188 protein-coding genes, 2 tRNA genes, 1 pseudogene and 2 riboswitches are annotated in these 230686 nt (G+C 45.3%); of the genes and pseudogenes, 47 read left to right on the top strand and 144 right to left on the bottom strand.

What is annotated here, in order from left to right; genetic code table 11:
- Positions 1–159: 159 nt before the first annotated feature.
- The 3 genes from KSP24_RS00950 to KSP24_RS00940 form a co-directional block, all read right to left on the bottom strand.
- A complete protein-coding gene (locus KSP24_RS00950; protein WP_216974244.1) occupies positions 160–1533 on the bottom strand; it encodes a hypothetical protein in 1374 nt (457 codons plus the stop codon).
- Positions 1534–1536: 3 nt separating this feature from the next.
- Entirely contained in the window at positions 1537–2832 is a 1296-nt protein-coding gene (locus tag KSP24_RS00945; protein WP_216974243.1) for a hypothetical protein, read from the bottom strand.
- Positions 2833–3171: 339 nt separating this feature from the next.
- A complete protein-coding gene (locus KSP24_RS00940) occupies positions 3172–3645 on the bottom strand; it encodes a TetR-like C-terminal domain-containing protein (RefSeq protein WP_216974242.1) in 474 nt (157 codons plus the stop codon).
- A 148-nt stretch (positions 3646–3793) separates the two neighbouring features.
- Here KSP24_RS00940 and KSP24_RS00935 point away from each other — a divergent pair, with 148 nt between their 5' ends.
- From KSP24_RS00935 to KSP24_RS00920, 4 genes are all read left to right on the top strand, one after another.
- A complete protein-coding gene (locus KSP24_RS00935; RefSeq protein ID WP_216974241.1) occupies positions 3794–4162 on the top strand; it encodes a hypothetical protein in 369 nt (122 codons plus the stop codon).
- Positions 4163–4258: 96 nt separating this feature from the next.
- Positions 4259–4717, top strand: coding sequence for an alpha/beta fold hydrolase (locus tag KSP24_RS00930; protein ID WP_216974240.1), 459 nt, complete (start codon positions 4259–4261; stop codon positions 4715–4717).
- Positions 4718–5312: 595 nt separating this feature from the next.
- Entirely contained in the window at positions 5313–8387 is a 3075-nt protein-coding gene (locus KSP24_RS00925; RefSeq protein ID WP_216974239.1) for an EndoU domain-containing protein, read from the top strand.
- A gap of 13 nt (positions 8388–8400) precedes the next feature.
- Complete coding sequence (locus tag KSP24_RS00920; RefSeq protein ID WP_216974238.1) at positions 8401–8826, top strand: hypothetical protein; 426 nt, start codon at positions 8401–8403, stop codon at positions 8824–8826.
- A gap of 589 nt (positions 8827–9415) precedes the next feature.
- Here the strand turns inward: KSP24_RS00920 and KSP24_RS00915 are convergent.
- From KSP24_RS00915 to KSP24_RS00895, 5 genes are all read right to left on the bottom strand, one after another.
- On the bottom strand, positions 9416–9928 hold the full coding sequence (locus KSP24_RS00915) for a stalk domain-containing protein (protein WP_216974237.1): 513 nt from the start codon (positions 9926–9928) through the stop codon (positions 9416–9418).
- Positions 9929–10042: 114 nt separating this feature from the next.
- Complete coding sequence (locus KSP24_RS00910; protein ID WP_216974236.1) at positions 10043–11221, bottom strand: hypothetical protein; 1179 nt, start codon at positions 11219–11221, stop codon at positions 10043–10045.
- A gap of 658 nt (positions 11222–11879) precedes the next feature.
- Positions 11880–12095: a hypothetical protein gene (locus KSP24_RS25080; RefSeq protein ID WP_254207540.1), complete on the bottom strand. Its 216-nt coding sequence runs from the start codon at positions 12093–12095 to the stop codon at positions 11880–11882.
- Between the two features lie 197 nt (positions 12096–12292).
- On the bottom strand, positions 12293–12457 hold the full coding sequence (locus KSP24_RS00900; RefSeq protein ID WP_216974235.1) for a hypothetical protein: 165 nt from the start codon (positions 12455–12457) through the stop codon (positions 12293–12295).
- A gap of 455 nt (positions 12458–12912) precedes the next feature.
- Entirely contained in the window at positions 12913–15153 is a 2241-nt protein-coding gene (locus KSP24_RS00895; RefSeq protein ID WP_216974234.1) for a right-handed parallel beta-helix repeat-containing protein, read from the bottom strand.
- A 200-nt stretch (positions 15154–15353) separates the two neighbouring features.
- On the opposite strand from KSP24_RS00895, the pseudogene KSP24_RS00890 reads away from it, so the two are divergent.
- A pseudogene (locus KSP24_RS00890) lies at positions 15354–15603 on the top strand (phenolic acid decarboxylase); the annotation flags it as partial.
- A 171-nt stretch (positions 15604–15774) separates the two neighbouring features.
- Here the strand turns inward: KSP24_RS00890 and KSP24_RS00885 are convergent.
- Both KSP24_RS00885 and KSP24_RS25435 read right to left on the bottom strand, forming a co-directional pair.
- Complete coding sequence (locus KSP24_RS00885; RefSeq protein ID WP_216974233.1) at positions 15775–15942, bottom strand: hypothetical protein; 168 nt, start codon at positions 15940–15942, stop codon at positions 15775–15777.
- A gap of 53 nt (positions 15943–15995) precedes the next feature.
- Positions 15996–16262 carry a hypothetical protein gene (locus KSP24_RS25435; protein WP_025679323.1) on the bottom strand — a complete coding sequence of 89 codons (267 nt, stop codon included), beginning with the start codon at positions 16260–16262 and terminating at the stop codon, positions 15996–15998.
- A gap of 454 nt (positions 16263–16716) precedes the next feature.
- On the opposite strand from KSP24_RS25435, the gene KSP24_RS00875 reads away from it, so the two are divergent.
- The 9 genes from KSP24_RS00875 (at position 16717) to KSP24_RS00835 (ending at position 27342) form a co-directional block, all read left to right on the top strand.
- Positions 16717–19950: a contractile injection system protein, VgrG/Pvc8 family gene (locus tag KSP24_RS00875; protein WP_254207539.1), complete on the top strand. Its 3234-nt coding sequence runs from the start codon at positions 16717–16719 to the stop codon at positions 19948–19950.
- A gap of 2 nt (positions 19951–19952) precedes the next feature.
- On the top strand, positions 19953–20438 hold the full coding sequence (locus tag KSP24_RS00870; RefSeq protein ID WP_216974232.1) for a hypothetical protein: 486 nt from the start codon (positions 19953–19955) through the stop codon (positions 20436–20438).
- 323 nt (positions 20439–20761) lie between these two features.
- On the top strand, positions 20762–21289 hold the full coding sequence (locus KSP24_RS00865) for a hypothetical protein (protein WP_216974231.1): 528 nt from the start codon (positions 20762–20764) through the stop codon (positions 21287–21289).
- Positions 21290–21597: 308 nt separating this feature from the next.
- Positions 21598–22197, top strand: coding sequence for a hypothetical protein (locus KSP24_RS00860; RefSeq protein ID WP_216974230.1), 600 nt, complete (start codon positions 21598–21600; stop codon positions 22195–22197).
- 92 nt (positions 22198–22289) lie between these two features.
- Positions 22290–23081 carry a hypothetical protein gene (locus tag KSP24_RS00855; protein ID WP_216974229.1) on the top strand — a complete coding sequence of 264 codons (792 nt, stop codon included), beginning with the start codon at positions 22290–22292 and terminating at the stop codon, positions 23079–23081.
- Between the two features lie 216 nt (positions 23082–23297).
- On the top strand, positions 23298–23630 hold the full coding sequence (locus KSP24_RS00850; protein ID WP_216974228.1) for an Imm8 family immunity protein: 333 nt from the start codon (positions 23298–23300) through the stop codon (positions 23628–23630).
- 187 nt (positions 23631–23817) lie between these two features.
- A complete protein-coding gene (locus KSP24_RS00845; RefSeq protein ID WP_013311396.1) occupies positions 23818–24177 on the top strand; it encodes a putative zinc-binding protein in 360 nt (119 codons plus the stop codon).
- A gap of 600 nt (positions 24178–24777) precedes the next feature.
- Positions 24778–26202 carry a pyridoxal phosphate-dependent decarboxylase family protein gene (locus tag KSP24_RS00840; RefSeq protein ID WP_254207538.1) on the top strand — a complete coding sequence of 475 codons (1425 nt, stop codon included), beginning with the start codon at positions 24778–24780 and terminating at the stop codon, positions 26200–26202.
- 267 nt (positions 26203–26469) lie between these two features.
- Positions 26470–27342: a copper amine oxidase N-terminal domain-containing protein gene (locus KSP24_RS00835; RefSeq protein WP_216974226.1), complete on the top strand. Its 873-nt coding sequence runs from the start codon at positions 26470–26472 to the stop codon at positions 27340–27342.
- 420 nt (positions 27343–27762) lie between these two features.
- Here the strand turns inward: KSP24_RS00835 and KSP24_RS00830 are convergent, their stop codons facing one another.
- The 4 genes from KSP24_RS00830 to KSP24_RS00815 form a co-directional block, all read right to left on the bottom strand.
- On the bottom strand, positions 27763–28275 hold the full coding sequence (locus tag KSP24_RS00830) for a stalk domain-containing protein (RefSeq protein WP_216974225.1): 513 nt from the start codon (positions 28273–28275) through the stop codon (positions 27763–27765).
- A 67-nt stretch (positions 28276–28342) separates the two neighbouring features.
- Entirely contained in the window at positions 28343–28867 is a 525-nt protein-coding gene (locus KSP24_RS00825) for a VOC family protein (RefSeq protein ID WP_216974224.1), read from the bottom strand.
- A 49-nt stretch (positions 28868–28916) separates the two neighbouring features.
- Positions 28917–29543 carry a type 1 glutamine amidotransferase family protein gene (locus KSP24_RS00820; RefSeq protein WP_216974223.1) on the bottom strand — a complete coding sequence of 209 codons (627 nt, stop codon included), beginning with the start codon at positions 29541–29543 and terminating at the stop codon, positions 28917–28919.
- Positions 29544–29652: 109 nt separating this feature from the next.
- Entirely contained in the window at positions 29653–30615 is a 963-nt protein-coding gene (locus KSP24_RS00815; protein ID WP_216974222.1) for a helix-turn-helix transcriptional regulator, read from the bottom strand.
- A 382-nt stretch (positions 30616–30997) separates the two neighbouring features.
- Here KSP24_RS00815 and KSP24_RS00810 point away from each other — a divergent pair, with 382 nt between their 5' ends.
- Both KSP24_RS00810 and KSP24_RS00805 read left to right on the top strand, forming a co-directional pair.
- A complete protein-coding gene (locus KSP24_RS00810) occupies positions 30998–34165 on the top strand; it encodes a contractile injection system protein, VgrG/Pvc8 family (protein WP_216974221.1) in 3168 nt (1055 codons plus the stop codon).
- On the top strand, positions 34152–34760 hold the full coding sequence (locus KSP24_RS00805) for a hypothetical protein (protein ID WP_216974220.1): 609 nt from the start codon (positions 34152–34154) through the stop codon (positions 34758–34760). The genes KSP24_RS00810 and KSP24_RS00805 overlap by 14 nt, the downstream gene beginning before the upstream one ends.
- Before the next feature lie 714 nt (positions 34761–35474).
- Here the strand turns inward: KSP24_RS00805 and KSP24_RS00800 are convergent.
- From KSP24_RS00800 to KSP24_RS00760, 9 genes are all read right to left on the bottom strand, one after another.
- Complete coding sequence (locus KSP24_RS00800; protein ID WP_031462002.1) at positions 35475–36356, bottom strand: carbohydrate ABC transporter permease; 882 nt, start codon at positions 36354–36356, stop codon at positions 35475–35477.
- Between the two features lie 56 nt (positions 36357–36412).
- On the bottom strand, positions 36413–37294 hold the full coding sequence (locus KSP24_RS00795) for a carbohydrate ABC transporter permease (protein ID WP_013372488.1): 882 nt from the start codon (positions 37292–37294) through the stop codon (positions 36413–36415).
- A 26-nt stretch (positions 37295–37320) separates the two neighbouring features.
- Complete coding sequence (locus KSP24_RS00790) at positions 37321–38664, bottom strand: extracellular solute-binding protein (RefSeq protein WP_013372489.1); 1344 nt, start codon at positions 38662–38664, stop codon at positions 37321–37323.
- Positions 38665–38800: 136 nt separating this feature from the next.
- On the bottom strand, positions 38801–39601 hold the full coding sequence (locus tag KSP24_RS00785) for a response regulator (RefSeq protein WP_216974219.1): 801 nt from the start codon (positions 39599–39601) through the stop codon (positions 38801–38803).
- Between the two features lie 2 nt (positions 39602–39603).
- Positions 39604–41364, bottom strand: coding sequence for a cache domain-containing sensor histidine kinase (locus tag KSP24_RS00780; RefSeq protein ID WP_216974218.1), 1761 nt, complete (start codon positions 41362–41364; stop codon positions 39604–39606).
- A 274-nt stretch (positions 41365–41638) separates the two neighbouring features.
- Positions 41639–42082 (bottom strand): HEAT repeat domain-containing protein, encoded by a 444-nt coding sequence (locus KSP24_RS00775; protein ID WP_129549798.1) that lies wholly within the window; start codon positions 42080–42082, stop codon positions 41639–41641.
- Between the two features lie 259 nt (positions 42083–42341).
- Complete coding sequence (locus KSP24_RS00770) at positions 42342–42683, bottom strand: cupin domain-containing protein (RefSeq protein WP_016821893.1); 342 nt, start codon at positions 42681–42683, stop codon at positions 42342–42344.
- A 74-nt stretch (positions 42684–42757) separates the two neighbouring features.
- The gene (locus KSP24_RS00765; RefSeq protein WP_216974217.1) at positions 42758–44008 is read right to left on the bottom strand and encodes a PTS ascorbate transporter subunit IIC; all 1251 of its coding nucleotides are present in this window, start codon (positions 44006–44008) and stop codon (positions 42758–42760) included.
- A gap of 320 nt (positions 44009–44328) precedes the next feature.
- Positions 44329–45345, bottom strand: a complete 1017-nt coding sequence (locus KSP24_RS00760) for a substrate-binding domain-containing protein (RefSeq protein ID WP_216974216.1) — start codon at positions 45343–45345, stop codon at positions 44329–44331.
- A gap of 337 nt (positions 45346–45682) precedes the next feature.
- On the opposite strand from KSP24_RS00760, the gene KSP24_RS00755 reads away from it, so the two are divergent.
- The gene (locus KSP24_RS00755; RefSeq protein WP_216974215.1) at positions 45683–46876 is read left to right on the top strand and encodes a glycoside hydrolase family 5 protein; all 1194 of its coding nucleotides are present in this window, start codon (positions 45683–45685) and stop codon (positions 46874–46876) included.
- Positions 46877–47129: 253 nt separating this feature from the next.
- Complete coding sequence (locus KSP24_RS00750) at positions 47130–47459, top strand: hypothetical protein (protein ID WP_216974214.1); 330 nt, start codon at positions 47130–47132, stop codon at positions 47457–47459.
- 90 nt (positions 47460–47549) lie between these two features.
- On the opposite strand, the gene nfi is transcribed toward KSP24_RS00750, so the two are convergent.
- The 3 genes from nfi to KSP24_RS00735 all read right to left on the bottom strand — a co-directional run bounded on the left by nfi (position 47550) and on the right by KSP24_RS00735 (position 49538).
- Positions 47550–48254 (bottom strand): deoxyribonuclease V, encoded by a 705-nt coding sequence (nfi, locus tag KSP24_RS00745; protein ID WP_216974213.1) that lies wholly within the window; start codon positions 48252–48254, stop codon positions 47550–47552.
- 43 nt (positions 48255–48297) lie between these two features.
- Positions 48298–48879 (bottom strand): NAD(P)H-dependent oxidoreductase, encoded by a 582-nt coding sequence (locus tag KSP24_RS00740; protein ID WP_216974212.1) that lies wholly within the window; start codon positions 48877–48879, stop codon positions 48298–48300.
- A 74-nt stretch (positions 48880–48953) separates the two neighbouring features.
- A complete protein-coding gene (locus tag KSP24_RS00735) occupies positions 48954–49538 on the bottom strand; it encodes a TetR/AcrR family transcriptional regulator (protein ID WP_025676091.1) in 585 nt (194 codons plus the stop codon).
- Between the two features lie 243 nt (positions 49539–49781).
- On the opposite strand from KSP24_RS00735, the gene KSP24_RS00730 reads away from it, so the two are divergent.
- Positions 49782–50066 (top strand): oxidoreductase, encoded by a 285-nt coding sequence (locus KSP24_RS00730; protein ID WP_254207537.1) that lies wholly within the window; start codon positions 49782–49784, stop codon positions 50064–50066.
- 39 nt (positions 50067–50105) lie between these two features.
- Here KSP24_RS00730 and KSP24_RS25430 read toward each other — a convergent pair whose 3' ends face one another.
- Positions 50106–50675: a DUF4183 domain-containing protein gene (locus tag KSP24_RS25430; RefSeq protein ID WP_216974211.1), complete on the bottom strand. Its 570-nt coding sequence runs from the start codon at positions 50673–50675 to the stop codon at positions 50106–50108.
- Between the two features lie 441 nt (positions 50676–51116).
- Between KSP24_RS25430 and KSP24_RS00720 the strand changes: the two genes are divergently transcribed.
- Entirely contained in the window at positions 51117–51530 is a 414-nt protein-coding gene (locus KSP24_RS00720) for a DUF4183 domain-containing protein (RefSeq protein ID WP_013372504.1), read from the top strand.
- A gap of 123 nt (positions 51531–51653) precedes the next feature.
- Here KSP24_RS00720 and KSP24_RS00715 read toward each other — a convergent pair whose 3' ends face one another.
- Positions 51654–52391: a cyclase family protein gene (locus KSP24_RS00715; protein ID WP_216974210.1), complete on the bottom strand. Its 738-nt coding sequence runs from the start codon at positions 52389–52391 to the stop codon at positions 51654–51656.
- 444 nt (positions 52392–52835) lie between these two features.
- Between KSP24_RS00715 and KSP24_RS00710 the strand changes: the two genes are divergently transcribed.
- On the top strand, positions 52836–54119 hold the full coding sequence (locus KSP24_RS00710; protein WP_040103127.1) for a pectate lyase family protein: 1284 nt from the start codon (positions 52836–52838) through the stop codon (positions 54117–54119).
- A gap of 144 nt (positions 54120–54263) precedes the next feature.
- Here KSP24_RS00710 and KSP24_RS00705 read toward each other — a convergent pair whose 3' ends face one another.
- The 5 genes from KSP24_RS00705 to KSP24_RS00685 all read right to left on the bottom strand — a co-directional run bounded on the left by KSP24_RS00705 (position 54264) and on the right by KSP24_RS00685 (position 65231).
- A complete protein-coding gene (locus KSP24_RS00705; protein WP_013372507.1) occupies positions 54264–55331 on the bottom strand; it encodes an ABC transporter ATP-binding protein in 1068 nt (355 codons plus the stop codon).
- Between the two features lie 225 nt (positions 55332–55556).
- The gene (locus KSP24_RS00700) at positions 55557–56936 is read right to left on the bottom strand and encodes a sensor histidine kinase (protein ID WP_013372508.1); all 1380 of its coding nucleotides are present in this window, start codon (positions 56934–56936) and stop codon (positions 55557–55559) included.
- Positions 56937–56938: 2 nt separating this feature from the next.
- Positions 56939–57649, bottom strand: coding sequence for a response regulator transcription factor (locus KSP24_RS00695; RefSeq protein ID WP_216974209.1), 711 nt, complete (start codon positions 57647–57649; stop codon positions 56939–56941).
- Between the two features lie 174 nt (positions 57650–57823).
- Positions 57824–58303: a hypothetical protein gene (locus KSP24_RS00690; RefSeq protein WP_040103124.1), complete on the bottom strand. Its 480-nt coding sequence runs from the start codon at positions 58301–58303 to the stop codon at positions 57824–57826.
- A gap of 157 nt (positions 58304–58460) precedes the next feature.
- A complete protein-coding gene (locus tag KSP24_RS00685) occupies positions 58461–65231 on the bottom strand; it encodes a WIAG-tail domain (RefSeq protein ID WP_216974208.1) in 6771 nt (2256 codons plus the stop codon).
- A gap of 189 nt (positions 65232–65420) precedes the next feature.
- On the opposite strand from KSP24_RS00685, the gene fabV reads away from it, so the two are divergent.
- Positions 65421–66608: an enoyl-ACP reductase FabV gene (fabV, locus tag KSP24_RS00680; protein ID WP_216974207.1), complete on the top strand. Its 1188-nt coding sequence runs from the start codon at positions 65421–65423 to the stop codon at positions 66606–66608.
- A 298-nt stretch (positions 66609–66906) separates the two neighbouring features.
- Positions 66907–67059, top strand: a complete 153-nt coding sequence (locus tag KSP24_RS00675; protein ID WP_017426780.1) for a DUF1540 domain-containing protein — start codon at positions 66907–66909, stop codon at positions 67057–67059.
- Positions 67060–67132: 73 nt separating this feature from the next.
- Here the strand turns inward: KSP24_RS00675 and KSP24_RS00670 are convergent, their stop codons facing one another.
- Together KSP24_RS00670 and KSP24_RS00665 are read right to left on the bottom strand one after the other, a co-directional pair.
- Positions 67133–67435 carry a hypothetical protein gene (locus KSP24_RS00670; RefSeq protein ID WP_165083162.1) on the bottom strand — a complete coding sequence of 101 codons (303 nt, stop codon included), beginning with the start codon at positions 67433–67435 and terminating at the stop codon, positions 67133–67135.
- A gap of 93 nt (positions 67436–67528) precedes the next feature.
- Positions 67529–67900, bottom strand: coding sequence for a DUF4190 domain-containing protein (locus KSP24_RS00665; RefSeq protein WP_013372515.1), 372 nt, complete (start codon positions 67898–67900; stop codon positions 67529–67531).
- Between the two features lie 223 nt (positions 67901–68123).
- On the opposite strand from KSP24_RS00665, the gene KSP24_RS00660 reads away from it, so the two are divergent.
- Positions 68124–68711 carry a hypothetical protein gene (locus KSP24_RS00660; protein ID WP_216974206.1) on the top strand — a complete coding sequence of 196 codons (588 nt, stop codon included), beginning with the start codon at positions 68124–68126 and terminating at the stop codon, positions 68709–68711.
- 8 nt (positions 68712–68719) lie between these two features.
- On the opposite strand, the gene lpdD is transcribed toward KSP24_RS00660, so the two are convergent.
- From lpdD to KSP24_RS00635, 5 genes are all read right to left on the bottom strand, one after another.
- Positions 68720–69070 carry a prenylated flavin chaperone LpdD gene (lpdD, locus tag KSP24_RS00655; RefSeq protein WP_025365561.1) on the bottom strand — a complete coding sequence of 117 codons (351 nt, stop codon included), beginning with the start codon at positions 69068–69070 and terminating at the stop codon, positions 68720–68722.
- 179 nt (positions 69071–69249) lie between these two features.
- A complete protein-coding gene (locus tag KSP24_RS00650) occupies positions 69250–74754 on the bottom strand; it encodes a S8 family serine peptidase (protein ID WP_216974205.1) in 5505 nt (1834 codons plus the stop codon).
- 540 nt (positions 74755–75294) lie between these two features.
- Positions 75295–76920 (bottom strand): S8 family serine peptidase, encoded by a 1626-nt coding sequence (locus tag KSP24_RS00645; protein WP_129549806.1) that lies wholly within the window; start codon positions 76918–76920, stop codon positions 75295–75297.
- Positions 76921–77431: 511 nt separating this feature from the next.
- Positions 77432–79213: a SulP family inorganic anion transporter gene (locus KSP24_RS00640; protein WP_013372522.1), complete on the bottom strand. Its 1782-nt coding sequence runs from the start codon at positions 79211–79213 to the stop codon at positions 77432–77434.
- Positions 79214–79241: 28 nt separating this feature from the next.
- A complete protein-coding gene (locus KSP24_RS00635; protein ID WP_007431533.1) occupies positions 79242–79571 on the bottom strand; it encodes an ArsR/SmtB family transcription factor in 330 nt (109 codons plus the stop codon).
- A 542-nt stretch (positions 79572–80113) separates the two neighbouring features.
- On the opposite strand from KSP24_RS00635, the gene KSP24_RS00630 reads away from it, so the two are divergent.
- The 3 genes from KSP24_RS00630 (at position 80114) to KSP24_RS00620 (ending at position 84271) form a co-directional block, all read left to right on the top strand.
- On the top strand, positions 80114–81571 hold the full coding sequence (locus tag KSP24_RS00630; RefSeq protein ID WP_216974204.1) for an RtcB family protein: 1458 nt from the start codon (positions 80114–80116) through the stop codon (positions 81569–81571).
- Positions 81571–82854: an AAA family ATPase gene (locus tag KSP24_RS00625; protein ID WP_013372524.1), complete on the top strand. Its 1284-nt coding sequence runs from the start codon at positions 81571–81573 to the stop codon at positions 82852–82854. The genes KSP24_RS00630 and KSP24_RS00625 overlap by 1 nt, the downstream gene beginning before the upstream one ends.
- A 259-nt stretch (positions 82855–83113) precedes the next feature.
- On the top strand, positions 83114–84271 hold the full coding sequence (locus KSP24_RS00620) for an MFS transporter (protein ID WP_216974203.1): 1158 nt from the start codon (positions 83114–83116) through the stop codon (positions 84269–84271).
- A gap of 86 nt (positions 84272–84357) precedes the next feature.
- Here KSP24_RS00620 and KSP24_RS00615 read toward each other — a convergent pair whose 3' ends face one another.
- Genes KSP24_RS00615 through KSP24_RS00605 form a run of 3 tightly spaced genes read right to left on the bottom strand, consistent with a single transcriptional unit; the run spans position 84358 to position 86662 of the window.
- Positions 84358–85110, bottom strand: coding sequence for an amino acid ABC transporter ATP-binding protein (locus KSP24_RS00615; RefSeq protein WP_216974202.1), 753 nt, complete (start codon positions 85108–85110; stop codon positions 84358–84360).
- A 14-nt stretch (positions 85111–85124) separates the two neighbouring features.
- Positions 85125–85793: an amino acid ABC transporter permease gene (locus KSP24_RS00610; protein ID WP_025676010.1), complete on the bottom strand. Its 669-nt coding sequence runs from the start codon at positions 85791–85793 to the stop codon at positions 85125–85127.
- Between the two features lie 17 nt (positions 85794–85810).
- Positions 85811–86662: an amino acid ABC transporter substrate-binding protein gene (locus KSP24_RS00605; RefSeq protein WP_216974201.1), complete on the bottom strand. Its 852-nt coding sequence runs from the start codon at positions 86660–86662 to the stop codon at positions 85811–85813.
- Positions 86663–86941: 279 nt separating this feature from the next.
- On the opposite strand from KSP24_RS00605, the gene KSP24_RS00600 reads away from it, so the two are divergent.
- Positions 86942–88234: an MFS transporter gene (locus KSP24_RS00600; RefSeq protein ID WP_216974200.1), complete on the top strand. Its 1293-nt coding sequence runs from the start codon at positions 86942–86944 to the stop codon at positions 88232–88234.
- Positions 88235–88359: 125 nt separating this feature from the next.
- Here KSP24_RS00600 and KSP24_RS00595 read toward each other — a convergent pair whose 3' ends face one another.
- Positions 88360–88617, bottom strand: coding sequence for a GlsB/YeaQ/YmgE family stress response membrane protein (locus KSP24_RS00595; RefSeq protein ID WP_013372531.1), 258 nt, complete (start codon positions 88615–88617; stop codon positions 88360–88362).
- A gap of 297 nt (positions 88618–88914) precedes the next feature.
- Here KSP24_RS00595 and KSP24_RS25065 point away from each other — a divergent pair, with 297 nt between their 5' ends.
- Together KSP24_RS25065 and KSP24_RS00590 are read left to right on the top strand one after the other, a co-directional pair.
- Entirely contained in the window at positions 88915–89178 is a 264-nt protein-coding gene (locus KSP24_RS25065) for a YkgJ family cysteine cluster protein (RefSeq protein ID WP_225683799.1), read from the top strand.
- A gap of 36 nt (positions 89179–89214) precedes the next feature.
- Positions 89215–90171: an acetylxylan esterase gene (locus KSP24_RS00590; protein ID WP_013372533.1), complete on the top strand. Its 957-nt coding sequence runs from the start codon at positions 89215–89217 to the stop codon at positions 90169–90171.
- A gap of 143 nt (positions 90172–90314) precedes the next feature.
- Here KSP24_RS00590 and KSP24_RS00585 read toward each other — a convergent pair whose 3' ends face one another.
- Complete coding sequence (locus KSP24_RS00585) at positions 90315–90638, bottom strand: DUF3817 domain-containing protein (RefSeq protein ID WP_016324638.1); 324 nt, start codon at positions 90636–90638, stop codon at positions 90315–90317.
- Between the two features lie 152 nt (positions 90639–90790).
- On the opposite strand from KSP24_RS00585, the gene KSP24_RS00580 reads away from it, so the two are divergent.
- Positions 90791–91795, top strand: coding sequence for an LLM class flavin-dependent oxidoreductase (locus KSP24_RS00580; protein ID WP_013372535.1), 1005 nt, complete (start codon positions 90791–90793; stop codon positions 91793–91795).
- Between the two features lie 322 nt (positions 91796–92117).
- Here the strand turns inward: KSP24_RS00580 and KSP24_RS00575 are convergent, their stop codons facing one another.
- The 4 genes from KSP24_RS00575 to KSP24_RS00560 form a co-directional block, all read right to left on the bottom strand.
- A complete protein-coding gene (locus KSP24_RS00575) occupies positions 92118–93722 on the bottom strand; it encodes a cellulase family glycosylhydrolase (RefSeq protein ID WP_254207536.1) in 1605 nt (534 codons plus the stop codon).
- 385 nt (positions 93723–94107) lie between these two features.
- A complete protein-coding gene (locus KSP24_RS00570) occupies positions 94108–94359 on the bottom strand; it encodes a hypothetical protein (RefSeq protein ID WP_216974199.1) in 252 nt (83 codons plus the stop codon).
- 163 nt (positions 94360–94522) lie between these two features.
- Positions 94523–96283: a dihydroxyacetone kinase subunit DhaK gene (dhaK, locus tag KSP24_RS00565; RefSeq protein WP_216974198.1), complete on the bottom strand. Its 1761-nt coding sequence runs from the start codon at positions 96281–96283 to the stop codon at positions 94523–94525.
- Position 96284: 1 nt separating this feature from the next.
- Positions 96285–97418, bottom strand: coding sequence for a glycerol dehydrogenase (locus KSP24_RS00560; protein WP_040103107.1), 1134 nt, complete (start codon positions 97416–97418; stop codon positions 96285–96287).
- Positions 97419–97607: 189 nt separating this feature from the next.
- On the opposite strand from KSP24_RS00560, the gene KSP24_RS00555 reads away from it, so the two are divergent.
- Entirely contained in the window at positions 97608–98639 is a 1032-nt protein-coding gene (locus KSP24_RS00555; protein ID WP_040103106.1) for a PocR ligand-binding domain-containing protein, read from the top strand.
- Between the two features lie 96 nt (positions 98640–98735).
- Here the strand turns inward: KSP24_RS00555 and KSP24_RS00550 are convergent, their stop codons facing one another.
- From KSP24_RS00550 to KSP24_RS00480, 15 genes are all read right to left on the bottom strand, one after another.
- Positions 98736–99401, bottom strand: a complete 666-nt coding sequence (locus KSP24_RS00550) for a hypothetical protein (RefSeq protein WP_216974197.1) — start codon at positions 99399–99401, stop codon at positions 98736–98738.
- 50 nt (positions 99402–99451) lie between these two features.
- Positions 99452–100384, bottom strand: coding sequence for a DUF2167 domain-containing protein (locus KSP24_RS00545; RefSeq protein ID WP_044787293.1), 933 nt, complete (start codon positions 100382–100384; stop codon positions 99452–99454).
- A gap of 499 nt (positions 100385–100883) precedes the next feature.
- Positions 100884–101660 (bottom strand): DNA and RNA helicase, encoded by a 777-nt coding sequence (locus KSP24_RS00540; protein WP_216974196.1) that lies wholly within the window; start codon positions 101658–101660, stop codon positions 100884–100886.
- A gap of 17 nt (positions 101661–101677) precedes the next feature.
- The gene (locus KSP24_RS00535; RefSeq protein ID WP_013372544.1) at positions 101678–101833 is read right to left on the bottom strand and encodes a hypothetical protein; all 156 of its coding nucleotides are present in this window, start codon (positions 101831–101833) and stop codon (positions 101678–101680) included.
- 59 nt (positions 101834–101892) lie between these two features.
- The gene (locus KSP24_RS00530; RefSeq protein WP_040103103.1) at positions 101893–102405 is read right to left on the bottom strand and encodes an RDD family protein; all 513 of its coding nucleotides are present in this window, start codon (positions 102403–102405) and stop codon (positions 101893–101895) included.
- A gap of 61 nt (positions 102406–102466) precedes the next feature.
- Entirely contained in the window at positions 102467–105118 is a 2652-nt protein-coding gene (locus KSP24_RS00525) for an Hsp70 family protein (protein WP_216974195.1), read from the bottom strand.
- Positions 105119–105149: 31 nt separating this feature from the next.
- Positions 105150–105839, bottom strand: a complete 690-nt coding sequence (locus tag KSP24_RS00520; RefSeq protein WP_081275878.1) for an iron-dependent peroxidase — start codon at positions 105837–105839, stop codon at positions 105150–105152.
- On the bottom strand, positions 105836–107155 hold the full coding sequence (locus KSP24_RS00515) for a normocyte-binding protein (protein WP_216974194.1): 1320 nt from the start codon (positions 107153–107155) through the stop codon (positions 105836–105838). Before KSP24_RS00515 ends, KSP24_RS00520 begins: the two co-directional genes overlap by 4 nt.
- Positions 107156–107202: 47 nt before the next feature.
- Positions 107203–109080, bottom strand: coding sequence for a PP2C family protein-serine/threonine phosphatase (locus KSP24_RS00510; protein WP_064961863.1), 1878 nt, complete (start codon positions 109078–109080; stop codon positions 107203–107205).
- Between the two features lie 22 nt (positions 109081–109102).
- Entirely contained in the window at positions 109103–109933 is an 831-nt protein-coding gene (locus KSP24_RS00505; protein WP_064961864.1) for a PP2C family protein-serine/threonine phosphatase, read from the bottom strand.
- Positions 109934–109968: 35 nt separating this feature from the next.
- Entirely contained in the window at positions 109969–110496 is a 528-nt protein-coding gene (locus KSP24_RS00500) for an FHA domain-containing protein (protein WP_025365579.1), read from the bottom strand.
- 64 nt (positions 110497–110560) lie between these two features.
- Positions 110561–111109, bottom strand: coding sequence for an FHA domain-containing protein (locus KSP24_RS00495; RefSeq protein ID WP_017426755.1), 549 nt, complete (start codon positions 111107–111109; stop codon positions 110561–110563).
- Between the two features lie 31 nt (positions 111110–111140).
- Entirely contained in the window at positions 111141–111590 is a 450-nt protein-coding gene (locus KSP24_RS00490; RefSeq protein WP_216974193.1) for a J domain-containing protein, read from the bottom strand.
- Positions 111591–111720: 130 nt separating this feature from the next.
- Positions 111721–112146, bottom strand: coding sequence for a hypothetical protein (locus tag KSP24_RS00485; protein WP_007431573.1), 426 nt, complete (start codon positions 112144–112146; stop codon positions 111721–111723).
- A gap of 119 nt (positions 112147–112265) precedes the next feature.
- The gene (locus KSP24_RS00480) at positions 112266–114482 is read right to left on the bottom strand and encodes a hypothetical protein (protein ID WP_025676112.1); all 2217 of its coding nucleotides are present in this window, start codon (positions 114480–114482) and stop codon (positions 112266–112268) included.
- A gap of 591 nt (positions 114483–115073) precedes the next feature.
- Here KSP24_RS00480 and KSP24_RS00475 point away from each other — a divergent pair.
- Positions 115074–117164 (top strand): vWA domain-containing protein, encoded by a 2091-nt coding sequence (locus KSP24_RS00475; RefSeq protein ID WP_254207535.1) that lies wholly within the window; start codon positions 115074–115076, stop codon positions 117162–117164.
- A gap of 40 nt (positions 117165–117204) precedes the next feature.
- Here KSP24_RS00475 and KSP24_RS00470 read toward each other — a convergent pair whose 3' ends face one another.
- The 15 genes from KSP24_RS00470 to gcvH form a co-directional block, all read right to left on the bottom strand.
- A complete protein-coding gene (locus KSP24_RS00470; protein ID WP_025676114.1) occupies positions 117205–118116 on the bottom strand; it encodes a serine/threonine protein kinase in 912 nt (303 codons plus the stop codon).
- 177 nt (positions 118117–118293) lie between these two features.
- Entirely contained in the window at positions 118294–119547 is a 1254-nt protein-coding gene (locus KSP24_RS00465; RefSeq protein ID WP_216974192.1) for an L-lactate MFS transporter, read from the bottom strand.
- Between the two features lie 189 nt (positions 119548–119736).
- Positions 119737–120501, bottom strand: a complete 765-nt coding sequence (locus KSP24_RS00460) for a LytR/AlgR family response regulator transcription factor (protein WP_013372559.1) — start codon at positions 120499–120501, stop codon at positions 119737–119739.
- On the bottom strand, positions 120498–122159 hold the full coding sequence (locus KSP24_RS00455) for a LytS/YhcK type 5TM receptor domain-containing protein (RefSeq protein ID WP_216974191.1): 1662 nt from the start codon (positions 122157–122159) through the stop codon (positions 120498–120500). Before KSP24_RS00455 ends, KSP24_RS00460 begins: the two co-directional genes overlap by 4 nt.
- Positions 122160–122196: 37 nt before the next feature.
- On the bottom strand, positions 122197–123183 hold the full coding sequence (locus KSP24_RS00450; RefSeq protein WP_216974190.1) for a S66 family peptidase: 987 nt from the start codon (positions 123181–123183) through the stop codon (positions 122197–122199).
- A 182-nt stretch (positions 123184–123365) separates the two neighbouring features.
- On the bottom strand, positions 123366–124862 hold the full coding sequence (locus KSP24_RS00445) for a methyl-accepting chemotaxis protein (protein ID WP_216974189.1): 1497 nt from the start codon (positions 124860–124862) through the stop codon (positions 123366–123368).
- Positions 124863–125070: 208 nt separating this feature from the next.
- On the bottom strand, positions 125071–125712 hold the full coding sequence (locus KSP24_RS00440) for a 50S ribosomal protein L25 (protein WP_013372564.1): 642 nt from the start codon (positions 125710–125712) through the stop codon (positions 125071–125073).
- Between the two features lie 236 nt (positions 125713–125948).
- Positions 125949–128480 carry a type I pullulanase gene (gene pulA / locus KSP24_RS00435; RefSeq protein ID WP_216974188.1) on the bottom strand — a complete coding sequence of 844 codons (2532 nt, stop codon included), beginning with the start codon at positions 128478–128480 and terminating at the stop codon, positions 125949–125951.
- A 309-nt stretch (positions 128481–128789) separates the two neighbouring features.
- A complete protein-coding gene (locus KSP24_RS00430; protein WP_216974187.1) occupies positions 128790–130445 on the bottom strand; it encodes an amino acid ABC transporter ATP-binding/permease protein in 1656 nt (551 codons plus the stop codon).
- Positions 130438–132591: a DUF454 family protein gene (locus KSP24_RS25530; protein ID WP_216974186.1), complete on the bottom strand. Its 2154-nt coding sequence runs from the start codon at positions 132589–132591 to the stop codon at positions 130438–130440. The genes KSP24_RS00430 and KSP24_RS25530 overlap by 8 nt, the downstream gene beginning before the upstream one ends.
- A gap of 208 nt (positions 132592–132799) precedes the next feature.
- Positions 132800–133945, bottom strand: a complete 1146-nt coding sequence (locus KSP24_RS00420; protein WP_129549822.1) for a mannitol-1-phosphate 5-dehydrogenase — start codon at positions 133943–133945, stop codon at positions 132800–132802.
- Positions 133942–134376 (bottom strand): PTS mannitol transporter subunit IIA, encoded by a 435-nt coding sequence (locus KSP24_RS00415; protein WP_013372570.1) that lies wholly within the window; start codon positions 134374–134376, stop codon positions 133942–133944. The genes KSP24_RS00420 and KSP24_RS00415 overlap by 4 nt, the downstream gene beginning before the upstream one ends.
- Positions 134373–136457: a BglG family transcription antiterminator gene (locus KSP24_RS00410; protein ID WP_216974185.1), complete on the bottom strand. Its 2085-nt coding sequence runs from the start codon at positions 136455–136457 to the stop codon at positions 134373–134375. Before KSP24_RS00410 ends, KSP24_RS00415 begins: the two co-directional genes overlap by 4 nt.
- Before the next feature lie 83 nt (positions 136458–136540).
- On the bottom strand, positions 136541–138019 hold the full coding sequence (locus KSP24_RS00405; RefSeq protein ID WP_216974184.1) for a PTS mannitol transporter subunit IIBC: 1479 nt from the start codon (positions 138017–138019) through the stop codon (positions 136541–136543).
- Positions 138020–138445: 426 nt separating this feature from the next.
- On the bottom strand, positions 138446–138844 hold the full coding sequence (gene gcvH, locus KSP24_RS00400; protein ID WP_040103084.1) for a glycine cleavage system protein GcvH: 399 nt from the start codon (positions 138842–138844) through the stop codon (positions 138446–138448).
- A 389-nt stretch (positions 138845–139233) separates the two neighbouring features.
- Positions 139234–139334, top strand: a riboswitch (glycine riboswitch).
- A 2-nt stretch (positions 139335–139336) separates the two neighbouring features.
- Positions 139337–139433: riboswitch (glycine riboswitch) on the top strand.
- Positions 139434–139512: 79 nt separating this feature from the next.
- On the opposite strand from gcvH, the gene gcvT reads away from it, so the two are divergent.
- From gcvT to gcvPB, 3 genes are all read left to right on the top strand, one after another.
- Complete coding sequence (gene gcvT, locus KSP24_RS00395; RefSeq protein ID WP_216974183.1) at positions 139513–140613, top strand: glycine cleavage system aminomethyltransferase GcvT; 1101 nt, start codon at positions 139513–139515, stop codon at positions 140611–140613.
- Between the two features lie 123 nt (positions 140614–140736).
- Entirely contained in the window at positions 140737–142092 is a 1356-nt protein-coding gene (gene gcvPA / locus KSP24_RS00390) for an aminomethyl-transferring glycine dehydrogenase subunit GcvPA (protein ID WP_216974182.1), read from the top strand.
- The gene (gcvPB, locus tag KSP24_RS00385; RefSeq protein ID WP_216974181.1) at positions 142089–143585 is read left to right on the top strand and encodes an aminomethyl-transferring glycine dehydrogenase subunit GcvPB; all 1497 of its coding nucleotides are present in this window, start codon (positions 142089–142091) and stop codon (positions 143583–143585) included. The genes gcvPA and gcvPB overlap by 4 nt, the downstream gene beginning before the upstream one ends.
- Positions 143586–143713: 128 nt before the next feature.
- Here gcvPB and ptsP read toward each other — a convergent pair whose 3' ends face one another.
- The 10 genes from ptsP to KSP24_RS00335 form a co-directional block, all read right to left on the bottom strand.
- Entirely contained in the window at positions 143714–145426 is a 1713-nt protein-coding gene (gene ptsP, locus KSP24_RS00380; RefSeq protein WP_216974180.1) for a phosphoenolpyruvate--protein phosphotransferase, read from the bottom strand.
- Complete coding sequence (locus tag KSP24_RS00375; protein ID WP_013372579.1) at positions 145419–145694, bottom strand: HPr family phosphocarrier protein; 276 nt, start codon at positions 145692–145694, stop codon at positions 145419–145421. The genes ptsP and KSP24_RS00375 overlap by 8 nt, the downstream gene beginning before the upstream one ends.
- Before the next feature lie 110 nt (positions 145695–145804).
- Positions 145805–147850 (bottom strand): glucose-specific PTS transporter subunit IIBC, encoded by a 2046-nt coding sequence (gene ptsG / locus KSP24_RS00370; RefSeq protein WP_025676128.1) that lies wholly within the window; start codon positions 147848–147850, stop codon positions 145805–145807.
- A gap of 239 nt (positions 147851–148089) precedes the next feature.
- Positions 148090–148962 carry a glucose PTS transporter transcription antiterminator GlcT gene (gene glcT, locus KSP24_RS00365; protein WP_013372581.1) on the bottom strand — a complete coding sequence of 291 codons (873 nt, stop codon included), beginning with the start codon at positions 148960–148962 and terminating at the stop codon, positions 148090–148092.
- 192 nt (positions 148963–149154) lie between these two features.
- On the bottom strand, positions 149155–150690 hold the full coding sequence (locus KSP24_RS00360) for a flotillin lipid rafts scaffold protein FloT (protein ID WP_064961879.1): 1536 nt from the start codon (positions 150688–150690) through the stop codon (positions 149155–149157).
- Between the two features lie 48 nt (positions 150691–150738).
- Positions 150739–151257: an NfeD family membrane protein gene (locus KSP24_RS00355; RefSeq protein ID WP_013372583.1), complete on the bottom strand. Its 519-nt coding sequence runs from the start codon at positions 151255–151257 to the stop codon at positions 150739–150741.
- A 172-nt stretch (positions 151258–151429) separates the two neighbouring features.
- Entirely contained in the window at positions 151430–152593 is a 1164-nt protein-coding gene (locus KSP24_RS00350; RefSeq protein WP_058830104.1) for an iron-containing alcohol dehydrogenase, read from the bottom strand.
- A gap of 185 nt (positions 152594–152778) precedes the next feature.
- Complete coding sequence (locus KSP24_RS00345; protein ID WP_216974179.1) at positions 152779–154422, bottom strand: UDP-glucose--hexose-1-phosphate uridylyltransferase; 1644 nt, start codon at positions 154420–154422, stop codon at positions 152779–152781.
- Between the two features lie 17 nt (positions 154423–154439).
- Positions 154440–155429 carry a UDP-glucose 4-epimerase GalE gene (galE, locus tag KSP24_RS00340; protein ID WP_013372586.1) on the bottom strand — a complete coding sequence of 330 codons (990 nt, stop codon included), beginning with the start codon at positions 155427–155429 and terminating at the stop codon, positions 154440–154442.
- 1 nt (position 155430) lies between these two features.
- Positions 155431–156609, bottom strand: a complete 1179-nt coding sequence (locus KSP24_RS00335) for a galactokinase (RefSeq protein WP_025676131.1) — start codon at positions 156607–156609, stop codon at positions 155431–155433.
- Positions 156610–156829: 220 nt separating this feature from the next.
- Between KSP24_RS00335 and KSP24_RS00330 the strand changes: the two genes are divergently transcribed.
- Positions 156830–157696 (top strand): AraC family transcriptional regulator, encoded by an 867-nt coding sequence (locus tag KSP24_RS00330; RefSeq protein ID WP_025676132.1) that lies wholly within the window; start codon positions 156830–156832, stop codon positions 157694–157696.
- A 206-nt stretch (positions 157697–157902) separates the two neighbouring features.
- Here the strand turns inward: KSP24_RS00330 and mgrA are convergent, their stop codons facing one another.
- The 4 genes from mgrA to KSP24_RS00310 all read right to left on the bottom strand — a co-directional run bounded on the left by mgrA (position 157903) and on the right by KSP24_RS00310 (position 161336).
- On the bottom strand, positions 157903–158922 hold the full coding sequence (mgrA, locus tag KSP24_RS00325; RefSeq protein WP_216974178.1) for an L-glyceraldehyde 3-phosphate reductase: 1020 nt from the start codon (positions 158920–158922) through the stop codon (positions 157903–157905).
- 85 nt (positions 158923–159007) lie between these two features.
- Positions 159008–159748 (bottom strand): NAD-dependent protein deacylase, encoded by a 741-nt coding sequence (locus KSP24_RS00320; protein WP_040103078.1) that lies wholly within the window; start codon positions 159746–159748, stop codon positions 159008–159010.
- Complete coding sequence (locus KSP24_RS00315; protein WP_040103077.1) at positions 159745–160515, bottom strand: HAD family hydrolase; 771 nt, start codon at positions 160513–160515, stop codon at positions 159745–159747. The genes KSP24_RS00320 and KSP24_RS00315 overlap by 4 nt, the downstream gene beginning before the upstream one ends.
- A gap of 14 nt (positions 160516–160529) precedes the next feature.
- Entirely contained in the window at positions 160530–161336 is an 807-nt protein-coding gene (locus tag KSP24_RS00310; protein ID WP_216974177.1) for an alpha/beta hydrolase, read from the bottom strand.
- 314 nt (positions 161337–161650) lie between these two features.
- Here KSP24_RS00310 and KSP24_RS00305 point away from each other — a divergent pair, with 314 nt between their 5' ends.
- The 3 genes from KSP24_RS00305 (at position 161651) to ilvD (ending at position 165135) form a co-directional block, all read left to right on the top strand.
- Positions 161651–162685, top strand: coding sequence for an acyltransferase family protein (locus tag KSP24_RS00305; protein ID WP_016819074.1), 1035 nt, complete (start codon positions 161651–161653; stop codon positions 162683–162685).
- A gap of 174 nt (positions 162686–162859) precedes the next feature.
- The gene (locus KSP24_RS00300) at positions 162860–163108 is read left to right on the top strand and encodes a KGG domain-containing protein (RefSeq protein ID WP_013372595.1); all 249 of its coding nucleotides are present in this window, start codon (positions 162860–162862) and stop codon (positions 163106–163108) included.
- A gap of 338 nt (positions 163109–163446) precedes the next feature.
- Positions 163447–165135 carry a dihydroxy-acid dehydratase gene (ilvD, locus tag KSP24_RS00295; protein WP_016324645.1) on the top strand — a complete coding sequence of 563 codons (1689 nt, stop codon included), beginning with the start codon at positions 163447–163449 and terminating at the stop codon, positions 165133–165135.
- A gap of 84 nt (positions 165136–165219) precedes the next feature.
- Here ilvD and KSP24_RS00290 read toward each other — a convergent pair whose 3' ends face one another.
- The gene (locus KSP24_RS00290; protein WP_216974176.1) at positions 165220–166668 is read right to left on the bottom strand and encodes a polysaccharide deacetylase family protein; all 1449 of its coding nucleotides are present in this window, start codon (positions 166666–166668) and stop codon (positions 165220–165222) included.
- 178 nt (positions 166669–166846) lie between these two features.
- On the opposite strand from KSP24_RS00290, the gene KSP24_RS00285 reads away from it, so the two are divergent.
- Positions 166847–168001: an AI-2E family transporter gene (locus tag KSP24_RS00285; protein WP_013372599.1), complete on the top strand. Its 1155-nt coding sequence runs from the start codon at positions 166847–166849 to the stop codon at positions 167999–168001.
- Here KSP24_RS00285 and KSP24_RS00280 read toward each other — a convergent pair.
- The 11 genes from KSP24_RS00280 to KSP24_RS00230 all read right to left on the bottom strand — a co-directional run bounded on the left by KSP24_RS00280 (position 167989) and on the right by KSP24_RS00230 (position 181399).
- The gene (locus KSP24_RS00280; protein ID WP_216974175.1) at positions 167989–169758 is read right to left on the bottom strand and encodes a peptidoglycan D,D-transpeptidase FtsI family protein; all 1770 of its coding nucleotides are present in this window, start codon (positions 169756–169758) and stop codon (positions 167989–167991) included. The genes KSP24_RS00285 and KSP24_RS00280 overlap by 13 nt on opposite strands.
- Before the next feature lie 247 nt (positions 169759–170005).
- Positions 170006–172255 carry a methyl-accepting chemotaxis protein gene (locus KSP24_RS00275; RefSeq protein ID WP_129549831.1) on the bottom strand — a complete coding sequence of 750 codons (2250 nt, stop codon included), beginning with the start codon at positions 172253–172255 and terminating at the stop codon, positions 170006–170008.
- 224 nt (positions 172256–172479) lie between these two features.
- On the bottom strand, positions 172480–173811 hold the full coding sequence (locus tag KSP24_RS00270; protein WP_013372602.1) for a peptidase U32 family protein: 1332 nt from the start codon (positions 173809–173811) through the stop codon (positions 172480–172482).
- A 32-nt stretch (positions 173812–173843) separates the two neighbouring features.
- Entirely contained in the window at positions 173844–174773 is a 930-nt protein-coding gene (locus KSP24_RS00265; protein ID WP_216974174.1) for a peptidase U32 family protein, read from the bottom strand.
- 11 nt (positions 174774–174784) lie between these two features.
- On the bottom strand, positions 174785–175813 hold the full coding sequence (mltG, locus tag KSP24_RS00260; protein WP_031462061.1) for an endolytic transglycosylase MltG: 1029 nt from the start codon (positions 175811–175813) through the stop codon (positions 174785–174787).
- Between the two features lie 94 nt (positions 175814–175907).
- Positions 175908–176213, bottom strand: coding sequence for a DUF1292 domain-containing protein (locus KSP24_RS00255; protein WP_017426726.1), 306 nt, complete (start codon positions 176211–176213; stop codon positions 175908–175910).
- Entirely contained in the window at positions 176210–176512 is a 303-nt protein-coding gene (locus KSP24_RS00250; protein ID WP_013372606.1) for a DUF1292 domain-containing protein, read from the bottom strand. The genes KSP24_RS00255 and KSP24_RS00250 overlap by 4 nt, the downstream gene beginning before the upstream one ends.
- A 13-nt stretch (positions 176513–176525) precedes the next feature.
- Entirely contained in the window at positions 176526–176942 is a 417-nt protein-coding gene (ruvX, locus tag KSP24_RS00245) for a Holliday junction resolvase RuvX (protein ID WP_016819084.1), read from the bottom strand.
- Between the two features lie 9 nt (positions 176943–176951).
- Complete coding sequence (locus KSP24_RS00240; protein ID WP_007431624.1) at positions 176952–177212, bottom strand: IreB family regulatory phosphoprotein; 261 nt, start codon at positions 177210–177212, stop codon at positions 176952–176954.
- Positions 177213–177348: 136 nt separating this feature from the next.
- The gene (alaS, locus tag KSP24_RS00235) at positions 177349–179982 is read right to left on the bottom strand and encodes an alanine--tRNA ligase (protein WP_216974173.1); all 2634 of its coding nucleotides are present in this window, start codon (positions 179980–179982) and stop codon (positions 177349–177351) included.
- 349 nt (positions 179983–180331) lie between these two features.
- Positions 180332–181399, bottom strand: coding sequence for an AI-2E family transporter (locus tag KSP24_RS00230; protein ID WP_013372609.1), 1068 nt, complete (start codon positions 181397–181399; stop codon positions 180332–180334).
- Positions 181400–181610: 211 nt separating this feature from the next.
- On the opposite strand from KSP24_RS00230, the gene KSP24_RS00225 reads away from it, so the two are divergent.
- A complete protein-coding gene (locus KSP24_RS00225; protein WP_216974172.1) occupies positions 181611–183584 on the top strand; it encodes a methyl-accepting chemotaxis protein in 1974 nt (657 codons plus the stop codon).
- 178 nt (positions 183585–183762) lie between these two features.
- Here the strand turns inward: KSP24_RS00225 and KSP24_RS00220 are convergent, their stop codons facing one another.
- The 4 genes from KSP24_RS00220 to cymR form a co-directional block, all read right to left on the bottom strand.
- On the bottom strand, positions 183763–183975 hold the full coding sequence (locus KSP24_RS00220) for a hypothetical protein (protein ID WP_013311529.1): 213 nt from the start codon (positions 183973–183975) through the stop codon (positions 183763–183765).
- A 10-nt stretch (positions 183976–183985) separates the two neighbouring features.
- Entirely contained in the window at positions 183986–184507 is a 522-nt protein-coding gene (locus KSP24_RS00215; RefSeq protein WP_013372611.1) for a PRC-barrel domain-containing protein, read from the bottom strand.
- Positions 184508–184643: 136 nt separating this feature from the next.
- Complete coding sequence (locus KSP24_RS00210) at positions 184644–185795, bottom strand: cysteine desulfurase family protein (protein WP_025676144.1); 1152 nt, start codon at positions 185793–185795, stop codon at positions 184644–184646.
- Positions 185796–185805: 10 nt separating this feature from the next.
- Complete coding sequence (gene cymR, locus KSP24_RS00205) at positions 185806–186225, bottom strand: cysteine metabolism transcriptional regulator CymR (RefSeq protein ID WP_013372613.1); 420 nt, start codon at positions 186223–186225, stop codon at positions 185806–185808.
- Between the two features lie 304 nt (positions 186226–186529).
- On the opposite strand from cymR, the gene mnmA reads away from it, so the two are divergent.
- On the top strand, positions 186530–187651 hold the full coding sequence (gene mnmA, locus KSP24_RS00200; protein ID WP_025676145.1) for a tRNA 2-thiouridine(34) synthase MnmA: 1122 nt from the start codon (positions 186530–186532) through the stop codon (positions 187649–187651).
- 141 nt (positions 187652–187792) lie between these two features.
- On the opposite strand, the gene KSP24_RS00195 is transcribed toward mnmA, so the two are convergent.
- The 3 genes from KSP24_RS00195 to KSP24_RS00185 form a co-directional block, all read right to left on the bottom strand.
- The gene (locus tag KSP24_RS00195; RefSeq protein WP_254207534.1) at positions 187793–188206 is read right to left on the bottom strand and encodes a DinB family protein; all 414 of its coding nucleotides are present in this window, start codon (positions 188204–188206) and stop codon (positions 187793–187795) included.
- A gap of 190 nt (positions 188207–188396) precedes the next feature.
- Complete coding sequence (locus KSP24_RS00190) at positions 188397–188747, bottom strand: hypothetical protein (protein ID WP_013311534.1); 351 nt, start codon at positions 188745–188747, stop codon at positions 188397–188399.
- A 14-nt stretch (positions 188748–188761) separates the two neighbouring features.
- Positions 188762–189967 (bottom strand): WXG100 family type VII secretion target, encoded by a 1206-nt coding sequence (locus KSP24_RS00185; RefSeq protein ID WP_216974171.1) that lies wholly within the window; start codon positions 189965–189967, stop codon positions 188762–188764.
- Between the two features lie 290 nt (positions 189968–190257).
- Here KSP24_RS00185 and KSP24_RS00180 point away from each other — a divergent pair, with 290 nt between their 5' ends.
- The gene (locus KSP24_RS00180; RefSeq protein ID WP_013372619.1) at positions 190258–191088 is read left to right on the top strand and encodes a PPK2 family polyphosphate kinase; all 831 of its coding nucleotides are present in this window, start codon (positions 190258–190260) and stop codon (positions 191086–191088) included.
- 105 nt (positions 191089–191193) lie between these two features.
- Here KSP24_RS00180 and crcB (KSP24_RS00175) read toward each other — a convergent pair whose 3' ends face one another.
- The 14 genes from crcB (KSP24_RS00175) to KSP24_RS00110 form a co-directional block, all read right to left on the bottom strand.
- Positions 191194–191559, bottom strand: coding sequence for a fluoride efflux transporter CrcB (gene crcB, locus KSP24_RS00175; protein ID WP_216974170.1), 366 nt, complete (start codon positions 191557–191559; stop codon positions 191194–191196).
- A complete protein-coding gene (gene crcB, locus KSP24_RS00170; RefSeq protein ID WP_216974169.1) occupies positions 191556–191957 on the bottom strand; it encodes a fluoride efflux transporter CrcB in 402 nt (133 codons plus the stop codon). Before crcB (KSP24_RS00170) ends, crcB (KSP24_RS00175) begins: the two co-directional genes overlap by 4 nt.
- Before the next feature lie 87 nt (positions 191958–192044).
- Positions 192045–193355, bottom strand: coding sequence for a replication-associated recombination protein A (locus tag KSP24_RS00165; protein ID WP_090738437.1), 1311 nt, complete (start codon positions 193353–193355; stop codon positions 192045–192047).
- Between the two features lie 279 nt (positions 193356–193634).
- Complete coding sequence (locus KSP24_RS00160) at positions 193635–195776, bottom strand: HelD family protein (protein WP_216974168.1); 2142 nt, start codon at positions 195774–195776, stop codon at positions 193635–193637.
- 140 nt (positions 195777–195916) lie between these two features.
- A complete protein-coding gene (locus KSP24_RS00155) occupies positions 195917–197734 on the bottom strand; it encodes an ABC transporter ATP-binding protein (protein WP_216974167.1) in 1818 nt (605 codons plus the stop codon).
- Between the two features lie 98 nt (positions 197735–197832).
- Positions 197833–199131: an NCS2 family permease gene (locus KSP24_RS00150; RefSeq protein WP_216974166.1), complete on the bottom strand. Its 1299-nt coding sequence runs from the start codon at positions 199129–199131 to the stop codon at positions 197833–197835.
- A 178-nt stretch (positions 199132–199309) separates the two neighbouring features.
- On the bottom strand, positions 199310–200059 hold the full coding sequence (locus tag KSP24_RS00145; protein ID WP_013372626.1) for a tRNA threonylcarbamoyladenosine dehydratase: 750 nt from the start codon (positions 200057–200059) through the stop codon (positions 199310–199312).
- Between the two features lie 152 nt (positions 200060–200211).
- A complete protein-coding gene (aspS, locus tag KSP24_RS00140) occupies positions 200212–201990 on the bottom strand; it encodes an aspartate--tRNA ligase (protein ID WP_025676154.1) in 1779 nt (592 codons plus the stop codon).
- A gap of 86 nt (positions 201991–202076) precedes the next feature.
- The gene (hisS, locus tag KSP24_RS00135) at positions 202077–203321 is read right to left on the bottom strand and encodes a histidine--tRNA ligase (protein ID WP_216974165.1); all 1245 of its coding nucleotides are present in this window, start codon (positions 203319–203321) and stop codon (positions 202077–202079) included.
- 691 nt (positions 203322–204012) lie between these two features.
- Positions 204013–204483: a hypothetical protein gene (locus KSP24_RS00130; RefSeq protein ID WP_216974164.1), complete on the bottom strand. Its 471-nt coding sequence runs from the start codon at positions 204481–204483 to the stop codon at positions 204013–204015.
- Positions 204484–204544: 61 nt separating this feature from the next.
- Positions 204545–205051 (bottom strand): type 1 glutamine amidotransferase domain-containing protein, encoded by a 507-nt coding sequence (locus KSP24_RS00125; protein WP_013372630.1) that lies wholly within the window; start codon positions 205049–205051, stop codon positions 204545–204547.
- A gap of 233 nt (positions 205052–205284) precedes the next feature.
- Entirely contained in the window at positions 205285–205446 is a 162-nt protein-coding gene (locus tag KSP24_RS00120) for a hypothetical protein (RefSeq protein ID WP_013372632.1), read from the bottom strand.
- 132 nt (positions 205447–205578) lie between these two features.
- Positions 205579–206025 carry a D-aminoacyl-tRNA deacylase gene (dtd, locus tag KSP24_RS00115; RefSeq protein ID WP_013372633.1) on the bottom strand — a complete coding sequence of 149 codons (447 nt, stop codon included), beginning with the start codon at positions 206023–206025 and terminating at the stop codon, positions 205579–205581.
- A 136-nt stretch (positions 206026–206161) separates the two neighbouring features.
- A complete protein-coding gene (locus tag KSP24_RS00110; RefSeq protein WP_013372634.1) occupies positions 206162–208339 on the bottom strand; it encodes a RelA/SpoT family protein in 2178 nt (725 codons plus the stop codon).
- A 269-nt stretch (positions 208340–208608) separates the two neighbouring features.
- Here KSP24_RS00110 and uraA point away from each other — a divergent pair, with 269 nt between their 5' ends.
- Positions 208609–209919 (top strand): uracil permease, encoded by a 1311-nt coding sequence (gene uraA / locus KSP24_RS00105; protein WP_013372635.1) that lies wholly within the window; start codon positions 208609–208611, stop codon positions 209917–209919.
- A gap of 137 nt (positions 209920–210056) precedes the next feature.
- Here uraA and KSP24_RS00100 read toward each other — a convergent pair whose 3' ends face one another.
- The 7 genes from KSP24_RS00100 to KSP24_RS00070 form a co-directional block, all read right to left on the bottom strand.
- The gene (locus KSP24_RS00100; protein ID WP_137079102.1) at positions 210057–212105 is read right to left on the bottom strand and encodes a methyl-accepting chemotaxis protein; all 2049 of its coding nucleotides are present in this window, start codon (positions 212103–212105) and stop codon (positions 210057–210059) included.
- Positions 212106–212337: 232 nt separating this feature from the next.
- Positions 212338–212850, bottom strand: a complete 513-nt coding sequence (locus KSP24_RS00095) for an adenine phosphoribosyltransferase (RefSeq protein WP_013372637.1) — start codon at positions 212848–212850, stop codon at positions 212338–212340.
- A gap of 65 nt (positions 212851–212915) precedes the next feature.
- The gene (gene recJ, locus KSP24_RS00090; RefSeq protein WP_216974163.1) at positions 212916–215312 is read right to left on the bottom strand and encodes a single-stranded-DNA-specific exonuclease RecJ; all 2397 of its coding nucleotides are present in this window, start codon (positions 215310–215312) and stop codon (positions 212916–212918) included.
- A 33-nt stretch (positions 215313–215345) separates the two neighbouring features.
- Positions 215346–216302 carry a cation diffusion facilitator family transporter gene (locus KSP24_RS00085; RefSeq protein WP_216974162.1) on the bottom strand — a complete coding sequence of 319 codons (957 nt, stop codon included), beginning with the start codon at positions 216300–216302 and terminating at the stop codon, positions 215346–215348.
- A gap of 199 nt (positions 216303–216501) precedes the next feature.
- Positions 216502–217416, bottom strand: coding sequence for a protein translocase subunit SecF (gene secF, locus KSP24_RS00080; RefSeq protein WP_216974161.1), 915 nt, complete (start codon positions 217414–217416; stop codon positions 216502–216504).
- Positions 217406–218662: a protein translocase subunit SecD gene (gene secD, locus KSP24_RS00075; RefSeq protein WP_013372641.1), complete on the bottom strand. Its 1257-nt coding sequence runs from the start codon at positions 218660–218662 to the stop codon at positions 217406–217408. Before secD ends, secF begins: the two co-directional genes overlap by 11 nt.
- A gap of 90 nt (positions 218663–218752) precedes the next feature.
- Positions 218753–219010, bottom strand: coding sequence for a post-transcriptional regulator (locus tag KSP24_RS00070; protein ID WP_013372642.1), 258 nt, complete (start codon positions 219008–219010; stop codon positions 218753–218755).
- 308 nt (positions 219011–219318) lie between these two features.
- On the opposite strand from KSP24_RS00070, the gene spoVB reads away from it, so the two are divergent.
- Positions 219319–220890 (top strand): stage V sporulation protein B, encoded by a 1572-nt coding sequence (gene spoVB, locus KSP24_RS00065; protein WP_064964004.1) that lies wholly within the window; start codon positions 219319–219321, stop codon positions 220888–220890.
- 6 nt (positions 220891–220896) lie between these two features.
- Here spoVB and KSP24_RS00060 read toward each other — a convergent pair whose 3' ends face one another.
- Positions 220897–221673, bottom strand: coding sequence for a YetF domain-containing protein (locus KSP24_RS00060; protein WP_025675029.1), 777 nt, complete (start codon positions 221671–221673; stop codon positions 220897–220899).
- A 207-nt stretch (positions 221674–221880) separates the two neighbouring features.
- On the opposite strand from KSP24_RS00060, the gene KSP24_RS00055 reads away from it, so the two are divergent.
- Entirely contained in the window at positions 221881–222270 is a 390-nt protein-coding gene (locus KSP24_RS00055; RefSeq protein ID WP_013372645.1) for a TIGR04086 family membrane protein, read from the top strand.
- A 70-nt stretch (positions 222271–222340) separates the two neighbouring features.
- Here KSP24_RS00055 and yajC read toward each other — a convergent pair whose 3' ends face one another.
- The 10 genes from yajC to KSP24_RS00005 all read right to left on the bottom strand — a co-directional run bounded on the left by yajC (position 222341) and on the right by KSP24_RS00005 (position 230598).
- A complete protein-coding gene (gene yajC, locus KSP24_RS00050; protein WP_013372646.1) occupies positions 222341–222676 on the bottom strand; it encodes a preprotein translocase subunit YajC in 336 nt (111 codons plus the stop codon).
- 35 nt (positions 222677–222711) lie between these two features.
- Positions 222712–223851, bottom strand: a complete 1140-nt coding sequence (gene tgt, locus KSP24_RS00045) for a tRNA guanosine(34) transglycosylase Tgt (RefSeq protein ID WP_013372647.1) — start codon at positions 223849–223851, stop codon at positions 222712–222714.
- A 20-nt stretch (positions 223852–223871) separates the two neighbouring features.
- Positions 223872–224900 (bottom strand): tRNA preQ1(34) S-adenosylmethionine ribosyltransferase-isomerase QueA, encoded by a 1029-nt coding sequence (gene queA, locus KSP24_RS00040; RefSeq protein ID WP_025675031.1) that lies wholly within the window; start codon positions 224898–224900, stop codon positions 223872–223874.
- Positions 224901–224907: 7 nt separating this feature from the next.
- Positions 224908–227001: a SpoIID/LytB domain-containing protein gene (locus tag KSP24_RS00035; protein ID WP_216974160.1), complete on the bottom strand. Its 2094-nt coding sequence runs from the start codon at positions 226999–227001 to the stop codon at positions 224908–224910.
- Between the two features lie 227 nt (positions 227002–227228).
- Complete coding sequence (gene ruvB / locus KSP24_RS00030; RefSeq protein WP_013372650.1) at positions 227229–228236, bottom strand: Holliday junction branch migration DNA helicase RuvB; 1008 nt, start codon at positions 228234–228236, stop codon at positions 227229–227231.
- 50 nt (positions 228237–228286) lie between these two features.
- A complete protein-coding gene (gene ruvA / locus KSP24_RS00025; RefSeq protein ID WP_025675036.1) occupies positions 228287–228901 on the bottom strand; it encodes a Holliday junction branch migration protein RuvA in 615 nt (204 codons plus the stop codon).
- Positions 228898–229401 (bottom strand): crossover junction endodeoxyribonuclease RuvC, encoded by a 504-nt coding sequence (gene ruvC / locus KSP24_RS00020; protein ID WP_016819144.1) that lies wholly within the window; start codon positions 229399–229401, stop codon positions 228898–228900. Before ruvC ends, ruvA begins: the two co-directional genes overlap by 4 nt.
- 226 nt (positions 229402–229627) lie before the next feature.
- Positions 229628–230329 (bottom strand): BofC C-terminal domain-containing protein, encoded by a 702-nt coding sequence (locus KSP24_RS00015; protein ID WP_216974159.1) that lies wholly within the window; start codon positions 230327–230329, stop codon positions 229628–229630.
- A gap of 108 nt (positions 230330–230437) precedes the next feature.
- Positions 230438–230511: transfer RNA gene (locus KSP24_RS00010), tRNA-Pro, on the bottom strand.
- Positions 230512–230518: 7 nt separating this feature from the next.
- A tRNA-Leu gene (locus KSP24_RS00005) sits at positions 230519–230598 on the bottom strand.
- Positions 230599–230686: the final 88 nt, after the last annotated feature.

The raw sequence follows: 230686 nt of genomic DNA, 5'->3' as shown, positions 1-230686 counted from the left end.
AATCTGGATAATAGCAAAATCAAAACATAAACAAAAAAATCCCCTGTGAGTGTTATTCGACAGGGGCTGCCAATTCTTTCGGACAAAATAAGTACAACAGGAATTATTAAATATTCCTCTTTTAATCCAAATCAAGTTAAAAAATGTGTTAATTTTTTATTATTGACCATTTCCATTTTCAGACTTAACTTCCTTACCTTCTTTAACGCTATAATTCTGTTTTATTTGTTCGTCATGATCAGATTTTTCGCCCTTTAAATTGGTCTCATTAGGAACACTCCCTGCCATTTTAGGCTCTTTATCTTGCTTCTCAAACTTTGAACCTTCTAATCCTATCTCTTTAAGTGCATCTTTTAATCTTTCGTTAGGTTTACTCTCTTCTTGCTCCTTAACCCCAGATTTTGGTGATTCTGAGTTATTTTCTATTTTACTCCACATTGACTTCCAATCTAATCCACAAGATTCTCTCACAAAAGAAAGTATATTACGCGATACTTTAAATTTTTCATCTGATAACGTATATCCGAACAAATTCCTAATTTCATCATCTGTGTAATCCCTACCCTTTATACCTTGCTCAAAAAGTAAGAAATCGAGATGCTGAGGCATTGACAAGTATGCATTTGGACGAGCCAATGCTCTTTCAATGAGACCAATTAGACTAGAAGTGTAAGGGGGGGGTACAATCTCTCCAAAGTCAACATCTTTTGGCATCATTGCCTTCGGAACTGAAGTTTTTATTATTTCATTTGCAAGTTCTTTGGCAGTGTTTATTAGATTTCTAGCAGTACCTGGGTCTAGTTCTCCATAAGTAAGCTTTGATGAAATATGTTCTCTTCTAGCCTTTTCTGGTAGACCTAGTATATCTGAACTTATCCACAATATCTGTAACCCAACTAAAACTGTTAGTTCACATGCGAGATACTTTAGGGCATCATAATGATCGTTGCTATGATTCCCTCCATGTTGAAAGCCTTTTGCAATGTTAGTAAGAAACTCCATACATATGTTAATAGCAACGTAAGGATTCTTATGAAGATATAACTTTTTAGTATTCAAAATGATATTATTCAAAAGAGAACTTGACTTTGCAGCATTCTTTATTTTCTGTTCATAGTGAGTATAAAATTCCCCGTCAGCTAAACCGTAAGAAGATTGATTATTTCGGTATTCACTCATACTATCACTTGTAAGAACTTTCACTCCACCTGAAGCTGCAAAACGAATAATTTCCCATTGTGTTTTGTTGAGAGCTACGAATACATTAGAAGCATTAACAAATTCACCAAGACCTTTTGCCCAAAATACCCTCTCAAAAGGCTTAGCTCTAGTTTTGTTTTTGCAATCGCATATTATCTTATGACCTTGAAAGGGATTAGTAAATACAATTCCCAAAACATCTATATCAGTCGCATCATTGCCATAGGATAAGGGGACTCCTCTTCTAGTTAAGTAACCCTGGCTCTGAAACATACTAGAAACATCATATTCAAACCCAAAGCCCTTCTGATCAGATTTATTATTATAAACCACACTTTACACCCCCGACGAAGTACGAATAGTAGTTAGCAACTTATTTCGCAAGGCTTCTACTGGAGCTGTAGATTTTGCAAAAATCTCGCTTTTCCTTGTTTCAGGAATAATACAGCCACTTGGCTGATCTTTTAATAGATCTCCAATATTTGCCTCCGCTTCAAGGGCAACTTTATTGTAAGTAATCATTTGTCGAACAAGTTCCCCCACCTCAAGTTGGCGTAACTTCATTTCAAAACCATATGGCTTTGCTGGTCTTGTTTGTATTACACCATCAATTTCCAATAATGCATAATCCTGACCTATAGCTGTTGCAGGACCAACCCACTGTCCACGGAGTAACTTATTCAGAATATTCATCATCTTGTCAAGAGTAGAAATTTTCCCTCTCCCCCATGTCGACTTTGTTTGTCCAAAACGCAAACAACTTAATAGTATTTTCGCCTTATGGAAAACATCCTCAGACAGTGAAAAATTTCCTATACCTTGACCTTTAATTTGAGGTGTTGTTAGGAAAGTGGCCGATCCTATTGCAGATTGTACAGTAATACCATCAACAAGCCCCACTCCTTCCATCATCTCCACAATATACGTAGGGATATGCGATGGAATATGTTCAATTAGAAAACCCTGTGTCTCAGAAATCAAATTTTGAATTTCAATTACCATATCTCGTTCATTGTTGTCCAGTGACGACAATGCTTTTACTACCCTTTGTGGATCTCCATTAAACGAGTATTCGTTAAACAGTACTTTTTCACCACTCTGACCACTCTCTCTAACTAGTCCAAAAGATTGCTGTAACTTGATAGTTGTTTCAGCACATTCTTCAGATATATTACTGGTTGTCAAATACTGCTTGAGTTCATCTGTAGTTCTTGGTAAATGAAAGGTGTGATTTAGACCGATTAAACTCGCATTCTCTTCTTGTTGGGGTTCAAGCGTCTCATAAATGGTTGATACGCTTTCCAGAGCTTCCTTACCAGAGAAACAATAGATTTCAATTTCTTTCGGTCTGTTCATTGCATCAACTGAATAATCGACTTTCTCAGCTTGCCGTAAGTAGCTCAAATATGTATTCAATTCTGCAGGTGAAATACTAGATTGGCGAGCAAAAACTTTTGCATTCTGTATAGGTATAATTTCTTGTTTATCTGCCACCAACCTACCAAGAAAGGCTCCAGCTTTTCCTGCTTGTTCTGTTGCCTCATAAAAAGCAAGCTCGGTTGTATACTGCTTAAGTTCAGCCAGATGTTTAACCGTGTTTACAATCCAGGTACCCTTTGTAAGCTTATCCATCTTCATGCCTCCTGTAATTTTGGTAAAACAAATATTTCTTGTTCAATTTGAATGTACTCCTTTTTTTGGCACATAACAACAGCTTAGGAAAAGAAAAAATCGTAGGTTAATTATTTTCACTTTGTCCAAATGTAATATAACGTATTTAGGTGACCCTTTAGAGCTAGATTAAAACTTGCTGGTAACACCATCAAAAACTATAGATAATGCCTATAAACAGATTCTAAAATGTTAAAGATAGAATGCTGTAAAAGGTTTTAGTTGAAGAAAAAATGGCCGAGAAAAACGGGCAGACGTATATAGTTCATCAAGTTTATACTGAAAGATTTCTTTATACTCCTAAAAACCAACCGTTTTTACAGGGCCAATCACTAATAATTTTATGAATTCTTCAGCGATGAAGTTTGATGAATATTTCATGTTTTGGTTCAGCCACCATCGTATCACTGACATATACAAAGATGTCATCCATTCCAAGAATAAATCCCGGGATATTAAGATATGATTCGGGAAGCTGCTATCCATTTTTCCCATGAGGGCTTGCTGAAACTTTTGATTAATGTCTATCATCTGCGGATCGTTAAGCAGTACCTTGTATAGCACCGCATCATCTTCCACAACTTTAAGAATTCCACGAATATTTTCTTTGAAGCTGCTATATTCTAGTTCTCCATCAACAATATGTGTTTCAGGGGCTACCAGTTCTATGATATTAGCTAACGCTTGGTCCGCTGTTTTTTGCAGCAAATCAATAAATGCATCCCGAATGACTTTTTGTGTTTTTATAATACGTAAGTCCTTATTTCGAATCATTTTAATACCTCCTGTCTACTATATTCATAATAATCATCATATATGAGATTCGTGTCGTATAAGCAACAAATCCCTATATGTCAATGATTGAAGACTATTACACAAGAATATTATGCTGTGTTCATACTTATTTGAAAGGAGTTTTAATATGACAAAGAAATGGCAACCTGATGATTTTCCGGTAGGACTCTATGAGCTGCATCCTGATGCAAGCGTCAACTTCCATATGAATGTGTTCTATAACTGGACCAATGATAACGTCTTACTTGAAGAAATGCGCGAAGTAGGCAAAACTGCTCACAACTATGAAACATTAATTAAACGCTTTATAGAACTTGGAGACGAGTCTTTGAAAAAAGGTGCAAGATTACGTGCAGCCTTTTATTTCAGAGGCGCTGAGTTTTTTAGTCCACAATCAAATTCACTCAAACAAAATTTACGTGATCAGTTTATTCAGCTCTCCAAAGAAGCTTATGGTATTACAGATGAACAGCACTATTTAATTCCCTATGAATAAGGCTATCTTTCCGCTTATCGCCTTTCGGCAGAAAATCCGAAGAAGACTTTGGTTTTATTTGGAGGTTTCGACAGTTATATTGAAGAGCTTTTCCGAATGTCTATGGTATTCAGAGATGCTGGATATGATGTAATTATGTTTGAAGGTCCAGGACAAGGCAGTGTCTTGGAAACCTACAATATTCCAATGACACATGAATGGGAAAAACCAGTTAAAAGTTTGCTTGACTATTTCAAGGTTGAAAATGTAACACTTATAGGCCTCTCTTTAGGCGGCAATCTTGTTTTGAGAGCAGCTGCTTATGAACCAAGAGTTAAAGAAGCAGTTGCCTATAATATATTAACGGATTTTTTTGAAGTGTTAACGCATCAAATCCCTCCTTCCTTCCGGAATAAGCTCAAAACCATGATTGATGAAGGAGATTGGCAAACCGTAAATGATACCTTAGCTCAATTGATGAAGCAGAGTTTAATGCTAGAATGGGCTCTTGCTCAAGGCATGCATGTTACAGGAAGCAACACTCCTTATGACTTCATTAATGGCACAAAGGCCTAAAACGCAAATCAATTCTCTCATTTAGTAACTCAGGACGTCTTGCTGCTTGCAGGACAAAACGATCATTACGTGCCAATCAATCAGCTTACAGATCAAATTTTGACGCTAACAAATGTTCGATCACTCTCAGCAAGAATGTTTACTCCTCATGAAACATCTGATACTCACTGCCAGATTGGTAATATTGGACTGGCTTTGCATGTTATTCTAAATTGGATGGAACAAACAGACTAAGTCTTAGAAGCTGCAAACTATAAATTTTATACAAGAGCTCCCTTTGACATACATCACATATGTATGACTACTCAAGGGGGTTTTTGCTACGTCCTCTCTCCCATTTCCCCTTTCTCCAAAAATAAACATAGTAAATCCCCCAACCAATGGGTCATTCTGTAAACTAAATCTCTCTTTCAACCGATAAATACATATGCTGGGTTGTTTATTAAATATCCCCTCTCGTCCCTTTATGAGCATACATATCTATCTTGACTCAAATTTGTACCTAATCTGCGGCTTCTATTATGAGAAGCAAATTCAAGATGACGTGCTTCACTTGGAAATACCCATCGCATCTAGAAAGGAGTCATGAACTCACTTGAGCGTAATATCAGATGGGATCGGATATGAAAGCCTACGCTTTTATGGTCCCTTTCAGCCACTACACATTGAACTACTTCAAATAACACGTGCCATCAACGATCATGCCTATTTACACATCAGTGGCATGCTCTCCGAAGAACAGGGAGCGGCTTGTATTGGTCAAAATATGGAGCAAGAGCCGATTGTGATTCGTCAGTTGAATGATCAGGGACAATCGCTAAGAGGACTGTTCCACGGGATCGTTACGCAAATGTCTGTGAATTGCACACGTGGAGTATATACCTTTGAACTGGAGGCCGCTTCCCATTCGTATCAGATGGATATTAAGCGTAAAAGGCGCTCCTATCAAGATATTCACCGCACTTATGATGATTTGGTCACTGCGCTGGTTCGGAAATATCAGTACGGAGATGCCATTGATACGGTAAGCAACCATGCCAAACTGGAGACATTTGTTTTACAATATGAGGAGACCGATTGGGCGTTTTTAAAACGTCTCGCTTCTCGCTTTGGTTCCGTACTCGTGCCAGAAGTAACCGCAGCCTCGCCCAAGGTTTTCTTCGGAATGCCTGAAGGCAAACAGCATAAGGTGGAGCGAGATGTATTTTATCGAGTACGTAAAACGTTTCATGAACTGGATGCCGAAAAGCTAGGAGAACAACGTGCTGGCTCGTATATCACCTATATGATTGAATGTCTGCAATACTATGCGCTCGGCGACCTCATTACGTTACCCATCGGACAAGGAAAAGAACTGGTCGTGGTTCGCGCAGTGACACAGTTAGCAGATGGCTTACTACGTACCCGCTATGATCTTCAAGCTGAACAGGATATTCGCTATGCCCGGTATGACAACGATCAGGCGACCGGGATTTCGCTGGCAGGAACGGTGCTCAAGGTAAAACAGGATTTTGTACAGCTTCAACTGGACATTGACCCGAAGCAAGATCCTTCCAAAGCCTGCTGGTTTCCGGTGTCCACCCGTTATGTCGCCGAAGAACATAGTGGCTGGTACGATATGCCTGAAATCGGGGAACAAGTGGAATTGTATCTGCCTACTCACCGCGAACAGGATGCCTATGTAACGGATTCGCTGCGACAACAACGCCACACAAATGGACAGCCAAATGTAAAGGTATGGCAACATATGCAAGGTAGCGGTGTCGAAATGTCTGAGCATGAGCTGAACCTATCCACCTCCGGTGAATTTTCCATTACACTGCATGAAAGTAACGGCATTACAATTGATAGTCCCGGGAATGTGCTGATTCAGGGTGGTCACGTGAAGCTCGATGCTGGGCAGGAGCTTTCACTTGAAGCTGGAATGGCACTGTATTTAAAAGGCGGAGCCAGTAGCATGGTATTGGATGGTGAGACGGATACCAAAGCTCCAGTGATTTATCAGGAAGGAACGGTAAAAGCACCTGTTTTCGTTGCTGACCTCCCTCCTGTGCCTGAGCCGCCACTGATGAGCATTAAAGCCTATGAGGCCGCACAAGCTGCATCAGCAGCTAAGACATCATCGAGCAGCCAAGCCTCTACCCCTAAAGCAAAAGTCACAAGTCCAGCAGAGCTTAAACAGGCGAATGCCTTGATGGGTACGGTGTCCAAGCTATTAGGCTCCATTCCAGTGATGGGAAAAGTGGCTGGCGTTGTTGCAGGAGCGCTAAGTGGACCTGCAGGAGGTGTGATTCTGAGAGCAACCGCAGCGATCCCTGTTCGGAGCAAAGGAACCCCTACCGTTGGAGGCAGTAAGGGGAACGGCATTCATCCGTTGAAACACTTGGCTGGTCTAGCATTACAAGGGTTAATCACTCAGTATGAACATGAGCAAGCGAGACATGCCTACTATAGCAAATGGATTCTGGGGAAAGTGTATACAAGCGCACGTCAAATAGTACATTCCGGCAGCCGATTAGAGCTGATCCAAAACTTGCTGACAACATCGAAAACCATGGTTCATGCCTATCAACAGGTACCTAAAAGTGTTAAAGATAGAATGCTGAGGGAATATAAAGAACAAGAAAAAGCTAGGGCTGAAGCTGCTCTTAAAGCAGAAAAAGAAGCTAGAGCTAAAGCCCTTAAAGCGAAAAAAGAAGCTGCGCCACCAGAGCTTACAGATGAAGAATATGAGAAAATTCAAAGAGATTATGTCTATTGGTCTTCATTAGAAAATCGCAGACCTGAAATTCCGCTAGGAAGCTACCGTGCTGAGGACGGGGTGGTTCGTACAGCGAATGGAAATCCAGATTTTAAATACTACGATGACTGGAAACAAAACTATCAAGGAGATTTTTTGATTCTATCTAATCAAGAGGGCATCACACCGGAAGAACAACGATGGATGAGCTATGCAAACATATTTGCAGAGCCAGTGCCACTTGACGGTCGAGGTGGTGAAGGTAGAGCCCTTAAAAATGAATTCTCCAAAATGAGCAAAGAAGGGGCATTCGAGAACGCTAGGCTCGCAAGAGAAAATGTGAGGAGAATCCAACAGCGAATAGATCAGAAAAGCATCACCACAAAAAATGCATCCGAGCCTATTGAGGACGTATCAGAAGTTATGCCTTCAAAAGCAGGTAAACTCAAGGAGAAACTTCCTAAAACTGAGGGGACGGGTAAAGCTAGTGAATCTTACTTATCATCAGAGATGGAGCAAAAAATATTAGGGGGAGAGAGAATACCAGGTAAAAATGGAGTTAGAGGGGGTCATTCACCTAATGTGGTAAATAATAAAAATCCTAATTATGCAGTAGAAGTTCTCAGAGAGAATCCAGATGGAACTAACTTTGTTCAATTTTATCATCAGTTTCCGGATGGAACTCTAGCAAAGCTTAAAAAAAGCACAGTATTCCCTGATTCATGGAGTGATGAGAAAATTATAGGCTCCATAAAAAAAATTAGCGAAACGCCAGCAGTTGGGAGCCGTACATCAGATGGGGCAACTACAACTTTGCATAGCGGTACTGTAGATGGTGTTGAAATAGATGTTATTAAAGAAGGCAATAACATTACTGCTGGATATCCGGTGGGAGGTAAACCAACGCCAGGATTTGAGCCAATAAATTAGTGGAGGCAAATTTATGAAATATGAACAATTTGACAAATTAATAACTGAAATGTCTGGAGAGAATGCTTCAGATGATTATTGGTATGATGTTGGAGTAAATGACGCGATGAACTTGTTGGAGAATTTCTCCGAATTAGATTGGGAACTTCTTAAAAAAAATATAATGGATAAGTCGTTAGAGTGGCAAAAAAGAGTAGTATATTGCTTTGAAGAAGAAAATGATCCAAGAGAAATTAATATAATATTAACACTTATTGATACAACAGACAAAGAACTATTTGAAATGGGTATCGATTCTTTAAGATTTTTAATTAATGAAAATAATAAAGATTGTATAATAAATAACAATGAACTTATGGAAAAATTGAGGGAAATGGCATCAATTGATAATATGTCAGGTAGAATATGTAGGGAGTTTCTTAATAAATTACAACTATGAATCAGTACACATTAATCATCCGGTTAAAACTGCAGATGATACTTCAATGGAATCGTTTGAACAGATTCAAGCAGAAAAAAGGTTCTTAGAGTAAATTCGAATACTTACCAACAAACCAAACACTAACTGATTCAAGCACTCGATAAACTTACAAAAGCTCATTCCAACTTGTTTTATTAGTAGGGATGAAATTTTATTCCACACAAAACCAATGACTTGCCATCCCTCCCCATCAGAGTTAACATACACACACTCAAACGACTAAGGGAGGGAAATTCACTATGTCAAATTGGCCGGATTGGTTTCTCGAAGCATTACGCCAGCAGTTTTATCAACAACATGATTTAAACGTAGCAGAATGCCTACGAGCTTCACCAAACTCTGTACCTTAAATATTCCATGTCTACATTTACTCTAATTAAAAACAAAAACCCACTCAATGAGCGGGTTTCAGCATAGAGACGTGGGGAGTTGAACCCCTATTCCAAACTTTTTCTGCTATGCATTAATTGTTATTATTGCTCCTCAAGCCTTGTGTACCACACTTGAAGAGCAGTTGGTTTGTTACTCATTCCCAAACAATCAAGCATTATTTCTTAATATCAACATGTAATGTTCCATTGATCGTAGTTGAATTTACTGTAGCTCCTAGAACTTCCGAAACAAATCTAAGAGGAACCATAACCCGATTTGGATATTCCGGCATATCGGGAGCACTTGGCATCATCTTTTCTTCATCGTTCACATATGCAACTTTGCTACCCACGGTTAATCGTATAATTGTACCATTCTTCGATTTAATTGTAACTTCTTGTTTAGGTCTGTTCCACGAGACAGACTCTCCCAAGCCCTCAGATATGAATTTAATAGGGACATACACTGTGTTTGTGGATCTATCTATATACGGACTGACGTCTGTCGTCAAAATGCTATTATTTTCGTTTGTGGATTTCTCTCTAAATGGATCTAATGTCAAAGTGCTGTTATTCACAGAAACTTCAACATTATAACTAAATTTGGATCCCGCATGCGCGCTCTCAACTGAGACAGAAGAAACGAACACAAAGATAAAAGCTAAGGGCAAAATTATACGTTTTAACATAGTGTACCACCTCTCTTCATTCATCAACCAGAGCCTCTTCGCTATTTTTTAGATTAACTGCCCAATGAACTGAATTTCTAATTATTACACTAGGAATATTAAAATATTATATTTTTATCGGACATAGAATGAGTATTTCTCGACATTATTACTATTCGTATAATCAATTCTTCCGCCGTGATTCCATACGTCATCACTTAAATTGGTAACATTTTGAGGATATTTCGCACTGGCGCTATTGTTAACTAGAAAGCGCATATTATTCCAAACGGCAGATGTGAATCCATGCTTAAAAGGAATACCACTATTTGATACTCCATTCATAGCTATGGCAGTCACTCTCTTAACAGACCGTCCAGTCGTCCCCAGCCCATTAAATTTAACCACATAAATATTGGAATAATTAATTTGCTCTCTAATGGTTAAAGTAGGCTCATCAGATTTTCCAGCATAGTAAAATACTTTGTATCCATTTATAGTAGCGCCATTATCAAATCTTTTAGATCTATAAACATAGGTTGTATCTCTAGAATTCGGCTGGCTATAGCCGTTGTCATCTCCTTCGTTGACAGTATGGAGTACCTTTGCATGGAAAACAGGATACCACCCGGCTGGAGTAGTCTTAGATCTCAAACCCTCAAACCCAACTTCCGCGACTCCATCTATTCCTGTATACATATAAGCGGCTTCATTATCATCATCGGCATTTGCAATATCATAAGTTGGTAGGGTGATAGAATCTGCCATTACACCATTATACACGATGGACGAATTGCTTGCTGGCGTTTGAAGTCGATGAAATGCTCCCGTTTCCTTTCCAGCAGTATTACCTCTATTCGACAAAGTAGACTGAAGGGTGATTTTATGGTCACTCACTTTGCTCTCGCCCAGTTCATCTCCTTTATAAGTTGCATCAGTAACTTTCTTTTCAAATTGGTCTTTAATATCTCCTTGTTTTGAAGAAGTAGCATCAACCAGATCGCCAGCTTCGTTAATATTCAATATAACCACTTCGGCATCCTGCAACTTTTCGATTTTTTGAATTGTATCCTGTTTAAGTACTCCTTTTTCCAAAAGGCTATCAACAGAATGGTCAAAAACTTTGTTGCTTAATGTTGATATCCCTTTTGCAGCCGCAGGAGCCTCCAGTTGGATTTCTTGCTCAATAGCTTCTTTAATGTACTGGTTAAATTCATTCGACGAGGGTTCTTGCCCTTGAGCATTTGCAGCCAAGCTCGGAATGGAAACAGCCATAAGTAGAATAGAAAGAGTAATCTTCGTTTTCTTCAACATAATAATAAATTCACACTCCACGTTTTAATGTAATGCTATAATCGAAAGCTGGCCAGCGTTTCTTCAATTATGGAAATTTATTCATAAAAATGACACTACGTGCATTATAGTGGATAACATTTACAGAATCAATATTTTTATTTGTAATAAAAAAGAAATAGAATATTTTATGTAATTCTGTTCAAACTACTTAATACTAGAGAGATGCCTCTATAACAGACATCCCTTTACACAAAACAATGATTTGCCATCCCTCCACATCAGAGTTAACATACACACTTCAACCACAGGAGGGAAAATATACTATGTCAGATTAGCCAGAATGGTTTCTCGAAGCATTACGGCAACGATTTTATGTATTAGAATTAGCCAGTGAACAAAACGCTTCATATTTATCAGATCAGAAGATGAACATCTATTCACTCAAATTGAGCAACTGAAAGGTAATCAAACTGAAGATATTCAACATCTACTATCTGAATGGGAAGAAGCCATAGGCTATCAACTAAGTCAAGACAAACAATCCATCTATATGGAAGGAGTGAAAGACGGAATTCGATTGATCCTTCCCGTCATACAACCCACAAATATTCGTTAGCCTATTGATCCGTTTTAGTCTATGGTTCTCTAGTTCATAAACTCATTTAACAATGATCTATTAATGCTCGATAATTTCATCTATGCTCATTCTACTTTTCAAGGTAAAAACAAAATGCGCTGATGAGAGAACGGTTATCTTCTTCACCAACGCATTGAATAATTTATCAACAAATTGTTCCAATATATCTTCCCGTAAGCTTAGGATTTGTATGACTTCATCGACTCGCTCTTTAATTTTTTCCTTCTGATCCTCTTCCTCCTCTAATATCACCATCTATTGCCTTAACTCGTTGAGTTCACTGGAAAGTCTGTCTGTTCGTCTCTTCATTATATACAATCTCATCAATCTGATTCCGTGGGTAATGACAATTGTATGGCTTTCCATATTTGACCTCCTCATCTAAATAAGTGATTGGAATGTGAAAGGTGAATTCTCCCACATCCCTCTCTAACGGCTGACAAGCCACATGGTTATGCTCGGAAGTCTGCTAGACAAGTGATGGAAGCCTTCGTTGTCTTAATAATATGTTTAATGGTGATCGACTTATTCATATTGCAATTGAGGATGGAATCTCCTGTTTTGCGAGCAATACTCAATCCTTCAGCCACACCAAGCCAGCCTCGGTCATCAAACAAGGTATACGTTTCTCCCACTATTTACTCAGCTACTTTTTTGGGATTCCATGCTTTTTTTCGCTGCTTACCAAGGAAATTTTATTAGTCCATGAGATCATCGAGCTTCGCATCCTGTCGTTTGACGTACCTATCAGGGATACTCATATCTTTGTCTTCAGGCCATTGTAACGTGTAGGCTTCTTGTTTCATTATCATTGTATAATTATGGTCTAGCCACTCATCTCATCTCGATATATTACTACCACGCACTCCACATGCCTTGAGTGTACAAAAATGATGACCCTAAGGCCTGGTCGCCCCTTGGCGGAAAATCTATCGTTTTTAGATCGGAGTCTTTATGTCTTTCTTTTTTTATTTTCTACTGAAAGTGTCCCTCCTGATCCATCTGCCCCAAGGCAGTCTTGGTTTTTCTGACTTTCTGACAATCCTGTCAAACATAAAACCAGTAAAATAATTTATTGCTCAACTACCCCAAAATCATCCACATAAACATATCCTGTACCAGGATTCTTGTAAGCATACACTGTTGCCCTGGTAGCGCCTGCTCCGGTTGTAAAAGGAATGTTTACCATTGTCCAGGATGTACTGTCAGATGTTGCAGATGCATCCGTTCCTTCAAAGCCATTAACACCAATTTGAATCCGCTCTCCTATGTCTGCCTTAACCCAGGCGGTACACATATAGCTGGTATTAGGACTTAGCCCCGTAAGTACCTGCTCGATACCATCTTCTCCGGGTCCCAATCTAACACTCTTAGAGCCGCTTCTTGGTACCGATACACTTGCAGCAGTATCTGAATATGTTGCTGCCCATGGTGAGATTATCCCTTTCTCGAAATCAGATTGCCTTACGTTATTAACATAAAGTAAGCTGACACTCTCAAAAACCGGGTCCGGAGGTGAAGAAAAATCATGCCCGGCAGTCCAGTCAGTTCCACCGAACTCATATGCTCCAATATCCGGTGCCGCACCAACATAATCATTCGTGATTCCAGATATTACAACCCCTGCATTAATAGCTGGAGAAGTAGACTGCAACCTGAAATCATATGCTGTGGGATTCACAAATAACGGATTGGTTTCTGAGGTAATATTATTTCCCTCTATATGAGTACCAGGCAGTGTAAAGGCTGTAGTAAAGATATTGTTGAAAATTCTGTCGCCGTACATATCTGACTGAAAATTACTTCCCCAATATCCTACATTTCCGTTACTGTAGGTGGTATTGTTATAAATCAGGTTAAAATTACTGGGTGTATTCAATCTTATCCCTGTATAGTTTCCCCATACAACATTATGATGCACAATATAGCCCTTGCTACCGTTATCCAGATAGATACCAGTGCCGGAATAATTCTTTGCCAGATTATCATGGATGTAATTATGATGAATTACCGTCCCTTGCCCATCCCAGGCAAATTCATAGAGTATTCCGCAGTCTTTTGTCAGCTTTCCTGCATTGTACAGATTATTATATTGTATCTGGCTGTTTTGGGTAGGCATAAATATCAGATAACGCCCAGCGTTATATACCGTATTATGACTGATTAGATGGTTTGCCCCCAATAGATAGATTGCCGGAATATCCGCTGCCGAATAATTTGCTTCATGAATAAGATTATTAATTACCTTATTTCCTGTTCCCTCTATACTCACCAGATTACCGGAACTGTAGGTCAAAGTACTGTCTCTAAGCTCATTATTGGTACCGGACATAAATATCCCTGTACTGTATTGTCTGGTAACATCCGAATCATGACTGACATATTCCGCAATCATATTAGAAATTTTACAGTAATTAGAATTAGACATTTTAATGCTGGAGGCAAAGATATTAATTCCGGTAATATTTATGTAAGAGTGGGAACTTAAATCAAATGCATAAGTCCGCTTCTTTGCTTCTACTGTCAAAGTATTCGGATCAACTCCACCAGGTGCCCATAAATAAAGTCTGCCAGTAATGCTGTCATAATACCATTCTCCCGCACTGTCAAGATCTTTAAGATTACCAGTAATATAATAGCTATTACCGCCTGTCGCTGCAGTATCTATTTGATCAAAGGTAATGGAGCCGTCACTTGAGCTGGTAATGGTACTTTTATAAGATTTGTAGCCTGTTCCCGGAACACTCCAAACCGTTTTGCCAACCCAGTATCCAGGTGCCTGAGTTAAGTTTCCATCCTTGATGGTTGTAGTGGAACCGGAATCAACTGTTGCATATGTTGAATTTAAGGGATCGAGTGTTGGTGAATTGGGCCATCTGGCTTCAAATTGCATTTGCTTATTAACAAATATCTGATTTTTTGTTCCAAGGGAACCCCTCATTTCCGCATAATAGATGGATCCGGAGTAATTTTTCCAGCCAGTAACCGGATCGGCACCGGATACCGTTACGTTCTCTCCTGTATAAGCCTCAAAGTTTATGGGTTTTGCAGAAGTTCCGGAAGTATGAAGTGTTACTGTTTCCCGGTATGTACCACCTCGTATGATGCAGGTATCTCCGGCTGTCATGGTATCTGCTGCCTTTTGTATGGTTTTCCATGGATTTGATAGTGTACCGGTTCCAGTGATGTCATTCCCCGTTGTAGAAACATAATATACGGAATTTGCCTTTACAGTTTCCACACCCAGATTAAAAGTAAATACATAAATCATCATAATTACAACTAAAAATCTAAAGCCTGTTCTCTTATTCATAGCTTACCTCCTGGAATGAATTCTATTTTTAGATACAGCTTCTACGCTTGGGCCTAAGTTCACTGCTAGGTATGTTCTAATATAGAAATTTGTGTATATATAAGCCCTTAATTATTTAATCGACTTATACCGACTTAAAGTTTATGATTCTTTCGGCGAAGCTTCTCCAATACTGAACCCATCCAGCCATTTCATTGACCATGCATGGTATTATTTTCTTTCCGAAATGGGTGCATGAGCATCCAGAGATTAAAGTACGCTATCAAAATGATTTTCCCTCTAATGGAAGAATCGCGTGAAAAGCATGAGACTTATCCGAAGCATGTAGTTCCTAAATTCGCATATATTACTTTCATTGAAAATGCAGGTGTGAACAACGAGAAGTTGATTGCCCAGGCACCTTACGCGGGCATGACAGATGATATTCGTGCGGGTAAGTTGCAAGCATAGTCAATCAAGACGAATTCAACTAAAAAGCCTGAGCCTGTGTCCCATAACGTAAGACAAATTAAAACACCTACCAACCTGGTCATACCCTGTCTACTTGACAGGGGTATGACCAGGTTGGTAGGTGCCCAGCATCTTTTTTAATATTCTCTATAACCATCTAATCTCCATTGGCTATTCTTCTTTCTCTTTTTCATCATGAAGCATCTTCTCTAATACAACATATACAAACTGTGCTCCGTACTTCATGCCCTGCCAGTACAAAGCTTCATTCTCCAATGCTTGCTTGTATTGATGCTTATCCTCCCATTCCGAGAATTCAGGTCTGTTCACAATATCCATCTCAGAAAGTCTCTTCGATTCCTCTGAGCAAGGCATCAGGATCAATATTTACGCTAATTCCCAGTCGGGTCAACAACCAGGTTCTGAATCGCACTTTTACCGCTTCCATTATTCCCCGCAAATACATACATCATTGGTATATGTTTATGCATGAGAACATCCGTATCCGCAACAGGAACAATGTCTCCATCGTTGTATTCTTTTACAATTTGGCCATCCGGCGTTTTATATACAATATAGGTATCGTTCGCTTTCGCATCCAACTTGGCGCGATCTCCTGTAAGCTTAATCAATTTCTCCAGATCTTTAAATTTATCCAAGAGGTTCACCTTCCCTGCATCTGTTTTATTAAAGTAATTGAACCACAGCAAGTTGATTGCACGTCACAGAAGGGAATAACCTTATTTTGTTCAACTCCAAATCCTTACGTTCAAAAATGGTATCCGATCTCGGCACTTGCATATTACCATATTCCTATATTAACTCATGTTACACTTCCCTCTTATCCTCCTACTTCCAAAAATAAACATTGTAAATCCCCCAACCAATGGGTCATTCTGTAAACTAAATCTTTCTTTTAACCGATAAATACATATGCTGGGTTGTTTATTAAATATCACCTCTCGTTCCTTTTTAGCGTACAAACCTTGTTATACATATCTATATGGACTCACTGTTGTACTCATCTGCTGCTTCTTTAATCAGAAGTGAATGCAAGATGACGTGCTTTACTTGGAAATACCCATCACATATAGAAAGGAGTTATGAACTCACTTGAGCGTATTATCAGATGGGATTGGCTATGAAAGCCTACGCTTTTATGGTCCCTTTCAGCCCCTACACATCGAACAACTTCAAATAACACGTACAATTAACGATCATGCCTATTTACATATCAGTGGCATGCTCTCCGAAGAACAGGGAGCAGCTTGTATCGGTCATAATATAGAGCAAGAGCCGATTTCGATTCGTCAGTTGAATGATCAGGGACAATCGCTGAGAAGGCTATTCCATGGGATTGTCACGCGTATGTCCGTACATTGTGTGCGAGGCGTATATACGTTTGAACTGGAAGCTGCTTCCCATTCATACCAGATGGATATTAAGCGTAAAAGGCGCTCCTATCAAGATATTCACCGCACCTATGATGATCTGGTCACTGCGCTGGTTCGAAAATATCAGTACGGAGATGCCATTGATACGGTAAGCAACCATGCCAAATTGGAGACGTTTGTTTTACAATATGAGGAGACGGATTGGGCGTTTTTAAAACGCCTCGCTTCTCGCTTCGGCTCCGTACTTGTACCAGAGGTAACCGCAGCCTCGCCCAAGGTTTTCTTCGGTATGCCAGAAGGCAAGCAGCATAAGGTGGAGCGGGATGTATTTTATCGAGTACGGAAAACGTTTCATGGGTTGGATGTGAAAAAGCCGGGAGAACGTGCTGGCTCGTATGTCACCTATATGATTGAAAGCCTGCAATACTATGCACTAGGCGACCTCATCACGTTACCTATTGGACAAGGCAAAGAACTGGTCGTGGTTCGAGCAGTGACAACCTTAGCAGATGGCTTACTCCGCACCCGTTATGATCTTCAAGCCGAACAAGATATCCGCTATGCGCGGTATGAAAACGATCAGGCTACTGGAATTTCGCTGACAGGAACGGTGCTCAAGGTACAGCAGGATTTTGTACAGCTTCAACTGGACATTGACCCGAAGCAAGATCCTGCCAAAGCGTGCTGGTTTCCCATCGCCACCCGTTATGTCGCGGAAGAACATAGTGGCTGGTACGATATGCCTGAGATCGGGGAACAGGTGGAATTGTATCTGCCCACCCACCGCGAACAGGATGCCTATGTAACGGATTCGCTCCGACAACAACGCCACGCAAATGGAAAGCCGAATGTGAAGGTATGGCAACATGTGCAAGGTAGCGTCGTCGAAATGTCTGAGCATGAACTGACCCTATCCACCTCCGGTGAATTTTCCATTACACTGCATGAAGGTAACGGCATTACGATTGACAGTCCGGGGAATGTGCAAATTCAGGGTGGTCACGTGAAGCTTGATGCTGGACAGGAACTTTCACTGGAAGCTGGAACGGCGCTGTATCTAAAAGGTGGAGCCAGCAGCATGGTATTGGATGGTGAGACAGATACCAAGGCTCCGGTGATTTATCAGGAAGGTACAGTGAAGGCTCCTGTTTTCGTGGCTGACCTCCCTCCTGTTCCAGAACCTCCATTGATGAGCATCAAAGCATACGAGGCGGCGCAAGCTCCATCAGCAGCTAAGACATCATCAAGCAGCCAAGCCTCTCCTCCTAAAGCAAAAGTCACCAGTCCAGCAAAGCTTCAACAGGCGAATGCCATGATGGGGACAGTATCCAAGCTATTAGGCTCCATTCCAGTGATGGGAAAAGTGGCTGGTGTTGTAGCGGGTGCGCTGAGTGGACCTGCGGGTGGTATGATTCTGAGAGCAACCGCAGCGATCCCTGTTCGGAGCAAAGGTACAAATCACGCTGTAGGTAGTGCTCCTAAAGGTGGTTTGCATCCACTGAAGCATCTGGCTAGTTTAGCGCTCCAAGGGCTAATAAACCAATACGAGCATGAACGGGCTAAGGAAGCTTATTATAGCAAGTGGATTTTAGGCAAAGTGTATACGAGTGCACGTCACTTAGCGCTTTCGGGTGGCCCACTGGAACTGGTCCAAAACCTGTTAAAAGAGTCAAATGCCATGGCTCATGCATATCAGCAGGTTCCTAAAAATATTCAGGAGAAATGGCTCCGGGATAATGAAGAAAAACAACGCATTCAAGCAGCACAAACACAGAAACATGAGAATTCTAAACTTGCATTATGGCGAGAAAGAAAAACTAGTGAATATACTTCATATTGGAATCAAACTGATTATTTTACAGCCAACTGGTGGCAGGATGAAAATAAGCTAAAACAAGCAGAGCAAGCACTGCGCACTGAAATTACAATGAAGCGCAAACTATCACTGTATGATATTAAAGATCCTAATAAATTGGCCGCCATCCAGCGTATCGTCAACGCAAAACGAACGCAAGTATGGGATGAAGGAACTCTCAATGCCATTGAAGATGGTTTGGTATCGATGGGTGTGGATTCTTCAAATGCTATTGAGTTGGACAAAGAGAAAATGGATGCACTCATTTCTCGATACAATCAAGGCTTCATTGGACAAAAATCTGGAGATTACATGGAAAGGACAGGCTTAAGCGATTTAGTCGAAGATACGACCTATGGAATTGTGGCAACCCGAATCGGTATAGGGAGTGCTGGAAGTTCTCCTGCCAGGTCCAGCCAACCACCTATTGCAGAAAATCCGCCTGGAAAACCCAATCCAAAGGGTGGCCCAGGTGTAAACAGACCCATTGATGAGTTCAATGATTCGGCGGTTTATAATGGGGCAAATTCAAGTAGACCCAAGGAGTCACCTAAACTACCGAATTCGAGCAAGCTTCCTAAAGATACTCTAAAAGCTTCTAATGTTGGTAGTGTAGTCAAGAGTGGAAATAAAACAAAATATACGAATTCAGCTGGTAATGAGTTAATTTGGGATGATCAACATCCGAAAAATATTAATCGCGATATTGATAATCTTTTAAACAGTAAAGACCCGGGAAAAGCTACTGAGGCAAAAGTAGCTTCCGCTGTTAGAGAAAATAAGGAAGTAACAGCATTTGGCCAGAAAATTCAAAGGGCAGATGGTAACCCGGCGGGCGATTTTGACGTAGTCACTAAGGATGAAATTATTGAAGTTAAGAAATCATTAAAAGCCGTTACAAACGTTGAACAGTTTGATAAATACGTTAATGTAAATCATGACGGTTATTTTAATCATAAGCAGAAGAAAGTCATTTTATATATTGACAAACCATTGACTAAATTACATCAGAACGATCTAATAAAATTGGAAATCATTAAATCTAAAGGTGTTACTATTGTAAACTCTATAGATGAACTCAAGGGGGTATTAAAGTAAAGATGGGGACTCCGGCAGTTATTTTAACGAATAAAGAGAGATATTCTCCTGAGAAGTTGTTAGCAGATAGTATAGTTGCAGCCTTTCACTCGGATGCATCGCTCTACTTCTACAATAATAAAAATTACTCAAATGAGGGGAAGTTTTCATATACAACGCTGAATATTAATAATAGATCCTTTGCGAAGAACAACGAATCTTCATTAATCTTTTATATTCATAGTATAAATAGTTCAAGTATTGATTTTTACTATCACGAAGATTTAGGATTAGATACAAATTTATTGCTATGTCAAGTCGGTCATATCGAGGATATTTATGGTAATCAAGAGTTGATATTCAATTTTATTTACGAATACCTCAAGCTAAATCCTGATGATTATTTTTGGATTGCAGATTATGATTGGGTTTACAGTTGGGAAGACATTCAAAAATTAAAATCATTACCGTATGACCCAGATTGGTGCTATAAGAATCCCAAAAACTAACTTATAAGTACAATGTGACAACAAGATCGTACAGTGCAACTAAAAACCAGACATTAAAAAAGACATAAAATTAGTAAACTTTAAAAGGCTTATTTCGAATTGAATCTATGAGTAGGATGAGCTTTTTTTATACTCAAAATCAAAAGAAGACGAAATTAATGTCAAAACAGATATAGATAGCAAGCATGCAAAAAAAAGAAATATTGCTGACGTACTTACCGGATGGTATAAGGGAGGATTGGGAAGCCCAGAGCAGATTAGGTGGAGGAATATGACCTCACCGCATTAACTCTAGACTAGAGCGTACTGGAGGTTTGAGTAAAATGGACTTTAGGTTATCCATTGGCTCTGATTTGTCTAGAGAAGCCTTGGGGAAGTTGCTTTACAATATGATATGTGAAGTGTTAGTAATGGAAATAAATTTTTATAAAGTAGAAGTAAAAGATTGGTCTGATGCTCGACAAGTGAGTATTAGTTGTACTTATTTTTCTATAAGCATTAATTTAGATGATGAGGATGACTATTTAGAACGTTTTCGAGAAATGAACCTCGAAGATCACGGCGTAGATACAAATGTTCTTATTAGTATTCAATTTGTATCGCGTACTTTTGGCATTGGATGGTTAAAGCTACTAGAAGTTATTGGAAAACTATTACGATTAAACGATAAAGATTTGGTTGTTGAAGATGATTCCTCATACCCACTATTAAAAAGAATTAAGGTGCGTTTATTTATCAATAATAATCTGGATGAATATCAAACCAGGTATATCACTAAAGAAAATCTAAAGCTACTGAATTACCCTTATTTAGAAGAAGATTTTTTTAAAGATAGCGAATGTAAAAGGTAACTTTTTCCTGTTTATTATATGATAAAAGTGGAATCAGAGTATCCTAAATAACATTTTTCAATTACGTCGAACGAGTCGATTATGGTCAGATACTACCATGATTGACTTGTTCTTTTTACTTTCCTCTTGCCCCTAATGCCGTTTGGTAATATGAACAAGCTGGTGAGAACATTAGAGGATAGAGGGTTGAGGATAAAGGTGAAAGACGAGAGATCCCCAATGGCAGCTATTTAACTACAGATGGTGAAAATATAAAATCACCAATGCTAGATTAGTACACCTTTATAAGAAAGTGAGGTTATAGTGAAATGATACTTACTCTTGATATAAGTAATGAAGAATTTGATGGAATTATAGATGGTGATGGAGAATTTACACCGACTATTTTTTTGAATTTTCCAAGTGATATTAGAGGATTATACGAATTTAAACTCATAAATACAGTGATAGATATTTATAATTTTAAAGATCAAATACAAAATCAGGGACTTCATGTAAAAGATGATTCACTTTTTGTATTTGGAAAAATGAAAGTTCGAATTGAAGGGGTCAAAGGTGCGGATTTCAAACTAATTGAAGGTAACCTTCTTGCAGGACGTGAGCAATATTACAGTTGGCCCTATACAATTGATAGCGGTGATATTGTATGTAAATGCGGGGGGAAGTTATCTTTCCTAGAGGATTGCTACGTAGCATTAATGATTGTTACTGAAAGTAAGCCTAAAATAACATTAACATTTAATATTGAGGAGACAGTTCCTTTTAATTTCATGAATAGCAGTAGCATAGAGCAAGCAAATTTAAAAAAAGTAGAGTCTAAACATATGAAATCTCAAGGGAAGTTGTTTGATTTCGACTTTTTCCAAGAGTATTTTAGATCTGGGAGAAGAGCTATTAAGAGTGAGTAGTTCAAATGTTAAATAGAAGAACCATATAATGGCTTATTCTGAAACAATGAGGAGGATGAGCCTTTTAATCTAATCCTGAGAGGAAGAAATATGTGATTGGGAAAATTATGCACCTAATAACAAACGCGTCTTTAGATAAAGATGATAGTGTTATAGTAGCTGCTCTAAAGTTATTAAAGAATGATTGCAATTTAGAAGAATTAGAAGGTGACTACTTTGCTAAACTTGTTAGTATGATTCCTCTGGTTAAAGAACAGAGCACAAAGGCACTTTTAATCGAAACAATTGTGGAATCTCCAGAATTCGTTAGCGACGATACGATGTTGGACGAATATGTGAAACTTATATCAGAAAGTGCGACTAACGTTCAGGAAGCTGTAAGATGTTTAGGTGCATTTACCTCCTCTGGCTGTACAAACAATCAGATATTCTTACAATTGGCCGATAAATTAAATGATAAATTTGCCGTTGAAATACTAGTTTCAATGGGACGTTCTAATTGGGGAGAAATCCCTCATTACTTAGAATCATTTTCTCAGGAGGTTCAAAAAGCACAGAGGATAAAATATCGTTCAGGAATAATTGCAGCCTTTTTATTAATTGTTCATCCCCTGTGTTCAGAATACACTCATGTCAGTTCGTTATCTTTTGGATATCCATTTACTGAAGCGGCTATGAATGATTGGGCGTGGGTAACCCCAAAAAATACAGAACATATAGTACAAAAGAAGATAGTAACCTCAAAAGAAGCTGATATATTGGTGAAATTAGGGGGCTTATTGCGACTTAATATGAACTTGAGTTCAAACGAAGTTGCAAAGCTATACACCGAGTTTTTTGAAGATAAGAACCCATTTGATGTTATTTACACTCTACCAAAATAAAAACATAGCGCCAAAGAAGTCACTGCGAGAGTTGTTTTGTTTTGTATAGAACACGCTCCTATCTTTCCCCTAAAACAATGACTTGAGATCCCTCCACATCTTAACGTGTTTGACTTACAAGAGAAAGTGTTCGAAGAATACAGTGCTGGTAAAGCATAGGCACCAAAGCAGATAAGTAATATTCATATTGATATTGAAGAATAGGAGAATAATTAAATGCTTATAATAAAGGCTTTAACAAAGATGTATGAGGATTGGGGTGAAGATATAGACGATTTCTATATTACTTATAATGTAGATATCGGACCCAGTGAAATAAATGGAGCATCAGACATGTTTTCACTTGAACTAATAAGTCCAAAAAGGTTAGATAGAATGGCAGATCAAGGTGATATTATTATCGGGCATGGTCATTTTATAGCAAAGGACTTTAATGAAAATACACTTGAAACAACATTAAACCGTATCATTAATAAATGCACAGATGATGATATTAATAAGGCATACAAAAACCTATCTACATATTTTCGTTGGGAGATGGATGAATAATTAGAGATCTGGCTGATTTATATACACACAGTTAGCCCTATAGCAGATTTCACAAAAACAATGTCGTGATCACAATCACGGTTTAGACTGTAAATTTAAGTTAAAATACAAACAATTTTAAATTTATTTCAGCTGAAGTCAAAGTACCGTGATCGATCACAAAGAAAAAACAAGGAAGTGTACAAAGATGAAAAGAACTGATTTACCTCTTGTCTATTCATGTTCTGGATGTTCCTCCGCAGCACAAACCGCTAACATGATCGCTATACAAATGGATCGAGAAAAAGTCGCTGAAATGTCCTGTATAGCTGGTGTTGGTGGTGATGTTAAACCCCTTGTCAGAACAGCGAAATCGGGACGTGACATCATTGCAATTGACGGCTGTCCCTTGTCCTGTTGCAAGAGTTGCTTAGCAAGGCATGAGGTTCAACCCAAACACCATTTCCTGCTGTCTGACTTTGACGTACCCAAGATCATAGGAGAAGATCCTAACCCTGATCATTATAGGAATGCTTACACACAAATCTTAGAACAAATCGGACAATAATTCTTAGTCAAAGTTAAGATATGTACCGAAAGATGGCTCTTATTATGTAACAATATCATAAATAGTTTTTACTGGTGGCTCCTAACACATCATTAAGGGCCACCAGTATTTTTTTAGTCCCAGTTTAATCATTGGATATAAAAATCCTTAAGAATTTGGAGCACTAATTGGAGTCATTTTTCAAATTTTCAAGCAGCTCATTTGCAACATCTGGCAAAGCGTTTTCAAACACTTTTCTTACAAGTACTATACATTCTTTTTTTAATACTTTTCAGATAACTAAGGTTCCCCCTCCTATATTCAAGCTCCCCCGCCTCCTTGCTGCCTTGTAAAATTACGTCGTTACCATCCAATCAACACAGCAACTATGTATCTGCCTGCTTACCAGGTTTGAGTCGGAGTACTATATCGGTTCCCAACATCACGTTTCCAGCATTTGCACTGAACGGCGATTTTACAGCCATCTTTGCCCTTGAAAATTACTTTACGTATAGCGAAGTGCCTAAAAATAAACGTAATGATGAAATCGGTAAATATCACAAAATGACAACAGATGTTATATTATACTTTGGTTGAAGTTAAACAAAGGAGATGCTTATGATGAATCAAGAACCAAATCAGCAATTAGGTGAGATTATTGAGGAGTTCATACATTCATACATGGCAGAAAACAATAACATTCGATCTCAAAAAGTAATCAACATTGCAGATGAGGATACAATAGCTCATTTAAGGGAAATTGGCTTTCCCAAAAAAGGAAGACCCGTAAAAGAGGTTGTCGATGAAATGAGGAAAAACGTCTATCCTCATCAAGCCTTCATGCAACACCCTCGTTTTTTCGCAATGGTTCCTAGCCCAATGTCTCTTTACTCTTGGTTAGGAGATATCATGACCTGTGCTTATAATACCCACGCCGGAAGCTGGATGCAGAGTTCGAGCGCAAGCCTTTTAGAGGGAGAAGTAATCCGATGGATGTGTGACCAAGCAGGATATCCAGATACTGCCGGGGGTTTATTTCTGTCGGGCGGATCGCTGTCGAATTTGACCGCTTTAGCGGCTGCCCGCAATGCAAAGTTATCCGAGCAGGAATATGCCATTGGAACTGCTTATGTTTCAGATCAAACTCATTCATCGGTCGCCAAAGGGCTACGCATCCTCGGATTCCGTAGTGATCAAATCAGGAAGGTTCCAAGTGATAAAAATTTTCGTATGGATGTTTCAGCCTTAGAGAAAAAAATAATGGATGATCAGGCGGCTGGCATGAAACCTTTTGCGGTCATTGCCACGGCAGGCACAACCAATACAGGAAGCATTGACCCGCTAAACAAAATTGCTGACCTATGTGAAAAACATAATATTTGGTTACACGTGGATGGAGCTTACGGTGCGTCGATTTTGGCTTCTTCGAAATATAAGTCTCTTTTGAGCGGGATATTGCGTTCAGATAGTATCACCTGGGATGCACACAAATGGCTAATGCAGACCTATTCCTGTAGCGTGGTTTTAGCCAAAGATAAGCAGCAACTCAAAAACTGCTTCAGCACACGCCCAGAATATTTGAAGGATGCCGAGACTGATGAAGAACATATTAATTATTGGGATTTGGGTCCAGAGTTAACCCGGCCTGCTCGAAGTTTGAAACTATGGGTGACACTGCAAGCTTTGGGGACTGATGCTGTCGGTGAAGCCATAGAGCATGGAGTTCAACTCGCAGAATGGGCTGAAGATGAAATCAAAAAACATAATCATTGGGAAATTGTATGCCCCGCGCAATTAGCGATTGTTAATTTTCGATATGCACCACCTGGGCTATCCGATCAGGAATTAGATTCACTCAATAAAAGGATCTCCCAAGAAATGGTGACGAACGGGTACGCCACAGTGCTTACGACACAACTCAATGGAAAAACGGTTCTCAGAATCTGCGCAATTCACCCGGACACTAGGGAAGATGAGATAAGAAATACAGTTCAGCTTTTATCGAATATAGCAAGATCATTGAATGAGAAAAAAGTTTTTTTGTGATGTTCAATTGTGAAAATGAAGTGCTACACTTTCTGTAAATAGATAAAAATGCTCAGCATTACGAAAATAAGAGGGGCACGCCGCCCCTCTTTACTGTTTTCCCAGACATCTTCCAAATTATTTGCCATTGTACAATGCAGTAACAATGAACAGCACTCAATCCTAAAACGTACGCACTCCACATGTGTCAAAGAAGGACAAACTATCACTGCTCCAAAGCAAACATGCGATCTTACGCAACCTATCTCAATTCACGGAGGGTGAAAAATGAAGCGAAAATATTTTTATAGAACGGCTGTAGTATCTCTTGCAGTTCTTGTGAGTGCTATATTTGGAACCTCTTCTTATAACGCTAATGCAGCACCGATTAATCACTCTATTCATGTCAAAGGAACCTCTTTGCTCAAAGTGAATGATTATGATGTTTTGTACTGCACACCGATTGGTCCCTACGTTAATGAAGAAAAACGTCTCATGGTTCCGCTTCGTTCCGTTGCCGAGCTTCTTGGCGCAAAAGTTGATTATAACGGTAAACTTCAGGAAGCAAAAATCAGGTGGAGTTCAAATGAAATTGTGTTTCAAAAGGGAGCAAAAACATATAAACTGAACAATACTCCAGCACAGATGGACACTCAGCCCGAAGTGATTCAGGATGCCTTTGTCATTCCGCTTGGAGTATTGCTGAGAAGTATGGATATCCCGTTTGAGTACAGGAACAACAAAGTGATTTTAAAAAATCCGTCTTTTGACCAAAGCAAGATTTTTCAAGAAGTAATAGAAGCGGACCGAGGAAGATTCATTCTTGACAATCCTTCTGCACTGGATATTCAAAATTTCAAGCTTGTGGAAGAGAAAAACTCAGCAGGCGAAACCAGAGGGAGTATTACGGTGAGTGGATTAAATCGGACAGGCTCTACGATTAGAGAAGGGAAAGAAGATTTGCACATCATTTGCTTATTTAATCAAACGTTGGATATGGATGCAGACTTCGCGTCTATAGATATCCCGGATCGAAAACGTCCAAAAGTTAATCAAGAAGACCGCGTGTCTCAAAGTCTGTCGTATCTTAAAATAAATGACCCTTTGCAGTATATGCTAGCTGCCGGAAGAACATTAAAAACGAAGAACGAACGAAAATAGTAATATTGGAGAAGTTTAATCTCAATACAAATGCTTGGTAGTCGGTCTGAACAGACTCTGTCAAATAGATATACAATACTAAAAATCAATTAAAAGGCCCTTAGCTCTTTAACTGATAAGAGTATGTCTTGAGTCATGGCTTTTCTTATGCTACCTCGCCCATTGGCTAGATTAGTTTCTCGAAGGATTACAACAGCTGTACTAACGTAGCAGAATTCTACAACTACAAGCTCACTTAACTCGATGTCTTAAATATTTAAAGCAAAAACCCGCTCAAGAGCGGGTTTCAGTATAGAGACATGGGGAGTTGCCCCCCTGTTCCGAACTTTTTAATATGCATTAAAAATTTTCACTCCTCAAACCTACGATCCAAGATTAGAAGAGTCCTTGGTTTGTTACCTATTCCCAAGCAATCAAGCATTATTTCTTAATGTCAACATGTAATGTTCCATTGATCGTCGTTGTATTTACTATAGCTCCCAGAACTTCCGAAACAAATCTAAGAGGAACCATAACCCGATTCGGATATTCCGGCATAACGGGAGCACTTGGCATCATCTTTTCTTCATCGTTCACGTACGCAACTTTGCTACCCACGGTTAATCGTACAATTGTACCATTCGTCGATTTAATTGTAACTTCTTGTGTAGGTCTGTTCCACGAGACAGACCCTCCCAAGCCCTCAGATATGAATTTAATAGGGACATATACGGTGTTTGTGGATTTCTCTATATACGGACTGGTGTCTGTTGTCAAAATGCTATTATTTTCATTTGTGGATTTCTCTCCAAATGGATCTAATGTCAAAACGCTGTTATTTACAGCAACTTCAACATTATACCTAAATTTAGATCCCGCATAAGCGTTCTCAACTGAGACAGAAGAAACGAACACAAAGATAACAGCTAAGGGTAAAATTATACGTTTTAACATGGTTTATTACCTCTCCCCATTTATCAACTAGCCCCTCATTGAGAAGCTAAAACACCGATGCATCCTGTTATTCTCCACTAAAGCTTTTGGCCCATTCAGCAACCCTACGACTGCTTTCTTCTTCTGACAAATCCTCGATCCTGGTCATAATAGACCATCTTACTCCACAAGGATCCAGTATACTTGCGAATCGATCACCTGAAACAAAGTTTGTAACGGGCTCCCTTACTTTCGCCCCTCTTGCTACCGCATTTTCAATGACCTGATCCACATTCATTACGTAAATTCCGAAAGAATAACACGCATTTCCTTCATCTGGCGGCAAGACCAATTGATATGTCGGATTCGCTGCTCCCAGCTGCAAAAAACCATTTCCAAAATCTAATTCCGCATGAACAATGATTGTATTGCCATTCTCATCAGGAAATTCAGTAATATCCTTAACCCTCGCATTGAAAACCGCTTTATAAAACTCTATTGCTTCCGAAGGATTCTTCACGGTAATAAACGGGGTAATAGATGTAAAGCCGTTGGGTATTCCCTTCTTTGTATATTTACCTGACACTCCCACATATTCTCTGCTTTCAGTCATTTTAACTCCTCCTTTAAATGATCGTAACAGTTCAGTTTTATGCTTACCTTCATTGGATTGAATTCATCAATTCATAGTAATGTTTGGAAGCACGTGTCTTATTAAGACTATACCAGGCTTCTAATGTTTTAGAAGAAAACACACCCAGAGCTTTCAACACGTGTACGGAGAATTCCAACGGAGCCATTCCAGATGCAGTGATTAGTTTTCCATCCGTTACAGCAGACTCCATTTTGTAATACTTTTCGCCCGTATAGGTGGGACAGATCATTTTAAGGTATCCCAGATCATTACTTGTATGCGAACGTAAATTCAGCAGTCCTGCCTGGGCAAGTCCCATGGTAGCACCACAAATCGCTGCAACCCATATACCTTCTTCTAAACACCTCTCAGCGACTTTTAAGATCGGTTGGTGAATGGCTTCTGTCCATGTATTTCCACCGGGTAAAATCAATAAATCCGTGCTTTCAATACTGCACTCATCCAGTTTGATGTCAGGCAGGATTTTCAATCCACCCATGGTAGTGACAGGAGTCTTCTCCATTCCCACGGTAACTATTTTGGATGGGACCAGCCCCTTTTTATAATATCTCCCCGAGTTCAGTTCGGCAGTTAAGTAACCGATCTCCCAGTCTGCCATAGTGTCAAATACATAAAGATATACCGTACTATTCATTCACAGGTTCTCCTTATTTTATAATTTATCAAGTGATACCAACCTCGGTAACCCGTGATTATCCCCATTATAAAAAAGCTTCACTGACATCTGCTGTCAGTGAAGCTTTTTAGCGCTGATAATATTCTACTAACTCCGACGCAACAGCAACTAGTTTTTCCTTCAAGCTCTGTGGTTCGATGACTTGAATGGATTTCCCATAGGGGAGGAGTAAATAAGGGACATATGTATGAAGTGATTTTTCCTCAAGCAAAAAGATGGCTTGGTTAGCGGTTCGTTCTTTCAGATGATGCCCCAAAAACCAATGCAGACATAAGTCATCCAATGCCTCTGACTTGCCTTCGATCATTAAAGAAATTAAACCGTCCTTGCCCACTAAATTAGGTAACAGATTTTGCATAAAAAATTCACGAGCCGAAAAAGCCTCAGGCCGCTTAAATAGGCTTGGAGTACGCTTAATCTGTAGAATCCGATCTGCCCGAAAGCTACGGATCTCATTCCTTAGGTGACAAAATGCAACAGTATACCATTTGTTGTTCCAGTAAACCATTCCGTAGGGGTCTATCATTCTATTCTTGGGTTGTTCTTCATGGCTTGTGCGATAATCCATTTCGACAGAGAATTCGTTGGCTACAGCCTGCTCCAATTCTGCCAATATCGGCTGAAGAGAAGGATCTCCCATGCGATTTATCACTTCAAATCCGGCTAAATGACGACTAAGTATACTTTCCTGCTCTTGATTCGAATACATTTTCAATTTTGACGTCGCATTGCTTAATGCCTCACTCAAAGGGTATCCAGCCTCTTTTGCAAAAACCGCAGCATGAAGGAGTGCCTTTTTTTCCTCCATATCAAATAGTAGAGGTGCTCTGATAAAATTATTCAGCAAGCGATACCCGCCATGATGACCCGTGTCGGATATTATAGGCACTCCACTGGCGCATAGTGCGTCAATATACCGATAAACTGTCCTTATATTTATTTCTAACTTTTCGGATATTTGTTTTGCTGTCATTTTTACACCCGAATTCAGCATCCATAAAATGGCCAGCATATTATCGTTTTTTGGCATAATATGAACCCTCCTCTCTCATTAAAGCTCAATCTTTTATAAATATCACTTTATACTCCCTCTTACCACCTATTATATGCTTTTTTCCATCTTATACTTCCCTCTCATATCTCCAAATTCCAGATTTACACATAGTAAATACCATAATGTATGGGTCATTCTGTAAACTAAATCTCTCTTTTAACCGATAAATACATATGCTGGGTTGTTTATTAAATATCACCTCTCATTTCTTAATACAAAACACCCCCAGAATTAATTACATATCTATCTTGACTCACAAATTGTACTCATCTACTGCATCTGTAATCAGAAGCAAATGCAAGATGACGTACTTTACGTGGAAATGCCCATCGCATCTAGAAAGGAGTTATGAACTCACTTGAGCGTATTATCAGATGGGATCGGATATGAAAGCCTACGCTTTTATGGTCCCTTTCAGCCACTACACATCGATCAACTTCAAATAACACGTACCATTAACGATCATGCCTTTTTACATATCAGTGGCATGCTCTCCGAAGAACAAGGAGCTGTATGCATCGGACAGGATATGGAGCAAGAGCCGATTGTGATTCGTCAGTTGGATGATCAGGGACAATCGCTGAGAAGGCTATTCCATGGGATTGTTACACGTATGTCCGTACGCTGTGTGCGAGGCGTGTATACGTTTGAACTGGAGGCCGCTTCCCATTCATATCAGATGGATATCAAACGTAAAAGACGCTCCTATCAAGATATTCACCGCACTTATGATGATCTGGTCACTGCGCTGGTGCGAAAATATCAGTACGGAGATGCCATTGATACGGTGAGCCACTATGCCAAACTGGAGACATTTGTTTTACAATATGATGAGACCGATTGGGCGTTTTTAAAACGCCTCGCTTCTCGCTTTGGTTCCATACTTGTGCCAGAGGTAACCGCAGCCTCACCCAAGGTTTTCTTCGGGATGCCAGAAGGCAAGCAGCATAAGGTAGAACGGGATGTATTTTATCGTGTACGAAAAACGTTTCATGAACGGGATGCGGAAAAGCCGAGAGAACGTGCTGGCTCATATATCACCTATATGATCGAAAGCCTGCAATACTATGCGTTGGGCGACCTCATCACGTTACCTATCGGGCAAGACAAAGAACTGGTCGTGGTTCGAGCCGTGACTACACTGGCGGATGGCTTACTACGTACTCGCTATGATCTTCAAGCTGAACAAGATATCTGCTATGCCCGGTATGAAAACGATCGGGCTACTGGAATTGCACTGACAGGAACGGTGCTAAAGGTACAACAGGATTTCGTACAGCTTCAACTAGACATTGACCCAAAGCAAGATCCTGCTAAATCGTGCTGGTTTCCGGTGTCCACCCGTTATGTCGCCGAAGAACACAGTGGCTGGTACGATATGCCTGAGATCGGGGAACAGGTGGAATTGTATCTGCCCACACACCGCGAACAGGATGCCTATGTCACGGATTCGCTACGACAACAACGCCACACAAATGGACAGCTAAATGTAAAGGTATGGCAACATGTGCAAGGTAGCGGTGTCGAAATGTCTGAGCATGAACTGAACCTATCCACCTCCGGTGAATTTTCCATTACACTGCATGAAAGTAATGGCATTACGATTGACAGTCCCGGGAATGTGCAAATTCAGGGTGGTCACGTGAAGCTCGATGCTGGGCAGGAGCTTTCACTTGAAGCTGGAATGGCACTGTATTTAAAAGGCGGAGCCAGTAGCATGGTATTGGATGGTGAGACGGATACCAAGGCTCCGGTGATATATCAGGAAGGTACGGTGAAGGCACCTGTTTTCGTAGCCGACCTCCCTCCTGTGCCGGAACCACCATTGATGAGCATCAAAGCATACGAGGCGGCGCAAACTCCATCAGCAGCCAAGACTTCATCAAGCAGCACTCCTACCGCCAAAGTGACAAGTCCGGCTGCACATCAACAGGCTAATTCTTTGTTGGGTACGGTGTCCAAGCTATTAGGCTCCATTCCAGTGATGGGAAAAGTGGCTGGTGTTGTAGCGGGAGCGCTAAGTGGACCTGCAGGAGGTGTAATTCTGAAAGCAACCGCAGCGATCCCTGTTCGGAGCAAAGGAACCCCTACCGTTGGAGGCAGTAAGGGGAACGGCATTCATCCGTTGAAACACTTGGCTGGTTTGGCCATGCAAGGGTTGATTAGTATACACGAGCATGAGAAAGCTAAACAAGCCTATTATAACAAGTGGATTCTAGGCAAAGTGTATACGAGTGCACGTCATATTGTGAATTCCGGTGGCACATTGGAACTAGTTCAAAACCTACTGAAAGAATCAAATGCCATGTTTCATGCGTATCAGCAGGTTCCGGAAGATATAAGAAAACGCTGGAGAGCCAATTACGACAGCCGCCTGGCACAGCAACAGCCTAAACAACAAGTTGAGAAGCCTAAGTCTTGGTGGGATCGTTACCTGGAATATACGGGTAGTAGCGCAATGATAAAAAGTCAAATAGCCATGGAACAGGCACACACAGCACAAAATGTGACTGCAAAGTCGGCAGATAGCCTAACTGAAATAGGAACAGGAATTTATGAAGCTAATATGGAAAGGATCCAAAAACGCTACGATTCAGTTGGCGCATATTTGGATTACTTGTCGTACGGTATCCCTAAGGGAATCTATCAGGCTTATATGGAGCGTGCACGTAATCAGGGCAATTCTGGTAGCGATGCTATCAATTTTGCTACGTTCGGAATAACAGAGACTATACGTGGAGCGTTGACACCTAAAGATCCTTTGTCAGCAGAACACTGGTCCAACATCATTGGTCTAGTGGGGATTATTGAGGGAACCGGTTCATTTTTCAAGCCGAAACCTACACTAAAATCACCCGTTAAAGAACCTATTCATGCAGGTCCTAAAATCATAAATGGAAAAACAGAACCACCCCAATCTCCAAATCTGAAGCTCAATAAAGGAAAAGAGATTGGGGGGACGGGTGGTAGTGGGGCTACATTTGAAGGTAAAACAGGACGGGACTACAGTCGATTTGCAATTAATGACCCATCACCACCAAATGTTAAGAACGCAGAGGATTACTTTAAAATGACGAGAGATGGAGATGCAGTTGAACCCCATGAGTGGGGTCTTATATTCGATAAAAATGGTAACCCGATAAGTAAACTTATCACAGACTATCATCCAGGTAAGATTGATGTATCAAAATATAAAGCTTTGTCTAAAGATGGAGTATATACACATAACCATCCTAATAATGGTGTGTTTAGTTGGCAGGATTTGGAGACAGCAAGGGGTTTTGATATGGCAGAAATAAGAGCTACATTACCGAATGGAACAACACTTAGTATAGAACGGGGACCAAATGGCTGGAATTGGGAAAATATGGATACACAAATAACTCTGAATAAAGCAAAACAGAATGTACTTACTAAACCAGAGTACGCAGAATTATTAAGGCAAAGAGATCAAGCGGCGCTAGATATGGCATGGATGAAAGAATTTGCTGAATTGATGGGAGGTAGTTTTAATGTATACAAATAATAGTGAAGAAAGAAAGTTCCTATATGCTAAACCCTATTTTGCCGGAGTGATTGTAGACACAGATTCAAATGGGTTTGATTGGTTTGGGAATGACGAGAGGGGGCAATTAGAGAGAATCATAAAGGAGAGTAACTTTGCTGACCTTATATGTGAATTGGTTCATATTTTCAAAGAAGGACTGCCAAACTACTACGAGCTTTCTTCACTTTTTAGCATGAGTTATGAAATAGTACAAGGATATTTGATATCTCGTTATGGATTAGAAACTGCTCGAAAAGAAAAAGAAGAGTTTGAAAGACGGTTTGGTAAAGGTAAGGCAGGTATGGATAATGGAGACAAAATTATTTGTAGAGTCAAAAACGTTGAACGTAAAGATCAAGATATATCTAAAATAGAAATGGATATTGACATTGAAAGTTTAAAAATCAATGACCTTTATTTATTTGTCAACGAAATACCAGATCTGAATGAACTGAAAACCATTATAGATACAAAGTTTGATGATATTGACATTTATGTTGATAATAAACTAATTATCAAAGATAAAACTTATAGGATTATTATTTTAGAAGATGAAAATAAGATGACTGATTAGTAATTGGGCATTTTCAGAAATAGTAGACTGTCGGTCCAGAGTTTGTAAACACGCCACAATGTGAGCTACCGCCCGTATTGTGGCCTTTTTTTAGTCTGTGGACTGGTGAGGCGGCTTCTTAAAAGGTTCCTCCCCAGTGCCTGACAATATGATTTTTCCACGTTGGAAAATGTCGTTAATAACTTAAAGGCAGTTGATGCGGCAGACGCAGACTTAGATGATATTATACAAATACTGGAGGTCCTTGGAAACAGGCTGCTTCTAGAAGATAAAATTCAAAGGAGAAACTAAAATGTATAAAGTTCAAAGTGCGAAATCCATTGGAGGTGCTATAAAAAGTTGCCAACTTGATAGGTTAAGAGATTTACTTGAGAAAAGTCTTTTTCTATCTTTTTTCATCCATCTTCTGCTTTAAATATTCAGCAATTTTTGATTGTCCTCTTTCAAAGACCTTGCCATTCCTCCTATTAGATTTAACAACCACATCATAACGTCTGATGGATTCACGCAATTGGTCGGCATCATAAATATCAACATGTTTGCTCAACATTTACTTTCTGAAAAAGCTTAAATTTATAAATTTTCCACTTCATTCTCCTTCAATCCAAAACTAAACTCAACAAAAATGCACCCCCTAGCACTCATCGGACAAACCAAGAGGTTTGATCCAATATCTATACTAGGGGGTCCTCTTCTAATGGAGGGAAATTTGCTTTACCCCTTAACCGACCCGGCTGCGATCCCTTCCACAATCCGGTCACTCATGATGAGGAACACGAGCAAAATGGGCAAAATGCTGATCATCAACGTGGCTCCGATTGCTCCCCAGTCGGTCGTATATTGACCGATAAAGTTCTGAACGCCGACGGTCAGTGTTTTATTTTCGTCAGAGCTAATGAACGTATTGACGAAAATAAACTCGTTCCAGTTGTAGATCATATTAATAATAGACGTCGTTGCCATGACGGGGGTGGTCATGGGCAGCACAATCCGGAAGAACATCCGGTTGACGGAGCAGCCGTCCATAACGGCCGCTTCTTCCACTTCACGGGGCAGGGCGTAATAAAATCCCAGCAAGATCATCATCGTTGTTGGCAGATTAAAAGCGACATACGACAGGATGATGGATACTGAAGTATCTGTTAGATGCAGTTTGAGAAACATACTGAACAACGGGATCAAGGTGGAATGGACCGGAATCATGAGTCCGACCATAAAGAGCCCGAGAACCAGCTGACTCCCTTTCCACCGCATACGTGTAATGGCAAACGTAACAAAGCTGGCCAGCAGCACCGTTAGCACCACAGATATGACTGTGATCCACACACTATTGAAGAAATACCGTCCGATATTGCCGCTGGTCCACACATTCATATAGTTTTCCCAATGCGGCTGGGACGGGAGTGCAAACGGTGGAAGGTTAAACACTTCCTGATTATTTTTAAGCGAAAAAAGCATCAGCCACACCAGCGGTAAAAGCTGCGTCACCGCTAAGATGATCAAAAGTATATACAAAGCGGCATAACCGACCCGAGTTAACATTTTGCCGCGAGTAGCGACTCCAAGCGGATAGTTGGCGGCTGCCTGGGTTTTCATATCCTTTCCTCCCTCTTTCTGTCCTTTGTTACCCCTGTTCTAATGGCATGAGTGTTCTATGAATACTGGATGGTGTCACTAGTAGCGGTCACCTTGCGAATCACCCACGTAGCAACCAGACAGATGAGCAGCAGGGCAAAGGCTGTAGCGCTGCCATATCCGAAATCGAAGCTGCGGAACGCCTGGTGGTACATGTACGAAGCCATCACTTCACTGGCCCCGTTCGGCCCACCGTCCGTCATGACGTAGATCAGGTCAAAATATTTGAGTGAGCCGACAATGGACAATATGATCGTCACGTTGATCACCTCGCGCAGCAGAGGCAATTTGATACGAGTCGCAATCTGCCAGGCACTGGCTCCGTCGATCCGTGCAGCCTCCATCAGCGTTTCGGGAATGTTTTTCAGCCCGGCATAATAGATCAGGATATAAAAGCCTGCATATTGCCAAATAATCGGAATGAATAAGGCAAGCAGAACCAGAGACGGATTAGCCAACCACTCGGGCGGATTGTGAACTCCGACCGATGCCAGCAAAGAATTCAGCACTCCGTTGGTCGGGTGATACATTTTGAGCCACAATTGAGCGATCGCTACAGAAGACAGCAGCATGGGAATTAAATAAATTTTCCGCAGCAGATTCGCTCCCTTGATTTTTCCTGACAGAATCATCGCAACGACCAGATAACCGATCAGACTGATGCCTGAAAACAAGGCCAGCAGCAGCGAATGCCAGGCACTTTGCCAGAATGCCGCGTCTGTGAACAAATGTTGATAGTTATCCAGCCCTACGAAAGTCATAGGGCCGATTCCATTCCACTGATTCAGGCCGTAATAGCCGGTCAGTACGATGGGCACATAAATCACGGCAAATAACAGCAGCAGGGAAGGCAACACATAGAGAGCAATGACGAGCTTATTGGACATGACCTTTTCCACGGTCAGACCTCCTTAGGTGGTCAATTTCAATTTCCTTTCTCGATGGCAGCCTTATGCTGGTCGGCAAATTGTTGCGGTGTCACCGCTTTACCAAATAACGCCTGAATCATATTCAAATGTACCTGCGCTGCATTCGGCTTCATTTGTACATCAGCGAACAATGTAATGTTGCTGGCTTGGTTCAGCCCATTCAGGAGATCGACATACAGCTTGGGCAATTTTTCTTTGGAGGTGTCCACTTTCGTCGCTGGAATAACGCCCGCCTGTGTGACCGATTGCTCTCCCCATTTTTCTACGAAGTATTCCACGAACGCTTTGGCTTCTTCTTTTACTTTGGAATTTTCCGAAACGAACAAACCTACTCCCGGACCTCCTACCCAACTGTTCTCGTTGCCCTTGCCGCCTGCAACCATCGGGAATTTAAAGAAGCCGACTTGATCTTTAAACGCTTGCGGGATTTCGGGATTAGTCGTAAAATTCGGCAACTCCCAAGTAGCCATCAAATACATCGCCGCTTTGTCGTTCATAAACTCGGATTTTCCTTCATCATTGGACAAGCCGTTAAATCCTTTGTTAAAGGCGTTCATATCCACCAGCGTCTGAATTTCGGAGGCCGCCTGAATTAAACCAGGGTCATCGAATGATCCTGAGCCGTCAATTGCTTTTTTCAGCGTTTCGCTACCTGCTATACGGTCTGCCAGATACATGTACCAAAGCGAACCCGTCCAGCGGTCTTTATTGCCCAATGCAATCGGTGCAACTCCATGATCTACAAGTGTTTTCACCACCTGCTTAAATTCATCAAATGTCGCAGGTACCTTCAAGTTGTATTTTTGGAATATGGCTTTATTGTAATAAATGGGTGTTATGTTCAATTCGATCGGAAGCGCATACGTTTTACCATCCAGCGCATAGGCATCGGTCGTTCCCGGTACGAATTTGTCCTTCAGCTTGGAACCTTGCAGCAGGTCATCCATCGGCGTAAATAATCCACCTTTAACGTAAGGCTCCATGAAACCGGCGGCCCAAGTGATGCCGATATCTGGCAATTCGTTGGAAGCTGACAGCACTTTGAGTTTGTTTTTGTATTGTTCATTTTCCAGCACTTCCTGCTGAATGACGACATTCGGATGATCCTTTTGGTATTGATCTATAATCTGAGTTACAAGCTTGCTTTGCTGTGCCGAGCTTCCCTCTGGCCATAAGTGCATCATTTTGAGCGTAACCTTGCCCCCAGCTCCACTGGAACCGCCTTGCCCATCCTTACCAACACCACAACCGGACAGCACTAGCATGAATGACAGCAGCAGGGTCAACCCAGCAACCCATTTTCGATGTGAGCGCTTACGAACTGAATACTCGTTGGACATCGTTAGACCTCCGTTATTGTAATTATATTTTTTGTAACCGTTATCATTTGTAAGTTTAGCACTCTATTTCTGCTTCCAACAGGGTACGCTCATTGGGTATAATTCCACTTTTATTGGGTTGTGAGCAGCCTATATGTCAGTCGATATTCTCTGGTCCTTTACGCATCTGCTGTCTATAGCGGCTGGGACTTACCCCCTCGGTCGCTTTGAATACTTTAATAAAATATTTATCTGTCCGGTAGCCTGAGCGCTCACCGATTTGGGCAATCGTCAACTGGGTATGCAGCAGCAGCTCCTTAGCCCGTTGTATCCGTAGCCTGTGTAGATATTCGCTGAAGGACAAACCACTTTGCTCCTTAAATAAAACACTAAAATAGCTCGCATTCAGGTGTGAATGCGCCGCAGTCTGCGCCATCGTAATGGGTTCGTGAAGATGCTCTGCCATAAAGGTGAAGGCTCGCCGTACCGGATCGCTAAGCGTAGTCGCTTGGAGGTCAAGCTCTAGCAGAACAGGGTCAGCCAGCTTGTCCAGCTTCATGTACCGCTGCCGTTCCTCTTCCAGTTGAAGTGCTTCATTTACCGCATTCAGCAGCTCCTGCTTATCAATCGGCTTGAGCAAATAATTAACGGCTCCGAGACGAAGCGCCTGCTGGACATAATCAAACTCCGCATATCCCGAGATCACAATGATCGCCGGGCGATGTGAATCCCGTTCCAGAGAACGGATTAAATCCAGCCCGCTGAATTCCGGCAACCGGACATCTGTAATCAGTAGATGCACCTTCTCCGCTTGCAGCATATGTAATGCCTCCAGGCCATTCCCCGATGTCATAATCCGGTATTTCCCGGCGGCCCACTGCTCCAGTGTCTGATGTATCCCCTGACGTGTTCTTTGTTCATCGTCCACAATAACAATGGTCTTGGATGAAAAACTCATTCCTACCGCCCCCCGTATTCATCAGGAATTTCAAAAGCGACCACCGTTCCTTCCTGCACAGCACTGTAGATCAGCACGCCGTCCGTTGGATAAGATGCACTGTCATAATAGAGAGCAAGCCTGCGCTGCACATTAACCAGTCCCATACCGGTTCCCTTGCTCTGACAGGCAGATCCCTCGATCAACGCTGTACGCACAGCTGCAAGTTCCTCCTGTGTCATTCCAGGTCCGTTATCTACAACCTCGATCCTAGTCCAACCCAACCTCGCCGAAGGAGTGATTCGAATTTCAACACGGCCATTGCCGATGCGATTTTCGACACCGTGTAAAATTGCATTTTCTAGAATGGGCTGGATCAGCAGCTTAGGAAGCGGAATGCTTACTGCCTCTGGTGGCATATGAATTTGCCAGCTCAGACGTTCGCCAAGACGCATCTCCATCAATTCCAGATAACGACGGACTTGTGCTATTTCTTCCCCAAGTGTCACCCAAGAGTCATGGTGAGCCGGTTCGATCACATAACGAAACAGCCGCGACATGGACACCATCAGCCCGGCAAGCTCCTCCTCTCCTTTTTCTTGTAGCGACCAATTGAATGCATCTAGCGTATTAAAAAGAAAATGCGGGTTAATCTGCGCTTGCAGTGCTTTAAGCTCGGTCTGGCTTTGTAAAGCCTCCTTCTCGCAAATGACACGGATCAATTCATTGATATCGACAATCATCGTGTTGTACTCTGCATTTAATTCCCGTAATTCAACCGCTGCTGCAGGTTCAGGATTCAAGGCCAACGCTCCTTCCCGTGAACGGCGCATCGCCTGAATCAAGTGACCTATCGGTCTGGTAATCAACGTTGACAGCATAAAGGACATGAACAGGAATAACACGGCACCTAGAGACGCCGAAATAATAAGTGTCGTCCGTAAAACCGTAATTCCGTCTGTGACGACGCTAACTGGAATCAGGATCAGCAGCGACCAGCCGGTCCGTTCCGATTGCTGAACTGCCTTCACATACTCGCGCTCTCCAATATGAACCGTCTGTGTCTTGCTGTGCAATACATCTAACAAATTAATCTGACTCATAGGCTCACCCGACAGCAGCTGCCCTCGGCGATCTACAAGCAGCATAGTTTCATTTGCTTCTTCATGGGTCACTGACGTACCATTTAGCCCAAAATAACTTCGTTCCATGCGGGTAATCAGATATCCTCCGCGTGAAAACCAGCGATCCACCAGGCTCACCTGCCGAATCGCCAGCAGCGACTGGGGATTTTCAGGATCTATGCCGATCCAGACCAGCCTGCCTTTCATCTCATTTGCTTCCCGAATGTCCGCCTGTCCGATACGATCCTCCAGACTGCCTTCTCTAATCGGAAACAACATCTTCCCTTCAGCGGTATACAGCTCCAGCGAGCCAACGCTCGGCATATAAGCCTGATAGCTATGCATCACTTGCAGTAGCGATTGACGCTGTCCGAAAGTCACCTTGCCCCCATTACGCTCCTCCAGCAAAATATGCTGAACAGATGGATGATTCGCCACTTGTTCCGTCAGGCTGTCCATCTGGCCGATTAATGCATCCAGTCTGCCGCTTGCTTGTACTGCGGTTTGACCAATATGCCGTTCGGCACTGTCTTTCAACAGGTGAGAGACATTAAGATAAATAAACGCTCCCGCCACACTCATCATAATGAGCATTACCAATATAAAGCCGATAAAGATCTGATTACGCAACGTGTTTAATGGTTGAAACCTTGAACGCATAAGCCTTCTCCCCCTGAATCATCGCAGAAAAGTCAATAATGATAACGCTTTCTATTTTCTATTCTAGCGCATCGTTCCCCTTTGTTGGCATCTTTTTAGCAGAAATTAATTAAAACGGCCAGCCCTCTTTGAAATCATTGCGTTTGATAATAACACGTAATAACGATATATATATTAAAAAAGCCTTAACAAAGATAACACCTTATCCTTGTTAAGACTTGGTTTGCATTACCAAAGCAGTCCTCAGAAGTACATCAATGGCAGGGTTCAGGCATTATCTTGTCGATAACGAAGCCCATTTTTGCTCCAGCCACTGATCGAATTCAGTACCCTTGTTGCCTTCATAGATATCATAAATATCGACTCTCATCTTACGCAGCTTCTCGCGAAAATCGTTGTAGGTATGGTCGGCTGGCAGGCTTTTTTTAATCCGCACTAGAATCTTCGTCAACCCCTTAACAAGCTCACCCTCTTTGCGCACAGGTGGCTGTACGTTTTCGCCCCATTCCTGTAGCTTGTGGTAAGCAGCTTCCTGAACGGCATATACCATATCATTATTCATTCGGTGCGTCAGCAAGTCAATCGTCTGCTGGTTCTTCCATGCACCCAATTCATTCACCGCTGCTAGGCGCGCTTTCCAATCGGAGGTTCGGTTTGCAGCCACCTTAAGCTGCTCATATACTTCTGCAAATTCCTGCTGAGTTTCGTTGTTTTCCAAAATAATCTCATCCTTTTCTAAAAATCACTACACTGCTGTTCATCACGATTGCCGTTTGTTAAATATAACATACTTGCAGGTCTTCTACTAAAAAAGATCATTATGAAGTGTATTGGAGCTGCAGCCAATAATACGAACAAAAAAAGAACCCAAGGCTCCGCCTCAGGCTCACTGGTGCAGATTAACAACTGAAAACCTGCGTTGGTACAGTTTTTTTATATTCGGCATGCTCGATAATAGCCATATTTAGTAAGAAAATTTATAGAAAATCGGCACGTGCTGGTGTAAATGCATCTAGCAAAATTCCGTCATCCTCCAGCGGGATACAGCCATGAAGAGTGTCGGATGGAAAATGGATGCTGTCTCCTTCTTTAACAATCTGCACATCCTTGGTTTCGCCATGATCGATCATGAACTTAAAGCTTCCCTTCAATACATAAGTGACCTGTTCATGGACATGCTTATGCAACAGGATCTCCCCAGTTTGAGCTTTAGCAAACATCACTTTGACATACATCAACTGGTCACTGTGGGCCAACACTTTCCGGGTCGTATTACTGTCTACTGTGTCCATTTGAATATCTTGATCGTAATAAAACATGAATCATTCCTCCTCATTTAGAACCCAATCTATTTAAGATGAGTTATTTTTAAAAATTCATAAATCGGTTTAGTTTAAAACCAGCAGAAAATAAGCCAAAGTAATCCGGAAAGGATAGTAAAGTCGGGATCGGCGAATGTCACTCCTTCGGCACCCAAAAAAGAAAAGAGCGGTAAGGTGAGAGCCGGCAGCAGACAGAGCAAAAATCCATTAAGACAACTGGAAATGACTGCTCCTCTAAAACCACCGCTGGAATTGCCAAATATCGCGGCTGCACCGCCAGCGAGAAAACAGGCCATGATCCCCGGTACAATAACAGGCAGTCCGATAAGAGGGAAAAGAAAGACGCAGGCAACACCTGTGAAAAAGCTGACCAAGAAGCCTACCAACGCGGAATTGGGTGATTTGTCGAACAGTACCAGAACATCTACACCAGGGATTGCTCCAGGTGCGAACACTTGGGAGAAGCCTTTGAAAGCGGGTACAATTTCAGTCGTGAACAGCTTAACACCTGCTTTTGCGATATACAAGCCGGCAGCAAAAGTAGCTGATTGTTCGAGGATAAAGACGAGGTATTCTTTGCCATCAGATAATTTGCTGACATAATCAGAACCAGCAACCAGTCCAGATACCAGCAAAAGCACCAGCATCGTCAAGGTCGTTGCCACATTGGGATCACGCAAAAAACTGATGCGGTCATTTATTTTTACATTTTCGGTGTCATGTTCACGATTGCCTAAAACTTTTCCTAGATAGGTACCGAGGATGTAAGAAGTCATGGAAGCATGAGCAATTGTATATTCATCTGATTTGATAATATTTTTGCTGGCATTCCGGAGCAGGTAAGGAAACACCGCCATGTAGCTCCCAATGACCAAAGAACCAACGATAATTGTAGTCAGCGAACTGAGACCCAGACCTTTCATAACGGCTGTAGCGGCAAAGCTCATGAACAGAATCAAGTGAAGAGACAAATAAATGTACTTGAACTTGGTCAGGCGCGCAAGCACGATGTTAAGGATCATGGAAAAGAGTAAAATGAGTGCAGCATCCGCCCCGATCTGATCAATGGTCAGTGCCATGATAGCTTCATTACTTGGTACGACACCTTTAAGGTTGAACGCAAAAGAAAATATTTGGCTGAAGTTTGTGAGCACGCCTCCTAAAATTCCGCCGCCGACCTTGATCATGGTGAAGCCCATGAAAGAAAGGGTGGTTCCCGTTATGATCTCGGATACTTTCTTCCTCTGGAATACGAGACCGAGTAATGTCACAATCGCAATAATGATGGATGGCTCCCTGATAATGCTCATAAACATTTCCATAGTGATCTCCGACCTTCTTTTATCATATTTTTCATTCTTACTAAATCGATTTAGTAATGCTTGAAAAAAATTTCCCTTCCGGGAATGTAAAAAGAAGTAGAACTGCCTTTTGTGAATTTTAGTACAAGTTAAATCATAAATTTCCGTTTAGGGTTCACTCCTCCCCTCTTTTAAGTTGCAGTCATCACTACACTCAGCAACATACATACATGAAAGGGTATTCATGACTCGAATCATAAGATCATTATAGCTCTTTATTTTCTTTTTACAATAGAATCCATAAAAACGTTTTCAAAAAGAAAAAATACTTATTCAACTATTCAGTTTAACTTTTGGACAGATTCTCTGTGGTTAATGACCGGATTCAAACGGATGATTTCTGAGGGCTGCTCCTGCTCTTTTTGATCGATTTTATCGAGCAGTAGCCTCGCACTTCTTTTTCCCATTTCAAAACTCGGCTGGGAAACGGTAGTGATCGGCGGATTATAAAAAGATGCAAAGGATACATCATCTATCCCAATCAAGGAAAAATCGTTGGGTATGGTCAGATGATTATTTTTGGCATAGATCAGCACCTGCTCCAAAATCATGTCATTCGTAGCAAGAATTGCGGTAGGCGGGTTCTCCATATGAAATAGTTGTCTAATAAGATCAGGCATTTCATCCAGCCTGCCGCTTTTGATATAGTTTTCATGCACGGATATATCATGTTTGCTGAGTGTATTCCTATAGCCGGATAGCCGCTCACTTCGTGTAGTAATCGCTTTTTTGCCTAGAGGAAACGTGATGATGCCAATGTTTTTGTGACCATGCTCAATCAGTGCTTCAATCGCAAGCTCGCTAGCTTTTTCATTATTCAACAGCACCGTGTCTACGCTGATTTCATCAATTTTTCGGTCCACAAACACGAACGGATAGCCACTTTTGACAAGGGAAACATATAATTTTTTGTTCTCTTCTGTAGGAAAAATAATAAGTCCATCCACTTGCCGAGCAATCATCGACTGGACGTACTTTTTCTCTTTGAGGGAATCATCATCGGTATTGCAGACAATGACCTGGACATTTTCCAGTTGGCATTCATCTTCAATCGCGCGCACAATCTCTGTTGTAAATCTCGACAAAATAGTTGAAGAAATAACCCCCACAATAAAAGTCTTCTTTTGCTTGAGACTGCGCGCCACCTCATTGGGAATATAACTGAGCTCCTCAATCGCTTGCTCAATCTTCTTCTTGGTGCTTTCACTCATATAGTTGTATCTTTTGTTCAGAAACTGCGAAACTGTGCTCTTCGACACCCCTGCACGTTCTGCGACTTCTTTCATCGTTGTTACCATGATTCCCCCCCTTTCTATATTTGCGTATTAGGCATGTGCTCATTTTCACTATATATGTACTCTGCAACCTGTATGTAATGTGAATTTCCTTTATTATATACCTTCTTTTACAGGAGGAAAATATAATAAATATGAGTTGAAACGTGCCTTCACCCCATACCCCTACCCCATAAATGCTGGACTCCTAACCTAAATATACCTTGTTGCAAATCTAATAATTTCGAACAAAATCTTAAAAATATACGAATTTTATGAACTTGTTTGATGGAAGATTTGAACATAAAATGAAAATGTAATCGGTTACAATATCATTTATATAAAGGAGGAAGCAAGAATCATGAAGAAAAAAGGGTTCAAAAAAACATTTTTCGTCATTGCCTCCCTCGTCATGGGCCTCACACTGTATGGGTACACTCCACCTTCGGCAGATGCAGCCAGCGTGAAAGGATATTATCACACCCAAGGAAACAAGATTGTAGATGAATCCGGGAAAGAGGCCGCATTTAACGGTCTGAACTGGTTCGGCCTGGAAACCCCTAATTACACCTTGCATGGACTGTGGAGCCGCTCAATGGACGACATGCTGGATCAGGTGAAAAAGGAAGGCTATAATCTCATCCGTCTGCCTTACAGCAATCAGTTATTTGATTCCAGCTCCCGTGCTGACAGTATTGATTACTACAAAAATCCTGATCTGGTCGGATTGACTCCGATTCAAATTATGGACAAGCTGATCGAAAAAGCTGGACAACGCGGTATTCAGATTATCCTTGACCGTCACCGCCCAGGCTCAGGTGGACAATCCGAGCTATGGTATACCTCTCAGTACCCTGAGTCCCGCTGGATCAGCGACTGGAAGATGTTAGCTGAACGTTATAAAAACAATCCTACCGTCATCGGTGCAGATTTACACAACGAGCCACACGGTCAGGCAAGCTGGGGAACAGGCGTTGTCTCCACAGACTGGCGTCTCGCGGCGCAGCGTGCAGGGAATGCCATTCTGTCCGTGAATCCAAATTGGCTGATTCTCGTAGAAGGTGTGGACCATAATGTACAAGGCAACAACAGCCAATATTGGTGGGGCGGCAACCTGACAGGTGTGGCTAATTATCCTGTCGTACTGGACGTGCCGAACCGTGTCGTATATTCACCACATGACTATGGTCCTGGTGTGTCTTCGCAGCCATGGTTCAACGACTCGACCTTCCCGTCCAACCTCCCAGCAATCTGGGATCAAACCTGGGGCTACATCAGTAAGCAAAACATAGCTCCAGTGCTGGTTGGTGAATTCGGCGGTCGCAATGTCGATTCGTCTTCCCCTGAGGGTAAATGGCAAAATGCACTCGTAGACTATATTGGTGCCAACAACCTGTACTTTACGTATTGGTCCCTGAATCCGAATAGCGGCGACACAGGCGGTCTGCTGCTGGATGACTGGGTTACCTGGAATCGTCCAAAGCAGGATATGCTGAGCCGGATTATGAAACCTGTAAATTTCATAGCAGAGCAAGTGAAAGCAAGCGCCGAATAGGCACAGAACTTCAATCCGTTTATTAAAAAAGCCGATTTTTCCTCCTTCAGTCCAGCTTGTGCTGGGACTACGAAAAGGTGGAGAAACGGCTTTTTTTATTTTCCAGTTTTACACCTTGTAAATTCCCCATTGAATGGGTCATATTGTAAACTAAATCTCTCTTTTAACCGATAAATACATATGTTGGATGTGAAAATCATTTCGACGAGAGACTCACCATGAACGTAAACATAATTAGGAAGGAAGTTTTCATGTGATTATTTGGAAGGGCTTTGGTATTTTAAATATCATTATTCCAGGAATTTTATTCGTTATTGTCGGCAGTTTAGTATCCGCTCTTGGGCTTGACTCCATAGATTCCCGGCTGCCGATGGCTTTTGTGTTCATTGTGTCGGGAGTTATTATCTGGTATTTGGGTAAAGTACTTAACGCCGACTCGGACAAGGTGCTCGTTGATATGGAAACAGGACAACGCTATCGAATGGGAACGCAGCACAGTCTGTTTTTTATCCCTATGCATTATTGGGGCCCTGCCGGTCTAGCGATCGGATTTATTTTAATCGTTGCATCGATATTTATATAACGTTGATTGCAAAACATGAGCTATTCCAAACACCACAATGCGAGCTAGTTGCTCCACTGTGGTGTTTTTCCTTATGTAGAGCGATTATGATCAGATACTCCCCTGGTTTATTTGTGATAAAGCTTTTCTCACAAGCTGATCAGCTTGTCGAGTGGTCTCAGGTAAGCGATATTGTGGGCAAAGCTTTAATATCCAGTTGCAGGCCGTTTCTAATGAAATACGATGCCCTACAGATACAAACAAAGGTTTAATGTTGTCCTGGGTTCTTAACGCCCCGCCGATAATCTCCTCATAATCCATTAATAACGAACATGCCCCTCGTTCTCGAGATGGCTCTTCGAATTCACCCCATAGCCTCGTTTTACCACATCCAATTGTAGGAATATCAAATATAACACCTAAATGACTGGCTAATCCGAATCGTCTAGGATGGGCAATTCCTTGTCCATCACAGACCACCAGCTGGGGAGAGGTCTTGATTTGCTTCAATGCTTTTACTATAGGCGGCAGCTCCCTGAATGAAAACAATCCGGGGATGTAGGGAAAATGGACAGCATCTTCAACCACTATGGATTCCACTACTTGTAATGAGCTAGCATCTAAAATCACGATGGCCGCAACTAAGAGATCACTTTGTTCACTGTATGCCACGTCTACCCCAGCAACATATTGAATTTCAGGGAATCGATCTTCTTTTGTAACTTTTAAAGATAACTCCTGCTGTAATTTCACCGCTTCTTTTTCATCTAGATCCCATTCATGATTTATGATTGGTTCCATTTTTCTGTGCCTCATTTCTATCCTCTTAGAATGTAGTTTTCCGAATGCAGGCAAAAACCTAGCTCATGCTTCGTCCTAGCTGCTCAACCTTGCTCAGCCATTCGTTACGCTGTTGCTCTGTCCTCTTATTCATGAGATCAATGGTTGTAGAACGTACTGGTTTGACTCCACATAAATGTAACGTGGAATCCTTCATCATCCGGTGCCCAGGCTGTCCTTGGAAAAATCGGTAATACCAGTGCGGACCATCCATCGTGCTGATAAGGCGGGCTGTTCTTCCCTTTAAAAGCTTGTCAGGCAAGGGTTTTCCTTTTTGATATTTAAACGCGAATCCCGGCATAAAGGTACGGTCAATAAATCCCTTCATTAACGCAGGCAAGCTACCCCACCAGATCGGAAAGACAAAAACGAGATGTTCTGCCCATTTAATCCATTCCTGTGCTTGAATCAAATCAGGTTCAAGCGGCAATTTATTCCGATATCCACCTGATAGATTTGGTTTAAACTCCAACGCGGACAGCTGCAATAAGCGAACCTCAGCCCCTGCGCCTTCGGCTCCTTTTACATAGGCTTGAGCCAGCGCTTCTCCATAACTGTCAGCGACCGGATTCCCCTGAATCACCAATATTTTTTTAGACATATAAGCCACTTCCTACCTTCATATTATGATTTTAGTTAGAAAACACTAACTTTATATTTAAAAAGAAAAGGTCACTACTGACCTTTACTTAATAAAGCAGTTAAACGTTGTTTGATCTCTACGGCAAATGGAACCAGCTGCTGTGGAAGTTCACCTTCCAGGCTAGACACGGACAAGCGTGTAATGGCTCCAATGATGAGCACACCGGATAGCTGAACATCCTGCTTCGGCAGTTCACCTTGTTGAATCCCCTGTTCGATGAATTCAGTCAACGCCTCCAGCGGCTGACGCACATTCTGGTTCTGGCTTGCTTCAACATACAGCTCATGATGCTGTGATAGTAGAAGCAATCCATATTGGTCCTCATCATGCATATTCAGCACTTCATCCACCAGTTGGTGGAAACGACTGAGAAAGCTCCCATTCTGCTTGCGATAAAAGTCAATTAAGGTGGTATAGCTATTGCAATACTGCCCGAATACCTCCAAGGCCATCGCGTCTTTACTCTTAAAATGCTTATAAATCGCAGCATCTGTCACACCGGCAGCCTCTGCAATTTCTTTGACCGAAATCCCATCAATTCCTTTGGTTGCAAATAAGCACATCGCTGCCTGCAGAATATCCTTCTTTTTACTGTCTACATGTGTTTTCTTATTCATAGGATTATAGTAAGTGATTGCTAACCAAATTTCAAATCATATTTATACAGTTTCAACCTGTCTGTATGCTTGAATTTAAATTCCATCGTAATAAACCTAAAATACCATGTTTTTATAAGTGAATGGTCATAAATACGTTAAATAATACGTGTATCGCCTCATTTTATTCCTATAAAATACATATGTAACCGAATAAAAGCGGGTGTTCTGAACCGTAAATAAAGAGGACGGAAAAGCAACCGATTGGCATACGCTGCATTACGGCGCTCGGCGCTAGGACAAGTCGGGCTAATCATGCTTGAAGTGCATGCAGTCACCCAGCAGGGAAAAGATTCAGGCAGCCTTGGCATATGGAGCGACGAGCACATTTCCCCGCTGCAAAAAGTGGTGCAGGCCATCCATGACCAAGGCTCTAAAGCCGGTCTCCAGCTTTGGCATGTCGGACGCTCCTGGCTAAATCCATTCTGGCCCAGACAGGCAGCCGAGCAACTCGGTGTTCGTATTGAAGGATCTGCTTTTTGGTTTTAAAATAATGTCCATCACATGAAGCGTTCATCGCGAGCAATGTCATGCACTGTATCGCACACTAAATTGAACAATTTCCACAATAATAGGTGTGCCGGAGGAAATAGTCTCCCCTTCGCTGAGGTGAATCGTCAGCGATGAAGGTGTCAAGCTGAACAACGTTCTTTCTTGTAACATCCCGTTAATATACAGATTGGCATAACTATTGCTTCCGACATGAAACCTCTGAAAAGCCCCCTGCACACCATCTACAGAAAATTGATCCGCCATAATCGTGACTGAAGATTCAATCGGATCAGGAGTAAAATAAAAATACCGCTCAGCCCTAGGGACAATTTCAACATTGGAGATGTCAGGAGCCGGACCTGTTGGACCAGTTATGCCTTGGGCTCCGGTAGGGCCGGGTATGCCCTGTGCTCCGGTAGGACCAGGTGCACCTGTTGCTCCTGCACTACCGGGAGCCCCAGCTGGACCTGGCACTCCCGGTGCTCCCTGTGTTCCTGCTGGACCCTGTATTCCAGGTATTCCTGGTGTTCCCGCAATTCCCGGTACTCCTGGCGCTCCTGTCACCCCGGCTTCGCCTGGCAGACCTTGCTTTCCTGTATGCTCCATCCTCTTCCGTTTGGCAGGAGTATTTCTGAAGCGTCGTTGTATAATAATTAGTTTTGGATGCTTTTGAGCATGGAGCCCCGTTTTTGTTTTACCTTTGAATGAATACCGGGGCTTGCACTTTTTTCGTTTGTTGATCTTGCAATGTACCGGTCTCTTTCCTTGCCTCCTTAGTGATGCATCGCGTCTTTTCATAACAGCCGTACACACCTCCTCCTCTCATGCTTATGTATTGTATGCACATCTCCCATTAGGGTCTTAGGCATTTGTAGCATGCAGATTCCAAGTATTCGCTTTCATTTTTTGCGCAGTAAAATAGGGCTTTATCCATTTACCCTATTATTAATAGGAAGGTTCATATGCCGTTTCCGAAGAGGTTGAAAAATCATTTATTGATTAAGAGCCAGCAGTGGCTCATACCAGTAAAGAAAGGAGATGAAAACGATGCCCATCATAAAACCTGTATACACAGCAGTAGCTACTGCTCCAGTAGCTACTGGTGGTGCCATAAGCACGACTGTAACCCCAGCCGTGACTCGTTTTTTTGCAACCATTACAGCCGGGATGATCGGAGCAACAACAACAACTATTCCTGCTGCCAGCTTCGTAGATGACGCCGATGCTCCAGTCGTTGCCCTGCCAACATTAACGGCTACTGATTCTGCTAATTATTATATTAACGGAGTTATTCAGCAGAGCTCCTTATTCACTCTAACCACGGCAAGTCTGGTCATTGCCTCCGTAGATATTACACCAGGTGTCCCCGCTGTCATAGAAATATCTGATTTTAGCGGCACAACCTCTACTATCACAACTCAGCCTACCATCTCTGCCCCTACCGTAACGATTATCACATAAGGCGTTTCAATGATTTTGAACCAAGCCGGACTGAATGGTCATTCACGCTGTACACTACCCCGTATATGCTAGAAAAAGACCGATTCAGAAGTCCAGATCTGAATCGGTCTTTTAAGCTCAAGATTAAGGCAAAATAGCAAAGGAGCGCACCGGAAATCCCGGAGAATCCTGAATGCTCGGTACAATATTATAAATGACTGCACCCTTCGGGGGCAGCTTGTCCAAATTCGTCAGCACCTCAACTTGATATCGATCCTGCTCCAATATGTAATATTCTCCTACCAGCTTGCCCTCTTTTCGATAAGCTACAGAGGAGTCAGTATCCAGTGTTTCATGTCCAATAGCAGCAACATTTCGTTCCTCTACCAAAAAGCGCAGCGCATCCAGCGACCAACCCGGGCAATGTGCATCTCCAGCGTTGTCCTTGTTCGAGAAGGCATCAGGATCAGGCCAACGCTTGCTCCAATCACTACGAAAGGCGACAAAGGACTGATTGGCAATGCGTCCGTGCTCTTTTTCAAAATCCAGAATATCCGCAACCGTAAGCTCATAGTCGGAATTGGCTGCAACGGCTGCTGAACGGTCAATGACAACCAGCGGCAAAACCAGTTCCTTCAACGAAAGCTCATGTAAATAACGTTTACCCTTCACAAAATGAACGGGGGCGTCGATATGAGTTCCATATTGCCCTGGAAAGCAGTATTGTTTTACAAAAAAGCCATCGTCGTGGGTAAACAGGGTATCCACCTGAACATTATCGAAAACCGGAAAATGGGGAATTTCGGGATAAAAGGCATGGGACAAGTCCACCCACTCTTTTTGCTTCAACAATTTCAGGATATCTGCTAAATGCTCTGCCATGATGCCCATTCCTCCTCAGCTTTATTACAAGCATTGTACCTGAGGATGCTACAAAAATCCATAAATCCCCTGTCCTTCTCCTTCGCATTTTGGTTTTGAAATCGTTAACATTATGAGAAAAACCGTTCAATTTTTCTTTGCTTTAATATGAAGATGAACAGACTGATTTTGAAAGAAATTCACCAGGAAAATTCCATATAATCATATATACATTTTCTGTTCGGTATGATTGTTAACGTTTTCATTCTGGCATATGCGTTTTGATTGGAAAAAGAAGGGCTCTATTGAATTATATAAAAAATTCGACAAAAATTTTAGTATGTAACTTTTATTATATTAACAAATACTGGAACACAAAGTATGATAGAACATGTAGAAACTACAGGAGCACCCGGGACTCCCTTCGTTCGTCTACTCCATTTATCCAATATACGGAGGTATTTTATGAAAAAGAGATTTTCACTCGGAATCGCAGCCGTGTTACTGTTCGCTACTCTGGCTCCTATGGGTGCACCTGCTCATGCAGCCAGCGATATTGGCAAGGAGACACTCGGCAGCAAAAACGGCTGGGCCGCCTTTTCTACTGGCACAACAGGTGGAGCTACTGCTACTTCCTCCAATACTTTCACCGTAACGAACCGTAAACAACTTGTCGATGCGTTAGGCAAGAGCAGCAACACTACACCTAAAATTATTTATGTCAAAGGTACAATCAATGCTAACGTCGATGACAATAATAAACCATTAGGATTGAACGATTACAAGGACTCTAAGTATGATTTCAATGCGTATCTCAAGGCGTATGATCCGTCTACATGGGGGAAAAAGGTTCCTTCTGGTACATTGGAAGATGCACGTAAGGCATCACAGAAGAATCAAGCCAGTCGTATCGTTATTGAAATTCCATCCAATACAACGATTGTCGGTCTGGGCAACAATGCCGTCATTAATGGGGCAAACTTCCAATTAAAAAAGGGTACAGACAACGTCATTATCCGTAATATTGAGTTTCAGGATGCCTACGATTATTTCCCACAATGGGACCCAACTGATGGCAGTACAGGCAACTGGAATTCAGAATATGACAGCATTACAATTAACGGAGCTACGCATGTATGGGTGGATCACAATACGTTCAATGACGGGGCTCACCCCGATAGCGGAAACGGCACCTTCTACGGTCAAGAATACCAACATCATGATGGACTGCTCGATGTGATTAACCAAGGTGATCTGGTTACCATTTCATACAATCACTTTTACGATCATGACAAAACATCCATTATCGGCAACAGCGACAGTAAAACAGCAGATGAAGGGGCTTTACGTGTAACCCTGCATCACAATTATTATGAGAATACAGTACAACGCACACCGCGCGTACGTTATGGACAAGTCCATCTATATAACAATTACTATACAGGTGATGTAAAACGCTCTGAATACCCTACACTGTATATATGGGGCGCGGGCAAAGCCTCTAAAATCTTTGCTGAAAACAATGTCATTGACGTTGCGGGACTGTCCGCAGCCAAAATTGTGACTGTTTTTGGTGGAACTGCCCTGTCAGACACTGGCACACTTCTGAATGGACAGGCCGTAAACGCAGGCTCCAGCGCGGGGCTTAGCTCCTCTGTAGGCTGGAAGCCATCCTTGAACGATAAAATTTCCCCGTCCGCCAGCGTGAAGACAGAAGTCACTTCCCAAGCCGGTTCCGGCAAGTTGTAAGCGCTGCCGTCTAATATAAATCACCACAGACTCATACAACCTGTGGTGTTACACCAAAAAGGCTGTTCCTCCGTAATATTAATTCACATGGAGAAACAGCCTTTTTTTATTTATTATTTGATTATTTACAAATGATATCGTGCTTTAACTGCCGTATTGTTCAACTAAAACTGGCTTTTCAAATGCGTTATCCAGCTTGCGAAGTTTAGCCTTCACCGCTTCTGGTGGCTCAACCGCAGGTGCATCTGGATGAAGCAGCCATGATTTCACAAAGTGTGTATCAGACAATTGATAGAGTGGAGGCTCTTTCTCAAAGTCAATTTTCATGGCATAAGAACTACGGGCTGCAAAAGCATCCCCTACAGGTGGGTGAAGCAGATCCGGTGGTGTTCCCGGGATCGCAGCCAGCTTCTGACCATGGCTGTCCAAACTAGGCATGGAAGCGAGGAGTCCCCATGTATATGGATGTTTTGGGTTATAGAAAATTTCATTAACCGTACCTGTTTCCACGATTTGCCCTGCATACATAACAGCAACGCGATCCGCCATCTTCGCCACAACACCGAGATCATGAGTAATAAAGATGATAGAAGTATCAATTTTTTTCTGAAGATCCTTCATCAGTTCCAAGATTTGAGCTTGAATGGTTACATCCAACGCAGTCGTCGGCTCATCGGCAATCAGAAGTTTCGGATTAGCAGCCAATGCCATTGCAATGACGACACGTTGACGCATACCGCCACTAAATTCATGTGGATATTGGTTAAAACGCTGTTCAGGATGTGGAATACCTACCAGATTCAGCAACTCAATACCCCGCTTGCGAGCAGCGTCCTTGGATATCTTTTCATGCTTGAAAAGCACTTCCGTGATCTGCTTACCGACTTTCATCGTCGGGTTAAGTGAAGTCATAGGGTCCTGAGAAATCAGACCAATTTCCTTACCACGAATTTTTTGCATCTGCTTTTCCGTTTTATTAATCAGCTCTTGTCCGTCAAACATAATTTGACCCTTTTGATAAACGCCCGGAGGAGTCGGGATCAGCTTCATAACAGCTTGTGAGGTTACGCTTTTGCCTGAGCCGGATTCACCGACAATCGCCAGCGTCTCTCCTTTATTGACATGAAAGTTTACGCCACGAATGGCCTGCACTAGTCCCTGACGGGTCTTGAAAGATATCGTTAAGTCCTTCACTTCCAAAAGGCGGTTCATCTCATCACTCTTTCATTTATTATTCATCACTATTATTGACCACTATCTAAAAAAACGACGTTCATGAGTCAAGGTATATACGAATAATTTTACTCATTTTAGTACCTGCCAGTCAAGCAATATCTAAAATATCACCAAAAACCTATCATGAAATGTCATATTAATGGCACGTTTTAGCGAAAAATTGATCATTTTTAACCATTTTTGCCTCATTTATAACATGCGTCATGACATGCGTTGAATGTAGCTGAAGCGTGCCCCACCTAATGGCGATCGTGTACAAAGTAATTCTCCATTCAGTCGGGAGGCTATTTGACGGCAGATGGCCAATCCTAGTCCCGTCGCACCATTTGATCCGGTATAGAATCTTCCGAACACCTCGGCTGCTTCAGATTCGGTTAGACCTTCCCCATCATCATCTACATGCATAACCCACACAACCTCCGGTGTTGTCCCCGTCTCCAAATGAATGACTACCTCTGTGGAGGTGTGTCGAACTGCATTTTGCAGCAAATTCAATATCATACGGAATAATTGCTCGGCCGGAACGGCCACATGCAGACCCTCTCCCTCCACTCGCAGCGAGATAGAGCGTTCGCTGGCCATCGGCATCAACAGATGAACAGCGTCCTCCGCCATACTTCTCAGATCAATCAAAGAGACGGGCCATTCCTCATTCAGCGCCTCCAACCTCGATAGCTGAAGCAACTTTTCCACCATATCAATTAATCGCTGGGATTGCACTTTAATAATGCTCAGTCCCTCGTCCTGCGATACTACTTGATCCTGAATGGCATATACATAGCCTTGAATGGACATTAACGGTGTCCTTAGCTCGTGTGATACATTTTGTAGAAATTCAATTTGGCTGTGGTGGTGCTGCTGAATGCGGGCGGACATGGAATGAAAGGTGCCTATCAGTTCGCCAATTTCGCTTTTGTCCGCCTGCGGAAAATCACTATCCTGCGGCTGATTCGGCTCATAGTTGCCTACCGCCTCTTTCAATCGCTTGAGCGGACGCACCAGACGTGAAACAACCATCAGACCAATAACGAGAATCACCAGAAAACTCGCGACGATTGACAGCAGCGTAGTTCTCATTAATGGTACATAGAGTGCTCTCAAAGAAGATAAGGGTGAGTATACAAAGATCCGAAAAGGTTGTCCGGGCAATTCTTCATTCGTAAACAGTATCTTTTTACCTTGAAGGACAGCAACGCCTTCATGTGTAGTAACCAGATCGTGGGCAGACGGATGAACCGATGCAAAAAAGCCCTGGCGGGTCAAAAGCAAACGCTCGAGCTTTTTGCCTTCCATTCCAGAGACGCTGGAGTCGATGATGCGGTTATCCGTGCTTAAAATAAAGTAATCGGCAGATAAAAGCACACCCTTGATAACATAGTTAAGTTCAGCATTATCCAGTCGATCAAAGCCCCCGTCACTCATAATATGGACGGCTTTGCGTGCCTGCTCATGGAGCTTGGATTTGGCCTGATTCACCAGAATGTCGTCGATGAGCCTGATAAATAAGACCACCGTAATACAGACAGTAATCAGCATTGCAATAGACAGGGACAGCAGAATTTTGGCTCTCATCGTACGCATGGCTACATCTCCTGAACCGTTGCTTTATATCCAAATCCCCATACCGTGTTAATGACGAGCGTGGAGTGGTATTCTGCCAACTTTTTTCGAATACGTTTGACCAGATCATCTACGACCCTCACATCCCCTATAAAATCATAGCTCCACACCTGCTGAATCAAATGCTCTCTGCCAAAAGGCCGTTCCAAATGATTCGCAAGAAACAGCAACAGATCGAATTCACGCGAGGTCAAATTCACCGCTCGTCCGTCTACTGTAACTTTACGAAAGTCAGCAAAAATGCACAGATTGCCTGCATGGCAAAGATTTGCGTCCTCTGCTGCTTGCTTGTCATCAGATGCAGACGTGCCCGCCTTGCTCAGTCTCAGCATCGCTTTGACCCTTCCCACCAGCTCCCTTGGATTAAAGGGCTTGGTCAGAAAGTCACTGCATCCCAATTCCAGCCCATGGATGCGGTCATTTTCCTCTCCGCGCGCGGAGATCATAATGATTGGCATTTCTGTAAACTCACGAAGCTGAGTCAATAGAGAAAGCCCGTCAATGCCTGGCATCATAATATCAAGCACGAGACAATCCGGACGGTTGGTTCGGATATGCTCTACCAGTGTTTTCCCACTGGAAAAGGAAGTTACCTCGTAGGACTCTTTTTTCAAATATTCAGATATTAGTTGCAAAATGAATACATCGTCATCTACTACTACTATTTTTGTCATAGCCTTAACTCCTTGCTGTTGTTCTGAATGCTAGCATCCTTTCTTAAGCTTATCAGAAGCCCCACAGAATAGACAAAAGACGGGTATACCGTTCCCGGTCCCGTCTTTTCTTATCATGAATCGCTGCTGTATATGCTAGGTGAACTGAAAGCTAACTAACTTCTACCTTCTACCTTATTTTTTGTTTGTTACTACTTTAGCTGCTGCTTTTGGAGCTGTTTTCACCGTTTTTGGAGCTGTTTTAGCTGGGACTGCTTTTTTTACTGGAGCTTTATGGGTTACTTTTTTAGATACAACATGTTGTGCACGAGTTTTATGTGCCGCTACCTTGCGTTGAACAGCATTATGTTTTTTCGCATGATGTTTAACTGTGCGGTGTTTTGCTTTCACTGCTTTTGCTTTGTGGCTTGCCACTTTTTTCGCACTGGCTTTTTTGGCAGGAGCTTTTTTAACAGGTGCTTTCACCACAGGTGTTTTCGTTGCAGGCGCTTTTGACGGTGTTTTGCTAGCAGGAGTCGTAACCGCAGGAGCTTTGATGGCTGGTGCAGTGGTGACTGGAGTTGTGGTTGCTGTAGCGGCGAATGCGCTGCTTGCTCCTCCCAGTACACTTACTACGGTCAATACAGCTGCTGCATTTTTAGTCCATTTTTTCATGATTGAATCACCTCTCCTTTAAAGTATCTTTAGCTTATCAGGAGAATTCGGGATAATTGTGGAGCAAATATGTGAAAAGTATATGAAAAAGCGTGCAGCTCTGTATCTGAAAAATACATGAGTCTGCACGCTATAAATGTTGCAACCATCATCTCCACTAACCGATGGCAATCCAGGAAACAATACCGTAGTTATGCGCGGTTTCACTCCACTTGGTTACAACGATCACCGCTCCATGAGTCGTCTGAGATTTCAGCGTTGCATGGAAGAGAGGATGGTTCGTCATCGCTACCAATGTGTAATCCGGGTTCACAAATGGCTCCCCGAATACAATGGTTACTTCTGTCTCTCCTTCGCTTCCCTTTAAAAGAAACGGCGCTCTGCCAAACTGCTGCAATGCAGGCTGATTTGTACAAGTACGGACCGGGGTGATGCTCAAATGCTCTGGTGTCACTGCGTTCAGTTCCAGCTCACGTGAGCCCACGGAACCTTCTACCAGATGATGACCTTCGATGCTCTGCTCTGCCACATGATGACTTTGTATCGCAGCAGCTTGTAGATGCTTCGGACCTACAGCTTCTGGACTCAGCACCTCACTGTCGACGACCTGATCCTGCAGATGGCTGCGGGATATACTGTTTGCCTGAAGTTTGTCGCCACTGATTCCTTCCTCAGGCAAAAGTCCCGAGAGATGAATATCTGTGGACAATTGATTCAGTGTTACTGAGCCGGGTTTCAGATGGTGCGAATCAATGACTTCCTCTGCAATATGGTGGCCTTCAATTACCTCCTCAGCCACATGGCGGGACTCCACCGTTCCATCTGCGAGTTTGCCGGACGTCACCGCTCCATCCAGTATAGCTTCCTCTGACACCGCCTGCCAGCCGATATGCTGTGACTGAATAGCTCCTGCTTGCAAATGCTCGGATTGGACAGAATCCGGTGAAATGTGGCGGGACTGCACTGCCCCCTCTGCCAGTGCTGACTCTTGAATCGCTCCATCGGACAAATGCTGGGCTTGCACGGCATGTTCTGTCAAATGTACAGAGCTTACGCTGGCTTCCGCCAGATTCGAAGCTCGGACCGCCCGAAGCGCAAGCTTCTCAGCGTTCACGCTGCCTGCCTGGAGCGCGTGAACAGATACACTCCCTGGCGCAATATGCTGGATCGTCACTGCCGAAGGCTGCAAGTGGGCTGAGGTGACGGATTCCGGCGCCAGATGGCTCGACTGGATGGTCTCTTCTGCCAAATGATGGGCTTGCACTGCTTCGTCCGTAATGTGCCACGGCTGTACGGAATGTGGAGATATTTTGGCAGCTGTCACGACCTCATCTGCCAGTTTATCGGACGTAACAGACTCATCCTGCAGAGCATTAGTCGATATCGACTGGTATGCCAGATGCTCGCCCTGAATGGTTCCGGGGTGTAGATGGTGCGGCTGGATCGATTCCGGGGCAATATGCACGGATTTCACTGCCCCTTCTGCCAGTGCTGTATCCTGTACTGCACCGATTGCCAAATGCTGGGTGTGTACCGAATGAGCAGACAAATGCGCAGGACCGACGCTGCCTTCAGCAAGATTCGCCCCTTGTACCGAATGGGCCGCCAGCTTCTCCGAGGTGACGCTTTCCGCTTGTAACGCATGACTAGACACACTATCCGGGGCCAGATGGCTCGCAAGTACCGCCGAAGACTGCAAGTGGGCTGAGGTGACAGATTCCGGTGACAGATGGCTCGACTGAACGACCTCTTCTGCCAAATGATTGGCTTGCACTGCTTCATCCGTAATGTGCCATGGCTGTACGGAATGTGGAGATATTTTGGCGGCAGTTACGACCTCATCTGCCAATTTATCGGACGTAACAGACTCATCCTGCAGAGCATTAGTCGATATCGACTGGTATGCCAGATGCTCGCCCTGAATGGTTCCGGGGTGTAGATGGTGCGGCTGGATCGATTCCGGGGCAATATGCACGGATTTCACTGCCCCTTCTGCCAGTGCTGTATCCTGTACTGCACCGATTGCCAAATGCTGGGTGTGTACCGACTGTGCAGACAGATGGGACGGGCCGATGCTGTCTTCCGCCAGATTCGTTCCTTGCACCGAGTGGGCTGCCAGCTTCTCCGAGGTGACGCTTTCCGCTTGTAACGCACGCCCGGACACACTATCCGGGGCCAGATGGCTCGCAAGTACCGCCGAAGACTGCAAGTGGGCTGAAGTGACAGATTCCGGTGACAGATGGCTCGACTGGATGGTCTCTTCTGCCAAATGATTGGCTTGCACTGCTTCGTCCGCAATGTGCCACGGTTGTACCGAGTGAGCCGACAGTTTGGCAGCAGTCACACCCTCATTCGCTAATTTATCAGACGTAACGGACTCATCCTGTAATGCATCGGTCGATACCGACAGGGATGCCAGATGCTCGCTCTGAATAGTTCCAGGGTGCAGGTGATGCGGCTGGATGGATTCCGGGGCAATGTGTACCGACTTCACTGCCCCCTCGGCTAGCGCTGTATCCTGCACTGCGCCGACTGCCAAATGCTGAGTGTGTACCGACTGTGAAGATAAATGCGAAGGACCGACGCTGTCTTCCGCAAGATTCGTCCCTTGCACCGAGCGTGCTGCCAGCTTTTCTGAAGTGACGCTTTCCGCTTGTAGCGCAAGACCGGATACACTATCCGGCGCCAAATGACTCGCAAGTATCACCGAAGACTGTAAGTGGGCTGAGGTGACAGATTCCGGCGCCAGATGACTCGATTGAACGGCCTCTTCTGCCAAATGATTAGCTTGCACTGCTTCATCTGTAATGTGCCACGGCTGTACCGAGTGAGCCGACAACTTAGCGGCAGTCACACCCTCATCGGCCAATTTATCAGATGTCACAGACTCATCCTGTAAAACATCAGTCGATATCGACTGAGATGCCAGATGCTCGCCCTGAATGGTTCCAGGGTGCAGATGGTGCGATTGGATCGATTCTGGAGCGATATGCACGGATTTCACTGCTCCCTCTGCCAACGCTCTATCCTGTACCGCTCCGGCTACCAGATGCCGGCTGTGTACGGACTGTGCAGACAGATGGGACGGGCCGATGCTGCCTTCCGCAAGATTCGTCCCTTGTACCGAGCGCGCTGCCAGCTTTTCTGAGGTGACGCTTTCCGCCTGTAGTGCACGACCGGATACACTATCTGGCGCCAGATGACTCGTAAGCACTGAGGAAGCCTGCAAATGGCGAGAGGTAACGGATTCGGAAGCCAGATGGCTTGACTGGATGGCTTCTGCTGCCAAATGATTTCCTTGCACTGCTTCGTCTGTAATGTGCCACGGCTGTACCGAGTTGACCGACAGCTTGGCGGCAGTCACACCCTCATCCACCAATTTATCGGAGGTAACAGACGCATCCTGCAAAGCATCGGTCGATATGGCCTGGGATGCGATATGCTCGCCCTGAATGCTTCCTGTGTGCAGGTGATGCGGCTGGATTGACCCCGCGGTAATGTGTACCGACTTCACTGCTCCCTTTGCCAGCGTTGTATCCTGTACTGCGCCAGTTGCCAAATGCCGGGCGTGTACCGACTGTGCAGACAAATGTGACGGGCCGACGCTGTCTTCCGCAAGATTCGCTCCTTGCACCGAGTGGGCTGCCAACTTTTCCGAGGTGATGCTTTCCGCTTGTAGCGCACGGCCGGACACACTATCCGGGGCCAGATGGCTCGTGAGCACTGACGAAGACTGCAAGTGGGCTGAAGTGACACTTTCCGGGGCCAGATGGTTCGACTGGATAGCTTCTGCTGCCAAATGATTTCCTTGCACTGCTTCGTCTGTAATGTGCCACGACTGTACGGAGTGGGCCGACAGCTTGGCGGCAGTCACGCCCTCATCTGCCAGTTTGTCAGATGTCACAGACTCATCTTGTAAAGCATCGGTCGATATGGCCTGGGATGCAATATGCTCGCCCTGAATGATTTCAGTATGCAGATGGTGTGGTTGGATCGATTCCGGGGCAATGTGCACGGACTTCACCGCTCCCTCTGCCAGCACTCTATCCTGTACCGCTCCAGCTGCCAAATGCCGCGTGTGTACGGACTGCACAGATAGATGTGAAGGGCCGATACTGCCTTCTGCAAGGTTCATTCCTTGTACCGAGCGGGCTGCCAGTTTTTCCGAGGTTACACTTTCCGCTTGAAGTGCACGACCGGACACACTATCCGGAGCCAAATGTCTCGTTAGCACCGAGGAGGCCTGTAGGTGCACCGAGGTGACCGCTCCAGATGCCAGATGGGTCGAGTCCACAACCGCTACGGCCAAGTGGTTGCTTTGTACAGCTTCATCCATAATATGCCCGGACTGCACTGCATGGGCTGACAGCTTGGTAGAGGTTACACTTTCCTCTGATAGTTTGGCAGAGGTAACCGCTTCATCCTGTATGGCCGGAGTCGCTATCGCCTGCAATGCAATATGCTCTCCTTGAATGATCCCGCTTTGCAAATGCTCGGATCGGATGGATTCTGCTGCAAGATGCTCAGACTTCACAGCATTCTGGGCTAATATCGTGTCCTCTACTGATCCTGCGGCCAAATGTCTGGTGTGTACGGCCTGTGCAGCCAAATGCCCAGGTCCCACGCTGTTTTCCGCCAGGTTGGAAGCCTGCACAGCTCGAGCCGCTAACTTCTCGGAAGTGACGCTTTCCGACTGAAGTGCATGGCCGGACACACTATCTGGGGCGAGATGTTTGGTTTGGACCGAAGCAGACTGCAAATGGTTGGAGGTGACGGATTCCGGCGCGAGATGATTCGCCTCCACTGCTTCAACAGCCAGATGGTTGCTCAGTACTGCTTTATCCGTAATATGCCATGGCTGCACCGAACGAGCAGACAGCTTGGAGGAAGTGACACTGCCCTCAGCTAGCTTAGGCGCAGTAATCGCCAAATCATTAATTTTATCCGTAGCCACACTTTCCGGCGATAGTTTCAACGAAGTAACGGCATGATCCTGTAAATGGTGGGAGTATACCGCACCACTGGCCAAATGCGCGGTATGAACAGCGCCTTCGCCTAGTATGTCTGCGGTAACGGACTGTTCCTGCAACGCCGCGGTTCCGACACTGTCTTCCCCAAGATGCTTGCTCTGTACAGAGCTCTGGGCCAAATGGGTTGAATCCACCGATTGAGCCTGTAACGCCTTTCCGCCCACACTGTTGTCGGCAAGGTGGTTTTCACGGATTACTCCCGTTGCAATGTGTACGTGGGTAATGGCTTGAGACGCAACTTTATTTCCGGTTACCGCCCCTGTGCCAATTTTAGTTTCTATAACCGCCTCGTCAGCGATTTTGTCAGACTTAATAGCGCTCGAAGCGATGTGATTTTCCTTGATAGCCTGATTCGCCACATGGTAATCCAGAACTGCACCTTTCCCTATTTTCTCGCTTGTCACAGCCCCGGAATGCAAATGTTGCTCCGTAACCGCCTCTGGTGCAATATGATCTTTCCGAATAATTTCGGATTGAAGATGCACGGAAGAAACTGCCTCTGGAGAAATCTGAGGTCCTTGTATGGCTGCTGTTGCAATATGTCTGGTAAGTACTGCCTCATCGGCAATTTTGTGTGGGAGAATGCTCTGATCCGATATTTTGGATGAAGTGACGGATTGATCAACAATCTGCAATGAGCCTACAGACTGATCTGCCAGTTTATTGGATTGAATACTCCGATCCGCGATATGCCGGGCTGTCACTTGACCCGTTCCAAGCTGCTCTTCCCCGATGGAGCCAGGACTGAGATGCTTTCTTTCAATCGCTCCTGCCTGAATGTGCGTACTGGTGACTGCCTCAGACTCCAGATGACGCCCGCTGACAACACCTTCCTCCAATTGTTCCCTGCCCACTAGTCCGTCGGATAGTTGCTTGCGATTAATCGAACCCGGAGCTAGGTGCCGGGCATGAACGGCATGCTCGGTCAGGTGTGCGCTCTCAATGCTGCCTGCCTGGATTTTAGTTCCATCCACAGCCCCATCCCGCAGTTTGGAGGTGGTCACAGACTGATCGCCCAGCTTGGAGCTATCAACAGCTTCATTCGCCAAATTGTTCGATTGAATCGTACCGCTGCGAATTTTATCGGAGGTGACCGACTGATCTTGAAGCATATCTGAAGACACGATCCATTGCTTGAAATGACGGCTTTCAATCGAGCCATTGGCAATATGATCGCCGCTGATAATTTTATCCGCCAGCTTTTCTGGAGTGATGCTGCCATCACGAAGTTTTTCACCACTAATAGAGCGATCCTGCAATTTACTGCCTGCCACTGATGCGTCCGACAGATGCTCGACCGTAATGGAGTCGGGAGCAATCTTCGAAGCAGTCACAGCACCGTCAGCTATTTTAATTGTATGAACAGCATAATCTGCTAGAAATTCCGTTTGGATACTCTCTTGTTTCAGCTTGCTGGAATCTATGGAAGCGGGAGCGATCTTTTCACCTGTCACAGCGAAATCACTCAAATCGTCTGTATAGATGAAAGCATTGTTTACATGCGGAGCCTTCTTATTGTTCAAAATTTCTTCCACATCAATTGGATCAGGTTCTGGTTCTGGCTCTGGTTCCGGCTCCGGTTCTGGATCTAGTTCTTGCTCTGGTTCTAGCTCTGGCAGTGGGGGTTCTTCCATCAAAGCTGGAGTCTCCTCTACATCTGCAACCTCAATCTCTTTCTCGTGCAGAGCCTCGACTTCAGGCTCGATAACTGTCTGTAGCTCCGACTCCTCTGTAGTTGGGGGAGGCGGAGAAGCAACTTGATGAAGTCTTGCTTCTGTCTCCCTCTCCGCAGGCAGTGGTTTTGAGCGTTGTATCATACTTAACTCATTCATATCCGGGTCAATTACACGATAGAGCGGCTTTTTGTTTCTGTTGGTTTTGCGGCTCTTGTTCTTCAAGCAGCTCTCTCCCTTCTCATGTTTATCGTTACAGCATCATATGCAGACTCTTAGGCACTTGCCACCCTGTACAGAGATTCACTTTTGGGTAAAAAGGATACTTACTGAAATCCACGTTTGAAAAAAAATTGTTAAAAGTTAAAATAGTAAGGGTGAAGATTGCTACAAGAAGAGAGGAACTACAATAACATGATTATCAAACCAAGAACACGTGGCTTTATCTGCACCACTGCTCATCCGGTGGGCTGTGCCCAACATGTTCAGGAGCAAATTGACTATGTACAAGCCCGTCCTGCTATCCAGGGACCTCGTAATGTGCTTGTGATCGGGGCATCGGCCGGATATGGGTTGGCTTCTCGAATTACGGCCGCTTTCGGTGCGCGTGCCAATACAATTGGCGTGTATCGTCCTAGCAATGCTACGGCTACACGCACATCATCAGCAGGCTGGTATAATTCTGCTGCATTTGAAAAAGCAGCTCAGGATGCTGGGCTTAAATCTTTAAGCGTGACAGGAGATGCCTTCTCGGATGAGGTCAAAGCCAAAACGGTGGAAGCCATTCGCGAAGAACTGGGACAAGTCGATCTGGTGGTTTACAGTGTGGCTTCAGGTCGCCGTACTAATCCCCGCACAGGCGAAACGTCTAATTCCGTGCTCAAACCTATTGGTGAGCCTTACACGAATAAGACCGTTAACTTCCACACCGGTGAAGTCAGCAGCGTGACGCTCGAACCGGCTACAGAAGAAGAAGTACAGGGGACTGTAGAGGTTATGGGCGGTGAGGATTGGAAATTGTGGATTGACGCCTTGCGTGCAGGCGGCGTGCTCGCTGATAACGCCACTACCTTCTCTTTTTCGTATATCGGTTCAGATATTACCCAAGCCATCTACCGAGAAGGCAGTATCGGAAGTGCAAAAGATCATCTGGAGGCGACAGCACGTCAGCTGAACGACCAGATGAAAACCACGGGTGGACGCGCCTTCGTCGCAGTCACCAAAGGACTCGTTACCCAATCCAGTTCGGCCATCCCTGTCGTTCCTCTGTATATTTCCGCTTTATATAAGGTGATGAAGGAGAAAGGGCTGCATGAAGGGTGCATAGAACAGAGCTACCGCCTGTTTGCCGAGCGTCTGTACGCACCAGAAACTGCTGTAGATGAAGAAGGTCGTATTCGCATTGATGATTGGGAACTGCGCGAGGATGTGCAGGCAGAAGTCGCGAAAATATGGGAGGTACTGACAACCCATAATATCTATGAATTGTCCGATCTTGAAGGATATCGTCGCGAATTTTTCCAGCTGTTCGGCTTTGAGTTTGAGGGTGTGGACTATGATGCTGATATTGATCCGATCGTAAATATTCCTAACGCACGCTAAGTCTTTTAGTGCTGCCATTCTGTTAGAAAAATATAAAAAAGCTGTCTCTGGCAGAAGAACATTCTCTTCTGCACAAGGACAGCTTTTTGTTTTCTAACTAAAAAGGAACACTTGTGTCTATTTTGAACTGCAAAATGTGTAAACATTGCAATTTTAAAATTCATTTGATATTGTACAAGTAGGCATAGCAAAATCCCTCTTCTTACCAAGAGGGTAAGCACAGTTGGACAAGTCCTACCTTGACTGACCGTGATTATTTTTGCTCAGCCCATCACATCCCTGTAAGGAGGTGAACAATATGGCAAAAGACGTTCTGTGCGAAGTCAACTCATGCACGTACTGGGCTCAGGATAATAAATGCAGCGCAAGCTCTATTTATATCGTAAGCAACAAGCCTGCAAACACTCACACGTCCGAAGAAACAGACTGCAAAACCTTTGAAGCAAAATAGACCTTAGTTTTCAAGCCAAACCATAGCTTTATCATGAAGGAGCCCCTGCCAGGGTTCCTTCTTTCTTATGATTCTAACAAGAATGATAATTATTATCAAGTTCTTTTTGGCCTATGTTATGGAAAATGCTATCCGCTCCTATACATTCACTTCCTCGAAGTTTTTCGACTTCGCTTAAGACAAAAAAAGAAGCGTCACCCTGAACGAGTCGCTTCTTGTGCTTGACCTTTTGTAATTGTTCCTGCTTGGTTGGCTTCATTCGCGTGTGCTGTGAAATTTCGCCATAATGATCATTCGTTTTACGACTCTGTGCCGCGCAATAGATCCCGGCGCGTTTCGCCTTGCTTAACGCCTTTTGTGTTTGAGTACGTGCCATACTGCTTCACTCTCCTTGATTGGACTCCCTGTATCATAGCATCCAATAGGCAAATCGTGAATGGTTTGTCTGACTCAAACATTCTTTAATTCATTAAATGTCTGAAAAAATATCCGGATCGCCACTGGAGGCCGCCACAACAAAAACAATAACCAAGAAAATAATAATCAGTGCATAAATCAGTGTGCCGATAATACTACATACCAGTCCAGCAATGGCCATACCTCTGCCTTGCTCGCCATGACGGTTAATTTCCTTCAGGGAAAGACTGGACAAAATAATACCCACAATTCCGATAATCAACCCAAGATAGGGAATGACAACAGATAAAATCCCGAGCACCATCGAGGCAACAGCTTTACTGTTTGTAGGTGGAACTACTGGGGGCTGGTTAAATGGAGCGTTATAATCGTTCGGCTCCTGAAAAGGATCGGAAGATCGAGGCTCCTTGTACAAGTCACTCATCTGTTTAATTCAACTCCAATAATTATAATAGCAATATATAAGTTCTAGGGTACCACAATCTTACAAATCAGGACAGTACTTATTTCAATTTTTTAAATTAGAACGTTAAAAAGAAGAAGCGTAGCATCTTAGCACTTTTTGAGATAATCGGGCATACACAGTACTGTACCTATTACAGATAAATTACGCTCCAAGAGAGCATCCTGCCAAGGAGGACGGAGCTATGTTATATCGTGGAACAGCCCGCAGAAAGGGCTCGTCTCACCAACGTTTACATGCAGAGACACTTCGGAAAATATCCGCCGCCATGCTGCCATTTTACAAAGCTATTGCAACCCAACGTGCTTTTGCCGTCCAATGGTCACGAGCTGTCGTTCAGGGTAATTTGGATCGGATGAAATCCCTTCTCTGCTCGGTAGCGCCATTTGCCGCCAAACAAGGCTTAGGTACGAATGGGATTGGCTACTTTGTTTCCTTTTTAGCTCAGCCGCCGATGCTCTATTACACGAACGGTACGACGATTCCACCCGGGACGGTGCAGTTTACATTTGAGCCAAAGGTTCATCGCGCCATTGCCAAAGCCGTTTTTCCGCTGTATCGCGAATTGGCACGCAATGAATGCTTTGCTTCTGCCCTAGCCAAAGCGATCAACAGGCAAGACCAGCGTGCAGTTCATGTAATGATCCGTAGTTTAATTCCATCCTCTGCGCTAAAATCTGTAGACATTGAGGATGATGGTTTTGCATTGCTTTTTGAGTATCCCTTTAGTAAGTACCCCTATCGCAATCTACTTTTTCGAGAGTTCACTTAAAAAGGTCGCTACAAGCGCACTTGCTTAAGTTCTTCAATGAGCTCTTTTCCCATTTGTATAGCCATGTCTGTCAGCACTCGGATTTCATCCTTGGTTGCATGATCCAAATGCGTCCCGCAGCAAATGGCGAAGTTACCCGCAAACTCTTTACGCAAGCGAACTGCAATTTCTTCAGTAATATAAAATTCCTTGTGGTTTTGCAATTGCACGGTTTGAATAGGCTCAAGCCTAGCCCCCGCAGTAATCGTCCCCAAGTGAGGCTGATCACCGCCTGATATGAGCACAACGATATCTTCCCCCATAAAATAGGCATCCAGCACAAGACGGATACGTCCGCTTTCTTTTTCCAAATGAATCATATGATCCTCTCCTGCTAAAAATATTATTGTGAAACGATTCACTTCATAGAGTACCATTCATTGTATCGCTTCCTGAACTGTTGGACAAATTTAAAAAGGCCCACAGCAGCCTCTATTAACAGTGGCTTGCTGTAGACCTTTATTGTATTCTAAAAAAACTCCCATCCTCTTACTTGCTGTTAACGGATTGTGATGGTATGCACTGCCTTACCCGTTGCGCCGTCATTATCCGTTACTGTTAGCTCCACGGTATACGTTCCGGCTGTGGTGAATTTATGCTTCACCTTGGAACCAACTGCCGTATCGCCATCACCAAAATTCCAACTGTAGCTGATGATCTCACCATCTGTATCGCGGGAAGCTTTGGCGTTAAATTGTACATTTTTGTTCTTCTTGGCTGAGTCATTCGCCTGGATAATAGCTACCGGCTTTTCATTCGATGTAGGTGGATTCGGACCTGGGCCCTCTCCTCCACCATGGGTTACATACAACCTCCCCGGCGCCTCCGTCTCCACTTCATTCCCCGCTGCATCCCTTACCCGGATCACGATGACTCCGCCTTCCAGGTTCAGAGAAGATGAAGTGAGATAAGTACCTTCATAGTGGCCTGACGAAGTTTCATTTAATGGAATTTCATTACGGGCCAAAGTGGACAGGTTAAAGGGCAGCTCCACATGGAAGGATGCCTCTAAACCGGATGCACTGTCAAAAGCTACTCGTACCGGCTGTCCTGGAGTAATACGTACATCCTCAGCAGGGCTAATATTTTCAAGCTTCGGCAGCGCTGTATCGACATACACCGAGCGTGTAACAGTCGTTTCGTTTTCGGCAAGATCTTTGGCCGTTACCGTAACTTGATTTTCACCTTCATTGATAAGCAGCCGTTTATTAAAGCTACCGTCACTTCCGAATTCAGCGGGCTCGCCGTTAATCGTCAATTCGGTGAGGAACTCGTCATACACCGTACCGGTTACACTGACCACACCCGCATTTGTACGAGCTCCTTCATCAGGTGAAGTCAGGATCAGACCCGGTTTAGTCTGATCGAGCGTTACAACCACCGGCTCAGAACGATCCGTTACTTTGCCGTATACCGCCGCTTGAACACTTAGCGGATTAGCACCTGGCTGAAGATCGACCGACAAACTGAATTGACGATCCTTCACTTTCGTTGTGCCAGTCAGCTCCTTACCGTTAAAGAGCTGAATATCAGCTCCTTCTGCCGGGGAAGTTCCTGTTACGGTAATCGTTTCCTCCTGCGTATACGTAGCCTTCGTAGGAGTCGTAATCGTTGGAGCATTCACCGGATATCTGACGATAGCCCGGATCATGTAGTTCCCTTCCTCTTCAGGTGATTGGCTCCATGTGCCGCTTACACCTTGCCAGCTGCGAAGCGCATTGGGACTGTTTTCATCTGTAGCCAGACCTGGTGACTGTGTCCCTACCGCAGACTGTGTATATACGATGTAGAAATCACCTTGAACCGTCACCGGCTCTGGGAGCTGCACCGTCGTCCATTGTGTCTCATCCCGGACAGCAGTCCCGTCGAATGGACCAGCCACTAGTCGTCCAGGTGCTCCTGCTGTACCGGAGGCGTCATAGATAGAATATTGGAATGCCGTTCCCCCCGGATTCGGGAAAGCAGAGTTCCAGAACAAAAGGGATGCTCCTGTCACTTGTGCCACTTCCGACTCAGGTGTCATTCTCACTGCCCATGAATTGCCTGCCGCGTTAAAGGCTCTGGCATTTTCTCCTGTACCGTCATCATAGGCAATGCCTCCTTGGAAACCGATGAAAGGCTTCAACGTGACATTCGCTTCAACACTGCCGTTTGGAGGAGCAGTCACGGAAACACTGTCACTGTAATAATTTTCGGCTGCAATGGACAATGTGTATGTTCCTTCCAGCACGTCCAGTGTAAATTCTCCAGCCTCATTCGTCTCTACAGGAGCAATACGTGCATCTTCCAGCACCAATACTTTCGCTTTTTGGATCGGTTCACCGGATTGCTTGTCGGTAATAACCCCGTGAATCGTACCGTGAGGGACAGCCTGGAGACTAAAGTTTGCTCTGATGACTTTGTTATTTTCAATCGTGACTGCTTTCGTCTGAGGCACGTAACCGTAGGCTTCGGCCTTCAGCGTATAGTCACCTGCTACATGAGTGAAGCTGTATTTGCCCGTGGTTGGGTCTGTTTTCACCGAACGTCCGGTTTCCAGTACCGTAACGGTAGCACTGGCTGGAAGACTGTCGAGACCGACACGTCCACGCTCCACGGATGCATCTGTCGGCTTCACTTTTTCCTGGAATTCACTCTTTTCAGTGCTTGTAATTTTATATAGCGGGAATTGTTCTTCCGCTTTTTCCAGCTTGATATTGGACTCAGGTACGATATCCTTGGTCACTGTCGAAGCTGGAACACCCAGCACACGGAAATCGTCAATGTACCAGCCATTTTTGTTCACACTGTTATCCGATTTCAAGCGGAAACGAACTTGAATCTCGTTGCCGGTATAGCTATCCAGATTGTAGTAAACAGGCGCCCAATTCTTACCACTTGTATTATGTGAGAACTTACCCAGCTCACTCCACGTGTCGCCATTGTTTTTGGACACTTCTACATATCCGTAATCATAGCCGCCCTCAATTTCAAACCAGTGGTTGAAAGTCAGTGTTGCGTTGCGTATACCATTCAAATTAATTTTTGGAGAAACCAGTGAAAAATCAGCACCGTTCTCATAGTTGCTATCGAGATCGGTGGCCCACACATTCGGCTTGGACACTGCGCTCCCCGGTCCTACTTCCTTAGGAATGCCGCGTTCCCATTCATCCTTGGTCCCGGAATGAGTCCATCCATTGTCTGAGCTGCCATCAAAATGATCGCTATACAGCGTATCCGGCACATCCACTCTTAGTGAAGCCTCGTTCGACTTGACACCTTCGTTACCGCTATAATCCTCGGCTGCCACTGCATAATGATAGGTCGCACCACCGACGGTGATCGTATCCGTGTAGGTCAGCCCAGAAGTTGTACCGATGGAAGTATAATTTTTGCCAGACTGGGTTGAACGATACACCTTGTACTGCTTCACATCTTCATCAGAGGAAGCACCCCAGGCGAGTGTAACATTGCCCACATTATCTGCTTCAGCAGTCAAATGGCCAGGGGCAGCAGGTGCAACGGCGTCTGGTTCCTGAATGGACAGATCGTCAATATACCAGCCATCTTTCACGATCGTATTGTCACTAGTAAAGTTGAACAGGAGGTATACCTTTTGACCCGCAAATGCTCGCAAATCAAGATATTGTGTTTTCCAGCCATTGCTGGTTCCAGTAAACGATAATACCTGCTCAAACGCATTCTGATTGTTGGTGGTCGCTACATACACTTTGCCGAAATCAGAATTGTTTTCAAGATCGTACCAATGCTTGAAGCTGACCAGTGCCCCCTTGGAACTCTCGGTCAGATCAATAGGAGGAGCCATAAAATAACTGTTGGTGTTGGTCTGGTATTGGCCTTCGAGATTGGTCGCGATGACCTTTGTACCCGAATGTGCGCTTTTAGGGCCGCTTGTGGGGGTTCCCCATTTCCAAACACTACCCTGACCACCGATATTAATACCGGCGATGTCTTTTTCAAAGTCTTGTGTGTAGCCTGGTTTAACACCTTTGGAGACATTCACCTTATATACTTCCGTTTCAAAACCATTATTGCCGAAATCATTTACACGGATATAGTATTCCAGACCTGCGCTATCCACCAAAAAGGTCGGAATGGACGCTTGATATGTACCGTCTTTGCTGTCTCCGGAGGTCCGCTCCAACGGAATGTATACATAGTTTGACGAACCCGCTGTTTTGGCAAATGCCTCAACGGCTGTTACGCCAACATCATCCGTAACATGAGCCGTCAAAGGTATATCAAGACCCTCAAATGCAGCTGCAGGCGGTGTATGCTCAAGAACAGGCGCTTCCAGATCGTCGCCACCTGTTACGACTTTACCGGATACAGAGCCCAGACCCTGCATGACAGATCCGACTGCATCGAGTGCATTAATGACACCATGTCCATATCCATTGTTTGGCGAAGTTGGATATGTGCTGTCTGTCCGAGGGGTAGCCGTGTTTTCCAAAATTTCCTCCAGCTGGTCCACGGTAAGAGAATGATTCGCTTGCAGCAGCAGAGCAGCCAGACCCGCAACATGAGGACCGGCCATGGAAGTACCGTTATAGCCACCTTTATAACCGCCACCAGCCACGGTTGAACGAATATTTACACCCGGCGCGGAAACTTCGGGCTTGATCTCACCGTAAGGTGAGGGTCCCAGCAATGAAAAGCTTCCCAGTTTATCATTGATATCGGTTGCCCCAGTGGCAAAGGATTCCGGATAGTTGGCCGGATTGGCTACCGATCCAGGTCCGCCCGGATTGGAGAGAGAGGTGTTTCCTGCGGAGAATTCGGGAAAGATCTGAGCATCCCGCCACGCCTGAACTACAGGCCGGAACCATTCATCAAGACCCGGTCCGCCTCCCCACGAGTTGTTCACTACATCTGGAGCAAGCTCGGGATGAAGATTACCTTGAGCATCTTTTGGCGCAAGCAGCCATTGACCGCCGTCCAGTATAATTGCATCCGTCGTTTCCGGATTAAAAATCCGAACCGCAATCCACTTTGCACCAGGGGCAACGCCCACTCGGTTCGTTCCATTTTCCTCGGAGCCGACCATCGTGCCCATCGTATGCGTACCATGGGAATCGTCTTCCTGATCGACCGGAAGCGCCGCATGACTATGCGGATCATACCAGCTCAGTTCTGGATTTACGACATTGCCTGCCGCATCCAGACCACGCCATTTGCGATGAAGGGCCGGATGCGTGTAGTCTACGCCTGTATCGAGATTGGCGACCACGATTCCGGTTCCGTCAATTCCTTTTTCCCACACTTGTGGTGCGTTAATATGGGATATATTCCATTCCACCGTAGATGGATCCACAGCGTTCTTGCCTGTATTGCCGGGCAATGCCGATGTTTTGCTATCGTCCTTTTCCGGTTCTACAGCCTTCTGTGCTGTGTCAGACTTTGCCGTTGCTGCCGTTGCTGTTCCAGCCGCTTTGTTACCTGTGTCCTCTGGCTGTTTATCAACCGTTACCTTTTGCAGATAACGTGTTTCATTCGGCAAAATTTTATCGACCTCGGGCAGCTTCGAAATATGGTCCAGCACCTCCTTGGTGCTCGTGACAGCCAAAGCATTGACAATAAAATAGCTTTTATATTCTTTTACTCCGCCGCTCTCTGATTCCTTATTCAAATAACTTTCAAGCCCATATTGAGTTCTGGAAGCCGTTTCACGCAAAGAGCTGATTACATGGCTACGTACAGCCATTTTTGCGGCGGAAGGTGTTATTTTCTCAAGTGAAGCCTTTTGGAGAGCATTTTTGGAAACCTTATTGGTATCTACCTGTTCTTTTAATTTGACCAAATAAGTAACATAGTTGTTCTCCTCAAACTGTTTGGTCAGTTTCGGGGACACCTTCGCGGTCGTGACCTTGTGTGAGGCTGATTTCAGCTCCAGCTTGGAGCCATCCGGTGTGTTTTTCGCTAAAGCGGGTTGAACAAATGAAAAGGCCATAAGCAAAGAGAGTCCAATAGATAACGATTTCTTGAAACGTCTAGGTTTAATCAATTACTTCTCCACTCCTTTTACTAGGTTTAATGATTCCGAAATAACCTGTACAGAGTCAGACCTCATGCCTTGCACATCAAACACGCGGCTTGCGCAATACGATGTGTTGGCGACCACCTCCTTCATAGATTACAGAAAGATATAAAAGTATTGGGCTGTTCATAGATGGCAGTACTTCATAGGTGAGTTTATAATCCAATAGAAAAGCGATGAAATCCAGTAGATACCTAGGAGAAAAAGCAGGAGCATTTCGAAGAAAAAAACATGATATACCATTACATGTTATATCATTACATTTTATATTAAAAATTGATATAAAATCATATATTATGGATAGTATAAAGTTACCCAAACAGATATACAAGTCATTTTTTTTGCATTTTTCTTGAAATTCTATGACTTTTATGTTCATTTATGTACGAAAACCCCTTTTTAGCGGCTACGTCATGAGTGCAACACACGGTTAGCAGGTGCATGCATCCTTGTACGAGCCACCCAAGGGATTTTCGGGGATCTTTTTTTTAAACCTGTCTGATATTCTTAGTTAAGTACGGAGTTCACCGCAGCAAGCGCATCAATCAGACCATATCCATAACCATTGTTGGGTGAGGTCCGATACTGACTGTCTGTCAGCGGTGTCGCTGTTTTCGAAATAACATCCTCTAATTGATCCACGGTCAAAGAGGGTTTAGCCTGAAGCAGCAATGCCGCTAATCCAGCAGTATGCGGGCCTGCCATAGAGGTACCGTTCCATCCACCCTCATAAACCCCGCCCGGTACAGAAGAACGGATGTTCACGCCAGGAGCCGAGATTTCTGGCTTCACTTCGCCATAAGGAGAAGGACCACGCAACGAGAAGCTGGCCAGCTTGTTATTGATATCGGTGGCTCCCGTGGCGTAGGCTTCAGGCAGATTTGCCGGATTAGCCACAGACCCAGGTCCGCCCGGGTTCGATAGTGTTGTGTTGCCTGCGGAGAACTCAGGGAAGATTTGAGCCGCTCTCCACGCCTTGGTCACTGGGCGATACCATTCGTCCAAACCAGGTCCACCACCCCAAGAATTATTCACCACATCCGGTGCAAGCTCAGGGTGTTTTTTGCCGTTTTTATCTACAGGCGCAAGAATCCACTGCCCGCCGTCCAGCAAGATGGAGTCTGTGGTATCTGGATTGAATACTCGAACGGCAATCCACTTGGCCCCCGGAGCAACACCGATTTCATTCGTACCGTTGCTGTCTGAGCCAACGCTTGTCCCCATCGTATGTGTACCATGTCCATTGGAATCTGTGGGCAGCGATGCTCCATTAACCGCATCATACCAGCTCAGCTCAGGATTCACGACTTGACCAGAAGCATTCAGCCCCCGCCATTTTCTTTTCAGTGCTGGATGAGTATATTCAACACCTGTATCTAGATTGGCAACGACAATGCCTTTGCCGTCAATACCTTTGGCCCAAACCTGCGGTGCTTTGATTTTAGAAATATTCCACTCGACACGACTTGGCGTTACCGCATCTTTATATACGGATTCTTGCACCGATTTTTGTGCATTCTCTTCCGTCACAGCCGGGTCGACAGCAGTTTGATCTGCCACTGCTTGGTTTGCTGTTGATTGCTCCCCTACCGGCTGGGCATCCTTATCTATTTCTACCTTTTGCAGCTCCCGCTTTTCATCTGGTAAAATTTTGTCGATCTCAGGTAGGGTTGCGAGATTATCCATGACCTCTTTGGTACTGGTTACCGCAAATGCATTCACGATAAAGTAACTCTTGTATTTTTTTACGTTTCCGTTATTGACTTCCTTCTTTAAGTATTCTTCCACAGATGGTTGAGTTTTTTCTGCGGTATCCATCAGAGAGTTGACAACCGTTTTACGTACAGAAAGCTTAGCAGCAGCGGGGGAAATCTGCTCTGCGGAAGCCTTCTGAAAAGCGTGCTTAGCAACAGACTCTGTGTCTACCTGATCTTTTAATTTAACCAGATAGGTGACATACTCGCTGGTGCTGAATTGCTGGTTCAGCTTGGCTGAAACCTTGGCGGAAATCGTCGATGCTCCTGCTGAGGAGGTTGTGCTGGAATCTCCATACACCGGAGAAATCAGAGAAAAAGCAAGAATAGCGGTAAAACCGACCGACAGTGTCTTTTTGATATTTTTCGACTTAATCAATACTTTTCATCTCCCTTTACTTGGTCTTTTTGATTCTCAAAGACAACCTTCCGATAGCAGCGTCAAAAGCTCACAAATAGCCTCTGGTACTCACCTCCTTTAAAAAAATAAATTCTGGGGTGAAATCCATAGGTCATATTCTAAGGTGAATAACCTTTGGTGCAGACCGCAAGGAACGACATTCAATTAAGAACTGTGGACAAGTCTGGAAGAAAGTAAGTGAAAAAAATGAAGAAAAAGGTAGGGTAGGATACTAGAAGTGATCGAGGAGGTTGATAAGCATGTATTAAAATACAATTTAAAACAAAAGAATGAAACATATGGTATCTTTTGAATCTAGTATAGTGTCATAAAATCAGATATTCAAGCATTTTTTGAATTTTATTCCTTTTTTTCTTGAAAAATTGAAAAACCTCTTCCATTTTCAAAACAAATGCGGGTCTTCTTCGTGCATTTTGTTTCGGATCATAGAAGAGGTTTTTCGGCATTCAGCAGCAAAAGTAGAAAAGCGCTATCTGCCGCTATTTACAGGTATGGGAACCGAAACGGCTCCTTCTGGAAAGGAAGATTTGGTTTCCTGGGTTCTACGACACAGGCTCGTACATTCTCGAAAAGCCATTTGTCTGCACCCACTGCACCGATCCTGATTTACCATTGCAAGAGCTGCTGTTAAGGCCTCTCCTGTATGTTCAAAAAAATGATTTTGTCCGATCATGTCGTAGCATCCGGTTTTATGCAGTAATTCCAGCGGTTGAGGCTGGAGTCCGGACACAAGCACTGTTCCACCAGACTTTCGGTATTTTTGTATTAGTGCAGTAAAGTTAGCTTCTCCCGTCATATCCATAAAAGGGACCTTTCCCATACGCAACAACAAAATCCCTTGCTGGAGACCAGTCTGTCCCCCTACACCTGAGTTTTCCAACGCTGAAGCTGCACCGAAAAATAGGGGGCCTTCCACATTATAAATAGCCACCTGCGGGCAATCATGCTGCTCTGTGACCATATGTGCGCCTACCTTTTCATGCTTTACAGAAGGGTCAGGAAGCACCTTATCTACTGAAAGCGTATTACTCATACGTTTGACAAACAATACAACTGCCAGAATCAGGCCGACCTCCACAGCCGTTGTCAGCGTCGTAAAAACCGTCAGCAAAAAGGTGACGACCAGCACAATAGAATCTGCTGTCCGTGTTTTGAGGATGTGCGCAAAATGCTTGCGCTCACTCATATTCCAGGCCACTACCATCAACACCGGTGCCATACTAGCTAACGGAATATTAGATGCATAAGGTGCAAAAAGCATCAGAATGAGGAGTACAACGACCCCATGCACAATACCTGACATAGGAGAAACCGCGTTGTTGCGGATATTGGTGGCCGTACGGGCAATGGCACCTGTCGCAGGAATACCGCCGAATAGTGGTGTCAGCAAATTGGCAATCCCTTGTCCAACCAGTTCGCGATTGCTGTTATGGCGGTCTCCCGTCATCCCGTCAGCTACCACCGCTGAAAGCAGTGATTCAATAGCCCCCAGCATCGCTATAACAAGTGCTGGCGGCAAGAGCTTCACGATTAATTCCCACGTCATTGCAGGAATATGCAGCTCAGGCAAAGATGCCGGAATTGCGCCATAAGCAGAGCCAATCGTAGCCACCTGCCCTGGAAAAAACAAAGCTGCCACCAGCGTTGACAAGAGTAGGCCGACCAGTGAGCCAGGTATCTTGGGCCATTTTTTAGGCACCACAATAAGTCCAGCAAGACAGATACAAGCTGTCAGGATGCTGTACACATTGAGTGAAGGAAGCCGATGGATGATCTCTGCCATCGAAGGCAGAAAAGTTTCATGTCGCTCTACCCCGCGCAAGCCGAGAAAGTTAGCAATCTGACCACTGAAGATCGTCACGGCAATCCCGGCTGTAAAGCCAATGGTTACGGGCTTGGGAATAAATTTGATCAACGCCCCCAGCCTTAGAACACCCATTAGAATGAGCATAATGCCTGCCATAAAACCAGCTATAAGTAAATTCTCATAGCCGTACTGCATGACTATAGCCAGCAAAATCGGAATAAACGCACCTGTAGGTCCTCCGATCTGAAATTTGGACCCACCCAGTAGTGAAATCAAAATTCCCGCTATGATGGTTGTGTACAGACCATATTCCGGCTTTACCCCCGATGCAATGGCAAACGCCATACCGAGCGGGATAGCCACAATCGCCACAATGCTTCCAGAAATTAAATCCTTTCGTAAAGCCCCTGCGTTATAGCCTTCAAACCTTCCTCTCCACTTCATCCTGTAACCCTTCTTTTCTGTAGTAGCATTACTTCTCGTTACGTATGCCTTCCAGCAACGAGATCGCTTCGACTAAATGATTGTCAAAAATTCGCCGCGCCACCGCTAGCAGCTCCGTTAAGAGCGGATCACGTAGTGAATACACGACCGTTGTGCCTTCCTTGAAGCTGTTCACCAAATTTTTAGCCCGTAAAACAGCCAATTGCTGCGATACGGCAGAACCTTCGGAACCAAGCGCAGTCTGCAGCTCGTTCACATTCCGTTCCCCTTCACTCAGCACCTCCAAAATGCGGATGCGCAGAGGGTGAGCCAATGCTTTGAAAAAGTCAGCCTTAAACTTCTGGAGATCTCCTTCCATTCCTGCGCCGTCCCCCTCACAGAATTGTTTCATAACGATCAACAATATCTGAATATTTGAATATTCAGTACAATAACAGCTTTGGGTCAATTGAACTATGATGTTACTCACACTTCACCATGCGTATAGTCACATTTTTCCACACTTTTATCTTTCAGGGTTGACAGCTTCCACAGGTTTCCATTAACATAACAATTAACTTTAAGAAAAGGGGGCCGACAGACATGACCAAGCTTTACACGATAATGACAATCAGTCAGCATGATACAATCACATATTCGAAATTTCGTCTCATCGGCCCCGTTCGGGCAACATGATGGGGGTATCACGCTGTCTGACGGCGTGATATGCCAGGCTTTTTTTATTTTGTATGCTATTGAAAGAACAGGTTATTTATATTTTTATGATGTACTAATCATAAAATGTAATGACACTTTCGGTGCAGGAAGCCGTAGACGACAAGTCTGCGGCTTTTTTGTTTTTTTCAAATCTTTTTTTACGATGTTATGAATTTACATGAAGAAGGGAACTACCCATTTATTATGAATATACAACCTACGACCAATTCATCTTTTCATGAAGGACCATACAGCCACCTGATGAAGCTTCCGGCAGGGGATCTGACCGTGTACGCTTCGCAGCAACTCTTTTCCTCACTGGATTACAAAGTGTTCGAGATGGCTAATAACAATTTACAAATTCCAGGTATCCGCTATATGGGATACACACCGGATGTACATGTAGGCGTCGGAACCTGCATCGGTACAACTGCGGTATGGGGAATGGAAGACGGCTATGTATCTCCCTCCATCGTCGGTAGCGATATCGGCTGTGGCATGCGCGTACACCTGACCAATCTGCACAAGGATGCCTTGAAGGAAATCAAGCTGCGCCGCAAGCTGGTTAAGACGATCGACAAATACTTGCCGATGGAAGCCCACCAACGCGGACATTATTCGGATATACGGCTGGAGCATATTGTACGCAAGGGTTTGCATGGCTTACCTAATAAATATATTCCGGATAGCTACACTCCTAAGAAATCCACCTCACTGACCCATGTAGAGCACAGTAAGTTCTCCTTTGACGAGGAAGTGCTGAATCTCGTCGAAGATCGTACTTGGCACCGGGCTCATCGGCAGCTCGGCACGCTGGGTGGAGGCAATCATTTTGTCGAAATTCAGGCGATTGAAATTGCAGAAGAAAATAGAGAAGTCGCTGAAGCTTGGGGGATGTTCGACGGTCAGGTGGCTGTGATGATTCATTCCGGATCACGTGCTTGGGGGGGAGCAGTCAGTCAGACCAGTTCATCTGCCATTGCCAAAGCGATGAGCCGTCTCGGTCTCGGCACCTCCGATCCGAGACTGGTATTCGCACCGCTTAATCATCCCGAGGCAGCACATTATGTGGATATGATGTACTCAGCGCTGAATTATGCTGTGGTGAACCGACATCTGATTGCATACTCCGTGCGAGAAGCCTTCCGCGATGTCTTTGGTACAAAGTGCGAGTTGCGTACTCTGTACGATCTGATGCACAATTATGCTTGGAAGGAATCCCATCCGGATCACGGTAGCGTGTTTGTACATCGTAAAGGTGCGACGCGCGCTCTTCCAGCAGGACACCCCGACAATCCGCGACCTTATCAGTCGACAGGGCATCCGGCCCTGATCCCCGGTTCTATGGGGACTGCCTCTTATATTATGGTAGGTTTACCAGGCGGTCAGGATAACTTTCACTCCATCTGTCATGGAGCGGGCCGTATTCGCTCGCGATCTGCAACCAAACGGCTCGTGAGTGTGGACGATTTTGCAGGCGCTCTGGGTGTAGGGACAGACGACGAAATTGTGGTCAACCAGGCATCTCTGGAAAGTATTATCGACGAATCTCCACAAGCCTACAAAAATGTAGATGATATTATTGAAAGTGTTACCGGGGCAGGACTTGCAGCCGTTGTAGCCAAATGTAGACCGCTGGCCGCCCTGAAAGGAGCAAAATAATGTTGAGTATAGACACCCCAGCTATTTATGAATTTGACGAACGTACAGATGGACGCATTACCGGTTATGCTGCTTATGCCCGTCTGATCGACGGTATTAGTGAAGCACTTTATAACCGCTATGGCGTAAAATATGAGTTGTACGCCAGTGATGATCCCAATATTGAGTATTGGGATTTGCTGGAGGAGGATATTCGTTCAGGCAGCCCTGAGCTGGAGCATGTGGCACGGGTGTTCGATCGTTTGGAGGAACGCACCATCCAGTATGACGATGACGGGCCAACTCCTGAATACGGTGTGCATCTGTCGATGCGTAACAATGTATTCGCCTATCCCAAGTGGGGGATTGCACTGGCACGAGTTCCCTTTTTCCGTGATAATGGCGTATATAATGAAGATTATGTGTTTGCCATAGGCGACCAGGAGCTGCAAAGCTTCCTCGCAGGAGTACGCGGTCGTGAACGCAAGCAAAATATGAAGCGTGTCACCGTCTTTACCGATACAAGCCGTGGACTCTCCCGGCAAGCAGAACCGATAACCCGCGCAATTACGCGGGATGACGTGATTTTGAAAGCGGAAATCAAGCGGGATATCTTCCGATCACTTGATCAATTTTTTGAAGCAGATCGCACCTTCTATCAGACTTATAACATTCCTTACAAGCGTGGGATTCTGCTATACGGCCATCCAGGCAACGGTAAAACAACCCTAGTGAAATCTATTGCCAATAGCGTGCCAGGTCCGGCCGCTTACTGGCAAATTACAGAATATACAACCAGTGAATCGGTCAAAGAGGTGTTCGAGGCAGCTACTCGCCTGGCGCCGATGGTGCTGGTCATTGAAGACATCGATTCCATGCCTCAGGAGGTGCGTTCCTTTTTCCTGAATACGCTCGACGGCGCTACATCCAAGGAGGGCATCTTCCTGATCGGAACGACCAATTATCCAGAAAAAATCGACCCAGGTCTGATGAACCGGGCGGGCCGCTTCGACCGGGCTTATGAAATCAGTTTGCCTGACGAAGCGCTGCGACTCGCGTATCTCAAGCTGCGTAACTTCCTTGTTTTTGCAGGTGAGACAGGTACACAGAAGGCCGCAGCGATGACAGATGGCTTCTCCCTGGCTCAGCTCGGAGAACTGTATGTCAGTACGGCTCTAGAATGGCATGAGCAAGGAAAAGCCGATATTGAGCTGATTATTAAAGGCATGCGAGGCGAGCTTGATAAAAGCCGCAAGCAGGACTGGTTAAAAAATGTATCCGAAGGACGAGTCGGCTTCTTCTGATTCATCCTTTTATTGCCTCATTATGAAATTTATGTTACATTGATAAACAATAAAGTACCGAAAGGGTGACCTTAAGCCAATGATCTACTAATCCTATTCCCAAAGAAAAAACGTAATCTTACGAATTTTCTGGATAGGATTAGTGTAGGCTTTTGGGTATTAACGATAAGAGCATTGCTTCGTTGACGGGAGCAGTGTATCTTCTTGTTTGTATGTCTGCCTCCTATCCAGAAACTAATGGATAAGGAGGTTTTTTTGTATGAAAAGAATACTCGCAATTCTCATGATCAATATATTCATTGTGATGGTCGGCGTGGGTTTGATCACCCCTATTCTGCCGGAACTGATCATTGAATTTGGTGCCAGTGGGCGGGCCATCGGTTTATTGGTGGCAGCCTATGGCATAACGCAATTCCTGCTCTCGCCCATGACTGGGCAGCTGTCTGATCGATATGGGAGAAAAGTTTTTATCGTCGCAGGTGTTATTGTTTTTGCTGTGGCTAAATTGATCTTTGCTATTGGAGATGAGCTGTCGATGCTGTATACCTCAAGACTTCTGGAAGGAGTTGCAGCAGCCCTGATTATTCCACCCATGATGGCATATGTAGCTGATATTACAACAACCGAAGAACGTGGCAAAGGAAATAGTCTACTAGCGGCAGCGATGTCATTTGGATTTGTCATTGGTCCAGGACTTGGAGGCCTTCTTGCAGGATATGGAACGAGAGTGCCACTGTGTACAGCAACAGGTGCAGCTATGATTGCAGTTATTTTTTCAATCGTTTGTTTACCTGAAAGTTTATCGAAAGAACAAATGAAGGCAGCACGAGCAAGAATTAATCATCAAAGAGAGTCTATTTTCAAACAGTATGCAAGGTCATTGAAATCAAAATATGCGATGTTCTTTGTCATTGTCCTGGTGATGACTTTTGGACTTGCTAATTTTGAATCCGTTCTTGGTTTATATGTAACGAATCGCTTCCAATTTTCACCGCAAAATATTTCAATCCTTCTAACTGCAGGTGCTGTGATCGGCGTCGGTATGCAGGCATTAGTTGTTGCTAAAATGATCCATCAGTTTGGTGAAAAAAGGTTGATCAAAGGCTCGCTTCTCTTCACCTCTGCTGCTTATATTTTATTTCTCTTCGCCAAAGATTTTTGGAGTATCTTTCTTGTGACTTCCCTTATTTTCTTTGCTACAGCTACGCTTCGTCCAGCTCTTAATACACAATTGTCGAAGATGGCAGGAAATGAGCAAGGATATGTAGCTGGTATGAATAATGCCTATATGAGTGTCGGGAATATTTTAGGTCCTACTCTAGCGGGATTATTATTTGATGCGAATATGTTCGCTCCATTTTTAACAGGCTGTTGCATTCTTTTGATTACCTTCTTGATTACATTAAAAATGAAATAAAAGAGGACAACTGATGAGCAAAAGGCAGCTACGGGTGCGAGGCTTTATTTTTCAAATGCCCAGCTGTAGCTGCCTGTCTGTTCAGTTTATTCCGTTTCCCCACTCAGTCGGTTCAAAAACTGGATGGCCCGTGGGCTGGTTGGCTGCTCTAGCACCTGATATGGCGTACCCTGCTCAATGATTACGCCCTGATCCATTAAGATTACATGGTCAGCAACCTCTGCCGCGAACTTCATTTCATGGGTGACAATAACCATCGTCATCCCTTCGGCAGCCAACTGCTTCATGACCTTGAGCACCTCACCTACCAACTCGGGATCAAGAGCAGAGGTCGGCTCGTCAAACAAAAGCACCTCAGGTTCGACCGCCATTGCCCGGGCAATACCGACCCGTTGCTGCTGTCCTCCCGACAATTGATGTGGATAGGATTCCGCTTTATCAGCCAATCCCACCTTCTTAAGCAGCTCCAATGCATGTTTGCGCGCTTCGTCCTTGCTTTTTTTCTGAACCGTGACTTGCCCCTCCATCACATTTTGCACAGCGGTCATATGGGGGAAAAGGTTGTAGGATTGAAATACCATCCCTGTCCGCTTACGCAGCGCCAAAATGTTTTCTTGCCGAAGCTTCGTCCCTTTCGCAAAATTCAGGGCAATATCACCTACCTGAATTTCTCCCTGGTCGGGAACTTCCAGCAAGTTCAAGCAGCGTAAAAGCGTTGTTTTACCCGAACCGGAAGGACCGATAATTACAAGCACTTTCCCCTTATCCAACGTCACGTCAATCCCCTTAAGCACTTCCAGCGAGCCGAACGACTTGTGTATATTCCGAATTTGGATCACCGGTACAATCTCCTTTATCTAACGGAAAAACGGCTCAGACGCTTTTCCAAATAATTTTGCAGCACCGTCAATATCGTGCTAAACAGCAGGTAAATAACCCCAGCCTCGGTATACACTAATAACGGTTCGTATGTGGTAGCTACAATCTGATTAGCCGTTCTGAACATTTCCACATAGGTGATAGTGGCAGCCAGTGAGGTATCCTTTACCAAGCTGATGAATGAATTGGCAAGCGGAGGCACCGACACACGGGAAGCTTGGGGGAGCACGATCCGCCGCAACACTTGCCAGCGTGTCATCCCCAAGGAGTATCCTGCCTCCCATTGACCCTCCTGAATGGAAATAATAGCCGCACGCATAATTTCAGAGCTATAGGCCCCCACGCTGAGCGTAAAGCCGATCACTGAAGCAATAAACGGGTCCAGTGTAATACCCACCGAAGGTAAACCATAGAAAATAATATACAATTGCACCAGCAAAGGAGTTCCTCGAATCACCCATACATAGAAGCCGAAGATCAGCTTAAGTATTCTCCATTTGGACAACCGGGCGAGCGCAGTAATCAGCGCCAGCACGAGTCCCAGAGCAAAAGAGATCAGCGTGAGCGGAATCGTAAAAGAAACCCCTGCTTTTAGCAGAGGCAATAATGAATCCATAATAATTTGTATTTGGCGATCATCCATTGTACAGACATCCTTTATTATTTGGACACATCGGCTCCAAAATATTTTTCAGAAATTTTCATATACGTACCGTCAGCCTTCATATCAGCCAACGCTTTGTTGACTTCCTTGATCAAATCTTCGCTGCCTTTATTAAATACAGCTGCGCTGTGTGAAGCATCCGCAGATTCGTCCACCTTTTTGATCGGAGCATCAGGCTTTTGCTTTTTCAGATCCAGATAAGACAATCCATCGTTGACGGTCGCATCTACCCGTTTGGAAGTGAGGAGATCAATAGCTTGGTTGAATCCTTCGGTTGCTACAATTTCCGCACCGTTGCTTTTTGCGATTTGAGTCAGGTTGCTAGTCAGAGATTGCCCTGCCTTTTTACCTTTTAGATCCGCAAATTTCTGGATGTCCGTATTATCTTCACTCACGATCAGAACTGCCTTAGAGACAATGTACGGATCGGAGAAATCATATTTTTGCTTGCGCTCATCTGTAATAGACACTTCATTGAATACTGCGTCAAACCGCTTGGAATTCAAGCCTGCAAATATTCCGTCCCATTGCGTCTCGATAAATTCCGGTTGCACACCCAGGCGCTTACTTACTTCAGTTGCAATATCGACGTCAAAGCCTGTCAGTTTGCCAGCAGCATCATGGTAAGTAAACGGAGCATAGGTACCTTCCGTACCGATTCTCAGCTTGCCACTGGCTTTGACAGATTCAAGAGTAGCTGCAGCCGTTGTATCTGCTTTTCCATTATTAGAACCGTTCTCTCCAGTAGATGCATTATTCGTGCCAGCGCCTTTATCATTGTTGCCGCAAGCCGAAACCAGCAATGCCATCACGATGAATACAATCGGTAAAAAACTAAATTTTCTCATGTTATCCACACTCTTTCCCTTTTTCTTGATCACCTAGCGCAGGCTAGTCATTGAATAGTACATCATTCATTTTCGCGCGTCAATGCTTTTATCCAATAATCCCTATCCAAAAGGTAAGTTATATTTTTTTATCATCTAAGGCTATTCTAGGTTGACTCAATCATAGGCAGGCTATTCATTTTCACTCCCCTCGCAGCAACTTTTTGTGTACCATTACATAAGAGATTTCGTATAATAGGTTTTAATATGCAGATTAGAAATATTTACCGGAGTGTGATCATGGATACCCAAAATTCAACTTTATCTCCCGAAGGAAGGCACTCAGCCTGGGCTACCTTTACTTCACCTTTAAAGCAATCCAAAGCGTTCACCCTCTTGTGGCTTGGACATTGGATCGCTATGTTAGGAAGTTCTGTTACGACAGTCATTTTGCCACTGGTTATCTATTCTCTGACAGGCTCGACCACCATCATGGGATTGGCGATGACGGTTTATATGCTGCCAAACGTACTTATTCTTCCTTTCGCAGGAATGATCGTGGACAGAATTGACCGAATTCGCCTTCTTCTGTTCACGAATGTCGCCCGCTTTGGTCTGATGTTCGTTGCATCGGTGTTGATGTTTACGGACGGGATGAAGTTGCCGTTCCTATTCGTTGGCCTTGCGTTGTACGGATTGATGGATGGTATCTTTAATCCGGCTTATTCGGCCTTACGTGCACAAGTGTTCACACCGGACATCCGCAATGCTGCCAATGCGCTAAGTCAAATCAGTATACAAGCCGTTCGTCTACTCGGTCCTCCGCTAGGAGGCTTTATTGTATCCTTTTCCTCCCCAGGTGTCGGCTTTGGACTGGATTCTATCGCTTATCTGGTATCCTTTGCCTGTTTTTGGATGCTAAGTGCTCATTTGGCCTCCATCATCGGTAAACGTCAGGCCGATTCAGAACAGGAAGATCAGGGTGGACAACATTTTCTCAAGGATTTTATAGCAGGCTTTGCTGTTCTCAGAAGTCATCCTTGGCTATGGATTACGATTCTCGCCTTTTCTTTCATTAATATCTGTTATTCAGGTATTATCGCTGTGCTCATCCCGTGGCTGTTCAAGGTTCATCATGGCTATAATCCAGTCGTATACGGCATTGCAATGGCAAGTAGTGGCATTGGTGCCATGCTGGGAGCCTTTGTGTATGGATCACGCAAGCATTGGAAACACCGCGGTCTGCTCGCTTACTTAGGAGCTTTTGTCAGCGGTCTCGCCTTACTGCTGTTGTCTATAGTCACCTGGATGCCAGGATTAATTATGAGCATGATGCTCGAAGGATTTGGCATTATGATTTTTGCGATTATCTGGGAGACAAGCCTGCAGGAATTAGTTCCCGCTGAATCCTTTGGACGTGTAGCCAGTCTGGATTTGATGTTTTCCTTTGCACTGCTTCCTGTCGGCTATCTGGCCGTAGGTGCCGTGGCGGATAAGCTTGGTGGCATCCTCACCATTGGTATGTTTGCAACCATCGGCATGTGTATCGTGCTGGGCGTGCTAATTGTTCCTCATATCAGACGGTTTCAATAGGGGAATATGTAACCTTTTCTCAAAAAAAGCTGCTCCCACAGGTTCATTTGTGAACCTTGCGGAAGCAGCTTTTTTCCATTTTGACTCGCGTCCCATAGGACGAGTCTATTCAATAATTCGTAAAGTTAACCTCTGCTCCGTCCAACGGAACGGAAGATCAAGCTCACAATCACGACTAGCACAATCGCACCAATTAATGCAGGAACGATGTAGAACGATCCGATTTCAGGACCCCAGTCTCCCAGAATCAAGCTACCCAACCATCCACCGATAAAACCAGCGATGATGTTACCAATCACGCCACCCGGAACATCACGACCTGCGATAATTCCTGCCAACCAACCAATAATACCGCCAACAATCAATGCCCATAACCAACTCATTTTGCGTCACCTCGTTTAAGTTTTTATCGTTGTGTTCTATTATTAACCACTCGAACTCCTTTTGAACACACAGAGACCAATTGGTTAATATTACCACACAATGGAACGCTGATTTGGGGGCTTGATATCATCCTACGTGCCTCCCAGATTATTTATGCTCTTTGTGTGAAAAGTGTGTCTCCTATTCGTTTATCCTTGTATTCCTGCTTTTTTTGTGCCATCCTCACATTATGGCTTCACTGAAGTCACTTCATGCATAAGTTACAAAAATAACAAATTATTAAGGAGTGACCCCCACTGGAGTGTCGAGTAGGATGTGCTGCATGTTGCATTGCCATTACGATTTCTTCCCCTATTCCCGGCATGCCAGACGGAAAACCTGCTGGTGTTCCATGCCCTCAGCTCACGCCTGATTACCGTTGCCAATTATTTGGAAAACCCGAGCGTCCTGCCGTATGCAGTGGCTTTCATGCGGATAAGGATACATGCGGAGAAACTAATGAAAGAGCATTTGAGCTGCTGAGAGAGCTGGAGAAGTCCACTTTACCAAGTAAAACTTAAGGCGAACTCATTCGATATGAAGGAGAATTTTTGATTATGAATGTTATTGAAAAAAGAATTGCCGAATTGAAGCAGTACGGTCCCGATCTTACCACCCCCAAAGATATGGATTTATTTTGGGACAAAACACTGAGAGAAGTTCACGTCAAACCTGTACATGCATTCAAAACACCCGTAGAAACCCCGTATCCTCATATGATGGCCTATCGGGTCACTTTTGAGGGGGTCGATGATACGCCTCTGCATGCCTGGTATGTACGCCCCCGATATGCTGGAGATCAAAAACTTCCATGCATCGTTCTGTTTCATGGCTACACCGGCGGAAAGGGCTATCCTGAAGATTATTCATCTTGGCTAATGCTTGGTTTTGCTGTATTGGCGGTAGATGTTCGTGGTCAGGGAGGAGAAACGGGAGATCGTCGGAATGATCCACACGGAACCGTTAAAGGCTGGGTTACGAAAGGAATATTGGACAAGGATACCTGCTACTACAAAACGATTACAACCGATGCCCTTAGAGCCGTAGATTGGGCGGCGGAGCAGTCCGATGTCGATGCAGATAAAATCGCAATCAGTGGCGCCAGCCAGGGTGGTGGACTTGCATTAATGGTGGGCGCGCTCAGCGATAAAGCTGCTACTATAGTAGCGGATATTCCTAATATGTGTCATATGGATTTTGGCATGATGAATTCTACCAGTTCACTGACAGAAGCTGCCGAATTCGCAAACCGCTTCCCCGAGCATTTGGAGCAGGTACTACATACATTGAGTTATTTTGACGTGATGAATTTAGCTCATCGCATTCGTATCCCGGTCATGTTATCTGTAGGGTTGAAGGATACGGTGTGCATGCCAGAGACGATTTTTGCTGCTTATAACCGCATTGAATCACCAAAAACAATTGAAGTTTATCCGTTCACCGGACATTGGGTAGAAGGTTTCCATAGACGCAAGACGGCTGAATTTTTAGTTCAAATCTTAGCATTAGATTGAGTTAACAGTTTCCTCCGGTTCCGGTGCATAAAAAAAGAACACCACGCATCTATCTGCGTAATGTTCTTTCAACTGCATCGGAGCCAGTCCTGCTTACTCTGACAAGCTCCTCGACACTTCACAGCAAAGCATCTCTGCAAAGTTTACGATGCAGTTCGCTGTTCTGCTGCCGAATCCCCTGTCCATTTTCGCACCCAAACAAAATCCATAATCATCAGGCCAAACGGAATGAAGGATGCAAACATAATGAAAAGAGGCCGCCGTATAGACCAATGCAATGCGGTTTTTCCATAGATCAGAGCAACGAGGAGCAACAGAAAGCTCACCCGGTATATGTTACCAATCACCATAACCGCCTGGGTCATGCCCGCAGCTTGCAGCGGCTGGTGGGTGAATAGTATCGCCAAATACGCTATAGCTTGAATCCAGAGCATGAGCCGGACACGCCCCAAAGGTGTTCTTAACACAAATTCAATCCCCTCTCCATGAGCAGGAATGTTCTCTCATCCCTTATGCATCTTTTATTATAACGAAAAGATCCACAAACTCCAACCTATCCATTTTTGAATTTTGACCAAATGAGTTGTGTTTGATACAGTTGTGTAAGAGGTGATTATAAATGCTTAAACTGGGTATACTGGACCAATCTCATATTCCTGAAGGCGGTTCCGCTCAAGATGCATTGTCTAATACAACAGATTTAGCGCGTGAAGCTGATCAACTGGGGTACAGCCGCTATTGGGTATCCGAGCATCATGCGTCCAAAACACTAGCACACTCCAGTCCCGAGGTATTGATTGCCCATTTGGCCGCTCATACATCGCGTATTCGTGTGGGTTCAGGCGGTATTATGCTACCACACTACAGCGCATATAAAGTAGCTGAAAACTTCCGTCTGCTGGAGGCGCTCCACCCAGGACGCATTGACTTGGGGATTGGGCGTGCTCCAGGCGGCTTGCCGCTGGCTACTCGCGCTTTGCAGGAAGGGAAATACCAAGCTGTCGAACAATATCCACAGCAGATTCTAGATTTAATCGACTACTTCCATGATTCGGTGCCTGACAATCATCGGTTTGCTGGTCTTCACGCCTCCCCGATGATATCGACCGTTCCTGAATTATGGTTGCTTGGCTCCAGTGGGGAGAGCGCCAGATTGGCCGCGATGATGGGTGCCTCCTATGCCTTTGCCCAATTTTTCGGTACTCCGGGCGGCGTAGAAGCTACCGCGCGTTACCACGAGCAATTCATGCCTTCGATTTTAGGAGATAAGCCCCGCTCCATGGCAGCAGTTACGGTAGCCTGCGCTGAAACTGAAGAGGAAGCTGAGCAGCTGGCGTCCAGTGCTAGTTTGTATTTCCTTTTACTCATGCAGGGTAAAGAAATGAATTCTCTTCCATCGGTGAAAACAGCCATGTCCTATCCCTATACAGAATTTGATCGTGAGCGGCTACGTCAGTCCGCAGCATGGCGTGTTGTTGGCACTCCTGAACAGTGCAAGGAACAGCTGCTGAGACTGGCTGAGCAGTATCGCACCGATGAGTTACTGGTCGTTTCATCCATTCATGACTTTGATAAACGTGTTCAGTCCTACCGACTGCTGGCCAAAGCTTTTAATTTGGTATAAACGACGGTTGAACTGAGGCTAATTTTCAGAAACATTAAAACCCCCGCCTGCCTATAATGGCAACAGCGGGGGTTTGTTGTAGAGAATCGGTTCATTAGAACCAACTCATCTGCACTATAGAAGTAATATAGATACCACAAAAGTCGAATGTCATATGGTACTTTAGTAGTATGTCCATCGGAACTGAAGTATAAGTGTTTACTTCTAAAGTTCTATCATCCATATACCAAAGGCGCATACGCTATACTTCATTTCTTCAAAAGAGTACAACCAAAAGTCCCGTCTCTTTACTCATTCCAGCCAAGTTTGTCATAGCTGAATTCTAGGGCTCTATGCCCCATACCAGCTTACCCTGTTGATATACGGTGCCATGGTCCCAGTCTGCGAACTTTGTCTGGGCAGCTCCATAGGAGTAATCGTTAGTCTCATCAAAGTTGCTCCAATTCGCCGCATGAATACGAGATTGAATTTCTCCGGTTTCGCCGCCGGGCTGAATCGTTCCCGCTCCATCTGTGAAGGAAATCTCCACATATTTATCAGCCTTGGACTTCGGATTTGGCAAAGTTACAAAAGTTGCTTTTACCTTTTCATTACCAATCTTGGCCCAATCTACAAAAAACTGCTGAGCTTGTTTGCTCTCATCTGTGTAATAGTAGCGAATTTTCAGGTCACTCAACTTCACAGCTGTTTTTCCGGTATTTTTGATATTAAATTGAGGCCGGATTGCATTATCCTTGGCGTTCGTGTCATCAGTGCGATATTGAAGCACAATCCCTTCATTATTACCGCCTGGTGTACTTCCACTGTGATCGCCACCGTTGTTTCCACCATTGTTATTACTACCATTGTTGCCATCTCCGCCGCTATTCCCGCCGTTGCTTCCTCCACCATGATTGCTGGAGCCTTCCAGAATCGCCTGTTTTACAAATTTGCCGGAAGCCGTTAATTGTGAATCAGGCCATCCACCCTTGCGGGCAGCACCAGGCAACAGGGCAGCAGAGGTCTCATTTTTGTCGGAAAGCGACCAATTGGCCCAACTGATTTTGCGACTGGCCATAAAATCAGTCCATACTTTGGATTCATTCAGGAACGGACCACCGTTACCCGAAGCGTCACTTGTACCCCACTCGGTAGCAAAAATGCCTACACCTTTGTTCAGGGCATAATCAATCCGATCACGTAAAGATTGTCCATGCGTACCCGCATAGAAATGCACGGTATACATTGTATTTTTATCTGGAAGCGGATGGTCTGCTGCATCATGTACATCCTGACTCCAAGTACCTGTTCCTACAATAATAATATTATCCGGGTCTTTAGCTCGAATAACCTGAGATACCTCAGATGCATAAGGTCGGATTTGATTGTTCCAGTTTACATTCCCATTCGGCTCATTAGCAAGTTCATAGATTACGTTAGGCAAATGACCGTACTTAGTGGAAAATTCATTAAAGAAAGCTTTGGCTTCATTTTTATGAGTGTTCGGATCACCATCTGAGAGAATGTGCCAGTCAATAATGACGTACAGGCCCAGTTTCTGTGCTGCCTCAATTGCTTCCTTCACTTTATTTTTCAATGAAGGGTTGGCAATATATCCGTTTTCTTCAGTATACAAGGCAACTCGAAACACGGAAATGCCCCAATCGTCCCGTAACCATTTCATAGTGTCCTGATTCACCAGATCCCCAAACCACTGAACGCCATGAGAACTAATGCCCTTGAGCTGTACAGGTTGTCCATTTTTATCCACCAGTTTACCGTTCTTTACTGAAAGTTGTCCGTAACGTTCCACAGGGGTCGTCCCGGCCGCCTCTGCTGTCGGCGCATTCCAGTTGAACCCATTCGTTAACGTCAATAACAACACTGCTGTTAACATTACTGCTACTCTTTTTGCGATCCTTGGCAGGACCCATTGCCCGTTCATCATTTACACATTCCTTCCTTTTAATAAAGTAGATAAGACTTATCAGTACGTTGTTCTCCGCTTTTTCGCCCCCTTTTTCATACAATAAAGGGATCAGGTCCAACATTCGATGTCACTTACCTGTATATGGATGCTACTACTATTATAGTTAGTTTCATGTTACGTTTCGACTTTATCCCAGAAAATGAACAAGAAGTCACGGTTTTGGGATATGTACCCCTTAGTTGGCTACTGTAGAGTACTGAAGGGACAAAAGTCTCATTTACTTATTAAGTTTAACCTAAAAAAAGACTGCTTCCCGATGCCTAGGCTCGGTACAGCAGTCTTATCATGATCTTATATGTGATCAGATAATATTAACAATTCGTCTTAATGTATGATGTCCCTATTACCCCTTAGCGGCAGCTTGAGGTTCTTGGGGTGCCTGATCTTCGTTCATATCGCCGCCATCCGTCGCTTGATCTGTCAGTACAGTCTCAGATGAGTTACCCATTACCTTGTCTATAAGTTGTAGCCAAGGTTCTTCACTGCCTCCACAACTCTCAATATCACCGAGCAGGGACTCTAGCGTGGTTCCTTCTTCTGGCAAATCAATAACTAAACTGTCTTCGTCAACTTGGATGGTGCAGCAGGTTTTCATTGTAAATCCCTCGCTTAATTCTTATTTGAGCATGCAGTATGCTTGCTCAGATGGGATGAACTCCCACGGATCCAGGGATAAGCCTTTTGAATCCGTCTGAAATTATAAACCTAATGCATCCCAATTGCAATGAACAAACCTTGAATTTTTAAGAATTAGCGAATCAATTCAAACATTCAGCAAGCTCTGTAAAAATTACTCCAAGCGCATAAGCCCCCGCATCTGGATAACCAAGGCTTCTCTCTCCGACCGCTCCGGCACGTCCCATACGCGCCACGATCTTTTCTGTCTTTTTGGCCCCCAGTACAGCAGCTTGAGCACCTCGTACAAAGGCTGCCTTCACGTCAACATTTGATTTCGCGCTCTCTACCCAGCTATCCGCACATGGCACTAATGCATCAATAAGCGTTTTATCACCAACGACGGCTCCTCTGCCGAAAGAACGTTCGCCTGTCGACTGTATGCCTTGCACCGCAGCCTGCATTATATCCGCGAATTCAGTAACGGTAAGTTCGATTCGTTCACCCGCAGATCGGGCCGCTGCACGAAATGCTGATCCCCAGATCGGGCCCGAAGCACCGCCGCAGTGTTCCATGATGACGAGCGAGCATGAATGTAGAAAGGTTCCCATCGTCAAAGAATCTTGGTTTAGGATGTCGCTCCATTCCCGTTTCAGCTGACGAAATCCCTTAGCAACACTCATGCCAAAGTCACCATCGCCTGCATGAGAATCAAGCTCGCAGAAAGGCACCTCATTCTTGATGATAACCTCACTCATTTTGTCAACCAGGTAGATCAGATTGTTCAACGTAATCTTGCTATCCTCAATAATTGCAAAGGCATGAGCGGTTTCCACCTCGAAAGATACTTGCCGATTTTCGTCTGCTACAGTTGAAAGCTCCGTGAATTCAACATGATCAACAGGTCCAGACACTTTGAACGCCGGCGCGTTGCTTTCATGGGAAAGTAGCGTTTTCAACTCGCCGTCCAGCTTCATGATAGAAACTGAGATGCCCGCCATATCGATACTTGTCATATAATTGTTGACGAAAGCTCGATTGATCTTGATTCCCTTCGCTGCCAGTTCGCGAGTGACCGCATAATTGAAAAGGTACAGTTCTTGTAGAGGCGTACCGCCAAAACCATTGATCAGCAGAGCGATTTCTCCGCTAAATCCGTTTTCGATCTGCATGTCCCGAAGGAGGTCGGTTACCATTCTGCGTGCCAGCGTATCCGCATCTGTCAGCTTCTCGCGTCTGATTCCAGGCTCGCCGTGAATGCCAACGCCGTATTCAATTTCATCAGGCCCGAGCTCAAACGTTGGCGAGCCCTTCGCCGGCACGGTGCACGACGTCAATGCGAATCCGATACTGCGTACATTCGCAGCGGCTTTCTCCGCCACTGCTTTGACTTCCGCCAGACTACGGCCCTCTTCTGCTGCTGCACCCGCGATCTTATGCACAAGTACCGTGCCCGCTACACCGCGTCGTCCGACCGTATATAGACTGTCTTCTACAGCGATGTCATCTTCAACCTTTACATAGTCCACTTCCAAACCATCTTCAGCAGCCAAATGGGCGCCGTTTCTAAAATTCATGATATCACCGCTGTAGTTTTTGATAATCAGCAGTGTGCCTTTTTTCCCAGCGGTTGCTCGAATGGCCTGATACACTTGAATTTGCGAAGGAGAGGCAAAAACATCACCACAGACCGCCGCATCGAGCATCCCTTTGCCGACAAAGCCGGCGTGAGCGGGCTCGTGCCCACTGCCGCCGCCGCTGATGAGCGTTACTTTCTCCGTGTTCAGTTCCTTTTTCTTGAGCACTTTATATTTTGGCAGGAATTCCAACTCGGGATGCGCGAGCGCAATACCGCTGCACATCTCAAGAACCAAGTTTTCCGTACGGTTGATGACCTTTTTCATGCTATTTTACCTCCGCTTTGTACTGGCTGCCGATCCGGTCGGCCGCAGCAATTGCCGCTGCAACCTGCTCCACCGTGATCGGAAACGGCATGGCATGAATCGATTCCTCCTCAATGCAGGCTTTAGCAGCTACTTCCATGAGTTCTTCCCGGCTGATATGATCGACACCGATATCGGCCAAGCAGACCGGCAAACCGATGGTTAAACAGAAATCCAGTACCTGATGTAATTCTTCCGTCGGTGCGTTTTCGAGCACCAGCTGTGCGATCGTACCGAATGCGACTTTTTCTCCATGATAATAATGATGCGTGCCTTCCAAAATGGTGAGTCCATCATGAATCGCATGGGCCGCAGCAAGTCCGCCGCTTTCGAAGCCAAGACCTGAGAGTAAAATATTAGTTTCAATGATATTTTCGAGTGCTTGTGTAACTTGATTTTCATCGCATGCCGCTTTTGCTTTGGCACCGTCTTTTAAGAGCATTTCATAGCATAACGTTGCAAGTGCCAACGCCGCATTCGTACCTACGGCTGGCGCACACTGTCCCTCGCGTACTCCGTTAGGCAGTCCAGCGTTGACCCTGGAGTAAGAGCGGGAGGTCGCACGGGCTTCAAAGTATGTCGACAGTGCATCACCCATACCTGATACGAGGAATCGGGTTGGTGCATTGGCAATTACAGTGGTGTCGACTAATACGACACTCGGGCTTTGTTTAAAATAGGCGTAATCGTCGAAGGCGCCTTCTGGAGTATAAAGAACGGCCGAGTGACTTGTCGGCGCATCCGTCGCAGCAATCGTCGGACAGATGATAAGCGCTTCCCCTTGTGCCACACATTTCGCCGCGTCAATCGCTTTGCCGCCGCCGAGACCAACGATGCAATCACATCCATTCGCAGTGGCGATTTCTTGGAGTCTAGACACTTCCTGTCTGGAGCACTCACCCATAAAACCGCTTTCAATAAAGGTCACGTTATATTTTTCCGTAGTGGAATCAAGCTTATCTTTCACCCGCTCCACATCGGCTGGATGCGCGATCAGTAAGGCAGATTTGCCGAAGGTGCTCACATAGTAACCCAAATTCAACAATTCGTTTTCACCTTGTACATATTTGCTTGGGCTGATAAAAGCTTTTCTCATCTATAATTCCTCCCTTTAATGGTGTTGGTTTCGTTCTGATTAAAACTATAAACGAACCATGTGAACTTTACATTGGAGGAATCAAGGAATATATTATAATTTGCAATCGTATTTTTTTGCACTGAAGCATGTGAATTGTACTTTTTTGTTGTTGCTTACAGGATAATTTACCATTAAGGGATGAGAATCTTGATACGTGAACATTTGAGCATCCAGAAAATCTTTGATTTGAAAAAGTGGGAGCAGTTGCAGGATTCATTGGCATCCGTTACCAAATTAGCCATTCTCACCGTCGATTATAGAGGGAATCCCGTAACTAGCCACAGCCAATGCCAATCGTTCTGCAAGAAAGTTCGCCAAGATGAGAATCTCCTTCCCTATTGCCAAAAATGTGACTCTCGTGGTGGACTTGAGGCCGTACGTTCTAACAAACCTTACATTTATCTCTGTCATTATGACATCGTTGACATCGCAGTACCGATTATTATCGACGATAAGTACATCGGCGCCGTCATGGCAGGTCAGGTTCGCCTAGCCGATCCTTCGAGCGCTTTACAGCTGGAACAAATCCTCACGTCAAAAAATGAAAAACTGTACAGTTCCAAATGGGAGGAACTTAAGGACTACTACGCCGATCTGCCGACGATGACTTATCAGGAAATTCAGATGATCTCCAACATGTTATCCTTATTGTGTAATTATATTGTTGAAGAAGCGATGAACAAAAATCTTCTCGCGGAAATGTTCGAAAAGGCTTCGGCCATAGAGTCCACTCCGCAGTTGTCCGAGATCCTTCCTGGCTACTCGCTGAAGCATATCGAAAGCCTTAAGAAAGAAATGAATAATATCTTAGCAGATGCCTATCTGAACTCCTCAGGGGATGAGGATATTCCGTGCGGAAATCCTGTACTCAAACCCGCTTTTGAATATATTTATGAGCACAAGGGTGAAACTTTCTCTCTAAAAGCCATGGCTGACTTGTGTCACATTAGTCCGAGTTATTTTAGTCGGCTGTTTGCGAAAGAAACGGGTGAGAACTTTTCCAGCTATCTGTCCCGCTTAAAGATGAAATGGGCGAAGCAACTGCTCGAAGCCACAGATATTCCGGTATCCCAGATCAGTAGCGAGCTCGGCTTCAATGAGCCGGGATATTTTATTAAAATATTCAAAAAGTATGAAGGTACAACACCTGCGGTGTACCGAAAGTATTACAAGGGATAAATAAACGAAAAAACAGATGATTCATGGGTATATATTGTTACCATGATCATCTGTTCATAATGTTCTTGCCTAAGCTACATAATCTGTGTGTACTGATCAGGCTGCCTGTGATTGTGATTTGCGCTTAATCACCAGTTTAGTGCTTGGTTTGATTGCTCTTTTGACGACCATCATTAAGGAAATCAATACAATTACCCCCATAAAGATAGCGACCGGCATATATCCCGTATACGAAATCAGCTCTACAACCGGATACAGGATGGCAGGCACCCTAAACGAATACTCATCAGCCGTCTCCATATAATACGCTAGCCAGGAGAGAAAGCCCCCGATCAATAATGTGTATAGAAAAAAGACGATCGACGGTTTCATAGATGCCCAAGCCGTATTCGTAGATTGCTCATAAGTATAATCCTTCTTCATGTAGCTGTACAAATGCTGTACGAACGCGTCCTTTTCGTCACTGGCAAATTCCATTTTCACTTTTTCAGGTGTGGAGCTCCCTGCTTTTGTATAGGTAAGAAGCAATGTATCATCAAATTTGGTCAAATTTGTTTGCACGCTTTCTATTTCATGTAATGGAATACAATAATCATAATGCTCCATTTCTTCCATCGTCACAGTCCCTTCGGAAAGCTGCACACTGATTGCTTCTGCCTGAGCCTGAGCCAAATCGGTAAGAATGGCATGAGGATGAAGAATAGCAAAACGTTTATTATCCAATTTATAAATTTTCGTTTTCTCATCATCATGAACGGACATACAAATCCCCCTTTTTATCAGCAATTTTATTATGGTGTGTTTCTTTAGAGCTAACGTAATGTTTCTGACTGATCCTGAGCATTCGTTTCATTGTGCAAGGATTCTGATTTTTTCTTGCGAAATAATTTGGCAAAAAACTTGCCTATCACACCAAACACACCTGCACAAGCAGCACCAATGAGGACGAGCACCTTAATTCCCGCGCCCTTAAAAAAAGCAATGATTAATGCCAACAAGCCTACCTTTTTAGCTACTGCCAAGCCAGCTCCTCCCAAGATCAGTCCAGTCAGGCCATACTCAGAAATTTTGTCTGTTGAAGCATTAAAATCCTCGTATCGCTCACCTGATTTGACGGTCAACTTGGGTAATATTTTCTCATTCAAAAACTTCTTATCCGCATCCAAATGTGCAGGATCGGACACTAATATGGCAGAGATATAACCCTGACGAGTGAGCACGCGAACATTATAATTAATCAGCTTTTCCTTGTTCCCATCCTCCGCCAGCATAGACCAAGTTAGATTATGGGTCGCTTCATTATAAAAAGGCTCCACATCCCAGCCTGTAACATACAGGCGATCACTTTCCGCCTTTTCCTTATTACTCTCTTCCGTACCCTCTTTATAACTATCTAGAATGGCATCTGCATCGATATCTTCTTTTTCATCATCCTTGATATGTCCAAGTTCATAGTATTCAAAAACAACTTCCCAATTTTGATTTTCATCCTTCGGAAATATACTCCCAATTTCCTTGCCAGATGGCTTTTCGTGATTCATCTCGCTTACCTTTGCAGTGTTAGCCGCATCCAAAAAAAGAAGAGATGAGTCTAAATCAACCGTAGCCACCTTGCCCAGGTCCACCTTTCGGCCACCTTCAACCCATTTTAATTGTTCACTGGATGAAGCCCACGCGTTTCCTCCACTGAGTAACACCAGACTAAGCGCCAACAGCGCTCCCAAAATCGTTTGGCTCCATCTCATTTTGTTGTTACATTTGTTATCTAGTCTCTTATCCAAAACTCATTACCCCTTTATAAATTCCAATATCTCCCGTGTCCCCAACCATATTAGCCACTGCTTTATATTTTGTCAATTCACAGTAGCAAAGGGCGTTTCCAAGACTTAATACTCATTTTTATACATATGTATGCAAATTTCTACTCTAATCGGACTGGTTTTACAAGGTATAGAGGAGCGATATGAAAAGACTCATCATGGACAAGCACAATTGCGTAATGGCTGCAACTTATCCGTTCAAGTCTCATCTAGCATATAAAATGTCGAATTTCAGTAGAATAAGAAATGTACACTTCACCAAACAAGCGACTATAGTCTTAGTGACTTTATTCCTGTTTTTTATACATATGTCATCTTTTTTATTTAAAAGAATGTATAGGCTTACACCGGATTGATTTATCAAATGCCGGGACATAGAAGTAAAGATAGAGGGGATGCACACTCCACTCCTCTATCAGCTATTTTAATCCACAATCATCCGTCCGGCTCCGCCGCCCTGCCAGCGGCCTGCTGTGCGCTTCCCCCGTCCGGCTCCTTCCAAAATCAACACTAACTGCCTATGGAGCTGAGCATGTGAAAATTCCTTATATTCCGCACCACTTCGGTTCGCAATATAATGCTGGATAGATTCTCTGTCCACAGCTTCCAGGTTCAGACACATCAGTGCAAACATACAATCCATCGGATCGTTTGTACCGCTTTTGAGCAGTTCGGATGCAAAGTAGCGCATCGTTTCCGGACGCAATGTGCTTTGATACAAGCCCGCAAACGGGACATGGATATCACTCCATGTATTAAATTCAGTAGCCATATCAGCAAAATCCTGATAATTGGAACGAAGCACGGCTCCATCTTTGAGTTTGAACCGGCCCAGCTCCAGTTCATCCAATCCGATCTCAGCCTCGGCCTCCAGCACAATATCTGCATGATGCACGGTGAAATCCGGGCGATCTGTTTGTTCCAAAAAAAGCAGCTTCAACACCGACAGTTGCCCCGTGGCTGCATACGGCACTTCCTGTTCCTGCTCTAGCAGGTATAATCTATTCTTGTGCTTTACAATGCCTCTGCATACGGTCAGCGCATGTTCCCCAACGGTCACGTTCATTCCGGTAATAATGCCATCCGAATAATCCTGATATCGGATATCCAGAAAGCTACGTGGGTAATCCCGCAGATTTTCCAGCATCTCGGTTTTGAGAATACGACCTTTTTCAAACTTTGGAACGATATGCGTTAACATGGGGTTCCCTCCTTTCTCTATTCTTCTTTATTTAGGGGAACAGATAGCCGATTCACACCGGGCGCAGGCGGCGGAACTGTAACTCCATCATCGGTGGTGGGTGGAGCTTTACTTACTCCAAGTAATCCAATAAATAGGCGAAAATTCTTTTCTATACATCTGCGTAAATCCATCGTGCTCCCCCTGATTGAAGACTGAGGTTCATTATAATCTCAGAATTTATTACCTACCTTTACATCCCAGCTCCGCGCCCAGCCTGCTCGCGAAGTATATAATTCAGCTCACGCTTGTCCACAACATAGGTACGGGCGATCAGATCGTGAAGAGCCTGTTTTCTAGCTGTAAAGCCTGCCATGATAAAACCGATCCACAAAATGATACTCGATACAATTTTACTCCAGTAGCGGGCACTCGCACGTCCAAAGCTCAGCTTTTGGTTAAATTCATCTACTACAACGATACCAAGAGCCAGCTTGCCCACCGTAGCTCTGCATTTGGACGATTCCATGATCGCAAAATACAGCCATGAAGCCCCCAAATTCATCAAAGTTTGTCCCAATAATTGCATGGTAAAAACAGCAGTCGGCCCGTTTGTCAGCATAGAGGTTTCTGCCGGAGATGGCACCCAATCTCCAATGGCCTGTATGATGATCCAGACCAGTCCGATTATCATAAATACAAATCCTAAAATAAGGCTGTCAATGATATAGGCTAAAGTTCGTTTCCAAAAACCTGCATACAGCATGTTATTCCCTCCAGGTGTTGTGTGCTTTTCTGATTTCTGCATTTGAATAATTCTTAATTTATTATTTCGTGCCGTCAAAGAAATCCAGCTCGGAGAGATCATTTTCGAAGGCAAAAAAGCGCTTGGGACCCAGATACAGCAATTCATCACGGCGGGTAATCGGTACTACATAAAAGCCCCAACGACTATCCCCGACAAAAACAAAATATTTCGTTTCCTCATTGCGGATGGAGTCCGTATCATCCTGCGGGATATCCCGACCGTACAGCTCTGCGATTTCCTCATACGGCATGGGTTCAAAAGCATCTGGCCGACTGCGGTACACATGGCGCTGACGCAGCTTACCCCCGTTGGCCGTCAGGAAGAATTCCACTTCGACCGCTTGAGACGGCCGGGAAATCGAACCGCGTACCCGGCTGCTTTCCAAACTCGCAATCAGCTCCTTCTCACGCCCCGTATGCGTCCATGCGCTGACCGTATACGGAATAGCTGGAATATGATTGGTAATGACAGGCTCAATGGTCCCCATTTTTTTAGCGTTCAGGTAACGGATAGCCCCGCGCAGACAGGCCATTTTCAACTCAGGTACCCGGCTTAGATCTTCTGCCTTTTGTCGGAACTCAATACTGCGCCCTGGCACAAATTCCTTAAGCGCTTCGCGGAACACGTCTATCCGGCAGGACTGCCCGGTCAGTTTGATAATCGAATAATCCTGCAAGCGCCCCTCCAAATAAAAATCATCCAGAAACTTGCGCACAATATTGTAGATATCTGCCTTAAGTAGCTGCTGTACTTCACGAATATTAAACACCACATCAGGCAAACCATATTCATCACGGAACCGTCCGTTCTCAATCACCGAAACCAGCCAACGATCCATTACGGCAATGTTCAGGTCACTTTCAGCAGATAATACCTGCTCGGATTCAAAGCGACTGCGCAAGATCCCTGTACGTAGAAAAAATTCCTTTTTCATATTTTCTGCCGCACTCCACAACAGATGAAAATTACTCAGTACCCGTTGATATTCATCCCGTGTAGCATGCTCATACCGTTTGAACGCGGTAGGCAAGATCGCCTCTGCGTCACGATAGCGTTCCTCCAGCCCTGCATATACAGCATCTACTCCAAACTCATCCACATGACGGTACAAATCTCCTGAAGGAATGCCGATCAGAGCATCAATATCGGTGTCAGGCAAACGAGTCTCGGCAGCATAATAACCTGCAAATACAATTTTCATAAACTGCATAATCCGGTACGTCAGATTGTTGCCGCCAAAGTTGGTATCCCCATTTTCATACGTTGTGTGAATATCCAGCTTGTAAGCAATACGTCCATCTTCTATCCGAAAGCGGCAGGAAGACAGATCTGTCGTGCCCCCACCACAATCAATGACAAGTGCCTGATACTCCTCACCGTCTGCAAAAGTTCCTCGTTCCATCTGGTCTGCCAACGTGTTGTATAGCACTGCCAGCCCTTCGTCCAGCGCATCCTCTGCTTCAATCCGGTAATCAGGCAAAATATCGCTAAACATCTCAATAAACTGGGGCTGCAGCTTGACAGGAGCAGAAAAGTGTAAATTGCGAAACCGACACTTAAATTGTTGCTCGGCTGTAGCAATCACATAACGGATAAACGCCGCTAAAATATCGCTGCGGGAAGCGGTTGCTGTATTCCCCTCAGAATCCATTAATTCTTCGATTCGCTTATAGTCATTGACCCAACGTTTAATCCCCCGTAATACCGTGGAACGGCTGCCTGCCACGTCGCTTCCACGTAGTGCCTCCTCCCCAAATGCATAAACGATATGCTCAGGATTAGAGCAGTCCGCGACGCGAATGGCGGTCGGCAACACTTCGATCCAGTCGCCTTCCGTACCTTCTGGGCCAGGGAATGATACATAATTGATGGCGTCCAGCCTTACCGTGCTGCTCATACCTGTATCAGGGGCCGTAACGTAGGAACTATCCAAATAAGCACCTGCCGTGGTGTTCGAGGTGCCAAAATCAATCGCCAGTACCGCATCGGTTGTTTCCGTGCCCCGAATGATCAGCTCTGCCACCGGGATTCGGTGACCTTGAAGTTTCAGCGGTAGCATCGGCTTATCTCCATAGTAGAGGTTATAAAAATATTCTGATTCCTGTCTTCGCAAAAACAGCAAGCTATAGCTATGATTGGATGTCTCTCGCAGTTCAGCATCGCGGTGACGAGAAAGATAATATACGCCTGTTCGTCCCTCGTCCTTCACCAAATTTAAAACACCACACAATTCCCCTGTCGCATTCACCAGCAGAACATTAGATGAGCTCAGCCAAGGCAAATCGGATTCGATCCGATAGTTGTCCATGCGACCTGTGCGCACACCCTGATACAGCGTGATTTTGGCGGGAACTCGGATACCACCGCTCTCCTGCCGGCGGTCGTTCCAGTTGCGCTGTAATGCCGATTGCATACGCTCAAAGCCGCCAGGATTGGGTCTGGTGATGAGTAGATGCTCCTCCGCACTTCGAAACCGCAAAATTACGCGAATCAATTCTTCACGTGCCAGACGATTCGCAAAGCCCTCGACCAGTCGCTCCTTATCACATATCCCACGCAACTGAAAGGTCGTCATTTGCTCCAATTCCGCCCGTGTATATTTGGTCGTGAAACGAGCGTTTTTTCGATCGGTGAGCGGGTCTAGCAACCTGTATGTATAGGGTCCGTTCATCGTTCACATGTCCTTTCTTAGCCATTTAGCTTTAATAGAGGGCGATAGCGTCAATTTTCATTGTAGGTTCTTCCTCCAAAATGCCGAAATGACTGGTCCAATACAATTCCGTCGTAAACCGTGCTGGAAGAAATAAATCGAGAATCAAATCGACTTTGATTCGTGAGAGCATCGTTTCCTCCTGACCAATATATATGAGCAGTTCGTCTTTTTCCTCACAGTTGGTGTAAATGATCGAGCGATGAAAGACGCGACGCATCGTTTGTTTTAGCAGATGTACGGCTTCCCCCGTCTCATACAGGCGCAGCAGGCCTTCAGCAATTGCGTCCTGTTCCTCACGGTTTAATTGTCCAAAGGCTTCCTTTACCTTCGGGCCAAAAATGCCATCCGCAATATCACGCTGAACAAACCGAATATGGTACTCTCGCCGATTCATTCCTTGATACAGATCGATCTCCGCCAGAAAATGCATCATAATATCAAATAGCGATTCTCTCAGCTCTAGATCCTCTGCTGCATCCGGTGGAAACAGATCCCGAAAAATAGAATAAAAGCGGTAGTACGGATTAATCTCCACTACCTGCTCCAAATGGGAAGTATTCAGCTCAGCCAAGCTAAGCTCCATATACGGAGAGTAGCTGACAGCGGGTACAAAACGGAATTTATCTACATCCAGCCCCTGTTTCCTTGCGCGCATGAGCAGATCCCAAACATAATTCACACCCATTCTCCTTCACACTTGTACTCTGGAAAATACATCTGTACTTCCGACACCAGAAAGCTCATTAAATCGGATAAAATGTAAGCAGGTGCAGTTGGCAAAACATCCTCGGAACCACGTCTGAACCCCAAACGCATGATCTGCTTGCCATCCTCTGTCCGTACATTATCGCTGACAAACGGATTTAGCGGATACGTCTGAGTTTTGGTTACAAGGTTGCTTATATCATTTCTCCCTGCACCTCCCCAGATGTCCACACGCTCTAGCTCCAGCCCCTGTGCCGCTTCAAACGAATTGACGATGCGCGTGATCTCTGCTTTGGCCCGGACAATCACGGCCTGTTTCCCTGCATAGCGACCCAAAAAGCTGTCCTGCCGCCGATTGGACAATACCGGATAGGTCTGACGACTAAGCTTGGTTGTAGCTGGTTTCGTAACCTTCAACACATTCCACTCGCCAGATTTATCACGTGGTGTGACAATCGTCAGTTCCTCTTCTGTCCGCTTGATATAGCGGATATCGCTTTCAGTCCCGTCAATCAGGTAACCATGCTCTGGTCCTGTTTTACGCAAAGGCAGCACATGCTCATAGTTCACACGATCCATAGCTGGTATAGGAAAACCGCTGTTCTTTAGAGCTAGTCTTTCAATGTTCCACAGCGGAAAAACATTGGCTTTCTTAAAAATGTCGTATTCCTCCAACGAAATCGTGATTTCATGGGTTTCTTCATGAGCGGCCGGCTCGCCGTCTCCACCAATCAATACACAGTCCACAAATTTATAAGCGTACGGGTGATTAATCGTTTTCCACGGCATACCATTTTGCATAAACGTATGATACAACTGCTCAATCTCCAAAATATAAGAACGGTTATGCTCCAAACGAAAACGAATCGGATAGTTTCCGGTTTCCGTGACCAGCATTCCTGAGAAAATTCGCTTGCTGCGTACCAGTGCCGAGATTCGTTCGGTCTCCATTTCGAGAAAAAGCGTAAACAGCGGCATCTCCCCGCCTTCGCCCACCACCTCTGCCACACGGCTGATGTCTACCTGTTTTTCTTCTGCATCGGAGGGCAACACAGGATATAAAAATTCATGAATCGGGTCATAGTCCTCACGTGAGGTCAATGACACATACACATCAAACTTTTCTTCCGTATTCTCAATTTCCTCAAATACCCGCCGTTCTAGCTGGCGGGTCATTTCTTCCTGATATTCGACGAGGTTCATAAATACCCCCGCCATCATATTTTTCAGTAAACGTCTCTGCTCTAAATCGTCCATCTTGCTCAAACGATCCTGTACCAGCTCTTTCACGGCGTCTCACTCCTTTCCAGCTCCAGCATTCAATGAACATTAAAAACTTATTTCCCGTTCGCAGCAGCCTGATCTAAGCTCTCTGAATTAGACGCCCCGGCTGCTTTAGAAGCAGAATCAGCAGTTCCTTGCTCTTTGCTGGTGTCCGCCTTGATCGAAGCGGCATTGCCATCCCCCGTACCACTGCTCTTTGCAGCCGGAGAGGCTTCCTTCTTCGCGGACGTAGTGCCCGTTGAAGCCGTCGGCGCAACCTTCGTTTGCAATGCTGTGGCAGAGGTTGCCCTAGCAGAAGATGAAGCTTCACTCGCTGCGTCCCCGGTATCTGTGTCATTCATCGCTCCGTCAGACAATCCCAATCCAGCAGGAAGCTGACCATTTTGCTGCTGCTCTGCGCTCTGCTTTTCCTCCGCCTTGGCTATGCTCCGCTCCATTGCCAGAACGCTTTCGAGCTTATCAATCTCCTGATAAATCTCCTGGGCCCCGCTATAGGCATCAATGGCTCCTTCATAGTCGAGATCCTTCATCAGCCGATCCCCTTTGGCCTGAAGCTTGCCAGCTTGAATCTCCTTGAGCTGCTGCTGGATGGATGTTAATTTGTCATTGGTCTCGGTTATTTTCTTTTCCAGCTCTTTTTGCGCGGACGTATAACCAGATTCCATCGCTGCCTTGTTTGCTTTTTTGTACAGCTTAAGCGCATTGGTATAATCGCCACCCTGGAATTTTAAATCTCCGTCCTTCATCCAGCTCGCTGTCTCAGCATAGTTGTCCAGTTGGTCGATTTTATGCTCAATGTCCTTCACATTAAACGGTGGATATAGCCCGGCACTTTTCCGTGCCTTCTCGTAGCTGGCTTCAGCTTTGGTAAAATCGGCCTTTTCCACATAGCCGTCTCCGTCGACCATCAACTGAGATACTTTCTGCTCTGCCGTGTACAACCGCTTGTGAATTTTATCATTAATCTTAACTGCCGCGTTTTTCGCTTCACTGTAGGATTTGAGCGCTTTTGCATAATCTCCTGCTCTTGCATAATCATCCGCGGCCTGAGCCGATTCGATCATCGTTTCCAGCGCAGCCGCTTTGTTCGCAGCCATACGCGCCAGCGTAATCCACGCTCCCCCGCCCACGATTACAAAGGCGAGCAACGCAATCAAGATCCGTTTGATCAGCTTACGACGGTTTTTAGGTTTTTCCTGAAAAACTTTGTTTACATAAATGGCGGCAGCCGTGTAATTATTCACCGTCCGGCGCTGTTTGCTCAGCAGAACCTCTTCCAACGTATCCGTCAGCATACCCGGGTCCTTCGCTTCCTCCAGCGCACCCAGCATTTCCGCCAGTTCAACATCCTCCCACATCCCAGATGTAGCGAGCAGCATGACATCTCCATCTGCAAGCTGTGTCTTTTTGGCGAAATGGGCATGAACCCCATTCGGATTTCCGAGGTATTCCAGCAGATTGCCCCGTTCCTCGTGTGTACTGGTCGCTTCGTCTGGAATACGTCCATCATCCGCCAATGACTGAGCCAGGCTGTGATCCTTACTGCGAAAATTAAGCCTTCCATTGCGAAAATGATACAGCCGCACATTACCGCACGAAACGTACACCATTTTGTTATAGTTGGTCACTACCATCAGTAGACTGGCCTTGAGCCGGACACGACGGCTTTCAAATTGCAGCCATTCCTGCGCTTCACGCAGATCTCTCATCAAGCGCCGCTTGGACATGGAAGGTTTCTCCATGAAGTTTTCCAGCACCGTTTTGACAACCATTTCTGCGCTGCGCAGCTCCTGATCTGAATCCAGACCATCTGCGAGGACATAACAGGCCATGTCGTCCGTCTCCATGAATGCAAAATAGTCCCGGTTGTCTATGTAAGAGCCCGCTTCCGACACAAAGGCGGTACTAAAATCGCTGTTGTCCTTGCGCATCGCTACCCCCGTCTTTCTTGTTTCATCCTATCGCCAAAATAAGCACTGTCGCATTATCCTGACTTTTAAACCCTTTATCGTTGATGGTGTTGATCATGGCATCCGCCATTTCCTGCGGAGTTGCGCCCTTGCGCATGATCTCTTCCTGCTCAATCTCCGTCAGCGCCTCCTGAATGCCATCACTGCACAGCAGCACATAATCACCCGAATACAGACGAATCGGTGCATTCCCCAGTTCCATGCTCTCAAAGCCTTCATAGCCCAAGTAGTTGACCAGTTGATTGCGTACAGGACTCGTTTTAGCTTCCTCCGAGGTCATTTGTCCAGCAAGCACTCGTTCCTCCAGCAGTGTTTCCGCTGTATGCTTGGAATTGACTGTCTGAAAGTGACCATTGCGGTAAATTGTAATCAAGCTGTCGCCCACCGCTCCGTAATACAGCTGATAGCCGCACACAATGACCGCCGCGAGCGTCGTTCCCCCGCCCTGCCCATTCAAATTTTGCAAAATACCGCGATTGCTTTGGGTTGCGGCCTCTGCAAAATATCCGTTCAAATTCGTTGCATCTTCTAACTTGGCAAATGCCTTCGTAAAAGTCGTCACAGCCAAGGTACTGGACATGCGCCCATTGGCCAGCCCACTGATCCCGTCTGCAACAACCGCCAGCGTACCGACAGGGGTGGTCATACTGGAGAAATAATCATCCTGCTCGCTCCGGCTCCCGATCGTTTGACCATTTCCAATCTCAATTCCACTCACGGTACGGCTGCCGGTACTTCGCGTCAGTCGTATACGGATGATGAGAAGAACAGCGAATAGCACCGCAGCTCCACATACAACAAAATAAGGCTGCATATCGTTACCTCCCTGCACCATTGCCCACTTCCGTTCTAATTTTCGTTATCCCACTCGAAATGAGCGCCGCACAGCGGAATAAAGATAAATTTGCTGCGCCCGAGCTGAATCACGTCATAAGCAGCCAGCTCCACTGGTGAATATACCGCCTCGTTATTGTGATACGCCAAGCCTGACGAATCGCCTGGCAGCAAGTAAAAGTTGCGTTTCTTCGGATCATACACAATGACCGCATGATTTCTGCGGGAAATCGTGTTGTCTCCGATAATACGGACATGCATTTCCTCTGCGCGCCCGATAAAGTTTTTTTCTGCCATAATGCGATAGTCCTGACCCACCTGTGCTCCTTCGATACATACCAGCCACCCGGTTACCGGGTGAATCCCTACCGTCTCGCCTAAATACGGCATGGTTTTGTCATCGTCTCCCGCAACGTTTGTTTTCGCTGCTGGTTCCGCGCTCTTGGGTGCGGCTATATTTACTACCGAATTACAATAAGGACACGTATTTCCGTGCTTTCGTGTACTGAACATGTGTCCGTTCGGGCATCTTGTCAAACTCATAGTCGGTTCCTTCCCCCATTGTCTTGATTGTCTTTACAGCGATCTACGTGTTGTGCAATTTCTTCTATTTAACGAGCAGCCTGGTATTGGCAATATATAATAAGTCGCCTGAGTAAATTCGGTAAGGCTCGCCACTTTCCAGCTTTTTGGTGACACTTTCGTTCGCAGACCGTAGCCCGGTACCGTTGCCGGAATCCACATCCTCCACAAACCAGTCGCTGTTTACCCGGTTGAGTACCGCATGCTCCACACTTACCAAGGAAGCATAATCTGTACCTGCTAAATCAATATCTGCCTCAGAGCGTGATGTCGTTTTGCCGATTAACAATGATGTTTCGCTTTCGATGTACCATTCTTTAACGGACTCACCCTCTTCATCAATCAACACCAGCTTGGTAATCCGTTTACGCTCTGCCTTTGGCTTGGGCACAGGTACCACGGACACCAGATTGCGCAGTATGTATACAAGCACGCTAATCCCAATACCTATCGCGACCACAGTCTTCAAACCGCTGTAGCCTGTACGATTAAACACATAAAAGGCGATCGCCAGCATCAGCCCGAACATGGCAACATCTATGATGAAAACCCATCTGCTCTGCGCCGTTTTCACTGCTTGCTTCCCCCGTTTCTTCCTGAAATCATCACTTTTTACGAATACCAAAAAATTGGTTGAACATGGCTGAGGTATCCGTCGGATCACCGGATTTTTTCGTTTTTTTCCCTGGTGAGCCCTCCTTCGTTTTCGGATGAAAGCCGAAAAATTGCTCAAAATCAGTGCCTATGTCAGCCGGATTGAATCCTTTAGCTGTCCTACGCGTACCGCCTGAAGGTGCTGCCCCTCTCGCTTTTTCTTGCTGTTCTCTACTAGTTCCCGTAGCTTTTCGGATGAGCTCAGCATCGTATGCCTGCCGCAATGCTTCGTCACGCAAGGTATTGTAAGCCTCGTGAATCAGCTTGAACTTGCGCGTTGCTTCCTCGCTTCCCTGGTTGGTATCAGGATGATACTTTTTGGCCAGTTTACGGTAAGCTTGCTTAATCTCTGCCTCCGAAGCATCCCGGCTGACACCGAGCAGCTCATAGTAGTTGGTCATTGTCTGATGTTCCCCTCTCCGAAAAAAATAAATATTAAGAGACCCGTAGGCCTCTTAATATTTATCCACCCTTCACGTATGCGCCGGGTGAGTGTGTGTTTAAGCTGCGCTTAACGTTAAGACGTTAAGCTTAAACCGGATATCCGCCGTCGATAGTAGCCAACTCGGTTTTGTCTTTCTTTTGTTTGATGTAGAGTGTAAACGCACCTACACCTTCTGTGTCACCGAAGTGCTCGTTGTAGTCTACAACGAAAGCATTCGGGAAGTAGATTTTACGCACCACTTGATCGGCTGCGATAACTTCCAGTGTTACTTTACGGTAGCTGTCTGCTTTTTCAGCAGGAACCAGAGACCACAAAGCCAGTTTCAACGTGTCATCCGCGCTGTCACCATCTACTGCTGTGATGATTTTACCGCTGATGCGCAGCGTGGAGCCTACGTCAGTGGAGCGTGCATTGGAATCGTCCGGTGTATCGGTGTCATAAATAACCGTTTGGATGTTATCCAAGCCCAGCTCAATTGTTTCTTGTCCTTCTACTTTCAATCTGAATCCCATGTGTGTTGCCTCCTTGATAATAGGTAAAATGATGGCGGAAGAAGCAGTGCTTCTCCGCGATTTATGTATAAAGGCGGTTCTGGATAGAAACGCCTCTAACATCTTTCGTAGTGCTCGGATCATGATTTGACCGAGCTGGTTCCCTTAGTGATCATGACTTCCAGGTTCTTCACATTACCATTGAAGACCAGATCGATATGGCACATATTGCTTTTCTCATCAATAATGAAGCTCATATCGTCTCCGTCCTGAATGATCGAGTTCACAGATCCTCTGCTGCTCAGCCACTTGCTCTTCTGACTGCTCGGATTGTTACTAAAGAAGCGGACGATATTTTCGTGCTTGAAGTCTCCTGTTTGGTAGCGCAAAATACGTTCAATGTACGTGCTGACCAGCGTTTTGTAGATGGAGTCAAAGCCGTCCTCGGACATCGCCATGCTTCTTGCCTTGTAGACAGTAATCCGGCGGATATCCTTATCCTGAATCTGAGCATTCTCGGACGAGAATACAAAGCCAAAGTTTTTACGGTTGATGGCATCCTTGATCGTGTTGGTGAACCCAGTGATTTCCTTGGCCATCGTCGTCACTGTGCGCAGACTGTTGTCCCCAGCTTCAATGTCGAAGCGTACACCAGGGAAGTTTTTATTGACCGTTTTGAACGTCTCACGCAGGTATTCAGGACATTGATAAGAAGCGACCAAGCCAGCAGCCACATAGGCAGCGCCTACATATACGCCCTCGATCCACAGCTTGAGAATATCTTCTTTTTCCTTGGAAAGTTGCACACCGTCTTCGGTCTGTAGCATTTTGCTATCAATAATGACACCCGATTTATCCTTCGGAATAATGGTAAAGTTCGGTACACAAGGAATCGCAAATTCGCTATATTCTCTGCGCACAAGACTGGCGCATTTATCGACATATTTGTCGATGCCTGCTGTCGCCATACTGTTGAAGGTCGTCTCTTCACCGGATTCAAAGTTAAAGAACATTTGAATTTTGTAATCCTTCACGACTTGCAGCAGCATCGAGAGCGATTCCATTGAATTTCCGCCCTGCTTTACGACCTTCTCGTTGCCCTTAAAGCGTTCACGAGACACCTTCACCTTACCAGCTGCTTCCAGCTCAATAGATGGAACGATCCCGAACCAGATGGTGTCGCTGAATTCATTTTTGGCATTTACGGTATTCAGGTACGTTTCCAGACGTGGAATATTGCTGCTTTTCACCAGCATGTCCAGCTTGTTATTCGCCACCAGCATTGTCGGCAGCATTCCTTTGCTCTTCGTCGCATATTGGTCGAAGAACATTTTGACACCGAGGATTTTTTCTACCAGCGGCTTAACCGCCTTTACGAAATCATCCTTGGCATTTTTATAGAACTCCAGATACGTGTTGTAGTTCTGAACTTCAACCGCTGTGTCAACCTTGGTCTGAACAGCTGGAAGTGGCACAAACGTGCGAACCACCAAGTCCTTCACATAGTCAGAAGGCGTATCTGTGATAGAGTTATAATCTTCTTCGAATACTTGGGAGAGATCGCCAGTGCTGTTCTCATCCAACAGCATCAGCTCAGTACTTTCGCTCTTCGGCGCTTCAATAATTTTCAGTTCGCCGCTTTCCCCAATGGAGAGCATACCCACCTGGATCAACTCACCGGCGTTTTCCTCTTGGGCGCCACCGAGCAGAAGACGGGTTTTGATGTCCTCAATTGCCAGCGGCAGCATAGCCATAACGTTGTTATAGTTCTGGCTCGCTTCCTCGAACATGGCATTCAGCTTGTCACCCATGTCGAGTTTCTTCGGATCGCCATCATCCAGCTTGTCGTATTCACCGTACATATAGTGAATTTCTTTGCGGACTTGACGAATATCGTCCATAACCTTTTTCGGTGAAATCATATCCAGCAGATTTTCAAATTTGAAATCTACATTGGTGATTCCTTGACTACGCTTAGTATCAATGAGCGTAAACAACATTTTCAGAAAATCATTACTTTGATTGATACGAATTTCAGAAATGCTATCCTCATCAATTCCCTCAGGCTTTTTAAGGGTGTAGACGACCTTTTGATTGGCCGCGTTAAAAAATGAATATACGGTCGGTGAAAACTTATCCAAAAATTCGTCAAAGCTACGCACCAGAAGGTGCTGATTAATTTCCTTGATCTTCTCATCGCTCAAGCTGTCGATACCCTTCACATCACCTACAATGGTGATCAGATCCAGCTTTTCCGGGTTAATCTCTTCAAAAAGCATTGTCCGGTTGGTTTGATAAATGATTTCCATCGTTGTCGGCAAATGAATAAAGTATGAGTTATAGGTCCATTGCTCCATATACGGACACGGGATGTCCAATTTGAAACGGACGAATATTCATTTTTAGTTCATTTGCCTCCTCCCCCCTACTTAACATTTAAATTCGTCAAAGGATTGAGCATATACCACATTTACGGTACAGGCATATAACCTCGAAAATCGGTCCGAAGCGCTATTCGGCTTTTAACGGCAAGGCATTCAAATGAGAGAAAATTCAAAATCAAAAGTCATATAACACAGAAATTTCAAATTTATGATTTCGTATTCCTAACTTCAATCCCAATTTTTGCCGTTGATACGAGAGCTATCATACAAAGCACTCTTTAGTTTTGTCAATTTCTGTAGTCTCAGATTGAAACAGGGCATTTTGACTCATTTTATGCGTAAGTATGTAATTTTTATGATATGTTAGACCTGTTTCTTCAGGGAAATATTCACAAATGGAATCCAATGACCGATAGAAGTTCAATTGGATATTTCTGAGAAGCGTAAAAGTATCAAATTCATGGCTAATGTGAGGTTTTTCAGCTGTTTTGATCCTTTATCCCTTATATCCCAAGGATTAGGAGAGTTGGTACGCCCACATTGGTCTCGCCGATGGAGGAGCTTATGTTCAGAATAAGGAAACTAGGAATTATCACTTTCATGACTTTTGTACTATTTTTTCAAACGGGCTTAAACGGGGTCATTTGCACTGTAAATCAGGCTAATGCAGCATCTTTGAGGACTACTCCACTCGAGGGTTACGATGCTGTTTTTGTACTGGATACCAGCTATTCCATGAGAGACACGGATCCCGAGGGTATTGCCGCCGAAGTCATCAGTATGTTTATGGACTTGAGTGATGCAGACCGTACACGTGTGGGTTTCGTCGCCTACAACCATCACGTTGTCGCCTCAAAACCACTGACTTCGATTGGCGTGGCAGCGCAAAAATCGCAAATCCAGCAGGAAATCAGAATGTTGAACCGTTCTGGCTATACAGATTTGGGACTTGGACTGCGTAAAGGCTCAGAACTGCTAGCCGCAGGAGCATCCCAAGGGCGTCAGCCTTTTATGATTTTATTGTCAGATGGAGAGACTGATTTTGGTGCCTCTTCTGGTTCTCGGTCCAAGGGTGACTCGAATAACGATGTATCCTCTGTCATCAAATCTGCACAGACCAAGGGATACCCGGTGTATACGATTGGTCTGAATCATGATGGCACGGTAAACCGGCAAGAACTCGAACGGATCGCTTCTCAAACGGGAGGAGCTTCTTTTATTACCAGTAGTGCTGAGGATCTGCCCGAAATTCTGAACCGTATTTTTGCCAGTCAAATTCGCTCCAAGCTCGTTCCAGTTGCTGCAATTACAACCACTGGCGAGATGCAAGAATTAACGGTGACTCTACCGGACTCTAGTATGGAGGAAGCCAATCTGGTGCTTTTGTCGGAGCATCCCCTGCTGGAAACCCAGCTATACTCCAATTCAGAAAATGTCCGCAGGTACAAGTCGAGCCGATATGCAATTTTGAAAATTGAGCATCCACAAGCAGGTAAAGTGAAGTTGAAATTACGGGGCATACGCGGAGATTTGGTTAAAATCAATCTACTTGGCAGCTACCGACTGGAAGCTGAAGCTACTACAGGGGGAACGCAAACAACAGCAACTCATGGCGACAAGCCTATGCAATTGCTGAAGGGACAAGCGACACCATTTCAAGCTCAGCTCGTGTTACCGGATGGCCAAAAGCTTACAGATGAAGCTGTATACACATCTCTCCAAGCCCATATTATAGTTACCCCTGTAAAGGGCGGTACAGCTAAAAAGGTGCCTATGACCTATAAGTCAGGAGCCTTTCATACCGAATATGCGTTCCCCCAAACGGGTGATTATACATGGCAGCTATCTCTGGATAGTCCGCAGTGGTACCGTAAGGGAATTGTACATAAGGTTCACGCCACCAATGCAGCACCACAAGTTTTAAAAGACCTGACGATTCGCCTGGTTAAAGAAGACGGTGATTCCCGTCGAAGTTTATCGGACTTTATTGTTGATCCCAATCATGACAAGCTGAACTTTAAGCTGGATTCAGGAGCTTCTGACGATACGATTAATGCCGAGATTAACGGTAATGATCTGCTGCTATCCGAGCTTCACACAGGTGACACGAAGCTAAAGATTACCGCTACCGATCCAGAAGGTGCATCCAGCAGCGCAACACTGACCGTTTCAGTCCAATCCCGGTATACAGCCATTAAATGGACAGTAGCCATCAGTATTGTGATAGCTGCTCTTCTGTATTGGTTCTTGCGACCGAAGCCTCAGTTTGCTGGAAGAATCGAAGGATATTTTCTCGCTACAGCGAGTGGGCAGGAGATTCCGGTAAAATCTTGGCCGCTTACCTCCTTTCCAGGTCATAAGGTCAGCTTGCAGGAGTTATTCCGTACGCTTGACGTTCACGAACCGTTACCAGAAGCGGAACGAATCCTATTTTCCGCAGGTAAAAAAGGGACTCTGATCGTGAAACATGATACACGCTGCGCCCTGCAGCATGGAAAAGTCAGATTGACCCGCAACAAAAAAGCGGTCATGGCGTATGGTGACAAACTGTATATCACATTTGAGGATGGTGTCACTGAAATTGAGCTGCGCTATAAAGCGATTAAGCCGAATACTTCAGTCTACACCGACCATATCCAAGCTCCAACAGGATAACATCGTCGGAATAAAAAAAGAGAAGCGCCGTCTCTTACGGTTAACGAACCGTAAGAGTAGGGCGCTTCCCTTTTTTTATCCAATATTCCGCACGTAGGGCGGCTTTAAACCATCGAAGTGAGCGGCAACGCTTGGTAGCCTGTACTTCCAGACCGCGCCTAATAACATACGGCAGTAGTGAAATCCCTGCATTTTCGATCCGAATCCGTTCGGTCCGATCTGCAAATAATCTGCCTGGCACATCCGGTGGAGGTGATCCTTTTTGGCAATAATACAGCGTGGCGGCCAAGCTATAAATATCCGACACAGGCCCCTGCCGCGAACGGTTAGAGTAAAATTCCAGCGGAGAATAGCCTGCCGTGGTGAAGATCGGATGCTCCTTGCCTTCAAAATGCACAGCAGAGCCAAAATCAATCAGCTTGATGTTGCCATGTTCCCCAATCATAATATTGCCTGGCTTAATGTCCCGATGAATAATTCCTTTGTTGTGAATATACTCCAAGGCATCAATTAAAGGCAGCAACGTTTGGTACAGAAAAGCAGGATCAGACGTTGGCACAGCCTCTTCTTGCATCATTCGATCCAGTGTTTTGCCTGCACAGTATTCCATGACCAGATAAGCAGTTCCATTTTCCTCAAAATGATCTATATAACCGACAATTCCCGGATGACTTAACTCCTTTAACATTTGCCCTTCACGCAAAAAATAATGCATAAATTCCACGTATTTGTATTGCATCGTAGCGCTACAAGTGACCGTTTTTCGATCTGTCCCCCGTAAAGCCAGTGCATTCGGAAAAAATTCCTTCACAATGACCTTTTCTCGGTTATCCAACAGCCTTGCCGTATACACGATGGCCAGCTCACTGCGGGACAAGGCGCTTCGAATTTGATATGTATTTCGCAGCTTCGTATTGCGGGCAAGCAGACTCCCGCTTGTATCCACGATCATGACTCGTCCTCCTGTCAGGTTCTTAGCTTATGTCTTTTGTATATATCGGCTTATTACACATCTTTTTATTATAGCGTAAAATAGGTTATTGGAAAAACAAATAACCTGCCATAATCTCCCTTAGAGAAATGATGACAGGTCTTTTGGCATTCATCTGGTTCTATTTTCTCAAATCGTTTAACCTAATTTTGTACCTGGCTTCATGCTGCGTACACCGTTGGCATTTTTCTTCCGTTCACTGCGCAGTTTGCCTTTACCTTGTTCTGGAGTGCGAATGGTGAGGGCAATCAGGAACGATACGACGCACAGCACAGCAATTGTGGTAAAGGTTGGGATAAATCCGCCGAGCAAGGCAGCGATAAATGACCCCGCCAGCGCACCAAGGCCAAAGCCCTGATACACAATACCATAGTTTTTGCTTTGGTTCTTCAAACCGAAGAAATCAGCTACGATGGCAGGAAAGACTGTAATATTGCCGCCGAAGCAAAAAGCAATCCCTGCTACACAGGCAAAGAACAAACCAAAATTCAGGGGTATCACACTCAGTACTGTAACTGCAATTGCTGTTGTTAAAAGTGCACCTGCTACCACTTTCAGACGACCCACCTTATCGGATAGCGCACCTAATATAATCCGACCCGCCGTGTTAAAAATAGCGACCATAGCGACCGCATTAGCCGCTGTTGCTACATCCAAATCAGCCATCCGTACGCCGATATCTTTGACCACTCCGATCAAGTAGAGACCACTCATACAAGCGGTAAAGAACATGACGAACAGTAGGTATGCCTGCTTGGTGCGCAGCATTTCTTTAACGGTGTAGTCCCGCTGTACAGCCCCATTTTGTACCGAAGGCTTATTCATGACTACTGCTTCTTTCACCAGGAAAGAACCACCGACGATCATGATCAGCACGATCATTCCCCAATACAGAAATGCCTGTGATACGCCAACAGACTGAATCAGCGAACCATTAATATACTTGAATATCAGACTGCCTGTTCCGTAGGCCCCAACTGAAATACCGGAAATAAGTCCTTTTTTCTCAGGAAACCATTTAATCAGATTCGACAGTGATGTAATATATGCCGTTCCATCCGCAAAACCTACGACAATACCCGCCAAAATGTACAGTAAGGATAACGAAGTTACCTGTGAACTGAGCATGAGCCCTGCCCCTAACACGACACCTGCACACAAAATCAGACGACGTAGTCCCCATTTATCCTGTAGCTTGCCTGCAAATAACGTAGCAAACGCCAGTGCAAAACTGGTAATTGAAAATGTAATAGCGACCGAACTGAGGTTCCAGCCAAAGCGGTCCACCAATGGTTGATTAAATAAACTCCATGTGTAAATGGTACCTAAGCCCATCTGGACAATAATCGTTCCAAGTACGACCAGCAGGCGATTTCCGCTGTTTGATTTCATATTGATCTCCTCTTTTCATTCCGGCTCTACAGCATCCATTTGTTATGATGATAACCGTGAATCCAGTACGCTTTGCGTCTGTGAAAGAGCAAGTCTGTAAGGATCCTGTCTACACGGTTATTATAACCCTGCATGTCAGCCAGAAATCGTTTGAGGAATGAAATGCACATATAGCGGAATGAAATGCCTTTAAAGTCGCATAATTTGCCGGAATTCCTTGGCCTTACTGCGACTCACCGGAATTTCTGCTTCTAGTCCACGCAAGCGCAGGAGATACGTATGATTGAACCAAGGTACAATCTCACGGATCTGCGACAGATTCACCGTGTACGATCGGTGACAACGGAAAAAGTCCTGCTGTGGCAGCCGGGCATGAAATTCCGAAATGCTCATCGGCATCGTATATTCTTCGTGCCTTGTAAAGACACGAGTTACCTTTTCCTGTGCACACGCATAGTAAATATCGTTCGCATCCGTTACGATAATTTTGTCATTTTTCAGCAGATTAATACGTCCTGGAGCAGCAACGGTACTGGTTTCAGCAGCTCGGGGTTGCCCAGCCTGAACAGGCTCCTGTATTTGAGCGTTTCGCTGCTCATAAGCATTTTCGAGCTTATGCAGCATGGATGCGATCCGTTTTTCATCATATGGCTTGAGAATGTAGTCGAACGCCTCCAGTTCAAAAGCCTGCGCCGCATGTTCTTTATAGGCGGTCGTAAAAATAATATAGGGCTTTTTAGCAAATTTGCTAATGTTCTGTGCCAACAGCATCCCGTCCAATGAAGGAATGTTAATGTCCAGAAAGATCGCATCCGTTTCCTGATCTTGCAGAAACCGGAATACATCCAGCCCATCCTCAAAACTATCGGTCACCTCAATGCTGCTATGAGTCTGAATAAGATACTCCAGCTCTTCACGTGCTGGAAGTTCGTCTTCTACAATTATGGCCTTCATGACTTCTCCTTTGGTATGTCAAAATAAACTTCGGTGCCTGGATCATGTTTAAGAATAATTACTCCTTCACCATACATAAGCTTGAGTCTTCTATGCACATTGTACAAGCCGATCTGTTTAGCTGGAACTTGATCATGATATAGGTTATCCACAACATCGTCCCGTATACCCACCCCGGTATCAGCCACAGAAATACGCACTTTTTCGCCACGATCCTTTACAGAAATGGTTACTGTACCTGGTCCCTTTTTCTTGAGGATTCCATGATTAATTGCATTCTCAACCAGGGGTTGGATAATTAGGCTCGGAATACGCACTAACACCTCATCCATTACATACTTCACCTGAAGCCGATTGCCGAAGCGCGCTTTTTCAATTTCTACGTAATCCGACACCTGCTGAAGCTCCTTGTGAATTTCGATCAAATCATCATTCAACTCCAAATTATAACGCAGATAGCCTGACAAATTGATGATCAGTTCTCGCGCCTTGTCCGGTTTGGTGCGCGTCGTTGAGGCAATGGCGTTCAATGCGTTGAATAGAAAATGAGGATTGATCTTCGTCTGGAGTGCCTTTAACTCGGCCTTATTCGCCGCTTCCTTAATTTGCTCCACACGCGACACTTCCATTAACGTGGAAATGATCTGAGACAAGCCAATCGCCATCGTCTGCAGCGGATACGTGATTTTATAAGCTTTTCGGTAGTAAATCTTCAGGGTTCCGGTTACTTCTCCCCGCTCCTCTAACGGGATAATGAGCAGAGACTGGATTTGGGGCGTTTTGTCGTCAGCGATATGGTTGCGGATCGTGATTTTACCGCTACGGATCGTCGATTTAGTCACATCGCTAATGATTTCATCCCCGATATGATAGCGTTCTTCGCCAAAACCGACGTAAGCCAGCACATCTCTGGTATCCGTAATCGCCACCGCATCTGCCTTGATGTCTTCTTTTATAATTGAGCAAATCGTATGCAAGGATTCCGCATTAATGGAACGAAAATAAGGCAACGTTTTGTTGGCAATATCCAATGCCAGCTTGGCCTGTCTGGCCGCGATATTCTCCTTTTCCCCCTCCACACTCTGGATTAATAGAACGATTAAACCGATACTGACTTCCCCGATAATCATCGGTAGACCGATCTTGGAAACGATGTCCACACCAAGACCATGAGGTTGGGCCATCACCAGAATGAGCAGCATCGTCAACGCTTCACAGACCATACCTGCGGCGATACCGACCAGCCATCTCTTGGAACGATTGACCCGGCGACCGATATATCCTGACACCACACCTGCCAGAATACTTGTAATCAGACACGGAATCGAGGTGATTCCCCCGATATCAATCAGATAACGATGAATCCCAGATACAATACCTGTAATGATCCCAACCCAAGGTCCAAATAAAATTCCGCCCGCCATAATTGCGATAATCCGAACGTTAACCAGCGAGCCTTCAACTTCAATCCCGGTGTAGGTACCAAACAGTGCAAACATACAGAAAATCAATGTTAGTAACGTCAGCTCTGCCGGAGAATGACTGTTCTTCTGCAAGGTTTCCTTAAACCGGGGGATACGTGTAATAAAAAACAAACAAATCAGCAACAATGCCGCGCGCTCAAATAGCTGCATCAGCATTTCCAACAAGGCGTTCACATGCGTTCCTCCCAAATAAAAACGGATATGCCTACCACTACTCACATATTTCAATCCTCACCCTGCCATTACGGGCACGAATAAGCGCCTTTCCGCCAATCGGATATGTAAACTGCGGCGTGGTGTGGCCAAAATCGGCATCTGCAATCACCGGTATAGAGGCCAATTCTCTTTTCGAGCGAATGATTTGCCGCAGCAATTCTTCTGTCATATGCGATGCCTTCTGAAATCGTCCTATGATGATTCCTTTAACCTGATCAAATCCAGGCTGGTGCAACAATGATTGCAAATCCCGGTCAAATGTAGCGGGAGAGCTTTCGTAATCATCCTCAACAAACACTATGGTTCCTTTTAGACTTGGCATGTATGGGGTTCCCTGTAACAAATTCAGGGTACACAAGTTTCCACCCACAATCGTACCCTCTGCTTCTCCTTCATGAATCGCATATGGACCCGCATTATGGTGAAAGCTTCTTTTATCCTGATCCAGATACCAAGTATCGTCACTCCACTCCGATGAAGATTGGATTTGAATGCTGCCCTCTTCCAACATTAACCTTTGAAAATAAGTCATCGTATACTCATTTCCTCGCAACATGGCGAACGTCAAAAAATGAGGTCCTGCATACGTGATAAGCCCCGTCTTAGCATAAATCGCATGGCTTAACGCCGTTATATCCGAATAACCGCATAATCGTTTAGGATGAGCGCTGATCAGATCATAATCCAGATGGGCAAGGAGCTGATTGGCATTATAGCCCCCAATTGAGGTCAGGATGCCCTTTACCTTCGGATCGACAAAAGCTTCGTGCAAATCAGCTACTCTAGACTCTATCGAAGAAGATGCAAAATCATCGTTTTCCAGCACATGCTGTGAAAAGCTCACTTTAAACCCAAGCGCCTCCAGTCTATGCTGGGCAATCAGGCGATTTTCCTCAGAAACAATAGACAAGCTTCTGGATGGCGAAAGAATGCGTATCTCGTCTCCAGCTTTTAATTTAGGTGCTTGCTTTCCCATCATCATAGCCACTCCCCCTTGTTACAAAGCATTTAAACTGCCACAAATTATACCATCAACTTCCATCTAATTATAGCTTCTAAAACTTCCCACCTCATTTCCCTTCTTCTTAAACACAGTAAAAAACCGGAGATACCGCTTGTTAGCGATAAGCCCCGGATCTCTAGTCCGCTGATGAAGCTTTTCGGTTATTTACTTTTGCTGATTTTGCTAGAACTGCCGCCCTCATTCTGATCATGCACCAGCTCTTTCAACTGAATAATCAATGCCTCCAGCTCACTAAATCCCGCCACCATATTGGAGGTTATATTTTGCTGCTCCTCTACTCCAGCCAAAATTTGCTCTGACGCTGCACTTGCTTGTTCTGTCACACTGGAAAATTCCATCATCTCTTGAACGACCTGAGACGAAAATTGCTGCATACTATTCGTACTGGACTCTACCTCCACGGCCTGCACCAATACTTTATTGGCATTTTGCAGGATATCCTCCAGTACAATTTCGGTCGAATGTGCCGACTCCATACTTTGCTGTAATCTTTCCTGTCCCATGTCAAATTGACTTACAACAGAATCCATCTGAGTTCTCAGCTGCTCCAAAATACCTTCCATCGCCACTGAGGTGTTTCCAACCATTTCAGCCAAATTACGCACTTCTCCAGCCACGATCGCAAACCCTTTTCCATGCTCTCCCGCTCTGGCAGCCTCAATGGATGCATTCAAGGACAGCAAATTGGTTTGCTTTGAGATTTGAGTAATTTCTTTAAGCATGGAAGACATATTGTCACTCTGCACTTTAAACTCATCTAATTCTTCTTTGGTACGACTCATCACCCGACCCAAATCCTTAATTTGAGATGTTAGTGCAAGTAGTTGACTGCTCCCTCTACCCCCGGCATTTTTCGTATCCTCGGAGAGCTGCTTCAGCTCTCGGGAATGATCGGCAACCTCGCGCACGTGCCGATCAGACTGAGCCAAGTTATCGGTTACCTCAGTGATATTCGAAGCTTGCATTTCTACCCCTTTGGCAACCTCCTGAAACCCGATAGCGACTTCATTCGTCACGTTGCCTGTAGCATCCACTTGATTCCTGAATCGTTCTGTAAAGCTATGCAATCCAGCTACAGCTTGTCTAACTTGCTCAAACAGGAATTCAATCCGTTGCCTTGTGGCCTCCATATCTTTATTTTGCTCTTCCGTTTTCTGAAACTGCTTTTGATTTAACACCGATACCACTAACAGTAGCAAACCAATCAGTAAAACAATGATAAACTCATGCACATAACGCAAAGAACCGGTAGCCTGGGGAGTTGCGGGCGTACCGATCGTAATTTGTACAAAAATATTACACAGATTTAAGGTCATGGTTACCAGAAAATATCGGTAAGATGGGTAGAGCAACAACAACGAGCAGATAAAGATCGAAATTACTACATCCACGCTAGACAAGTTCACAAATATACATATTAATGCACTATAAAATGTAATAATCCAAGGAATAAGACGGATTCCTTTCTTTTTCATATTCAGAATTGTCAAAACTGCCGCGACTACAAATCCTACACCACTAGATACCCACATCGAGGGATTAGATACTGCCGGGATGATGCTGCTCAAAGTCATAATCCAAAAAATAATGATCACCAATTTGTTTCTTTGCCACAACAATTCATTCGTTCTGTCCATGATTGCGTACGCGCTCCTTAGATATATATTAGGTATTTATAAAATAAAAATGTAAATGCCATACTATATATATCGTCATATCAGAACGCGTATTGAATGATGGTCGTGCTTTAAAGAGAAAAACCGCCCCCTAACAGGGAACGGTTTTTAGCTCACGGTTTGATCATCTTCTTTAATCAGCCAACGTTCAATATGCCTGCTGACTTCATTAAGATTCCTTGTTTTCGGAAGCCTCTTCAGCGCCTTCAGTTGCCGCTGCATCACCTTCCACAGCAGCATTCTCTACCTCGACTGCACGCGGCACGATCACGGATGCCAGCAGCTCCTCTTCAGAGACATGCAGCGTCACACCTTTAGGAAGCTTTAAGTCGCTTGCGCTCAGCTTGTCGCCAATATCCAGTGCGGATACATCCACTTCAATTGTGGACGGCAAGTCAGAAGGCAAACCTTCAACTTCGACTTCTGTTTCTTGAACTTGCAGGATACCGCCTGTTTTTGTACCTACAGGGGTTCCCTGATAATCAATAGAAACACGCACGCGAAGCGGTTTGTTTTTGGAAATTTTCAAAAAATCGGCATGCAACCATTGGTTGTCACGCTGTTGATAATCTTTAATAATTACTGGGATCGTTTCTCCGCCTTCTACTGTGAGGTTAAAAACCTCTGAACGTCCGGTTCTGACTACTTTATTAAATTCCTTGGCATCGACATGTACAGGGGTTCCCTCGATTTCAGAGCCGTAAACCACAGCTGGAATCCGTCCTTTTAACCTTAATCCACGAATGGCCGAACCCTTCTTCTCTGTTCTCGGCTGGGCGGTTAGTTGAATACTTCCTCCATTAGAACTCATGATATACAACCTCCTTCAGGTTACCTTACAAATGATTTTCCTCCAAGAATCTTGCTTGGTTTACCAGTCGTACTACAGAATATGAGCCAGCAAGCTGGCAAAACTAAACAAGTCCATAATTCTATTTTACCCCTTTTTTCTGAAAGTGACGCACATTTGCATAAAAAAATAGCATTTCTCGAAACGATCGAAAAATGCTATTTTCTCGTGCATATATGGCAACCAGGCATACAAGGTTATCCTGCCCGGTTATCGTTAACCAGTAATAAATATTCCTCTCTGCCACTATGAATCAATACCTGCATCACAGACTGGGTCAGATCTACATCAATATATCGATCTGCCTCTACATCCTTGGCATCCCAGTGATTCAGGCGGACAATGTAGCCAATTCGCTGTACATCAGGAGCCACCCGAATGCGGGCTATTGCCCGGCCGTCATCTAAATCTTGAAATTCAACATGTCCGTCACGGTACCCAGTGCCCCATACCCACACATTCCAGCCAGAGTATTGCCGGTCTGCACGCTCATAGATCAGTTCAATCGTACGAAACGGAATAACCTCTCTATCGTTTCCTAGCTGGGCATCTGTCATTGCTGTACCTGCAATCTCTTGATTTGTCCCCTCATCCAAGCCTTTCGTTTTGTTATCCACTTGCTCGTTAGCTTGATGATCATGCTCTGTCAAAAAGGAGGCTTGGGGAGGTCCAGCCTGATCGTACAACACCATCATCGACCAGCGCGATACCGTCACACGATGACCTACCACTTCATACCGTGTCTCAATCCCGGCCCCGTGTGCATCCACGACTACATGCCATCGATCCGATTCCGCAGGCAATAATATGGTCTGTTCTGTATCCGAACCGTTATAAATCACCACAATATGATTCCAGGCATCGCCGTTAGCATGATGCCTCAAGGCAAAAGCGACCACATGCCCATTGCTTTGTAGGACTTCCATATGCTGCTCCACCAGCTCACGCTGATCCATACGGAATGCCGGGTGACTGCGTCGCAAAGCAATTAAGCCCTGGTAGTAATCAAACACAGGTCGAAACCTCGCCTTGTGATTCCAACGGATGGCGTTCACCACATCAGAGCTTCGGTAGCTGTTATGGTCTCCATATTTGGAACGCAGCAGTTCATCCCCTGCATGGATAAAAGGAATGCCTTGCGATGTCAGAACCATTCCGTTAGCTAACAGGGACTTACGTACAGTTTCGTTTTCAAGTAGGTTACTTTCATCCATCTCCTGATACGGGTCTGCTTCGGCTACGGCTTGTTCGGCTGTCCTTCCATCTTTGGGGTTCCCCTGCTCCCATTGCGGAAAACGACAATGCTCCCGCAAATGTCTCACCGTCAAAATTTTATCCCACAAATTGAGATTATCGTGGGCCGTTACATAATTGACGGTCTCTGATGGCTGAGCTGTGAAATCATAAATAGCTCCAAAAGCACCTTGAAGTACCCGTTCCTCCTGATTTTCCGCCCCCGTAGCAAACCCGCTTCCTGTACCGTCGCTATCTCCCTTAATGGCAGAACGGTAATTGTCGTTAAAAACGGCAAAACCCTTATCCCGCTGCGTTCCTTTTAATGTAAGCAAAGGCTGGGGGGACTCTCCTCCTGTCCAAGGCTCACCATAGATCAGCAGATCGGGACGTATCTCAGAGCGAAGTTCTCGGGTAAGCTGCTCTACAGTCGGTGTATCAATCAACGCCATCAAATCAAACCGGAAGCCATCTATGTGATATTCCTCTGCCCAATAGCGTAGTGAATCCTTGATATACTTGCGCACCATCGGACGTTCGGTTGCCATCTCATTACCTACACCTGATCCATTGGTGAGCTTCCCTTGCTCATCTGTACGGTAATAATATCCTGGTACAACTGGCTCAAACGGACCCTTTTCCACCGAATACGTATGATTGTACACAACGTCCATAATGACACCGATGCCGGCCGCATGCAGAGACTGTACCAGCAATTTCAACTCGCGTATACGCGCCTCCGGATCAGCTGGATTGGAAGAGTAGGACCCCTCCGGCACATTATAGTGCTGCGGATCATAGCCCCAGTTATATTCAGTTCCTAATTCCGAAAAGTCATTCACCGTATGAAAGTCAGCCACGGGAAGCAAATGAACATGTGTAATGCCCAGCTCCAGCAAATGATCCAGTCCGATACGGTTACCCTCGGAATCCGTTAATCCCGTATACGTAAAGGCTGCAAACCGCCCCTGAGCGGCAGATAAATCTTTTATACCCGTATTAAAATGGGGGTCCATCGAAAAATCACGCACATGAAGCTCATAGATAATGGCATCTGTCGCACGCTCAAGTACAGGCCCCTCATCCTGTTCCCATCCATCCGGGTTGGTTCGATCCAAATCAATGATAGCCGTACGTTGCCCGTTGGCTGATACCGCTCTGGCATATGGATCGGCAGCATAATGAATGGTGTGGTCCACCCACTCCAGCCTGTACATGTAATAATATCTGTTCCAGTCGCCTTCCAGTTCGATAGACCATACACCTTGATCATCACGGCTCATTAGAAATTCCTGACCACCACCGTGCTCCTGAACGATTCCTTCCTGATCGTACACCCCTGCGTCGTTATACAACGCAATATGAACCTGCTGCGCAGTCGGTGCCCATACCTTAAATTTGCTGCCCGCAGGCGTATAAGTAAGACCCAAATCATTGCCTTCATATATGGGATATGCTGTGTGCTCAAGCCCCTTGAGCTGATTGAAATCAGACATTCCTGTTCACCACCCATTTTTATACATCGGCTTATAGCCTCTGTTCATCCATCATTTATGATGTTTATGACTTGTCAATATACCTCAGGATTTGCAAAATCCTCACCTTATAGGCTATCAAAATAAGACAAGCTTGAAAAGCTGGATGAATTAAATAAGGATGACACTCTCATTTCAACACGCACACTCCATTTTATGACAAAACGATGAACAGGCTACAGCTTTCGCCTCCAAAGCATCACATTTATTTTCTAGCTTTTATCACTTATAGACTAGACTGAAAAAAGCATGCTAAACCATGTACCATTTTCAGGAGAGTCGGCGGTTATCCATTTGAAAAATTTCGTCAGCCATTCGCATGGTAGAGCTTCGATGCGATACAAGGATAATTGTTTTATCTTGCTGCTGTTCTTTTAACGATTTTAAAATAATCGCTTCGTTCAAACTGTCCAAATTGCTAGTTGGTTCGTCCAGCAGTAAGAGGGGCGCATCATGAACAAAGGCTCTGGCCAGTCCCAAGCGCTGACGTTCTCCACCAGACAGCCTGTCCCCCAACTCTCCAACTCGGCTGTCATATCCTTGAGGCAATGTCATAATAAAATCGTGCACTGATGCCTTACGGGCTGCTTCTACAACCTGTTGATGTGTAGCATCAGGCTTTCCAATTTTGATATTAGCTGCAATGGAAACATCAAACAGGAATGTATGCTGATCGACATAGCTTTGCAAGCTTCTTAAATGTCGGGTCTCAATGTCCTTTAAATCGTGTTCAGATAGCAAAATTCCACCTTGTTGCGGGTCCCTGAATCGCATCAGCAACTTCAACAACGTTGACTTGCCGGAGCCGCTTTTACCCTGAATACCTATAATTCGTTTGGGCGGTATCGTGAGACTTACGTCCTTCAGCACCGTTTGACCATCGTATGCAAAAGTCACCTTATCTATCTGCGCTCCAGTAAAGCCAACAGTCATTCCATCCATATTTTCTTCTACCTCCGGGGTCTCCTCCAGCAGACTCAGCACTCGTTCCCCGCTTGCCAGCGTTTGAAGCAAATTGTTGGACAAATTGCTCAGCGCGACCACCGGACCAAATGAACTAAACAGGGCAATGACTGAAATCAGCATACTTGTAAAATCCATCTGCCCCTTAGACATGCCATACAATCCAGCTAGTAGCATCAAGAATGAAAATCCGACTACAGCCGCATCTGTGACCGCTCTTGTGATGCCTTCGTGATGCTTCAAGTCCTTCTGCTTGGCATCCAACTGATCCGTACGACGGTTAATTTCATTTAATCGTTGTTCCCCTTGCCCATATTGAACAATTTCCTTCATCCCGCGTAAGCTGTCCAAAAAATAACTACTCAGCTGGCCGAAGCTGCTCCGGTATTCCATCCCTTGGCGCTTGCCCATACGTGACGTAAGCAGAGGAATGAACAAACCGACGGTTATGTAAGCAAGCGCAGCGATCCCGCCTAGTAAAGGCTCATAAGAGCCTATAAAAAACACCATAATCAGTGAAGTAATAATGCCGATCATAACAGGCGATATCGTATGCGCATAAAATACTTCCAATAGCTCAATATCACTTGTAATCAGCGAAATCAGATTCCCTTTGTCTTTGCCTTCAAGCTTGGCTGGAGCCAATCTGCGCAAGGCTAGAAGCACCTTGTCACGCAGCACGGCCAGCAGCTTGAAGGCGAGATAATGACCGCTCATTTGCTCGCCATAACGAAATACGCCGCGTAATACAGCACATAGCACGATGGCAGTCAGCAAAAATGTCATGCTGTAGCCTGTCGTGATGCCCGTTGCTGTCAGTAGGGCGAGGGCCCCATACACAATAATGCCAATAGCACATACAAAACCAAGCACTCCTGTAACAATCGTTATGAGCAGCACAGGTAAAAGAGGCCCTGCCAAGACCAACAATTGACCCATAATCCGTAAACCGTGTCTACGCATATACAGCACCTCCTTTCACAAACTGTTCCATCCTATGCTGACTGAGATACATCTCCGCATAATGTCCCTGCTGGCCCAACAGCTCCTGATGCGTTCCGGATTCTGCCACTAAGCCATTTTGCAGCACATAAATGCAGTCAGATTGGATCACGTTTTCCAGTCTGTGAGAGATGAGAATCACTGTTTTTTGACCTGCCAGTGCATGTATGACTTCCATGATGCCTTCCTCACTCTCAACGTCAATGTTAGAGGTAGCCTCATCAAAAATATACACATGACTATCGTGCAGCAACGCTCTGGCCAGTGCTAGCCGTTGGCGCTGTCCTCCTGACAGATTCGCTCCCTGCTCCTCTATCTCTGCTTCCAGTCCCCCTTCGGAGAGAATAAAATCATACAGCTTCACTTGCCGCAACGCTTCCAGCATTTGTTGCTCATCCGCGTGCTCATTCCCCATTCTCAAATTCGCTTCTACAGTGCCTTTAAAAATGTAGCTGTTAAAACCGATCCAGGTCATATGACGCATGCGGCTTTCTTCCGTAATGGAGGTCAGTTCGGTTCCTCCGATCTTCAGGCTTCCTTGATAGCCCTCATGATGTCCAACGATCAATCCGGCTACCGTACTTTTACCTGAACCTGATTCTCCAACAATGGAAACAAAGCTCCCTTGAGGGATATTCATGGATATATTTCGTAAGGTATCTCTTTCATCGTAAGCAAAATTTACCCGTTCCAGTTGAATGTCTGTGGCTTCTATGCTTTGTTGTCCTTGTATAAAATCCTCTGTACTCAACATTTGGAATATTTTGTCGCTTGCTGCCATTCCGTTCATGGCGATATGAAAGTAGGAACCGAGCAGACGCAGCGGAATGAAAAACTCTGCCGACAGCAAAACAATGATGAGCGCTCCCGCCAAGCCAATATGACCTGAGGAATATTCGCTTACCGCGACCAGCACACCTGCGGCGGCACCACCAAATGCGATAAGATCCATGACAGCCACGGAGTTTAACTGCATAGTCAGGACTTTCATCGTCATTTTGCGAAAATCCTCAGCCGCTGTGTTCATCTCCTGATGTTTATCCTGGTCTGTCCCGTAAATTTTGAGCGTGGTCAGACCTTGTACATTTTCCAAAAAGCTGTGACCCAAATTGACATAGCTGCCCCAATATTTTCGAAACAGCTTTTTAGCCATCCTCATAATGACAATAATGGACACTGGAATTAAGGGAACGCAGATTAATAGAATAATAGCCGCTTTGAAGCTGACAAAAGAGAGGGTGATGAACAACGTTACAGGCGCAAGCAGACTATAGAATAGCTGAGGCATATATCTTCCAAAATAGGTCTCAAGCTGCTCCACCCCTTCTACAGCAACCTGAATAACCCCCGAAGTGGAAGTATGATCTGTATAAGAGGGTCCCAGCTTTAGCAGCTTGCTGTAAATCTGCGAGCGCAGCGTTTTTTTAGCATTGATTGAAGCCCGATAGGACAACATACTGGCTGCATAATTACTCAGAAAGCGAACTGCAATGGCAGCCATAACAATGACCGTCATGAATAGAATCAGCTTGCGAGTCACTTGTCCCTCCCATGCTTGCTGCATCACAAAGGCCATAGACAAAACAGCGGCTATACTCCCTAAAAGACCGATCCACTGTACAAGCACACCCAAGATGATATATTTTCGAGAATGCTCCACCAGGCCTAACAGACGACTGTCGACCATTTTAGATCTTTTTTTTGGAGTAGGAACGGCTTCAGTTGAAGTCAGAGTTTCCGCCTCAGCTTCTCTCACAGTTCCGACTCGGAATATAAAGTAATAATATTTAAAAAGGATGACTAAGACAATGAGCGTTTTGCCCCATATATTAGGAGTAAAGATAAATCCTGTAATCAGCATAGCTGACGCTAAGCCCAATGACGTAATTTTTGTGGACAGCTTCAACGACCTGGTTTGAACAAAACTTTCCAGATATTTTTGATACAGAGACGTATTTGAAAACCACCGATGAATCCTTTCTGACCCCCGCATAAAGAAAAAGGTTGCCAGCAGCAAAAACGGTGTAGTCGGCAGCAACGGCACCACTACGCCAATAACTCCAAGCGCCAAAAATAAAAACCCTAAGGTAATATAAATCGGTTTCACTATAATCCCCCTAATATATATACTGTTAATGATATTTTATAGATAATGATAATCATTATCAATATATATAATTTAGTCAGGTTGTTATGTGATGTAAATCACGCATATAAAAATCCTCTTGAAGCTCAACTCTACAGAACACTTTTGTGCTCATGTAGATTTGGTCTTCAAGAGGATGATTGAGATAAGTGCGTGTTATTACGTTGTTTTATGAACTTATAATATCATATTGCTCCAATACCTGCCGATGTAACGGGTCATCTGCAGGTATGGACGTATAACGTGTCAGCGCTACACTCACCCCTTGGCTGCGAATCACCTGCTGAAGCTCAACTGCTTCGGGGTCTTCCGTAATATCAAATTTGCAGGCAGCAGCCATTCCTAACGCCAGATGATCGGTCCGGATACCATACTCCTGTGCTTGCAGCGCGGGACGTACAAGACGGTCATTGGGAGACAGCTTGCGAAGCGGTGAACGTCCGACCCGAGTAACCTCGTCTGTCAGATTAGGATTGCGGAAGCGATCCAGAATCTTAGAGATGTACTTCTTATGCTCCCCTTGATTCAAGCCGAATCGCTTTACAAGCACCGCTCCTGTTTCCTCCAGCGCCCCTTGGATTGAATCTACTACCTTGGTATCCTTCATGGCCTCCTGGATCGTGGCATAACCTGCGGTATAACCAATATAGGCCGCCACGCAATGCCCCGTATTCACCGTGAACAACTTGCGTTCAATATAAGGCTCCAGATCCTGCACGTAAAGAATGCCTTCGATTTCTTCATGGTCAGCTGCCATTTGCGAGCGATCCACCACCCACTCGTAAAAAGGCTCTACCTGCACATGCAACGGGTCCTCATGATGCTGGATCGGCACAATCCGGTCTACAGCAGCATTGGGGAAATATACCGAAGCCTCTGCCTTGGCACGAGTCGCCTCATCCAGTAGCGCAAAAACATGCTCTTTCAGTTGGGTGCTGCCTCCGATTGCATTTTCGCAAGCGATCACATGCAGCGGGCCTGCCCCTCGCTCCACCCGCCGCGCTATCCCCTCGGCAATACCTGCTGCAATATGCCTGAGGATGCTAACCCCTACCGCGGTCGTTACCAGATCAGCATGGTTTACTGCATCCGCTACAGCGGATGCATCTCTGCCGTCAATCGCGGTTACATTCGTTACCGTCTCCGTATCCTTCGTATCATTCGCCAACTCAACAGTATATTGCTTGCGGCGTCGTAACTCAGATACAAGTGTCTCGTTGACATCTGAAAAAACAACCTCATAGCCTGCACGCGACAGAATCAGCCCAATAAAGCCGCGACCGATATTTCCTGCTCCAAAGTGGACGGCTCTCATAGCTCCAGCTCACTTTCGAACAGATCTATAATTTCCTGTGGGATCACCGCGTTGCGAAGTTTGTCCATGTTTTCTTCCTCCGCACATACCACAGCAATACTTGTCAAAATCTCCATATGATCGCCGCCTTGGGCTGCAATGCCGATCACCATGTATGCTTTTTCTTCCCCGAAATCTACGCCTTGCGGGAACTGAACGATGGAGATGCCAGTGGATTGAACAAGTGTCTTGGATTCCTTGGTACCATGTGGAATAGCCAGCCCGTTCCCGATATAGGTGGATACAATCTCCTCGCGTTCAAGCATCTTGTCAATGTACTCAGTTGTAATATGTCCTGCATCCAGCAGGATTTGTCCTGCCATACGAATCGCCTCATATTTGTCTTTGGCGGTTGCGTTCATTTTTATTTTGTCTATCGTCATAATACTCACGGTAGGTTCCTCCCTGTCCCTAATTTACTGTGAAAAAATTCAGCCAGCTCAGTCGATATATAATTGGCAATCTGATCTCTACTACCGTGTTCCAGTAGTGTAATCATGTCTTCCTGCAGCAGTAATGCACTAATCTCGCTCAATACTTCCAAGCTTTCTTTCGGTAACTCACGAGGTCCCAACATCAGCAGAACGCATTCTACCTGTTCGTCTACATCCGCCAACAGCGGCTCAGCCAGCTTATACAAGGTCAGCGAAGGCTGGCGAATATAGGGACTGCGTGTATGAATTAAAGCAACGGAGGTATCAGCAATCACCTGACTACCTTGGCGCTCTCTTTCCATAAGCTGTTCAGCAACAACAGAAGGCTCTGTGACATTTCCCCGCCCTGCCTCCAACATGCATATAGCCTCTATGGTAGCTGGCATATCCATCCCTCGATTTTCCAGTGGATACACTTGAAATTGCTGTACAATGTGCACAATCTCCTCAAGACTTTTCCGTAGTCCTGTAAGCCACTCCATGCCCTGGCCGGGGAGAACAGCCTGTTCCTGACGATGATCACTGAGTTGATTGAGTGTAATATGCTGGATGAAATGACGCAGGCGGTCACTCTCCTCTTGCGTCAGCAGCGGGCTGATTTTGAGATACCGATCCGGCTCAAGCGGCAGCTCCACTGTCGAAATGATCAGATCATAATCCTCCTTGGGAATCCGCGTTGCCTCGTACCATGAGGCCCTATCCACGATTTTGATCTGTGGCAGCTCCTTGGCCAGTCTTGTCGCCAGAAGTCTGGAAGACCCAATTCCGCTCGTGCAGACTACGATTGCTCGAACCTCCCGCTGCAATTGTCGCAGCCGCTCCAACGAAGCGCCAAAATGCATGACCAGAAATCCGATCTCTTCATCTGGTACTTCCATTTCCGTCATATCCGCCGCAGCCTTTTTGACCGAGTCGAACAAGCTGCCGTAATCCTTGCGAATTTGCTGAAGGAGAGGGTTGCGGATCGCTCTCCCTTCCCTCAAACGTTTGAATACTGGAGCCATATGGGCAATCAGCCCTTCACGCAGGACACGATCCTCTGCTAATGGTGTGCCTGTCTCTGCCTCTACACGACGAATCAACTCATGAACCGACTCCAGCAGTACAAGATCATCCAGTGGCAGCAAGCGGGTGGAATGATCCTCAGCATCACGGAACAGCAGCCTGAAATAACATCGTTCCGGTTCTGGAAATTCAATATCCAGCGCTGCTGACAATTCTGCGCATATGCGCTCCACCATAGCTGTGCGCAGCATGATATTCTCCTCTGAATCTGTTTTCGAATACGGGAGAGAGAGACAATGATCCACAAAGTACCCAAGGCGCAGACGTGCCAGAGAAACGCAAATTTGAATCAGCAGTTCCATATATTTGCTTTCCACCATGTTTTTCAGCCATTGGTCATGAGGCTGCCAGAGGGCATTTTCCACGGTTAGCAGGTTCTCCCTGCCAATCATCTCCATCAATTTTTCTGTGACACGTGTCACGGGACGAAGCTCCTCTCGGCCGGAAAACAGATCCGATTCATCCAAATATTCGAGAGCAAGCTCAGAAATCGCCCGTCTTTTGTCTATCTCCCGGCCTGTAATCTCGACACCGTATCCCCGTCTGCGCACAAGCACGAGCCCTCGATCTGCGATCCAGCCTTGTAATTCGTCCAGATCATGACTGACCGTAGTTACTGTGACTTTCAAATCCGATGCTAGCGCCAGCAGCTTGATCGGCTCCTGTGTATCCAGCAGCATGCACAGAACTACAATTTTTCTCTCCTCAGCCGAGTATTCGTCTGACTTCGTATGCAGTAATTGCTCCCGCAGACTTGCAAGCTGAGTCGGGCCGGCATCCACATAGATACCGATCCCTGATTTTTTCTCCAGCTTTACCTCATGAGCCGCCAACCAACACTCAACTGCGCCAAGTTCCCGATGAACCGTCCTTGTGCTGACATTGATCTTCTCAGCAATTTCCCCGGCCGTAACCTCTTGGGGCTGCTCCAAAAGATACTCTACGATGTCAGATTGTCGTTTCGTAATATTCATAAGCGCATACCGTTCCTTCCCAAGCTCTCATCCCTTCCAGCAGGAAATACAAACTGTATACAGCCGGCCTGACTTTATGGGGATTAAGAATCGGATTTTAGCCGTTCAACTAGCGCTTCGTATTCAGGGCTCTTCAGGAAATTGTCAATGGAAATGTGCTCAGCATTCGGGGCTACCGTTTTAGCCCGGTCTGTCAACGTTTTTTGTGTAATGACAATATCCGCATCCTGTGGAATTTCACTGATTGCCGTATTCGTTACCGTAACGCCCACGCCCGCCTGTTTCATTTTTTTGCGCAAAATTGAGGCTCCCATGGCGCTTGAACCCATACCTGCATCACAGGAAAAGACAATTTTATTCACCTCGGATTTATCCTTAAGCGTTCGATCTGCGGCAATCTCGGCAGCACGATCGGATGCGCGGTTATCTTCCATTACAGTGGCGTTAGCGCTTGCACCCTTGCTTTGATTTTTCATATCTTTCAGACGGGATGCAGCTTCCTCCAGCCCCTCTTCTTTTTGCTTACCAGTTTTGAGTAATACTGCGGCAACCGCAAAGGATACGACCGCAGCTGCGATAACTCCGCTCAGCATCGGCAAATATCCGCCTTTGGGTGTCATCAGGAAGTAAGCAATGATACTGCCTGGTGAAGGAGCAGCAACCAGTCCGGCACCTGTCAACATAAAACAGAAGGTTCCCACAACGCCCCCTGCTATAGCAGCGAGAATCAGAATCGGCTTCATCAAAATATAAGGGAAATAAATTTCATGAATCCCGCCGAAAAAATGAATAATGACTGCACCAGGAGCAGACGACTTCGCAGAGCCTTTACCGAACAGGCAATAGGCCAGCAAAATACCGAGTCCCGGGCCAGGATTGGATTCAAGCATGAACAAAACGGATTTTCCTGTTCTTGAAGCTTCCTCCAGCGCAATCGGACTCAATACTCCATGATTCAGTGCGTTGTTGAGAAATAATACTTTTCCGGGCTCAATAATGAGATTGACAAGCGGCAGTAGCCCTGCGTTCACGAGGAACTGTACCCCTGTCGACAACACTTGACTGATGGTTTGCACGACCGGGCCGATCGCCACATGCGCTAGTAATGCTAGAATGGCACCGATAATCCCAGCCGAGAAATTATTGACCAGCATTTCAAAACCTGATTTGACTTTGCCCTCAATGGCCTTATCGAACTTCTTCAATATCCATGCAGCCAGCGGACCAGCTACCATCGCGCCCAGGAACATCGGGATATCGGCCCCCACAATGACCCCCATCGTCATAATGGCACCGATCACACCTCCACGCTGTCCGTGAATCATCGTGCCTCCCGTGTAACCGATCAGCAGTGGCAGCAAATAATTTTTCATCGGATCAACCAGTTGTGCAAAACCCTCATTTGGGAACCACCCGGTCGGAATAAAAAGGGCCGTAATTAATCCCCATGCGATAAAGGCTCCCATATTGGGCATAACCATACCGCTGAGAAAGCGGCCAAAACGCTGTACGGCGACACGAGCGCCACCGTTTGAACTGGACTTTGTGTCCACTGTGCTCATATTCATATCCTCCTTGTGAGTAAATAGCATCACTACCTTTTCTTAAAATTCATACTAAATGACAGCGCTATCTTCATCAACGAAATGAAAACGTACTTTCGTCATGAACGTTGATGACAACATTTAAATTTAAAGTAACGACAAGGCATTATACCTGCATAATTCTTCTTAATATGGCCGATAACAATAGAAATTAGTCGAAAAAACACTGTTGTAAATCTACACAATTTTATAGTGATGCTCTCTTCTAAGTCTGAGCAAACAACGTAAATACGTCTTCTAAAAGACAACAAAAAATAGCCGCTATGTCAGGTCATAGCGACTATTTTATACAAAAACTGAGCGGACTAACGATGCTCTTATTTAATTCAATATCCATATAAAAAATCAGAAATAAAGCGCTATTATTTCATGCTGTATTGCTCATTATTGCTCATCCGAAATCAACTGCTCGTACTGCTCCGCAGACAGCAACTTGCCCAGAGCTTCCTCGACATCATTGCTCATCTCTACTTCGATCATCCACCCCTCTTCATAGGGTGATTCATTCACCAACTCAGGTGTACTTTCCAGAGCTTCATTTACTTTCAAAACGGTTCCCGTCACCGGAGCAAAAAGATCGGATACGGTCTTCACCGATTCAATTGTACCAATCTCCGTCCCCTGTCCAATCGTTGTTCCCGCCCCAGGTAATTCCACAAAAACAATATCACCCAATTGATGCTGTGCAAAGTCTGTAATGCCGATCCGCAACGTCCCATCCACTGTGCGCTGAACCCACTCATGTTCGTCTGTATACCAAAGTTGCTGTTTCACTTCACTCATCCTGCTTCGCCTCACTTCCACATGAATAAAATGCTTTTGATCACCTGTATTAGACAAGTTAAGATTATGACAACAAGAACACCCATGTCAATAATACTAACAAAACTACTCCATACCAACTCATATAGCGCAGTCTATAAAAAAATGATAACTTGTAACAAACGCTTACATATCCTTATTTATACAATAAATGTTTTCCATATTGTTTTATATGACATTTTTATTGACATTTTGAATGGATTTGCGTATTAATGGGTTATAGTAATTGCTTTGAAAATACCTCGACAACTGCAAACGCGGATGAACGCGGAGGGAGAGACTACCAAAAATATTCGCATCGCTGTTGTCGTTTGTGAGACAGTTGGGCACGCGAATCGGATCAAGTTGTTATCTGCAAAGCCGGTTAACATACCGTTGATCCAAAAGGTAGCGCCGAAGGAGTAAACTTGCATTGCAGGTGAATCTCTCAGGCAAAAGGACCTCTGCCGGACGCATCTCTGGAGAGCATCCGTGAAAAGAGCGGATCACCCAAGGGGAAACCTGGTTCACACCGGGGTAACTTTCTGGTATCAAGGACAGAGCTGAAAGAAGAGTATGGACTGCCGTCTATACGTTTCTTTTAGCCTGTCTTTTTTGTTTAGCCGATTACACTGGATAGGAGTGGAAAAATGTCTAATTTGCGAAGAACACCACTATATTCGTCCTACGGGACGCAGCCCGGGGTTCGTTGTATTGACTTTGGCGGGTGGGAACTCCCCGTTCAGTTTAGCGGCATTCAAAAGGAGCATGAGGCCGTCCGACAACGTGCAGGTTTATTCGATGTATCGCATATGGGCGAGTTCTTGGTTGAAGGCAAAGAAGCTGAGGCTTTTTTGCAACAGGTAACCACAAATGATGTCAGCCAGTTGGAACCGGGCCAAGCACAATATTCACTCCTGTGTTACCCCGATGGAGGCGTAGTCGATGACTTGCTTGTATATTGCAAAGGACCAGAGCGCTACATGCTCGTTGTGAATGCCTCCAACATCGACAAAGATTGGGATTGGCTCATACGCCACGTACCAGCATCGGTTCATCTGGAGAATGTGTCTGATGCGATAGCATTGTTGGCATTACAAGGACCGGAAGCAGCACGTATTACCGCAGCCGTGACAGATACAGATATTACGAATCTGGCATCTTTCCGATTCCATGAGAACGTGCAATTGTTCGGAGCAAAAGCACTTGTCTCGCGAACTGGATATACCGGTGAAGACGGTTTTGAATTTTATATCCCTGCTGAGGAAGCACCCGCCGTGTGGGATGGTTTGCTTCGTTGCGGTGAATCGTATGGACTGATTCCCGCTGGACTTGGTGCTCGCGATACGCTGCGCTTCGAGGCACGGCTACCGTTGTACGGACAGGAGTTATCTGCCACAATTTCACCGCTTGAGGCTGGGTTAGGTTTCTTCGTCAAGCTAAATAAAGGAGATTTTATCGGCAGGGAAGCACTGCAACGTCAAAAAGAACAAGGAATTCCTCGCAAGTTAATCGGGCTGGAAATGATTGACCGCGGTATCCCGCGCGCTCATTATCCGGTGTTCGCTGAAGGTCAACACATCGGTGAGGTCACAACGGGTACTCAATCGCCCACCTTGAAGCGTAATCTGGGGCTGGCCCTGGTGGACAGTCGTTTTAGCACCCTATCGACACCGCTGGAGGTCGAAATTCGTGGTAAACGCCTGCGTGCGGAAGTGGTCCCAGCCCCCTTTTATAAACGGCTACGCTGATCTTAATCCTCTTCATTCTAAAAAAGCGATCATGTCAGATATAAAATTCTGGATTTTCCAATTAAGACTATGTATTAGCTAATTTACTATCTAAATTTTGCTTTTCGAAAGGAGCCAGAACCTATGAAGCAGCATCGCTATCTCCCCATGACCGAACAAGACCAAACCGAAATGCTGCGTGTGGTGGGCGTATCATCCATTGATGATTTATTCAGTGACATTCCAGAGGCTATTCGATACCAAGGGGAACTCCCTCTTTCCTCTCGGCTCGACGAAAGAGCCTTAACTCGCCACATGGCCGAGCTAGCCGGACACAACGCCAATGCAGATACACATGCTAGCTTTCTTGGTGCAGGTATTTATGATCATCATATTCCATCCGTTATCCAACACATCACCTCACGTTCCGAATTTTACACAGCCTACACCCCCTATCAGCCGGAAGTAAGCCAGGGCGAGCTGCAAGCCATTTTTGAATTCCAGTCGTATATTTGCGAATTGACAGGTATGGCGGTAGCTAATGCCAGCATGTACGATGGGGCTACAGCTCTGGCGGAAGCGGGCTCATTGGCCGCTTCCGCCACGCGTCGTAAACAAATTATCGTATCAAGGTCTGTCCATCCAGAGGCACGTCAGGTATTGGCAGCCTATGCACGCGGATTGGATTTGGACATTGTGGAAATCGGCTGTTCGGATGGCGTAACGGATGTCGATGCGCTAGCCACGGCCGTATCGGAACAGACGGCGGCTGTTTTGATCCAAAATCCCAACTTTTTCGGAGCCGTGGAAAATCTGAAGCCGATGGCTGACCTCATCCATGCGCATCAAGGGCTTATGGTTGTTAGTGCCAATCCACTGGCACTAGGCTTGCTAGAGACCCCTGGTAAGCAAGGCGCGGATATTGTTGTAGGAGACGCGCAGCCACTTGGGATCTCATCCTCCCTCGGTGGTCCGACCTGCGGTTATTTTGCCGTTTCCCAGGCGCATATGCGCCGTATCCCTGGACGTATCGTAGGCCAAACCACAGATCGTAACGGCAAACGCGGCTTCGTGCTGACCTTGCAAGCGCGGGAACAGCATATCCGCCGCGAAAAGGCCACGTCTAACATTTGCTCCAATCAAGCGTTGCTCGCTTTATCTGCATCTGTATATTTGTCTGTCATGGGTAGACAGGGGATCAAGGAAGTAGCCGAGCTAAATTTGCATAAAAGCCGTTATGCGTTAGAGCAATTGCTGAGCTTGAAAGGTGTATCTACCTCGTTTAACGCACCAACCTTTAATGAGTTTGCCCTTAAACTGCCTGAGGGTACAGATATGAGCAAACTCCAGGCCGAGCTGCTAGCTGCCGGATTTATCGCTGGCTACGATTTGGGCCGGGACTATGAGGAACTTGCTGGTCACATGCTGATTGCCGTGACGGAGCAAAGAACCAAAGAAGAGATTGACCAATTTGTACACACCTTGGGGGGATTGCTATGACACACACCGGACAGGATCAGAAACAAGAACTGTTAAAGGAACACGATCAAACGCTCATTTTTGAATTGAGCCGTCCGGGTCGCATCGCTTATTCCCTTCCTGAGTGCGATGTTCCCCGTCGTCCGGTGGCAGAGCTTTTGCCGGATTATGCGCTGCGCAGCGAACCTGCGGCATTACCCGAGGTATACGAAGTAGATGTTATTCGCCATTATACCGCCCTGTCCCAGCGCAATTTTGGCGTCGACAACGGATTTTATCCGCTTGGCTCGTGTACGATGAAATACAATCCGAAGGTGAATGAGGATGTTGCCCGTTACGCAGGCTTTGCTAAAATTCACCCATATCAGCCGGAATATAGCATCCAGGGGGCTATGGAGCTGCTGCATACGCTCCAAAATGATCTGGCTGCGTTGACCGGCATGGATGCCGTCACGCTTCAGCCCGCTGCTGGCGCCCATGGCGAATGGACCGGGCTGATGATGATCCGCTCTTACCACGAAGCACGTGGCGAGCGACGTACCAAGGTGCTCGTGCCGGATTCATCGCACGGAACGAACCCCGCCAGTGCAACCGTCGCGGGTTTCGAGACAATCACCCTTCCCTCCACCCCAGAGGGGCTGGTGGATCTGGATGCGCTGCGTCAAGCCGTAGGCAACGACACCGCTGCGCTCATGCTGACCAATCCGAACACGCTTGGTCTGTTCGAGAAGCAAATCACTGATATTGCCGCAATTGTGCATGACGCAGGTGGCCTGCTCTACTATGACGGCGCAAATTCCAATGCTATCATGGGGATTACCCGCCCTGGGGATATGGGCTTTGATGTGGTGCATCTCAATTTGCACAAAACGATGAGTACTCCGCACGGTGGAGGGGGCCCCGGCGCTGGACCCGTCGGCGTAAAGCAGCGACTGATTTCCTTTCTGCCCAAGCCGCTTGTCGTACGTGATCCGCAGGGTATGTACCGCTGGGATCGAGAGCAGGGAGATTCTATTGGGCGGGTCAAAGCCTTTTATGGCAACTTCGGCATTCTCGTCCGTGCCTATGCCTATATCCGTAGCTACGGCCCTGATGGCTTGAAGCGAGTGTCCGAATGTGCTGTACTCAATGCCAACTACATGATGCATCGGCTGGCTCCGTATTTTGACCTGCCTTATCCCGGGCATTGTAAACACGAATTTGTCATGTCGGGGCGAGGCTTGAAGAAGTTTGGAGTGCGCACGCTTGATGTAGCCAAACGGTTGCTTGATTTCGGTTACCATCCACCTACCATTTATTTTCCGCTGAATGTAGAGGAATGCATCATGATCGAGCCGACGGAAACAGAAAGTAAAGAGACGCTTGATGCTTTTGTCGACACTATGATTCATATTGCGCGCGAAGCCGAGGAGAACCCTGAGCTGGTGCTCAATGCCCCCTATACCACTCCAGTCACGCGCCTGGATGAAACCACTGCAGCCCGTAAACCTGTGCTGAATTGCGCATGTAGTTAAGATTAAATTCAACCCAACAATTCAAAGCATACAAAAAAGCCGGTATCTGTTGAGATACCGGCTGCTGTATGTATACAGCAATTTTTGTTGGAAAAAGATATAACCTTTGAAAAATGTGATACCCTTCCTTATGCTTCGATGCTTTGAACCAATTCAACAACCTGCTCAGCTGTTTGCATATCCAGAGCTTTTGTAGCCAATTTCTCCATGTCCGCACGGGACAACTTAGAGATTTGACTACGTGCTGGCAGAATGGAAGTTGCGCTCATGCTGAACTCATCAAGTCCCAGACCCAGCAGCAACGGAATTGCTGTGGTGTCTCCTGCCATTTCACCACACATACCAACCCAACGTCCTTCACGGTGAGCGGCATCAATAACCATTTTCACCAGACGCAAAATGGATGGGTTATATGGTTGATACAGGTAAGAAACTCGTTCGTTCATACGATCTGCTGCCATGGTGTATTGAATCAGATCGTTAGTACCGATACTAAAGAAATCCACTTCTTTTGCGAATTGGTCAGCCAATACCGCTGTGGAAGGAATTTCTACCATGATGCCCAGCTGAATTTCTTCAGACACGGATACACCCTCGGCTACCAACTTTTCTTTTTCCTCCAACAAAACAGCTTTAGCTTCACGGAATTCGTTCAGCGTAGCAATCATTGGGAACATAATGCGCAGGTTACCGTGTACACTTGCACGCAACAAAGCACGCAATTGAGTACGGAAGATATCCTGGCGATCCAGACACAGACGAATAGCACGGAATCCGAGGAACGGATTCATTTCTTTCGGCAGATCCAGATAAGGAAGTTCTTTATCTCCACCGATGTCCAAAGTACGGACTACAACCGGTTTGCCTTCCATTCTTTCCAGAACCGTTTTGTAAGCTGTGTACTGTACATCTTCGGATGGGAGCTTGTCGCGTCCCATGTACAAGAATTCCGTACGGTACAAGCCAACGCCTTCTCCACCGTTGTCCAGAACACCAGCTACATCGTTAGGCGTACCAATATTGGCTGCCAGTTCGACATGGACACCATCAACGGAAACCGTAGCTTCGCCACGCAGCTTACGCCACTCTTCGCGTTGCTTGTCATATGCCACCTGTTTAGCGCGGTATTCCGCAATGATTTCTTCGGTAGGATTCACGAATACATGACCATCCAGACCATCGACGATAATCAAATCGCCGCTTTTAGCTTGAGACAATATATTTTTCGTTCCTACAACAGCAGGAATTTCTAATGAACGAGCCATAATAGCCGAGTGCGAAGTGCGTCCACCGATGTTCGTTGCAAAGCCTTTAACAAATTCACGGTTCAGCTGAGCTGTGTCGGAAGGTGTCAAATCTTCTGCAAGTACAATCGTTTCTTCGGCAATTTCTGCAGGACTGACAAAATGAACACCAAGCAGATGATTAAGCACCCGTTTGGTTACATCACGCATGTCCGATGCGCGTTCTTGCAAATATGCACTTTTCATGTTTTCAAACATGGAAACAAACTGTGTAGCTACTTCATTCAAAGCATAGTCAGCATTGAGCTGCTCGTCTCTGATTTTAGCTTTAACCGGATCGATCAATTCAGGATCATTCAGGATGAGCAAGTGAGATGCAAAAATTTCTGCTTTTTTCTCACCCAGTTCCCGAAGCGTTTTCTCCTTAATCGATTCCAATTCGGTTTGAGATTCTGCCAAAGCCGCATCCAATCTTGCGATTTCAGCTTCAACATCACCAACCGCGCGTCTCTCTACAGCGTAATTCGGATGCTCCAAGATAAACGCCCGGGCAATGGCTATGCCTGCCGAAGCGGCAATCCCGGAAATTTTAAGCATGAACTTCGCCCAGCCCTTCGTTAACGATTACATTTTCAAGAGCTTTCAATGCTTCAGCAGCTTCAGCGCCTTCGCAGATAATGTTAATAGTATCCCCTTGTTCCAGACCCAGAGACAATACACCCAGAATGGATTTCAAAGTTACTTTTTTACCGTTAGCTTCGGCGAAAGATTCAGCACCGCTGAATTTGTTAGCTGTATTTACCAGCGCAGTTGCAGGACGTGCATGGATACCGTCTTCATCCGTGATTCTAAAAGTTGTTTGCATAATTTGTTCCTCCCACTTTCCTAAAGATAATATTTGTTTACACGCAGTATACCGGGCAGATGACCAGGCGGCTTAAGCCGCCTATTCAACTAATCCGAAACACATAGAGTTTATTTTATCGTAATTATACCATCTTCGCCAGCCTTCAATACTCCAGTTTTATTTAAAGTTACCGAAGAACCTTCTGGAAGGTTGGTAAAAATGACAGGTGAGATGATCGATTTAGCGTTGGCCTTCACATATTCCAGGTCTACTTTCATGATCGGTTGGCCGGCTGACACAAGATCGCCTTCGTTCACCAAAACGTCAAATCCTTGACCTTTAAGCTTCACAGTATTCACCCCGATATGAACAAGCACTTCTTTACCACCATCGGATTGAATACCAACCGCATGCTTGCTTGGGAATACATTGAATACTTTACCATAGACAGGAGAAACAATTGTTCCATCATTAGGCACAACTGCAAAGCCATCACCTGTCATACGTTCTGCAAATACTGGATCGGGAACTGTCGAAATGTCAACCAATTCGCCGTTAACTGGCATCACGATATCTTCCACAACAATCGTTTGCTTTTGTTCTCCGGCTTCCTTTTCCTCTTGTGGAGCTGGTTCTGAAGGCGCAGGTGCAGGTGTACGTCCTGCCATGATATCAGCCATTTGAGTTTTAATGGTGTCAGAACGGGTACCGAAGATCGCCTGTACATTGTTACCCACTTCCAGGACACCTGAGGCGCCAAGTTGTTTCAGACGAGCTTTGTCAACGTTTGATTTCTCATTAACTTCAATCCGAAGACGTGTAATACATGCATCCAGATGCTTGATATTCGATGAACCACCGAAAGCAGCCAAAATGTTATGTGGAAGCTCATCACTGCTACCGCTTGCTGCACCATCCACATTTTCTGTAGCTTCTTCACGTCCTGGTGTCTTCAAGTTGAATTTCCGTATAATGAATCGGAATCCGAAGTAGTAAATAACCGCCAAAATCAGACCGACGATAATTACATACCACCATGGCGTACGGGTTGGAATAATCCCGAAAATCAGGAAGTCAATAAATCCACCAGAGAACGTCATGCCGATTTTAACATTCAAAATTTGCATCGTCATGAATGACAAACCTGCAAATACACAGTGTACTGCAAACAGCAATGGAGCTACGAACAGGAAGGAAAATTCCAGTGGCTCCGTAATACCTGTCAGGAACGAAGTCAAGGCTGCTGAACCCATGATACCTGCTACATATTTTTTGTGTTCTGGTCTTGCTTCATGATACATCGCAAGTGCTGCAGCTGGTAATCCGAACATCATGAATGGGAATTTACCTACTTGGAACGTACTTGCTGTCAGTGCCACGCCGTCGCGAAGCTGACTAAAGAAGATTTGCTGGTCACCGTGAACGGTTTGACCTGCTTTGTTAACATATTCACCAAACTCAAACCAGAACGGTGAGTACCAGATGTGATGCAGACCAAATGGAATGAGCGCACGTTCGATAACCCCGAACAGGAACGCCGACAAGGTCGGGTTGGAATACACCATAAAGTGAGATACTGCGTTAAGCCCTTGCTGAACTGGAGGCCAGATCAGAACCAGTGCCAGTCCAACAATCAGTGAAGATACTGCCGTTGCAATTGGAACGAAGCGCTTACCCGCGAAAAAGCCCAGGTACGAAGGAAGCTCGATTTTGAAAAATCGGTTGTACATAGCAGCGGCCAGTATACCGATGATAATCCCGCCGAACACCCCGGTTTGCAGTGTAGGAATACCCAACACATTCGCATAACCCGGTATTTTTTGAGCAATCAGACCAGGTGTGACTCCCACAGCTGTACCCAGCGTAATGTTCATTACGAGGTAACCGATGATCGCAGCCAAACCTGCTACACCTTCGCCGCCCGCCAAACCGACGGCTACGCCGACTGCAAACAACAGCGCCAAATTATCAAAAACGATTTGTCCGGCGTTCATCATGATGGTCGCTACTGATTGAACCCAGCCCGCATTTAATGCAGGGATGTACTGGAGAAAATCAGGATTGACCAGCATGTTGCCGATACCCAATAAAAGCCCCGCAGCTGGCAAAATAGCTACTGGAAGCATTAACGCTTTACCGACACGCTGTAAAACGCCGAAAAGCTTTTTAAACATACCATCCACTTCCTTCTCTGAAATTTAGAACAGAGGTAAAACAACAAAAAAGGCATGAGCCGATTTAAGTATGTTTGAACACAACCTTGGGATATAGCTTACCCCACTAGGCTGTAAACAATCATAACTTAAAACAACTCATGCCTGATCGAATCAGTAACACGTTAAAATGTTTAGTTGTTGTCTTCCTCATTGCAAAATTGATTATAGCACCACGCTAAATGCGAGGCAATACTTTTTTATTCGGGCTTTATCACGGTTTGTTGCTCTCCCTGCTTGCGTTGGGACAAACGCTGCAGATGCATCGTCAAATAGCTAACTTCAGCTGGATACACCGGTTTACGTAACCTTTTCTCCATAATCTTCGTAAGTTTCCAGGCCAGCATATACATTTCTGGATATTCTTCATTCAAAAGCTTGTCCAATCGGTAAATCTCCTGCACAATCTCTCCTCGTCGTACACGTTCAATCGCAAATCTCAGATGAGTCAGCAGACGGGAATAATCAAGGGATTGGAGAGGAATTCGGTAATCCAGTGTCGTCTCGACCACCTGAACCATGTCAGCAATCAGACGAGAATCCTTCCTAACCTCGGAGATATGTTGGTTCGTCATAGCACTATAAATATGCAGAGCTACGAATCCGATTTCATCTTCTCCCAGATCCACGTCCATCTTATCCTTGATCAAAGCAACAGCCTGCTCAGCCATCTTGTATTCCTGAGGATATATTTCCCTAGTTTCATACAAGAACGGATTATGAATCGTAATCCCCTGTTTATGACGGTTGATGGAGAAGGCAATATGGTCAGTTAAAGCAATTAGTATGTGCTCATTAAGAGGCTTTTTGGCTTGAAGCTGAACAAGATGAAGCACCTCACCGATGACCTCAATGAGCTTTTCATCCAGCTCAGGAAGCAATCGTTTGTATTGCTCCTGCTCTTCATGGCTTTTTAATATAAATAATTTTTCAACTGAATCCAACGGCATTAGATCGCCGGGTTTGCGATTGAAACCGATTCCTTTTCCAATCACGACAACCTCATCATGCTCGGGATGCATCCCTATAATCACATTGTTATTCAGCGCTTTGGCCACTTTTAGGCTGCTCACATCCGCACCTCTTTTATCAGAACCTTGATCCTAAGAATTATAGCATGAAGCTCAGAGGAATCCACGTTAAAGTACCAAATATTCCGCTAAAGGTCAATAAAAAGAAAACGCTTTTCATCACAATTTCCAGGAAATGCTGTGATGAAAAGCGGTCTTTTGGGGGCTGAGAATCTGTTCCCCAAAGGCTTATCGTTATTCTTTATCCGTTAGTGCCATCTCAACCGAGGCTGGATTGTGTAGCTTGTTCGCATCACCGGAGGACGGTACGGAATGAAGACCATTTTTTCCAATGGTTAGTCCCTTGATCAACTGCTCTACATCAATACCGGATACACTCTTAAGCATCTCGGGAGCCGTCGCCATCAGTTCGGTGACATAATTGCTGACACGCGTTGCTCCTTCCCCTTTACCCGTATCCACAACAGTCAGTTTATCAATGGATGCAATCGGTTCGGCAATGCGTCCTGCCAGATCCGGCAGCATTTTCACGATAATATCGAGCACGGCAGCCTCTCCAAACTTCTGGAACGCCTCCGCCAGTTTTTCCTTGGCCTCAGCTTCCGCGAGACCACGCAAACGGATGACATCTGCATCGGCTGTACCTTTGGCCCGTTCTGCATCCGCTTCTGCTTGCCCGTTTAGACGTTTTTGTTCAGCTGACGCTTTAGCCTGTGTTTCAATCGAGTATTGCAGCGATTCCGCCTCACGCATTTTACGCGATTTGTCGGCTTCCGCCGCTTGTTCTACTGCATACCGATCGGCTTCCGCCTTCTTTTTCACTTCCGCATCATATTGCTTTTCACGTACCTGTATTTCCTTGGCTTGAATATCAATCTCCCGTTCCTTACGTACCAACTCAACTTTCATCTGTTCCTCGACAGCAGTCTGCTTAGCACGGGCCTCCTGAATGTGATAAGCCTGATCGGCTTCTGCCCTGGCTGTATCCTGTTCTTTCTTAAACGAAGCCACCTTCAATTCCTTCTCCTTGGCCGCCTCGGCAATATTCGTATCCCGCAACAGTTCGGCCTTCTGTCCTTCCTGTTCTGCTCGTGCCTTCTGAATTCGGGCATCCCGCACTGCCTCGGCTTCTGCAATCTCTGCATCCCTTTTCACAGCAGCAATTCTCGGCTTACCGAGCGCATCCAGATACCCATGTTTATCGCGTACGTCTTTGATAGTGAATGAAACGATTTGCAAGCCCATCTTTTTCAGATCGCGCGCAGCCACGCCCTGTACTTCCTGCGCAAACCGATCCCGATTACGGTATACTTCCTCTACTGTCATGGAGCCGAGAATTGCCCGCAAATGTCCTTCCAGCACTTCTTGAGCCTCTCCCCTAAGAGCTTCCAGTGGCTTTCCGATGAACTGTTCGGCTGCTGTGGCTACATCCTCAATAGAACTGCCGACCTTGATAATCGCCACACCATCCGCAATCACGGGCACTCCTTGCTCTGTATATACTTCCGGTGTGGTTACATCCAATTTGTGAGACAACAAAGAGATAAATTCGGACTGCTGGAAAATAGGCCAAATGAAGGCGCCCCCACCACGTACAATTTTAATCTTGCGACCAGATTCATCCTCGGAAATATTTTTATTTCCCAGAAAAGAACCTGTCACAATCATTCCTTCATCCGGTCCTACCGTTTTGTAACGGGCCCAAAAAGCAATCCCTAATATGACGATAACAATGACAACAATTCCAGGGACCAACACAATATCTTGCAAATTTGACACTCCCGATCACGCTCCCTTCAAGTTAAGCGAATGCGCCGTCTATGTGTCCAGGTACGCTACGCGGACGACGCCCTCTGCGACCTCAACCACGACAATACGGGTTCCCGCAGCTAGCGGTTTGTGATCAAAGCTAGATGCTGTATGTATGGTGTTGCCTGCACCCAAGCGGATCATAACTTCCCCGTAACCAACCTCAGGTACAGGAATGGTAACCTCACCGATTCTGCCAGTTAGTTCACGCATCGAGAAGCCGCTGGATACCTCTGAATTCGCCATGGGCTTGATAAATGCAAAAAACACTAGCACTCCAATAACAAGTGCAATCCCTAAAGCTAGCACAACAACCCAGCCCATGGTCAGCCCAGTATACTTTGTCAGTAGTACTCCAGCCCCGCCAAAAGCAGTCATAGCCCCAAGTAGAACTACAGGTCTGAACCAATCAAGGCCCGGCAACTCTAACGCCCCATCCAGCCAGCTACCGAGTACATCCCCGATCAACACACTAACCACAGTAAAGATTGCGCCTCCTGCCAACAACCACCAAAATAAGGTTTCCATGCGACTCCTCCTTCCATGTACTTTTCAGTCTGGTTTCCAGTCTATAACTATGTTTACGTATTCAACCTTAAAAAGTTTCAAAATTTACCTCCAATATTCCAAATTAAACCCAAAAAAGCACGTTCGTACGTCTAATGACGCACAAACGTGCCTATTATGATCCAAATGCTGTTTACAGGGATGCTTTGTAAATTTCGACTACATCTTCGCGATTGAGCTTGTTAAAGCCTCCGAAAGGTCCGAATTTCACAGCTTTATCAGCCATTACATCAATTTTGGACGCATCAATATCATAATCAGCCAGACGGCTTGGCGCACCAATCGAGTTCCAGAAATCACGCAATGCTTGAATACCTTCCAGCGCTACTTCTTCGTCACTCTTGCCTTCTGGGTTCACATGGAACACATTCACAGCCAGCTGTTTGAAACGTTCAGGCTTCACATGCAAGTTATGTTTCATCCAGTTCGGGAACAGAATAGCCAGTCCTCCACCATGCGGAATATCATAAACAGCAGACACAGCATGCTCAATATTGTGAGTAGCCCAGTCACCTGTCAGCCCCATGTTCAGGAAGCCGTTCAGTGCCATCGTACCACAATACATAATCGTTTCACGCAGCTCGTAGTTTTCCAGATCGTTGACCAGTCCCGGAGCCGCATCTATGACCGTACGCAAAATCGTTTCACACCAGCCCAGTTGAACCGGAGTATTGGATTCCAAATGAAAATAATGCTCGAGCGTATGTGACATCATATCCACAATTCCGTAAACCGTTTGATTTTGTGGCAGAGAGTATGTGTTCACCGGATCAAGAATGGAAAACGCAGGAAACGCATGTACACTGCCCCATCCCAATTTTTCCTGAGTTTTTTCGTTTGTAATAACAGAACCTGCGTTCATTTCAGAACCGGTTGCCGCCATGGTCAGAACCGTACCTAATGGCAAGGCTGCTTGTGGAGCCGCTTTACGCTCTGCAAAATCCCACATGTCGCCATCATATTTTGCACCGACAGCAATAGCTTTGGAGCAATCCAGTACACTACCACCGCCTACAGCCAGTACAAGATCAATTTGATTTGTTTTACACAATTCAACGCCTTTATGTACCGTAGACAAACGAGGATTCGGTTCTACACCAGCCAGTTCTGTTACCTCTGCACCAATTTCACCAAGCAATTTTATTACATTATCGTACAAACCGCTGCGCTTAATGCTGCCGCCGCCATATACAAGCAGTACACGTTTACCGTATTTAGGAACTTCACGCTTGAGAGCCTCCAATTGTCCTTTACCAAAGATCAATTGTGTAGGATTATAAAATTCGAATGCTTTCATCGCAAACGCTCGCCTCCAATATTTCTAAAGTTTAATGTTAAGAAACTACTCTATTATAACCTTTATGGTTACAGGAAACAAATTGCTTTGTTTTCAGAAAAAAAACCATACTCCTTAAGGAGTATGGTTATATTTCACATCTTGGGAGGGTTCTCGTATTGTATTATGTGGCAACACAAGCTACTTTATTCTCCCAAGGTATATCCCAATTGTTTCATAAAACGGCCAAACGCTTGCTGACCGGATGGATTCCGTTTATACACTCCTGCGTGCTCTAAAATTTCACTGAATTTCAGTCCGACCTCATTTTGCACGGCACGGACAGCCGTCTCTTTGTCAGACAGACGACCAAACCGGGTATTCAACTGGTAAATCCAGTCTGCATGCTTAAACAGTGGATGTCCTTCTTGCTGCATAGCCACAGCCAATTCATCGTTCCCACACAAAATATCAGCAATTCCATCCAGTTCATCCTTGAGTCGCCCTGGTAATATGGCAAGCCCCATCACTTCGATTAGACCGATATTTTCCTTTTTGATATGATGCATCTCGCGATGGGGATGAAAAATACCTTCAGGGTATTCTTCACTCGTTCGATTGTTGCGCAGTACGAGATCCATCTGATATCTTCCTTCGGAATCCCGTCGCACAATCGGAGTTACTGTATTATGCGGAATCGTTTCCCCCTCCAGCTCGGTATGAGAGAGAACGTCTACCGATGGATCACTATAACCTTTCCAGGCTTCAAAAGCAGCATTCCCCGCCTCCAACAATGCCTCGGCATCTGTTGACGTAAAACGAATGACCGACATTGGCCAGTTTACAATACCTGCCGTAACCTGCGGAAATGCTTCATTATGGTATACGCCGTCCACACCCGCTTTTTCAATTGGGAATGTATGACGACCACCCTGAAAATGATCATGAGTCAGGATCGACCCTCCGACAATGGGCAGATCCGCATTAGAGCCAATGAAATAATGCGGAAACGCTTTCGTAAAGGCCAGCAACCGCCGTAGCGTATCCTTTGTAAGCTTCATGGGTACATGATCATGATGGAACACAATGCAATGCTCGTTGTAATACACATAAGGTGAATATTGAAAAAACCACGTTTCCCCATTCAATTCTACCGGAATGATACGCAAATTTTGACGGGAAGGATGATTTACCCTCCCCGCGTATCCAACGTTTTCACGGCACAATTGACATTTGGGATAAACAGGCGGCGGCAAAAGCTTCGCCATTGCAATTTCCTTAGGACTCTTTTCTGGCTTGGACAAATTAATCGTAATTTCCATATCTCCGTAAGGTGTTGACTGATTCCAGTACACATTGCTGGCTACCCGATCCATACGAATGTAGTTCGAATCAATGGATAATTGATAAAAAGCATCTGTAGCCGCTTCTATACCACGTTCAGCCTCCGTTTGATGAAAGTCACGAATGACTTCAGACGGTCTCGCCATTAGCTGCCCCATGATTTTGGAATCCAGCAAATCACGATACGTATCCGTGTTTTCAGGGATAAGCCCTATGGCAAAACCATAATCTATCAATACATTAAGCACAGGCTGGAGAGCTTCGGGGGCAATAATGCCCCCTGCTTCCCCACCGGAATAAGGCTCCGAAAACCCGAACTGCTCTAATAACAGATTACGGCTGTAATCTCTATCTTGCAGACCGATCAAGTTCTTCTTTTGTGCGAATGCAACCAGTTGTTCCACCGCATATAGAGCCGATTGCTGTACAGTTTCGTCGATGTCATGGGCCAAGTGCCGGGAAAGTTCCCGGCCTTGGTCTTTATCTACGGATTGGCGCTCGCTCATATGTCATCGTCTCCCGTCTATTCGTCGCCGTAGCCTTGAGGGTGTGACTGATGCCATCCCCATGCTCCGCTAATAATATCCTCCAGTTGGGTACGTTTTGGGCTCCAGCCCAGCACCGAACGAGCCTTGTCAGAAGAGGCAACCAATATTGCTGGATCGCCTGCACGGCGGGGTTCTGTAACAACTGGAATGTCGAGCCCAGTGACCTTGCGTGCCGTTTCAATAACTTCCTTTACAGAGAAGCCCTGCCCGTTGCCCAGATTAAATATGTTGCTGTCATTACCTTCACGCAAGTAATTCACTGCGCGCACATGAGCATCCGCCAAATCACTTACATGAATGTAATCACGGACACACGTTCCGTCCGGTGTCGCATAATCCTCACCAAATACAGCGATATGTGGACGCTGTTTTAATGCTGTCTGGAGCACCAATGGGATCAGATGGCTTTCTGGACGGTGATCTTCACCGATCTTGCCACTCTCATGCGCACCAGCCGCATTAAAATACCGTAAAGATACGTATTTGATGCCTAATACTTTATCAAACCAGGACATCATGCGCTCCATCATCAGCTTTGTTTCACCATATACGTTGGTTGGCTCTGTACGGTCACCTTCTTCAATCGGCACCTTTTCCGGTTCGCCGTAGGTAGCCGCAGTCGAGGAAAATACGATCTTGCTTACGCCAGCATCTTTCATCGCCTCCAGTAAGCTCAACGTACCAAATACGTTGTTGTCATAATACTTTCCAGGATTTTGCATGCTTTCCCCAACCAGCGAGTTGGCTGCAAAATGAATAACTGCGTCGATATTATTTTCAGAGAACAGTTTGGATAGAAGTTCTTTATCCCTCAAATCGCCTTCATACAACTTGCCTCCAAGCAATGCTCCTTTGTGTCCGGTTTGCAAGTTATCCAGCACAACAACTTCTTCTCCCAAATCCAACAATTCTGCTACGGTATGTGAACCAATATATCCAGCTCCACCTGTGACTAAAATGGCCATGTTATTCGTCCTCCTTCAGTTCTTTAACTCCGTCCCCTGCCTTGCATACATAAAAGCTGGCTTCCAGCCCTGTACGGGTCTGATAAGCTTCACCGACTTCCTTTACAAAACGATCCACATCATCCTCATGAACCAATGAAACCGTACAACCTCCAAACCCAGCCCCTGTCATGCGAGCACCCAGCGTGCCAGGAATGCGTCGTGCTTCTTCGACCATAACATCCAGCTCAGTGCAGCTGACCTCATACAAGTCACGTAATGAATCGTGAGAAGCGTTCATTAACTGACCGAAAGCTGCAAGTTCATTCGCCGCGAGAGCTTCGACAGAGGCCAGCACACGAGCGTTTTCCTCCACCACATGCTGTGCCCGGCGACGGACTGTTTCATCAGCAATATGATGCTGAAGCTCTCCAAACCGAGCCTCATCCAGCTGTGCGAGGTATTCCAGTGACGGCTCCTGCTGCTGCAAAATGGACAGTGCTTCCGCACATTGACTGCGACGCTCGTTATAGGCTGAATCCACCAAACCGCGGCGCTTATTCGTATTGCCGATCACAAGCTTATAAGCTCCTGTGCGGAATGGCACTTTACGGTACTCCAGCGTATCGCACATCAGCAGGATTGCATGATCAGCCGCTCCGTTCGCTACAGCGAACTGGTCCATAATGCCGCAATTGACACCCACGTAATTGTTTTCTGCCCGCTGGGACAACAAAGCGATTTCGACTGTGTCGGTTTTCTGCTTTTCGGTAGTCAGGAAAGCGTAGCCTGTCACGACCTCAATCGAGGCTGAGGAGGATAATCCGGCTCCGTTCGGTATTTCTCCATGATAGAGCAGGTCGTATCCGCTAGACGGATAAACACCCTTTTCAGCCAACTCCACCAGTACACCCACCGGATAGTCCACCCACTCATCCGTTTTGCTTTTTCCTATTTCTCCGCGGGGGATAGACACTTCATACGACAGGTTTGTCGAAGCAAAATGAATTTGATCATCATTGCGTGCACGAAGAATCAACGTCGTACCAAATTCCAGCGCAGCCGGGAGTACATAACCACCATTATAGTCGATATGCTCTCCAATGAGATTGACACGGCCAGGTGCATGAAATATCAGCAGTTCATTGCTGCTTTCACCATATTTTTCAATAAAATGTTTCTTTAATTCAGTAGAGTTCATACCCGCTTCCACCTCATTCACCGTTAGTAAAAGTCTCCCTGATTTCCCTGTAATATCTTAATCAGGTTGACATCTCTTATGATTTCAGTATAAATGAAAGCGTCACACAATGTAATGCATCCATGTGTTTAAGCTATGGATAAATGTGACTTGGACATGTACAATGTAAGTATACCGCATCCACTAAACTATTCACAAATGCAGGAAGGATGACCCTATTTTGCAAGCGCATTCATATAGTTATGCTGTCGCCTCTAATCCGGTGTTTTATGAAAATAGCCCGCTGCATGTGCTTTTTGCAGGAGAGAGCCAGACCAAATCCGGTCATGCCGTAGGGCCGAAAATCTATGATTATTATCTGCTTCACTTTGTAGAGTCGGGCAAAGGCATCTTTCGAACAGAACAGCACACATATCAGCTTAAAAAAAACGATTTTTTCCTTATTCATCCCGGTCAGCTGGTGAGCTACACCTCTGATGAAGAGGAACCGTGGCGTTATCGTTGGTCTGCCTTTACCGGACACCATACGGAGCAGGTGGTGCAGGAGGCAGGACTGCGTGTTCATCAGCCTGTTTTCCATGCTGCTGATCAAAGTCCCATTCCTGGTTATCTGGAGCAAATGCAATTGGCCTTTTACAGCAGAAAATCTAGTTCTCATCTTTCAGCCTTGGGCTATTTGTACCTGATTATGGGAGAAGCAAGCAATTACCTGAGTGACTGGACTGATCCATCTGGGGCGGATTCGCAAATTCGACGTACAGTCAAGCAGATGGTTCAATACATGTCCACTCAGTACGCACACCCCGTTTCCATTGAGCAAATGTCTGAAGGACTTGGTTATAACCGTGCATACTTATCACGGATATTCAAAAAGGAAACGGGCATCTCCCCCGTCACCTATCTGCTTAAGCTACGGATCGACAAATCACGTCAACTGCTGCGCGAACGTCCTGAGCTGTCGGTTGAACAAGTGGCTGCATCTGTAGGATTAACCGATGCTCTATATTTCTCACGTCAATTCAAACGCTTCTGTGGGCAGTCTCCAACCGAGTACCGAAGCAAGGTTAAGCAGTATCCACAGTCGTAAAGTAAGCTTTAAGAGGCTTTACGAAGCTGCTGCTTCCAACAGACGGTTGATCTTCTTTTACAGGGGATGCTGGACAGGGCATTGGTTTCCCCTGCTCCCAGCCATAACGCAAACAGCCCGCATCCTTCAAATGGATGCGGGCTGTTAAGTATATATTTATAAGAGAATGTGAAATTAGGCCGATAACTCTGGAGTATCTTTTGTCATTAAGCTGTGCCGCCGTCTTGTCCGTTCCCGGCATTTAGAATCGAATCAATCCGATCCAACTCCTCCTGTGAAAACTCCAGATTGGATAAAGCTTCAACATTTTCTTCGATTTGGCTTACACGGCTAGCCCCAATCAGGACAGAGGTCAGACGTTCACCGCGTAGAGCCCATGCCAGTGAGAATTGAGCCAAACTTTGTCCACGTGCAGCAGCCATCTGATTCAAGGCGCGCACCTTGCGCAGAGTTTCGGGCGTCACATGGTTTTCATTCAGGAATACCGATGTGCTTGCCGCACGTGAATCCTGGGGAATTCCGTTCAAATATTTATTGGTCAGCAGTCCCTGAGCCAGTGGACAAAAGGCAATGCTACCTATCCCGTTTTCGTCCAGTACATCTTGTAATCCATTTTCAATCCAGCGGTCAAGCAGAGAGTATCTCGGCTGATGGATTAACATCGGTGTTCCAAGCTCCTTCAAAATGCGAGCTGCTTCTGCCGTTTGCTCTGCACTATAATTAGACACGCCCACATATAGCGCTTTGCCGGAACGTACGATATGATCCAGTGCTCCCATCGTTTCTTCCAGCGGCGTATTCGGATCGAAGCGGTGAGAGTAGAATATATCGACATAGTCCAGTCCCAATCGCTTCAGACTCTGATCCAGACTGGATATCATATACTTACGAGATCCCCAGTCACCATAAGGACCTGCCCACATATGGTAGCCTGCTTTGGTTGAGATGACCAATTCATCCCGGTACGGTTTCATATCACTGGCTAACACTTGTCCGAAAAATTCCTCAGCTGAACCTGCAGGAGGACCATAGTTATTAGCTAAATCAAAATGCGTAATGCCCAGATCAAAGGAGCGAGTAATCATGCTGCGACCATTCTCCGCGTTGTTAATCCCGCCAAAATTGTGCCACAAGCCTAGCGAAATAGCGGGCAGTTTAAGACCCGATCTCCCTGTACGGTTATATTTCATACTTTCATAACGATCTTCGCCAGCTAAATAAACCATGCTATCACAGCCTCTCTCGAAACATTGTTATGTCCATTACAACCATCATCATAGCGCTTTTATCCGGGCGTTGACAAGAAAACGATTACAAGCCCAATTGATGAGCAAGTTTTTCCATAACTTTACCGATCGGTTCAGTGATCAAAAGATCCGCCTTGTGATCATACGAGGTGGGGTCTGTATTCAGCAGCACTGTATGTTTACCATGAAAATAAGTAATCAAGCCCGCCGCAGGATGAACTGTCAGTGACGTTCCTCCAATTAACAGCAGATCTGCTTGAGAAATGGCCTGAATGGATTGAATAAGGGTATCCTGATTCAACTCTTCCTCATATAAAACGACATCCGGTTTGATAATCCCTCCATCTACCGGACATTTAGGTACAACCTCGGAACTGTTCATCACTTCATTTAGCCCGTAAAAGCGGCCGCATTCCATACAGTAGTTGCGATGTACCGAGCCGTGAAGCTCCAGTACATTTCTACTGCCTGCAGCCTGATGTAATCCGTCAATGTTTTGCGTCACAACCGCTTTAAGACGGCCTTGCTTTTCCAAAGACGCGAGAAAATGATGACAGCCGTTCGGCTTCGCATCGGGATGCAGCATTTTGCTGCGATAGAAATCGAAGAATACTTCAGGATGCTTCACAAAAAAAGAGCGGCTAAGCATAACCTCAGGAGAGTAGGGCAATTTTTCCTCACTCTGATACAAGCCTGCTGCCGAACGAAAATCTGGAATACCACTTTCCGTTGATGTCCCTGCTCCGCCGAAAAAAACAATATTCTGTGATTGCTGTATCCATTCCGCCAATGTATTAACTTTCATGCTCTACGCACCTCCAGCTCTTCATATCCACGAACCACCTTATCCGCATCCAGCAAATGACTGGAACGTTCCGATGCCGGCGCAAATCCAATGGCTAGCCGTACTCCGGCACGCTTGCCCATCTGCATATCCCCATTACTGTCTCCGATCACTACCACGTCCGCCGGCGACAGTCCTAGTAACGCGCAAGCTGTTTCAGCCATTTCCGGATCAGGCTTGCCGTATGTAACCCTATCATGTCCGATGATCTCGTCAAAATAGGATGTCAGCCCCATCCACTCCAAATGCTCTTGTGCAGCCTCTGTACTGTCAGAGGTCACAACCGCCAGCTTCATTCCGGCATGGCGACTTTGCTCCAATAAGGTCCGTAACCCCGGAAACACCTTCGCTGCCCGATGTCGGCGGACGTCAGCCATCGCTGTTTTATTAAATTCGCGGACAAGCCGCACAGCTTCATTCCACGGAACACCAGCAGTATAAAGCTGCCAAGCCAGTACACCCGTACTTTCGTCCACCGTTCCCATTGCCAGCGGGCCAGAAGGATCGTAACCGATCACATGACCCTCCCGATCGTGAACAGTACCTAGAACGTCGCCTTTTTCCATTGTAAAACCGGCTCCCGCCACGGCAAGATGCTGCTCCATCATATCCAGTATAGAACGAGCCCAGGGGCCCCACAACTGAATAAAATCCAGCAGCGTGCCATCTTTATCGAATAAGATGCCACGGCATGGGTATCGCTTCCCCTGCACGATCAGCTCAGACATGCATTACACCTCCTTTACGGGTTCTTAGAAGCTGAATCCACACTCTCTTTCATCCAATCCTGTAAAGCCGTTACCGTCTGGTTCCATTGCTCAACGGCGCTAATTTTCGCAGGATTATCCCCTTTCTGGGCACCGTAACTGCCAAATTGGGCATGGTTCCCCCCTTCGACTGTAAAATACAGCGTGTTGGCAGGTAAATAAGTTCTCCCACTTTGGACATTTTTCATCTGGATGACACCATCATCACTTCCTAACAGAGAAATAACTGGCAGATTTTTATCCTTTAAATTACCCTTGTTATCCGGGTAGGAAGCAAGGAAAAATACACCTTTGATCTGATCAGAATTTGCAGCTGCATATCGGGCCGCCATCACACCACCTAACGAATGACCGCCAATAACAAAGGCTTCCTCCGGATACGCCTTCAGCACTTCATTCGCCAAATCCGGTGAGATCAATGCAAGGTTTAGTGGCATTTTTGCAATAATCACATGATGTCCCTTTTCTGCCAAACGGCGTGCCAAGGGCGCATAACTTTCGGGTTTAACCAACGCCCCTGGGTACAAAATGACTCCTGATCCACTTCTTTTGGCAGGCTCAAAACTTAACCAATGCTCTTGCTCATTTACTTTCACAGTATCCGCTATTTCGGCTAATGCAGCAGCAGCCGTCTCGTCAGGCTGATAAGGCGTAAATACCTTCCATGCTCCCCAACCCGCGATTAGCACGATGACAATTAGGATGCCTAAAAGAATTTTCCATATTTTCCGAGAACCGCGTGTCCCATAAGAATTGTATGATCTTCTTGTTCTTCTTCTCATTATAAAAGTTCCTTTCGTCTTTCGTACCTCGTAATTCTTAGCTTGAATATAAAAGGTGTCGCTGTATTCGATAGCATAGCTATAACCCTGTTAGGGTAACATCGTTGCACATACAGGGTCAAATGAGCACACGTTTCCAGACATGAGCCCATCTTTATTCCGTGTTCAAGCTTTCGCCACATAAAAAGGACATGACAGCGCTTACTGTTGTGAATAAAATCACAATGTTGAGGTCCAGAGTATCGTACCTTGTTCCTTGTAAAGAATTATTTTTTAAATAGTTTAATCGGCAGAAGCCGTTCGGAGGGAAACACATGACGACAAGCCATGATGTACAAGGGGAAAGCTTCTTTCTCAATTTGCGATTTCTGTTGATTATATGCGTATTTGCAGGAAACGCCCTGGAGCCATTAGTCGGTTCACTTCATCTTGCCCAACAATGGTTCAGCTGGATATTCATGTTTCATATGCCGTTGTTTGTACTCGTTACAGGCTACTTTGCCAAAACCACTTTGACAGGTCTCGCAGGACAAAAAGTTCTGCTTCAGATCGGTATGCAATATCTGATTTTCCAATCCCTTTATTCAATCTTGGATGTCGTAATCTTTCACGTTCCCCATATCCATCATTCTTTTTTTGCTCCTTATCTGCTGCTTTGGTTCCTTGCCAGCCACATCTGCTGGAGACTGTTAATGCTGTCTTTTCAGAAAATACCACCAGTCTTCCAACTGGGTATATCCGTGCTACTGGGTATTCTTGTCGGATATCTCCCCGTAGACGGTATATGGCTAAGCGTATGCAGAACCTTTGTTTATTTGCCTTACTTTGTAGCAGGTTATCATTTGAATTATGCGGACGTTCGACGCTTCTTCACAACACCTGTCCGTATAATCGCCGGCATTGTATCTCTTTTGCTTATGGTACTGGCGGGAACGTCGTATTTTGGCATCCCGGCTGGCTGGCTATATGGCAACATGACTTATGGTGAACTGGGCCATACCGAATGGTACGCAGGGATTTACCGTATCGGCATTTATGGAGTTCAATGGATAGCATCTATGGCGTTTCTAAGCTTTGTTCCAGCCGTCACAGGACGTATAACCGAGATGGGACGGCGTACATTATATGTCTTTTTGCTCCATGGCTTAATCGTCCGTTCCGTTGTTGCAAAAGGAGTCTACGAGTATATAGATACTCCTGTGGAAGTCATGTTGATTCTAGTGTGCGCCACAGGTCTGTGCTGTCTGTTGACCATGCCTTGGGTTCGAACTGCAACACGACCTCTGATTGAGCCACAAGTAGAGTGGATGTTGAAGCCAGCTCCTTATCTTTTTAGACGGTCTGCGTAATTTTTTATCCATTTATATTTCACAATCAGCACGCGACAACCCGCTTACAGACGAAAATGGAAGTGGGTCTCCCCCTCTTTACTTCACGCATAGTACCTGTTTCATACAGGCAAGATGTGGTAAGTAAAAGATACGCGCAACAAAAAACAACTTTTTCATAAGGAGTGATTTGTCATGGCACGTAATCAAAATCAGGGTAAAATGAGTCGCGAAGAAGCAGGCCGTATGGGTGGAGAAGCTACTTCCAAGAAGCACAACAAGGAATTTTATCAGGAGATTGGAAAAAAAGGCGGACAAGCAACCGCAAACTCACATGATAAGGAATTTTATCAGGAAATCGGAAAAAAGGGCGGCGATGCTACAGCTGAGTCGCATGACAAAAATTTCTACAGAGACATCGGTCGTAAAGGTGGCAGAAATTAAAATATAGTTTTATATCCCCCTCCTTTAACATAAAAACAAGCCTGAGCCCATCCGCTTTATTGCGGCATGGGCTTTTCCTATTTATCCGATAAGCTAACATATCAGAATATCAGAGTTCGAAGAATCCAATTCAAATCCTCGCAGATGCAATATATAGATAAATAAAACTGTTCATATCTATATATTGTTGCTTACAGAACACTTCTATACTTTTTCAAAATCCTCATATATGTAGAAAAATGCGCACAACTATGATAGACTCTTTAGAAAACATCTGCGCTATTACGGCGTTCATTGAACGCCATACCATTTTTATACTTTGGGGGGAAACCAGCATCATGACAGCTAAGACGAAAATGCGTTCCGATATGATTAAAAAAGGCTTTGACCGCGCTCCTCACCGCAGCTTGCTGCGCGCAGCGGGTGTCAAGGAAGAAGATTTCGACAAACCGTTTATTGCGGTATGCAACTCGTATATTGACATCGTACCGGGCCACGTCCATTTACAGGAATTTGGCAAAATTGTCAAGCAGGCCATTCGTGAAGCAGGCGGTGTACCTTTCGAATTTAACACTATTGGTGTAGATGATGGCATTGCCATGGGACACATCGGTATGCGTTATTCTTTGCCAAGTCGCGAAATTATCGCAGATTCTCTGGAAACTGTCGTTTCCGCTCACTGGTTTGATGGCATGGTATGTATTCCTAACTGCGATAAAATTACCCCTGGTATGATGATGGGGGCATTGCGTGTTAACATTCCGACTATTTTCGTCAGCGGCGGTCCTATGAAAGCTGGTAAAGACAAGAACGGACGCTCTATTTCCCTGACTTCCGTCTTTGAAGGCGTAGGTGCATTCCAAGCGGGCAAAATCGATGATCAAAGTTTGCTTGAGCTAGAACAATACGGCTGTCCAACTTGCGGCTCCTGTTCAGGAATGTTCACAGCGAATTCCATGAACTGTCTCGCAGAAGCGATGGGACTGGCTATGCCAGGTAACGGCACCATCCTCGCCGTAGCAGAAGAGCGCAAAGAATTCGTTAAACAATCTGCACGCCAATTGATGGAATTGATTAAGCTCGATCTGAAACCACGTGATATCGTGACTAAAGAAGCGATTGATAATGCATTTGCACTGGATATGGCAATGGGCGGTTCTACGAATACAGTATTGCATACATTGGCACTTGCCCATGAAGCTGAAGTTGACTACCCTATTGAACGCATCAATGAAGTCGCAAACCGTGTACCTCATTTGTCCAAATTGGCACCTGCCTCCGACTATCACATTGAGGATGTTCATAATGCAGGCGGCGTAAGCGCAGTGCTGAATGAACTATTGAAGAAACCGGGCGCATTGCATGGTGACTGCATTACTGTAACCGGAAAAACCATTCGTGAAAATGTAGAGGGTCAGGAAATTCTGGACACTAACGTCATCCACAAATTGGACAACCCTTATTCCGAGCGCGGCGGTCTAGCTGTATTATTCGGCAATTTGGCACCACAAGGTTCCATTATTAAAGTCGGTGCGGTTGATCCTTCTGTTGGCGGTTATCACAAAGGTCCTGCCATCTGCTTTGATTCACAAGAAGATGCGCTGGCTGGCATTGCTAACGGTAAAATCGCCGAAGGACATGTTGTTGTTATTCGTTATGAAGGTCCTAAGGGCGGACCTGGTATGCCTGAAATGCTCGCTCCAACTTCACAAATCGTGGGCATGGGGCTTGGTGCCAAGGTTGGTCTGATTACAGACGGACGATTCTCAGGTGCTTCCCGTGGTATCTCCATCGGTCATATTTCCCCTGAAGCAGCAGAAGGCGGACCTATCGCTTTTGTTGAGGACGGCGATATCATTGAGCTGGACCTGAACAATCGTAAGATTGAGCTTCACATTACGGACGAAGAATTCGACCGTCGTCGTGCCAACTGGAAAGGCTTCGAGCCGAAAGTGAAGACAGGCTACCTGGCGCGTTATTCCAAGCTGGTGACGAACGCAAGTAACGGCGGAATTATGAAAATCTAAGTGCTTTGCCAAGATAGATTATTGTATGAACCACTAAAAAGCCTCTCGACTCCTACAAAGGATCGAGAAGCTTTTTTTATTAGGTCAACTGCTTGATCCTGTATCCGCTGTTTGTGAAGCCCTGATCGAAGTATGCATAGGCTCCTCTTCTTCGGTCATTTCACTATTGAGTGTATGAACCACATCCCTTTGATCAGTTGGATCAAAAGCCTGGTCTGCCCGGTGCGAATCTCCCGGTTGGAAACGATCAAACAAGGTATCAATGGGCATCACGATTAGTTTCGGTACCATGACCTCTTTTTTTTCACTCAATTGCTCTGAACCCGAAGGATGGATAATACGAAATAACAGCTTTAAATATACAGTAGCCACATGCTTAAACAGTCCTTGGGGAAGCTCCTGAACTTGAAAGCCTAATTTTTCAGGCCCTCGATGAATCATACTTACTGCATAGATCGCCTTTACACCCTTCATACCAGAATCATGTACAACCCGTTGGGTAAGATCAGGCAGTTGTCTTTTCACAACTCGAATCAATTGAATCGCTAGATGGACCAAGGACTTTGCCGTCGCTCCCAATTGAAACAACATTTTATTGTCAAAATGAAGCTCAATTATGGGGTCCCCTTTTTCCAGCCACCTACCGTTCTCCATGTTTATATTTGGTCCATGATAGATACGGCGACGATAATAAAAGATCGTATTATCCTTGCTGACAGGACGAAGACGGAACAAGGCATGAAAAAGTCGCTCGTATTGTAGCCATCCGAATACCATCGTTCTTTTAATCCAATCTGTACTGGACAAGCTAGAGACAGTGGATTGATTGCCAGACTGACGGCAAAACAATGTGTCCACGCGGACGCTGCGTAATTGCTGTTTCTGGGCGACCCTCAATAGCTTCTCTAGTGCAATGAGCATGTTCTGTGGCGCTTCTGCGTCAGCCCCCAATGTCGTACCACAGTCATGGAGCAGCATCACCTCGCCACCCCTCAGCTTTTTGAGCATTCTTTCCGCTAGTTGTTTCGCTCCAATACTGGCCTTCCAGTCACCAAACATGGAGGACCATAATACGATTCGACGACCATTGTTTTTGGAAATATCAAAAAAGTTCACAATCCCCCAAGGTGGACGATAAAAGGTCGTTCCTTCGCCAGTTACTCGACGAATGACTGACTCTGTCTGGGTAATTTGTCTTCTAACCGTAACAGGCCGCATGAGCCAATTCGATTTGTGCACATAATTGTGGATACCAATCAGATGACCTTCATCATGCATGCGCTTCAGAAGCTCAGGGTGTTTTTCGGCATTCATACCTACAACAAAAAAAGTAGCCTTGGCATCAAAACGCTTGAGTAAATCGAGCAACTGTGGTGTATAGACTGGATCAGGACCATCATCAAAGGTTAGCGCATATTCTTGGTCACTTTTGCCACGCCTAAACACCCGGAAACCAAATATACGACTAACCAGCGCCGGAATAAAAGCATAAAAAGTTGAAATGTAAAACATCCATAACAGCAAAGTCTGCACGTTTTATCCCCACTTTTCTATTCTGAACTTCCAAGCAGGCCTCCTGAGTAAAACTCACTTACTTATATGTTATCACAATGACGTAAGCATGCCGAGATTTCGCCCTTGCTTATGGTCAGCATTGAGATTCAATTTAGTGTACAATAAATAAAAATCTTAAAGGAGTCGTTGTATACATATGCTTCCATTGTACAAAAAATATTGGCGTACTGTTTTTGATATCGGTCTGATCGTATTAACCGTGTATTTAATTATGTTCGTATCCAGCAAGCTGTATCAGCTAGCAGCACCTGTGTTCCTTTCATTCGTTGTGTTTTGGTGCATTGAACCTGCTGCCCGTTATTTTCATCGCAAAGGCATGAAAAAACCCTTTGCCTCCGCACTCTCCGTATTGCTGTTTATCATCTTATTACTGGCTATTTTTTTCGGATTGGGCCTGATCCTGGTTACTCAATTTACAAAAGTCGCGCAAAACCTCCCACATTATACCCAGATTATCCAAACGGAATTCACGCGGATTCTTCATCTATCTCAAGATAAAATTGCTGCCTTGCCTCCGGGTGTTACCGAACGTGTAAATGATTATTTTGCAACTGCTACCACCATTGCTACGAAATGGGCACAGCTAGGGTTATCTTTTTTCATTCAATTTCTCAGCTCTTTCACTGTTTTTATGGGCAACTTTGCGGTTGCCATCATTTTAGCGTTCTTTTTGAGTATGGAAATTAATCTCTGGAAAGGAATTGCCCGCAGTAAAACACCGAAGACACTAAAAACGGCGTACCTTTTTCTAAAAAATCATGTACTTAAAGCCATTTCCGCCTTTCTCAAGGCTCAAGCCCTACTGGTAGGAATTACCTTCGTGCTTGTGTTTATAGGTTTACTCATTTTACAAGTGGATAATGCCCTATCGTTGGCGCTCGTAGCAGCTTTGTTTGATATTCTGCCGTTGTTGGGTGTGCCTGTTATCTTTATTCCATGGGCAGTGTATTTGTTCATCACGGGCAATACCGGCTTGGCTGTAGGCTTACTTATTGTCATGGCTGTCACCGTGATTGTGCGCCAGTTGGCAGAGCCCAAAATTACTGGTAATTCTATCGGCGTTTCATCTGCCTATCTAATGCTTTCCTTTGCCATTATATCGTTATCCATCTTCGGATTGGCTGGATTAATCCTATCCCCCATTCTGATCATTTTGCTCAAGGAATTGTGGCAGCAAGGTTATTTGCAGCAATGGATTCGGTTTCCGACTGAGGAATTTGACGAGCCTCCGTTTATCGTCAAAATTCAGGAGGAAGAGCGTGAAGCTACTCGCGGAACTCAGGAGGATTGAGCTAGCAGATCCATGACTTGACCGAACAGTGCTGTGGCCTGATTTGCAGCATGCGTTGAAGCATTTTGCACTAGGACGGCAACCGCATAACGTGGCCGCTCTACCGGACCGTAACCAATAAACCACTGGTGATTTATAGGGTGACCGTTTTTTAAAGCTTGGGCCGTACCCGATTTACCGGCCAGCTTCCAGGTTTTATTGCGCAAGGAGACACCTGTACCGTGTGTCACAACCTGTTCCATTGCTTCACGCAGCGTATGAGCCGTGGATGTGCGAATCGAGCGGCTGCCTTGGGGTAAAGGAGCAGCGTGAGCAGGTAGCTCCAGCAAGGTGCTTCCGTCCGCGTAGCTGATGCGTTTTACGATACGCGGTGCATGTACTTGACCATCGTGCAGCAAGGTGACGATGAGGTTGGCTGCTTGGAGAGGCGTCACCAGCACATCACGCTGGCCGATAGCTGTCTGCACACGTACGCCTGGATCAGATGCATTCGTATGGGAGCCGAATACGGCTCCCTTTTCTTCGTGATCCAGCGGTCTGAATTGAGGCAGGCCTGCAAGATTCCGGTCCTGCCAGCCCACGATTCGACTCAATCCCAGTGCAGCGGCTGCGGCCTGAATTTGCTCAGCGTTAAGCCGTTCGCCGAGATGAGCGAACACACTATTACAGGATACGGCAAGCCCTTCCTCCAGGTTCAGGGTTCCGTGTCCTTTTTCTTTCCAGCAAGACAATCCGTACTTGCCATAGGCTCCATGACAATGAAATTGCTCCTGTGGTTGAACCACACCTGATTCAAGTGCAGCCGCAGCCGTAACCAACTTAAAAATAGAACCAGGCGTTACCGCTTTGAGGGCACGATTAGACCAGTCTGTTTTTTGCTGCGGATCAACATGAATGGGATTATAAAAAGGCCGAGACACCATCGCCATAACATCCGCGTTGCCTGCGTCAAGCACAACCACTGCACCTTCTGTCAAATGATTAGATTCTGTCAGCTTCTCAATCTGTTCCTGCAACGGGAGATCAATTGTAGTCTGCACCTGTAATGGATAGTGACTATTGGATGGAGCACTGACACGAAGCGGGACATGAGTCAATGGACGACGTTGCGCATCTACAGACCGAGAGACGAACGTCTCACCAACGCCGCTTAGCAGTGGCTCGAGCGTTCTTTCCAGGCCAGCTGCCCCCATCGGCAGTTCACTTGCTCGTTCACCACGTTCATACAGAAAACCAAGCCATTGTCTGCCATTGGGCATATCCCTATAACGCTGCGCATACGGTACAAGCTCTATGAGTGAAGGGGCTAACTTCAGCAGTCTCCCCGCTTCATTCGGATGGATTTGTACAGGCTCTCCGCGTCCATCCCGCCATATGAGTGGAGATTGCAGTTCCTTCCATCGCGTCAACAGTTGCCCTTTACTCGTATGCAGTAGCTTGGCCAGTTCTTGTCCATGCAAAGCAGCTTGGCCATCTACATCGGGAAAAAGCACTGGCGTCCATACGACTCCTCCAGTCAAGGGTTGCCCGTGTCGGTCTGTAAACTGTCCCCGCCCAGTATCAATAGCGATTCCTTCCTGTCGCTGACGTACTGACATTTCTTTAAGCGAATGCCCCCCATAAAGTGACAAATGAATACCCGCTGTCCCCTGAATCCAAGCCAGTCGGAAACATAAAATCAGTAGTAATACCATGATCCCCAGGGCTATATATGCAATTCGACGTTGACGAATGAAACTGCTATGACGCCTAGACACATTTATCCTCCTTTCATCATTTTTCCAGTAGTATGTCCGGTGATGGAAAAAGAAAACCCACTCAACATGTAATGTCGAATGGGTTACCGAATTTATGGGATATCTAGTGAGGAATATGAGCTCCAACCTAAAATTTCGTCTAACGAATAATAGACCGTTATAAAAATAGTAATGGCTAGAACCGCCCAAGCCAACTTTGTGTTTGTATTAATAATTTGCGCTCCTGATATCCCTGATTTTAGAACACCTACACTGTAAACCTCGAAAGCTGTTCTTTCAAATTCACCGATACTCCTTCCAGCTTATCAGACAAGCCTACCAGCTGATTACCGATATTGGCCTGCTCATTACTGAGAGAAGCAACTTCCTGCGAAGTAGCCGAGGATTGCTCGGCTACCGCACTTACATTGGTCATTGCCTCGGACAAAGTAGTCTGCGATTCACTCAGATGATGAATAGATGCGGTGACTGTTCCCAACCGAAGCGCGAACTCTCCCATTTGCTGCTGCACCGATTGGAAAATGTCCGTCGTTTCTTGTACGGCTCCCATCTGCTCCCGGAACAGCGGGTACACTTCAGATAACGCCTGTACCGTTTCATTCATCTCATTGACGATATTATTGGTAATACCTGTAGCCGTACGAATGGCTTGACGTGATTGCTCTGCCAACTGACGAACCTCATTGGCAACCACCATAAAACCACGCCCGGCTGTCCCAGCTCGTGCCGCTTCAATCGTCGCATTCAGTGATAGAATGTTCGTTTGTTTAGCAATATCCTGTAATACGTCCAGCACCTTAAAGACATCGGAAGTTGTCTGCTTCAGTTCATCTACTTTGCCTACCAAAGCATGCGTAGTTTCTTCCGTAACCTTAGTTTTGCTCAATAAATTTCTCAGCTGAACTGTCCCTTTTTCACTGGACTGTTCAACTTCTTGTGCGACCAGACTCATTTCATGATTAGAAGTCATAACCGTATCCATTTGCTGGGATATATTCCCGGTTAACCCGCTGCCACGTTCCGCCTCTGTTGCCAAACTGGTGGCACCATGAGCAATCTCTTCCGTTGCGGCTGCAATTTCTTTGGCTGAAACGGCTGTCTTCTTCGAGGCATCACTCAGTTCCGTCGCTGTATTCAGTACCTCCTGTGCTGATGCATTCGTCTGTTCTACCAGCAGTGTAATTTGTTCCATCATCGTATCAAAACTTTCAGACAACTGTCCAATCTCATCCTGTGCCTTATACTTCGTTCGGATTTGCAAGTTGCCTTTGGCGCCTTCAATCATTAAATCCTTCAGGTGTGTCAATGGACGAGCCACAAGACGTACCATCCACAGACCAATGAACAATGCAATGAGTGCCGCTACCGCAGCAAATACCCAGGTTGTGGTAAGTATTCCCCTGGCGTCTCTCACCAGTTCAGATACAGGCACTACACCCACGAGAATCCATTTGGAAGTTCCCAGTGTATTATGAACCGCAAGCACACTTTGCTCTTTTCCATCTGCTACCTGCTCCATAATTTGATTCCCTTCGATCCCTTCAAGCTTGGAAACGTAATCCAGCTTTGTCTTTCCTCCTGCCAAACTCTCATTGTTAGAGCCTACAAACTCACCCTTATCTGTCACAAGGCTAATCATACTGCCTGAGCCCAAATTAACACCTTTCAACTCGTCCTCCACCGCACTGGCCTTTAAATCCATAACCAGAACATAAGTCCCTCCCAACCCGGACATGCTGTTCATGGAGCGTGCCAGACGAAAGGTCTTGCTGCCATTGTCATTCACCTGCGTAGGTAGCCAAACCATTCCCTTGTTTTTCAAAATATCCTTAAACCATGCTTCCTGCCGTACATCCTTTTGTGTTCCGGTACCCATTGCAGCTAAACTGGTTTCTTCCGGGTACAGGTACAATGAATCAATCGCTTTATTTGTAAAAGCAATATTCGTTAATTTCTTGTTTACTTCGCCCATAGCAACAAAAGATGCAAAGGGATTTTTATCTTGCTTTACAGCCTTTTGCAACTGATCACTTAATTCAGTATCGAAAAATACCTGTGTCGATGTGTCTTGAAAGCGCTCTAAAATAATATCAAGCTTTTCCGAAGTTTGCTGAACTGTTTGTTGATACGCTGTAGCTGCATTTTGTTCAATCGTACTTTTAGCTTTGTAGTACGAGAGCATCCCCAGGCTGACCACGAATAACATAATGGCTGCAAAAAAGATCAGAAACAACTTCATTCCAACCGAACGGATCGGATTATAGTTTTTGACCAAATGCATAAAATCCTTACTGTATCTTTCAGGCTTAAGTAAACGCTTTAAATTGTATGTGCATTTACGTAAGGCCTTAGCTACCCAGGGAGTATCTTTCGAAGACATCACAACCGTCTCCTCCCCTTTATCCGTTGTTACTTTACTTCCTTTCAAGCCTTTCATTGGATCCGTTTTCTTAGGTTGCCTTTTTGCTGCATTTCTCTCTTTTTTCCGAAAACCCATTCCTCTCACCTACCACCATATAATTAGTTTCTTATTCCACGTCATCCTTTATGTATCTATTATCTATATAATCTCTATCGGAACTATTCGACAAGGAATGTAGCTTTCCTTTGAGTATCAACTAAATTTTGTGAAACTTTTTTCCTAGAAAACTATTCAAAAAAAAGCCTCTCCAACCGATAGGAGAGGCTTTTGAATCTTTTCACCTGTGACTTAAGGCTTATTTACTTCTTTTTACGCATCATATCAAAATACGATACAGGCTGATCTACCTTCATTTTGATTCGTTGAAGCGGATGACGTGCAGCATCTAATTCGTTGCCTTCCTCATCCCAGATCGTTCCGACCGTTTGCTTGAAAAACGTTCCGTTCGGCCCGAAAAATTCAATTTCATGCCCTGGTTTAAAATGGTTACGTTGTTGAATCGTTGCGATGCCACTTGCGGCATCGTAATCCATGACTAGTCCGGCAAAATCATAAGGGACTGCTTTTTCTTCCGGCTCATAAATATGATCCTCATGATCCGGGGTATCATAGAAAAATCCTGTATTCAACGGACGATTGGCAGCCTTGTTAATTTCTTCAATCCATTCTGGTTTGAGTACATAATTTTCCGGATCAGCCATATAGGAATCAATTGCTTGACGGTAGACATTCACGACCGTAGCCACATAATGGATGGACTTCATACGTCCCTCTACTTTAAAGCTGTCTACACCCACATCAATCAGATCAGGGATATTCTCAATCATACACAGATCCTTAGACCCCATAGAAAAAGCATTATCACTCTCTTCAAACAATGGAAGCTGGTTAACGCCAAGCTGGAACTGTTTTAGTACATTGTTATCCTGTGCCTCTTCCTCAGATATCCAAACCTCACCTGGACGGGCATCCTCAAACAAATCATATTTCCAGCGGCAAGACTGACAACATCCTCCACGATTAGAATCTCGGTCTGTAAAGTGATTGGATAACACGCAGCGACCGGAAAATGAAGAGCACATCGCACCATGGACAAAAGCTTCGATTTCGATGTCCACATGCTTTTTAATTTCTTCGATTTCCTCCAAGCTGGTTTCACGTCCAAGTACCACACGCGGCAGTCCCTCGTCTTTCCAGAACTTTACCGCTTGCCAATTCAGCGTGGACTGCTGTGTGCTCAAATGCACTTCCAATCCGGGAACTGCCCGCAATGCCACGGATACAATGGCCGGATCAGCGACGATAACGGCATGAATTCCTACTTCATACAGATTGCGCAAGTATTCCTCAATTCCGGCAATATCTTCATTGTGAGCATAGATATTAGTCGCCACAAGCACCTTAGCACCGTACTTGTTGGCGAATTCCACACCTTCACGCATTTCTTCAAAACTGAAATTATCGGCGTTAGAACGCAGACCGTATTTTTGTCCACCAATATATACAGCATCTGCGCCATAGTGAACGGCAAACTTCAGCTTTTCTAGATTTCCGGCAGGAGCCAACAGCTCTGGCTTATCCAGACGATTCCGTTTACCTGTATATTTTCTCGTTTTGGTGATCGTTCCCATGACGTTCCCCCCTCTGTAAATTCATTTTGTAATTAATAAACCTGCTCTTTGTAGAAAAATCCGAAGGAGAGTTCCCGTTCAGGGTCTTGAAGACGGCGAACCTCATCCAGCCAGCTTTCATCATAAACATAAGCATCCGGGTCGGCTGTATAACTATCTATTGCTTTACGATAAGCACGGACAACTGCCTCATTGTAAGCGGTAGGTTTCAACAAGCCCTCGATTTTAAAGCTATGCACACCCGCCTCCATCAAAATATGCAGGTCCTCCATAATACAAAAATCATCCGAACTCATAATATGTGTCCCGTTGATATCTTCATAAATCGGGAACTTCTCTTCCTGCCGCTCCGCTTCAATCAGAAACAAACCACGTCCTCTGCCGAGATCACCTTCTACCGTGCGACCCTGGTGCAGCATATAGCTTTGAACAAGCTTACGCTTGGAGTGATAAATATTAGTCATTCCATGTACCTGAACCTGTGCTTCTATATTCAACTTTGGAATCATTTCCGTAATTTCATCCATACTGAGCTCACGAGCCAAGATGACACGTGATGCCCCTTTTTCGCCCCAATAGTTGGCGGTTGCGAAGTTGGTAGAAATCATCTCTCCGTTCCAGAAAAGTTTCAGATGAGGAGCATGTTCCTTCACCGCCATGAGCACTGCTGGATCGTTAAACTCAATGGCGTCTATGCCGCATTCAGCTATGGTTTGCACATACTTCGGAAGAAGTGGCAATAGCTCGTTCGTCATCAAATTCGTCATAGATACATATACCTGCGCCGCATGCTTCCGTGCCTCTTCCACAACCTCACGGATTTGGTCCGGGGTAAAATGTCCTGGCAGTCGCATACCAAAGCGGTCATCTCCAATCAGCAATGCAGTTGCTCCAGCCTCCAGCATATGGCGGGCATCCTCCGGAGAGCTGGCTGTTGCCAGCAGTTCGGGTTTGTAAGCCATAGGCTCACCTCCTAATTTGTCTTACGGTTACTTATCTGAATGTTATGCAAATGTTCTTTATACGTTTTGGCAAATAAATGTTTATGTGTCCCATCTTTTTTGGTCACATAAAATAAATAATCTGTAGATTTTGGCTGCAGAGCCGCCACTACTGATTTCAGACTGGGACTTGCAATCGGTCCTGGCGGAAGTCCCTGATGCATATACGTATTATAAGGACTTTCTACAGCCAAATCCTTGTAATACAGTCGTTCCTTTTGCTTGTCCAGCATATATTGAACTGTAGCATCAATTTCCAGCTTTTTATCCTGTTGAAGGCGGTTATAAATAACGCCTGCTACGATAGGCCGCTCATCGTCTACAACCACCTCGCGCTCTACCAGAGAAGCAACTGTCAGCAACTGATGCAGTGTTTCACCGCGTTGCTGCAACCCGGCATCCAGATCAGAAATGGTATCCAGACGTTTTTGCGTCTGCTCCAGCATCGTCTGAATGATATCCTTGGTTGTGCTTCCTTTTTTCAGTTCATAGGTTTCCGGGAAAAGATAGCCTTCCAGCGCATAGCGAAGCCCCGTCTGCTTTGGTATGTCCCGCACCAGCGCGACGTCAAAAGCGGACGGATCGTTGGCCAGCTGCAAAAATTGCTGCCGGTCCGCCAGTCCTTCCTTTTGCAGTTTATCTGCCATCTGTCTAATCGTAAAACCCTCCGGGATTGTAAAACGAATCATTTCCTCTTTGACTACATCCCCAGCCGATAGCTTGGCAATCAACTGATCAAAGGTTGCGCCAGGCTGCGCTTCATATTTTCCAGCCTGAAATGCGTTTCCTTGCTGTTTGAATTTTACATAAGCCTTAAACACAAGCGCATTACGTATAAGTCCCTTTTGCTTCAGCGTATCTGCAATAGCCGATGTTCCCGTACCTCTTACCACCGTAAAAGCAACGGGTTGTGTTTTCGGCTGAACAGGCTGCATGGCATTCCATATATAGAGGAGTGCACCTCCTGCTATGCAAACAAGCAGGAGAAGCAACGTAAGCATCCTTGTCCTTCGCTTCACATCCACCCAACTCCTTCACAGCCAAAAAGGGCGGACTGGTCCGCCCTTTCAGGTTTGATCTCCTCGTTATCCAGACTTACAGCTCTTCCGGCAACGTACATTCGTCGTACAGCTCAGAAATATCTTCCCACTCATCATCATCTTCAATGGTGGTGATGGAGATTTCGCCGTCTGTGGATGAGCTTACATGATATAATTCATGTTCGCCAGCAGCAGCGCCAGGTCTACGCAATACGGCGTACCGTTGCTCACCTACCTTGAACTCTGCTTCCAACTCCATGCGTAACGCATGACCCTGTTCATCCTGCAACTCTACGTCACCATCAAAAGCTTCTTTCAAATCAGAGGTCCAGCTCAGGTCTTCACGTGAATAGCTCGTCATTTCCCGTCTTCCTCTTCTTCTTCCTCTACAAATGTATTAAAGGTCTCTTCGACGATTTCCCATTCGGCATCGTCTTGGATCACAAACAATTTAATATCATCGCCTTCTTCCTCGTAACGGAAGGCGTACACATCGGACTCATCAGCTTCAGGGTCCACTGGCGCAACCATCATGTACTTTGCTTCGGAACCATCTACCTCAAACTTCATAATGACCTCGAACTCTTCCTCGTTGCCCTCGTCATCGGCAATATAAATAATTTCCGGCTCTTCTTCCATACCCAATTGATTTTCAGCCATTACGAAATCCCCCTCACCTTGTACTGTGTGCGTCCAAATAATTTTGCAAGATCAGGCTTGCGGCCAGTTTATCTACCACCTGCTTGCGTTTTTTGCGGCTGACGTCGGCCTCCAGAAGCGCACGCTCTGCCGAACGCGTCGTCAGCCGTTCATCCCAAAGGTGAACGGGTAAACCCAGTAACTCCTTGAGCCGGTTCGCAAACTCAATGCAAATCTCACCGCGTGGACCCACGGTTCCGTTCATATTTTTCGGCAAGCCTACAACAACCTCACCAATTTCATGTTCACGAACCAAATTTGCAATTTTACCGAACTCGCTGTCGTCACCGCGTCGTTCTATGACTTCCAATCCTTGGGCGGTCCAGCCGAAGGCATCACTTACGGCGACCCCAATTCGGCGATCCCCGTAATCCAATCCCATTACTTTCATGCCTGTCTCCTAACGATGCTTAGCGAGATAGAAACGAACCAGCTCTTCAATCAATTCATCGCGTTCTTTTTTACGCACCAGGCTTCTAGCATTATTATGCCGTGGCACATAAGCCGGATCACCGGATAGCAAATACCCGACGATTTGATTGATCGGATTGTATTCTTTTTCTACCAGCGCATCATATACGGTCAACAAAATCTCCTGAGCAGAAGCTTCCTTCTCATCCGCCTTGACATTAAATTTGACCGTTTTGTCCATGGAATCCATTGTTGACACCTCGCTTCCACAAAACATGTGTACATGTTTATGCCAGCTTATTCTTTTATATCATACCATAAGCAAAGCCCTTCAAGGAAATGTCTAAGTCCGTTTTTTTCCAAAAATCCGCAAAAATTATCGAACTTTATCCTTGTGAGGCTGCTGACACCAATTCATGTGCACGTTGAAGTGCTTCGTCCAGCTTGCTCGCATCCTTACCCCCGGCTTGCGCCATGTCAGGTCGTCCGCCGCCACCGCCGCCGCATACGGCCGCAATTTCTTTCACGAGCTTACCTGCATGAAGTCCTGCCTTGGTATGCTCAGCTGGGACAGCAACGACAAAATTAACTTTGTCGTCCATTGCAGCGCCTAGCACCAGCACAGCTGCAGGAAGCTTACTTTTCAGCTCATCAGCAATCGCACGCAGCGCATCCATGCTGGAGGCCTGCACGCGTGCAGCCAACAACTGCACTCCGCCAGCTTGCACGACCTGATCAGTCAGCTGACCCGCCTCAATAGCGCTCAGCTTGCTTTGCAGTGATTCATTTTCACGACTGAGGTCTTTAATTTGTTGTTGCAAAGATTCGATGCGTTTTGGCACCTCGGACAGCTTGGATTTAACCAGCCCAGCCGACACCTTCAACAGCTCTAATTGACCTTCCATATACTCAAAACCAAAACGTCCGGTCACTGCTTCAATACGACGTACACCTGACCCGATCCCGCTCTCGCTAACAAGCTTGAACAAGCCAATTTGCGAAGTATTGCTGACATGACATCCTCCGCACAGCTCGATGCTGTAATCGCCAACCTTAACGACCCGTACAATATCACCATATTTCTCGCCAAACAACGCCATCGCTCCAAGCGCCTTGGCTTCGTCAATCGGTTTCAGTTCAATAGTCACATCCAGTTGGCTCCAGATGGCACGGTTAACCCGCAGTTCAATATCCGCCAGCTCTTCTGGGGTAATGCTACCAAAATGGGAGAAGTCAAAACGCAGACGCCCAGGTTCTACCAAGGAACCCGCCTGATTGACATGGTCACCCAGTACTTCTTTAAGCGCTTTGTGAAGCAAATGCGTAGCCGTATGGTTTTTCTCAATTTCTCCACGTGAAGCTTGATCTACTTCAGCTTTTACCGTATCGCCTACGTTCAGCTCACCAGCCTCTACAACGACTTGATGCACATGCTGACCTTGCGGCGCCTTGAACAGCCCTTCAACCTTCGCGGTTACCGTTCCGCCACGCAGTAAACCATGGTCACTCACTTGCCCGCCGCTTTCGGCATAGAAAGGAGTCACATCCAGCACGACCTGACAGGACTGTCCTTCACTAACACTCTCCACCAGCATATCATCATATACAATTGCCACAATTTTGGACTCAGTTACGAGGTCATTATATCCAACAAAATCACTTTTAACCGCCAGATCAGACAAAGCTCCGCCCTGAATCTTCATGCTGGCATTATCTTGATGAGCATCGCGCGCACGTTGACGCTGTTCCTGCATCGCTTCATCAAAGCCTTCACGGTCTACTTTCAAGCCCTGCTCGTCCGCATAATCCTCTGTGAGGTCGAATGGGAACCCGTACGTATCATATAGCTTGAAAGCATCTGCTCCGCTAATGACGTTGCGGCCTTCAGCCTTTGCCTGAGCACTGATATCAGCCAAAATAGCTAATCCGTCAGTCAATGTTTCATGGAAACGCTCTTCTTCTGTTTTAATCACCTTGATGATGAAATCACGCTTGTCTACGACCTCAGGGTAGTATACGCCCATGATATCCCCAACGGTTTCCACCAGTTCAAACATAAATGGACGGTTCATGCCCAGCATTTTTCCATAACGAACAGCCCGGCGCAGCAAACGGCGAATGACGTAACCCCGTCCTTCATTGGAAGGAAGTACACCGTCACCAATCGCGAAAGCAACAGTACGAACATGGTCAGCAATGACCTTGAGAGCCACATCACTGTCCACATTGTCGTTATATTTAACGCCTGCCATCGCAGCCGTTTTCTGGATTAGTGGCTGGAAGATATCCGTATCAAAGTTGGAATCCACATTTTGCAAAATGGATGCAAAACGTTCCAAACCAGCCCCTGTATCTATATTTTTATTAGGAAGCGGCGTGTAGCTGCCATCTTTGTTATGGTTGAATTGCGAGAATACGAGGTTCCACACTTCCAGATAGCGCTCATTTTCTCCGCCCGGATACATTTCAGGGTCCGTCATGTCGCTGCCGTAGGCTTCGCCACGATCATAAAAAATTTCCGTACAAGGTCCGCAAGGTCCTTCACCGATATCCCAGAAGTTATCTTCCAGTTTGATGATACGTTCAGCCGGAAGTCCAACTTTTTCGTTCCACAGCTTGTACGCTTCCTCATCCTCAGGATATACCGTTACAGCCAGACGCTCTGGATCAAAGCCGATCCATTTCGGGTCTGTCAGAAACTCCCATGCCCATGTGATGACTTCTTCCTTAAAATAGTCGCCAATGGAAAAGTTGCCGAGCATTTCGAAAAACGTGTGATGACGGCGGGTTTTACCGACATTTTCAATGTCGTTCGTCCGAATACATTTTTGCGAATTAGCGATACGTGGATTTTCTGGTTTTACACGTCCGTCAAAATAAGGCTTAAGCGGCGCCATACCCGCATTAATCCACAGCAGGGAAGGATCTTTATGTGGAACAAGCGGTGCGCTTGGTTCAATCACATGTCCTTTGCTTTCAAAAAACTCCAGCCATTTGGAGCGGATTTCACTAGCTTTCATATAAGTAGCCTCCTAATTATGGTGTCACTGGTTTCTGGCACAGGCCATAAAAAATAGAAAAACGCCCCTGAACGGATCAGGGACGATTGTATCGCGGTACCACCCTGGTTATCGCCGTCCCTTCTGTACGAAATGCTACATGTGCAAGCGCACACCAACATCTGCTAACGGACGATCGATCGCCTTGTTTTCACTGGTAACGGGAGCATCCCGGCGGGTTCAGCCCGCACTCCGAAATGAGCTTTCCCTACTGGATAAACACATTTAAACATACTCAATTCAGTATATCCGTGTCATTTAGCCGTGTCAACGCGATTTCAGACAGCACGCATCCGGGATATAGACGAAATCAGATCGTTTTTCGCTTCACGTAATATGCAAAAAAATGCTGAAGCCCTACCTTCAAAACCGCCATCACAGGAACTGCCAAGATCAAGCCAGCAATTCCCGCAATTTCCCCACCGACTAGCAGAGCGAAAATAATGGCTAGCGGATGCAGATGCAACGTTCGTCCCACCACCTGAGGAGAGATTACATTACTTTCCAACACTTGAATACAGGCATTAACGACTACGACTAAAAGTACCATTTTCAAGGAAACCGTAGAAGCCATAATTACCGCTGGTGCAGCGCCCAAAAAGGGGCCCAAATATGGAACAATATTAAAAAGAGCCACTACTCCGGCCAGCAACAGCGCATAAGGCATGCCAATCAGCATATATCCAATATACGCCATCACGCCAATAATGACGCACACCAGCAATTGGCCCCTGACATAGTTGCCAAGCGCCTGATCAATTTCCTTAAGTACTGATACAATCGCCTTACGACGAGAACGCGGGAGATAAGATACAATCGTCCGTTCAAACACGTCAAAATCCTTTAAAATATAAAAAATAAGAAAAGGGACAATAAACACATTGAACAGCATGTTGATCATCCCACCAATGTTGTCCATAAAGGTAGAAATCCCAGTAGCCATCCGATTCTCCAGTTGGAAAAACCATTGATTCATCCCCGTTCGCACCCCTTGGGGTAAAATACCGCTGTCCATATTCGTCATTAGTCCCTGTGCATGCATGGTCAGCTCAGGCAGATGCTCATTCAGCTCATCCAGTTGTTCAATGAACATTGGAATCAGATTCATCAGGATCACAATAAGACTGGCCAAAAACACAGCATAAATGAGCAGTACAGCTACACTACGAGGCACCTTTCGACCGCCCAGCATACTGACTACAGGATTAAGTACATAGGAGATGATCATCGCTACCGCAAACGGAGCAATGATTGTTTTCAGAAATTCATACAAATGCAAAAACAAAGGTCTCAGCAGCCAGATAAAATATAGAATGACAAGTCCCAGCAGCGTCCATATGCCGTACCGGAACAGTCTACTTTTCGTTAATTGGTCCATTTTGTGCCCCCTTACCGGACTAGCCTCCTTTAAGTATATGCCTGTACCTCTAGTTTAATCCTTCCCGCCAGTCTAAGGTGTTCCATAAATAACCATTGTGAAAAATTGATGAAAATGGATGAAAACAATAAACAAAGTCATTCGATCTGACGATATAAGTACAAAGCACTATCCTAAGCTTTCACATTTCTGAAACATCGGGGGTCGTTACATGAACTTAAAAATGAAGCTTATTCTTCTTTTCACTTGCATTGTAATCGTTGCAGCCGGGCCTTTATCCGTCATTAGCATGACAAGCGTTAAAAATCAGGCCAATCATGATATCCAAGAGCTTATGAACAGCAAAGCTTCCGAAACCGTGAATCAGCTCGACGGATGGACAGGCGGCAAAGCTGAAATTATCGAAACATTAGCTGCGAGTCTGGAATCCAGTGATATTTCATCAGATGCCAAAATAGCATCTCTGAAAGCAGCTTTCCAAAACTATAAGGATCAAAATATTTCCAACATTTATGCAGGCTATGAAGATGGTTCTTACTGGGATGGATCTGGCTGGTTTGAAGCAAATTATGATCCTCGCGCTCGCCCGTGGTACAAGGATGCCAAAACCAAGGGAGAAATGTATTATTCATCACCTTACACTGACGCAGGCAGTAATGACTTCACCATTTCCATCGCTAAACCGCTCAAGGATGCCAACGGCTCGATCACCGGGGTAGTCAGCGAAGATATTATGCTCAACGATATGACAAAAATGATTCAAAGCATAAATCTGAACGGATTGGGCTACGCATTTCTGATTGACCAAAAGGGAGTCGTAATCGCGCATCCAGATAACAAGCTGGCTGGCAAAAACCTCAAGGAAACCCCCGAGTTAGGATCATCGACCGCGGCCCTGCTCAGCGCAGCTTCGGGAAAAACAGACTATAGCTACAATGGCAGTGACCGTCAGCTTTATTTTAAAAAAATGCCTAGCACAGGCTGGATTGTAGGCCTGTCTATTTCCAAAGATATAGCTTTTCAGGAGTATTACTCCACTCGTAATCAGTTGATTATTACTGTTGCTATCATTTTAGTCGTTGCTATGCTGCTGGCGACCTGGGCGGCAAACAACTTTATCAAGCCGATTCGCAGACTCCAAGCTAATGTCAAACGGATAGCTGAAGGCGATATGACCGCCCGTGTGGATATTAAGGGTAAAGATGAAATTGCCAGCCTGGGGACAGATTTTAACCTCATGTCAGACAATCTCACTCACCTGTTGCGTAAGGTATCAGATACAGCTAGCGATGTCAGTTCCGCTTCCCATGATATGCATCAACACGCCAAAGATACGGGAACTATTGCCTCACAAATTTCCAGTGCAGTTCAGGAGCTGGCTCAAGGAGCAAGCGACCAAGCTGAGGCCGTATATTCCGGTTCTGAAAAGCTGACACACATGACAGGCTCCATCAACCAGATTGGCGAAAGTGTCAAACGGACCCAAACTGCTGTATTCGAAACAGATTCTGCTGTACTGGCCGGATATGAAACGGCAGAGCGCCAAGCGAAACTGGCAGCCGAGTCCAGACAAACGACCACTGCGGCAGGAGAGGCGGTAGATTCACTCACGTTGAAAACTCAGGATATTGAGCGGCTGGCCGGAGCCATCCACGATATCGCCGCACAAACAAACCTGCTGGCCCTCAATGCATCCATCGAAGCGGCACGGGCCGGGGAACACGGACGGGGTTTTGCCGTCGTCGCGGGCGAAGTGAGAAAGCTAGCCGAACAAGCGGGCAATTCCAGTGACAATATCATGAGTAAGCTGGAAGAAATTAAAATTGCGGGAGTACAAAGCGCAGAGGAAATGAAGAAGGCTCTTGCTGTAACTGTAGAACAGGAGCATGCTGCCATTGCAACGAGACAGGCGTTTGAATCCATACGTGGCGCTTCTCAACACATGCTTGCCCAAATTGAAGACGTTTCTGCTGCAGCAGATCATCTCCGTGTGAATGCCGGACATATTTCAGATGTCATCTCTAGCGTTGTCGCTGTTTCTGAGCAAAGTGCAGCATCTACCGAGGAAGTAGCTTCCTCAGTACAAGAACAAGGTCATGCTATGAACAATATTGCCGACCTTTCTGCCAAACTTGATTCTCATGCAGATCTTCTATTGGAAGAGGTCAAACGCTTTAAATTGTAGAACTAGCCATCTTCGCAAAATAGGATATACAAAAGAGGGTGCCCCCAGGCCAAAAGGCCTTTCGGGACACCCTCTCCATTTTTTATTAAGCATGATCCAACCCACTAAGCTGTATTTTAAGCAATAGGTGGGAGATCACACCTCTTCGTAAACAGCCTGTCCACTTTCCGAATCAAGCTTAGGAAGAAGCGTGAATTTGCGGCAAGTCCTGTTGTGCCATCTCATCTCCAAAGAATAAGTCGTCCAGCGAACTGAGCGTTCCATCCTCTTCCACTTGGTAGACAGACATTTTTTCACCATTCACTTGAAGTTCGATAAAGCATCCCCAGCAATAAAATTGATGGGAGCCAATTTTTCCGATATCTTTCGAATTACAATTCGGACATCTCAATAAACTCACCCTATCCATTAACAGAATATATGGCTTTTTCCAGACGCTGCTCGCTTAACGGGGGAACCATAACAGCATTTTCCCCGATGGACATATCTTCGGTGCAGGGCAGCCATTTCCGCCCTTCTATAATATCCGATACAAAACCATCGCTGATTTCCAAGCCTATTATGTTATTGCCCATTTCCTGGTCAAAATAAACATCCGAGATGTGCCCGAGCATAAGCCCTTCCTCTGTTAGCACGGATAAATCCTTCAGTTTACCGGGTCCAAGCAAGTACGTATGTTGTATATCATGGGCCTCTGTTTTACGGACGGCCTGCTGATTGCGAATCATGATCGCATCCTCACCATAGGCAACGATGTCATCCCAAGCCACCATTTTGACATGAGATGAAAAAAGCCCTTTACCTTCTAGCTCAATCCCTGTAATTCTCCAATCAGCTGTCAACATAAAGTCATGTATTTTACCAATCTGCTTCCCGTCCTCGACATCGAAAACAGCAAGTCCGATCATGTCTTGAAGCTTCATATATCGGGTCCCTCCTCATTCTGCAATCCGAACGAAGGTGCGGTCCTTTTCCTACATGCCTGTCAGACCTTGCTTTTCGTTCATGCAATGAAATGGAAAACCGCCCCTCCCTTCTTACTAAAATGCGGAGAAATCCCTAGTTCCTAGTACGCAGCCGCTTCCATATGGTTTCAATTTTCTTGGCCGTGTATTCCATTTCTTCCGTAGTATTACCCAAACCGAAGCTAAACCGAATCGCTGAATTCAAAACATCTTCAGGCAGATCCATCGCCTGCAATACATGCGATAGCTCTAGAGACCCCGAAGTGCAGGCTGATCCACTGGCCGCTGCGATTCCTTCCATATCGAGATTCATCAGCATGGTCTCTGTACCAATGGCCGGAAAGCTAATATTTAGCACATTAGGCACAAAATATTCAGGATCACCGTTAATTATAAACTCATGGCTACCCAGAGAGCCTTCCAACGCTTTTAGCAACGTTTGGCGAAGAGCCATATCGTGTGCTCCTCGTTCCTCAATGGAAGCATTGGCAAGAGTTGCGGCTTTAGCCAGCCCAGCAATGCCGGCGATATTTTCTGTTCCGGCACGACGCTTCTTCTCCTGAAGTCCCCCATGCATTAGCGGCTGAATGCGTGTACCCTGACGGATATACAATGCACCCACCCCTTGCGGTCCGTTAATCTTATGGCCAGACACACTAAGTAAGTCAATCGGGAGGTTCCCGCAGTCGATGGCTATATGCCCGAAGGCTTGAACTGCATCTACATGAAATATAATTCCATGCTCTCTCGCAATCTGTCCTACTTCTTGAACCGGCTGAATGACGCCCACCTCATTGTTGGCATACATCATGCTGATCAAAAAAGTATCCGGGCGAATAGCTGCCTCAATATCCGCAGGATTCACACGCCCAAAACCATTGACCGGGACATAGGTTACCTGGTATCCCGCTTTTTCCAGTTCATCGCAAGCATGAAGCACGGCGTGATGTTCAATCGCGGTTGTAATAATATGGCCGGAAGTACGACCATCTGCCGTAGCCGTCCCAAACAGGGCCAGATTATCACTCTCTGTCCCTCCGCTCGTAAATATAATTTCTTCAGGCTTGCAGCCCAAAGAGGCCGCAACGGCATCCCGCGCTGCGCTGACGGTGCGCTTGGCATCACGGCCAAAGGCATGAACGCTCGAAGCGTTGCCGAATTGACCGGTCATGATGTCCATCATAGTCTGCGCAACCTCAGGATGCATAGGAGTCGATGCGGCATGATCCAGATAAATTCTGTTCATGTTATCCACCTCAAATGTAGAACATGTAATTATCCAATTCATCATGTTCTTGGTATGTGATCAAGTCCTTAAGTGTTGTAGAATCCAGCACTTCAGCAATGCTGTCACGAATTCGCAGCCAGAGCTGGCGTTTAGCCGGATCGTCTTCTTCCGTAAAATCGACCGGAGAAATCGGACCTTCCAGCACACGAATGATGTCTCCTGCTGTTACGCCTGACGGTTCATTCGCCAAAATATAACCGCCATAAGCACCACGGATACTTTTTACCAAACCTGCATTACGCAAAGGCGCAATGAGCTGTTCCAGATAATGCTCTGATAGCTGATTTTTTTCGGCAATACTTTTCAAAGAAGTTGGACCTTCGCCAAACCTGGCTGCAAGCTCCATCATAATGGTCAGACCGTAACGGCCTTTCGTTGATATTTTCAATTGTGGCACCTCGCTTATAGTAACAATTCCGTTAAACACGCGGAATAATTGGAGTTGTAAACCTCTCTATTCCGATCCTAACCCTCAGCTTATGTTAACATATTAGGGCAGGTAAAGGGAAACATTACGGTAACAATCTTAAAAAAAGTTGCTTTCGAGCGATTAGGAACAAATTTAGCCCGTTTTATGTAGCTTTCTTGCATCGTTCGCCGTGTCATTTGTTCGTCCAAACATCGTAACTTATTATCGTTTATGTTACAATAGGTGGGTTCTACAACAATATTGAAAGAATTGGGTGATGACCATGGCTAAAGCCAATCATGAAACCCGTGTCGTCGTCGGCATGTCCGGTGGCGTCGACTCATCCGTTACCGCGCTGCTGCTAAAGGAGCAGGGCTATGACGTAATCGGCATCTTCATGAAAAATTGGGATGACACGGATGAATTTGGCCGTTGTACGGCTGAAGAGGATGCGGAGGATGTGCGCCGCGTCTGTGAACAGATCGACATTCCTTACTATACAGTCAATTTTGAAAAAGAATACTTCGATAAAGTATTCTCCTATTTTCTTGATGAATATAAAGCTGGACGCACACCCAATCCGGATGTCATGTGCAACCGTGAAATTAAATTCGGCGAGTTTCTGAACAAAGCGCTGGATTTGGGAGCAGATTATGTTGCTACTGGACATTATGCACGGGTTGTGGAAGAAGACGGCCGCTTTACTTTGCTGCGAGGTGTGGACAGCAACAAGGATCAGACTTATTTCCTGAATGCATTAAGCCAAGCACAGTTGTCGCGCACCATGTTCCCGATCGGCCATCTGCCGAAACCAGAAGTACGCAAAATTGCAGAAGCTGCGGGACTTTATACAGCCAAGAAAAAAGACAGCACAGGTGTATGTTTTATCGGCGAACGCAATTTCAAGGAGTTTCTGAGTGGTTATCTGCCTGCAAAAGGTGGAGATATGGTGGATATCGCTACGGGTGAAGTCAAAGGACGTCACGATGGTCTGATGTACTATACACTGGGCCAAAGACAAGGCTTGGGCATTGGCGGCTCAGGTTCAGGCGAACCATGGTTCGTAGCAGATAAAGATTTGGAGAAGAATATCCTGTATGTGGTACAAGGTGATCGTCACCACAGCCTGTATTCTACCAGCCTGATTGCCACGGATGTAAACTGGATTGAAGGCGCAGATGCACGTCCATCCGGCGAATTCCGCTGCACAGCCAAGTTCCGTTACCGCCAGCCTGATCAGCAAGTAACTTTACAATGGCTTCCGGATGGAACCGTGCATGTCGTATTCGATGTACATCAAAAGGCCATTACCCCTGGACAAGCTGTTGTATTTTATGACGGGGAACGTTGTCTGGGCGGCGGAACCATTGATAAGGTTGAAAAACTTCAGCCTGAAACGGTTTAAATGAATGACTATTTTGCATTGATATAGCAGGAATTAAAAAAGTCGTCTCTCCAGATTTATGGAGGGCGACTTTTTTTATAAAAGATGTTTTCAGTTTATAAGTTGTAAAGAATTCATAATCTGCTCTTTATGATGTCTGTCCTACTGGACAAACATCTCTTGTAAAAAGGTTTCCAAAGTGTACAGACTATTAGGAACTGGACGCATAAAATCCGATTCTGATACCATTTGGAGTTTAGCAATCATTTGCTTACGCTGAGCAATAGCTTCATTTAGCAAATCATGTGGTTTCATAGTTCTACCGAACGCTACAGATGAATCATTGAATGTCTGTACATCAGGATGCTCCTTGAGCATGACTTGTTCCTTATCGATAATCTGTATAAGCGCCTTAGTGAAGTTTTTATCCCAGCCCATAACATGACTGACCACATCTTGAATCGACCATTTACCTGCTATAGGTTCACAAGTTAACTCATCTGAGTACGGAGATAAAGCAGCAAGAAATGCAATCCATCCTTCTAAATCTTCAGAAGTCTTAGCTATCGTCGCCAAGTGAATTCCTCCTATTTGATAGGATTAGCATGGATACTTAAGTACTACCAACACTTCTTTTTAATTTTGTGCGAATAATAGCTTCATTAGATACAGCAATCAATAGCTCTTTTATTATAAGATTTTTTTACATTATCAAGTAGAACTCCTCACAAAAAAAGCCTAACTATGGACTTCAAAAAAATGAACACTAACTTATTCCCTCTGTAATTCTTTCAACTATTCCTTTATCAAAATCATCGAGTTCAGACATTAACAACTCGTACTGCTTTATAGATTCAGAAGTGTTCAATACTCGAAGTACAGCAATACTATAGTGTCCAAGCGTATCAATACCAAAAAGCTTATTTACCTTAGGGTCTCTGAACTGGCTAATATGTTTCAATTTTTCAATTATTTTCTCATTGCATAGTTTCTTTTTAGCGATCTGACTCATTGCATTCAACTGTACCTGATTATGCTGGATATCCAAACATTCCACCAATTGATCGTCGCCTATTTTCCCCTCTCGTATTTCCTTTGATAAAGTAAGTAGCTTCATTTTGTTATCTCCCATCAATCTAGTTTAACTGGCCCATAATTCTCTAAAAGATACTGCCGTTCATCCCTGTAATTGTTCCAAAGATGTTCTGCAAGGTCCTTATTTCCAATCCTCTCTGCTTCTTTTATCTCGACCATATAGGCTCTAAGTTCCATGATAATCCTATTTTTGAATTCATATGTTACATCCAAACTAGGAAAACCTTTAGCTTTATCATCAAGAAAATGTTGGTACTCATGCCGCAGTGCACTAATTGAAGCATCCTCATATATATTCAATTGCCCCGGCTTTCCTGATCCTTTGGGTGCATACGCCATAATATCTCTATCTAGAATTCTAACTTCAACCCCGGCTCCTTGCGTATTCTTAATAATGGTACCCCACTCTTCTGGATGAGAAAGTCGTCCAGGACCATATATATCCCTAAATGGATCAGCATTATTCTTACCTAACATCGTATCAGATAATCGATTCGAAGTCCCTTTAACTTCAAGACTAGCCCCAGATTTCACCTCATATTTCATTGACGAGCCCAATCCAATCTTAGGCTTAATTACTGAACTGACTCCCCCAAAGATTCCCGCTGTACCGATCATGTTAGCCCAATGTTCCTTTGACCATGCATTTGTAGGAAACATTGCTTCTCTGATTGTTCCATGTACACCAAAAGTCCAGAAGTTAAAAAAATCATTCCCTGAATCAAACTGCTTGGATGCACGCTCTGCATATCCTTGATACAAACCTTTCGGAATTCCAAACGTCCAATAGTCTAAAAATCCGCCTACAGAGTCATAGCGTTTTTCGTACCTGTCCTCCGCAGCAGACAAAAAATCCTCACCAAGTTCTACCAAACTATCTGCTGATTTTTCCAAAGCATTTCTAGTATCTGGAGCAGGGGGAGCACATGAATTAGGTGGAGGTGGTAAGCAGCTTGAATCAATATTACCTGCTTCCAGCAAATCAGCTAACCTGAATTTATCCGCATGACGACGCAATTCTTTTGCAACAGAATCTGTCAGTGTAACAAAGCCATTCATATTCTTCTGAGATGTTTGGAAACTATAATAGAATTGCTCTTTAGTCACTCCATCCCAGAATCGTTCCATAGATGAAATTTGTTGAATTAAAATGCTGTTCATTTGGGTCACTTTTTGCTGTGCAAGTTCAAATTGCTTGGAGATAGTCATAAGCTGCTCAGGTGTTACTTTAATAGTTGTCATATTATACCTCTGTTGAGAGTTCGTCATGACATAATAACACTCTTAAACTTTATGGAGAACCATCTTAATTCCTAATTGTTATAAGAAAGATTAACCTTACTGCCTATGTCTAAAGACTTAAGACTTAACTTTTTAATTCTGTTGAACCTGAAGAAAATTTCGTGACCAGAGGCATCCCCAGTAGAAAAATCGCTAATAAAGACCATACATACGAGATTTTTGATAACGTCCCCATTTGGGTATATGATGTAGACAAGATCATTACTTCAATTGAAAAGGAGCGTGCCTTTATGTCTGATTCATTAGGAATGCTGACACCGGGTAAAAAAGTTTCTTTGAAAGAATGGGACCCCAAGGATACGAAGAATATCAAAAACAAAGAAGAAATCCGACAGGAAACAGATCAATTGAAGGAACGCTTCGCGGAATTACAAAGCAAATTATTTACAGAGAAAAAACAAGCCGTTTTGTTTGTATTCCAGGGTATGGATTGCAGCGGAAAAGATGGCGTGATCAAGCAGGTGTTTTCTAATCTTAACCCTGCGGGGGTGACTGTACACAGCTTTAAATCACCTACGACGGAGGAATTAAGCCATGATTTCTTGTGGCGCGCCCATAGCGTAACTCCAGGACGCGGATATATTGCAGCTTTCAACCGTTCTTACTACGAGGATGTGCTGATCACACGTGTCCACGGGCAGGTATCCGATAAACAGGCCAAACGGAATATAAAACATATCAAGCATTTTGAACAATTGTTGCTGGATAGTGGTGTAAAGGTGGTTAAAATCTTTTTACATATTTCGAAGCAATTCCAGTTGGAAAAGCTGATTGACCGGATTGAGAAGCCTCGCAAAAACTGGAAGCTTGATCCGAGTGATTTGCAGGAACGAAAATTTTGGAAGCAATATACCCAATACTATGAGGAGGTACTAGAGCTAAGCGCAACCAAGCAAGCTCCATGGTATGTTGTTCCTTCAGACAATCGTTGGTATAGAGATTATACTGTACTGCGGATTGCTGTCCAAACGCTAGAGGAAATGAAGCTGTCCGACCCTGATCCACGACCTGAACTCAAAGCACTTTTACCTGAATTATACAAAGAACGAGATAAAAAATAGTTAAATAGGCACGCACTAAGCTTCCACCCTCCTATTTACGGCTGATAACGCCTTGTATAGGAGGGTGGAAGCTTCTATTGTGTGCTCACATGTCATTTTGAAAATTTATAAGATATAACTGACCCTGTACCCGATAGCTGCAGCTATAACTCCTACTATTACAGAAGACAATACATATACAGCCATACGTCGGTATTTTTTATGTTCCATCAGTTGAATAGATTCATAGCCGAATGTGGAAAAGGTGGTGTAGCCGCCACAAAAACCTGTTCCCAGCAGCATCCAGAGTGCAGGCGACAGATTGTGTTGCATAAACTCACCATACAGCCACCCTAACAGTAATGAACCGCTGATATTAATGATCCAGGTCCCCCACGGGAATACAGTACCCAACCTTTTTCCGACCCACATGCCAAGCCCGTATCTTGCTATTGTACCCACCATTCCGCCTGCCGCCGCCCACCAGATCATAAGCGTTTCCCCTTGGGGGCAGTCTGCGTCATTTTTGTGCCTAGACGGATACCTGCCCACGTTAAAAGTAAGCCTACGCCTACGCTCAGCAGTAGATACAACACAGCCGTCAGCATGCGATCATGAACCGTGAGGCGTACAGCATCCACTGCAAAGGTGGAAAAGGTGGTAAATCCCCCTGTAAAGCCTGTTCCGATGGCAAGTCGCAAATGTGGTTTGATCCGCCACGATCGCAAGGTTACCGTAAAGAACCAGCTTAGGAACAGACAGCCGAGCCAATTCATTAGCAGCACGCCAAGCGGAAAATCCGCCCCAGCCGCAGGCAACAGTAATTGCAGGCTGTAGCGAGCAGAGGTTCCGATCGCTCCACCCGCGGCGACGAATAGTACGTCTTTCATTTTTTATCCCCTTCTTCGCTCTTACCGGATCATGGTGTAACATGACAACAAATCGTACACATTCCGTATATTAAAGTCACCCATATATTAAGATTGTGAATCCCGCCAACGCTGATTTTGCCTGATTTTAGACTCATTTCCCTGCTCAGTGGCCTGGTAAAAGGTCTGATCTGCTATCGAATCGGGCAAATATTGCTGCCTTACATAGTGATTCGGAAAATTATGCGGATATTGATAGCCAACATGGCCGAGTTTTTCCGAGCCTTTGTAGTGTGCATCGCGCAGATGTAGCGGCACCTCGGCCGATTTCATATCGTCCATGGCCGACATGGCCCGTGAAATCGCCGTGTATACGGCATTCGACTTGGGACTTTCCACAGCGAATAAAATGGCCTGTGCAATGTTCAGTTTGGCCTCAGGCCAGCCGTTATTGCGGTAGGCTTCAAGCGCACTCACTGCTTGGACCATCGCCTGCGGGTTCGCCAGGCCAATGTCCTCGCTGCTTGCTGCGATAAGGCGGCGAATAAAGGTCATCGGGTCCATACCGAGCTTCTCTACGGCATACAGGAACCAGAATAGCGCCGCGTCGCTGGAACCGCGAATGCTTTTGTGAAAGGCAGACAGCACGTCATACTGTGTAGACTCGTCTGCCTTGACAATCGGGCGGCGGATGGATTCCTCTGCCACTTCCAGCGTCACATGAATTGTGCCATCTGCTAGTGGAGGTGTCGTGAGCGCCGCCAGTTCCAGCGCGTTCAAAGCACGGCGGATATCGCCATTCGCCATGGACGCGATGTGATCCAGTGCAGCTTCGTCTACCTGAAGCTGCATATAGCCGAGCCCCTTGTCCGCATCGCTCAAGGCGCGGCGCATAGCGGCCAGCGAATGCTCCTGGGTTAGCGCTTCAAGCTGGAACAGTGTAGAACGGCTCATTAAAGCGCCGTTGACGTAATGAAAAGGGTTTTCCGTCGTGGCGCCAATAAACACGATCGTCCCCTTTTCCACCGCAGGCAGCAATGCATCCTGGCGTGAACTGTTAAAACGATGTACCTCGTCAAGAAACAAAATGGTCTTTTTGCCATACATCGATTTATTCGTCTGTGCACGGTCAATGACTTCTCTTACATCCTTCACAGAGGCTTCTACTGCATTTAGACGGACGAAATCGCCTTGTGTGTGTTGAGAAATAATATGTGCCAGTGTCGTTTTTCCGCAGCCCGGTGGCCCGTAGAGCAATATAGAAGAAACCTGATCAGCCTCTATAGCTCTTCGCAACAGCTTGCCCGGACCCACAACATGCTCCTGTCCAATATATTCATCCAGCGAAGTCGGACGCAGGCGGTCTGCAAGCAACCGATTGTTTGGCGTTGATTCCTGGGAATATGAAAATAAGTCCATTTCATTCACTTCCTTATCATTTATGAACGAACACTTTCTTTTTTCATTGAAAACAAGTTCGCCCATACAGCTAAAAGACATGAAAATTCAATTTATCTACTGCATTAAAACGATGATAAACCGCCTCTTATTCTACCATATCGGTTAACAAGTTGCAGATAGCCTGGTCACGGTATAACTGTAGCCCTACACGTGATTCAACTAAAAAGAAAGAACAGCCTGGGACGAAAAATGAATTTCGTGGCTGTTCTTTGGTTGGCATGACATACAGCGTTCTAATTACTCCGTTTGCGCCTGTACGTAACTTGGAAGTGGACCGTCATGCAATAACCACAGCTCATGCAGCGCACGCGTACATCCTACATACAACAGCTTGGCATCCCATGTCCGTTCTCCATAATGATCCTGGTCGGCATCGGCCACAATAACTGCATCAAATTCCAGACCTTTGGACAGATATACAGGCAGTACAGACAAGCCGCCTTCATATTGCTTTTTACCACCGTCAATCAAATGGACATCCAATCCCGCACTTGTGAAAACCTCATGCAGCTCTACAGCTTCTTTTAAGGTACGTGTTAGCACAGAAACAGTACGATACTCCTTGGAGGAAAGCTCTTTTAAAGCGGTGAGCAAACTCTCCTCACGTACAGAGGAGTCGTAAGACACGGTACGCACCGGATCGCCGCTACGAAATACCGGAACCGCTATAATGCCGCCACGTACTCCCTGCTCCAAAATTGTATTTGCAAATTCTATAATTTCCAAAGTTGATCTATAACTCCGTGTAAGTGCAAAATACCCCGTTTGTTCAGGTGCAAAAAGAGAACTCATTTCCTCCCATGCATGTACACCACGATATTCATGAATCCCCTGCGATAAATCGCCCAGTATCGTAAAGGAATGCCCTTTTACAAACAAATCCAGCAAAGCGATATGAAATGGTGAAAAATCCTGCGCTTCATCAATGACCACATGGTCAAAACGTTGAGATGATTCTACCTCATGAATCAGCACGTGAAGATATACTAACGCAGTTAGATCCTCTTCACGAATTATCTGACTTCGCAGGTCTGACTGTGTGGCCTTAAAGATAGAAGCCGGCAAAGAAGCCTTCATTTCCGCAGCGGCCTCTGCGGGTAACCCTTTAGCTGCCTGAAAAAGCTGCTTGTAGAGCGTCAGTGCATCGTATTGTGGCCATTTTTTAGCATACGCCTTTTCCCGAGATCCGGCTTTTTTCTTCCGTTCCTTGAGCGCAGCCGCCGAAGGTGACTTTTTCAGTTCCATTTCAATCCAGCGATGGACTCTTGCCAGCACACGCTCCTTCCGCTTCGCGAGCGGATAGGGCTTATATTCCTCATTGAACCAATTCAAAATCTCAGTTCGGGGAAGCACCGCACCATCCCAAGGGGAAAAGTCGCCCTCAGGCACTGAGATAGGCTCCAGTCGTTCCACAAAATCCTGAAGCAGCTTCATAAAATGAACCGACCCCTTAAATCTACCCGGCGCCTCATCCATAGATTCCGTTCTTAAGCCGCCACTTTCAAACCAATAAGATAACGTTTCGGTAGGATCTGCCAAAGGTAAATCCAGCCCCAGTAAACCTAGCGCCCAATCTGCAAATGTACTTTGCTGAATATTTCCGACCCCCAGCTCTGGAAGTACATCTGAAATATAATCGAGAAACATATGGTTGGGTGCGAAAATAACCATTTTGTCTGCCGATACCTGATCCTTGTATTGATATAGCAAAAATGCGAGTCGATGCAGCGCTACGGTCGTCTTGCCACTACCCGCTACCCCCTGAATAACGAGGGCTGTATTTTTAGCCGCGCGGATGATCTGATCTTGCTCCGCTTGAATGGTAGATACGATATCCCGTAAACGGTTATCCTTGTTCTCTCCCAAACGATAAACGAGAAATTCATCAGAAACGGCAGGCTCGTCACTTTCACGATTGTACGTATCCGCTACCCGTTCCAGGATCCTTTTACGAATGACAACGTTACGTTTCAGATACACCAAGCCTTCGACAGTTCCCTCAGGAGCTTCATAGGACGCCGTTTCTTCACCACCTGTAAACGAATAAAACAAGCTAGCAATCGGTGCACGCCAATCAATCACCAGCGGATACGCTGACGTTTCTTCACGCTCCACACCGATTTTACCGATATAAAGCGGCTTCCGCTGCCCTCTACCGCGCTCGTCAAAATCCATACGCCCAAAGTAAGGCTCTTGCGAGCTTTTGGCCAAAGCCTGGCGTTTTTCCTCCCGTGCCGATTCCAGTACTTGCTCTGTAAAGTCATGCCCGGTGTAAACCGGTGTATTGCGAAGCCGTTCCAATCTCCGATCAATTTCCTCCATAGCAAGCGACAGCCTATGCTGTTCTTCTTGATAGGCACTTTGAAACTTATTCTCCATTTCAGTTACCTCCTAAGAATATCAAGTCTCGATTTCTGCATCTTATCACTTGCTCCGACACAAAAAAAGGAAAGTAAGCGTAACACATTTGACCACAAAAATCCAACCTTATTTCCTAATACGCCCATTTCCCTGCCCTTTCACAAAGTATGGAGCTTTTCTCCCATCTCCACAAACTGCTTTTGAGCCAGCTCGCGGTACACCTGATGCGTCTCTAATAACTCGGTATGGGTCCCTGCACCAGTTACATTGCCCTTGTCCAACACAATAATTTGATCGGAGTGGACCACTGTAGACAATCGGTGTGCAATGACAATTGTCGTACGTCCTTCCATCAAGTTCGCTAAGGCCTTCTGCACCTCATGCTCGGATGAGCTGTCCAGGCTAGAAGTAGCCTCATCCAGCATGAGGATGTCAGGACTGCGAAGAAGCGCACGCGCAATGGCGATCCGTTGACGCTGCCCGCCGGACAACTTCATTCCCCGCTCCCCTACCTCCGTATCGTAGCCTTGAGGTAGATCCATAATAAATGTATCCGCATACGCCATCATGGCAGCTCGTCTCACTTCTTCCAAATCAGCTTCGCGCCCTAAACCATACGTTATATTATCCCTGACCGTTCCGGTCATCATTGAGCTTTCCTGTGATACATAACCAATTTTGGAGCGCCAGGAGGAAAGTGTATATGAAGATATCGATTCGTCTCCGTAACGAATTTCCCCTGTATCTGGCACATAAAAGCGTTCCAACAATGAAAACAAGGTGGACTTCCCACTTCCGCTCGGCCCCACGAATGCTGTCGTCCGGTTAGCCGGTATGACCAGGTTTGCATGATGAAGAACCTCCTCACCTTCGGTATAGGAAAAAGCAACATCACGAAATACAATATCTCTGCTCTCTTTTGCCGCTTCCTGCTTCAATTCAAGTGGTTCCTCTTCATGATCTAAAATAGTCTGAATCCGTTCAGTGGCTCCAACCACCTTTTGCAGACGTGAATACAAGGTCGTGAATTGGGCCATCGGTGTAATCACCTGAAATAGTAGCAAAATAAAAGCCACCAAATCCCCCGCAGTCAGTACACCCGATGCGACGCGAACACCACCAACACCCAATATAATAACCAGCACTGCAGTTAGCAAAAAGGTAGAAATAGGACCTACAAGGGCCAATATACGTGACTCCTGCAACCCGAAGCGGAACATACGGTAAATGCGATCCTCCCCGGCCTGTGCCTCTCTGCTTTCCGTTCCGTAGGCCTTGACCAGCCTGATTTCGCCGATAACCTGACTCAGTACTGAGGTCAGATCTGCCATCTCATCCTGCTGTTTTTTGGAGATACGATACATTTTTCTGCCTACCGGAAATAAAATCAGGGCTGTTAGCGGAACAATGGTCATAATAATGAGCGTCATCACCCAATCCAGATAAAATAACAACGCAATACCACCAATAATTGCAATTACATTAGAGATCAGATTAACTAGATACTCGGTAATTAAGTTCATAATCAGGCTTGTATCATTGGTAACTCGACTCATCGTATCTCCTGACCGATTTCGATCAAAGTAAGGGATAGGTAGAGATAAGATTTTATGCCATAAACGTTTGCGCAAATTAGCCACAATCTTATGTCCGGCATAGTTCAACATATAGATCGAAACCGCCGAAGCTACCGCTTGAAGCACAAAAGCGCCAAGCAGACCAATAATGACCATACGGTTCAGTGAAGAAAAGGTTAAGCCATCAATTAACCCTTTGGTCATCATCGGTACGATTAAACCAGCAATCGTCTGAATCAGGGTCAGAATCAGGGCAATGATCAGAATGGCCTTGGGCGGATGTGCACTCGCAATCAGTTTGATAAACCGACCCATACCAGCCTTATCCGGCCTTTTCCCCGGCTTTTCCTTCGTCCGATCCTCCTGCTCATCTTGTCGCCCATGATGTTCTTTTTCCATAAACCATCAACCTCGCTTCCTGTCTGACCATTTCTTGTTCAAACAACAACACCCGCGCTCTGCGCGGGTATGAACAGTACAACCTATCTTCGAGTTTACTACACCAGAGAATGAAGCACAAAGTTAGCCACAAACAGTACAGAAATGATATATAATGCGACAGGTACTTCCCTGCCTCTTCCAGCTGCCAGCTTGGCTACGGGGTATGCAATAAAACCAAATGCCATCCCGTCTACAATACTGTAAGTAAAGGGCATCATCACCATGATCAGAAATGCAGGAAATGATTCAGTAAAATCACTGAAATCCATCTCTCGCACATTTTGCACCATTAGGCCTCCGATAATGATTAATACAGGCGCAATGGCACTGTCAGGAATATAAGCCAACAGTGGAATAAAGAAAAATGTCGCTCCGAATAAAATTGCTGTTACCAGCGGTGTCATTCCCGAACGTCCCCCTGCGGCGATACCAGCCGTCGATTCCGCAGCGGCTACTGCGGGACTGCTGCCCAGAATACCAGCAAAGATATTGGTCACAGCTAACACACGCAAGCTGTTCTTAAAAGTATCCGGTCTTCCAATCATGTTGGTCTGTGCAGTAATCATTCCAACATTCTCGAACAGCACAATCAGTAACAGCAAAAAAACAGCGATCCAGAAGGCTACCGAGACGATGCCTGAAAAGGAAAGTTCTCCAAACAATTGCCCGTACTGTCGTACTGTTTCAGAGGTTCGCACCGTGCTTGCCGGCTCTACAGCCCCCAGTACGTATGCAAGTCCAGTTCCTGCTAAAATGCTGATCAGCAAACCTCCCTGAACGTTACGCACAAATAATACAATAGCGAGCAGTAACGTTACACAGGCTGTAATCACCTTAGGATCATTAAAATGACCAATAGCCACAAAAGTCGTTTGATGTGCAATCACGATCCCGCTTTTTTGCAAGCCGATAAAGGTTAAAAACAAACCAATGCCCACCGTAATTCCATGTTGCAAATTGTGGGGAATCGCCTGGCTTATCAGCTTGTACAATGATGTAAATGCCACAATGGCGAATATCACCCCTGTGACGGCAACCACCATCAACGCTTCCTGCCAGCTCAGCTTCATGGAATGTACGAGCGTGTAAGTGAAAAAGGCGTTAATCCCCATCCCTGGTACAACGACCATGGGAGACTTTCCGCCAAAAGCCATCAGTAGACAGCCGATCATCGATGTCAGCAGCGTCCCGAGCATTGCCCCTTGAAGAGGAATGCCCGCATCTGCCAAGATAGTTGCATTAACCATAATAATGTATACAACGGAAAAATAAGAAATGGCACCCGCGGCTAATTCCTTTTTCCAATGATGCTCGGGCTTGAAACCGAGACTTCTGGACCATAGCCCATCCTTCATACCAAAACCCTCCAGCAAGTTGTTCAATCTGTTTGCAGTAAGCTGCGTTTTTTCAAAACAAAAAGAGCTGTAGCCTACTGTGACATCAAGAAGTGATGCACAGAACTACAGGTCTTAAAAGTGAAGTGAATACATACTACTGTAATCTATAAATGTACTGTCATGCTACTTTTTCAGCTTACACACCAGCGCGCTCTAACAAATCCTTCACAGCCACACTCACCATGATCAAGCCTGCTACCGGAGGTACAAAAGCATTGCTTGCAGGCGGCTGTTTCGCCTTCCGGATTTCAGGTGCGTTGGCAGGTACAATTTTTTTGGTAATTTCTTCGCGCGGCTTCATTGGCTCCTCATCAGAGAATACAACCTTGACGCCTTTGGTAATGCCTTCCTTGCGCAGCTTGGTGCGGATGACACGGGCAATCGGGTCCATTCTTGTCTTGGAAATATCAGCTACTTGAAAACGACTTGGGTCCATTTTATTCGCAGCGCCCATACTGGAGATCATCGGAATTCCACGCTTCAAGCATTCTTTAATCAAATGAACTTTGTAAATAATCGTATCTGAAGCATCCAGCACATAATCCAGATCGTACTTGAATAGCTCCTCATATGTTTCTTCTGTATAGAACATGTTCAGTGCAATTGCTTCACATTCAGGATTAATCAGCTTCACACGCTCTACCATCAGATCAGCCTTTTTTTGACCTACTGTTGTCGTCAGCGCATGAATTTGGCGATTAATATTGGTAATATCTACGACATCCTTATCAATCAAAATAATGCGTCCAACACCCGTTCGCGCCAGCGCTTCCACTGCAATCGAACCGACACCGCCGATACCCAATACAGCTACCGTGCTATTTTTCATAACCTCCAGCCCTTCCGTCCCGATGGCCAGTTCCGTGCGTGAAAATTGATGCAGCATATGGTAATCCTCCCTCACTGGTTTAAACTCTATGCTGGAACTCCAGCATACAAACCACGAACCCATTATCCATAAAAGGTTAACGGGTTCACGGCATTCTATAATCTATTTACATGCCAACAGATGGCAATTTGCTAAATCCAACGTTTGTCTTAAGCTTTAGGCGCAACAGGCTTCGGAGCAAGACGAATATGAAGCTGATCCAATTGAGCTTGATCCACTTCGGCTGGTGCATCCATAAGCAGGTCTGTCGCGCTGGCTGTTTTCGGGAATGCAATGGTTTCACGCAGATTTGTACGACCTGCAAGCAGCATGACAAGACGGTCAAAACCGAAGGCAATACCACCATGTGGAGGCGTACCATATTCGAATGCATCCAGCAAGTAACCGAATTTATCCTTCACTTCTTCAGGCGGCAGGTTGAGTGCTTTGAACATTTTCTCCTGAACTTCACGTTTGAAAATACGCATCGAGCCACCACCCACTTCGTAGCCGTTCAGCACGATGTCGTAAGCCTGAGCACGAACTTGACCTGGATCTGTGTCCAAGAGGGCCAGGTCTTCTTCCTTCGGACGAGTGAACGGATGGTGCTCCGCTACATAACGTTTTTGTTCTTCGTCATAGCCCAGAAGCGGGAAGTCTACGACCCAGGCAAATTTGAATTTGTTATCGTCGATGAGCCCCAAATGACGGCCAATTTTCAGACGAAGCGCGCCCAAAACATCAGCAACTACTTTTTTATTATCCGCAGAGAACAGCAACAGATCGCCTTCTTCGGCTCCCGTACGTTCTTTCAAGGCTTCGATTTCTTCTGGTGTGAAGAATTTAACGATAGGCCCCTTGAATTCGCCTTCTTTCACTTGGATCCAAGCCAAGCCCTTTGCTCCATAACGCGCTGCGAAAGGACCCAGGTCATCAATGTCCTTACGGCTCCACGTGCCACATCCTTTAGCATTAAGGACTTTAACTTCGCCACCCTTTTCAATTACGGAAGCAAATACTTTCACACCACTGGTTGCCACGATATCATTAACATTTACCAGCTCAAGACCAAAACGCAGGTCAGGCTTGTCAGAACCATACTTGTCCATTGCCTCTGCATGTGTAATTCGTTGGAACGGTGTTTCCAGTTCTACCCCAACTGTTTCTTTAAACAATTTCACCATAAGACGCTCCATCATAGGCAGCAAGTCATCCTGTTGCATGAAGGAAGTCTCAATGTCGATCTGCGTAAATTCAGGCTGGCGGTCAGCACGCAAATCTTCATCACGGAAACAACGTGCAACTTGGTAGTAGCGCTCCAGGCCGCCCACCATCAGCAATTGCTTGTACAATTGTGGCGATTGCGGCAAGGCAAAAAATTCGCCTTCATGCACTCGGCTAGGCACCAGATAGTCACGTGCGCCCTCTGGGGAGCTTTTCGTCAAAATCGGTGTTTCCACTTCAATGAAATCTTCACCGTCCAGGAAGTCGCGGAATACTTTTGCTGCTTTGGAACGCAGTTTCAAAGTCTGATGCATTTCCGGACGACGCAGGTCCAGATAACGGTATTTCAAACGCAGCGACTCGTCAACCTCTACGCCATCTTCAATGAAGAACGGAGGTGTTTTGGATGCATTCAATACTTCGATTTCTGTGACACGCACTTCAATTTCACCTGTAGGCAGGTTCGAATTGATCGTTTCTGCATCACGTTTAACAACGGTACCAGTAACCTCTAGCACATATTCACTGCGAACACGGTCCGCAATTTGCAGTGCGTCACCGGAATAGGCCGGATTAAACACGATTTGTACAATTCCGCTACGGTCACGCAGGTCTATAAAAAGTACGCCCCCTAAGTCACGACGGGTCTGTACCCAACCGTTCAATGTAACTGTTTCTCCGATATGCGCATGAGTCAATGCGCCGCATTGATGACTCCTTTTCATAATACACACTCCTGTTAGGTTTAGTAGTTAATGCTATATGGACAGCCAGAGGGAAACTCCCCCTGACTGATGTTACATCACGTTTTTCATCCTAATTCTTCCACCAACTGATCCAACTTAACGGTACGCTGCTCGCCGGTTTCCATGTTTTTCAGTGCAATTTCACCTTTAACCAGCTCATCGTCACCCAAAATCGCTGTATATCTTGCTTTAAAACGATCTGCTGATTTCATCTGCGCCTTCATTTTACGCCCCAGATAATCTCGCTCTGCGGAAAATCCAGCTTGACGCAACTTGAACAGTTGTTTGGTCACTTCCGTTTCTGCCGCCTCACCCAACGCCACCATATAGATATCCAATGGCTTGGCTTCGTTCAATTTGACACCCTGATGCTCCAAAATCAGCTGAATTCGCTCAAGCCCAATACCAAAACCAATGCCCGGCTGATCCGGTCCGCCCAGATCTCCAACCAATCCGTTGTATCGGCCTCCTCCACCAATCGTGTCAATAGCACCAATTCCTTCGGCTTTGAACTCGAATGCTGTCAGCGTATAATAATCCAGCCCCCGTACCAAGCGCGGGTTCACTGTATATTCCACGCCCATCGCATCCAAATTTTGCTTCACTTTCTCAAAGTGAGTGCTGGATTCCTCATCCAAACTATCCAAAATCGAAGGTGCCCCGCCAAATTTGTCTTGATCGTCTTTACTATCCAGTACTCGCAATGGATTACGCTCGATGCGCGCTTGGCTCTCCTTGGTCAACATATCCTTAATTGGCATCAGGAAGTCCACCAAATGCTGTCGATAAGCAGCACGGCTGGCAGCATTACCAACGGAGTTAATTTCTACCTGTACTCCTTTTAAGCCCAGCTCTCGGCAGAATTGATACCCGAAAGCAATAACTTCTGCATCCAGCGCCGGGTCCATCGCCCCGAATGCTTCAATGCCAAATTGATGAAACTGGCGCTGACGCCCAGCCTGTGGACGCTCATACCGGAACATTGGGCCAATGTAATACAGTTTGGTCACATCCGGCTCACCATACAGTTTGTTCTCCACATAAGAGCGGACAACCCCTGCTGTTCCTTCTGGGCGCAAAGTCATGCTGCGCTTTCCTTTATCCTCAAAAGTGTACATTTCTTTTTCTACCACATCGGTCGTTTCACCCACACCCCGAACAAACAAATTCGTTTGTTCAAACATCGGTGTACGGATCTCACGATAATTAAAGCGGCGGCTAATTTCGCGGGCTTTTTCCTCGACCACTTGCCATTTTTCTACACTTCCTGGCAGCAAATCCTGTGTTCCCGTCGGTTTTTGAAAGGCCATTTACGTATCCCCCCGTCATTATATTTCTTATTTGTGCGCTCTCTACTTACTCCACTTTCAATATAAAACAAAAAATCCCTCGCCCTGTTATTATTAACAGGGACGAGGGATTGTCGTTTACAAATCACCCGTGGTACCACCCACATTCCGGAGTTTACCCAGACCACTGGCATAAAAATGACTCAGTGTCCGTCAGCATTGCACTGACTCCGCTCATACGTATAACGCCCGTAATGCGCAGTACGGCTATTATGCAGGATGGTCTGCTGTGTTTGGCATATGCCATGCATTACTCAGCAAAGATTCCTCATTGTTCGCCGCCTGTTCTCGGGGAGGTCATTCGTCCGCTCATCAAGGGAATTTTTACAGCCTGGAAATTCCTCTCTGCGCTTGTGGGTTCGGAGTACTTGGTCCCGTCATCAAATCATTTTTCATTATTTTATGATTTTAATGAACTGCTTCGACAAAGTCAAGACATTCCCCCTAGAATCAGACAAATAAGTCTTATAAAAAGAAAATAACCTGCGGAAACGGTCCGCAGGTCTAAAAGATATATCAAAAGGGGGTCATGCTGTTATTATAAACAACGAATATTAAGGAATGATGTTTCGAATATTACAATTGTATTACAGCCACTCTAGTGTGGCTAATTTCCTCGTGTATCGACAATCTTGTGATACTCGCTTCCTTTTTAATCCAGCTGCGCCACATATGCACGATTGGAACGGAGCTTATAAATGATCTCATCATAGTCGGCATCATTTACCTTGGCGGACAATACATACCGTAATTCATCATGATCACCGTTAATATACACATCTGTCCCACGGAGCAAACCTCCGTCATGATTCGTTGTTCCGCTCCGATCCTCATTCAGATCCCTTTGGGCTGCGCCATAGTTAACCTCGTCATTCTTTGCATCTGGTAGAATATTTTCGCCATAAGCCCCTGCGGCTGGAATTACCGCACCAGCAGAACCTCCTGTGCTCACAGAGCCAGTATTGTTATAGGGGACCAACGGAATTAAAACCCTCGTCTCGCGACCGAGCGCCTCATCCAGAGCACCTACTTCCAAATGTTCAGTTCTATAAGCCTGAAGCGAAGCTCTGGCGCCCTCTGCTTCATCTTCTGTGCGAAAATAAGCCTGAATCTGTTTAGCCATATCAAATCCTCCTCGTTTGGGAATTGTCCTGGCATAATTTACGGAAGCATTCACGGTTAAATTACAATGCCTTTAACAACTCACGCACAAAAGCAGGCTCATCCTTAGGGGTTCGAGACGTAATAAAGTTACCGTCCACGACCGCCTCTCGATCCTCAAAATGAGCACCTGCGTTAATCAAGTCATCTTTCAATGGAGGATAAGCTGTAATCGTCCGACCTTGTAGCAAATCGGCACTAGCCAAAATCTGCGGCCCGTGGCAGATAGCGCCAATCGTTTTTTTGGACTCATTCATTTCAGTTACAAACTTAAGAACATTTGCATCCAAACGCAGATTTTCCGGAGATGATCCACCAGGAATAACAACTGCATCATAGTCACTTGATTTCACATCTGCAATGGCTTTTTCAATAGTGTAGCTTGCTTTTCCTTGCTTACCGTTCACTTTTTCACCTTGCTTCAGTCCAATAATATCTGCCTCATGTCCAGCCTTTTTCAGCTCATCATAGGGGACCTTCATTTCAGAATCCTCAAATTGGTCAGCCAACAAAAATGCAATTTTACTCATTATCGTTCAGATCTCCTTTCCGGTTATCCTCAGAGCGAGTTTAAAGTTAGGGTTGTTTGTCTATCACGCTTTGTTATTACCCGCTCGATCTGTGTTTATAACAATTTTCAGCAGTGAAAAAGAAAAAGGAGCCATTGGCTCCTCCCTGATTTACTGCTACATAATTATTTTAGATCTCTTAATAGCCGCTTTAGGCAACACGTCGTTAATGCTTTACCAATGAATTCCCGTTGTTACCTTCGTGGCAGGGCACCGCGTCCTGGCTTGTCCATAGCTGTAGCAACATGCTGTAATAACGCATCTGCATTACGGGTAAGGCTGATTGCCTCTCGCATACTCCCAGGATAAAGCAACACCGCGCTTCGATATCCGTCCATTTTTGGGGTCTGACGCATAGCTTCGTCTCTCCTGTCACCCTTAAGGCTTTCCAGATGGCTACTCACCAACCGGGATGACGTTAGGGTCCCTCTAAACGGCTATTTTATTCTCTTCTGCTCAAGTTCTCAGATCATACCAAGAATGGATACCTAAGAACGCTCGCTATCCAAAATCAACGTCACTGGACCCCAGTTGGTCAAGGAAACATCCATCATAGCTCCAAAAATTCCGGTCTCGACCTCCAGGCCCTTGGCTCGAAGCTGACTGTTGAAGAAATCATACAGTTTCTCCGCTTCCTCAGGTTTGGCCGCTCCCATAAAGTTGGGCCTTCTTCCTTTACGGCAGTCACCATACAGCGTAAATTGGGAGACAGACAGAATGGCCCCGCCGACATCCAGAACACTGTCGTTCATTTTGCCTTCAGCATCTTCAAATATACGCAATCCCGCTGTTTTATCCGCCAAATAAACGGCATCGGCTGCCGTATCTCCCTGACCAATACCAACCAGCAGCATTAATCCAGTTCCGATTTTGCCGACCACCTTTTGATTCACCGTTACCTGAGCGTCTTTACAGCGCTGAATAATGATCTTCATCGCCTATCCGCTACTCCTTTACTTTTCCCCTTAAAAGTTGCTCACAGCCGTATCACGGCTTTTACAGCCATCTATGAGCCTTATGCCCAAGATGTATTACAAAAGCTATACAAACCTGTGTGTACACCTAACAAATTTATTGCATAATCCGATGCACGGTGTATACATCCTTCACCCGTTTGATCCGTTCGACAACAGAATGCAAATGATCCGTGTTACGAATAAGAATTGTAATGTGAATCATTGCCATTTTATTTTTATCTGTACGTCCTGTCACGGCCGAGAAGCTAGTTTTGTTCTCAGAAATGGCCTGGAGCACCTCGTTCAGCAAACCATTGCGGTCATGTCCTGTAATCTCAATATCGACGCTATAATTGACCTCAGCTGCTTCTTCCCACTCAACTTCAATCACGCGCGCCTGATCTTCGCCCACACCCGAAGGAATATTCGGGCAATCGGTACGGTGCACAGATACGCCGCGCCCGCGTGTTACGTAGCCGATGATGTCATCACCCGGTACGGGATTACAACATCGTGCAAAGCGAACGAGCAAATTGTCGACGCCTCTGACGCTGACACCGTTGGTCGGTGTTTTTTTCCGTTCGCCCTGCGGTTTGTACTCCTTGACCTCGGTCGTCAGTTCAATTAGCCGCGCCTCTTCTTGTTCCTTGCGCAGCTTCTCTGTCAGACGTGTACAAACCTGCGCTGCGGTTATACCGCCAAAGCCAATCGCTGACAGCATATCTTCAGAATCATTAAAAGAGAACTTTTGTGCCACATCCTGAAGTTTGTCCTCGCTCATCCACACGGATGGCTCAATATCACGCTTTCTTAGCTCACGTTCCAGGCTTTCGCGGCCTTTTTCTACATTTTCCTCACGCTTTTCTTTCTTGAACCACTGCTTGATTTTACTGCGCGCGTGAGAGGACTGAGCAATTTTAAGCCAGTCCTGACTAGGTCCATAAGAGTGCTTGGACGTCATAATTTCCACGATATCGCCAGTTTTTAGACGATAATCCAAAGGAACAATTCTTCCATTTACCTTAGAGCCAATCGTTCGATTTCCAACTTCGGTATGGATACGGAAAGCAAAGTCCAGCGGAACCGATCCAGCCGGCAACTCAATGACTTCTCCTTTAGGTGTAAAGACAAACACAAGGTCTGAGAAAAAGTCCATTTTGAGTGATTCTACAAATTCCGAAGCATCCTTCGCCTCGTTTTGCAACTCCAGAATTTCTCGGAAAAAGGTGATTTTGTCCTCAAAGTTTGTGTTATTTGCCCCGTTGTTTTCTTTATAGGCCCAGTGGGCGGCAATCCCGAATTCAGCAGTGCGATGCATATCCACTGTGCGAATTTGTACTTCTGTAGGCTCTCCATTAGGACCTACTACGGTCGTATGGAGGGACTGATACATATTAGCCTTAGGCATGGCGATATAATCCTTAAACCGCCCTGGCATCGGTTTCCACAACGTATGGATAATCCCCAGTGTGGCATAACAATCTTTAATGTTATCCACAATAATTCGAATCGCCAGCAAATCGTATATTTCATTGAATTGCTTGTTTTTCGTCGTCATCTTTTTAAACACACTGTAAATATGTTTAGGACGTCCAGACAAATCAGCCTGAATACCCATCTCTTCAAGCTTCTCTCTGATACGCTGTATGACATTATCAATAAATTGCTCGCGCTCTGCCCGCTTCTTATGCATCAAATTAGCGATGCGATAATACTGCTGAGGATTCAGATAGCGCAAAGCAATGTCTTCCATTTCCCATTTAATCGCTGAAATACCCAATCGGTTTGCAACCGGACAGAAAATTTCCAACGTTTCATAAGCGATTCGACGCTGGCTTTCTTCCGATTGATATTTCAGAGTTCGCATGTTATGCAGACGATCTGCCAGCTTAATGACGATGACACGAATGTCCTGCGCCATGGCAATAAACATTTTTCGATAATTTTCGTTCTGCTGTTCTTCCTTGGAACGGAACTGGATACGCTCCAGCTTCGTCAGACCATCGACAAGCATCGCACATGTATCGCCAAAATGCTCGCGAATCTGCGCCAAAGACACCGTCGTATCCTCCACAACGTCATGTAAAAGAGCGGCGATAATGGAGATGGTATCCATCTGCATATTAACGACGATATCAGCAACCGCAAGCGGATGCAGAATATAAGGTTCACCGGACTTACGAGTCTGGCCGGAATGAGCCTGCTCGGCAAAATCATAGGCGTCCCTGATGCGGATAAGATCTGCTTCTCTGGTATAGGCTCCGGCCTTTTTAAGTAATTGCTCTATCCCCATTCTGCTCTATTCCGTGTCCTTTCTATGCAAAATGGAACCCGCCGATCAATGTCGCGCAAAGGTTCCCTTTTAAAAGTGATTTCCTACAATTATGACGCTTAGCACGCCACACGTCAACTATTACAGGTTTGGCACTGTCGCATTATTTTGTCACACATGGATAAGTAAAATCAGAATTGTTGTCGAAATGAAACGAATTATATTGAAAAAATTACGAAAAGTAATTAATGTATATAAGAATAATTGAAAGAACTAAGGAGTGAACTGCGTTGCAACGCGAAATTCAAGTTAATGAAAAGCTTCCAGCAGGACCTGGGATCCTGCTCAGCGTACAGCATTTGTTTGCCATGTTTGGCAGCACCGTGCTGGTGCCCAATATTTTCGGCGTCGATCCCGGCATGATTTTGCTCATGAACGGTATCGGAACATTGTTGTACATATGGATCTGCCGTGGCAAAATTCCTGCCTATCTCGGCTCCAGCTTCGCTTTTATCGCTCCCGTCAGTCTTGTGCTTAAAAGTAATCCTGGCAGCAGTGGCTATGCAATGGCCCTGGGTGCTTTCATCGCTACAGGTATTATTTTCTGTCTCGTCGCACTGGTAATCAAGTATGCCGGGACACGTTGGCTGGATATCGTTTTTCCACCGGCTGTCATGGGATCGATCGTAGCCTTAATTGGTCTGGAACTAGTTCCGGTTGCTGCAGGCATGGCAGGCATTATTAATGCCGATCCTACTAAAGCCTGGACGCCAGATCCCAAAACGATCACCCTTTCCCTCGTTACGCTCGGTGTTACTGTTCTGGGTGCGGTGTTGTTTCGCGGGTTTGCCAAAATCATTCATATTCTAATCGGTATCGTGGTGGGCTATGTGCTTGCTTATTTCATGGGCATGGTCAATACACAGGCTATTGCGGACGCTCCTTTGTTCGCCCATCCCGCAATTACTACTCCAACCTTTAATGCCTCGGCTATGCTAACGATTCTTCCAGTTGCTCTGGTCGTCATTGTAGAGCACATTGGTCACTTGCTCGTGACTAGCAACATCGTCGGACGTGAGCTGTCCAAAGATCCTGGTCTCCATCGCTCTCTGCTGGGTAACGGGATTTCTACTGTCATTTCCGGTTTTGTAGGTTCTACACCTAATACGACTTATGGTGAAAATATCGGTGTTATGGCATTAACTAAAGTGTACTCTGTATGGGTTATTGGCGGAGCGGCTGTTATTGCCATCCTGTTGTCCTTCTCGGGTACGTTCTCAGCGATTGTTTCTAATATTCCATCTCCAGTTATGGGTGGCGTATCCTTACTATTATTCGGTGTGATCGCTGCCTCTGGTCTTAGAATCTTCGTTGAGCAAAAAGTTGATTTCGCCAAGCCAACCAACATGCTGCTCGCTACTATCGTGCTTGTTGTGGGAATCAGTGGTACTACGCTCACTTGGGGTGCTGTCACCTTGAAAGGTATGGCATTGGCGACAATCATCGGTATTATCCTGAGTTTGTTCTTCAAGCTGGTTGATGTGCTCGGCTGGTCGAACGATAAAACGCAGGAACCTTTAACTGAAAAAACACCAGATTGATATCTGTTTTTCAATTTTAAAACGCCGCTCCATGTTAGTTATGGATCAACACGCTCAGACTTCTAGACAAGCGTGTAAGTATCCTCTTACATGGAACGGCGTCTTTTTATGCACGGCTTTTATTTTAAAAGAAGATATCACACACGAAAACGGGATACGACCTGATTAAGCGTATCAGAGACACCTGTAAGCGACTTGGCGGAGCTGTCCAGACCTTCCAGATCCTTTAGCTGCCGTTCAGAGCGTTCCGAGGCTTGCCCTGCACGTACAGCTGAAGCTTTTGCAATGTCTGCAAGATAACCAATAGAAGCTGCAACTTCTTCTGAGCCTGCCGACATTTCTTCAGAGGCAGATGAAACCTCCTGCACCTCTATTGCCACCTGCTGAATATCCTGATTCATCGCTATAAAACGTTCTTCCACCTCACGTAAAATAGATACTCCTTCATCCATTTCCAGAGTCCCCTGTTGCATTCCTTCCAAAGCTAATTTGGTTTCTTCCTGCATGGTTCGGATTCGACTCGTAATTTGCTCAGCAGACTCGCTTACGTTAACAGCCAGCTTGCCGATTTCAGAAGCCACCACAGCGAACCCTCGGCCATGCTCCCCAGCACGTGCGGCTTCAATGGAAGCATTCAACGACAACAACTTGGTCTGCCCACTAATTTCCTGAATCATTCCAATAATACTGCCAATTTGGGCGGACCGCTCATTTAACGAGCTTACTACTCTGCCTGCCTCATCCATAGACATTTTCGCTTTATGCATTCCTTGGCTGACCACGTTCAACCGTTCATTCCCTTGTTGTGCTTTATGTTCAATCTCACTGGTAGCCTCGGATACATGCTGTATAGATTCAGCAATACGCTGTATGCCAACAGCCATTTCTTCCATCGCAGTCGCACTTTCCGCTGCTGCGGTCAACTGAAGCTCGGCTCCTTCCTTCACCTGTGCCAGTTCTCCTGCATTATGCTGCGCATCTTTAGTAGCTCCAGAAATCTCTTGGGATATTTTTGAAGATACGCCTGAGATCACATCTGACTCTTCGCTCAAGCGCAATGCCATTCCTCTGGTTGCAACAATCACCTTATTGATCCCATCAGCCATTTGGCCAAACTCATCTTTACGATGATGGGGTAGTTCAACGGTATAATCCCCAAGAGCCATACGGTTGGTCATCTGCCTAATTTTTTTAATCTCTTTGATCATACCTGAATTATTAATCAATAACGCTCCCATAATTAGCAAAATGCCTATAACACTAACAATTAGTAACAGTTTAAGCATTTCATTCGCAGAGCGATTCAAATCTGATTCTGGCAGTAATACGCCGATTTTCCATCCGGTTTGTGGTAGCGTTTCATACATTACCCGATAATTCTCTTGATCAATAGCTACGGAGACTTGTCCAGATGTACCTTTTTGAATAGCTTGTGCTGCTTCCGCATTTATCGTTTTTGTTAACGACTCGCCTGATTTTAAGGACGGGAGACCGGATGACAGAATAGCTCCGTTCTTATCCATCAAGATCGCACTACCTTGAGTACCAAACTTCATTTTTTCAATATACGTTTGGATATTCGTCATGTTTAGGTCGCCTGTAATGATACCTAACAGTTTTCCCTCTCTGTTATAAAATGCTTTCCCCGCAGTAATCATATTGATTTTCAGCTTGCTATCGTAAAATGGCTCTGTGAAATTTATATCTTTACCACGTTCCACGGCTTCTGTATACCAAGGCTGCGTTAAATAGTCATATTGTGGATCGTCATATTCAGTCGATTGCTTGACTAGCTCGCCATCTCTATGCACATATATTGAACGGTATGTCACTCCTGGATCATACGCATCTTTAGCAAAATAAATCCCTAACCCGTAAGTCATATCATTTAATGTCAGCTCTTGTTCAAAGAGTCGTCCATAATCTTCAATGTTCATTTCTGTTCCCACTTGTTCCGCACTCTTAGTCAGCATCGAAACAAGTAAAGCATGACGATCTACGTTAGCTGCAATATCTGCTTTAACCCTCGACAAGGAATGAGCAGCATTTTGGCTTATTTCCGTATCCAGCTTCTGCTTGGCAAAAAAATAAGACAAAAAACTGATTAAAATCAGTGTTATAAGTACTAGCGGAACCAAGGTAGAAAATGTTCGTGCTTGTAAACTCTTAAATTGAAATATACCCAATATATATCCACCTCTGTTTCTTTTTTTAATCTTTATCGACATTTATTTTATTTTTTTATAACTTTTTTCCAATAAAAACCGTGGTAATTCGTGACAATGAGAAAATTCAATATAATCACTGTTAAGCAAAATAGTCCGATGGAGCAACTCTTTAGAGAAAAGAGATGTTCCATCGGACTATTTAGGCAAACCATACATAAATATTTCCCGGGAAACCCCGGTTTCGAAATACTTAATACTTAATTAAGGTGAATACGTCTACGTCAGGCAGCTTTGCCCGTCCGTTGAGATCAGACAGCTCGATAAGAAAAGCAGCCCCTGCCACATTGCCACCAAGTTGGCGTACCAAGTTAACGGATGTAGCGATGGTTCCACCTGTAGCAAGCAGATCATCAGCAATCAGAACATTTTGCCCCGGCTCAATCGCATCCTTATGCATAGCCAGAGTATCCTTACCATATTCCAAACCGTATGCTTCCTCAATGGTTTCTCCAGGCAACTTACCACTCTTACGAATGGGAATAAAACCAACACCAAGCGCATAAGCCAGAGGTGCACCGACAACGAATCCACGTGCTTCCGGACCTGCAATCAAATCAATTTTTAAATCAGATACCAGTTCCTTCATATCGTTGATTGCCTTACGATACAGTTCACCATTTTTCATTAGGGTCGTAATGTCCTTAAAACTAATCCCTGGTTGTGGAAAATCGGAAATCACCCGAATATATTCTTTGTAGTCCAACTTAGTTCCTCCTACTGTAAACTTCTAATTAGTATATACATTTTACAAAACTGCAAGGTAGTATCTCAAGACGCACCCTTCATAAGCGACATGATCCAACTCGTCATCTGGGTGGTGTCTGCATCCAATAAGTACCGCTCCATCTCAGCCATATTATACAATTCCTGATAGCGCGGAGAAGCAGTTAAATCCCGCTTGGGCGGATTGGATACAAAACGAAATTGACCATCTGTACGCGTCAAAAACTCAAGATCCTCGAAGATATCCAGTACTTTGGATAACATGCGTACTGAACAGGAGCACTGCCGGCTAAGAGCAGGTAGCATTGCCTTTTCGTCAATTAGCTGTGTTCCCATTCGGGAAAGCACAATGTAAATACGCTTAAACAGCTCCCTATCGGGGCTTACGAGCCGGCCGCCACGCTCACTGATCGAATGAAGAAGAAATACATTCTCCACATTCTCAAAGGTAGACCATAAGGCATGAAACTGCTCGGGTGTATCTGGCGGCTCCAGTACGAACAGCGACTTCACAAAGTGCTGTGTATCTTTTTGACCCTCACTGGGAGTAACGCTGCCATCTTTATCGTATAGCCATAAGGATTCAGCGCTCACGGAGCTCGATGGCCGAAGCATGGATGACGGATGGATCAACACCGCAACATTATTCTTTCTTTCCTCTAAGCTTGGATGGAAGATCCTCAGCCCTCGCTCCAGTTCGGCAAGAGGGTCCGATACTCCACGATAATCAAATATTTGCGGAGCCTGTACACGAATATCCTGCATCATCAGCTGGAGTGAACGTTTACCGTTCCACTCGTTAATTGATAATTCGCCCAACAGATCTATGTCCGTTTGCTGCTGCAAAAAATCAGCCAAATCGCCACGTCGGAAGGCAATCGCATCCAGCGATAAACCGTTCTGCTCCAGCAATAGCTTCACATGGTTTTTCTCACGTCCCATTTTCCGAGCTTCACGTAATTGAAGTCCCTGTAATACGAATCGTGGAGAAGGATTTCCCATCCCAAAAGGCTGGAGCAATTCCAGTTCTTCAACCACTTGTAAAGATATCTCATCCAGACGGCAGACCATATCGGCCTCAGCTATAGGGATAAAATCTTCCGGTGTCAGAATGGAACCTGCATAGCGGTTTAGCCGCTCTTCGAATAATTCCAGATGGTCACGGGACAGCGTCATCCCCGCTGCCGAAGGATGTCCACCAAAATGCTCCATAAGCTCATGACAATCTGTAAGAGCACTATAAATATCCAATGCAGGAATAGAACGAGCAGAGCCTTTGCACATGCCTGTCTCCGTATCTATGCCCAGAATAATGGTCGGACGATAATAACGATCCAATAGCTTGGATGCCACAATTCCGACGACACCAACATTCCAGCCCTCACCAGCCAGAACAATAACAGATGGAAGCTTGCCTCCATTTAGTTTGGATGCTAATTGCTGCTCGGCTTGCTCCACAATGCGTTCGACCACTTGTTGACGCTCACGATTGAGCAGATCCAGTGCATGCGCAAGTTGATCTGCTTCCTCCTCTTTTTCTGTCGTCAGCAGAGAAACCGCTCGACCCGCATGATCTAGACGCCCGCTCGCATTAATCCGCGGAGCCAATGCAAATGCGATGTTGACCGAAGTCACTGTGGATATCTCCACGCCCGCTACATGAAGCAACGCTCGAATCCCTGGAAATGCGGAGTTTCTCATGGATTGAATCCCTCTACGTACTATCGTCCGATTCTCACCATGTAGTGGCATCAAATCAGCTACCGTACCAATAGCAGCGATTTCGAACCATTCCTCGGGTACTTCACTCAACAGCGCCTGAGCTAGCTTCAGGGCAACACCAACGCCTGCAAGACCTTTAAATGGGTAGGGACAATCCGGTAACTTCGGATTGATCAAAGTATAAGCCTCGGGAAGCACAGCAGGCGGTTCATGATGGTCAGTCACAATCACATCGATACCTAAGGAAGTCGCATAAGCAATTTGCTCTACTGCACTAATTCCCGTATCCACTGTAATGACCAGCGTAACTCCCTGCTGATGTGCCCAGTCCAGAGCATGATTGTGCAGACCATATCCCTCATTGGAACGATGGGGGATGTAAATATCATAAGATGCCTTCAGAAAACGCATAAGCTGAATCATCAATGATGTACTGGATACGCCGTCCGCATCATAATCGCCATAGATTAATATATGCTCGCCACGCTCCAGAGCCTGGCGAATTCTCGGCACGGCCTCTTTCATGCCAAGAAGCAGAAATGGGTCGTGTACATCGTCCACACTTCCGTACAAAAAGCGGTTTGCTTCCCCGGCCGTAGTGACGCCCCGGTTCACTAAAAGCCGGGACAACAATGGTGAAATCCCCAGCTCTTCTGTTAACGGCTGAGCCGCTTCCAGGTCAACATCCGGGGTCTTCCATCTGTACTGCGAATGAAGCAATCCTATTCACCTTTCTTTCATAGTCGGCCTGCCTTATTGAAGCAAGGACGACGCATCATTATCAGGCAGTTCATGATTGGATTTATAAGGATACCCGGCTTGGTAAGAAATGAACTGCATTTGTACATGAGTCACCTGTGGAAAACGGGCTAACAGTAAATTTTTGGCTCGATCGGCAATTTCCTGCGCTTCCTGCACCGTAATCCGCGGGTTAACACTTATCGTTACATCCACTGTTATGAAATGGCCCGTTTCCTGAGCATGTAAGTGTTCAACCGTTACAATACCATATACTCGTTGAATCGTCTCCATAAAGCGCTGGGAGTCTTCCTCCCGCAAGGGCTGTGCAGGTGCCTGATAAGCGGTATTCATCACCATCAGATATCCTTTACGCAGCACCAGACAGGCTACCAGCAAAGCTGCAGTTGGATCAAGATACAATAATGCAGGCCATCCCATTGCTTCGCCAGTCATTGCACCGATCATACCGATCAATGCAATCAGCGATGCATACAGCGAGTACCGTTCATGGTTAGCGTACCGATCTGCTTCCGCTTTATGGCCATGTTTAATCGAATAGCGATATTGAAACTGAAATAACGCTTCTCTCAACATCAGGGCAATTAACACGGTAATTAAAGCATACAGACCGGGAGCCTGCGGTTCCGAACTGCTTAATGAACGAACGGCAGAAATACCTAGCTGAAGTCCGCTCATCAGCACTAAAATAGCCAGCACCACAGATATGACCGTCCGAACTTTTTCACCGTTCCGCAATCGCGCCAGCATTCCGTGATCTGTACCACCCTTGGAAAACAGCATCTCCTGCAAACGGGAAGCACTATCCGCAGCCGTGTGCAGTGCATCCCCCATCAACGCCTTGCTGTTTGCCGCATAACCGACGGTTCCCTTTAGAACAGCCAGCGCGAGATTACCTACAATCCCGCTCAACGCCGCAGTTTCTAATGATCGGCTGCGTTCGCTATTCACAACGTTTCCCCCTCAATCCTGAACTAACCATTTCCCGATAAAGCTCCAATCCAATATAACCGAATTCTTAAAACTAAACCTTCTACAATCAGGTGTTTCACTATTAGCCACAGCATAAGGTAAATCTTAAAACCTTAGAAAACCGCGCCCAAGCAGACGCGGCTTTCTCTTTAATTTATACTACTGGTATTTGCGTAACTTAAGACTTTGCAGTTTTGGCTGCTCCACCAGCTGTCGGGGTCTTTTGTTTCCCCTTCAAAGCTACCCACAGCGGGCTGGCAATGAAGATGGAAGAGTAAGCACCGAACAGCAAACCGATCACCATCGCAAGCGAGAACATCCGAATGGATTCGCCGCCAAATATGAATAGACAGACGGACGCAATAAACACTGTAAACACAGTTGCGAGTGAACGCGTCATTGTTTGTGCAATACTGTGATCGACTACTTGCTCCAAATCAGCTCTGGACTTTTTCTTTGCAAATCGCAGGTTTTCCCGAATACGGTCAAAAATAACGACGGTATCGTTAATGGAGAAACCGACAATCGTCAGAATGGCCGTAATAAAGGTCAAATCGACCTCAAGTCGGAAAATCGAGAAAATACTGATGACAAGAAACGCATCATGCAGCAACGAAACAATTGCAGCAACCGCAAAACGCCATTCAAACCGGATCGAAATGTAGATAGCAATGGCCACAGAGGCTAGCAAAACCGCCCAAATTGCATTTCGCTCCAGCTCTTGCGCCATTTCCGTATCCACCGTATTGACCTCAAATGATGCCTTTGGATCAAGCTCTTTGTTAAAAGAGGTTTTGAAATCATTCACTTGCTGATCCGTCAACACTTGTGAAAACCGAATGCCGAAGCGCTCTTTACCTGGTGTGTAATCGACTTCTTTGCCGATTCCCTTCTCGTCCAATAAACCTTGGATTTGCTCCTGTGTAACTGCCTTAGTCAAATTAACATCCACGTTGGAACCGGAACGAAAATCAACCCCGTAATTCAAACCGAATATCGACAAGCTCAAAATACCAAGCAATGTGATGATAATCGAGAATGTATAAAACCACTTGCTCATCTTGACATATTTGTAGTCCCAATTAAAGCGCACTGATATCACTCTCCTTCACACCAAAATACTTGGCCTTCTTCACAGCATCCGCTTTAACTAGCAGATTGAGCAAGAAGCGCGAGAAGAAGATATTCGTCAAAATACTGACGACAATATCAACGATGAGCACGAGAGCGAATCCTCGAACGGAGCCTGTACCCAGGCCAAACATGACGGCTGCCGCTATAATTGTCGTAATATTGGCATCCATAACAGTACGGAACGAGGCCTTACTGCCTGCAATGACAGAGGAGCGAATCGTTTTGCCTGACTTGATTTCTTCTTTAATCCGTTCATACGTTATGATATTGGCATCGACTGCCATCCCGATCCCAAGCACGAATGCAGCAATACCTGGAAGTGTAAGCACGAAGCCGCCCAAATAGAAGATCGCAAGCACCAGCCAGGTATGAACGATGAGACAGAAGCTAGCTATCAGTCCCGGGACACGGAACATTGCAATCATAAAGATCAGAATGATGACCGAGCCGATCAAACCAGCACGGATCGTCTGATCCAGTGACAGTTGACCCAGTGTAGCTCCTACACTCTGAGAATATTTTTCCGTCAATTTAAGCGGAAGAGCACCCAGGTTGATCGTATCTGCTAGCTTGTTCGCTTCATCACGTGTGTAGCTACCTGTAATCGAAGCACTGCCATCCGTCAATTCACTACGGACTGTAGGTGCAGACAGCAATTCATCATCCAGGAAAATAGCCAACTCTTTATTCATAAGTCGCTTTGTGATTTCTGCAAATTTGGCTTTGTCTTTTACTTTAATACTAATCTCAGGTTGATTCAGTTGGTCATAGCCTACAACAGCGCCATTCTCCACAAAATCATTACCACGGAGCTCAATTTTGCTGTATTGACCCGGCTTTTTAGCATCTGCTGCCGTTGCACTACGGAAGGTTAACTCTGCGGGCTTTTTCAGCATGGAGCGGACTTCTGCCTCATTAGAGACACCAGCAAGCCGCACGCGAATACGATTGGTGCCCTCCGTTGTTACTTCCGGCTCAGTCGTACCAAGCGCATTAATCCGTCTCTCCAGACTTTGTGCTGTCTGTATCAGAGACTGGCTGGTTACACGTTGCCCGGCTTCCAAAGGCTGGGCTTCATATAAAATTTCAAAGCCTCCCTTTAAATCGAGGCCTAGTTTTAAACTTTTTAGTAGGCCCGGGCTTGTCCCGACCATAACACCAGTAGTTATGAGCACGACCACGATGAAACTTAGAATTCTCTTCATTCCGTCCCATGTTCCCCTTTCATTCTCAATATTCCTATTATAGCTACCCCTCAAAAAGCAGTCAATTTGAACGCAAAAAAAGACCCCCTTCTATTCGAAAGTGGAGCCCCGTAATGCGGACATCGTCAAATAGTTCATAAAGCTCGTCGCTTTAAGGGAAAGTATATCGTTAACGAGCTTGTGCAGCGGAGGAATACCCTCCTTTTCATATTTATGGCTGACGCAATTCCACACGTCCTTACTGGTGACATGTTCATAGCCTACGAGAATCAGCTCGTCTGCCTTACTTTGACAGAGTATCTCAATTGCGTCATCCCAATCCTGCTCATCCAGCTCTTCCATACCCACGATGGTCGTTCCTCCTCCCAGCGACTATCGGTTCCGCAGATCAGCAATTAGCGGGGTTATTGACTGCTTTATAGAACATTTCTGTCCTGATCTTGGAAAACCCTTCTTTTCGTCGAAAAATAGCCGTAAATCAACAATATATGCATTCATTTCGCTCGTCAATAGCAGAATTCACCACTCTCCCTCTTGTAGTCTGGATCACCTTGTTTCTAAACTGAAAAGCTTGTCATGAACATGGACAGGTCCAGCATATCTTCTAAGGAAACACATAGACGCAGAATTTCATTTTGGGGAAGAGGGAGTTGCGATTGAAAAAGCAGACATTCATTCATGGAGCAATTATTTTATTGGCAGCGGGAATCATCAATCGGCTACTGGGTTTTATTCCCCGAATCGCACTCCCGCGTATCATCGGCCCCGAAGGAGTCGGCTTGTACCAGCAGGGGTATCCCTTTTTTATTGTACTAGTGACTCTTATTACTGGGGGCATCCCTCTTGCGGTAGCCAAGCTTGTAGCTGAAGCTGAAACGGCGGGGCAACCCGAGATGTCACGGCGTATTTTGCACACTAGCTTGCGCTTCACCATTACACTCAGCCTGATCGCCATGGCAATCTGTCTTGTGTTTGCACCTTGGATCACAAGCCATCTCCTGACCGACAGCCGTGTGTATTATACATTCGTAAGTATGAGCCCAATGATTGTCATTGTTGCTGTTTCCTCAGCTTATAGGGGCTATTTTCAAGGAAAACAAAATATGATTCCTTCCGCAAGTTCCTCCATTGCGGAAACCGTCATGCGCATTTTTTGCGTCATTTGGTTTGCTTACTTGTTACTTCCTTATGGTGTAGCCTACGCTGCTGCAGGTGCCATGCTCGGTGCTTTGGCGGGTGAATTCATTGGCATGGTTGTGCTGCTGTGGCAATATGCCTGGAACCAGCGAAAAGATCACATTCTTCAACCAAAGGCCCCTTTAACCCCAAAGGTTCATACCGAGCAATTATCCGTTTTGTCACGTCTTATGTCGATATCCGTTCCCGTTACTGCTGGAAGGCTTGTCGGTTCCTTATCTTATTTGCTCGAATCTATCTTATGCATGCGTAGCCTCGCCGTAGCAGGCATTGCAACTGGCGTGGCAACCGCACAATATGGGGCCATGCAAGGCATGGTTATTCCTGTGTTATTACTACCAGGGGCCCTTACCAGTTCGCTGGCTGTTTCACTCGTGCCTTCGTTATCCGAAGCAGCAGCGAAAGGGCATATTACTGCCATTCACAAACGTTTGCATCAATCGCTTCGACTTGCTTTAGTCGCAGGAGCTCCATTTGCCGTAATTATGTATGTATTAGCAGAGCCGCTGTGTCTGCTGCTCTACAATAACGGCGATATTGCAGGCATGCTTAAACTCATGGCCCCCTTTGCACTTTTTATGTACATTCAGGCCCCTCTTCAGGCAGCACTTCAGGCGTTAGACCGCCCTGGAAGTGCCTTATTGAACACCTTTATCGGAGCCATTATCAAAATTGTGCTGATTGTATGGCTTGCTTCTCAGCCTCAGTACGGTATCTACGGAGCTGTCATCGCCATCTGTATTAACAGTGCTATCGTTACCCTCCTACATGGCTTCAGTGTCAGCAGACTGCTTCGCTTTCGTGTACGTTTACTTGACTTCTGGAAAACCGGGATGGGCATGATCATTATGGCGGCAGCGGTATTATATACCTACAGACATTTAACGATTTTCGATCAAATGTGGCTCCAATTTATGTTTGCCGCAGGCTTGGGAATTATTCTCTACCTTTTCCTGATGACCTTGATCAAAATGATCGACTGGGACAACCTCACACGCATTCCAATACTGAGAAGATGGTTTAAAGCATAAAAAAAGCTAATCCAAAGATTCTCCATAGGCCGGTGGTGTAATATACACATCCCCTCTATGGTTGACCGAGCATAAGAAAACATCCTTAAAATCTTTGTGACCCTTCGCTTGAATCTGATTTTTAAGCCAAAAACGGTTCATATCCATCCGTTCCAAATTTCGATCCAGCACCTTGCCGTCCATAATTAATGGAATCGGTAGTCCCTCATATCTAAACTTTCCACCGATTTGTGGAGAAGGGTGGACTTTATTTTCCTGTTGTTCTTTGCTTATCAAATCATTTTTGTTTTGTTCCTGCTTTATTTTTTCATGTTTAGCGCCATCGTAAATATCCTTGTCAATCACCGTAAGTTTACCTGTTGTTTCCAAAATGACATATTCAACCTCATCCAAACTTTCTATATTTTGTTCACGAAGTTGTAACAGCAAGTCATCTAAGTTGTAACGTTGCTTCGCCATTTCGTCCTTGTTTAGTTGTCCATTTGAGTACAATACACTGGGCCTACCATCAAATAGTAAGCGCAGACGCCGACTTTTCAGACTGAAATAGGAAATTCCGATTTGCAAAATTAACAGCACTCCTAAAGGAATCAGCCCTTCATAAAGTGGACGTTTTATATCCTCCAGGCTGAATACAGCAATTTCCGCAATCATAATGGATATGACGAGATCGAAAACAGACAATTTTCCGATCTCCCTTTTACCCATCAAGCGCATCACCAGATATACAATAAAATACATGAGCAGCGTCCGAAAAATATGAGCAAAAATATCGTGACTCAACTAGGTTCGCCTCCTCTCCTGTACTTGCGACAAGACATTAGTCGTTCATTGTACACGTATTCTGACCGTTCCTCACTTGGCTCATACAAAAAACAAAAGGCTAAATTATTGAAATAAAGAGAAAGACTGCTTACGACATGGTACTAACCCGGGAAGCTTGGCCATAGAATGATAATAGTTCAAACCTTGGTACAGGAGGAATTATCCATGGAGCTCATTCGCCGCTGGTGTTCGTTTCGTCTGGCCCATCCCATTTTATCCGGCTTATTTTATGCCTTTGCATGGATGCTGTTTGGCGCATTGATTCTTTCAATACTCTTGTGGATGACACAGATGCAAGAACAGGACTTATCATTGTATACGTACATCGTCCACGCATTCGCCATGCTATCTGGTGGCTTCGTCGCCGGTAAAAGATCCACGAACAAAGGCTGGTATCAAGGCGGTATTACAGGCATTCTGTATGGACTAATCGTTCTTCTGGTCGGTTTTTTGGCATTGGATGCAGGCATGAATGGTAAAGACCTGCTGCACTTAGGAATCGCGTTTGTTATAGGAGCAGGTGGCGGGATGTTTGGCATTAACTTTAGTAAGTAAGTCAACATGTATGTAACACAAAAAAAACCGAGCCTCCTCAAAGGCTCGGTTTTTGCATAACAATCGCATTTTACGATTTAGAAACAACTTCCTCAGATGCAGTGTCTTTTGCAATCGCATTACTAATTGCACTGCGGTCAAAGGTCAGCTTCGTCACATCGTTCACACGCAAAACAACCACATCGTCCGTAATCTCCACAATTGTACCGTGAAGTCCTCCGATTGTAATTACTTTATCTCCTTTTTTCAAAGCTTGAAGCATCGATTGACGCTGCTTTTGTTTTTTCTGATTCGGACGAATCAGCAAGAAATAGAAGATTACAAACATCAGAGCCAGTGGCCAGATCATTTGAAAAAGTCCGCCAGCTCCACCAGGTGCAGCCGCAGCTGTAGCAAAATGAAACACATTAAATCCCCCTTTCGTATACTCTCCCCTAAAACTTAAAAACCTTTATCATTATCATGAAGACCGTACTGCTCAAAAAATTCATCGCGGAAATCAAGCAGCCTGTCATCCATAATCGCTTGTCTGACATTACGCATCAATTGTATTAAGAAATGCAAGTTATGATACGTTGTCAGTCGGAGCCCGAAGGTTTCATCTGCTTTAATTAAATGTCGCAAGTAAGCACGTGAATAATTGCGACAAGTGTAGCAATCACAAGCCGGATCAAGCGGGCCAAAATCGCTTGCATAATTCGCATTCCGAACAACAAGACGTCCTTGACTTGTCATCGTTGTCCCGTTGCGAGCAATTCGGGTTGGAAGTACACAATCGAACATATCCACACCACGAATGGAGCCTTCAATCAAAGCATCCGGCGAACCAACGCCCATCAGATAGCGTGGTTTGTTAGTAGGAAGCAGAGGAACCGTGTAATCGAGCACTTCATACATCAAATGCTTAGGTTCACCTACACTCAGTCCACCAATAGCATACCCCGGGAAATCCATGGAAGTCAAATCTGCCGCACTTTGCTTACGCAGATCTTCATGCATGCCTCCTTGTACAATGGCGAACAGCCCTTGATCATGTGGACGCGCATGTGCCTCCAAACAACGCTCAGCCCAACGGCTGGTACGCTCTAGTGACTTTTTCACGTATTCATACTCAGCCGGAAACGGTGGACATTCATCGAAGGCCATCATAATATCCGAGCCAAGCGAGTTTTGGACTTCCATCGCCACTTCCGGAGAAAGAAACTTCTTATCTCCATTTAGATGAGAGCGGAAATGAACACCTTCCTCTGAAATCTTACGCATTTCACTTAAGGAAAACACTTGGAATCCGCCGCTGTCTGTTAAAATAGGACGATCCCAATTCATAAACTTGTGCAGTCCGCCCGCTTCTCGGATAATATCATGACCAGGACGAAGAAACAGATGGTACGTATTACTCAAAATAATATGAGCATCCATCGCTTTCAGTTCCTCAGGGCTCATCGTTTTAACAGTTGCTTGAGTTCCCACGGGCATAAAGGTTGGAGTCTCAATAACTCCGTGAGGCGTGTGTACACGCCCAAGACGTGCTCCTGATTGCTTGCAGGTCTTAATATGTTCGTATCTTATTGCTGGTGCCATATTTTCTCTACCATCCTTAATTAATAAATGAACATAGCGTCCCCGAAGCTAAAGAACCGATATTTTTGGTCAATCGCCTCCTGGTAAGCATGCATAATATTCTTTCTGCCAGCCAGTGCGCTGACCAGCATAACCAAGGTGGACTTAGGCAAATGAAAATTCGTAATCATTGCATCCACCACACGGAATTTATAGCCTGGATAAATAAAAATCTGTGTCCAGCCACTGCTGGCCTGTAGTACACCATCTACGAAGTTATTGCCCACCGTCTCCAGCGTTCGGCAACTGGTTGTTCCCACTGCCACGACTCTTCCGCCGCGCGCCTTGGTTGCATTGAGTACATCCGCCGTTTCCTGTGACAATGAATAGTATTCTTCATGCATGACATGCTCTTCAATCGTATCCACCGACATCGGTCTGAACGTCCCTAAACCGACATGAAGTGTGATAAAGGCAACCGTAACGCCCTTCTCTTTAATCCGGTCCAGTAATTCTTCGGTAAAATGTAACCCTGCCGTTGGAGCCGCAGCAGAACCTTCATGCCGAGCATAAACGGTTTGATACCGCTCACGATCATCCAGCTGTTCCTTAATATACGGAGGAAGCGGCATCTGCCCTAAGCGATCCAGGATCTCCTGAAAAATACCATCATATGAAAATGAAAGTACCCTTCCGCCCATATCTCCTTCTTCCTCAATAACTGCCTTCAGCTCATCACCGAAAACAATAACAGCTCCCTTTTTCAGCTTTTTGCCGGGTTTCACCAATGCTTCCCATCGGTCTCCCTCCAGTTGTTTAAGCAGCAAAACCTCGGCCTTAGCCCCGGTGTCTTGCTTGATGCCAAACAAACGTGCAGGAATTACTCTGGTATCATTCAGAACCAGCGTATCCCCTGGCTGAAGATACTGCACAATATCCGAAAATGTATGATGTCCCACTTCACCGTTGTTTTTGTTTAACGTCAGTAATCTAGAAGCGGTCCGCTCAAGCAAAGGCGTCTGTGCAATTAATGTTTCAGGTAGTTCAAAATCGTAATCGTTTACGTTCATATATTGGTCAGTCCTTAACTATATCCACATTTTTGTAATAGTGTTGCAAAATTTTCTTGTAATCATACCCCTGCTCTGCCAATCCATTGGCCCCCCATTGTGATAAGCCCAAGCCATGACCATTCCCTTTACCTGTAAAAATAAAGCTTTGCGTTTTGTCGATGACTCGTGCATGGCGATCTTCATTCATGACGACCACCCCGTTACCACTTGAAGTGCTGCTGCCAGATGCCGACAGAATTTGGGTGCCTTGTGTGCCGCTTACATGAGTAGTAGCTCCATCAGCGCCTAATACAGTATAACTGCCGGTACTCGCAATATCAAACAGTGTGCTCGGTAGCCCCCCCATCGCTGATCGATACATGTCCGGATACTTCACTTTTAGGGGAGTTCCATCTGCTTCAATCTCCAATACTCGCCCTGACGGACCCCTTTTGGTAACATCAAGGTGATTAACAGAGGACGGTACTGTGCCAGTTATTTTCCCTTGCAAGGACTTAGCAATTTGAGCTGCTGTAAAGGGCCCTCTAACCCATGCATAGTCTCCGGATTGAGGCACCTTTTCCAGAACAATCATCTCTTCACCCGGCTGCGCCTTTGCTACGGGTGTAACCGTTGATTGGATTTGAGGAATAGGACGCACATTTGTATTTTCCGCAGTGACGGTGATTTTGTCTAACCCCGCTTCTGTGACTCCCTCCAGCTCCTTAGCGTTATCCTCGCGGATATAACCTGTCTTGCCATTGGAGAGAAGTACATGATACCACTCCTGTGCTCCTTTTTGCGCTGAGGTATCTCCTGAGCTGTCCACGCTCGCAAACGCTTCGCCACCACTATTCCACACTTCGGAAGCATCTGCTGTAACACCACCCGCATTAGAGGAGAATACAGCTTCGACCACTTTGCCGCCACTCTTAATAACTTCACCAGCTGTTGCATCTACAGCCTCGTTGACATTTGCATGTTCTGAGCTCTTACCATTGTAAGCTTGGCTTAGCGTGCCATCTACCACATTGCCGATCTGAAACCGATTGCCTTGGGCAAGCGCATAACTGCGAGCCGCTACCGCTTGAGCCTTAAGCGCTTCAGCTGGCCATGAGGAATAGACTTCTGCTCCAACTACGGAATACAAATACTGCTCCAAAGGGACTCCATTCACAAGCGCCAGCTGTCCTGACGATATGCCAATCTCCATGTCGCCGCGATATGTACGCTGTGACCTTTCGACCACTTGGATTCCATTATTACCGCCGTTGACAATTATCTTGCTATTATTAGAGCCACTTAGCATGTAATGAGGCATCACCTGTGAGCCTGTCGTTACTCCTGCTTCCTGTCTTAGGATAAGACCAGTTTGAGTAGTATTCACTTTGGAAAGGGTGAGTCTAGGCTGCTTGCTCTCCAGCTCTGTTTTCAAGGCCGACAGCTTACTGTCATTACTTTCTTCTCCAACCCATACAGCATACTGGCCTCTTGATTGAATTACAGTAAAAGCATCAAAACCTGCGGCAGCAATTGTCGTGCGAACGAGATTAGCCTCCTGCTCGCTTCCGTAGCTTCCCGTCGACCAATGTTTGTTTCCCTTAACTTCGGCCTGCGCTCCGGTTGCTGAGGAAATCCGTTGCACGGCAGCCTGTGCCGACTGTTCACTAGCATATAATCCCGCATACACTTGATAGACAGAGCCACCGTTTTTTGAACCAATAAAAACAGTAGGTTTATCATTAGTCTTTTGCAGAGCTTGAGCCGCTTTTATCGCAGCCGCTTCATTTCCTTCAAGCACCTTCACTCGATAGCTGTCTACACTAAAACGAGCCGTACTGTCTGGCAGTCCCATCCAAGCCTGAAAGCTGCCCCCACTGTTCTGTCCGACACTCAGGCTCCCTGATGATTTCAAAGTTACAGCGGGAACTGTCGCTTTATATTTGCTGCCTAGATCCGCAAAGATCACTACACGAATATCCTCTTGGGCGGCAGCAGCCTGAACAGCTGAAGGCCAAGGTATGCAAGCTGTAGCTAATACCATAATCAAAGCTGCTCGTTTGAGCCGGCCTGTCCACGCTCCGAAATTTTTATTTCGGTTCAATGTATCTCCACTCATTTCTAGCTCCCCCAATTCTAGCTGACTAGCACTTATATTACATGATTTATCGGGATCTCGACCCGCGTCTATCCCTTTAAATACATCGGCGGAATAAACTAAAATTTGAACCCGCTTGAATCGGACTTATACACTTCTTAGCTCAATTCATCTGTCTAATCCACTTCATATCGTCATACTTACGAATAACACTCAATGATTTTTAAAAGTGCACTATAATTTCCTAGTCACCGTGGGTCTGTTGGCATAGGAATTCCAAGGTGAGCATATGCCGCCGGAGTCACCGTTCGTCCGCGAGGTGTTCTTTGTAAAAGGCCAATTTGTAACAAATAAGGCTCGTACACATCTTCAATCGTCTGGCTCTCTTCACCAATGGTCGCAGCAATGGTGTCCAATCCTACAGGTCCGCCTCGGAATGAATGAATCATAGCCTTAAGCATTTTATGGTCAATTTCATCCAGCCCAAGTGGATCTATTTGAAGTCTCTTTAGTGCCTCTGCAGCCAACTCTGAATGAATAATACCGTCTCCGGCAACTTGGGCAAAATCACGTACCCTTTTTAACAGTCGGTTGGCAATCCGCGGTGTCCCCCGTGAACGCAATGCGATTTCCTCCGCCGCATCCCCGACAATCTCGATTTCCATAATATCCGCATTCCTAGACACGATGTAAGCCAGCTCGTCTGTCGTATAAAACTCTAATCGACTAATAACGCCAAATCGGTCACGCAATGGCGCAGAGAGCAACCCAGCGCGTGTAGTAGCACCTATAAGAGTAAAGGGCGGTAAATCCAAACGAACTGAACGTGCACTTGGGCCTTTGCCAATCATAATGTCCAGTGCAAAATCTTCCATCGCCGGATACATGACTTCTTCCACTGTACGGTGAAGGCGATGAATTTCATCAATGAACAAAACATCACCCTCTTGAAGGTTGGTCAGCAATGCTGCCAAATCTCCCGGTCTTTCAATTGCAGGACCTGAAGTTGTACGTAAATTAACCCCTAACTCATTGGCGATAATGTTAGCCAAAGTGGTTTTACCCAATCCGGGCGGTCCGTACAACAATACATGGTCCAACGCTTCTTTACGCATCTTGGCCGCTTCAATATATACTTTCAGATTTTCCTTGACCTGATTTTGCCCGATATATTCATTTAGATAACGGGGGCGAAGGCTTAACTCCGCCGTCTGGTCTTCCATCATCAAATTGGCGGAAATAATCCGGTCATCCACAATCCATCGCTCCTCTTTTTACCAGATTTCTATTCACGGACAACAGCGTCCTATCCGGCAAACAACAGTTGCAAAGCCCGTTTCATCAAAATGTCGGCAGAATCATCAGGTTTCGCATCTTTCTTCATTTTGCTCCATACCTTATCTAACTCAGCATCCGTGTAACCGAGTGCTTTAAGCGCTTCACGCGCCTCACTCCAGTACGAACCTTCGCCTTCTTCTACAGCAGGCTCCGCAAACAATCCGGTAGCCATTCCTAACGCCCCAATACCGTCCAGCTTGTCTTTTAAATCTAGAATCATACGTTGTGCCGTCTTTTTACCGATCCCCGGTAATTTGGTGAGAAATGTGATATTCTCCTGATAAATCGCCGTCACCACATGCGCAGGCGTACCGCCTCCCAAAATACCAAGAGCCACCCGTGGTCCAATACCAGACACATCGATCAATTTACGGAATAATTGCTGCTCCTCACGGGTTGCAAACCCAAACAGTAAAATAGCATCTTCCCTTACATGATGGTGAGTGTAAATAACCACCGGTCCTTCCGTTTTGGCGAAGGCGTAAGGATTCGGACAAAATACCCGATACCCTACACCCTGCACATCCAAAACGACATATTCATTTTCCAAGTGAGCTACAGAACCACGCAAGAAATCTATCATTTTCGTAATACCTCATTTAATTTTGAATTTAGTCCATAGGAATGCGCATGACAAATAGCCACTGCCAAAGCATCCGCTACATCATCCGGTTTGGGCACAGCCTGGAGCTTTAGAAACATTCTAACCATCTCCTGTACCTGCTTCTTCTCCGCCTTGCCATACCCTACAATAGCCTGCTTTACCTGCATGGGCGTGTATTCCCCTATAGGCAAATTACGTTGTTTGGCAGCCAGTACCAGTACCCCACGTGCCTGGCTTACAGACATAGCCGTTGTAACATTGCGATTAAAAAAGAGCTTCTCCAATGCTACCGCATCTGGCTTATACTTATCAATTAATTGCAACATGCCTTCATACACGTGAAGTAGCCTGTCTTCTTCAGGTGTGTGTGCCTCCGTCTGGATACAGCCATATTGCACAGGAACCACCTTACTACCAACCTTGTCTACAAATCCGAAGCCCACAATGGCAATACCCGGATCAATTCCTAGAAAACGCAACAAAATCTCTCCCCTATCGCGCAAACATGGCGTAACTAACCAACAGTCAGTACTATCGTCAATATAAATGACCAAATCCCATATAAAGCGAACATATGTGTCGTTCTTTTCATTATAACAAAACTTTGTATCTAATAGAGGAAAAAGTTTAACCATGAGAGAAAACATAAAAAGAGACGCTACAAGCCTCACCTCATGGGCAAAGCCTAACGTCTCGTACTTGTAATCAATAATGCTGCTTTAATACCCTCTGTGTTCGCTCCACTGCGAAGTCACTAAAAGTGGAGATTACACTGTTATACTCATTTATATCCTGTACACGGATTCCCTGCTGAAGTTGTTTATATACCCCTTCCGGCAAGGCCGTCTCCATAGACCCTATATCCAATTGAAAAAAAGTACGAATTACTTTTTCCTTTTTAGGCAGCCCTTCAAACAGTGTAAGCTGTCCATCAGTGCTTAAGCCCATATATGCACGCTCTTTGCATGACTCCGACAAATCTTCCACTCTGCGCTCCAGCCACACTTCTCCTTTAGTATTAAGCCGTCCCTTCCAATCGGGATGTTGCTTCAGCAAACTTTCCAGTTGTTGTGAACTTAACGTTCCCAAGGAAGTGGTCTCCGTACCACATACGTAGGTAGTTAACAAATGGGTCTTCCTGCTTATACCGGAAGCATGAATACTTTGCAATAGCTGCATCTGCGAGGAGCGGTCTTCGGTAGAAGTATAATTTGGTGACTCCTCCTCCATCTCTGCCATAACGGGAGTAGCCAGTGGTTGCCACAGCATAGCCTGCATATGATTCGAAAACAGAATACCCAACCCTGCCAGTAAGCAAGCCGCACCCAAAATAGTACATGCCCACACTGTTCTTCTCCACTGTTTCCAGCGCCGTTTCATCTGTTTTTTCCAACTTAATCGCTTCACAGTAATCCCTTCCGTCCCACTTTTTGTGTTAGTGTGACCTGAAGATTACTGATTTATACAAAAGATAATAACAAAAAAAGTCGCTGCTTCCAGCGACTTCCTATTGAATCGGGATGACACGATTTGAACATGCGACCCCCTGGTCCCAAACCAGGTGCTCTACCAAGCTGAGCTACATCCCGAAATAGATGCCGGTGAGAGGACTCGAACCTCCACGGTTTCCCTCACGATTTTGAGTCGCGCGCGTCTGCCAATTCCGCCACACCGGCTTATGAAATTAATGGCGCGCCCTGAGAGATTCGAACTCCCGGCCTTTTGATTCGTAGTCAAACGCTCTATCCAGCTGAGCTAAGGGCG

The organism is Paenibacillus sp. AK121 (assembly GCF_019042715.1).
GTDB lineage: Bacteria > Bacillota > Bacilli > Paenibacillales > Paenibacillaceae > Paenibacillus > Paenibacillus polymyxa_C.
Note: the sequence above shows the minus strand (reverse complement) of the source record. Positions and strands in the feature narration are given on the sequence as shown.

Bases quoted from the DNA above. Each gene is read 5' to 3' on its own strand.
- KSP24_RS00805 (WP_216974220.1), top strand. From the start codon at position 34,152: ATGTATACAAATAATAGTGAAGAAAGAAAGTTCCTATATGCTAAACCC.
- KSP24_RS00480 (WP_025676112.1), bottom strand. From the start codon at position 114,482: ATGGAGCAATGGACCTATAACTCATACTTTATTCATTTGCCGACAACG.
- KSP24_RS00760 (WP_216974216.1), bottom strand. From the start codon at position 45,345: ATGGTAACAACGATGAAAGAAGTCGCAGAACGTGCAGGGGTGTCGAAG.
- ruvA (WP_025675036.1), bottom strand. From the start codon at position 228,901: ATGATAGATTTCTTGCGTGGTTCTGTAGCTCACTTGGAAAATGAATAT.
- KSP24_RS00825 (WP_216974224.1), bottom strand. From the start codon at position 28,867: ATGACTGAAAGCAGAGAATATGTGGGAGTGTCAGGTAAATATACAAAG.
- KSP24_RS00160 (WP_216974168.1), bottom strand. From the start codon at position 195,776: ATGGAGAATAAGTTTCAAAGTGCCTATCAAGAAGAACAGCATAGGCTG.
- gcvPA (WP_216974182.1), top strand. From the start codon at position 140,737: ATGAAGCAGCATCGCTATCTCCCCATGACCGAACAAGACCAAACCGAA.
- KSP24_RS00510 (WP_064961863.1), bottom strand. From the start codon at position 109,080: ATGCGCAAGGACAACAGCGATTTTAGTACCGCCTTTGTGTCGGAAGCG.
- KSP24_RS00320 (WP_040103078.1), bottom strand. From the start codon at position 159,748: ATGAAAGTTAATACATTGGCGGAATGGATACAGCAATCACAGAATATT.
- KSP24_RS00210 (WP_025676144.1), bottom strand. From the start codon at position 185,795: ATGAACAGAATTTATCTGGATCATGCCGCATCGACTCCTATGCATCCT.
- KSP24_RS00130 (WP_216974164.1), bottom strand. From the start codon at position 204,483: ATGGCTAAACAGATTCAGGCTTATTTTCGCACAGAAGATGAAGCAGAG.
- KSP24_RS00800 (WP_031462002.1), bottom strand. From the start codon at position 36,356: ATGAAAACCCAGGCAGCCGCCAACTATCCGCTTGGAGTCGCTACTCGC.
- KSP24_RS00660 (WP_216974206.1), top strand. From the start codon at position 68,124: ATGTTATATCGTGGAACAGCCCGCAGAAAGGGCTCGTCTCACCAACGT.
- KSP24_RS00935 (WP_216974241.1), top strand. From the start codon at position 3,794: ATGACAAAGAAATGGCAACCTGATGATTTTCCGGTAGGACTCTATGAG.
- KSP24_RS00885 (WP_216974233.1), bottom strand. From the start codon at position 15,942: ATGGATATTGTGAACAGACCTGAATTCTCGGAATGGGAGGATAAGCAT.
- KSP24_RS00525 (WP_216974195.1), bottom strand. From the start codon at position 105,118: ATGAACGGACCCTATACATACAGGTTGCTAGACCCGCTCACCGATCGA.
- KSP24_RS00600 (WP_216974200.1), top strand. From the start codon at position 86,942: ATGGATACCCAAAATTCAACTTTATCTCCCGAAGGAAGGCACTCAGCC.
- KSP24_RS00255 (WP_017426726.1), bottom strand. From the start codon at position 176,213: ATGACGAGCTATTCACGTGAAGACCTGAGCTGGACCTCTGATTTGAAA.
- secD (WP_013372641.1), bottom strand. From the start codon at position 218,662: ATGAAGAGAATTCTAAGTTTCATCGTGGTCGTGCTCATAACTACTGGT.
- KSP24_RS00230 (WP_013372609.1), bottom strand. From the start codon at position 181,399: ATGGACCAATTAACGAAAAGTAGACTGTTCCGGTACGGCATATGGACG.
- KSP24_RS00450 (WP_216974190.1), bottom strand. From the start codon at position 123,183: ATGATGATGGGAAAGCAAGCACCTAAATTAAAAGCTGGAGACGAGATA.
- lpdD (WP_025365561.1), bottom strand. From the start codon at position 69,070: ATGATTCATTTGGAAAAAGAAAGCGGACGTATCCGTCTTGTGCTGGAT.
- KSP24_RS00840 (WP_254207538.1), top strand. From the start codon at position 24,778: ATGAATCAAGAACCAAATCAGCAATTAGGTGAGATTATTGAGGAGTTC.
- KSP24_RS00690 (WP_040103124.1), bottom strand. From the start codon at position 58,303: ATGAAAAAATGGACTAAAAATGCAGCAGCTGTATTGACCGTAGTAAGT.
- KSP24_RS00675 (WP_017426780.1), top strand. From the start codon at position 66,907: ATGGCAAAAGACGTTCTGTGCGAAGTCAACTCATGCACGTACTGGGCT.
- galE (WP_013372586.1), bottom strand. From the start codon at position 155,429: ATGGCCATTTTAGTCACAGGTGGAGCTGGATATATTGGTTCACATACC.
- KSP24_RS00835 (WP_216974226.1), top strand. From the start codon at position 26,470: ATGAAGCGAAAATATTTTTATAGAACGGCTGTAGTATCTCTTGCAGTT.
- KSP24_RS00610 (WP_025676010.1), bottom strand. From the start codon at position 85,793: ATGGATGATCGCCAAATACAAATTATTATGGATTCATTATTGCCTCTG.
- KSP24_RS00845 (WP_013311396.1), top strand. From the start codon at position 23,818: ATGAAAAGAACTGATTTACCTCTTGTCTATTCATGTTCTGGATGTTCC.
- gcvT (WP_216974183.1), top strand. From the start codon at position 139,513: ATGTCTAATTTGCGAAGAACACCACTATATTCGTCCTACGGGACGCAG.
- KSP24_RS00145 (WP_013372626.1), bottom strand. From the start codon at position 200,059: ATGCTGCATCAATTTTCACGCACGGAACTGGCCATCGGGACGGAAGGG.
- KSP24_RS00545 (WP_044787293.1), bottom strand. From the start codon at position 100,384: ATGAGATGGAGCCAAACGATTTTGGGAGCGCTGTTGGCGCTTAGTCTG.
- dtd (WP_013372633.1), bottom strand. From the start codon at position 206,025: ATGAAGATCATTATTCAGCGCTGTAAAGACGCTCAGGTAACGGTGAAT.
- KSP24_RS00120 (WP_013372632.1), bottom strand. From the start codon at position 205,446: ATGCGTCAGACCCCAAAAATGGACGGATATCGAAGCGCGGTGTTGCTT.
- KSP24_RS00465 (WP_216974192.1), bottom strand. From the start codon at position 119,547: ATGAAATCAAACAGCGGAAATCGCCTGCTGGTCGTACTTGGAACGATT.
- KSP24_RS00865 (WP_216974231.1), top strand. From the start codon at position 20,762: ATGGACTTTAGGTTATCCATTGGCTCTGATTTGTCTAGAGAAGCCTTG.
- KSP24_RS00945 (WP_216974243.1), bottom strand. From the start codon at position 2,832: ATGGATAAGCTTACAAAGGGTACCTGGATTGTAAACACGGTTAAACAT.
- KSP24_RS00790 (WP_013372489.1), bottom strand. From the start codon at position 38,664: ATGTCCAACGAGTATTCAGTTCGTAAGCGCTCACATCGAAAATGGGTT.
- KSP24_RS00275 (WP_129549831.1), bottom strand. From the start codon at position 172,255: ATGGGTTTTCGGAAAAAAGAGAGAAATGCAGCAAAAAGGCAACCTAAG.
- KSP24_RS00110 (WP_013372634.1), bottom strand. From the start codon at position 208,339: ATGGGGATAGAGCAATTACTTAAAAAGGCCGGAGCCTATACCAGAGAA.
- KSP24_RS00305 (WP_016819074.1), top strand. From the start codon at position 161,651: ATGACGACAAGCCATGATGTACAAGGGGAAAGCTTCTTTCTCAATTTG.
- KSP24_RS25080 (WP_254207540.1), bottom strand. From the start codon at position 12,095: ATGGTGATATTAGAGGAGGAAGAGGATCAGAAGGAAAAAATTAAAGAG.
- dhaK (WP_216974198.1), bottom strand. From the start codon at position 96,283: ATGAAAAAGGTCATCAACCGTACGGAAAACTTGGTTCTTGAGATGTGC.
- queA (WP_025675031.1), bottom strand. From the start codon at position 224,900: ATGAACGTAAACGATTACGATTTTGAACTACCTGAAACATTAATTGCA.
- aspS (WP_025676154.1), bottom strand. From the start codon at position 201,990: ATGAAAAGGAGTCATCAATGCGGCGCATTGACTCATGCGCATATCGGA.
- KSP24_RS00035 (WP_216974160.1), bottom strand. From the start codon at position 227,001: ATGAGTGGAGATACATTGAACCGAAATAAAAATTTCGGAGCGTGGACA.
- hisS (WP_216974165.1), bottom strand. From the start codon at position 203,321: ATGGCCTTTCAAAAACCGACGGGAACACAGGATTTGCTGCCAGGAAGT.
- KSP24_RS00580 (WP_013372535.1), top strand. From the start codon at position 90,791: ATGCTTAAACTGGGTATACTGGACCAATCTCATATTCCTGAAGGCGGT.
- KSP24_RS00640 (WP_013372522.1), bottom strand. From the start codon at position 79,213: ATGAAGTGGAGAGGAAGGTTTGAAGGCTATAACGCAGGGGCTTTACGA.
- KSP24_RS00535 (WP_013372544.1), bottom strand. From the start codon at position 101,833: ATGGATTTACGCAGATGTATAGAAAAGAATTTTCGCCTATTTATTGGA.
- ruvX (WP_016819084.1), bottom strand. From the start codon at position 176,942: ATGAAAGTAATGGGATTGGATTACGGGGATCGCCGAATTGGGGTCGCC.
- KSP24_RS00695 (WP_216974209.1), bottom strand. From the start codon at position 57,649: ATGACAAAAATAGTAGTAGTAGATGACGATGTATTCATTTTGCAACTA.
- KSP24_RS00505 (WP_064961864.1), bottom strand. From the start codon at position 109,933: ATGCAGCCTTATTTTGTTGTATGTGGAGCTGCGGTGCTATTCGCTGTT.
- KSP24_RS00530 (WP_040103103.1), bottom strand. From the start codon at position 102,405: ATGCTGTATGCAGGTTTTTGGAAACGAACTTTAGCCTATATCATTGAC.
- KSP24_RS00420 (WP_129549822.1), bottom strand. From the start codon at position 133,945: ATGAGAGCCGTCCACTTTGGAGCAGGAAATATCGGTCGCGGCTTTATT.
- KSP24_RS00550 (WP_216974197.1), bottom strand. From the start codon at position 99,401: ATGTCCGTTCATGATGATGAGAAAACGAAAATTTATAAATTGGATAAT.
- KSP24_RS00265 (WP_216974174.1), bottom strand. From the start codon at position 174,773: ATGGCTTACAAACCCGAACTGCTGGCAACAGCCAGCTCTCCGGAGGAT.
- KSP24_RS00155 (WP_216974167.1), bottom strand. From the start codon at position 197,734: ATGGAAAAAGAACATCATGGGCGACAAGATGAGCAGGAGGATCGGACG.
- mltG (WP_031462061.1), bottom strand. From the start codon at position 175,813: ATGCTTACGTTGCTTCTCCTGCTTGTTTGCATAGCAGGAGGTGCACTC.
- KSP24_RS00460 (WP_013372559.1), bottom strand. From the start codon at position 120,501: ATGAAGGCCATAATTGTAGAAGACGAACTTCCAGCACGTGAAGAGCTG.
- KSP24_RS00405 (WP_216974184.1), bottom strand. From the start codon at position 138,019: ATGAGCACAGTGGACACAAAGTCCAGTTCAAACGGTGGCGCTCGTGTC.
- gcvH (WP_040103084.1), bottom strand. From the start codon at position 138,844: ATGAGTGAAGTGAAACAGCAACTTTGGTATACAGACGAACATGAGTGG.
- KSP24_RS00055 (WP_013372645.1), top strand. From the start codon at position 221,881: ATGGAGCTCATTCGCCGCTGGTGTTCGTTTCGTCTGGCCCATCCCATT.
- KSP24_RS00165 (WP_090738437.1), bottom strand. From the start codon at position 193,355: ATGGACTTATTTTCATATTCCCAGGAATCAACGCCAAACAATCGGTTG.
- KSP24_RS00930 (WP_216974240.1), top strand. From the start codon at position 4,259: ATGTCTATGGTATTCAGAGATGCTGGATATGATGTAATTATGTTTGAA.
- KSP24_RS00125 (WP_013372630.1), bottom strand. From the start codon at position 205,051: ATGAGTAAAATTGCATTTTTGTTGGCTGACCAATTTGAGGATTCTGAA.
- KSP24_RS00215 (WP_013372611.1), bottom strand. From the start codon at position 184,507: ATGAAGCTTCAAGACATGATCGGACTTGCTGTTTTCGATGTCGAGGAC.
- KSP24_RS00815 (WP_216974222.1), bottom strand. From the start codon at position 30,615: ATGCCAAAAAACGATAATATGCTGGCCATTTTATGGATGCTGAATTCG.
- KSP24_RS00705 (WP_013372507.1), bottom strand. From the start codon at position 55,331: ATGAACCGCCTTTTGGAAGTGAAGGACTTAACGATATCTTTCAAGACC.
- crcB (WP_216974170.1), bottom strand. From the start codon at position 191,559: ATGATCTGGTGGGCGGCGGCAGGCGGAATGGTGGGTACAATAGCAAGA.
- ptsP (WP_216974180.1), bottom strand. From the start codon at position 145,426: ATGCTTAAAATTTCCGGGATTGCCGCTTCGGCAGGCATAGCCATTGCC.
- KSP24_RS00300 (WP_013372595.1), top strand. From the start codon at position 162,860: ATGGCACGTAATCAAAATCAGGGTAAAATGAGTCGCGAAGAAGCAGGC.
- KSP24_RS00830 (WP_216974225.1), bottom strand. From the start codon at position 28,275: ATGTTAAAACGTATAATTTTACCCTTAGCTGTTATCTTTGTGTTCGTT.
- KSP24_RS00570 (WP_216974199.1), bottom strand. From the start codon at position 94,359: ATGAAAACCTGCTGCACCATCCAAGTTGACGAAGACAGTTTAGTTATT.
- nfi (WP_216974213.1), bottom strand. From the start codon at position 48,254: ATGAGGCACAGAAAAATGGAACCAATCATAAATCATGAATGGGATCTA.
- KSP24_RS00770 (WP_016821893.1), bottom strand. From the start codon at position 42,683: ATGTTTTATTACGATCAAGATATTCAAATGGACACAGTAGACAGTAAT.
- crcB (WP_216974169.1), bottom strand. From the start codon at position 191,957: ATGAAAGACGTACTATTCGTCGCCGCGGGTGGAGCGATCGGAACCTCT.
- KSP24_RS00605 (WP_216974201.1), bottom strand. From the start codon at position 86,662: ATGAGAAAATTTAGTTTTTTACCGATTGTATTCATCGTGATGGCATTG.
- KSP24_RS00780 (WP_216974218.1), bottom strand. From the start codon at position 41,364: ATGCGTTCAAGGTTTCAACCATTAAACACGTTGCGTAATCAGATCTTT.
- KSP24_RS00285 (WP_013372599.1), top strand. From the start codon at position 166,847: ATGCTTCCATTGTACAAAAAATATTGGCGTACTGTTTTTGATATCGGT.
- KSP24_RS00225 (WP_216974172.1), top strand. From the start codon at position 181,611: ATGAACTTAAAAATGAAGCTTATTCTTCTTTTCACTTGCATTGTAATC.
- KSP24_RS00560 (WP_040103107.1), bottom strand. From the start codon at position 97,418: ATGAGAAAAGCTTTTATCAGCCCAAGCAAATATGTACAAGGTGAAAAC.
- KSP24_RS00350 (WP_058830104.1), bottom strand. From the start codon at position 152,593: ATGAAAGCATTCGAATTTTATAATCCTACACAATTGATCTTTGGTAAA.
- mgrA (WP_216974178.1), bottom strand. From the start codon at position 158,922: ATGGTTTATTTAGCTGGCGAAGATCGTTATGAAAGTATGAAATATAAC.
- KSP24_RS00710 (WP_040103127.1), top strand. From the start codon at position 52,836: ATGAAAAAGAGATTTTCACTCGGAATCGCAGCCGTGTTACTGTTCGCT.
- alaS (WP_216974173.1), bottom strand. From the start codon at position 179,982: ATGAAAGCTAGTGAAATCCGCTCCAAATGGCTGGAGTTTTTTGAAAGC.
- KSP24_RS00720 (WP_013372504.1), top strand. From the start codon at position 51,117: ATGCCCATCATAAAACCTGTATACACAGCAGTAGCTACTGCTCCAGTA.
- KSP24_RS00345 (WP_216974179.1), bottom strand. From the start codon at position 154,422: ATGAGCGAGCGCCAATCCGTAGATAAAGACCAAGGCCGGGAACTTTCC.
- KSP24_RS00150 (WP_216974166.1), bottom strand. From the start codon at position 199,131: ATGAAGGATGGGCTATGGTCCAGAAGTCTCGGTTTCAAGCCCGAGCAT.
- KSP24_RS00355 (WP_013372583.1), bottom strand. From the start codon at position 151,257: ATGGAAACCTTATTTTGGTGGTTGTTGGCAGGAGGCGCAATCTTTACT.
- KSP24_RS00575 (WP_254207536.1), bottom strand. From the start codon at position 93,722: ATGATGAACGGGCAATGGGTCCTGCCAAGGATCGCAAAAAGAGTAGCA.
- KSP24_RS00740 (WP_216974212.1), bottom strand. From the start codon at position 48,879: ATGTCTAAAAAAATATTGGTGATTCAGGGGAATCCGGTCGCTGACAGT.
- KSP24_RS00895 (WP_216974234.1), bottom strand. From the start codon at position 15,153: ATGAATAAGAGAACAGGCTTTAGATTTTTAGTTGTAATTATGATGATT.
- KSP24_RS00485 (WP_007431573.1), bottom strand. From the start codon at position 112,146: ATGGGATTCAGATTGAAAGTAGAAGGACAAGAAACAATTGAGCTGGGC.
- KSP24_RS00715 (WP_216974210.1), bottom strand. From the start codon at position 52,391: ATGGCAGAGCATTTAGCAGATATCCTGAAATTGTTGAAGCAAAAAGAG.
- tgt (WP_013372647.1), bottom strand. From the start codon at position 223,851: ATGGCACCAGCAATAAGATACGAACATATTAAGACCTGCAAGCAATCA.
- KSP24_RS00440 (WP_013372564.1), bottom strand. From the start codon at position 125,712: ATGAGTTCTAATGGAGGAAGTATTCAACTAACCGCCCAGCCGAGAACA.
- KSP24_RS00310 (WP_216974177.1), bottom strand. From the start codon at position 161,336: ATGAGAAGAAGAACAAGAAGATCATACAATTCTTATGGGACACGCGGT.
- KSP24_RS00820 (WP_216974223.1), bottom strand. From the start codon at position 29,543: ATGAATAGTACGGTATATCTTTATGTATTTGACACTATGGCAGACTGG.
- KSP24_RS00500 (WP_025365579.1), bottom strand. From the start codon at position 110,496: ATGAGTTTGACAAGATGCCCGAACGGACACATGTTCAGTACACGAAAG.
- KSP24_RS00470 (WP_025676114.1), bottom strand. From the start codon at position 118,116: ATGATCGTGGATACAAGCGGGAGTCTGCTTGCCCGCAATACGAAGCTG.
- KSP24_RS00410 (WP_216974185.1), bottom strand. From the start codon at position 136,457: ATGAATATTACGAAACGACAATCTGACATCGTAGAGTATCTTTTGGAG.
- KSP24_RS00270 (WP_013372602.1), bottom strand. From the start codon at position 173,811: ATGGGAACGATCACCAAAACGAGAAAATATACAGGTAAACGGAATCGT.
- KSP24_RS00765 (WP_216974217.1), bottom strand. From the start codon at position 44,008: ATGGAAATGTTTATGAGCATTATCAGGGAGCCATCCATCATTATTGCG.
- ilvD (WP_016324645.1), top strand. From the start codon at position 163,447: ATGACAGCTAAGACGAAAATGCGTTCCGATATGATTAAAAAAGGCTTT.
- KSP24_RS00940 (WP_216974242.1), bottom strand. From the start codon at position 3,645: ATGATTCGAAATAAGGACTTACGTATTATAAAAACACAAAAAGTCATT.
- KSP24_RS00625 (WP_013372524.1), top strand. From the start codon at position 81,571: ATGTTGAGTATAGACACCCCAGCTATTTATGAATTTGACGAACGTACA.
- fabV (WP_216974207.1), top strand. From the start codon at position 65,421: ATGATTATCAAACCAAGAACACGTGGCTTTATCTGCACCACTGCTCAT.
- KSP24_RS00490 (WP_216974193.1), bottom strand. From the start codon at position 111,590: ATGACCAACTACTATGAGCTGCTCGGTGTCAGCCGGGATGCTTCGGAG.
- KSP24_RS00910 (WP_216974236.1), bottom strand. From the start codon at position 11,221: ATGTTGAAGAAAACGAAGATTACTCTTTCTATTCTACTTATGGCTGTT.
- gcvPB (WP_216974181.1), top strand. From the start codon at position 142,089: ATGACACACACCGGACAGGATCAGAAACAAGAACTGTTAAAGGAACAC.
- KSP24_RS00915 (WP_216974237.1), bottom strand. From the start codon at position 9,928: ATGTTAAAACGTATAATTTTGCCCTTAGCTTTTATCTTTGTGTTCGTT.
- KSP24_RS00475 (WP_254207535.1), top strand. From the start codon at position 115,074: ATGTTCAGAATAAGGAAACTAGGAATTATCACTTTCATGACTTTTGTA.
- KSP24_RS00665 (WP_013372515.1), bottom strand. From the start codon at position 67,900: ATGAGTGACTTGTACAAGGAGCCTCGATCTTCCGATCCTTTTCAGGAG.
- KSP24_RS00785 (WP_216974219.1), bottom strand. From the start codon at position 39,601: ATGAGTTTTTCATCCAAGACCATTGTTATTGTGGACGATGAACAAAGA.
- KSP24_RS00430 (WP_216974187.1), bottom strand. From the start codon at position 130,445: ATGCGTAGACACGGTTTACGGATTATGGGTCAATTGTTGGTCTTGGCA.
- KSP24_RS00185 (WP_216974171.1), bottom strand. From the start codon at position 189,967: ATGACAACTATTAAAGTAACACCTGAGCAGCTTATGACTATCTCCAAG.
- KSP24_RS00190 (WP_013311534.1), bottom strand. From the start codon at position 188,747: ATGAAGCTACTTACTTTATCAAAGGAAATACGAGAGGGGAAAATAGGC.
- KSP24_RS00375 (WP_013372579.1), bottom strand. From the start codon at position 145,694: ATGCAAACAACTTTTAGAATCACGGATGAAGACGGTATCCATGCACGT.
- KSP24_RS00635 (WP_007431533.1), bottom strand. From the start codon at position 79,571: ATGGAAGGAGATCTCCAGAAGTTTAAGGCTGACTTTTTCAAAGCATTG.
- mnmA (WP_025676145.1), top strand. From the start codon at position 186,530: ATGGCTAAAGCCAATCATGAAACCCGTGTCGTCGTCGGCATGTCCGGT.
- KSP24_RS00870 (WP_216974232.1), top strand. From the start codon at position 19,953: ATGGGGACTCCGGCAGTTATTTTAACGAATAAAGAGAGATATTCTCCT.
- KSP24_RS00620 (WP_216974203.1), top strand. From the start codon at position 83,114: ATGAAAAGAATACTCGCAATTCTCATGATCAATATATTCATTGTGATG.
- KSP24_RS00335 (WP_025676131.1), bottom strand. From the start codon at position 156,609: ATGAACTCTACTGAATTAAAGAAACATTTTATTGAAAAATATGGTGAA.
- KSP24_RS00700 (WP_013372508.1), bottom strand. From the start codon at position 56,936: ATGCGTACGATGAGAGCCAAAATTCTGCTGTCCCTGTCTATTGCAATG.
- KSP24_RS00850 (WP_216974228.1), top strand. From the start codon at position 23,298: ATGCTTATAATAAAGGCTTTAACAAAGATGTATGAGGATTGGGGTGAA.
- KSP24_RS00670 (WP_165083162.1), bottom strand. From the start codon at position 67,435: ATGGCACGTACTCAAACACAAAAGGCGTTAAGCAAGGCGAAACGCGCC.
- KSP24_RS00630 (WP_216974204.1), top strand. From the start codon at position 80,114: ATGAATATACAACCTACGACCAATTCATCTTTTCATGAAGGACCATAC.
- KSP24_RS00590 (WP_013372533.1), top strand. From the start codon at position 89,215: ATGAATGTTATTGAAAAAAGAATTGCCGAATTGAAGCAGTACGGTCCC.
- KSP24_RS00920 (WP_216974238.1), top strand. From the start codon at position 8,401: ATGAAATATGAACAATTTGACAAATTAATAACTGAAATGTCTGGAGAG.
- KSP24_RS00240 (WP_007431624.1), bottom strand. From the start codon at position 177,212: ATGGATTCCATGGACAAAACGGTCAAATTTAATGTCAAGGCGGATGAG.
- KSP24_RS00595 (WP_013372531.1), bottom strand. From the start codon at position 88,617: ATGAGTTGGTTATGGGCATTGATTGTTGGCGGTATTATTGGTTGGTTG.
- KSP24_RS00445 (WP_216974189.1), bottom strand. From the start codon at position 124,862: ATGGACAGAACGAATGAATTGTTGTGGCAAAGAAACAAATTGGTGATC.
- KSP24_RS00180 (WP_013372619.1), top strand. From the start codon at position 190,258: ATGTCTGATTCATTAGGAATGCTGACACCGGGTAAAAAAGTTTCTTTG.
- ptsG (WP_025676128.1), bottom strand. From the start codon at position 147,850: ATGTTTAAAAAGCTTTTCGGCGTTTTACAGCGTGTCGGTAAAGCGTTA.
- pulA (WP_216974188.1), bottom strand. From the start codon at position 128,480: ATGTCTGATTTCAATCAGCTCAAGGGGCTTGAGCACACAGCATATCCC.
- KSP24_RS00860 (WP_216974230.1), top strand. From the start codon at position 21,598: ATGATACTTACTCTTGATATAAGTAATGAAGAATTTGATGGAATTATA.
- KSP24_RS25430 (WP_216974211.1), bottom strand. From the start codon at position 50,675: ATGGAGCATACAGGAAAGCAAGGTCTGCCAGGCGAAGCCGGGGTGACA.
- KSP24_RS00540 (WP_216974196.1), bottom strand. From the start codon at position 101,660: ATGTTAACGCATATCGTTCCAAAGTTTGAAAAAGGTCGTATTCTCAAA.
- KSP24_RS00250 (WP_013372606.1), bottom strand. From the start codon at position 176,512: ATGGCTGAAAATCAATTGGGTATGGAAGAAGAGCCGGAAATTATTTAT.
- KSP24_RS00755 (WP_216974215.1), top strand. From the start codon at position 45,683: ATGAAGAAAAAAGGGTTCAAAAAAACATTTTTCGTCATTGCCTCCCTC.
- KSP24_RS00315 (WP_040103077.1), bottom strand. From the start codon at position 160,515: ATGTCTGAGCTGATCGTGCAGGGGAAGCGATACCCATGCCGTGGCATC.
- KSP24_RS00735 (WP_025676091.1), bottom strand. From the start codon at position 49,538: ATGAATAAGAAAACACATGTAGACAGTAAAAAGAAGGATATTCTGCAG.